General features: G+C 27.2%; 209 protein-coding genes, 1 other RNA gene and 1 other annotated feature (2 of these 211 running past the window's edge). Of the genes, 16 read left to right on the forward strand and 194 right to left on the reverse strand.

Annotated elements, in window-relative coordinates; translation table 11 throughout:
* The 11 genes from KQI36_RS02555 to KQI36_RS02605 form a co-directional block, all read right to left on the reverse strand.
* Positions 1-206, reverse strand: partial view of an AI-2E family transporter gene (locus KQI36_RS02555; RefSeq protein ID WP_216449508.1) — the start only. 799 nt of this gene lie to the left of the window's left edge; only the first 206 of its 1005 coding nucleotides appear in the window; its start codon is at positions 204-206; its stop codon lies off the left edge, out of view.
* A 3-nt stretch (positions 207-209) separates the two neighbouring features.
* Positions 210-1007: a phosphatidate cytidylyltransferase gene (locus KQI36_RS02560; protein WP_216449509.1), complete on the reverse strand. Its 798-nt coding sequence runs from the start codon at positions 1005-1007 to the stop codon at positions 210-212.
* Between the two features lie 15 nt (positions 1008-1022).
* Positions 1023-1781, reverse strand: a complete 759-nt coding sequence (locus KQI36_RS02565) for an undecaprenyl pyrophosphate synthase (RefSeq protein WP_216449510.1) — start codon at positions 1779-1781, stop codon at positions 1023-1025.
* Positions 1782-2202: 421 nt separating this feature from the next.
* A complete protein-coding gene (gene frr / locus KQI36_RS02570; protein WP_010292755.1) occupies positions 2203-2760 on the reverse strand; it encodes a ribosome recycling factor in 558 nt (185 codons plus the stop codon).
* 21 nt (positions 2761-2781) lie between these two features.
* Positions 2782-3507 (reverse strand): UMP kinase, encoded by a 726-nt coding sequence (gene pyrH, locus KQI36_RS02575; RefSeq protein ID WP_216449511.1) that lies wholly within the window; start codon positions 3505-3507, stop codon positions 2782-2784.
* A 100-nt stretch (positions 3508-3607) separates the two neighbouring features.
* The gene (gene tsf, locus KQI36_RS02580) at positions 3608-4525 is read right to left on the reverse strand and encodes a translation elongation factor Ts (RefSeq protein WP_010292758.1); all 918 of its coding nucleotides are present in this window, start codon (positions 4523-4525) and stop codon (positions 3608-3610) included.
* Between the two features lie 127 nt (positions 4526-4652).
* Positions 4653-5354, reverse strand: a complete 702-nt coding sequence (gene rpsB, locus KQI36_RS02585; RefSeq protein ID WP_010292760.1) for a 30S ribosomal protein S2 — start codon at positions 5352-5354, stop codon at positions 4653-4655.
* A 663-nt stretch (positions 5355-6017) separates the two neighbouring features.
* Positions 6018-6791: a GTP-sensing pleiotropic transcriptional regulator CodY gene (codY, locus tag KQI36_RS02590; protein WP_010292762.1), complete on the reverse strand. Its 774-nt coding sequence runs from the start codon at positions 6789-6791 to the stop codon at positions 6018-6020.
* Between the two features lie 584 nt (positions 6792-7375).
* Entirely contained in the window at positions 7376-9478 is a 2103-nt protein-coding gene (gene topA / locus KQI36_RS02595) for a type I DNA topoisomerase (RefSeq protein WP_216449512.1), read from the reverse strand.
* A 260-nt stretch (positions 9479-9738) separates the two neighbouring features.
* Positions 9739-10821 carry a DNA-processing protein DprA gene (dprA, locus tag KQI36_RS02600; protein ID WP_216449513.1) on the reverse strand — a complete coding sequence of 361 codons (1083 nt, stop codon included), beginning with the start codon at positions 10819-10821 and terminating at the stop codon, positions 9739-9741.
* A 14-nt stretch (positions 10822-10835) separates the two neighbouring features.
* Entirely contained in the window at positions 10836-12359 is a 1524-nt protein-coding gene (locus KQI36_RS02605) for a YifB family Mg chelatase-like AAA ATPase (protein WP_216449514.1), read from the reverse strand.
* A 140-nt stretch (positions 12360-12499) separates the two neighbouring features.
* On the opposite strand from KQI36_RS02605, the gene KQI36_RS02610 reads away from it, so the two are divergent.
* Positions 12500-12874: a YraN family protein gene (locus KQI36_RS02610; RefSeq protein ID WP_216449515.1), complete on the forward strand. Its 375-nt coding sequence runs from the start codon at positions 12500-12502 to the stop codon at positions 12872-12874.
* A 52-nt stretch (positions 12875-12926) separates the two neighbouring features.
* On the opposite strand, the gene KQI36_RS02615 is transcribed toward KQI36_RS02610, so the two are convergent.
* The 19 genes from KQI36_RS02615 to pta all read right to left on the reverse strand — a co-directional run bounded on the left by KQI36_RS02615 (position 12927) and on the right by pta (position 30592).
* Entirely contained in the window at positions 12927-13724 is a 798-nt protein-coding gene (locus KQI36_RS02615) for a ribonuclease HII (protein WP_425321720.1), read from the reverse strand.
* A gap of 34 nt (positions 13725-13758) precedes the next feature.
* Positions 13759-14607 (reverse strand): ribosome biogenesis GTPase YlqF, encoded by an 849-nt coding sequence (gene ylqF / locus KQI36_RS02620; RefSeq protein WP_216449517.1) that lies wholly within the window; start codon positions 14605-14607, stop codon positions 13759-13761.
* 144 nt (positions 14608-14751) lie between these two features.
* On the reverse strand, positions 14752-15099 hold the full coding sequence (rplS, locus tag KQI36_RS02625; RefSeq protein ID WP_010292772.1) for a 50S ribosomal protein L19: 348 nt from the start codon (positions 15097-15099) through the stop codon (positions 14752-14754).
* A 106-nt stretch (positions 15100-15205) separates the two neighbouring features.
* A complete protein-coding gene (gene trmD, locus KQI36_RS02630; RefSeq protein WP_216449518.1) occupies positions 15206-15931 on the reverse strand; it encodes a tRNA (guanosine(37)-N1)-methyltransferase TrmD in 726 nt (241 codons plus the stop codon).
* A complete protein-coding gene (gene rimM / locus KQI36_RS02635) occupies positions 15931-16425 on the reverse strand; it encodes a ribosome maturation factor RimM (protein WP_216449519.1) in 495 nt (164 codons plus the stop codon). The genes trmD and rimM overlap by 1 nt, the downstream gene beginning before the upstream one ends.
* A 374-nt stretch (positions 16426-16799) precedes the next feature.
* Entirely contained in the window at positions 16800-17033 is a 234-nt protein-coding gene (locus KQI36_RS02640) for a KH domain-containing protein (protein ID WP_010292777.1), read from the reverse strand.
* A gap of 30 nt (positions 17034-17063) precedes the next feature.
* Positions 17064-17306: a 30S ribosomal protein S16 gene (gene rpsP, locus KQI36_RS02645; protein ID WP_010292779.1), complete on the reverse strand. Its 243-nt coding sequence runs from the start codon at positions 17304-17306 to the stop codon at positions 17064-17066.
* Positions 17307-17340: 34 nt separating this feature from the next.
* A complete protein-coding gene (gene ffh, locus KQI36_RS02650; RefSeq protein WP_216449520.1) occupies positions 17341-18702 on the reverse strand; it encodes a signal recognition particle protein in 1362 nt (453 codons plus the stop codon).
* 10 nt (positions 18703-18712) lie between these two features.
* Positions 18713-19051: a putative DNA-binding protein gene (locus tag KQI36_RS02655; RefSeq protein ID WP_216449521.1), complete on the reverse strand. Its 339-nt coding sequence runs from the start codon at positions 19049-19051 to the stop codon at positions 18713-18715.
* Between the two features lie 107 nt (positions 19052-19158).
* Positions 19159-20070, reverse strand: coding sequence for a signal recognition particle-docking protein FtsY (ftsY, locus tag KQI36_RS02660; RefSeq protein WP_216449522.1), 912 nt, complete (start codon positions 20068-20070; stop codon positions 19159-19161).
* A 21-nt stretch (positions 20071-20091) separates the two neighbouring features.
* Complete coding sequence (gene smc, locus KQI36_RS02665; protein WP_216449523.1) at positions 20092-23649, reverse strand: chromosome segregation protein SMC; 3558 nt, start codon at positions 23647-23649, stop codon at positions 20092-20094.
* 264 nt (positions 23650-23913) lie between these two features.
* The gene (locus tag KQI36_RS02670; protein WP_216449524.1) at positions 23914-24972 is read right to left on the reverse strand and encodes an elongator complex protein 3; all 1059 of its coding nucleotides are present in this window, start codon (positions 24970-24972) and stop codon (positions 23914-23916) included.
* Positions 24965-25666, reverse strand: coding sequence for a ribonuclease III (gene rnc / locus KQI36_RS02675; protein WP_010292790.1), 702 nt, complete (start codon positions 25664-25666; stop codon positions 24965-24967). Before rnc ends, KQI36_RS02670 begins: the two co-directional genes overlap by 8 nt.
* A 136-nt stretch (positions 25667-25802) precedes the next feature.
* Entirely contained in the window at positions 25803-26033 is a 231-nt protein-coding gene (gene acpP, locus KQI36_RS02680) for an acyl carrier protein (RefSeq protein ID WP_010292791.1), read from the reverse strand.
* 135 nt (positions 26034-26168) lie between these two features.
* The gene (gene plsX / locus KQI36_RS02685) at positions 26169-27182 is read right to left on the reverse strand and encodes a phosphate acyltransferase PlsX (protein WP_216449525.1); all 1014 of its coding nucleotides are present in this window, start codon (positions 27180-27182) and stop codon (positions 26169-26171) included.
* Positions 27183-27365: 183 nt separating this feature from the next.
* Positions 27366-27548, reverse strand: a complete 183-nt coding sequence (gene rpmF / locus KQI36_RS02690) for a 50S ribosomal protein L32 (protein ID WP_010292793.1) — start codon at positions 27546-27548, stop codon at positions 27366-27368.
* A 12-nt stretch (positions 27549-27560) separates the two neighbouring features.
* On the reverse strand, positions 27561-28091 hold the full coding sequence (locus tag KQI36_RS02695) for a YceD family protein (RefSeq protein ID WP_244991457.1): 531 nt from the start codon (positions 28089-28091) through the stop codon (positions 27561-27563).
* A gap of 194 nt (positions 28092-28285) precedes the next feature.
* Positions 28286-29482, reverse strand: a complete 1197-nt coding sequence (locus KQI36_RS02700) for an acetate kinase (protein ID WP_010292797.1) — start codon at positions 29480-29482, stop codon at positions 28286-28288.
* 102 nt (positions 29483-29584) lie between these two features.
* Positions 29585-30592, reverse strand: coding sequence for a phosphate acetyltransferase (gene pta / locus KQI36_RS02705; RefSeq protein WP_010292799.1), 1008 nt, complete (start codon positions 30590-30592; stop codon positions 29585-29587).
* A 956-nt stretch (positions 30593-31548) separates the two neighbouring features.
* On the opposite strand from pta, the gene KQI36_RS02710 reads away from it, so the two are divergent.
* Together KQI36_RS02710 and ylbJ are read left to right on the forward strand one after the other, a co-directional pair.
* Positions 31549-32766 (forward strand): nucleotidyltransferase, encoded by a 1218-nt coding sequence (locus tag KQI36_RS02710; RefSeq protein WP_216449526.1) that lies wholly within the window; start codon positions 31549-31551, stop codon positions 32764-32766.
* 155 nt (positions 32767-32921) lie between these two features.
* Complete coding sequence (gene ylbJ, locus KQI36_RS02715; RefSeq protein WP_216449527.1) at positions 32922-34103, forward strand: sporulation integral membrane protein YlbJ; 1182 nt, start codon at positions 32922-32924, stop codon at positions 34101-34103.
* Here the strand turns inward: ylbJ and KQI36_RS02720 are convergent.
* The 6 genes from KQI36_RS02720 to KQI36_RS02745 form a co-directional block, all read right to left on the reverse strand.
* Positions 34086-34652: a hypothetical protein gene (locus KQI36_RS02720; protein ID WP_010292803.1), complete on the reverse strand. Its 567-nt coding sequence runs from the start codon at positions 34650-34652 to the stop codon at positions 34086-34088. The two genes, ylbJ and KQI36_RS02720, sit on opposite strands and share 18 nt — an antisense overlap.
* Before the next feature lie 3 nt (positions 34653-34655).
* Complete coding sequence (coaD, locus tag KQI36_RS02725) at positions 34656-35147, reverse strand: pantetheine-phosphate adenylyltransferase (RefSeq protein WP_010292804.1); 492 nt, start codon at positions 35145-35147, stop codon at positions 34656-34658.
* 1 nt (position 35148) lies between these two features.
* Complete coding sequence (gene rsmD / locus KQI36_RS02730; protein WP_216449528.1) at positions 35149-35706, reverse strand: 16S rRNA (guanine(966)-N(2))-methyltransferase RsmD; 558 nt, start codon at positions 35704-35706, stop codon at positions 35149-35151.
* 78 nt (positions 35707-35784) lie between these two features.
* Positions 35785-37818 carry an ATP-dependent DNA helicase RecG gene (recG, locus tag KQI36_RS02735; protein WP_216449529.1) on the reverse strand — a complete coding sequence of 678 codons (2034 nt, stop codon included), beginning with the start codon at positions 37816-37818 and terminating at the stop codon, positions 35785-35787.
* Positions 37819-37926: 108 nt separating this feature from the next.
* Positions 37927-39576, reverse strand: coding sequence for a DAK2 domain-containing protein (locus KQI36_RS02740; protein WP_216449530.1), 1650 nt, complete (start codon positions 39574-39576; stop codon positions 37927-37929).
* Between the two features lie 12 nt (positions 39577-39588).
* Positions 39589-39939, reverse strand: coding sequence for an Asp23/Gls24 family envelope stress response protein (locus KQI36_RS02745; protein WP_010292811.1), 351 nt, complete (start codon positions 39937-39939; stop codon positions 39589-39591).
* 227 nt (positions 39940-40166) lie between these two features.
* Here KQI36_RS02745 and rpmB point away from each other — a divergent pair, with 227 nt between their 5' ends.
* The gene (gene rpmB, locus KQI36_RS02750; protein WP_010292812.1) at positions 40167-40355 is read left to right on the forward strand and encodes a 50S ribosomal protein L28; all 189 of its coding nucleotides are present in this window, start codon (positions 40167-40169) and stop codon (positions 40353-40355) included.
* A gap of 386 nt (positions 40356-40741) precedes the next feature.
* Here rpmB and KQI36_RS02755 read toward each other — a convergent pair whose 3' ends face one another.
* From KQI36_RS02755 to KQI36_RS03135, 78 genes are all read right to left on the reverse strand, one after another.
* Positions 40742-40912 carry a hypothetical protein gene (locus KQI36_RS02755; RefSeq protein WP_162130902.1) on the reverse strand — a complete coding sequence of 57 codons (171 nt, stop codon included), beginning with the start codon at positions 40910-40912 and terminating at the stop codon, positions 40742-40744.
* Between the two features lie 208 nt (positions 40913-41120).
* Positions 41121-41753: a thiamine diphosphokinase gene (locus KQI36_RS02760; protein ID WP_216449531.1), complete on the reverse strand. Its 633-nt coding sequence runs from the start codon at positions 41751-41753 to the stop codon at positions 41121-41123.
* A gap of 1 nt (position 41754) precedes the next feature.
* Positions 41755-42405, reverse strand: a complete 651-nt coding sequence (gene rpe / locus KQI36_RS02765; protein ID WP_216449532.1) for a ribulose-phosphate 3-epimerase — start codon at positions 42403-42405, stop codon at positions 41755-41757.
* A complete protein-coding gene (gene rsgA, locus KQI36_RS02770) occupies positions 42402-43268 on the reverse strand; it encodes a ribosome small subunit-dependent GTPase A (RefSeq protein ID WP_010292815.1) in 867 nt (288 codons plus the stop codon). The genes rpe and rsgA overlap by 4 nt, the downstream gene beginning before the upstream one ends.
* Positions 43269-43281: 13 nt before the next feature.
* A complete protein-coding gene (pknB, locus tag KQI36_RS02775) occupies positions 43282-45309 on the reverse strand; it encodes a Stk1 family PASTA domain-containing Ser/Thr kinase (RefSeq protein WP_216449533.1) in 2028 nt (675 codons plus the stop codon).
* Positions 45284-46030, reverse strand: coding sequence for a Stp1/IreP family PP2C-type Ser/Thr phosphatase (locus KQI36_RS02780; protein ID WP_216449534.1), 747 nt, complete (start codon positions 46028-46030; stop codon positions 45284-45286). Before KQI36_RS02780 ends, pknB begins: the two co-directional genes overlap by 26 nt.
* Before the next feature lie 2 nt (positions 46031-46032).
* On the reverse strand, positions 46033-47067 hold the full coding sequence (gene rlmN, locus KQI36_RS02785) for a dual-specificity RNA methyltransferase RlmN (protein WP_010292820.1): 1035 nt from the start codon (positions 47065-47067) through the stop codon (positions 46033-46035).
* A gap of 8 nt (positions 47068-47075) precedes the next feature.
* Entirely contained in the window at positions 47076-48404 is a 1329-nt protein-coding gene (gene rsmB / locus KQI36_RS02790) for a 16S rRNA (cytosine(967)-C(5))-methyltransferase RsmB (RefSeq protein WP_216449535.1), read from the reverse strand.
* Positions 48405-48424: 20 nt separating this feature from the next.
* Positions 48425-49111, reverse strand: a complete 687-nt coding sequence (locus tag KQI36_RS02795) for a zinc metallopeptidase (protein WP_010292823.1) — start codon at positions 49109-49111, stop codon at positions 48425-48427.
* Positions 49112-49155: 44 nt separating this feature from the next.
* Positions 49156-50088, reverse strand: coding sequence for a methionyl-tRNA formyltransferase (gene fmt / locus KQI36_RS02800; RefSeq protein ID WP_216449927.1), 933 nt, complete (start codon positions 50086-50088; stop codon positions 49156-49158).
* Between the two features lie 17 nt (positions 50089-50105).
* Positions 50106-50546, reverse strand: coding sequence for a peptide deformylase (gene def, locus KQI36_RS02805; protein ID WP_010292825.1), 441 nt, complete (start codon positions 50544-50546; stop codon positions 50106-50108).
* Positions 50547-50601: 55 nt separating this feature from the next.
* The gene (gene priA, locus KQI36_RS02810) at positions 50602-52815 is read right to left on the reverse strand and encodes a primosomal protein N' (protein WP_216449536.1); all 2214 of its coding nucleotides are present in this window, start codon (positions 52813-52815) and stop codon (positions 50602-50604) included.
* A 251-nt stretch (positions 52816-53066) separates the two neighbouring features.
* The gene (coaBC, locus tag KQI36_RS02815; protein WP_216449537.1) at positions 53067-54260 is read right to left on the reverse strand and encodes a bifunctional phosphopantothenoylcysteine decarboxylase/phosphopantothenate--cysteine ligase CoaBC; all 1194 of its coding nucleotides are present in this window, start codon (positions 54258-54260) and stop codon (positions 53067-53069) included.
* 1 nt (position 54261) lies between these two features.
* Positions 54262-54495 (reverse strand): DNA-directed RNA polymerase subunit omega, encoded by a 234-nt coding sequence (gene rpoZ / locus KQI36_RS02820; RefSeq protein WP_010292834.1) that lies wholly within the window; start codon positions 54493-54495, stop codon positions 54262-54264.
* Between the two features lie 3 nt (positions 54496-54498).
* Positions 54499-55098, reverse strand: a complete 600-nt coding sequence (gene gmk / locus KQI36_RS02825) for a guanylate kinase (protein WP_216449538.1) — start codon at positions 55096-55098, stop codon at positions 54499-54501.
* Between the two features lies 1 nt (position 55099).
* Positions 55100-55375, reverse strand: a complete 276-nt coding sequence (gene remA / locus KQI36_RS02830; RefSeq protein ID WP_010292837.1) for an extracellular matrix/biofilm regulator RemA — start codon at positions 55373-55375, stop codon at positions 55100-55102.
* Between the two features lie 14 nt (positions 55376-55389).
* The gene (locus KQI36_RS02835; protein WP_216449539.1) at positions 55390-56268 is read right to left on the reverse strand and encodes a YicC/YloC family endoribonuclease; all 879 of its coding nucleotides are present in this window, start codon (positions 56266-56268) and stop codon (positions 55390-55392) included.
* Between the two features lie 222 nt (positions 56269-56490).
* The gene (locus KQI36_RS02840; RefSeq protein WP_216449540.1) at positions 56491-57642 is read right to left on the reverse strand and encodes an aminotransferase class I/II-fold pyridoxal phosphate-dependent enzyme; all 1152 of its coding nucleotides are present in this window, start codon (positions 57640-57642) and stop codon (positions 56491-56493) included.
* Between the two features lie 1209 nt (positions 57643-58851).
* Entirely contained in the window at positions 58852-60201 is a 1350-nt protein-coding gene (locus tag KQI36_RS02845) for an NCS2 family permease (RefSeq protein WP_216449541.1), read from the reverse strand.
* A 302-nt stretch (positions 60202-60503) separates the two neighbouring features.
* On the reverse strand, positions 60504-61178 hold the full coding sequence (locus tag KQI36_RS02850; protein WP_216449542.1) for an ABC transporter ATP-binding protein: 675 nt from the start codon (positions 61176-61178) through the stop codon (positions 60504-60506).
* Between the two features lie 14 nt (positions 61179-61192).
* On the reverse strand, positions 61193-63664 hold the full coding sequence (locus KQI36_RS02855) for an ABC transporter permease (RefSeq protein ID WP_216449543.1): 2472 nt from the start codon (positions 63662-63664) through the stop codon (positions 61193-61195).
* Positions 63661-64140, reverse strand: a complete 480-nt coding sequence (locus KQI36_RS02860; protein ID WP_216449544.1) for a GNAT family N-acetyltransferase — start codon at positions 64138-64140, stop codon at positions 63661-63663. The genes KQI36_RS02855 and KQI36_RS02860 overlap by 4 nt, the downstream gene beginning before the upstream one ends.
* A 22-nt stretch (positions 64141-64162) precedes the next feature.
* On the reverse strand, positions 64163-64918 hold the full coding sequence (locus tag KQI36_RS02865; protein WP_216449545.1) for a hypothetical protein: 756 nt from the start codon (positions 64916-64918) through the stop codon (positions 64163-64165).
* Positions 64919-64989: 71 nt separating this feature from the next.
* Positions 64990-66702: an ABC transporter ATP-binding protein gene (locus KQI36_RS02870; RefSeq protein WP_216449546.1), complete on the reverse strand. Its 1713-nt coding sequence runs from the start codon at positions 66700-66702 to the stop codon at positions 64990-64992.
* A 28-nt stretch (positions 66703-66730) separates the two neighbouring features.
* On the reverse strand, positions 66731-67225 hold the full coding sequence (locus KQI36_RS02875; protein ID WP_216449547.1) for a GNAT family N-acetyltransferase: 495 nt from the start codon (positions 67223-67225) through the stop codon (positions 66731-66733).
* Positions 67226-67324: 99 nt separating this feature from the next.
* Positions 67325-67921 carry a gluzincin family metallopeptidase gene (locus KQI36_RS02880; protein WP_216449548.1) on the reverse strand — a complete coding sequence of 199 codons (597 nt, stop codon included), beginning with the start codon at positions 67919-67921 and terminating at the stop codon, positions 67325-67327.
* Positions 67914-69263, reverse strand: a complete 1350-nt coding sequence (gene ctpM / locus KQI36_RS02885) for a radical SAM/SPASM domain Clo7bot peptide maturase (protein WP_216449549.1) — start codon at positions 69261-69263, stop codon at positions 67914-67916. The genes KQI36_RS02880 and ctpM overlap by 8 nt, the downstream gene beginning before the upstream one ends.
* Before the next feature lie 48 nt (positions 69264-69311).
* Positions 69312-69422, reverse strand: a complete 111-nt coding sequence (locus tag KQI36_RS02890; protein ID WP_147582084.1) for a Clo7bot family Cys-rich peptide — start codon at positions 69420-69422, stop codon at positions 69312-69314.
* 155 nt (positions 69423-69577) lie between these two features.
* Positions 69578-69715 (reverse strand): Clo7bot family Cys-rich peptide, encoded by a 138-nt coding sequence (locus KQI36_RS02895; RefSeq protein WP_147582086.1) that lies wholly within the window; start codon positions 69713-69715, stop codon positions 69578-69580.
* A gap of 262 nt (positions 69716-69977) precedes the next feature.
* Complete coding sequence (locus tag KQI36_RS02900) at positions 69978-70097, reverse strand: Clo7bot family Cys-rich peptide (protein WP_081496222.1); 120 nt, start codon at positions 70095-70097, stop codon at positions 69978-69980.
* Positions 70098-70139: 42 nt separating this feature from the next.
* Positions 70140-70277 (reverse strand): Clo7bot family Cys-rich peptide, encoded by a 138-nt coding sequence (locus tag KQI36_RS02905; protein ID WP_010292853.1) that lies wholly within the window; start codon positions 70275-70277, stop codon positions 70140-70142.
* 152 nt (positions 70278-70429) lie between these two features.
* Complete coding sequence (locus KQI36_RS02910) at positions 70430-70546, reverse strand: Clo7bot family Cys-rich peptide (RefSeq protein ID WP_081496223.1); 117 nt, start codon at positions 70544-70546, stop codon at positions 70430-70432.
* 213 nt (positions 70547-70759) lie between these two features.
* Positions 70760-70867 (reverse strand): Clo7bot family Cys-rich peptide, encoded by a 108-nt coding sequence (locus tag KQI36_RS02915; RefSeq protein ID WP_081496224.1) that lies wholly within the window; start codon positions 70865-70867, stop codon positions 70760-70762.
* A gap of 133 nt (positions 70868-71000) precedes the next feature.
* Complete coding sequence (locus KQI36_RS02920; protein WP_010292854.1) at positions 71001-71132, reverse strand: Clo7bot family Cys-rich peptide; 132 nt, start codon at positions 71130-71132, stop codon at positions 71001-71003.
* Positions 71133-71170: 38 nt separating this feature from the next.
* Positions 71171-71293: a Clo7bot family Cys-rich peptide gene (locus KQI36_RS02925; RefSeq protein WP_010292855.1), complete on the reverse strand. Its 123-nt coding sequence runs from the start codon at positions 71291-71293 to the stop codon at positions 71171-71173.
* 1144 nt (positions 71294-72437) lie between these two features.
* Complete coding sequence (locus KQI36_RS02930) at positions 72438-73145, reverse strand: LytR/AlgR family response regulator transcription factor (protein WP_244991458.1); 708 nt, start codon at positions 73143-73145, stop codon at positions 72438-72440.
* 498 nt (positions 73146-73643) lie between these two features.
* Positions 73644-74627 (reverse strand): asparaginase, encoded by a 984-nt coding sequence (locus KQI36_RS02935; RefSeq protein ID WP_061995490.1) that lies wholly within the window; start codon positions 74625-74627, stop codon positions 73644-73646.
* Positions 74628-75057: 430 nt separating this feature from the next.
* Positions 75058-76533, reverse strand: coding sequence for a stage IV sporulation protein A (spoIVA, locus tag KQI36_RS02940; RefSeq protein WP_216449550.1), 1476 nt, complete (start codon positions 76531-76533; stop codon positions 75058-75060).
* A gap of 298 nt (positions 76534-76831) precedes the next feature.
* Positions 76832-77692 (reverse strand): 4Fe-4S binding protein, encoded by an 861-nt coding sequence (locus KQI36_RS02945; RefSeq protein WP_216449551.1) that lies wholly within the window; start codon positions 77690-77692, stop codon positions 76832-76834.
* Positions 77685-77819, reverse strand: a complete 135-nt coding sequence (locus KQI36_RS17825; protein ID WP_010292859.1) for a CD1871A family CXXC motif-containing protein — start codon at positions 77817-77819, stop codon at positions 77685-77687. Before KQI36_RS17825 ends, KQI36_RS02945 begins: the two co-directional genes overlap by 8 nt.
* Before the next feature lie 85 nt (positions 77820-77904).
* On the reverse strand, positions 77905-78972 hold the full coding sequence (locus KQI36_RS02950) for a TlpA disulfide reductase family protein (RefSeq protein ID WP_216449552.1): 1068 nt from the start codon (positions 78970-78972) through the stop codon (positions 77905-77907).
* Positions 78973-79164: 192 nt separating this feature from the next.
* A complete protein-coding gene (locus KQI36_RS02955) occupies positions 79165-80169 on the reverse strand; it encodes an NAD(P)H-dependent glycerol-3-phosphate dehydrogenase (protein ID WP_216449553.1) in 1005 nt (334 codons plus the stop codon).
* Between the two features lie 283 nt (positions 80170-80452).
* Complete coding sequence (der, locus tag KQI36_RS02960) at positions 80453-81772, reverse strand: ribosome biogenesis GTPase Der (protein ID WP_010292867.1); 1320 nt, start codon at positions 81770-81772, stop codon at positions 80453-80455.
* A gap of 1 nt (position 81773) precedes the next feature.
* Positions 81774-83108, reverse strand: a complete 1335-nt coding sequence (locus tag KQI36_RS02965) for a DUF512 domain-containing protein (RefSeq protein WP_216449554.1) — start codon at positions 83106-83108, stop codon at positions 81774-81776.
* Between the two features lie 439 nt (positions 83109-83547).
* A complete protein-coding gene (locus tag KQI36_RS02970) occupies positions 83548-85263 on the reverse strand; it encodes a HAMP domain-containing sensor histidine kinase (protein WP_216449555.1) in 1716 nt (571 codons plus the stop codon).
* Complete coding sequence (locus KQI36_RS02975) at positions 85244-85948, reverse strand: response regulator (protein WP_010292870.1); 705 nt, start codon at positions 85946-85948, stop codon at positions 85244-85246. Before KQI36_RS02975 ends, KQI36_RS02970 begins: the two co-directional genes overlap by 20 nt.
* A gap of 7 nt (positions 85949-85955) precedes the next feature.
* Positions 85956-86675, reverse strand: a complete 720-nt coding sequence (pgeF, locus tag KQI36_RS02980; RefSeq protein WP_216449556.1) for a peptidoglycan editing factor PgeF — start codon at positions 86673-86675, stop codon at positions 85956-85958.
* A gap of 119 nt (positions 86676-86794) precedes the next feature.
* Complete coding sequence (gene nrdR / locus KQI36_RS02985) at positions 86795-87250, reverse strand: transcriptional regulator NrdR (RefSeq protein WP_010292871.1); 456 nt, start codon at positions 87248-87250, stop codon at positions 86795-86797.
* 88 nt (positions 87251-87338) lie between these two features.
* Positions 87339-87599: a YlmC/YmxH family sporulation protein gene (locus KQI36_RS02990; protein ID WP_216449557.1), complete on the reverse strand. Its 261-nt coding sequence runs from the start codon at positions 87597-87599 to the stop codon at positions 87339-87341.
* A gap of 261 nt (positions 87600-87860) precedes the next feature.
* Positions 87861-88634: an RNA polymerase sporulation sigma factor SigG gene (gene sigG / locus KQI36_RS02995; protein WP_010292874.1), complete on the reverse strand. Its 774-nt coding sequence runs from the start codon at positions 88632-88634 to the stop codon at positions 87861-87863.
* A gap of 76 nt (positions 88635-88710) precedes the next feature.
* Positions 88711-89424, reverse strand: coding sequence for an RNA polymerase sporulation sigma factor SigE (gene sigE, locus KQI36_RS03000; protein ID WP_042316041.1), 714 nt, complete (start codon positions 89422-89424; stop codon positions 88711-88713).
* A gap of 28 nt (positions 89425-89452) precedes the next feature.
* Positions 89453-90241 carry a sigma-E processing peptidase SpoIIGA gene (locus KQI36_RS03005; protein ID WP_216449558.1) on the reverse strand — a complete coding sequence of 263 codons (789 nt, stop codon included), beginning with the start codon at positions 90239-90241 and terminating at the stop codon, positions 89453-89455.
* A 281-nt stretch (positions 90242-90522) separates the two neighbouring features.
* A complete protein-coding gene (gene ftsZ / locus KQI36_RS03010) occupies positions 90523-91662 on the reverse strand; it encodes a cell division protein FtsZ (protein ID WP_216449559.1) in 1140 nt (379 codons plus the stop codon).
* Between the two features lie 15 nt (positions 91663-91677).
* Positions 91678-92931, reverse strand: coding sequence for a cell division protein FtsA (ftsA, locus tag KQI36_RS03015; RefSeq protein ID WP_010292884.1), 1254 nt, complete (start codon positions 92929-92931; stop codon positions 91678-91680).
* 364 nt (positions 92932-93295) lie between these two features.
* Positions 93296-94063 (reverse strand): shikimate dehydrogenase, encoded by a 768-nt coding sequence (gene aroE / locus KQI36_RS03020; protein ID WP_216449560.1) that lies wholly within the window; start codon positions 94061-94063, stop codon positions 93296-93298.
* Positions 94064-94203: 140 nt separating this feature from the next.
* The gene (gene sigK, locus KQI36_RS03025; protein WP_010292887.1) at positions 94204-94914 is read right to left on the reverse strand and encodes an RNA polymerase sporulation sigma factor SigK; all 711 of its coding nucleotides are present in this window, start codon (positions 94912-94914) and stop codon (positions 94204-94206) included.
* A 215-nt stretch (positions 94915-95129) separates the two neighbouring features.
* Entirely contained in the window at positions 95130-96821 is a 1692-nt protein-coding gene (locus KQI36_RS03030) for a penicillin-binding transpeptidase domain-containing protein (RefSeq protein ID WP_216449561.1), read from the reverse strand.
* A gap of 63 nt (positions 96822-96884) precedes the next feature.
* Positions 96885-97517, reverse strand: a complete 633-nt coding sequence (gene udk / locus KQI36_RS03035) for a uridine kinase (protein WP_010292891.1) — start codon at positions 97515-97517, stop codon at positions 96885-96887.
* Positions 97517-98746, reverse strand: coding sequence for a peptidase U32 family protein (locus KQI36_RS03040; RefSeq protein ID WP_216449562.1), 1230 nt, complete (start codon positions 98744-98746; stop codon positions 97517-97519). The genes udk and KQI36_RS03040 overlap by 1 nt, the downstream gene beginning before the upstream one ends.
* Positions 98712-99395, reverse strand: a complete 684-nt coding sequence (locus tag KQI36_RS03045; RefSeq protein WP_216449563.1) for an O-methyltransferase — start codon at positions 99393-99395, stop codon at positions 98712-98714. Before KQI36_RS03045 ends, KQI36_RS03040 begins: the two co-directional genes overlap by 35 nt.
* Before the next feature lie 48 nt (positions 99396-99443).
* Positions 99444-100445, reverse strand: a complete 1002-nt coding sequence (gene mltG / locus KQI36_RS03050) for an endolytic transglycosylase MltG (RefSeq protein ID WP_216449564.1) — start codon at positions 100443-100445, stop codon at positions 99444-99446.
* A gap of 27 nt (positions 100446-100472) precedes the next feature.
* Positions 100473-102293 carry a translational GTPase TypA gene (gene typA, locus KQI36_RS03055; protein ID WP_010292897.1) on the reverse strand — a complete coding sequence of 607 codons (1821 nt, stop codon included), beginning with the start codon at positions 102291-102293 and terminating at the stop codon, positions 100473-100475.
* Positions 102294-103371: 1078 nt separating this feature from the next.
* Positions 103372-105072 carry a ribonuclease J gene (locus KQI36_RS03060; protein ID WP_026022215.1) on the reverse strand — a complete coding sequence of 567 codons (1701 nt, stop codon included), beginning with the start codon at positions 105070-105072 and terminating at the stop codon, positions 103372-103374.
* 448 nt (positions 105073-105520) lie between these two features.
* A complete protein-coding gene (locus KQI36_RS03065; RefSeq protein ID WP_010292901.1) occupies positions 105521-105964 on the reverse strand; it encodes a Fur family transcriptional regulator in 444 nt (147 codons plus the stop codon).
* 224 nt (positions 105965-106188) lie between these two features.
* On the reverse strand, positions 106189-106440 hold the full coding sequence (locus tag KQI36_RS03070; RefSeq protein WP_010292902.1) for a DUF1292 domain-containing protein: 252 nt from the start codon (positions 106438-106440) through the stop codon (positions 106189-106191).
* A 17-nt stretch (positions 106441-106457) separates the two neighbouring features.
* Positions 106458-106865 (reverse strand): Holliday junction resolvase RuvX, encoded by a 408-nt coding sequence (ruvX, locus tag KQI36_RS03075; protein ID WP_010292903.1) that lies wholly within the window; start codon positions 106863-106865, stop codon positions 106458-106460.
* A 1215-nt stretch (positions 106866-108080) separates the two neighbouring features.
* Entirely contained in the window at positions 108081-108332 is a 252-nt protein-coding gene (locus KQI36_RS03080) for an IreB family regulatory phosphoprotein (RefSeq protein WP_010292904.1), read from the reverse strand.
* 108 nt (positions 108333-108440) lie between these two features.
* On the reverse strand, positions 108441-111083 hold the full coding sequence (alaS, locus tag KQI36_RS03085) for an alanine--tRNA ligase (RefSeq protein WP_216449565.1): 2643 nt from the start codon (positions 111081-111083) through the stop codon (positions 108441-108443).
* A 58-nt stretch (positions 111084-111141) separates the two neighbouring features.
* Positions 111142-111323: a binding site (T-box leader), on the reverse strand.
* A gap of 176 nt (positions 111324-111499) precedes the next feature.
* Complete coding sequence (locus KQI36_RS03090; RefSeq protein WP_425321718.1) at positions 111500-112534, reverse strand: AI-2E family transporter; 1035 nt, start codon at positions 112532-112534, stop codon at positions 111500-111502.
* A gap of 17 nt (positions 112535-112551) precedes the next feature.
* A complete protein-coding gene (locus tag KQI36_RS03095) occupies positions 112552-113052 on the reverse strand; it encodes a PRC-barrel domain-containing protein (RefSeq protein WP_216449566.1) in 501 nt (166 codons plus the stop codon).
* A gap of 150 nt (positions 113053-113202) precedes the next feature.
* Entirely contained in the window at positions 113203-114546 is a 1344-nt protein-coding gene (locus KQI36_RS03100; protein WP_216449567.1) for a sodium-dependent transporter, read from the reverse strand.
* 368 nt (positions 114547-114914) lie between these two features.
* A complete protein-coding gene (locus tag KQI36_RS03105; protein WP_244991460.1) occupies positions 114915-116249 on the reverse strand; it encodes a sigma-54-dependent transcriptional regulator in 1335 nt (444 codons plus the stop codon).
* On the reverse strand, positions 116239-118248 hold the full coding sequence (locus tag KQI36_RS03110; RefSeq protein ID WP_216449568.1) for an ATP-binding protein: 2010 nt from the start codon (positions 118246-118248) through the stop codon (positions 116239-116241). Before KQI36_RS03110 ends, KQI36_RS03105 begins: the two co-directional genes overlap by 11 nt.
* A gap of 121 nt (positions 118249-118369) precedes the next feature.
* Positions 118370-118780, reverse strand: coding sequence for a Fe-S cluster assembly scaffold protein NifU (gene nifU, locus KQI36_RS03115; protein WP_216449569.1), 411 nt, complete (start codon positions 118778-118780; stop codon positions 118370-118372).
* 400 nt (positions 118781-119180) lie between these two features.
* Complete coding sequence (mnmA, locus tag KQI36_RS03120) at positions 119181-120257, reverse strand: tRNA 2-thiouridine(34) synthase MnmA (protein WP_216449570.1); 1077 nt, start codon at positions 120255-120257, stop codon at positions 119181-119183.
* Between the two features lie 11 nt (positions 120258-120268).
* Positions 120269-120703: a Fe-S cluster assembly scaffold protein NifU gene (gene nifU, locus KQI36_RS03125; protein WP_010292915.1), complete on the reverse strand. Its 435-nt coding sequence runs from the start codon at positions 120701-120703 to the stop codon at positions 120269-120271.
* Complete coding sequence (nifS, locus tag KQI36_RS03130; protein WP_216449571.1) at positions 120703-121893, reverse strand: cysteine desulfurase NifS; 1191 nt, start codon at positions 121891-121893, stop codon at positions 120703-120705. Before nifS ends, nifU (KQI36_RS03125) begins: the two co-directional genes overlap by 1 nt.
* Entirely contained in the window at positions 121886-122329 is a 444-nt protein-coding gene (locus KQI36_RS03135) for an RrF2 family transcriptional regulator (RefSeq protein ID WP_010292918.1), read from the reverse strand. Before KQI36_RS03135 ends, nifS begins: the two co-directional genes overlap by 8 nt.
* Before the next feature lie 315 nt (positions 122330-122644).
* Between KQI36_RS03135 and KQI36_RS03140 the strand changes: the two genes are divergently transcribed.
* Together KQI36_RS03140 and KQI36_RS03145 are read left to right on the forward strand one after the other, a co-directional pair.
* The gene (locus KQI36_RS03140) at positions 122645-123994 is read left to right on the forward strand and encodes an aminotransferase class V-fold PLP-dependent enzyme (protein WP_216449572.1); all 1350 of its coding nucleotides are present in this window, start codon (positions 122645-122647) and stop codon (positions 123992-123994) included.
* 195 nt (positions 123995-124189) lie between these two features.
* Entirely contained in the window at positions 124190-124786 is a 597-nt protein-coding gene (locus KQI36_RS03145) for a zinc dependent phospholipase C family protein (RefSeq protein WP_216449573.1), read from the forward strand.
* Between the two features lie 84 nt (positions 124787-124870).
* On the opposite strand, the gene KQI36_RS03150 is transcribed toward KQI36_RS03145, so the two are convergent.
* The 8 genes from KQI36_RS03150 to glyA all read right to left on the reverse strand — a co-directional run bounded on the left by KQI36_RS03150 (position 124871) and on the right by glyA (position 135016).
* Complete coding sequence (locus KQI36_RS03150; protein ID WP_216449574.1) at positions 124871-126196, reverse strand: GlmL-related ornithine degradation protein; 1326 nt, start codon at positions 126194-126196, stop codon at positions 124871-124873.
* Positions 126197-126586: 390 nt separating this feature from the next.
* Positions 126587-128758: a D-ornithine 4,5-aminomutase subunit OraE gene (oraE, locus tag KQI36_RS03155; RefSeq protein WP_216449575.1), complete on the reverse strand. Its 2172-nt coding sequence runs from the start codon at positions 128756-128758 to the stop codon at positions 126587-126589.
* Positions 128752-129120 (reverse strand): ornithine aminomutase subunit alpha, encoded by a 369-nt coding sequence (locus tag KQI36_RS03160; RefSeq protein WP_010292924.1) that lies wholly within the window; start codon positions 129118-129120, stop codon positions 128752-128754. The genes oraE and KQI36_RS03160 overlap by 7 nt, the downstream gene beginning before the upstream one ends.
* Positions 129121-129176: 56 nt before the next feature.
* On the reverse strand, positions 129177-130598 hold the full coding sequence (ortB, locus tag KQI36_RS03165; protein ID WP_425321719.1) for a 2-amino-4-oxopentanoate thiolase subunit OrtB: 1422 nt from the start codon (positions 130596-130598) through the stop codon (positions 129177-129179).
* A 9-nt stretch (positions 130599-130607) separates the two neighbouring features.
* Complete coding sequence (gene ortA / locus KQI36_RS03170) at positions 130608-130901, reverse strand: 2-amino-4-oxopentanoate thiolase subunit OrtA (RefSeq protein ID WP_216449577.1); 294 nt, start codon at positions 130899-130901, stop codon at positions 130608-130610.
* Positions 130902-130917: 16 nt separating this feature from the next.
* Complete coding sequence (ord, locus tag KQI36_RS03175; protein ID WP_216449578.1) at positions 130918-131970, reverse strand: 2,4-diaminopentanoate dehydrogenase; 1053 nt, start codon at positions 131968-131970, stop codon at positions 130918-130920.
* A 436-nt stretch (positions 131971-132406) separates the two neighbouring features.
* Positions 132407-133768 carry a sigma-54 interaction domain-containing protein gene (locus tag KQI36_RS03180; RefSeq protein ID WP_216449579.1) on the reverse strand — a complete coding sequence of 454 codons (1362 nt, stop codon included), beginning with the start codon at positions 133766-133768 and terminating at the stop codon, positions 132407-132409.
* Between the two features lie 12 nt (positions 133769-133780).
* Positions 133781-135016, reverse strand: a complete 1236-nt coding sequence (gene glyA / locus KQI36_RS03185) for a serine hydroxymethyltransferase (RefSeq protein WP_010292934.1) — start codon at positions 135014-135016, stop codon at positions 133781-133783.
* Positions 135017-135520: 504 nt separating this feature from the next.
* Here glyA and KQI36_RS03190 point away from each other — a divergent pair.
* From KQI36_RS03190 to KQI36_RS03205, 4 genes are all read left to right on the forward strand, one after another.
* On the forward strand, positions 135521-136291 hold the full coding sequence (locus tag KQI36_RS03190; RefSeq protein WP_216449580.1) for a threonine/serine exporter family protein: 771 nt from the start codon (positions 135521-135523) through the stop codon (positions 136289-136291).
* A complete protein-coding gene (locus tag KQI36_RS03195) occupies positions 136291-136758 on the forward strand; it encodes a threonine/serine exporter family protein (RefSeq protein WP_010292938.1) in 468 nt (155 codons plus the stop codon). Before KQI36_RS03190 ends, KQI36_RS03195 begins: the two co-directional genes overlap by 1 nt.
* Before the next feature lie 296 nt (positions 136759-137054).
* Positions 137055-137822: a threonine/serine exporter family protein gene (locus tag KQI36_RS03200; protein ID WP_010292940.1), complete on the forward strand. Its 768-nt coding sequence runs from the start codon at positions 137055-137057 to the stop codon at positions 137820-137822.
* Positions 137822-138271, forward strand: coding sequence for a threonine/serine exporter family protein (locus KQI36_RS03205; protein ID WP_216449581.1), 450 nt, complete (start codon positions 137822-137824; stop codon positions 138269-138271). Before KQI36_RS03200 ends, KQI36_RS03205 begins: the two co-directional genes overlap by 1 nt.
* Before the next feature lie 109 nt (positions 138272-138380).
* On the opposite strand, the gene KQI36_RS03210 is transcribed toward KQI36_RS03205, so the two are convergent.
* The 21 genes from KQI36_RS03210 to KQI36_RS03310 form a co-directional block, all read right to left on the reverse strand.
* A complete protein-coding gene (locus tag KQI36_RS03210) occupies positions 138381-138950 on the reverse strand; it encodes a DUF3867 domain-containing protein (protein WP_216449582.1) in 570 nt (189 codons plus the stop codon).
* 476 nt (positions 138951-139426) lie between these two features.
* Positions 139427-139607: non-coding RNA, 6S RNA (gene ssrS / locus KQI36_RS03215), on the reverse strand.
* A gap of 139 nt (positions 139608-139746) precedes the next feature.
* Positions 139747-141537 (reverse strand): aspartate--tRNA ligase, encoded by a 1791-nt coding sequence (aspS, locus tag KQI36_RS03220; RefSeq protein WP_216449583.1) that lies wholly within the window; start codon positions 141535-141537, stop codon positions 139747-139749.
* A 253-nt stretch (positions 141538-141790) separates the two neighbouring features.
* The gene (gene hisS, locus KQI36_RS03225; protein WP_010292947.1) at positions 141791-143044 is read right to left on the reverse strand and encodes a histidine--tRNA ligase; all 1254 of its coding nucleotides are present in this window, start codon (positions 143042-143044) and stop codon (positions 141791-141793) included.
* Positions 143045-143056: 12 nt separating this feature from the next.
* Complete coding sequence (locus KQI36_RS03230) at positions 143057-144505, reverse strand: coproporphyrinogen III oxidase (protein ID WP_010292948.1); 1449 nt, start codon at positions 144503-144505, stop codon at positions 143057-143059.
* Positions 144506-144532: 27 nt separating this feature from the next.
* On the reverse strand, positions 144533-145138 hold the full coding sequence (locus KQI36_RS03235) for an MBL fold metallo-hydrolase (protein ID WP_216449584.1): 606 nt from the start codon (positions 145136-145138) through the stop codon (positions 144533-144535).
* Between the two features lie 19 nt (positions 145139-145157).
* Positions 145158-145613, reverse strand: coding sequence for a D-aminoacyl-tRNA deacylase (dtd, locus tag KQI36_RS03240; RefSeq protein WP_216449585.1), 456 nt, complete (start codon positions 145611-145613; stop codon positions 145158-145160).
* Between the two features lie 20 nt (positions 145614-145633).
* Positions 145634-147811 carry a RelA/SpoT family protein gene (locus KQI36_RS03245; protein ID WP_010292951.1) on the reverse strand — a complete coding sequence of 726 codons (2178 nt, stop codon included), beginning with the start codon at positions 147809-147811 and terminating at the stop codon, positions 145634-145636.
* 352 nt (positions 147812-148163) lie between these two features.
* On the reverse strand, positions 148164-148682 hold the full coding sequence (locus KQI36_RS03250; RefSeq protein ID WP_010292954.1) for an adenine phosphoribosyltransferase: 519 nt from the start codon (positions 148680-148682) through the stop codon (positions 148164-148166).
* 334 nt (positions 148683-149016) lie between these two features.
* On the reverse strand, positions 149017-149892 hold the full coding sequence (locus tag KQI36_RS03255; protein ID WP_216449586.1) for a DHH family phosphoesterase: 876 nt from the start codon (positions 149890-149892) through the stop codon (positions 149017-149019).
* A gap of 156 nt (positions 149893-150048) precedes the next feature.
* The gene (gene secF / locus KQI36_RS03260; RefSeq protein ID WP_216449587.1) at positions 150049-150918 is read right to left on the reverse strand and encodes a protein translocase subunit SecF; all 870 of its coding nucleotides are present in this window, start codon (positions 150916-150918) and stop codon (positions 150049-150051) included.
* A gap of 1 nt (position 150919) precedes the next feature.
* Positions 150920-152164 carry a protein translocase subunit SecD gene (gene secD, locus KQI36_RS03265; protein ID WP_216449588.1) on the reverse strand — a complete coding sequence of 415 codons (1245 nt, stop codon included), beginning with the start codon at positions 152162-152164 and terminating at the stop codon, positions 150920-150922.
* 93 nt (positions 152165-152257) lie between these two features.
* Positions 152258-153631 (reverse strand): thioether cross-link-forming SCIFF peptide maturase, encoded by a 1374-nt coding sequence (scfB, locus tag KQI36_RS03270; protein ID WP_216449589.1) that lies wholly within the window; start codon positions 153629-153631, stop codon positions 152258-152260.
* Positions 153632-153693: 62 nt separating this feature from the next.
* Positions 153694-153831: a six-cysteine ranthipeptide SCIFF gene (scfA, locus tag KQI36_RS03275; protein WP_010292964.1), complete on the reverse strand. Its 138-nt coding sequence runs from the start codon at positions 153829-153831 to the stop codon at positions 153694-153696.
* Positions 153832-153980: 149 nt separating this feature from the next.
* Complete coding sequence (locus KQI36_RS03280) at positions 153981-154349, reverse strand: TIGR04086 family membrane protein (protein WP_010292965.1); 369 nt, start codon at positions 154347-154349, stop codon at positions 153981-153983.
* 56 nt (positions 154350-154405) lie between these two features.
* Positions 154406-154699: a preprotein translocase subunit YajC gene (gene yajC, locus KQI36_RS03285; protein ID WP_010292966.1), complete on the reverse strand. Its 294-nt coding sequence runs from the start codon at positions 154697-154699 to the stop codon at positions 154406-154408.
* Positions 154700-154921: 222 nt separating this feature from the next.
* Positions 154922-156049, reverse strand: coding sequence for a tRNA guanosine(34) transglycosylase Tgt (tgt, locus tag KQI36_RS03290; RefSeq protein WP_010292967.1), 1128 nt, complete (start codon positions 156047-156049; stop codon positions 154922-154924).
* A 62-nt stretch (positions 156050-156111) separates the two neighbouring features.
* On the reverse strand, positions 156112-157137 hold the full coding sequence (gene queA / locus KQI36_RS03295) for a tRNA preQ1(34) S-adenosylmethionine ribosyltransferase-isomerase QueA (protein ID WP_216449590.1): 1026 nt from the start codon (positions 157135-157137) through the stop codon (positions 156112-156114).
* 318 nt (positions 157138-157455) lie between these two features.
* Positions 157456-158457 carry a Holliday junction branch migration DNA helicase RuvB gene (gene ruvB, locus KQI36_RS03300; RefSeq protein WP_216449591.1) on the reverse strand — a complete coding sequence of 334 codons (1002 nt, stop codon included), beginning with the start codon at positions 158455-158457 and terminating at the stop codon, positions 157456-157458.
* Positions 158458-158516: 59 nt separating this feature from the next.
* Entirely contained in the window at positions 158517-159107 is a 591-nt protein-coding gene (ruvA, locus tag KQI36_RS03305; protein WP_216449592.1) for a Holliday junction branch migration protein RuvA, read from the reverse strand.
* Between the two features lie 220 nt (positions 159108-159327).
* The gene (locus KQI36_RS03310) at positions 159328-159948 is read right to left on the reverse strand and encodes a hypothetical protein (RefSeq protein ID WP_216449593.1); all 621 of its coding nucleotides are present in this window, start codon (positions 159946-159948) and stop codon (positions 159328-159330) included.
* A gap of 223 nt (positions 159949-160171) precedes the next feature.
* On the opposite strand from KQI36_RS03310, the gene KQI36_RS03315 reads away from it, so the two are divergent.
* The 3 genes from KQI36_RS03315 (at position 160172) to KQI36_RS03325 (ending at position 163952) form a co-directional block, all read left to right on the forward strand.
* Positions 160172-161464, forward strand: a complete 1293-nt coding sequence (locus KQI36_RS03315) for an ATP-binding protein (protein WP_216449594.1) — start codon at positions 160172-160174, stop codon at positions 161462-161464.
* Between the two features lie 2 nt (positions 161465-161466).
* A complete protein-coding gene (locus tag KQI36_RS03320; RefSeq protein WP_216449595.1) occupies positions 161467-162327 on the forward strand; it encodes a response regulator in 861 nt (286 codons plus the stop codon).
* A 596-nt stretch (positions 162328-162923) separates the two neighbouring features.
* Positions 162924-163952, forward strand: coding sequence for a PTS sugar transporter subunit IIC (locus tag KQI36_RS03325; protein ID WP_216449596.1), 1029 nt, complete (start codon positions 162924-162926; stop codon positions 163950-163952).
* Here KQI36_RS03325 and KQI36_RS03330 read toward each other — a convergent pair.
* From KQI36_RS03330 to hflX, 7 genes are all read right to left on the reverse strand, one after another.
* A complete protein-coding gene (locus tag KQI36_RS03330) occupies positions 163949-164563 on the reverse strand; it encodes a GNAT family N-acetyltransferase (protein ID WP_216449597.1) in 615 nt (204 codons plus the stop codon). The genes KQI36_RS03325 and KQI36_RS03330 overlap by 4 nt on opposite strands.
* 81 nt (positions 164564-164644) lie before the next feature.
* The gene (locus KQI36_RS03335; RefSeq protein ID WP_216449598.1) at positions 164645-164806 is read right to left on the reverse strand and encodes a hypothetical protein; all 162 of its coding nucleotides are present in this window, start codon (positions 164804-164806) and stop codon (positions 164645-164647) included.
* Positions 164807-165074: 268 nt separating this feature from the next.
* Positions 165075-165596 carry a hypothetical protein gene (locus tag KQI36_RS03340; protein ID WP_216449599.1) on the reverse strand — a complete coding sequence of 174 codons (522 nt, stop codon included), beginning with the start codon at positions 165594-165596 and terminating at the stop codon, positions 165075-165077.
* A 150-nt stretch (positions 165597-165746) separates the two neighbouring features.
* Positions 165747-166487 (reverse strand): YebC/PmpR family DNA-binding transcriptional regulator, encoded by a 741-nt coding sequence (locus KQI36_RS03345; RefSeq protein WP_010292985.1) that lies wholly within the window; start codon positions 166485-166487, stop codon positions 165747-165749.
* 129 nt (positions 166488-166616) lie between these two features.
* The gene (locus KQI36_RS03350) at positions 166617-167270 is read right to left on the reverse strand and encodes a YigZ family protein (protein WP_216449600.1); all 654 of its coding nucleotides are present in this window, start codon (positions 167268-167270) and stop codon (positions 166617-166619) included.
* 14 nt (positions 167271-167284) lie between these two features.
* Positions 167285-167932, reverse strand: coding sequence for a HEAT repeat domain-containing protein (locus tag KQI36_RS03355; protein WP_216449601.1), 648 nt, complete (start codon positions 167930-167932; stop codon positions 167285-167287).
* Between the two features lie 139 nt (positions 167933-168071).
* A complete protein-coding gene (gene hflX, locus KQI36_RS03360) occupies positions 168072-169865 on the reverse strand; it encodes a GTPase HflX (RefSeq protein WP_216449602.1) in 1794 nt (597 codons plus the stop codon).
* A 403-nt stretch (positions 169866-170268) separates the two neighbouring features.
* Here hflX and hpt point away from each other — a divergent pair, with 403 nt between their 5' ends.
* Positions 170269-170793 (forward strand): hypoxanthine phosphoribosyltransferase, encoded by a 525-nt coding sequence (gene hpt / locus KQI36_RS03365; protein ID WP_216449603.1) that lies wholly within the window; start codon positions 170269-170271, stop codon positions 170791-170793.
* Positions 170794-170837: 44 nt separating this feature from the next.
* Here hpt and yunB read toward each other — a convergent pair whose 3' ends face one another.
* Complete coding sequence (yunB, locus tag KQI36_RS03370) at positions 170838-171470, reverse strand: sporulation protein YunB (protein ID WP_216449604.1); 633 nt, start codon at positions 171468-171470, stop codon at positions 170838-170840.
* A 183-nt stretch (positions 171471-171653) separates the two neighbouring features.
* Between yunB and KQI36_RS03375 the strand changes: the two genes are divergently transcribed.
* Positions 171654-174098 carry a transglycosylase domain-containing protein gene (locus tag KQI36_RS03375; RefSeq protein WP_216449605.1) on the forward strand — a complete coding sequence of 815 codons (2445 nt, stop codon included), beginning with the start codon at positions 171654-171656 and terminating at the stop codon, positions 174096-174098.
* Between the two features lie 31 nt (positions 174099-174129).
* Here KQI36_RS03375 and spoVAE read toward each other — a convergent pair whose 3' ends face one another.
* The 30 genes from spoVAE to KQI36_RS03525 all read right to left on the reverse strand — a co-directional run bounded on the left by spoVAE (position 174130) and on the right by KQI36_RS03525 (position 207756).
* Positions 174130-174486 (reverse strand): stage V sporulation protein AE, encoded by a 357-nt coding sequence (spoVAE, locus tag KQI36_RS03380; protein WP_010292995.1) that lies wholly within the window; start codon positions 174484-174486, stop codon positions 174130-174132.
* Complete coding sequence (gene spoVAD / locus KQI36_RS03385; RefSeq protein ID WP_216449606.1) at positions 174487-175509, reverse strand: stage V sporulation protein AD; 1023 nt, start codon at positions 175507-175509, stop codon at positions 174487-174489.
* 4 nt (positions 175510-175513) lie between these two features.
* Complete coding sequence (gene spoVAC / locus KQI36_RS03390) at positions 175514-175960, reverse strand: stage V sporulation protein AC (protein ID WP_010292997.1); 447 nt, start codon at positions 175958-175960, stop codon at positions 175514-175516.
* A 151-nt stretch (positions 175961-176111) separates the two neighbouring features.
* Positions 176112-176867, reverse strand: coding sequence for an RNA polymerase sporulation sigma factor SigF (gene sigF, locus KQI36_RS03395; protein WP_010292998.1), 756 nt, complete (start codon positions 176865-176867; stop codon positions 176112-176114).
* A gap of 9 nt (positions 176868-176876) precedes the next feature.
* Positions 176877-177308 carry an anti-sigma F factor gene (spoIIAB, locus tag KQI36_RS03400; RefSeq protein WP_010293000.1) on the reverse strand — a complete coding sequence of 144 codons (432 nt, stop codon included), beginning with the start codon at positions 177306-177308 and terminating at the stop codon, positions 176877-176879.
* Positions 177309-177321: 13 nt separating this feature from the next.
* A complete protein-coding gene (spoIIAA, locus tag KQI36_RS03405; RefSeq protein WP_010293002.1) occupies positions 177322-177657 on the reverse strand; it encodes an anti-sigma F factor antagonist in 336 nt (111 codons plus the stop codon).
* Positions 177658-178148: 491 nt separating this feature from the next.
* Entirely contained in the window at positions 178149-179900 is a 1752-nt protein-coding gene (locus tag KQI36_RS03410; RefSeq protein WP_216449607.1) for an Eco57I restriction-modification methylase domain-containing protein, read from the reverse strand.
* 194 nt (positions 179901-180094) lie between these two features.
* Positions 180095-180730 carry a cyclodeaminase/cyclohydrolase family protein gene (locus KQI36_RS03415; RefSeq protein ID WP_010293007.1) on the reverse strand — a complete coding sequence of 212 codons (636 nt, stop codon included), beginning with the start codon at positions 180728-180730 and terminating at the stop codon, positions 180095-180097.
* 21 nt (positions 180731-180751) lie between these two features.
* A complete protein-coding gene (gene hutI, locus KQI36_RS03420) occupies positions 180752-181987 on the reverse strand; it encodes an imidazolonepropionase (RefSeq protein ID WP_216449931.1) in 1236 nt (411 codons plus the stop codon).
* A 290-nt stretch (positions 181988-182277) separates the two neighbouring features.
* Positions 182278-183174 (reverse strand): glutamate formimidoyltransferase, encoded by an 897-nt coding sequence (ftcD, locus tag KQI36_RS03425; RefSeq protein ID WP_216449608.1) that lies wholly within the window; start codon positions 183172-183174, stop codon positions 182278-182280.
* Positions 183175-183203: 29 nt separating this feature from the next.
* Positions 183204-184775: a histidine ammonia-lyase gene (gene hutH / locus KQI36_RS03430; protein ID WP_010293010.1), complete on the reverse strand. Its 1572-nt coding sequence runs from the start codon at positions 184773-184775 to the stop codon at positions 183204-183206.
* 260 nt (positions 184776-185035) lie between these two features.
* Positions 185036-186466, reverse strand: coding sequence for an MFS transporter (locus KQI36_RS03435; protein WP_216449609.1), 1431 nt, complete (start codon positions 186464-186466; stop codon positions 185036-185038).
* A gap of 46 nt (positions 186467-186512) precedes the next feature.
* Positions 186513-186950, reverse strand: coding sequence for a MarR family winged helix-turn-helix transcriptional regulator (locus KQI36_RS03440; RefSeq protein ID WP_010293013.1), 438 nt, complete (start codon positions 186948-186950; stop codon positions 186513-186515).
* 426 nt (positions 186951-187376) lie between these two features.
* Complete coding sequence (locus KQI36_RS03445) at positions 187377-188486, reverse strand: glycosyltransferase (protein ID WP_342357372.1); 1110 nt, start codon at positions 188484-188486, stop codon at positions 187377-187379.
* Between the two features lie 165 nt (positions 188487-188651).
* Positions 188652-189359, reverse strand: coding sequence for a WecB/TagA/CpsF family glycosyltransferase (locus KQI36_RS03450; protein ID WP_216449611.1), 708 nt, complete (start codon positions 189357-189359; stop codon positions 188652-188654).
* Complete coding sequence (locus KQI36_RS03455) at positions 189360-190013, reverse strand: sugar transferase (protein WP_216449612.1); 654 nt, start codon at positions 190011-190013, stop codon at positions 189360-189362.
* A gap of 91 nt (positions 190014-190104) precedes the next feature.
* On the reverse strand, positions 190105-191364 hold the full coding sequence (locus KQI36_RS03460; protein ID WP_216449613.1) for an O-antigen ligase family protein: 1260 nt from the start codon (positions 191362-191364) through the stop codon (positions 190105-190107).
* Between the two features lie 93 nt (positions 191365-191457).
* The gene (locus tag KQI36_RS03465; RefSeq protein ID WP_244991461.1) at positions 191458-192489 is read right to left on the reverse strand and encodes a glycosyltransferase family 2 protein; all 1032 of its coding nucleotides are present in this window, start codon (positions 192487-192489) and stop codon (positions 191458-191460) included.
* Positions 192490-192524: 35 nt separating this feature from the next.
* Complete coding sequence (locus KQI36_RS03470) at positions 192525-193634, reverse strand: glycosyltransferase (RefSeq protein ID WP_216449614.1); 1110 nt, start codon at positions 193632-193634, stop codon at positions 192525-192527.
* Positions 193635-193745: 111 nt separating this feature from the next.
* Positions 193746-195092, reverse strand: coding sequence for an O-antigen polymerase (locus tag KQI36_RS03475; RefSeq protein ID WP_216449615.1), 1347 nt, complete (start codon positions 195090-195092; stop codon positions 193746-193748).
* A 1-nt stretch (position 195093) separates the two neighbouring features.
* Positions 195094-196170 (reverse strand): leucine-rich repeat domain-containing protein, encoded by a 1077-nt coding sequence (locus KQI36_RS03480; protein WP_216449616.1) that lies wholly within the window; start codon positions 196168-196170, stop codon positions 195094-195096.
* A gap of 4 nt (positions 196171-196174) precedes the next feature.
* Entirely contained in the window at positions 196175-197479 is a 1305-nt protein-coding gene (locus tag KQI36_RS03485) for an oligosaccharide flippase family protein (RefSeq protein WP_216449617.1), read from the reverse strand.
* 17 nt (positions 197480-197496) lie between these two features.
* Positions 197497-198561, reverse strand: coding sequence for a glycosyltransferase family 4 protein (locus KQI36_RS03490; protein ID WP_216449618.1), 1065 nt, complete (start codon positions 198559-198561; stop codon positions 197497-197499).
* 59 nt (positions 198562-198620) lie between these two features.
* On the reverse strand, positions 198621-199361 hold the full coding sequence (locus KQI36_RS03495) for an acyltransferase (protein WP_026022224.1): 741 nt from the start codon (positions 199359-199361) through the stop codon (positions 198621-198623).
* A 27-nt stretch (positions 199362-199388) separates the two neighbouring features.
* Positions 199389-200495, reverse strand: coding sequence for a Gfo/Idh/MocA family protein (locus KQI36_RS03500; RefSeq protein ID WP_216449619.1), 1107 nt, complete (start codon positions 200493-200495; stop codon positions 199389-199391).
* A 12-nt stretch (positions 200496-200507) separates the two neighbouring features.
* The gene (locus tag KQI36_RS03505; protein ID WP_216449620.1) at positions 200508-201644 is read right to left on the reverse strand and encodes a glycosyltransferase family 4 protein; all 1137 of its coding nucleotides are present in this window, start codon (positions 201642-201644) and stop codon (positions 200508-200510) included.
* A 22-nt stretch (positions 201645-201666) separates the two neighbouring features.
* A complete protein-coding gene (locus KQI36_RS03510; protein WP_216449621.1) occupies positions 201667-202866 on the reverse strand; it encodes a glycosyltransferase in 1200 nt (399 codons plus the stop codon).
* Positions 202867-202950: 84 nt separating this feature from the next.
* Complete coding sequence (locus tag KQI36_RS03515; RefSeq protein ID WP_010293037.1) at positions 202951-204270, reverse strand: nucleotide sugar dehydrogenase; 1320 nt, start codon at positions 204268-204270, stop codon at positions 202951-202953.
* A gap of 267 nt (positions 204271-204537) precedes the next feature.
* Positions 204538-206379, reverse strand: a complete 1842-nt coding sequence (locus tag KQI36_RS03520) for a polysaccharide biosynthesis protein (protein ID WP_216449622.1) — start codon at positions 206377-206379, stop codon at positions 204538-204540.
* Between the two features lie 309 nt (positions 206380-206688).
* Positions 206689-207756, reverse strand: a complete 1068-nt coding sequence (locus tag KQI36_RS03525) for a tetratricopeptide repeat protein (protein ID WP_216449623.1) — start codon at positions 207754-207756, stop codon at positions 206689-206691.
* 919 nt (positions 207757-208675) lie between these two features.
* Here KQI36_RS03525 and KQI36_RS03530 point away from each other — a divergent pair.
* On the forward strand, positions 208676-210166 hold the full coding sequence (locus tag KQI36_RS03530; protein WP_216449624.1) for an aminotransferase class I/II-fold pyridoxal phosphate-dependent enzyme: 1491 nt from the start codon (positions 208676-208678) through the stop codon (positions 210164-210166).
* A gap of 123 nt (positions 210167-210289) precedes the next feature.
* Here KQI36_RS03530 and KQI36_RS03535 read toward each other — a convergent pair whose 3' ends face one another.
* From KQI36_RS03535 to pheT, 13 genes are all read right to left on the reverse strand, one after another.
* Entirely contained in the window at positions 210290-212092 is a 1803-nt protein-coding gene (locus tag KQI36_RS03535; RefSeq protein WP_216449625.1) for a cell wall-binding repeat-containing protein, read from the reverse strand.
* Positions 212093-212284: 192 nt separating this feature from the next.
* The gene (locus KQI36_RS03540) at positions 212285-213733 is read right to left on the reverse strand and encodes a lipopolysaccharide biosynthesis protein (RefSeq protein WP_216449626.1); all 1449 of its coding nucleotides are present in this window, start codon (positions 213731-213733) and stop codon (positions 212285-212287) included.
* 281 nt (positions 213734-214014) lie between these two features.
* On the reverse strand, positions 214015-214860 hold the full coding sequence (locus tag KQI36_RS03545; protein WP_216449627.1) for a hypothetical protein: 846 nt from the start codon (positions 214858-214860) through the stop codon (positions 214015-214017).
* A gap of 244 nt (positions 214861-215104) precedes the next feature.
* Positions 215105-215680: an indolepyruvate oxidoreductase subunit beta gene (locus KQI36_RS03550; RefSeq protein WP_216449628.1), complete on the reverse strand. Its 576-nt coding sequence runs from the start codon at positions 215678-215680 to the stop codon at positions 215105-215107.
* Between the two features lies 1 nt (position 215681).
* A complete protein-coding gene (gene iorA, locus KQI36_RS03555; protein WP_216449629.1) occupies positions 215682-217448 on the reverse strand; it encodes an indolepyruvate ferredoxin oxidoreductase subunit alpha in 1767 nt (588 codons plus the stop codon).
* Between the two features lie 68 nt (positions 217449-217516).
* Positions 217517-218413, reverse strand: a complete 897-nt coding sequence (gene ptb / locus KQI36_RS03560) for a phosphate butyryltransferase (RefSeq protein ID WP_010293054.1) — start codon at positions 218411-218413, stop codon at positions 217517-217519.
* A 919-nt stretch (positions 218414-219332) separates the two neighbouring features.
* Positions 219333-220352 carry an alpha-hydroxy-acid oxidizing protein gene (locus KQI36_RS03565; RefSeq protein ID WP_216449630.1) on the reverse strand — a complete coding sequence of 340 codons (1020 nt, stop codon included), beginning with the start codon at positions 220350-220352 and terminating at the stop codon, positions 219333-219335.
* Between the two features lie 49 nt (positions 220353-220401).
* Complete coding sequence (locus KQI36_RS03570; protein ID WP_216449631.1) at positions 220402-220878, reverse strand: 2-thiouracil desulfurase family protein; 477 nt, start codon at positions 220876-220878, stop codon at positions 220402-220404.
* Positions 220879-221577: 699 nt separating this feature from the next.
* Positions 221578-223947: an endonuclease MutS2 gene (locus KQI36_RS03575; RefSeq protein ID WP_216449632.1), complete on the reverse strand. Its 2370-nt coding sequence runs from the start codon at positions 223945-223947 to the stop codon at positions 221578-221580.
* Between the two features lie 14 nt (positions 223948-223961).
* Positions 223962-226319: a U32 family peptidase gene (locus tag KQI36_RS03580; protein WP_216449633.1), complete on the reverse strand. Its 2358-nt coding sequence runs from the start codon at positions 226317-226319 to the stop codon at positions 223962-223964.
* 221 nt (positions 226320-226540) lie between these two features.
* Positions 226541-227542 carry a glycosyltransferase family 4 protein gene (locus KQI36_RS03585; RefSeq protein ID WP_216449634.1) on the reverse strand — a complete coding sequence of 334 codons (1002 nt, stop codon included), beginning with the start codon at positions 227540-227542 and terminating at the stop codon, positions 226541-226543.
* A 241-nt stretch (positions 227543-227783) separates the two neighbouring features.
* Complete coding sequence (locus KQI36_RS03590) at positions 227784-228980, reverse strand: cell division protein ZapA (RefSeq protein WP_216449635.1); 1197 nt, start codon at positions 228978-228980, stop codon at positions 227784-227786.
* Positions 228981-229408: 428 nt separating this feature from the next.
* Positions 229409-230686, reverse strand: the 3' portion of a protein-coding gene (gene pheT, locus KQI36_RS03595; protein WP_216449636.1) for a phenylalanine--tRNA ligase subunit beta. It continues 1101 nt past the right edge of the window; only the last 1278 of its 2379 coding nucleotides appear in the window; the start codon falls outside the window, past its right edge; its stop codon occupies positions 229409-229411.

The raw sequence follows: 230686 nt of genomic DNA on the forward strand, positions 1-230686 counted from the left end.
AGGCAGTTTATAAAAACTATGCTAATAATAGCACTTGCCTTTTCTCCAAAAGTATCCCTTTTCCTTAACATTTTGTATAACGGTAGCGATACTAAGATTAAAGCAGTTGTCACCATAATAGGTCTTATATAATTTGTTATTATTATAGTTCCAATTATGAATAGTATAAGTAAAACAATAGAATAAAATAATTTTTTATATTTCAAACTCTACATCCCCATAAAAATTGTTATATAATAATATACTACAACTGATACAAAAAGTATGCTATCAAATCTATCTAATATTCCACCATGTCCAGGTATAAGATTACTATAATCTTTAATTTTCGCATGTCTTTTTATAGATGACGCTACAAAATCGCCTAACTGACCTACTATTCCTCCTAAAATTCCTATTATCGCATAATTATAAAGTGATATATTCACTCCAAATTTTTTTATTACATAACCATATATAACACAACCTAAAACACTACCAAATAGTCCACCGATTGCACCTTCAACCGTTTTTTTAGGACTAACCTTAGGTATCAATTTATGTTTACCTAAAAATCTTCCTGTGTAATATGCTAAAGTATCACATCCCCAAGAAGATATAAATACTAACCATATTAAATATTGTCCATATTCTAACATGTTTATAAGTGGCAATAAACTAAAAAATATCGTTACATATAAAATTCCAAACATTGTAGTTGCTACATCTATAAAATTATATTCTGTATTAAACACAGGTACAAACATAGTTATAAAAGTACCTATTACTAACATATATGAAACCATTTCAAAATTAAATTTTTCACCTAATGTAACAAAATATACTACAGTTATTATATATCCTATAATGGAAATAGGTTTTAACTCGGACTTTCTACAAGCATTATAAAATTCATAAAGCCCACATAGTGCTAAAACTAAAACAAAATATTTAAGTATAACTCCTCCTATTAAGAAAAATACTAGTGCTGGAGCTATCATAGCTGCACCAATGTACCTTTTATTCATAAAAATCTCCTTCCATTACTTTACAGCACCAAATCTTCTATCCCTATTTTGATAATCATAAATAGCTCTTTCTAAATCTTTTTCACTAAAATCTGGCCACTTTATGTTAGAATACCAAAACTCTGAATATGCACTTTGCCATAATAGATAATTACTCAATCTTTGCTCTCCGCTAGGTCTTATTATCAAATCTGGATCTGGCATACCTGCTGTGTATAAATTATTATTTACTAATTCTTCATTTATATCATCTATTGATATTTTTCCATTTAGTAACTGCTTACATATTTCTTTTGTTGCTACTATAATTTCATCTCTTCCACCATAATTTAATGCAATATTTAATACAATACCTGTATTGTTTTTTGTTTCCTCTTTTAACATATTTATTGCTTCTAAACTAGTATTAGGTAACTTGTCTAAATCTCCTATTGTTTTTACTATTACATTATTTTTCTTTAAATCTTCACATTCTTTATGCGCAAATTCAATTATTAATTTCATCAGTGCACCAACCTCTTCTTTAGGTCTTTTCCAGTTTTCTGTGGAAAAGGCATATAAGGTTAAATATTTTACACCTAAATCAGATGCTCTATTCAAAATTCTTTTTATAGTTTTCATACCTTCTCTATGTCCAAGCATTCTAGCCAATCCTCTATCCTTAGCCCATCTTCCATTTCCATCCATGATAATTGCTATATGTTTTGGTATATTATTACTATCTAAAATTATTTCTTCTTCTTTTTTTTCACTACCCTTAAAAAAATTCAACATGTTTATCTCTCCATTCTAAATCTAAAAGTGATTTTTCTTTATTTTTATCTGTTGTTATTTTTATATAGTTCTAAGCTGACTATTTAAATTATTCATTTTAAAATCTAGATATACCAAAATTGATACAATAGTCAAGATTATAGATATATAATTTCAAAAGTCATTTGATATAAAAATATGTTTTAGTCATTAAATAAATTTTAACTCAACCTTATATATCATATATAAGTTAAAGTTGAACTACACTTAATAATAATTTTATCAAATTTAAATAAAAAATAAAGTTTTATTTATATTTAAGTTTATAAAATAGATTTAAAAATTAATTTTATATTATGCATTTTCATTAATATAAATACAAATTTAATTTTAAACCAATAAAAACCTGCATAAATGCAGGTTTTTATCTATTAATATAAAATTAAATTGACATAACTTCTTTTTCTTTTGCTGCAACAATTGTATCTATTTCTTTTACGTATTTGTCAGTTTCCTTCTGAATGCTATCTTCTGACTTTTTAGCTTCATCTTCAGTAATTTCTCCATCTTTTTTAAGAGCTTTTATCTTATCATTAGCATCTCTTCTTATAGATCTCACTGCAACTTTCGCATCTTCTCCAACTTTTTTTATATTCTTAACAAGATTTTTTCTTGTCTCTTCTGTTAGTTCAGGAATCATTAATCTTATAACTGCACCATCACTAGTAGGATTTAATCCTAAATCAGATTTTAAAATAGCTTTTTCAATATCTTTTAAAGAACTTTTATCCCATGGTTGTATTAAAAGTACTCTTGCTTCCGGAGCAGATATATTAGCTACTTGGTTTAATGGAACCATGCTACCATAGCATTCCACTTCTATTCTGTCTAACATTTTTGGATTTGCTCTTCCAGCTTTCATTGTTGATAATTCACCTTTTAAAACTGTAAGAGTCTTTGTCATTTTTTCATCAGCATTTTTTATAATTTCTTTAATCATACAATAAACTACCTCCAAAAATTATTTATTACAAGATACTTTAGATACTAGAGTACCAATTTTTTCACCTTTTACAGCTTTAATTATATTTTCTGGTTTATCTAATCCAAATACTAATATTGGAATATCATTATCCATACATAATGATGTTGCTGTAGTATCCATAACCTGAAGGCCCTTTTCTATGACATCAAAGTAACTTAAGTTATCAAATTTAACAGCACCATTATGTTTATATGGATCTTTATCATAAACCCCATCTACTTTTTTTGCTAATAATATTACATCTGCTTCTATTTCTGCAGCTCTTAAAGCTGCTGTAGTATCTGTTGAAAAATATGGATTTCCAGTACCTGCTGCAAATATCACTACTCTTCCTTTTTCTAAGTGTCTCATGGCTCTTCTTCTTATATAAGGTTCAGCAATTTCTCTCATCTCAATAGCTGTTTGTACTCTTGTGTGTACTCCAGCACTCTCTAATGAGTCTTGAAGTGCTAATGCATTTATACATGTTGCTAACATACCCATATAATCCGCAGTTGTTCTATCCATATCTTCGCCTTGTCGTCCGCGCCAGATATTTCCTCCACCAACAACAGCTCCAACTTCAACACCCATCTCTACTAATTCTTTAATTTGTAAAGCTATTTTACTAGCTATATCAAAATCTATACCATACCCCTTATCAGCAGCTAAAGCCTCACCTGAAAGTTTAAGCATTACTCTTTTATATTTTGCAGCTTCCATATATATTGTACCTCCAAATTATTATAATTCCATCAAAAATTTGTAAATTTATATGTTTATTTTAAAAAAAGAGAACACATAGGTTCTCTTTTATTTTTTATTATTTACCTTGCATTTTTGCAACTTCTTCTGCAAAGTTATCTTCTTTTTTCTCGATTCCCTCTCCTCTTTCGAATCTAGCGAATCTATTAATTTTTATGTCAGCACCTATTTTCTTAGACTCTTCTTGAAGATATTTAGTTATTGTATAGTCAGGATTTTTAACCCAAACTTGATCAACTAAACAAACTTCTTTTAAGTATTTTTTAACTCTTCCTTCAACCATTTTTTCTACTATTTTTTCTGGTTTACCTTCATTTAAAGCTTGAACTCTATAGATTTCTTTTTCTTTTTCTATAGTTTCATGATCAACAGCTGTTTCATCTAAGAATAATGGATTTGCAGCAGCAATTTGCATAGCAACATCTTTTCCAACTTGAGCTAAAGTTTCATCTTGCTTATCACAAGCAAGTTCAACCATAACAGCTATTCTTCCACCACCGTGTATATAGCTTTGAAGCATTCCATTTTCTATGCTAAATCTTTTAAATCTTCTTACAGACATATTTTCTCCGATTTTAGCTATTAATGCTGTTAATGTATCTTTTATAGTAGAAGTTTCATCTTCTATGTAATTTTCTTCTATTAATTCTTCTACAGTAGTAACATTTGAATAAGTTACTTGCTTAGCTATATTTTTAGCTAATTTAACAAATTCTTCATTAGCTGCAACGAAGTCTGTTTCACAGTTTACTTCTACTACAGCACCTTTTTTATTATCTTCTGAAATATAAGTAACAACTAGTCCTTCAGCTGCTATTCTTCCTGCTTTTTTAGCAGCTGCAGCTAACCCTTTTTCTCTTAATATTTCTATCGCTTTATCCATATCTCCATTAGTTTCACTTAAAGCTCTTTTGCAGTCCATCATTCCTGCACCAGTTCTTTCTCTAAGCTCTTTAACCATGCTTGCAGTTATCATTTATAATTCCTCCTACTCTTAACTAATTTAAAAGGTAAATGAAATTTATTTTCACTTACCTTTTAAATTTATTTACTCTACTAACATTTTTTATTCTAAAATGTCAATTATTCAAGGTAAAATAAAATTATTCAGCTAATTGTTCACCTTGTCTTGCTTCGATTATAGCATCGCTTAATCTCTCAGTTATTAGTTTTACCGCTCTTATAGCATCATCATTTCCTGGTATTACGTAATCAACTTCATCTGGATCACAGTTTGTGTCAACTATAGCAACAACAGGTATTCCTAATATTTTTGCTTCTGATATAGCATTTTTTTCTTTTCTTGGATCTACAACAAATAATGCTCCTATATTATTAGCATCCATGTTTCTGATTCCGCCTAAGTTTTTCTCTAGTTTTTCTCTTTCATTTTTTAATAGAGTAACTTCTTTCTTAGGTAAAACATCAAATGTTCCATCTTCTTCCATGTTGTCTAATTCTTCTAATCTTCCGATTCTAGTTTTGATAGTTGTGAAGTTTGTTAACATTCCACCTAACCATCTATTGTTTACGAAGTGCATTCCTGATCTTATTGCTTCGTCTTTAATAGCTTCTTGAGCTTGTTTTTTAGTTCCAACGAAAAGTACATCTTTTCCTTCTTCTGATACTGATTTTAAGAAATCATAAGCTTCATCGATTTTCTTAACTGTTTTTTGTAAATCGATTATATATATTCCATTTCTTTCTGTGAATATATATGGAGCCATTTTAGGGTTCCATCTTCTTGTTTGGTGTCCAAAATGTACACCAGCTTCTAATAATTGTTTCATTGATATTACTGCCATTTTAAATTCCCTCCTGGTTTTTCCTCCATTGCCCTCATTTTTTCTAAAAAACCTTCAAAATAAGGCACCTTTCTAGAAAATACAGCAATGTGCGTATTCTTACCTGTGTTAGTATATCATAATACTAATCACTATTCAATATAAAATTTCACTTCATTTGAAGTATTTTTAATTATAAATTAACATTAGTATTATATCCATAAAATACTTTAATAAACGTATTTTTATTTTTAACTTCTATTAAATGTAAGGTTATAGTGCAGATTATAAAGTTATTTATTTGTCAATACAGAAAACTTCAATTAACATTTTATCTATAATTAATGGTTTCCTTTTGTTAAAAGTTTTAGTAACTATTACTCACTATCTCCCTAATAATACTAACAGTATTTTTATTTTTAAAAACTGACTTTCAGTTTCATCCATTGTTTTCAATTAACTATAATTGTACTTAATCTTATCACCTGCTAACAAAAGTTTATTTAATAACTTCAAATTTTTTATAAAGAATTTAATATTCATTTTTGATGATTAAAGACACATACTTCATTGTTTTAGATATCCAAGTTTTAAAATAAATAATTTTAAAACTTAATTTGAAACTTTATAGCATTGATTTTAATAAAATACAATATTTAAACAAAAAAAATAGAGCATAATGCTCTATTTTAATTTATCTAACTCTTCTATTAATTTCTCATTAAGTATTTTTATATGAGTACCTTTCATACCTAAAGATCTTGATTCAATAACTCCAGCACTCTCAAATTTTCTTAATGCATTTACTATAACTGATCTAGTTATTCCAACTTTATCAGCTATTTTAGAAGCTACTAAAAGACCTTCATAGCCGTCTAACTCATTAAATATATGTTCTACAGCTTCTAACTCTGAATAAGAAAGTGTTCCTATTGCTAATTGAACTATAGCTTTCTTTCTTGCTTCTTCTTCTATTTCTTCATTTTTAGCTCTTAATATTTCCATTCCTACTATAGTTGCACTATATTCAGCAATAACTAAATCTTCTTCAAAGAATTCTTTATTAAATCTAGCTAATAATAAAGTTCCTAATCTTTCTCTATTTCCATTTATAGGTACTATAGTAGAAAGTTTTCCTTCAATTTCACAATCTTTTTCTCCTTCAAATACGCAAATTCCTTTGCTTGAAAGATTAGCTCTTGTTTCATCTACCCCTAAAAGTCTTTCATTATAATCTTCTGGGAATCTCATATTATTAACAACGTGATCTTTAACAGTCTCACATTCAAATCCTCCAGCAAAATTATATCCTAAAACTTTTCCTTTTCTGCTTATAACATATACGTTACAATCTAATACTTCGCTTAATAAATTACATATTTCATCAAAAACTACTGGTTCTGTTCCTGATTTTTGTAAAATTTTATTTAGTCTTCTTGTTTTATCTAATAGCGACACTTCTACTTCTCCTCCTTTATAAACACTAGTTTATATTCTTTCTTGTTTCTACTCCCACAAATCAATCTACTACAAATAAGCTGTCACTCAAAACATTTCTTGCAATTTTTAGCTAATTAAAAATTTTTTGAATTGTTTATGATACTAATTATCATATCATATCAATTTTAAAATTTCAATGTTTTTTTACCTATTTCGACAAATATATTATTTTTTTGTAAAACAACATATTTATAGAAATATTAAATTAAAATTAAGTATATAATAAATTTTAAAGCAATTAATTTATTTTTTTTTATGTATTTATTATTATTTTACTATATTTTTAATAAAATATACTTGAAATTTTTTCATATTTTTAGAATTACGTTTTATATAAAGTGTATAGCATATAGATTTTGCTATAACTTTTTCAAGTAAAAAATTATAGCAAAATCTAATCAATTTGTAGTGTTTATAATAAATATTAATTAAGAATGATTTTATTTAGATAATATATTTCTATTTCATTTTACCAACTCAAGCATTATAAAACTTTTTAACGAATTTGTAAAGTTTTTTTTGTTTTTAACAAAAATTTTTATTTAATTTTCTTCTTCTTTTATTTCTTCTTTTAACTCTTTCCTATATTTACATTCTTTATTAGCACATTCTAAATAATTTCCTTTTGTTTTTGTATACCTTTTTACTAAAATGTCATTACATTCTGGGCATTTTTCTCCAGATGGTTCAAACCAACTCACAAAATCGCATTCTGGATATCCGCTACATCCATAAAAAGTTCTTCCTTTTCTACTTCTTTTTTCTAATATTTTCTTTCCACACTTAGGACACGGTACATCTAATTCCTTTGCTATTGGTTTAGTATTTTCACATTCTGGATATCCAGGACATGCTAAGAAATCTCCAAATCTACCATGTTTTACAACCATCAATCTTCCACATTTATCACATGGTATGTCTGTTACTTTATCCTCTATTGTTATTTTAGCTATTTCTTTTTCTGCTATTTCTATAGCTTCTTTTAATGGTGTGAAAAATTCATCTACAATTTTTTTCCACTCTGCAGTACCTTCTTCTACATTATCAAGTTTACTTTCCATTTCTGCAGTAAACTCAACATCTACAATCTGCTTAAAATACTCAGAAATTAAGTTGTTAACTATATGCCCTAATTCCGTAGGATCCAACACCTTTTTATTTCTTTCAATATATTTTCTGTCTAGTATAGTTGATATTGTAGGTGCATAAGTACTTGGCCTTCCTATACCATTTTCTTCTAATGTTTTAACTAATGATGCCTCAGAAAATTTAGGAGGCGGTTGAGTAAAATGCTGTTTTCCTTCAGTGTTATTTTCTTTTAATTTATCACCTGTTTTCAAATCTGGTATTTTAAGTGTTTTATTTTCTTCATCGGATTCACTTTTATAAACTTTAGTAAATCCATCAAATTTAACAACAGATCCACTAGCTTTGAAAACATAATCATTATTATTAACATTTATTGATGTGCTGTTTAAAATACAAGAAGCCATTTGACTTGCCATAAATCTATTCCATATTAAAGAATATAATTTAAATTGAGTATCTTTTAATGTTTGCTTTGCAATTTCAGGTGTTATTTCAACATTACTTGGTCTTATAGCCTCATGTGCATCTTGGCTATTTTTTTTACCTTTATATACTCTTTTTACCTCTGGAATATATTCATCTCCAAAATTATTCTGAATATATTGTTTTGAAGCTTCTTGAGCTTCATCAGATACTCTAACAGAATCTGTTCTCATATATGTTATTAAACCTACAGTTCCAAAACCTTTTATTTCTATACCTTCATATAATTCTTGTGCAACTGACATTGTCTTTTTAGTAGAAAAATTTAATTTTCTATAAGCTTCTTGTTGCAATGTACTTGTAGTAAATGGTGGTAGTGGATTTTTATTTTTTTCCGTATTTTTAATATTTCCAACTACAAAATCACCTTGTTCTAATTCTTTTATTATTGAATCATTTTCTTCTTTTGATAAAATTTCTATTTTCTTACCTTTTTTATTGTGTAATTTAATTGTAAACTTATCTTTTAAGGAATCTTTATAAACTTCACATTCTATAGACCAATATTCCTTCGGTATAAATTCTTTTATTTCTTTTTCTCTATCACAGATTATTTTAAGTGCTACTGATTGAACTCTTCCCGCACTTAATCCCCATCTTACTTTTCTCCATAATATAGGGCTTATTTTATATCCTACTAATCTATCTAAAACTCTTCTTGCTTGTTGAGCATCAAATACATTCTCATTTATTAATCTAGGATTTTTTATTGCAGATTTTACAGCATTTTTAGTAATTTCATTGAATTCTATTCTACATTTTTCACTTCCATCAATCTTTAATATATTAGCTAAATGCCAAGAAATAGCTTCACCCTCTCTATCAGGGTCAGTTGCAAGGTAAACTTTTTCACTTTTTTTAGCTTCTTTTTTTAACTTTTTTATTAATTCACCTTTTCCTCTAATGGTAATATATTTAGGTTCATAATTATTCTCTATATCAACGCCTAATTGGCTTTTTGGTAAATCTCTAATATGTCCCATAGAAGCTTCAACTACGTAATTTTTTCCTAAATATTTTTTTATGGTCTTCGCTTTAGCTGGTGACTCAACTATAACTAGTTTTTGACCCATCGTATCCCCTCCAGTAATTTCGTCATTATTTAATTTAACATTATACTACTTTAATTTAATATATTTAAACAAGCTAAAACCTTAACTTACATATTAACTCAAAATATTTATTTTTAGCTAAAAAAGTGATTTAATTGAAAATTTTACAAGCTTGCCATCACCCTTTTAAGAATCAAAATCTTCCATGTATAACTTAAGAAACAATTTTGTATCCCTATAATAGTTATTCATATTAAATATTTATGTGTAAAAATGTTATTTTATATACTCTTATTTACCTTAACATAATAATTGCCATTTAAACAACATATTTCTTCTCGTAGTTGCATTTCAAATAATACCCCATACAATTGAGTTATGTCAATATTAGAACTTCTTGCTATTTCGTCAACATGCATTGGTTCACTAGTCAAAATCTCGTATATTCTATCACATATCTCACTATAACTTTTCCTAACATTTTTATCTGTATTGCAAGTTTTGTCAATTTCTAATAAATTTATAATATCTTCTACTTTCGTAAATGGATATGCACCATCCTTTATTAATTTATTCGTACCTTTATTTTGTTCTAAAAATATAGATGCAGGTACTGCCATAATATCTTTTCCTTGTTCCAATGCCCAATTAGCTGTTATTAAAGATCCACTTTTTTCACCAGCTTCTACAATTAATATCAAATTAGAAAGTCCACTTATTATTCTATTTCTAAGAGGAAACCTAAACCTTTCTGGTGGTGCATCAGGTGAAAATTCTGATAATATGCATCCTTGCTCCTCAATGATTTTTTTATATAAATTTTTGTGTTCCTTAGGATATATGACATCTACACCACATCCTAGAACTCCACAAGTATATATTCCATTCTCTATTGATCTTTTATGTGCTTCTCCATCTATTCCTCTTGCAAGTCCACTTATTATTTGAACATTAGTATCTTTAAGTTCTCTACAAATAATTTCAACTATGTTTTTTCCATAATAACTAGCTCTTCTAGAACCAACAATAGCTATTTTCTTATCATTATTATTTAACTTATCTATATTCCCTCTATAAAACACTCCGTAAGGCATCTCATTTATATTTAACAAGCTTTTAGGATACTTATTATCCTTTATATTTAAAAAACTTATACCTTCCCTCTCACATAGTTCTTGAATGTTGTATAATCTTTCTTCACTATAAGTTCTTAGAAGAGTTTCTACAAGTCTATTTTTTCTATTACTATTTTCCTTCATAAAATTATAAATATTCTTCTCATCTGTAAGCTCTTTTAAAAGTTCTAATTTTATACTATTTTTTATAGGTGCTATAGCTAACCAAATCTTATACTTATCGTACATTTTTAATTCTCCCTTTATATAATTTCACTATTTATAAATTTTCTATAATTTAATGCTTCAATTATATGTTTTTCTTCAATATTTTCTTTACCTTCTATATCAGCTATAGTTCTACTTACTTTTAAAATTCTACTGTATACCCTTGTGCTTAAATGAAACTTATTAAAAGCCAACTCCAATATTTTACTTGTTTTATTATCTATTTCACAATATTTTTTTATATGCTTTTGTTTCATTTCAGAATTATTCTTTATATTTTCATCTTTAAACCTTTTTATTTGAATGGTTCTTGCATTTTCAACCCTTTCTCGTATTTCTTTTGAACTTTCTTTTTTTATATTACAATTTATCTCTCCATAAGACAAAGGATTAACTTGTGTAAATATGTCTATTCTATCTAAAAGTGGTCCTGATAATTTTCCAATGTATCTTTTTATTTCATAATCACTACATCGACATGGCTTTATATTAGTTCCATAAAATCCACATGGACATGGATTTAATGCAGCAACTAACATAAAACTAGATGGATAAGACACTGTTCCTGCATTTCTAGTTATTTTAATTGTTCTATCTTCTAAAGGTTGTCTTAACATTTGCAATAAATTTTTTTTAAATTCCAATATTTCATCTAAAAACAATACCCCATTGTGAGCTAATGAAATTTCACCAGGCATTAGATTTCTACCACCACCAACAAGAGCTACTTCTGTTATAGTATTGTGTGGACTTCTAAAAGGTCTTCTTTTTATAAGTCCCCCTTCATAATTCACACCACCATGGACGCTATATATTTTGGTAACATCTAAAGCTTCTTCATAAGTTAAATTAGGTAGTATCGATGTTATTCTTTCTGCCAACATTGTTTTACCAGAACCTGGTGCACCATGCATTAATATATTATGTCCTCCTGCAGCAGCTACTTCCAAAGCTCTTTTCGCCGCTTCTTGTCCTATAACCTCTGAAAAATCTCTAGAGCTTTCTTTTAATATTTCTTTTGCTTCCTTATAGTGGTATGAAGGCATATCTTTGTGTAATAAAAATTCTACTGACTGCTTTAAGCTATTTAGTGGATAAATTTCTATATCTTTTATCATAGAACAATCAACATAATTATCATAAGGAATTAATAATTTTTTAAATCCTTTTTTACTTCCCTCAATGGCTATTGGTAATACACCCTTAACTTTTTTTAATTTTCCTGATAAAGATAATTCACCCATTACCAAGTAATGATCCATATTTTCTATTTCTATTTGTTTACTTGCTATTAATATTCCTAAAGCTATAGGTAAGTCAAATATAGTACCTTCCTTTTTCAAATCAGCAGGTGCTAAGTTTATAGTTATCCTATTATTAGGAAACTTATATCCTGAATTAATTATTGCAGCTCTAACCCTATCCTTTGCTTCTTTTACAGAAGTATCTGCCATACCAACTATATTAAATGATGGTATTCCTCTTGAAATATCTATTTCTACAGATATAACAATTCCTTCTACCCCTAAAAATGTAGCACAGGATAATTGTATAGCCATATTTATCCCTCCTTATTCTGTTTATGTTAATTGTTGACAGGTTATTATGATAATAAACATCTTCAAATTTAATTTGTTTATTATCATTATACTTGGCAATAATAAAAATATATTTGCTTTGATTTTAGGAGGTCATATTATTGAAAATTTTTAATAAAATCATTGGGGATAGTGGTGAAGATTTAGCCACAAACTATCTAAAAAAACATAAATATAAAATATTATGTAGAAATTTCACATGTAATATTGGTGAAATCGATATAATAGGCAAAAACGATGATTCTATCTGTTTTATAGAAGTTAAAACTAGACAATCAGATTATTATGGATATCCTAGTGAAGCTGTTAATTTTTACAAAGAAAAGAAAATAATAAAAACTGCGCAATACTATATTTGTAAAAATAAATTATTCAATTATAGTATAAGATTTGATGTTGTTGAAGTTCTTCTAAATGACTATAAACCTGAAATAAATCTAATCAAAAATGCGTTTTTGGTAAACGGTTACATATAATCTTATAAATAGTCTCAAAATAAAAATCACCCTTTATTTTGAGACTATAATTTTATTTATTTAATATGTTGGTTAAAAAACTTTTTCTATGTATTTCAGTTATACCAATTCTCTTTATAGCTTGAACATGTTCCTCTGTCCCATATCCTACATTTCTGCAAAATTTGTATTCTGGATAATGCTGATGATAATCTTCCATAATTTTATCTCTATAGACCTTGGCTAATATAGATGCACAGGCTATAGATGCACTTTTAGTATCACCTTTTATTACACTTTTATTTTCTATATCAAACTCTTTTATTAAATATCCATCAGATAAAACTAAATCTGGTTTTTTATCTAAACCATAGCATGCCCTTCTAAAAACCTCTTGATTGCACCACCCAATACCCTTTTCATCTATTTCTTTATTATCTATAACTGATATATTATAGCTTACAGCTTTAGACTTTATTATTTCACTTAGGTATTTTCTTTTTTCTGGAGAAAGCTTTTTAGAATCATTAATATATAACATTAATTCTCTATCATCCATATAATTTAAGTTTAATATTACAGCAGCTGAAACTATAGGACCTGCTAAAGGACCTCTTCCAACTTCATCTACACCAGCAATATATTTAAAATCACCAAAATTTTTATCAAAAATATACATATCTTTTACTCTGTTAACTTCCGCTTCATAGGCTATTATAATTTTTTCTAACTTTTCACCTAATTTATTTACATTCTTTCTGCTATCATCATTTAACATTTTTATAAGTTCCATAAACTTTAGTTTTGAAGTTCTTATATCATTGTTATTTTGAAAATTTAAAACGTATTCTTTAACAAGAGCAAATTTCATTTTACTCAAATCTATAACTTCCAAGTATATCACCTTATTTCTCTGGCTTTTCTAATGATATATTTCCTAATTTTCCACCTCTAAATTCATCTAATAACATAACAGCTACTCTATTGTAGTCTATATTACCACGTGCTATGACAGCTCCTCTTTTCCTACCTATATTATCCATATTCTCTAACGCTGATTCACTAAGTTCAGGAAGCTTATACCTTTCCTTCAACCTCTCTGGATAACTAACTTGAAGGGTTTCTATTAATTTCAAGGCTAACTCTTCTATATCCATAATTTCGTCTTTTATAGCACCAGTGAACGCTAAATCAAGCCCTACAGTTTCATCCTCAAATTTAGGCCATAATACGCCTGGAGTATCCATAAGTTCTATTCCTATTTTAGTTTTTATCCATTGCTTATTTCTAGTAACACCTGGCTTATCACCTGTTTTAGCTATATTATTTTTAGCCAATTTATTTATAAATGTAGATTTTCCCACATTTGGTATTCCAACTACCATTACTCTAGTAACTATATTAACTACACCCTTGTTTCTTAAATTATCATGTTTTTCCTTTAACATTTCATCTAATGCAGGTTTTATATTTTTAAGACCTAATCCTTTTAAACAATTTACACTTAAAACTTTTGTATGTTCATTAGACAATTCCTTAACCCATTGCTTTGTCACTTTTTCTTCACTTAAATCGCTTTTATTTAATAAAATTATTCTAGGTTTATTTTGACAAATATCCTCTATATCTGGATTAGCACTAGATCTTACTATTCTAGCATCTCTTATTTCAATTACAGCATCAACAAGTTTTAAATTTTCTTTTATTTGTCTTCTTGTTTTAGCCATATGCCCTGGAAACCAGTTTATACTCATAACTACACCTTCTTTATCTAATATTGTATTGAATTTTATTTTATCTTTTATAGATTTTAAAACTTAAAATATAACTTATATATTTACTAACCAAATAATTTTCATAATAAAAAAAGGGACACTAACGCCCCATTTTTTACAAAATTATCTTATTAATTCTTTAACCTTAGCAGCTTTTCCTACTCTATCTCTTAAGTAGAATAATTTAGCTCTTCTTACTTTACCTCTTCTTACAACGTCAACTTTCTCTATTACAGGAGAGTTAACTGGGAAAGTTTTTTCAACTCCTACACCAGAAGCTACTCTTCTTACTGTAAAAGTTTCTCTTGCTCCACCGTTTTGTCTTTTAAGAACTGTTCCTTCGAAAACTTGGATTCTTTCCTTGTTTCCTTCACTTATTCTGATGTGAACTTTAACAGTATCTCCTACATTGAATTCTGGTAAATCAGTTCTGATTTGTTCTGCTTCGATTTGTTTTATTATGTCTAACATTGTGCGTTACCTCCTAAAAATTATTTGACGTTCTTAATCATATGTAAATGACAGAGGACCGCCCAGCACAAAAATGATTTTATCATATAAATTTAATGTTATCAACTTATTTTTTAGTTTTATAATAATTTTCCAACATTTTTTTATCTTCTTTTGTAAGTTCAATGTTTTTGTATAAATCATTTCTTTGTTTTTTTGTTATTAATAGTGATTGTAATCTTCTATATTTTCGTATATTTTCATGATGTCCTGAAATTAATATTTCTGGAACTTTTTTTCCTTCGAATTCAAAAGGTCGTGTGTATTGAGGATATTCTAAAAGTCCATCATAAAAAGATTCCTCCATAAAACTTTCATCACAAGATAATACATTAGGAATCATTCTACTTATACTATCAACAATCGGTATACACGCCATTTCACCACCAGTTAATACAAAGTCACCTAATGATACCTCCATATCTATATAATCATAAATTCTTTCGTCAATACCTTCATAATGACCACAAAGAAATATTAATTCTTTTTCTTTACTAAAATCCTTAGCCATTTTCTGATTAAAAGTCTTTCCTCTTGGACCTAAAAATACTACTTTACCATTATTAACTTTTTTAACATCTTTTATACAATCAACTATTGGTTGTGGCATCATCACCATTCCAGCACCACCACCATATGGATAGTCATCAACTTTTTTATGCTTATTATTTGTATAATCTCTTATATTTACACATTCAATATTTAAAATACTTTCCTTTTGTGCCCTTCCTAAAATACTATGATTAAAAACATCAAACATTTCTGGGAAAAGAGTTAATATATGTATTTTCATTATTCACTCCAAACCTTCACAGGCTTTATCACAATTTCACTTTTTTCAATATTAATACTAACTATTATTTCTTTTAATGCAGGTATTAAAACTTCCTCTTTTCCACCTTTTACCCAATATACATCATTACTACCTGTTTCTAAAACATCATATACTTTCCCAAGTTCTACCCCGTCAGTATCAAAAACCTTACAATCTATTAAATCTGCAACATAATAACTATCTTCTTCAAGCTGTTTTGCATCGTTTCTATGAATTTTTAAATATTTATTTCTATACTCTTCTGCCTCATTCATAGATTCTATACCCTCAATTTTTAATATTGCTCTATCACTTTGTAATTTACATGATGTTATTTTTCTTTCTACGCCATCTATATAAACTTTTTCTAACTCTCTAAATTCCTCTAAACTATCTGTAAGCGAAAAAACTTTCACCTCACCCCTAACTCCATGAGGTTTAGTTATTTGTCCTATGCTCATAAACTCCTTCATTCTACAGACCTCCTAATAATATATTTGGGATACTTTATAAAAACTCACGTTATTAACTTAATTCTATCCCCTAACGATTTGATTTTCAATTGCCAATTTATATATTAAATTATGTTTTCATTATTATCAACAAAAATATAATTTATTTAATCTAAATTTATATTTTAGCTTATTTATTTAATTAAAATATATTTTAATAATAATCATGATTTTTAGTTGTAACTTAGAAACTATAACTCATTAAATAACTATTAAAATTTAGTTGTTATTTTTTTAATAAATAACTTTCCACATAATTATAACGGTAAATATAACCATATATTCTTATATTAATAAAAATTTATATTAAAATAAGAGTTAGGCTAGCCTAACTCTTATGATTCTATTATTTCTACAACAACTCTCTTGTTTTCCTTAACAGCTGCTGCTTTTACAACAGTTCTAATAGCTTTTGCTATTCTTCCCTGTTTACCAATTACTTTTCCCATATCAGCTTTATCAACTTTCAACTCCAAAATGATTGAATGATCACTTGAAATTTCATTTATTGATACTGCTTCTGGGTTGTCAACTAAAGATTTAGCAAGTACCTCTAGTAATGTTTTCATGGAATGCGCCTCCATTCAATTCAACAAGAATTATTTTATTCCAGCATTGTTGAAAAGTCTTTTTACAGTCTCTGTTGGTTGTGCTCCATTTTGAACCCATTTGTTTGCTTTTTCTTCATCGATTTTAACTGTAATTGGTTCAGTTGTTGGATTGTAGTATCCTATTTCATCGATAAATCTTCCATCTCTTGGAGATCTTGAATCAGCTACGATTATTCTATAGAAAGGAGCTTTTTTAGCACCCATTCTTTTTAATCTTATTTTTACTGCCATGTGTATTTCACCTCCTTAAAAAATAAATTGTATGTTAAAAAGGTAATTTTCCAAATAACCCTTTTTTCATCTGTCTTTGTGTATTTTTTTGCATACCCTTCATATTCTTCATCATCTTTTTCATTGTTTCATAGTGCTTTAGAAGTTTATTAACTTCTTGTATAGTTGTTCCTGCACCATTTGCTATTCTCTTCTTTCTTGATGGTGAAGATGTTATTAAACTTGGTTTTCTTCTCTCATTTAATGTCATAGAGTTTATTATTGATTCTATTTTAGACATTTCTTTTTCACCTTGTGACAAATCTAAGTCTTTTAATTCCTTGCTATTTGCACCTGGCAACATTTCTACAATTTTTCCTAAAGGTCCAAGTTTTTTCATCTGATGAAGCATATCTAAGAAATCTTCAAAGTTGAATTCTTGACTCAACATTTTATTTCCTAGTTCTTGTGCTTTTTCTTCATCTATTGCAGCCTGTGCCTTCTCTATTAAAGAAAGCATATCTCCCATTCCTAATATTCTAGATGACATTCTTTCAGGATGGAAAATTTCAAGATCTGACATTTTCTCTCCCATACCAACATATTTAATTGGTTTTCCTGTCATTGCTTTTATAGAAAGTGCTGCTCCACCCCTAGTGTCTCCATCCAATTTAGTAAGGATAACACCTGTTACCTCTAACTGTGAGTTAAAACTCTCCGCTACATTAACAGCATCCTGTCCAGTCATGGAATCTACAACCAAAAGTATCTCATTTGGCACTATATTTTCTTTTATGTCTTTAAGCTCATTCATAAGCTCTTCATCTATATGAAGTCTTCCAGCTGTATCTATTATAACTACATTACATCCTTCGTTTTTCGCATGTTCAATAGATGCTTTTGCTATATCAACTGGACTTGTTTTATCTCCCATAGTAAACACTGGTATGTCTATTGACTTACCTACTACCTGCAATTGTTTTATTGCAGCTGGTCTATAAACATCACAAGCTACTAAAAGAGGTTTTTTATTATTTTTTCTAAGGTTAAGCGCAAGTTTACCAGCCATTGTAGTTTTACCAGCACCTTGTAATCCAACAAGCATAATAACAGATATTCCATTAGGATTTAATTCTAACTTACTTTCTGTATTTCCCATAAGCTTTGTTAATTCATCATTAACAATTTTAATAACTTGTTGTCCTGGAGTCAAGCTTTCTAAAACTTCGTTTCCTAGGCATTTTTCGCTAACATCTTTTACAAAGCTTTTTACAACTTTATAATTAACATCAGCTTCTAACAAGGCTAATTTTACCTCTCTCATGGCTTCTTTTATATCTTTTTCTGAAAGTTTGCCCTTACCTTTTAACTTCTTAATGGTTTCTTGTAATTTAGAAGCTAATCCTTCAAAAGCCATAGCAGACCTCCTAAATTTCGATAATATTTTTTATAATATCATCTATTAATATAGAATTTTTTTCACTATCTATTTTTACATTCTTTAGTTCTTTTATAATCTTTTGCTTAATACTCTCACTTTTTATACTCTTTTCTAAAAGGTTAAGTTTTTCTTCATACTCTACCAAAAGATTTTCACACCTTTTAATTATATCATGAATCGCCTGCCTACTAGTTTTTGTAATTTCTGATATTTCCTTTAAAGATAAATCTTCATTAAAGTAAAGATCCATTACATTTTTTTGTTTTTCCGTAAGCAATGGTCCATAAAAATCTAAGAGTAAAGATAATTCAAATCTCTTTTCCATAAAATCACCTAACTCACAAATGATATATTAGCAAAAAGATTTATACCTGTCAAGTATTTTTACTTAACATCTAATTATAAAATCAATGTTTTACTTTTCAAAATTTTTTAAAATAACGCTTCAACAAATTCTCTTGAATTAAATTCTTGAAGATCATCAATTCCTTCACCTACACCTATAAATTTCACAGGTATGTTTAATTGATTTTTTATAGATATTACAACCCCACCTTTTGCTGTACCATCTAGTTTTGTAAGTATTATACCATCAATAGGACAAACCTCCATAAACTGTTTTGCTTGTATAACTGCATTTTGTCCTGTGGTAGCATCTAATACTAACAAAGTTTCCCTGTGAGCTTCACCAAATTCTCTGTCAATGACCCTATTAATTTTTGAAAGCTCATCCATCAAATTCTTTTTATTATGAAGTCTTCCCGCTGTATCACATATTAATACATCTACATTTCTAGCCTTTGCAGCTTGAACTGCATCATAAATTACTGCTGCTGGATCGGAACCTTCCTGATGTTTTACTATATCTACCTTTGCTCTTTTACTCCAAATTTCTAATTGATCTATAGCAGCTGCTCTAAAAGTATCTGCTGCAGCTAATAAAACTTTATAATTTTCATTTTTTATTTTTGTTGCTAATTTACCAATAGATGTAGTTTTACCTACACCATTTACCCCTATTACAAGTTTAATTTCTGGAGTTTTTTCAGGTGATATATTACTAACTTCCTCACCCATCATTTCTATTATTACTTCTTTCATACATGGCTTTACCATAGCTACATCTTTTATTTTTTCTTCTTTTATTTTTTCTTTTAACTTTTCTATTATTTCTACAGATGTTTCAACTCCTATATCACTTATTATTAGTGCTTCCTCAAGTTCTTCATATAAATCATCATCTATAGTTACAGCTAGATTTAAAACGTCTGATACAGCAGAACTTATACTATCTCTTGTCTTTGTTAATCCTTCTTTTAATTTATCAAAAAATTTTCCAAACATAGTTAATTACCTCCATTAATTTTATCTTGTAAAGTCAACTGATACAACCTTGGATACACCTTTTTCTTCCATAGTTACGCCGTATAACATATCACTTGCTTCCATTGTACCTTTTCTATGTGTTATTACTATAAATTGTATGTTATTTGAAAACTTATTTAAAAATTCTGCATATCTTATTACATTAGCATCATCTAAAGCTGCTTCTATTTCGTCCAATATACAAAATGGAGTAGGTTTCATTTTCAATATAGCAAATAATAGTGCTATTGCAGATAATACCTTTTCTCCACCGGATAACAAATTTATATTTTGTAATTTTTTTCCTGGTGGTTCTACATTAATTTCAATTTTGGATGTTAATTCATCTCCATCTTTTAAGATTAAATCTGCACTTCCGCCTTTAAATAATTGTTTAAAAGTTTCATTAAAATTCTTTCTAAGTTTTATAAAATTTTCTTTAAAAACATCTCTCATTTTAGCTGTCATCTCATCAATAACTTTTATAAGTTCATTTTTAGCATCAACTAAATCTTCCTTTTGAGATACCATAAATGTATATTTTTCTTTTACTTCCTTATACTCTTCAATAGATCCTACATTTACAGTTCCTAAATTTTTAATTTCTTCTTTTATAAATAATGCTTCTTCTTTAACTTTAGATATGTTTTCTAAAGGCTCTTTAAACTCTAAAGCTTCTGCATAAGTCAAATTAAATTCCTCATTTAATTTTGAAAGAAGGTTTTCCTTTTCCGTTTCTATTTTCGCTAATGCTACTTGATATCTATGTAATTCTTTTTCTGTATTTTCAAGTTCTGAACCTATACCTTCTTCTTGTGATTTTATTTTATTAATTTCATCTTTAATTTTTATTTTTTCTAATTGGCTATCTTCTATAAATTTTTCCATATTTTCTATTTCAGTTATTATATCTTTTACACTATCTTTATTGTTTTTTAAGATTTCTTCATAATTTTTCTTATTATCTTGTAATGATATTGCTTCCTTGTGTAGATTTTCTTGTTTTTCTTTTAATAATTTTATTTCATTTTTTATTCTTTTAATATCATTTTCTCTATTTATAACAATTTCATCTATTTTTGCTTTTTCAATTTTCAGTTCTGTTAAAGTATCCTTATATTTTTCTACTGAAGCTTCACTTTCTGTTATTTTTTCTCTTAAACTATTTTCTTCAATTTCTAATTTACTAATCTCATTATTCATAGATTTTAAATTTTCTTCTAAAGTTATAATCTCTTCTAATAATTTCTTTCTTTCTGATTCTTTTTCTCTTAAATTTTTTTCATTTTCATTTAAACTATTTTTTAATTTGATTGTATCATCTTTCAAAGAATTAATTTTTTCATTTATTTTTGTCTTTTCTATATTTTCAAAATGAACATAATCTCTTAAGTTTAAATTTTCTTCATCTAATTCCTTTATCTGTTCATTTAAATTTTTTAATAATATATTTTTTTCTTTAACTTCTTTATTTAATACATCAAATCTAATTTTCAACTCTTCTATCTCTCTTTTTCTACCTATAACATTATTAGATTTATTGTAAATACTACCACCTGTTAATGCTCCTCCAGGATTTATAACTTCTCCAGATAATGTAACTATTTTTTGTCTATAATTAAGTGTTCGTGCTATTTTTATTGCATTATCCATATTATCACATATTAAAGTTCTACCCAAAGCGTAATCTATTATACCTTTAAATTTACTATCATAATTTAAAATTTCGCTAGCTATACCAATAAAACCACTCATAGATTTTATATTATTTCCAAGTTCTACAATTCTACCTTTTACTGTATTTAAAGGTAAAAACGTTGCTCTACCTAAAGAATGTTTTTTTAAATATTCTATAAGAATCTTAGCACCATTTTCATCTTCAGTTATTATATTGGATAAGCTAGAACCTAATGCTATTTCCATAGCTGTTTCAAATTTTTTCTCTACTTTTATAATTTCTCCTAAAATATAACACTTTCCTTTAAAATTGCTTATTCTATTGTTATCCACATGCTGCATTAAAGTTTTCACTGATTTATTATAACCTTCATACTGCTTTTCCAAATTTATAAGCATATTTAAATTAGCATCCACTTTATTAGATGTAGCTAAAAGTTCTCTAAGTTTTTTTTCTCCTATTGTTTGATTATGTCTTGATTTTCCTATGTTTATTTTATTTTCTTTTATTTTAGTATTATAATCATCAATCTTTTGTAGTATTTTAATACCTTCTCCATTAAGTACAGCTTTTGTAGTTTCATTAATTTTTATAGAATTACGTATTCCTTCTATTTCCGTTTTAATACTTTCTAATTTTTGTTCTATCCCTTCAATATTATTATTCAAAATAATAATATTATTGCTTTCATCATTCTTTTTCATATTCAATGAACTTTTTATGTTTTCAATTTCTTTCAATCTAGAATTTTCTTTTAAATTGTTATTATAAATTTCTTCAACCAGTTTTTTATTTAATATAATTTTTTCTTTTATATCCTCATGAGAATTTAAAAAATCTTTTAATGCAATTTCAAGTTCTCTTATATTTTCTTCTAAATTTCTTACTTTATCTATTAAAGTTAACTTTTCATCATTGATTTTAGAAATAGATTTTTTTATAATTTCTATTCTTTCTTCTAAAATTTTAATTTCAGATAAAACTTGTTGATGCTTAGACTTATTGTCATAAAACTTTTGTTTATCTTTAGAAATTTTATTTTCAAATTCCTCTAGTTTTAAATTATTTTCTTCTAATTTATTTTTTAATATTCTTCTTTCATTTATTTTATTTTGTAATTCTTTGTTTATAATTTCACATTGAGATTTGTAGCTAGAAATTTTTATGTAATTCTTTTCTATGAAATCAATTATAATATTTATTTCATTTACTTTTAACTGCTTAGAAAGTTCTAAAAATTTATTTGCTTTATCACTTTCGCTTTTTAAAGGTTCTAATCTTTCTTCATATGTTCCTAATATATCATCTATTCTTATCAAATTCTGATTAGTATTTTCTAATTTTCGTTCTGATTCTTCTTTTCTTGTTTTATACTTTACAATCCCAGCAGCTTCCTCTAGTAATTTTCTTCTTTCTTCCGGCTTTCCACTTAATATTGCGTCAATCTTACCTTGTCCTATTATTGAATATCCTTCTTTTCCTATTCCTGTATCCATAAAAAGATTTTGAACATCTTTAAGTCTACATATTGTGTTATTTATTAAATATTCACTTTCTCCTGATCTATACAATCTTCTTGATATAACTACTTCTGAATATTCAACATCTAATTCTGCATCAGAATTATCTAAGATTAAAGAAACCTGTGCAAGTCCAACAGGTTTCCTAAATTGAGTTCCCGCAAATATCACGTCCTCCATTTTATCTCCTCTTAGAGTTTTAACACTTTGTTCTCCTAAAACCCATCTTACAGCATCAGATATATTACTTTTGCCGCTACCATTAGGACCAACTACTGCAGTTATACCTTTTTTAAATATCAGTTCTGTCTTATCTGCAAAGGATTTAAAACCTCTTATTTCAATAGATTTTAAAAACATCCATTCACTCTCCTACTATCTTATAATAAGTGGCAATACTATACCTAAAACCATAAATACAGATATACATATTGCTAGTATTTTTGTTAGTTTATCTCTTTGTTTTTTATTCATCAAAAACACCTCTCTTTTTATTTATATATCAAATACATTTTTCCCCTAGTTCACTAATGTAAGTTTATATTATTTTTATATAAAATTCAAACCATAATTTATTTTCATATTCTTATCTTAAACCATTAAAAAACCGTGAAATCACGGTTTTTAATATTTTTGTAAGTATTCATTTATACAGATTTTCACTGTTTCGCAATTAAATTGCAATTTAATATTACCTCTATCTAATTTACTATCTTGATAGACTTTTATTTTTTTTACACCTAAAACTGATAATGCTTCTCTAAAATACACCTTTTTATTAGCATACAATTTAGATATATCCTTAGGATTTATAGATAAACTTTCTATTTCACCTTTTTTAGTAAAATATTCAATTAATATATCTTTATATATAGAACCTTCAACAAGTTCCCTAAATGCAGGATGAAATGGCCCTTCAACAAATTCTTTACCATAATTTATTTCTTCTGTTGGCTGTAAACCAATTCTTATTACATTTATACCATTTGAAGTATACATACCATATAAAACTTTACTTATTTCAACCGCTTCTTCTAAATTATATGGTCTGTATTCTTTTCTATCTAAAAGTTCTTCCATAGGAGTATCTTTTATAACAAGAGCTGGATATATCCTACATATATCAGGATTCATCTCTATGCTTTTTCTTGCTGTTTCAATATCTTTTTCCATTGTATCCCCTGGAAGTCCTAACATTATTTGATGCCCTAATGTTATTCCATACTTTTTTATAAGCTGTGAGGCTTTTTTTACAGACTCTACATCATGACCTCTACCAGATTTCAAAAGAACTTCTTCATCTAAGGATTGAACTCCTAATTCTATTATATCAGCATCATACTCTTTTAAATTCGTAAGAATAAAATCGTCTATATAATCTGGCCTAGTTGACATTCTTATATAATCTATTTTTCCTAAATCTTTAAATTCCTTCGCCACTGACAGTAATTCTTTTTGTTTTTCAATGTCTATAGCTGTAAATGTACCTCCAAAAAAAGACACCTCTACTATAGCATTTTCTCTATTTATTGTCTCTAAATATTCCTCTATAGTATTTCTAACAAAATTACCATCAATTTTAAAACAACTTCCTGTAATACTATTTTGATTACAAAATACACATGTATGAGGACATCCTTCATGAGGAACAAAAATAGGTATTATGTAATGAGCCTTATTCATTGCTATTCTCCTTGCCTAATACAACTTCTTTAGCTGCATTTTGTTCTGCTTCTTTTTTGCTATACCCTATACCATTTCCTCTTGAAACCCCATTTACAAGAACTTCTACAAAAAACTGTCTTCTATGTGGAGGACCTTCAAATTTTACTAAATTATATACTATACTTACTTCACCATTTTTCTGAAGTGTTTCTTGTAATTTAGTTTTATAATCTATAACAATTTCATTTCTTAATGCTTTTTCTATTACAGTTTCAAAATTACCTAATATAAACTTTTCTGCAACATTTAATCCTTGATCTAAATATATTGCTGCTATTATAGCCTCTACTGCATCGGATAATATAGAAACTCTTGTTCGTCCTCCCGTAAGTTCTTCTCCTCTACTCATTGTTAAGTAATTTCCTAAATCCCACTTTTTAGCTATTTCATATAAAGAATTTTCGCACACAATTAGCGATCTAACTCTAGTTAAATATCCTTCTCCTTTTTTCCTACAACTATTATATAAATACTGTGATATTACAAGTTGCAATACAGAGTCTCCTAAAAACTCTAAAGTTTCATTATACTCAACACCTTTTTTTTGATTAGCATATGAACTGTGAGTAATTGCTGTTTGTAGCAATTTTATATCTTTTATATCCACATTAAGTTTTTCTTTTAGTTCAATAGTAGTATTTCTTATTTTCATAATTCAGCTCCTTCTTAGGAGTGTATTCCTCAGCTTATTATAATTAATAATCTTAATTTAATAAGTTGAGGAAAAAACTCCAATTGTTAATATATATTTAATTTAAATAAAGTTCCGCATAGATGCGGAACTTTTATTATTCATCTACACGTGTTTTTATGTATTCAACTACATCGCCAACTGTAGATATTTTTTCTGCATCTTCATCTGGAATTTCAATATCAAATTCCTCTTCTAAAGCCATAATCAACTCCACTATATCTAATGAGTCCGCTCCTAAATCATCTATAAAAGAAGATTCTAATGTAATATCATCCTCATCTAAGCTTAATTGTTCTGATATTCTTTTTCTAACTTTTTCAAACATATATTCCAGCCTCCTATAAATAAATCATATGATAATAATATTATATTAATAGTATTATCAAAAGTAATCAATATATATTTTAAATATTTAATTCTTTTTAATAATATACTTAAATTTATTAATTTTATACACTGTTTACAATTTATTTTTATTTTCTGTTGTCTTTTCTATTTCTTCTGTTATTTTTTCTATGATATTATTATCATAAACCTTTTTTGCCTGTCTTATTGCATTTTTAAAAGCTTTAGAATTAGAACTACCATGTGCTTTTATACATATACCTTTTACCCCTAAAAACGCTGCGCCACCATACTCAGTATAATCAAACTCTTTCTTTATTTTCTTAAAGGCAGGTTTTGACATAGCTGCACCTATTTTGGTCGTTAATGATGACATTAAATTCTTTTTAATCATAGAAAATAAATTAGATGCTACACCTTCATACATTTTCAAAACTGTATTGCCTACAAATCCATCACATACTAAAACTTGAACATCCCCATCAGTAACTTCTCTTGGCTCAACATTTCCTATAAAGTTTTTATTAGACTCTTTTAAAAGTTTATGAACGCTTTTAGTAAGTTCATTTCCTTTTTCTTCCTCAGAGCCAATATTTATTAATCCAACTTTAGGATTTTCATGTTTTAATACGCTTTCAAAATATATTTTACCCATAAGTGCAAACTGTTCTAAATAATGCGGTTTACAATCAACATTTGCACCTGCATCTATAACCATAAATGGACCATTTAATCCTGGCATTATAGGAGCCAATGCTGGTCTATCTATTCCTTTTATTCTACCAACTATTAACGTACATCCAGCCAAAAAAGCACCAGTACTTCCTGCGGACACTATTCCATCCACTTCCTTTTGCTTAACTAATTGCAAAGCTTTATTTATGCTGGAATCCTTTTTTTTCTTAATAGCCATTACAGGGTGTTCATTAGTACTTATAACTTCTGTTGCATCTAGTATGGTTATTTTTCCTTTTTCATACTGATATTTATCTAATTCATCCTGTATAGCCTGTTGTGGTCCTGTAATAACAAGTTCTATATCACTAAACTCATTTACAGCCATAACAGCACCTTCTACAACTGCTGAAGGTGAATTATCTCCACCCATTCCGTCTACCACAAATCTCATTATCAGACCCTCGCTTATTTTTATAAATTACTTCTCTTAAGTCAATACCTATTTTTACAAAATTTTATAATTTACATGTCACTTAATATTATATCTATTTTACATAAAAAATACTATCATATTTTTTATGTTATGTGAAAATATTATATAAAAAATAAAAGAAAGTCAAGTGACTTTCTTTTATTATTTCTCAGTTGAAACAACTTCTCTATTTTTGTAGTATCCACAGCTTTTACAAACTCTGTGTGCAAGTTTCATTTCATGGCACTGAGGGCACTCAACTATTCCTGGTAAACCAAGTTTAAATGTTTGCGCTCTTCTTGAATCTCTTCTAGCTTTAGAAGACTTTCTAGCAGGATTTCCCATAATTACACCTCCTTACGAGTTAGAAAATAATTCTTTTAATTTTGCCAACCTCGGATCAACTTCATTCTCATTGCAATTACAACAAGATTGGTTTAAATTCGTTCCACATTGTTGGCATAACCCCTTACAATTTTCATTGCAAAGTCTTTTTATAGGAAACTCTATTCCCATATTATTTTCTATAATTTGATAAAGATCTAATTTATTACTATCAAGTGAGATAATTTCTCCATCAATATCTTCAACAGTATGTGAAAATTTTTCTTCTATATCAAATGATATATCATAAGCAAACTCTTCACTACATCTTGAACATGCTAATAATACTTTAGTGATAACTTTTCCAGTTAAATAATAAACATCATCAACTAGTCTTAACGTTCCATTAAAATTTATCGGCTTAAGAAATTTGACCACTTCACCGTTATCATTAAAACTTTCCTTAGATATTTCTAAGTTTAATTCTTTACGTCCATAATTCTTATTTTTTAATTCCGAAAGGTCTATGTACATATTATATACTCTGGAAATTTCTTTCCTCATATGGACAAATCCATATATAATGTGACATAAATCACATAGCTTGAGTAAAAGCTACTACACCCCTCCTTATTTTCATTCAAGACTCTACTATTTCAAACATTAATTATTATATAAATTATGCTATTAAAAGTCAAGAACAATTTATTATTTTAAAATAACATTTCGGAGGGATATAGCAGTTTTATAAATTTATACTATTTTGAAGTTAAGTTTTTAGTATCTCTTGCTATCATTAACTCTTCATTTGTTGGAACAACAAACACTTTAACTGTAGCATCAGCAGCACTTACTTCAACAGCTTTTCCTCTTACATTGTTCTTTTCTGAATCAATCTTAATTCCCATGAATTGTAATCCTTCACAGATTGCTTCTCTTGTTGTTGGAGAATTTTCACCAAGACCAGCTGTAAACACAACTGCATCTACTCCACCCATAGCTGCTGCATAAGCACCTATCATTTCTCTTACTCTAAAGTTGTAAACATCTAGTGAAAGCTCTGCTCTAGCATTTCCTTCTTTTGCAGCGTTTTCTATATCTCTAAAGTCACTACTTACTCCAGAAATTCCTAAAACACCTGATTTTTTGTTGAATAAGTTATCAACATCATCAGCTGTCATATTTTCTTCTCTCATTAAGAACATAGCTATAGCTGGGTCTATGTTACCACATCTTGTTCCCATTGCTATTCCTTCAAGCGGAGTGAATCCCATACTTGTATCAACAACTTTTCCACCTTTAACTGCAGCTAAACTAGCACCGTTTCCTAAGTGACAAGTTATTATGTTAACATCTTCTATATTTTTTCCCATCATTTCTGCTACTTGAGCTGAAACGAACTTATGAGAAGTTCCGTGGAAACCATATTTTCTTATTCCATGTTTTTCATATAGTTCATATGGTAATGGGTATATATATGCTTCTTTATCCATTGTTTGATGGAATGCTGTATCAAATACACCTACCATTGGAGTTTTTGGCATTAATTCTTTACATGAATTTATTCCAATTATATTTGCTGGATTATGAAGTGGTGCAAGTTTTGTGCACTCTTCTAATTGAGCCATTACCTCATCATTTATAACAACTGATGCTGCATATTTTTCTCCGCCATGAACAACTCTGTGTCCAACTGCGTTTATTTCATCCATGCTTGTTATTACACCATGTTCTTTATCTGTTAAAGATTCAATAACATGTTGTATAGCTTCTTTATGAGTTGCCATAGGTTCTTGAACTATGTATTTGTCTCTTCCTGGAACCTTTTGAGTTAATATTGATCCCTCAATTCCTATTCTTTCAACTAATCCTTGTGCTATAGCTTCTTCATTTTCCATATTTATTAATTGATACTTTAATGAAGAACTTCCACAGTTAATTACAAGTATTTTCATTGTAATTCCTCCTTAAATATGATTCGCTTAATAATTTAAAATTTATTTAGTATGATCTTAATAAATTATAAGACCTGTATTTTTTAGTATATAATATTTTTTCTACTTATTGCAAGCATTTTGAGCTTGAATAGCAGTTATCGCAACAACATTTACTATATCATTTACGTTACATCCTCTTGATAAGTCGTTTATTGGTTTTGCAAATCCTTGACAAACTGGTCCTATTGCTTCAGCTTTTGCAAATCTTTGAACTAATTTGTATCCTATATTTCCAGCTTGTAAATCTGGGAATACTAAAATATTTGCATTTCCAGCAACTGTACTATTTGGAGCTTTTTGTTTAGCAACTTTTTCAACTATTGATGCATCTAATTGTAATTCACCATCTATTGCAAGATCTGGTCTTTGAGATTTTGCAAGTTCAGTTGCAGTTCTTACTTTATCTACATTTTCATGCTTAGCACTTCCCATTGTTGAGAAAGAAAGCATAGCAACTTTTGGATCAATTCCACATAAAACCTTAGCATTTTCAGCTGTACTTATTGCTATTGACGCTAATTCTTCTGCATTTGGATTTGGGTTAACTGCACAATCTGCAAATAATAAAGTTCCATCTGCACCATATTCACAATTTGGAACTTCCATAACAAAGAAGCTTGATACAACTTTTATTCCTGGAGCTGTCTTTATTATTTGAAGACCTGGACGTAATAAATCTCCTGTGCTATGAACTGCACCTGATACTAATCCATCAACGTCATCCATTTTAACCATCATAGTTCCAAAATAAACAGGGTCTTTAACTGTTTGTAAAGCCTTCTCTATAGTAACACCTTTATTTTTTCTTAACTCATAGAAAGCTTCAGCATATTTTTCTGTTTTATCAGAAGTTGCTGGGTCAGCTATTTCTATTCCTTCTATGTTTACACCTAAATTTTTAGCGTTATTTCTTATTGTTTCTTCATTTCCAACTAAAACAACTTGTGCTAATTTATTTTCAGTTATGATTTGAGCAGCTTTTAAATTTCTCTCTTCATCACCTTCTGGTAAAACTATTTTTTTTACATCTTCTTTGGCTAATTTCCAAATTTTATCTACAAAACTCATTTCAAAATTCTCCTTTCGAGTAAGAAACTTTAATATACCTTATTAATATACCCCTTTTTAAGTATAATTTTCAACCTTAATTGTTAAATTTATTAACATTGACATTATATAATTAAATTTTATTACATAGAAATGAGAAATCTTCATTATTTATCGTCAAAAAAATAAATTTCCTGAATTTTCGTCCACTAAATATGGGAAAAATGTATTTTATACTTTATACATAAAATTCATCATTTTATCTATTAATTAAAATAATAACTAAATTTATAGTTATTATTACTTAAATGTTAATTATATGTAAAATTAAATTACTGTCTACTCATAATAAATTATACAAGTTCTTTCAATTGTTTCTTAACACTTACCAAATATATTTTACATATTGTTTGTATGGTTAGGAATTTATTTTTCAATCTTAATAAGTCCCATAAAACAACTTTTAAATATTCAATCTTAACTCTTAACTAGAATTAACAGTAAAATAGTACTTTTAGATTCTCTTATTTTATAAATTTAAAATTTAACTTGGATACCAAAAATAGTGAGACATTCTCCAAATCACTTAGAATTCAACATAATATCTTCCATAAAAATATTTTAAGGCTATTGATTATTTACCTATATGCGTAGCATATTTTTTATAGGCAATTACTTATGTATTAATGTAGTTATATTACCATAAGTAATTGTAACAAAATTTTAATATCATTATTTAAATTCAATTTTGAATGTACTCAATTTTCTTTATTTTGACTTTTAAATCTTATTTATTTCTATTTTCAATAAATTTATTCATTTGTTTTATCTAACTATTTCAATATTTAATTTTAGTACATATAACCAATTATGACAAAAATAAATTTTATAGTATACTATATGGATATAAGTTTAAACTTTAAATATCTTTTAGGCATACAATAAATTTATATTTATTTTGATTGGAGTGATTTTTTATGAATTTAGCCGGTATAATAGTTGAATATAATCCAATGCATAATGGACATATACATCATATACAAAAGACCAGAGAACTTACTAAATGCGATGGTTTAATAGCAGTAATGAGCGGGAATTTCAATCAAAGAGGTATACCTTCATTAATAGATAAATACGAAAAAACTAATATGGCATTACACAATGGTGTAGATTTGGTTTTAGAACTCCCTACAATTTACGCTCTTTCTTCAGCTGAATTTTTTTCCTATGGAGCAGTAAGTTTATTAAACAATTTAAACATAGTTAATAGCATTTGTTTTGGCAGTGAACACGGTAATATTGATACTTTAAAAGTAATTGCAAAAACTTTATATGATGAACCTACTGAATTTAAAGAATATTTAAAAGAAAAATTAAAAGAAGGAGAACCGTATCCCAAAGCAAGAACCTATGCAATTAAAAAATATTTAAATGAAAAAGATATTTTTATTTCAAACTTAGAAGATATATTAAATTCTTCAAATAATATCTTAGCTATAGAATATTTGAAAAGCATTATAAAATTAGATAGTACTATTATGCCCTATACTATTAAAAGAGAGGGTGGATGTTATAACAGTAGTGATTTCAATTCCATCTTTTCAAGTGCTACTTCTATCAGAAACCATTTAAAAAATAATAAGTCTTTAGATGAGCTTATTGATCACATTCCTAGTTATAATTTTAAAAGATTAAAGGAACTAGATTCACTTGGATACAATTTTACCTTTGACAATAGTATGCTACCTTATATAAAGTATAAAAACTACTCTAAATTTAATTTATTGAATAAGATTCCTGATGTTTCTGAAGGTCTTCATAATAAAATAGAAAAAAGCATTAATAATTTATGCAATTATAATGATATACTTTTAGATATAAAATCTAAACGTTATACTCTAACTCGTATAAGTAGAATTCTTTGTCAATTCTTTATAGGATTTGAAGATTTTGACTGTGACCATTTAAGAAAAAAGCCTGCTTCTTATGCAAAAGTTTTAGGATTTAACCAGAAGGGGAAAACTATTTTAAAATCTATAAAAACCAATTCTGATTTTCCTATATACACTAAAATTCCTAAGATACAAAATGAAAGCTTAAAATTAGATTTACAAGCATCTAAAATGTATAGCTTATTAAATAAGAATTATAAATATAATGAAGATTTTATTAGAGGACCAATAATTATAAAGTAATATATAAATAACTTCAAAGAGAAAGATGAATCTTAAATTTTAAAACCTATTTAAGATCCATCTTTTTCTTATTTATAATTATAAAAAAATTAATCATATATATCTATCCTATAAATATAAATTAATTAAGACATTAATTTTTGGAGGGTATATTGATGATTTACTATTTTATTTTTCTTATTATAATTTTACTAAGTTATATTTTCATTAAAAAATATAATCTTAATGGTTTTTTTACTTTATTATGTACTTTAATAATACTATACATAATTTCAGATCCCAAACACTGTATAGAACTTACAATTTTAGGTTGTAAATTATTTTTTTATTCAGTATTTCCATCTCTTTTTCCTTTTCTAATACTTGTGAACATGATTATTTCCTGTGGAGGAATAAATATATATTCCAAAATATTAGGTAATTTTATATGTACCCCCTTATATTTACCTAAAAATTGTAGCTTAGCTCTATTAGTAAGTGTATTTTGTGGATATCCTTTAGGCGCTAGATATGCAACTATATTATATAGTGAAAAATTTATAGATTTTAAAACCTACGAAAGACTTTTAAATATCGCTTCAAACGGCAGTCCTCTTTTCATTGTTGGTGCTGTAGGTACTTCTATGCTTTTAAATCCTAAAATAGGCTATTTACTACTATTATCTAATATGCTTTCCTGTATGGCTATGGCTTTTATATTACCTAATAAAATTAAACCTAATAAAAATTTCTATATGAATAAATCATTCTCAAATATAACAAATAATCCTTCTACAAACCTTGGCCAATCTTTTATGGCTGCCGTAGAAGATGCAATTAAAACCTCCTTATCCATAGGTGGTTTCATAGTAATTTTTTCTGTATTAATAGGCATAATAAACGACAGTGTATTATTTAACACTGTCGTAAACAAACTGTCAGATATGTCAAATATCCCTTTAGATGTTTTAAAAGGAATATCCTTGGGCCTATTGGAGTTAACTAATGGTTGCAATATAATTGCTAAATGCACTCTTTCTTTAAATAACAAATTAATTCTAATAAGTTTTTTAATAGGATTTAGTGGCATATCTATAACATCACAGGTTTATTCTATAATTTCTAAATTCAATGTAAGTATAAAAAAGTACTTATTTCTTAAATTAACTCAAGGTGCTATAAGTGCTTTTTTTACAGCATTTATTTGCAAAATTCCATTATTATCACCTGTATTAGAAACCTTTAATACTAATCAATATTTTAACAATATAAATTCTCAACTTTATATCTTAATATCTATGTTTATAATTATCCCATTTTTAGCTTTTAATCTAAAAAATTTATTTAAACGCATTTAATTCTTTTATATTTTCAACAATAGTGGATGTAGTGCTCTGGAAATCTTCATATATACCTCTAAGCATAATATCCACTTCTTTATTCACCTTTAAAACCATTTCTTCACTTTTAGTATCTATTTCCCTTTGTAATTTTGTTAATACCTCATCAACATAATTAACTGTACCTAGTCTTAATTCCTTTGAAAACTTATTAGCGTCAGCCTTTATTTTTCTCGCCTCCATATTAGCTTCATCTAATATTTGAGCAGCTTTTACTTCCGCTTTTTTCAAAACTTCTGCATTTTCAAATTGTTTTTGAATTATTATAGATGCTTCTTGCTTCATTTCCTCAGCCTCTCTACGTGCAGCTAAAAAAATTTCCTCTCTTTTATCTACAATAGTCTTTGCATCATTGAATTCCTGTGGTAAATTTTCTTTTAGTTCATTTATAAGACCTAATAATTCTCCTTTATTTATACTAACTTTCCCCAATAAATTACTAGATGTCTTAGCAGTTTTTTCAAGATAATCTACAAGTTCTAAAACATTGCTAATACTTTTATCCAAAACCTATTCCCCCCTTTTTACTTTAGCCCTAGCCTTCACTTCTTCTTGTGTAACCTCTGGAACTAAATCCTCTAAACACCCTCCAAATAACGCTACTTGTTTTGTTGACGATGAACTTAAATAAGAATATTTAGAGTTTGTCATCATAAACAAAGTTTCCTTAGTTTTATCTAGTTTTTTATTCATTAAAGCCATTTGAAACTCATAATCAAAATCTGACATAGATCTTAATCCTTTTATTATTACATCTATTTCTTTATCATTCATAAAGTCGACTAAAAGCCCACTAAAACTTTCAACTTTAATATTAGGCATATTAGCTGTTACTTTCTTTATTTGTTCAACTCTCTCTTCTATAGTAAACCAACCTTTTTTATCTGGATTTATCAAGACAGCTACAACAACTTCATCAAAAATATATGAAGCTCTTTTTATTATATCTAAATGCCCTTTTGTAATAGGATCAAAACTTCCAGGATACACTGCTTTTCTCATTTTACTTCTCCTTGTAATCATAGAAACAAACTGTAGTGTTTCCATACTTTCTTTTATCAAATAAAGTTATTTCATCATTTCCTTCATAAATAACTTCGCTTGTATCTATTTTAGTAACTATTAATCCATCCTTTTGTAATAACTTATATTTTGAAATTAACTCTACTGCTGGAGGTATCATTTCCTTAGCATAAGGAGGATCTATAAATATAATATCAAACTTTTTATCTTCTTTATAGAACTGTTCAAGAAATTTATAACAATCTCCATTTAAAGTTACGCATAAATCCTGAAATTTTAGATTTTCAACATTCTTTTTAAGAAGACTATAACTACTATCTCCCATTTCTATTAAATAACTTTTTTCCGCACCCCTACTAGCAGCTTCTATTCCTAAACTTCCTGTCCCTGAAAATAAATCTACAGTAACAGCTCCCCTAACTCTATGCTGTATTATATTAAAAATAGATTCCTTAATTCTATCTAATGTTGGTCTTGTTCCCATTCCTTCTGGTGGAAGTAATTTTCTTCCTTTTGCTATTCCGCCGATTACTCTCATAGTTTTTGCTCCTTTTCGTTTATAAATTAAAATTCATCTTATATTTTTATTTTTCATAAATATTTTAAATCACAATCTCTAATTAAAGCAAATATATTTAGAACTTTTCTCTAATTTATCTTTAATTTCAATCTTTACTTTTTCATCTTCAATAGTTTTACTATTTATAATTTCTTTTGCTTCCATATTAGCTACTTTAAAGATTCTAAAATCTTCAACTAAATCAGCTAAAAGAAAATTATTTTCCCCAGACTGCCTAAATCCAAATAACTCTCCACCACCTCTTATACGTAAATCTTCTTCTGCTATATAAAATCCATCATTGCTATTTTTCATAATTTCCATACGCCTTTTAGTTGTATCACTCTTTATATTAGCAATTAATATACAATAAGATTTATGACTACCTCTCCCAACTCTTCCTCTTAATTGGTGTAGCTGAGAAAGTCCAAACCTTTCAGCATTTTCAATTATCATAACTGTTGAATTTGGTACATTAACACCAACTTCAATAACAGTAGTAGAGATTAATACTTTTATATTCCCATTTTTAAACTCTTCCATTATAGCATTTTTTTCTTTGTTAGGCATTTTCCCATGAAGAATTGCAACTTCAATATTTTTGAAATACCCATTTTTAAGTTCATTATACAAAGTTTCCACAGAACTTAATTTTAAATCTTCATTTTCTTCTACCAAAGGACAAACAATATAAACTTGTCTTCCCATACCTATTTCTTTTAAAGTAAAATCATAAGCTCTATTTCTTTCTTTTTTATCCAAATAATATGTATCTACTTTTTTTCTTCCAGGTGGCAATTTATCTATAACAGATACATCTAAATCTCCATAAAGGCATAATGTTAATGTCCTTGGTATAGGTGTAGCACTCATGACTAACACATCAGCATTCTCAGATTTTGCACTTAGTTTATTTCGTTGATTTACGCCAAATCTATGTTGCTCATCTGTTACGATCATACCTAAATTTTTGAAAACAACATCCTCTTCTATAAGAGCATGAGTTCCTATTAATAAATCAATTTTACCTTCTTTTAAATCATTTTTTATAATCTCTTTATTTTTAGCAGTAGTGCTACCTGTTAACAATTGTACATTTATTTGAAAATCTTCAAAAAGAGTTGTTGCTTCAAAATAATGTTGTTTAGCCAATATTTCTGTAGGCGCCATCATAGCTGCCTGATACCCATTTTTTATAACATTAAATAAACTTATTAATGCAACTATAGTTTTTCCACTACCTACATCACCTTGTACCAACCTATTCATTGGAACATTTCTTTTTTCATCAATTAATATTTCCCTTATAACTCTACTTTGAGCTTCAGTTAATTGAAACGGTAATTTATCTTTTAAATTTCTAAGTTCATTAGCCATTTTAAATGCTATCCCTAAACTACTTTTATTCAATTCTTTTAACATAAGAATCTTCATAGAATAAGCAAATAGTTCTTGAAATTTCAATCTTTTTCTAGCCTCTTCTAATTTATATCTGTCTTTAGGACTATGTATATTTCTTATAGATTCATCTAAAGACATAAATTGATATTTTTTTAATATTTTTGATGGTAAATTTTCTATTATCCTTACCTGTGATAAAACATCACTAATTATTTTGTTTAAAAAACTGTTGTTTAGATTGTCCTTTAATGAATACTTTGCTAGTATTTTATTCTTATCTATACTAGTGTTTTTTAATATTTTAGGATTACTCATTCTATATTCACCATTGAACTTTTCAACTTTTCCAGTTATAACATATGTAGAATTAACCCTAAAACTATTTTTAGCATAAGGTTGGTTAAACCATTGTCCTTTAAAATTTTTATTACCACAGTTAAATATAACTGTAGATAAAATTTTGTTATTTTTAGTTCGAATATCTCTTAATATACTTTTCACAGTACATTCTAATATTACTTTCTCTTTATCTTCAAATTCCTCTATGGAATCCCCTATTTTAACCATATCATAATCCCTAGGAAAATATAATAATAAGTCTAAAATATTATATATACCACACTTATTAAGTTTCTCCCCCATCTTAGGACCTACACCCTTAACAAATGTTATGTCGTCATATACATTCACACTATCACTCCATAAACCATTTTTAATTGTAGATAATTAAAAATCATATACAAAATTTTTAAAATATACGAATAAGTATCTATATAATAGAAAAAAGCCCTTAGGCTTTTATTCTACTGCTGTAATAAAATAATATAATGGTTGCTTTCCGTCAAAACATTGGATGTCCATATCTGGATACTTTTCTTCCAATTTCTCTACTAACTCATCAACCTTGTTTTTATCACAATCTTCACCATAGAAAAGAGTTATTATTTCACTATCTTCGTTTATCATGTCATTTACTAACTCTTCACAAACAGTGTAAACATCTTTTCCTACTTGTTTTATATCCTTTTCAAGTATTCCTAGTATGTCTCCTTCACTAATAACTTTACCATCTTGCTCTGTATCTTTTACAGCATATGTTACTGAACCAGATGTAACATTGCCAATTGCTTCAGACATAATATCAAAATTTTGATTTGCATCATCTTCACTATTAAACATTGTTATAGCTGTTACCCCTTGTGGTATAGTTTTTGTAGGAATAACTATTACATTCTTATCTTCAACTAATTCCACAGCTTGATTTGCTGCCATAATTATGTTTTTATTATTTGGAAGAATAAATACAGTTTCTGCATTTATTTTATTTATGCTATTTACTATATCTTGTGTACTTGGATTCATCGTTTGACCGCCTTCAATAACTACGTCTACGCCTAAATCTTCAAATATTGCTTTTATTCCTTCGCCTCTTCCTACTGTAACAAATCCATATTTTTTTATAGGTTCTTTATTAACTGTCTCTATCTTTTCTATGGCCTTTTCTTCATCTATACCAAGTAAACTTCTATGTTGCTCTCTCATATTTTCAATTTTCAATTTTGAAAGTTCACCAAATGTTAATGCTTTAGAAATTATTTCTCCTGGATCATTTGTGTGCACATGAACCTTGACCATATCCTCAAGACCAACTACAACTATAGAATCCCCTCTTTGTTCTAAATAATTTTTAAAAGCCTCTGTGTCAACTTTGCATGATAAAATCATAAACTCTGTACAATATCCAAATTTAATGTCTTCAGTGTTTATGTCAGTTTGTATATTAGGCATTTCATAAGTTTCTTTTTGTAAAACTTCTGTGTTTAATTTAACATTTAACCCTTCATTTAAAGCTTGATACATTCCTTTAAAAATAATTAATAATCCCATTCCACCTGCATCCACAACTTTAGCTTGCTTTAATTGTGGTAACATTTCTGGTGTCTTTTGTAACATTACTTCACAATTATTACATACTTCTTCAAATAAAGCAGTTACATTTTGAGCTTTACTTGTTTTAACACCCTCTGCTGCTGCTCTAATTATTGTAAGTATTGTACCTTCTGTAGGTCTCATAACTGCTTTATAAGCAAAATTAGAACCCTGCACTATACTTTCCTTTATATCATTAACTGTAGCTTCTTTTTTACCTTCTAATCCTTTAGCTATTCCTCTAAATATTTGAGAAAGTATAACACCAGAGTTTCCTCTCGCTCCCATAAGAGCACCTTTAGCTAACTTTTTTCCTATTTCTCCTATGTCATCATTATCTAATCCATCTACTTCACTAACAGCAGCCTTAAATGTCATTGACATATTTGTACCTGTGTCTCCGTCTGGAACAGGAAAAACATTTAACGAGTTAACATAATCTTTTTCTTCTTCTAATTTATTTGATGCATTTTTTAGCATGTTGCAAAAATCTTGCCCATTTATTTTTAAGTTTTCCAACTTTAATACCTCCTAGACTCTGACACCTTGAACATTCACTATAACTTGTGAAACCTTAAGTCCTGTAAAGTTCTCCACATTATATTTTACTTTTTGAATTATATTATTAGCTATAACTGAAATTTTAGTTCCATATTCTACTATTATATATAATTCTACACTTAAAGATTCATTTTTCATGTTTACCTTAACACCTTTACTAAGGTTTTCAGCTTTTAAAAGCTCCCATAGACCATCCTTAGCGTTTTTAGAAGCCATTCCAACAACACCATAACATTCCATTGTTGATACACCTGCTATATTCGCTAAAACTTCTTCTGAATAAAAAATATTACCTACTTGATTAGTTATACTAGCTTTCATATATAACTCCTCCTTAATAACACCATATAGTTTATTTTATATTATAAAATAGATTAATTCAAGAAATTAATATATCATCTATTGATTTTTCCCTAAACTGTATAATTTTATAATATAATTTATGTATTATTTTTAGTTTTTACTTGCATAAAATATAATTATTATGGTAAAATAGCTTATGTTTGATTTAAACATTAAATCATTGTGATTATAAGGAGGTGTTTGAATTGTCAAGAAGATGCGAAATTTGTAATAAAGGTGTTGTATCAGGTACTCAATACAGCCACTCACACCGTCAATCAAAAAGAACATGGGCTCCTAACTTAAAAAGAGTTAAAGCTATAGTTAAAGGTTCTCCTAAGACTATACATGTATGTACAAGATGCTTACGTTCAGGTAAGGTTGAGCGTGCTTAATCTTTAGCTTGTTATATAGCTATAAAAGAGTGCCAAAGCACTCTTTTTAAATAGTACCTAATAATTTTTAGATACTTTACATATAAACAAGATATTTCAATTCAATGATATACTGATGAAAATCTTAAGATTTTCATAAAAATACAACTTTAAATTTAAAGTTGTATTTTTATTTTATAAACATTAATTATTATACGAATTTCAATATTCACTTTCTAAATTTAGATTAACTTTTAAAATTAGTCATTTATCAAGCTAATTATGTATTATATATTTTTAAGCTTGATTTTTATTTTTTATTCTTTTCTTATGAATAGTTTAACTATCTTAGATAAGAATTTAGGAAGTTTTATAGCTACTATTTTCACATTCTCACCACCTTTTCACTATTTCTCCATAACTTTCCATCCAGCGCTAATAATTCCTAGTCCTATTGCAATAATCCAACCCCAAAATGGTATTACAATTCCTAAAATCACACCAAAAGCTACAGCCCCTATAACTTTCATATCTGTTGTTTCTTTTTTATTTTTATTTTTTTTATTTTTTTTAGCCATTATCTCACCTTGCTTATAATTTTATATTAATATAGTTTTTATAAATCACATTTCTTATTACCATATTATGTATTAAATTTTCTTTTGACACTGTTTTTAAGTTTATAAATGTACCAATATTGAATTTAATCTTATACTCCAAATTTATATAATTTATATAATTTTCCACAAAAAAAAACTAGCGTTTAATCAAACGCTAGTTTTTTTGCTAATCTACAGATCTTATAATCATTAATGTTCCTGATGAAAATTCTAAATAAACTTCATTTTCAACAAATTCATTTGATACAGTAAGACTGTCTTCTACTTCTAAATTATAATCTTTTAATTCATATTTTGCATTTTTTACAGACAAACTTTCAACTTTTGTGTTAAATGCAAAGACAGAAAAAATATCTCCTTTTTTCCCATAAATAGTTTTTGATTCTTTTATCATAGTTATTTTATTATTTTCATCAACTATATGTGCATCTACACCTCTATTTATAGCCTTATTAAGTATACATAAGTTACCTATTAAATGATCTACTCTTGTTCCAGTACAGCCTAAGAATACTATTTCTTTTGCATTTAATTCAATAGCTTTTTCTAACGCAATTTCTGTGTCTGTGTAGTCTTTTTCTTTAGGATATTTAGTAATTTCACATTTATCTTTGAAATATTCCAATACATTTTTATCTATTGAATCAAAATCCCCAAGTAAAATTTTAGGTATTATATTATATTTATACAAAGAATTAGCTCCACTATCAGCTGCTATAATAGAAAATCCATTATCTATATATTTAACTATGGTTTCTTTTTTTGGTGGTTTACCACCAGATATAATTAACCATTTCATATTAAAACCCTTCTTTTAGTCCTCTTATATTTTTTTCAATTTCATTGTTTTTAAATACTGCCGATCCTGCTACTATAACATTTGCTCCACAGTTTACTATTTCTTTTATGTTGTTTTTATCCACTCCACCATCAACTTGAATCATTAAGTTTTTATTAGATATATCACTTATTTTTTTAATTTCTTTTATTTTTTCATTACAGTATTGTATGTACTTTTGACCTCCAAAACCAGGATTAACAGACATAACAAGAACCATATCTACTATTGGAATTAAATGCTTTATGTTTTCCACTGGTGTAGCTGGATTTATAGCTATCCCTACCTTAACACCTAATCCTTTTATATAGTTAACAGTTCTATCTAAATGTTTATCTGCTTCTGCATGTATAGTTATTATATCTGCACCAGCTAAAGCAAAGTCTTCTACATATCTTGATGGGTCTTCAATCATTAAGTGAACATCAAATGTAAGCTCAGTACATTTTCTAATAGATTTTATTATAGGTATACCAAATGATATGTTTGGAACAAACATTCCATCCATAACATCTATGTGCACCATATCCGCTCCATACTTTTCTAAATCTTCAACTGCTTTTCCTAAATTTGAAAAATCAGCTGATAATATTGACGGTGATAATTTCATCATCTTTTATTCCCCCTATTATTTGTTATATCTTCTAAAGTTTTTATATAAAAATCATATCTTGCTTTATGAATCTTCCCTTCATTTACAGCTTCCTTAACTGCACAACTAGGTTCTTTATGATGAATACAATTATTAAATTTACATTTATCTCTATATGGTTCAAACTCCTTAAAGCAATATTGCAATTCTTCTTTAGGGATAAAATTTAATTCTAAAGATGAAAAACCCGGTGTATCAACTAAATATCCATCTCCAAATTCAATTAATTCACTATGCCTTGTAGTATGCTTTCCTCTTTTTAATTTACCACTTATCTCCCCAGTTTCCATCATTTCTCTTCCAATAAATTTATTAAGTATAGTAGATTTTCCTACTCCTGATGGACCACAAAATACACTTATATTGTCTTTAATTTTTTCTTTTAGTTTCTCAAGCCCCAAATTATTTTTAGCTTCTAAATATAGAACCTCGTAACCTGCTGATTCAAGTTCTTCTTTTACTTTATCAATATCTTCATTTTTAAGATCCATTTTATTAAAACAAACAACAGCATTCAAATTATTATACTCACATAATAACAGGAATTTGCTAAGCAAATCCCTGTTTAAATCAGGATGTCTAAATGCAAATATAACAAAAGCTTGAGTTACATTGGCAACAACCGGTCTTATAAGTTCAGTTGTTCTTTCATATATTTTTTCTATTGTAACAGAATTATCTTCAACCTTAATTTCTACATTATCCCCTATCATAGGTGATAAATTATTATATCTAAACTTTCCTCTAGCTTTGCATGTATACGTGTTTCCTTCACTTTTTACATAATAAAGACCACCGATACCTTTAACTATTATTCCTTGCATATATCCTCCAAATTTATTGTTGATTTTCTCCTTCATCAGGCTTTTCAGGTTTTTCAGGCTTTTCTTGCTCCTGTTTTTTAACAGTTACACTTATATTTTCACCTTTATTAACTTTAGTTTCTGCTTGTATACTTTGACTTTCAATTATATCACTATCTTCTCCTGAACCACTTATATTTAGCCCTAGACTATTAGCCAAATTTTTAGCATCACCTAATGTCATACCTACAAAATAAGGCACAGAAACTTTTTCTGGTTCAGGTTCTTTATATTTATAATACTTAACATCTACTGCCGTTTGTTCATTAACTTTTGCTCCAGATGATACACTTTGATAAAATATTTTTCCATCACGGCTCTTATCAGTAGTTGAAACTTCAGTAGTTGCTCCTAATTTTAAATTAGCTGCACTTAAAACATTAGATGCTTCATCTACAGTCATATTAATTAAATCTGGAGTCTGAGAATATTTAACGGCTGATCCTTTACTTACAACTACATCTATAGATTCTCCTTTTTTAGCTGTAGTTCCTGGTTGTGGATTCTGCCTAATTACAGTTCCTTCACTATAAGTTTCATTATTTTCCTCTGTAACTTTTCCAACCTTAAAACCCATATTTGTAATTTGATTTTGTGCTTCTTGTAAACTTAAATTTCCTAAATCAGGTACAGTTACTTCTTCTGGTCCTGAACTTACAATAACTTTTACTTCAGATTTCTTTTTCACTGTAGTTCCTTCATTAGGAATACATTTTAATACTTCTCCTTTAGGTTTATCGCTTTTTTCTTCACCATCAACTTTAAATACAAGCCCTAGTTCTTCAATGATAGTTTTAGCATTTTCTTCGCTTTTGCCTACAATCTGTGGTATTTTAACCTCTTTTTTACTAGAACTAGCATCTGTAGATGGCTTCATTGTTAACGTTATTACAAAAGCTCCAATTAGAACTATAAATATTCCTATAGATGCTAATAACAATTTCATTTTCTTATTTTTTGACCTTTTTTTCCTTGGTTTAATTTCTTCTTCATCATCGTCATCATATTCATCATCATATTCTTCTTCATCATCATATTCTTCTTCTTCATCTTTTCCATACAAATTATAATTATTGCTATCCTCATATGATGTTTTTGATGATTTATCTTCATCAATATTTATAGGACTCATTATCCTTGTAAATTCTTCAGTATCACCATTGCTTTGACGTATATTATAACTAATATTACTTCTTATCTGCCTTAAATCATGTAATATTTCTGTAGCACTTTGATACCTTTTGATAGGCTCTTTCTCTATAGCCTTTAATATTAGATTACTAATATTTAATGGTATGTCATATTTTATAGCAGTTGGTGGTACCACAGGCTCCTGTATATGTTTTAAAGCTATAGATACAGGACTATCTCCATCAAAAGGCAACTTACCAGTAGCCATTTCATAAAGCACAATACCTAATGAATATATGTCTGTTCTAAAGTCCACAACTTTTCCCTTTGCCTGCTCTGGTGAAAAATAATGAGCCGAACCTATAACTTTTGTTGTATGGGTTATAGTGTCACTATTAGAAGCTTTAGCTATACCAAAATCCGTAACTTTAACTACCCCATCCTCTTTAACTAGAATATTATGTGGTTTTATATCTCTATGAATAACACCATTTCTATGGGCACACTCTAATGCCTGTGCTATTTGTATTCCAAATTCTACTACTTGATCACAAGGTAAACTACCATTTTCGCAAATTACTTGCTTTAATGTTTTTCCTTCCACTAATTCCATAACAATATAGTTATATTTTCCTTCTACCCCAACATCAAATATATTAACTATATTATTATGTGAAAAGCTTGCTGTAGCTGCAGCTTCTTTTCTAAACTTATCCATAAATTCAATGTTAGAAGTATATTGCTCTTTTAGTATTTTTACTGCAACATACCTATTTAAAAGTCGACATTTGGCCTTATAAACTATAGCCATGCCACCTTCACCGATTTTTTCAATCAGCTCATATCTACTCCCCAATATGGTTCCAATCATCTCCACACGCTCCTTTAAATATGATAACTGAGATGTTATCTCTTCCGCCTCTATCTTTACTAGCTTTTATAAGCTCATCACAAACATCTTCCTTATCTGTAATAATAATATTACAAATTTCCTGCTCACTTAATTCATTTGTAAGTCCATCAGTACATAAAAGACCTTTATCAAATTCATTTAGATTTAATTCATAAAGATCTACCTCTACAATTGGTTTAGTTCCGATAGCTCTTGTAATTACATTTTTATTAGGATGATTTTGAGCTTCTTCTTCACTAATAGTTCCATTATCTAAAAGTTCTTGAACCAAGGAATGATCCTTTGTAACTTTTATTAATCTATCTTTACAAATAACATAACATCTACTATCTCCAACATTTGCCACTAAACATTTTTCATCTTTTATATAACAAATGGTAATTGTAGTTCCCATTCCACTATATTCATCCTTTAATAAGGCAGCTTTATATATATGATGATTTGCTAAATTTACTGCTTTAGTTAATGCTATTCTACTTTCTTCCTCTTTGTTCTTTTTTAAATAATCTATAACGGTTTCTAACGCCATCTTACTTGCTACTTCACCTGCATTATGCCCGCCCATACCGTCTGCTATGGCAAATATAGCAATATCTTCATCTTCAAAATATTTAACAAAATCCTCATTTAAAACTCTTTTATTTCCCACATCAGATTTTATACCTATTAATCTCCCCATTGTTACAACTCCTTTTTTTCTAAATAACTTCTTCTAAGTTGTCCACAAGCTGCATTTATATCTAAGCCCATCTCTTTTCTAACAGTAGTCTCTATGCCATTCTTTATTAAAATGTCTTTAAAATTATTTATTTCCTTTATATTAGCCCTTTTTAGTTCACTTTCCTTTATTTCATTTATTGGTATCAAATTCACATGGCAAAGCATACCCTTTAATATCTTAGACAATTCTAATGCATCCTCTTCTCTATCATTAAATCCTTTTACCAATGCATATTCAAAAGTTATTCTTCTATTAGTTTTATCTATGTAATAATTGCATGCTTCTAATAATTCATCTATATTAAAAGCTTTAGCTATAGGCATAGTTTGTTTTCTCATTTCATTGTTAGGAGCGTGAAGTGAAATAGCAAGAGTTATCTGCATATCTTTATCTGCTAATTCTTTTATTTTAGGAACTATACCACAAGTAGATAATGTTATATGCCTTTGCCCAATATTTAATCCATAATCTGCATTTACAAGTTCTAAAAATTTAATAACATTTTCAAAGTTATCAAGTGGTTCCCCACTTCCCATAAGAACAACATTTGATATTCTTTCTCCTAATTCTTCTTGTGCTTTTATTATTTGTCCTAAAATCTCTCCACTAGTTAGATTACGAACAACACCATCTATTGTAGACGCACAAAACTTACATCCCATTCTACAGCCTACTTGAGTAGACACACATATAGAATTTCCATGTTTATATTGCATAACTACAGATTCTATCAAATTATTGTCCTTCATTTTATATAAATATTTTCTTGTATTCCCATCAACAGAATTGTATTTTTCTAATACTTTAGGAACCCCAATATAAAAATTATCTTTTAATTTTTCCTTAGTGGATTTTGATAGATTTTTCATATCATCAAAATTATATACATATTTGTAAATCCAAGAAAAAACCTGTTTTGCTCTAAACTCACTTTCTCCATTTTCCTTCATCCAAAGCTTTAATTCATTAACGTTTAAGTCCAATATATTTTTCACAATTGCACCTACCCAATCCTACGTATTTTAACAATAAAGAATCCATCCATAAATTTATTAGGTAGTATAGTTACCTCTCCACTATCACCATAAATTATATTATCGACACTTCCAAAAAATAAAGGTTCTAATTTAAAATTAGGATGATTTTTTAGAAACCATTGAATATTTTTTTCATTTTCTTCTTTATTTAAAGTACAAGTGGAATATAAAATAACTCCATCTTTTTTTACATATTTTGCTGCATTATTCATTATACTTCTTTGAATTTCAACTATTGATTTTAATTCTTTTTGATTTTTAGTATACTTAATTTCCGGTTTTTTTCTTATAATTCCTAATCCAGAACAAGGAACATCTATTAATACCCTGTCTGCATATTTGTTAAATTCTTTTTTATACACAGATGCATCTAATGTTTCACATTTAATATTATTTATATTAAGTCTTTTTGCATTATCTTTTATAAGTGATAATTTATTTTCATGTATGTCAAAAGCTAAAACTTCACCTGTATTATTCATAATTTCAGAAATATGTGTCGTTTTTCCTCCTGGTGCGCTACATAAATCTAAAACTTTCAAATCACTATTAAGTTCCATTGATGGAGCTACTAACATGGCACTCTCATCTTGAACAGTTACATAACCTTCTTTGAATAAACGATTATCTTCAATATTTCTCCCATTTACAATTCTAATAGCTTCTGGAGCAACATATCCTTCTGATACTTGGTATCCCTCATTTTCCATACTATTATAAATCTCTTCATATTCACCTTTTATTTCATTTACCCTTACAGTTAGTGCAGGCCTTTCATTTAATCCTATTAATATTTTTTCAGTTGTTTTTCTACCGTATTGTTTTATAAAATGTTCTACTAACCATCTTGGAAAAGAATATTCAAAACATAATTTTTCAATAGGATCCTCTCCACAATAACTTTTTTCTAAATTCCTTAAGTAATTTCTTAATACTCCATTCACTAATTTTGATGCGCCTAAAGATGAATTTTTCTTTGTTAAATTTACAGCTTCATTCACTGCAGCAAATGGAGGTATTTTATCTAAATACTTTATTTGATATATTGATATTCTTAATATATTTAACACAAAGTCTTCTAACTTTTTAAAGTTCTTTCCAGTAAAACTTTGTATTATCTTATCTATTGTATATTTATATTTTATCGTTCCATAAACAATTTCAGTTACCAAGCCTTTATCAACATCACTTAAATCACTTTTATTAAGCTCTTTACCTAATACAATATTAGAATATGCCTTATTATTAAAAACTTGTGTTATAACATCTACTGCTATTTGTCTAGCATTATTCATTTTTTTACCTCGATTAAAATTTATTCATTTCTGTCTCTAATTGCTAAAAGTCTTATCAATTGTGATACTGCAGTTATAACCGCTGCAACATAAGTAAGAGCTGCGGCATTTAATACTTTCTTAGCACCATTTACTTCATCCCCTACTAGTATTCCTTTAGATCTAATTATTTCTATAGCTCTATTGGATGCATTAAATTCAACTGGCAATGTTACAAGTTGAAATAATACCGTAGCTGAAAATAATATAATACCTATATTTATTAATGGATTTATACTAAAAATTATACCTAAGAAAAATAAAAACCAAGATGCATTTGATCCTATATTAGCAATAGGCACTAATGCACTTCTAACTTTTATAGGTCCATACCCTTCTTTATGTTGAATTACATGACCTATTTCATGTGCGGCTACGCCTATTGACGCTATTGATGTACCATTATAAACATCTCTTGACAATCTAACAACTCTTCTTTGTGGATCATAATGGTCTGTTAAATTTCCTCCTATCATTTCTATAGGAACATCAAATAATCCATGTGCATCTAATATCATCCTAGCTACATCCTTACCTGTATATCCCATTTTGCTATAAACTTTGGAATACCTAGCAAATGTAGATGAAATATTCATCTGTGCCCACATAGAAATCAAAAGAGCTGGTATAAGTATTAACATTGTAGAATCAAAATAGAATGGATACATAATCAGCAACCTCCTACATCTTTTATTTTATAGATTTTCATAATTTATTTATGTAAAACTATATTTTCTTCTATTGAATTTCCTTTTATATATTCTGACACTTTCATAGCTTTTTTATTAGGGAATTGAATTTTTTTTGCTAACAGAATACCATTTTTTGTTGATATTCTCATTCCCTCCTTATCAACCTTCAGTATAGTTCCAGGAGTTTTTGTAGACTTTTCAGTTAAAACCTCTGATTCTAGAACTTTCATCATCTTATCCTCATAATAACTATAAGCAATCGGGAATGGATTTAATCCTCTTATAAAATTATGCACTTCTTGCGCACTTTTATTCCAATCAATATTAGCCATATCTCTATTTAACATATGAGCATAACAACTTAAATCATCATCTTGCTTTTCTGGTATTACTTCATTATTATATAACTTTTTTAAAGTTTCTATAAGTAACGGTGCACCTGTTTCCTTTAAAATTTCATATAATTCTCCTGCTGTCATTTTTTCAGTAATTTCAACTGTATTTTTTAAAAGCATATCTCCAGTATCAAGACCTACATCCATAAGCATAGTAGTATTTCCTGACACTTTATCTCCTGCCATGATAGAATAATGTATAGGCGCTGCTCCTCTAAATCTTGGAAGCAATGATCCATGTAAATTTATACAACCATATTTAGGTATTTCTAACACTTCTTTAGGTAATATTTGGCCAAAAGCTACTACTACTATAAAATCTGGTTCTATAGCCTTTATTTTATCTATGGTTTCTTGATTCTTTCTAATTTTTTCTGGCTGATACACCTCTATATTGTGTTTCAAAGCCACCTCTTTAACTGGAGACATTGCTAAAGACTTGCCTCTTCCTTTTGGTCTATCCGGTTGAGTAACTACAGCTTTAACTTCAAATTCTTTTATTAATGCTTCTAAAGAAGGAACTGCAAAATCTGGCGTTCCCATAAATACTATTTTCATCTTTGACATATTATCACCTACATTTCTATTTTATCTATATAAAGAACTCCATCTAAATGGTCTATTTCATGACAAAATGCTCTTGCTAAAAAATCTTCTCCTTCAATAGTAAACCATTCACCATCTTCATTCATAGCCTTAACCTTAACATATTGTGGTCTTCTAACTTTTCCATGCTCATTAGGAATACTTAAACATCCTTCTAAATCAACTACTTCTCCTTTTGATTCAAGTATTTCAGGGTTTATTAATACAATAGGACCTTCTCCTATATCCACTACAACAACTCTTTTTAAAATTCCTACTTGTGGAGCTGCAAGTCCAACACCATTAGATTCATACATAGTTTCTTTCATATCTTTAATTAATGTTAACAACCTATCATTTATTTCATTAACTATTTTACATTTCTTTCTTAACACTTCATCTTCTTGTGTTCTAATTTGTCTTAACGCCATAATAATTCTCCTTTTCCTTAACTTTAACTATTTTTATAAAATTATATATATATATTTATATCATATTATTCGGATTTACATCTATACTAGTTCTTATATCATTATAAACATTTTCTAGCTCTTCATAAACAAATTTTTTTATATTCATTGCTAAATCTTCTTTTATTTTACCCTTAACAATTATTTGCCATCTATAATAATTTTTTATTTTAGATATACCACAAGGACATGGTCCTAATATAGACACCTCTTGATTTTTTTCTAATAAACTTTTTAGTTTATAACCTAATCGTTGAACATTTTCTATAAGAAAATTCTCCTTTTCACTGCTAAAATTCATACTCATTATTTTAGAAAAAGGTGGATAATTTAAAAGTTTTCTAAGTTGCAATTCTTCTTTCATAAAACTTAAATAATCATTTTTAGCGGCATAGTTTATACTATAATTATCAGGAGTATATGTCTGTACAACTACTTTCCCATCTTTTTTATCCCTTCCAGCTCTACCTGCTACCTGCGTTATCAATTGAAAGGTTCTTTCCGTAGATTTATAATCTGGTATATTTAATGATAAATCTGCTGCAATTACACCTACTAATGTGACATCCGGAAAATCTAATCCTTTAGCTATCATTTGAGTCCCTATAAGTATATTAGCACTTTTATTTTTAAATTTATTATACAATACTTCATAAGCATTTTTTTCCCTTGTCGTATCAAAGTCCATTCTTATAGTTTTTGCCATTGGAAACATTTTATTTACTTGATTTTCAAGTTGCTCAGTTCCTATTCCAAAATGCTTTACATACTTACTACCACATTTAGGACAAATCCTAGGTTTTTGAACCTTATTTCCACAATAATGACAATTTAACGATGCTTGATTATTATGATATGTCAATGATATATCACATCTATCACATTTAAAAACATACCCACATCCTCTACAAGATACAAAGGTTGAATATCCTCTTCTGTTTAAAAATAATATTATCTGTTCATCTTTACTCAAAGCTTCTTCAATACTTTTATAGAGCTCATTACTAAAAATACTCCTATTTCCATTTGCAAGTTCTTCTCTCATATCTGAAACAAAAATTTCTGGCAATTTATTATTTACAGCTCTATTATTTAGTGTAATTATATCATATTCACCTATAAGACCTTTGTAATATGTTTCTATAGAAGGTGTAGCTGAACCTAAAACTAATTTGCAATCTTCAAGTTGAGTTTTGATTTCACCAATTTCTCTTGAAACATACTTAGGATCACTTTCTGACTTATAACTAGCTTCATGTTCCTCATCTATAACTATAAGACCTAGTTTTTCAAAAGGTAGAAACAATGCAGACCTAGCACCTATAGCAAGTTTGACTTTTCCCATCTTAACTCGCATCCACTCATCAAATCTTTCTCCATCATTTAATTTACTATGAAAAATTGCAACATCTTTTCCAAATCTACCTTTAAATCTTTCTACCATCTGTGGAGTAAGAGAAATCTCTGGTATTAATATTATAGAATCTTTTCCATTATTCATCATACTTTCTACTAAATTCATATATATTTCTGTTTTTCCACTACCAGTTATCCCGTGTATTAAAAATTGTTTTTTGGATGAATTTAAAATATTATCTACTGCATTTTTTTGATCTTTGTTCAATATTTTTTTTTCATATTTTTTGTATTCTTTTACATTATACCTATCTACTATACTTTCTTCACACTTTAAAAAATCATATTTTATTAAAGTATTTATAGATGATAATGAAAAACCTTTTTCTTTTGACACTTCCGACTTACTATAAATTCCATTATTAGCCTTTATAAATTCATATATATTTATATACTTTTCTTTTAAATATTTCTCTTCCAATGGCTTAGATACCATAACTACCAATTTAGTTTTAAACTTTATTCCCTTTGTAATAGACGTAGGTATTATTACTTTTATAGCCTCTAAATAAGTACATAAATATTTTCTTCTCATTATCTCTATAAGCTTTATATCAGTATGTTTTAATAATGGAAACTCATCACATATAGACTTAACATATTTAATTTTTTTTATATTTTCTTTATCTATATCATCTTCTTTATAAAAATTTATAACAAATCCATCTATAAATTTATTTCCAAATCCAAAAGGAACTTTAACCCTATGACCAACCAATATGTCATCTTTCAAGTTGTCTGGGACTTTATAAGTAAATATTTTATCTAACTTTACCGCTTCATTATTTACTATTATCCCAACATAATCCTTCATATTTGCCTCTCTTTCATACTAATATCTAAATATTAATATAGGGTTATAAATTAAAAATTAAATTTATCTTTTATGAAATAATTTTTTAACATTAAATATAACTATTAATGCTAAAACTCGCTGTATAGGTTAAATATTAATGTTATATCCCTATAAAAATTAACTTTTAATATTATACCATAATTTCAAAACCAACTACTATTTTCCCCTATATATTCATATATAAAAATAAAAAGCGACAATGTCGCTTTTTATTTTAAATCCTTAATTACAATATCAAATAAACTTTCAGCTACTTTTTTCTTCTCCATTACTTCTAAAGAAATTAAAGTCTCATCTTTCTTAATAATTGTAACTTTGTTCGTATCTTTAGCAAATCCAGCATCATTATCAGTTATATCATTAGCCACTATGTAATCTAAATTCTTATTTTTTATCTTACCTTTTGCATTTTCAATTAAATTATGGCTTTCTGCTGCGAAACCAACTAATATTTGATTTTTTTTCATTTTACCTAAAGATTTCAATATATCATTATCTCTTGTAAATTCTAAAACTAAATCTCCAGATCCTTTTTTTATCTTTTCTTCAGAATAGCTTTTTATTTTATAATCCGCAACTGCTGCTGATTTTACAACTATATCACTATCTGCAAATCTTTTTAATACTTCGTCATACATATCAGAATTGCTTTGTATTGATATAAATTCTAGTCCAGTTGGTGGTTTTAAATTGGTAGGTCCACTTATTAAAGTAACCTTTGCACCTCTATCTCTTGCTTCTTCTGCTATAGCATACCCCATCTTACCACTTGATCCATTTGTTATATATCTCACTGGATCAATTCTTGATATAGTTGGACCTGCTGTCACTAATACTTTTTTACCTTTTAAATCTTTTTTACTGTTTAATTTACTTAATATAAATTCTGTAATGCTTTCTGTATCAGCAAGCTTTCCATCACCAACATCACCACAAGCTAATCTTCCACTTTCAGGTGCTATAAATTCATATCCTAAGCCTTTTAACTTAGATATATTATCTTGAACTATTGAATTTGTATACATATTTGTATTCATAGCTGGAGCAAAAATAACCGGAGTCTTAGTTGCCATTATTGTTGTAGATAACATATCATCTGCAATACCATTTGCAACTTTTCCAATTATATTCGCTGTAGCGGGAATTATAGCCATAAGATCCGCTTTTTTAGCTAATGATATATGTTGTATTTCCCATGCTCTAGGTTCTTCAAACATATCCGTAATAACCATATTTTGGCTTAATGATTGAAAACTAAGAGGACTCACAAATTCAGTAGCTGATTTCGTCATTATAACATGTACATTAACATTTTTCTTTTTTAATCTACTTATAACATCTAAAGCTTTATAAACAGCTATTCCGCCGCATACGCCTATAACTACTGTTTTCTCTTTGCTCATCTTACTTTAAGCCCTCTTTCACATCTTGGCTTTCAGATAATAATGCATCTTGATTAATCTCTTTTATAGCTATAGTAACTGGTTTTGTACTTTCAGTTTCTATTAATGGTTCTGAACCGTCGATTATTTGTCTTGCCCTTTTAGAAGCTGCTACTACTAATGAGTATCTGTTTTCAACCTTATTTAATAAATCTACTATTGATGGATTAATCATTGAACTATTGTTATTTTTCATATATTAGAACCTCCCTAGTATTTCATCTTTTATTTTATAAACTCTACATTTTTCAGCCATTATTATGCTTTCAATTTTCTTTACAGCATCTTCAACTCTATCATTAACTACTGCATAATCATATTTTGATGCAAAAGAAATTTCATCATAAGCGGCACTCAATCTAGTTTTTAATGATTCAGGTGTTTCACTACCTCTATTTGTTATTCTTGACTCTAATTCTTCCATTGATGGAGGAAGTATAAATATAAATACTCCATCTGGATAAGCAGACTTTATTTTAAGTGCACCTTGTATATCTATTTCTAATATTACATCCCTACCATTTTCAAGCATTTCAAAAACTTTACTTTTAGGTGTTCCATAAAAATTACCATATACTTCAGCGTACTCTAAAAAATCATCATTTTCAATTTTTTTTAAGAAATCTTCTCTTGGTGTAAAAAAATAATTTATTCCATCAACTTCTCCTGCTCTAGGAAATCTTGTAGTTGCCGAAACTGATATCCATATATCATTTTTCTCTAATAAAGCCTTACAAACAGTACCTTTTCCAGCCCCTGATGGACCTGATATAACTAATAATTGCCCTTTAACTGCCATATTATTCATCAACCTCATCTATATGATGGTCGTCTTCTTTTGATGATAATCTATGAGCAACAGTCTCTGGTTGTACTGCTGATAATATTACATGATCACTGTCTGTTATTATTACGGCTCTTGTTCTTCTTCCATATGTAGCATCAATAAGCATACCTCTATCTCTCGCTTCTTGAATGATTCTCTTTATTGGTGCTGATTCTGGGCTTACAATTGCAACTAACCTATTAGCTGAAACTATGTTTCCAAATCCTATGTTTATTAATTTTATACCCATTAGTGTCCTCCTATTTACTCTATATTTTGAGCTTGTTCTCTGATTTTTTCTATTTCACTTTTAATTTCTAATGCTAAATTAGTTATACTTAAATCTGTAACTTTAGATGCTATTGTATTTGTTTCTCTATTCATTTCTTGAATTATAAAATCAAGTTTTCTACCTATAGGTCCTTCTATTTTTAAAGTTTCTTTTACTTGACATATATGACTATTTAATCTTACTATTTCTTCATCAATTGCAGTTTTATCTGCAAGTAATGCAACTTCCATAGCAAATCTATTTTCATCTATTTGAGTATCCTCTAAAAGTTCTTTAAGTCTTTTTCTTAATTTTTCTCTATACTCTAATATTGTGTCAGGCACTCTTTCACCTATTTGATTTACATAATCTAAAACTAAATCACATTTTTTCTCTATATCTTGTCTTAGCTTTTCTCCTTCTTCTAATCTCATAGTTAAAAGAGAATCCATTGCAATATTTAAAGAAGCTTGTAATTCTTTCCAAACTTCTTCTAAATTTTCTTCCTTCTGTTCAAGAGTAATGGCCTCTGGAAGCCTTGCTAAACTCATAGTTGAAATGTCATCTCTTAAATCATACATATTTTGAACTTTATTTAAACAATTCATATAACTTTTTATTAGTTCTTCATTCAAAACAGCTTCTACATTTTCTTTTTCAAGTGTCTTTTGAGTTATAAATACGTCTACTTTACCTCTTTTTATTTTTTCACTTAAAACTTTTCTTATACCATCTTCTAATGAGATTAAAGCTCTTGGCATTCTTACATTTAGTTCAAAATATCTGTGATTAACACTTTTTATTTCTACAATAAAATTTGAGTGCCCATTCGGTACACTCCCACGCCCAAAGCCCGTCATGCTTTTTATCATTTATCAACGCATCCTTCCGAGTTCTTTGTAAAATTCTTTATTCACTATTATACAAAATTTACATTATCAATTTCAAGTTAAAAATATATGTATTATTTAGCATTTTGAATTATTTAATAGGAAATTAAAGAAAATCTGATTTTTTAAAGAGTAAATAGAGGCAAAACAGCCTCTACTTTTCAAATTTGTTAAACTTTATACATACTATCATTTTTATAACTTTTATTCATATTTGTCAAGACTTGAAAGAGAGTTTTCAATTATATTGTATGGTTGTGTTAATGCTATTCTAAAATAATCATACCCTAAAGTACCAAAAATATCTCCTGGTGTAACTATAATTCCATACTTATTTAAAAGTTCTAAGCAAAATTCATAAGTTGTATATCCTTTAGGTGTCTTGCACCAAATATAAAATGTAGAATAACTATCAAAAAATTTAATATTTTTTTCTTTTAATATTTTTTTCACCAAAACTCTTCTTTTGCTATATTCTTCTTTTAATTGTTTATTATATTCATCCCCTAGTTTTAAAGCATTAATAGCAGCATATTGTATTGGCATAAACTGGCCAGAATCTAAGTTGCTTTTTACTTTAATTAAGTTCTTAATTACTTCTTTATTTCCCACAGCATATCCAACTCTAAAACCAGTCATATTATACAGCTTAGAAAAGCTTCCAAATTCTACAACTGTTTTTTCTTTATCAAATTGTAATATGCTTATAGGTTTTATATCTTGTTCTATTATTTCACAATATGCAGCATCATTGCAAACAATTATATTATTTTTTTTAGCAAATTTAACTACTCTTTCAAAAAATTCTTCCGTTGCACTTGCTCCAGTTGGATTATTGGGATAATTAATAAACATTAACTTAGCTTTCGTTACTGTATTTTCTGGTATATCATCTAAATCTATTAAATAATTATTTTCCTCTTTTAATGGTACTGTACATGGAAAACAACCCCATAATTTAGATGCTATATAATAAACTGGATATCCTGGTTCTGGTACTAAAACAGTATCTCCTATATCACATACTGAAGGTATTACATTACTTATTCCTTCTTTTGAGCCTATTAGTATAACTATTTCCTCTTCTTCTAATTGTACACTAAATTTGTCTTTATAATACTTTATTATTTGCAATTTTAATTGTTCTAACCCATCATAAGGAGGATATTTATTAAAACCATTTTTACTCATACCTTCAATTAATCCTTCCTTTATGTTTTCATCTACTAGTAAATTAGGATCTCCTATACTTAAATCTACTACTTTTTTGCCCATGGATATCCTTTTCTCCCTTATATAATCCAGATTTTTAAAGTGGTATTCACCTATACCATTTAATCTATTATTTATCTTCATAAAATCACCTTGCAAATTACTAATATAACTTATGGTATTCTCATATGTCATAAAATGTTCCAATAATATATATTTTTACATAATGTACAAAATTAATTTAATTTATTCTTTTATCTTTCATATAAATTTAACCATATGAGTTATAAACTTGTCATTCTCAATTGATAATACATCGTGTTTATTATTGATTAAATCTGAATTTTAATATATATCTAAATTACAGAAAATTTTTTCTTCATAATTTATGTAACTATAAATATATTACTTTATTCAATATATTTATAAGAATACTATTGTAAAACATAAAACTTTCTTCACAAAATACATTTTTTCAATAGAATTTCAATCCAATCCATGTCTATAAATTTGATTTTATCTTATTACAAATTTTAAAATTCAAAATCCCAAAGCAAGTATCACAGCACATAAACTCCCTTTATCAACCTCTTTATTTTTTTAATTCTGAATGACTTTGATTAACATTGACATCCTCAACAATGTCACTAATAATCTGCTCCAGTTTTCCAAATACCTAAAATCTGCATACCTTCAAATATTATAATGGTTATAATACAAATACTTTTAATTAAATACAGCACTTTTCATCTGTAATTCCGATATGTTCCAACTTACAGTTTATAATTTAATACCATATATTCTCACTATACAACAACTCAATTATTATATTACCGTCTCTATCAAGTGCTGTACCAGCACAAACCCATTCTTTACTTATATACCACTTTTATGATACTTTTTAAATTATTTCCCCTCTTTTACGAAAACATATTGCAGATATAATCTAAGAAACCTTCATCTGCTTCAACTATGCATTAACAGAGTATAATAAATGTTTTATCTTTAATTTTCCTATTATTTAATTAAGATATCTTTCTAAACTTAATTTTTTTAAGTTAAACAGCATTTTTTAATATAGTTATTTTTTAATCACTTTAAACTTATTTTTATATTTACATAATTTCTACGTCTTATAACCTGTTTATTTTATCATTTGATAACATTTTTCACTTAACCCACTACTCCTTCATATCTATATATACGTAAAATTTTACGTTTTATATTTTAAAAATATATGAAAAATTTTATTAAAATTATTTTTAAATTAAATTTTTATATAAAAATAAGCAAATCTTCAAAGTAATAATTTCTTTGTTGAAGATTTACTTATTATAAATTTTAATGTCAATATTAATGAGAAGCTATAATTTTTATAAAAAATACTATTGCTAGAACATACATTACTGGCGAAATTTTCTTCTTTTCTTTACTAACTATATTACTTATAAAATTCATACTAGCGTAAGCTAAAACACCTATTGTTAATCCATCTCCTATGCTATAAGTTAAAGGCATCAATGCTATTGTTAAGAAAGCTGGCACGCCTTCTGTAAAGTCTGAAAAATCTATGTTTTTTATACTATCAATCATATAAAATCCAACTATTATAAGCGCTGGCGCTGTAGCCGCTGATGGTATTGCTATAAATATTGGTGAAAAGAACAATGCCATTAAAAATAATATTCCTGTAACAACTGAAGCTAAACCTGTTCTTGCACCTGCTGCTACTCCTGCTGAACTTTCAACATAAGTTGTAACAGTAGATGTTCCTAAAATAGATCCTACAGTAGTTCCTATAGCATCAACTAATAATGCCTTACCTGCATTTTTAACCTTTCCATCTTCATCTACCATACCTACTTTAGATGCTACCCCTACCAATGTTCCAACAGTATCGAAAAAGTCTACAAATAGGAATGTAAATACTATGGTTATAAATTGCATAATTTGTGCTTTAGAATTAAAAAAAGAAAAATCTAGTTTAAATGCTATAGGCTTTAATGATTCATATTTAAATACTCTTTCTGGTAATGATATTCCGTAAGATAATGCTGATTCTGGTGATATAATTGCATATCCCCATGCAATTATAGAGCTAATCAAAATCCCCCAAAGTATAGCACCTTTAACATTCTTTTTAGAAAGTATAACTATTACTAACACTCCAACAACAGCTATTAAAGCAGTTGGACTAATTAAATTTCCCATAGCAACAGTTGTAGCATCACTTTTGATAACTATTCCCGCATTAATAAATCCTATAAATGAAATAAATAAACCTATTCCTGCTGTTACTGCGTATTTTAAATTTGTAGGAATAGCATTAACAACCATTTCCCTTATATTGGTTAAAGATAATAAAATAAATATAATCCCTTCTACAAATACAGCTGTTAATGCTACATTCCAAGATATTCCCATACCTAAAACTACAGAAAATGCAAAGAAAGCATTCAATCCCATACCTGGTGCTAATGCAAAAGGTAATTTTGCATAAAGACCCATAAATATAGTTGTTAATCCTGCTGTTAAACAAGTAGCAGTAACTATAGCACCTGGTGGCATCCCAACTCCTTCTGCACCTAGAATATTAGCATTTACTGCTATTATATAGGCCATAGTTAAAAATGTAGTTATTCCACCAACAACTTCTTTTTTTACATCTGTTGCACTATCTTGTAATGCAAAATAATTTTCCATTTTGTTTCCCCCTTAACATTTTAAATTCTAAAAGCCTTTTTTTTCGTATCATTGCAAACTTTATTTTTATTTTTATTTTTTTATTTCGTATATTCTTCATCTTTATAATATCAGTTTATTTTAAAACAGTCAATGAATTTTACGTATATTTTTTTATTTTTTTATTCTTTTGTTCGTATTAATAAATTTTTATACATAGATTTTAAATTATTGCTTTAAAATCTATGTAAGGTATTATATAACTCAATTTCATAAAAAATAAACCACCTCAAATAAAATTTGAGATGGTTTATTTTTTAAATTTATTTATTATTAATCTTACCGTCTTTTATTTCTATAATCCTATCACTAAAGGAAGCTGCATATTTATCATGAGTAACCATTACAATAGTCTTTTTATCATTTACATTTAACGCCTTTAATATTTCTAATACATTTTTGCCAGATTCCGAATCTAAACTACCTGTAGGTTCATCTGCAAATATAATTTTAGGATCAGTAATCAAAGCCCTTGCTATAGCTACTCTCTGTTGTTGTCCTCCTGACAATTGATATGGATAACACTTTCTTTTCTCATATAAACCAACTTTATTTAGTAAAAAATCTAATCTTTCTTTATATTTTTTTTTAGGTACTCCATCATATTCAAATATAATTGATATATTATCTTCAATATTTAAATCTTCTATTAAATTATAAAACTGAAAAATGAACCCGAAGTTTTGTCGTCTTAGCTTACTTAACTTAGCATCTTTCATGTTAAATATATCACTATTTTCAAATAATATACTACCTTCACTTGGTATATCTAAAGCACTAAGAATATATAATAGCGTACTCTTACCAGCCCCAGATTGACCCATTATACTTAAAAATTCACCTTCATTAACATCTAAATTAATACCTTTTAATATTTCATAAGAATTATCACTTACATTAATGTTTTTTTTGATATTAATAGCTTTTAATATACTCATAATCAATCCCCTTATCAGTCATCTGATTTTATTTCATCTATTATATTTATCTTAGATATTTTTCTTATAGGATATATATAACTAATAATACTCATACATATAGAAATCAAAACTAGTATTATCATCAATTTACCATTCTTAATAAAAGCCATATCTCCAATATAATAAGATAAAATTTTATTAATATAATTACTTAATATAGCACCTAATCCAACTCCAAAAGCACCACTATAAGTTCCCAATATTATAGCTTCAAATAAAATACATTTACTCAAATACTCTTTAGATATTCCTAATGCTCGTTTTGTAGCATATACCTTTTTTCTAGATAAAATATTAATAGTAATGTTATTACTCATACTAACTATACATATTAAAGTAGAAATACATATTAAAACATTTACTATATTGAATATTTTTTTATTATTCTCATTATTCTGTTTATTAAGAACTGATAATTCTTGTATAGAATATTTATTTTCATATTTATTTTTAAACAACTTTTCTACTTCATATATTGTAGTTTCTATTTCATCATCATTTTCAACCTTTATAAGACACATATCCTTATCTTTTACTTTTATATCCTGTTTAAAATTATCCTTAGATATAAATAATACTTTTCCCATATTTTCAAAACTACTAACAACTCCAATTACATTATAACTTACATCTTTAATTTTTAATGAATCTTTTACTTTAATACCAGTATTTTTACTAAATGTAGTTGTTATTATAATATTTTTTCCATCATCAAGTTTTTCAAATATATCCTGTCCACCTTGTTTAATTATTTCCGTTGAAAAATTTCTTTTGTAATCAATGCCATCTATTCCGGCAATGTCAACTTTAACATCTTTAATAGTTTCTGTTGTTCTTGATTGAAATAAAGAGTTATTGATGTACTTTATATTCATAATTTCATCATGAAAATTCTCTTCCACCGAACCATCTATACTTAGCATTATATCTGCAGTCCTATATATATTCATTACTCCATTGTTTATCATTGTTTTAAGTGCAACACTTATATACATTGATGAAACAATTATTGAAATAATAACTACTATGTCTAATATATTAATGAACTGCATTATAAACTCTTTAAACAAAATATTAATTGAACCTCTAAACATAGAAAGAATTTTTTTCAAAATCCCATTAACTATTATTAGTAAAACTTTTACTAATAATACAAAAGCAGCAATAAGTAAAAGAGCACCTAAAATTAATAAAAATACTCCATTTTCCCTTTGATATTCTCTAATTAAAATTATTATTGACAGTGATAATGATAAAGCCCCACAAAAATATTGAACTATTTTTTTTCCTTTGCTTCTATAAGATTTCTTATCTATACCTTTTAAAAGATTTATAACAGACATCTTAAGTATATTTTTTAAAGAAATTACTATTACCATGATGCTAAAAAGTACAATTAAGACATCTATACATAAAAATTTCACCAAACTTAAATTAAAATAGCCATCTTGCACTATATAATTTAAAACTACTTTCACAAATGGAACAGTCAATATACTGCCTATAATTATTGAATTTATGACTATAAGTAAGTTTTCCACTATAACACTTATGGCAATATCTTTTTTTGATATTCCCAAACTTCTTAATATACCTATTTGATGTAACCTTTCATAAATTATAAGTGAAAATGTTGAATATGTTAAAAATAGTGTTATAAATATAGATAGTATACCAATTATTTTTAATGCCATATCTATAGTGCCTACATATGATTTAAAATAATCTATGTCATAACGTTGTTGAATTATAAAATCAGATGAAATTTTAAAATCTATTTCTTCAATCATATTATTTATGTTATCTAGGTTCTTTATTGTTATTCCAATTGAATAAACATTTTCATTTTGACTTAAAAGATATTGAGCATCACTAATATCAATCATCCCAGTGTTCATGTTTGAATTAAACACACCTGTATTTTTAGCTATCCCACTTATAATAAATTCTTTTTCCTTATCTTGAATTGATAGTTGTACTTTAGACCCTACTTTTAAAGAATTTTCATTTGCATATTTTTCATTAATTATAATTTTATTTTCCGTATCTTTGACTTCATACTCATCTATTAATTCTATTGGGAATGCAGCTTTTTGTTTAGTAAAATTAACTCCAATAACATTTATATTCTTTAAAGTTTTAATGTCTCTTGCTGTACCTCCTATTCTAGGCACAACATGACTTATTCCTTCTATATCTTTAATAGACTTTATAATATCCTCAGGGTTGAAAAAAGGATTTTTTTCATCAGATTTTGTTATTAACAATTGGCTATTTAAAGTTGTTTTTCTAAGTTGATCCTCTCTAATTTTAATAGCAGAATCTTTTATTATAGATGTAGCTAACATAATAATTGTAGATAAAACCAATGTACATGTTAGTAATATGTATCTAACCTTGTTCTTCTTTATACTGTTAAATGCTATTTTAAAAAACAACCTCATATTTCTCTTACCATTCGTGTTTTGTATTTAGATACACCTACTCTTTTTAACAACTTAACTATTTTTTTATTATGTTCAAAAGCATCTGAAACTACATAGTCCTTCCCCTTACCTATAGACCACTCCTCAGCACTTTTATAAAGACGGTATATAATAGAAAATATGTTTCCTACAGCTCTGCTTTTTTCCCTTACATAATAGTGCAATATATATGCATAATCATCATTTTCAAAAGCAAAATCCTTTCTATTTATCCATACCTCTACAAATCCATGAATATCTTCACCAGATTCTACAACAAACATTCCACAATTATCATTTAATATAGACTCTTTAATTTGATTAGTACCACAATTAAATTCTAAGTTTCCTTTATAGTAACTATCTTTTCCTAATTGATCTACAGATAACTCTCTCCATAATTCCAATATATTATCTAAATCAGATAATTTAGCTTCTCTAATAATAAAATTCATAAGCATACCCCCAAATTTCATTCTAATTTTCTATATTTATGTTTCCTACTTTAGCATTTATATCAAATAATGCTCCTTCCTCATCAATATTTATTTCATCTTTAATTTTAACTTTTTCAGCCATAGAACCTATAATGTTAAATTCAATTCCTTTTGGCATTTTAATTTTTCCATTTATAATTTCGCCATTAATATCATAACTATAATCACTCTTTAAACTTTGAAAATTCAAATCAATACTTCCAATTTTTAAAAATATACTTCCTTTTTTTAAGTTTCCATTATATGATATTTCTCCATTTTCCATTTGAATTTTTAAGTCATCATAATTACCTGCTATATTAACATTACCAATGTTGTTTTTTATATTTATTGACTGAATACTATTTGGAACAATTATAGTAGTTTCTACATTAATTGAATTTATAGTAGTCTTATCTTTCCAAATTGAATTTATATTAACAACTTCATTTTCTAAAGTGCAATTAATACTATCTAATGCATCTTGCAATTTATCTTCACTTTTTCCACCAACAAGTTTTTCTATCCTAACCTTAATTTTATCTATATTGCTTTTCTCTATTTTTAAATTTCCACAATTATTATTTACCTCAAGTGAAGTACCTTTTATTTCATAACTGTAATCACTGGTTTCTTCTTTACTATATGGAACAATCTCCTTATTAAATTTTATTTTATTTTTATTTTTTTGAACACATGAAGTTAAAATTAAAGTAATTATAATAACACTTACAAATCCTGCAACCATTTTTTTCATTCCAATCACCTCTTTCTAACTTTATCTTATAATCAATATTTATTTCTAAGCTCATACATTAACTGCTTATATTACTTGTTAGAAAGCTCTTTCATAAGTTTAGAAAAATATGAGTCTTTTTTAGTTAAATATTCATAATTTCCTTCCTCAACTATTTCACCTTTTTTCATTGTATAAATACAATCGGCCTTATTTAGCAAACTCAAATTATGAGTTATTATAATCACAAGACTCTGTTTTGATAATTCTTCTAATATGTCTTTTACTCTTTTTTCATTTATAGTATCTAATGCAGCTGTTGGTTCATCAAAAATATAAATTAATGATTTTTTTACCAATGCCCTAGCAATAGATAACCTTTGTTTTTCCCCACCAGATAAATTAACTCTTTCATTAATTACAGTGTCATAACCTAATTCTAACTTTTTTATAGATTCTTCTAAATTTAAATTTCTTATAACTTCTTCTATCTTTAAATCTTCTATATCTCTACCCATTTTTATATTATTTTTAATAGATTCATTTAATAATTCTATATCTTGTGATACTAAACTTATAACACTTCTAACATCTCTTACTCCATATTCTTTTAGCTCTTTCTCATTTATTTTTATTTCACCTTCATAGGAATCATAAAATGCGCTTAATAACTTTATTAAAGAACTTTTACCTGCACCAGAATCTCCAACTATTGCAAAAATTCCTTTTGATGGTAATTTCAAATTAATATTTTTTACTGCTTCACTTCCATTGTTATACTTAAAATTAACATTTTTTAATTCAATCTCTTTAATATAAAGGATTTCATTTTCTTGCTTACTAGCTCTTTCAGTTTTTAAATTCATATATTCATTAATTCTATTAAATATTGGTATTATTGTATGTATGTCTATATTACTGTTCAACAATTCATATATGGGTTGTACTAATAATTGAAAATATAACCCTATAGCTACAACTGTTCCTATTGTTATTTTTCCATCCATTACAAGCAAACTTCCTATTCCATATACAATAGATAATGATGTTATCATTATTCCATTGCTAACACTATTCATTAACATACTTAACTTTCTGAACTTTAAATTGTTCCTATAATTTCTCTCTATTATTTCTTTAAACTCTTCTTTTACTTTATCCTCTTGATTAAATGCTTTAATAGTATTAACTAATCCTACACTCCTGTTAATTTTTATGCATATTTGATCATAACTTTCTTGAATATCCTTAGACATTGGATTAAACTTGTGAGATATTTTCCAATTAACAAAAAAATATATTGCATATAATAAAATAACCATTAAAGTAATTTCTTTAGATAAAATTAACATTCCAATAATAATCATAATTATTAGCACTATATTTTTTACAACAACAACGAAAAAGTTAGTAATAAATTCACTTACATTTCTACCATCATTACTTATTCTAGATACAATGGCTCCGTTATTACATCCATCAAAAAATTCCATAGGTGCATTTATTACTTTATTAAACATCTCTTCTCTAAACATTATTGTAATATTTTCACTTATTTTCATAAATACTCTATTTTTTAGATATCCAAATATAGGTTGACATATACATCCTCCAAAAAATATTAATATTCCTATTTTTAGCTTATCAAGTGAATTGCTTGGGATAACTTCATCAATCAAATATCTAGATACAATTGGAGATATAAATACAGCAATTGTATATAAAATAGTAAAAATTAAACCTATTAATTCCTGCCATTTGTATTCTTTTGCTACTTCCCATATATTATTTAATATTTTTTTCATAATTTCTCCCTAAATTAGATTATTTAATTTAAACAGTTTTTATTTTCTTACATAATCTATGTCTATAACTTTTCATATGATTTTTTTCTAGTATTTTCTTTAATTCATCTTCTTTATTAAGCACATCTGCACATATATACTTAAAACCATGTTTTTTCATTTCTATTATTGTATTGTCAAATAATTTTTTAGTAACACACTCTACTTTATACTCATCTTGTAAATGATCTGTGTCTACATATAAATAATTTATATAAATAAATTTATCTGCAAAAAACATATAGTTAGGATTATTAAACGAAAAATTTAACATTCCTATCACTTGTTTGTTTTCCACAGCAATAAATATCATTTCATCCTTATTACCTTTTAACACTTCTTCTAAAGAACTTCTAGAATGATAGATTTTATAATCATCATATTCTGTACTTTTTCCTCTTAACTCATTAATACAAAACATAATATCATTTATTCTATTTATATCACTTATATTCGCTTTACGTACTTCTATGTTTCCTTTCATTATTTGCATCTCCTTTTTTATTTATCATTAAGAAATGATAAAAAGTTATATTAAATACTACCAATTCCAGAACTAATTTTCATAAATTTAATTGTATTTTTATTTTAATAATAAATTTAATAAGTTATCATTATCAAAAATCTCGCTTTGCTCAAAATTTTTAGTTTTTAAAGTTTCATCAACAATACACTCTATGCCATATTTATCAATCAATTTAATAACTGTATATATTGATATGTGATAAATTTCATTATTATAGTAATCAATCTTATAAAAATCAAAATTCTCATTTATTTTAGGAACCTTATTTATATAAGAATTATGTTGATCAGCAAAGTACATAGCTAATCCTTCATTCAACCAAATTGGCAATTTAATTTGTGCTTTTGAATTTAATACTACATGAATAAATTCATGTAGTATTAAATTGTCAACAGTTTCATTATTTAACTTTCTCCACTTATCATGATCTAATATTAAAATTACATCATCAAAGCTTGTACCAATAACCCAATCTGGTACTTTATTTCCGATTAGTTTTGATAATTCATCTAATCCATCTATAACATCTATAGTAACTTTATTATTAAAATGAAATATATTTCTTATATTTCTTATCCTATAATAAAAGTTAAAATAATCAGTCATATCTCTTAGCACCCTTAAATCTTTAATATCAAGATTAAGGTTATTCACAGCAACATCCCCTATCACACCCAACTTCATTGCTTTGATTATATGTTGCTATTATTGTTTCCTCTAAATTATATATCCATTTTTCACATTCTGGTTTTTCATTCATTGTTCCTCTATAAGGACACCCACCCATACATATTGGTAATATGCTACACTCTCTACATTCCTCATATTCAAAAGGTGACCATAATATATAATCCATATTACGAGCATACATTTTTTCATCTACTTTAGTTTTAATTGTAGTCACATTTCCAACAGCCTTATCAATATTTCCAACATCATTCCAACATTTGTACATATATCCTTCTGCATCAACTACATAAGCTCCAACATTATCAGCACAACAGTAATTTGCTTTTATACTTGGATAAAATGGATATGCTCCCGAAACTTTATATCCTCTTTCAAATAAGATTTTCTGATACTTGCTATCACTTTTAGCATATTCTTCTGTATTTAAACAATTATTTGCTATACCATTGCAAGTATCTGTGTATGCAGTAACATGTCCTAAATTTACAATAACGTCTTTTAGACCATTTTCTTCTAATATATCTAATAATTCTTCAACATGATTAACATTTGTTTTATCTACATTTATTCTAATAGCTATATTTTTTATTCCACCATCTATAAGCTTTTTCACATTAGAAATTATTGTAGTAAAAGTTTCCTCATCTGAATTCTTTAATTTTCTTCTCTTATTATGAATACTAGGAGGTCCATCCACTGTAATTTGAGCTCCTGTTATTCTTGCTTTTTTCATATTTTCAATAGTTTCTTCATCTATTAAATATCCATTTGTTACAATATATGAGCTATATTTAACATTTTCTTTTTCGCATATATCTATAGCTCTTTTTGAAAAATCAAATATCATATCTTTAGCTAATAGTGGTTCTCCACCATACCATGTTATACTTATACTATTTTTATTTTTTGCATTTTCTTCTATCATTTCCATTAAACTATCTTGAACCTCTTTAGTCATCATTCCTGATTTAGGAGTTTCATAACAATAAGGGCAAGCAAAATTACAAGCTAATGTAGGTGCAATAACTAATCCCAAAGATGAACTTGAAAATTTTCCATTATAATTTCTATACTTTAATAATTTTAATTCATCCATGTCATTATGAACTATATAATTTCCTTCAGACATATCCTCAATTAACTCTTTCATCTTTCCACTTAAGTTTTCAGTATCTATATTCTCAATATTTTCTAGTACATTTAAAAATTCATCTTCTACTTCTGCTAATGCACAAGTGACACTATTAAAAGCTATTGTTTTCCCATCTTCCAATTTAATAATCTTATTATATTTTGATTTTTTCATAACTCCTGCCCCCTAATATGTAATTTTTTATAATTAATTTATTTGTTTTTATATCATAGAATGATATATTTCGCAATTATTGCAATTTTCACATACATTGCAATCTGAACAATAACAATACCAATTCATATTCTTTGATTTTTTTATTATATATTTCATGACCCCTCCTAATTCATTAATTTTATATAAATTGACTTCTCTTTTCATGTTAATATCACAAAAAGAGAAATCAATATTTAAATTAAATCCATTACTATTAATTTTATATATTTTAATGTAAACCACTAAAAAACTTATTTATATATAGGTATGATTTAGAAATTTAAGCTATATACTACACAAACATCAATACAACCATTTTCTAAACATACTTCTGCACAAGTTCGTTTAGGACAATTTTGACAAAGGCAATATCCATCTGCATTTTTTAATTTTCTTATTATATACCTCATAAACTCCTCCTATTTTCTTATTAACATATAAATTTAATTTTAATTATTAATAAAATCAATATTGCAAATTAACATATTATCACTAATTATATCTTTTAATATATAATCCTCAGATAAGTTTTAAATACCTTACTTAATATGCTAAACTTACAACTCATAAATTCGGAGTATATTTTAAAGTAAAATCCTATTATAAAATAGTGTAGAACAAAATTACTTTTAATTTATAATAAAGTTAAAATTTAAGATTATAACAGATTATTTAATAATAATATGTCTTACATTGATTTCCACAATTTTCATGACAATCACTACAATTGCTGCAATAACAATATCCTAAACTATATCTTAATTCCTTCTTTCTATAAATTACATATTTCATGATAAAATCTCCAATCAAAACACTTGTTGTATTATTTTTGCATTAATCTCCATTAATTGGACAATCCACGACACAAACTCTTGTACAATTGTTTACACATACCTTGCTACAACCTTTGTCTGAACATCCTATAACACAAAATCCATCTTTATAGTTCATATTTTTAATAATATATTTCATATGTCAACCCTCCCTTTTTATGCCCTTAAACTACGAATTATATGATATTTTTATAGCGCTTAACATATTTCTTAAAGCTATTGTTGTAATTTTCTGAATTTTATAGATAAACTTTTAATATTTATTTAATTTTTTAAGAACTTATATTCTTATTAATTAAATGCATATTGACATATAGTTTGTCCTACACAGTCATTTATACAATTTCCTGAACATATTAAACAATATCCTTTAGAAAATTTTTCAGCTGGTTTTTTCACATATTTCATAATTTCTCTCCCCTCATAGTATCTACTATATTGAGTTCTCCATATAGCCACTCTAAATTTTATAAACTCATCAAAGCTATGCTAATTTTTCTTAAAAAGTTATTCCCTATAAAAGAAGAAATTAAAGAATTTAATTTGAAATTTATCAACAAAACAGTTTTCTTATAAAATTCAATATAACAATTATCAATAAAATTACTATACTATTTTATATTACGTATAAATTCCACATCTACTAGCACATTTTAATGAACAATAATCGCACTGATCACAATAGCATAAACCATTTTCAAATTTTTTAGGCTTAATTATAAATTTCATATACTACTACCTCTACTATTCGTTATTTATGCTCTTAAAATTACTATATTTATATAAACTCTAATTACAAACTTAAATTAATAATTATGTTATACAATTGTTAAATGTTATATTTTACTTACTGTAATTAAAATTAATTACTTTCATTGTATGATGCGCAATAACCACATCCAGCTTGTTTAGAACAATCATTGTGACAATTTTCTGAACATGCATTACAAAAACCTAACACGTATTTTTCTGATGGTTTTCTTATAAATTTCATTTATTCCACCCCCCACTTAATCAATTTTGATATTTTTATTAACTATTACTGCTCGGATCCATAATTATACATTGATCTGCACATCTGTTATCACAGTTTTTGTCACAAACTACACAATATCCTAATTGAAATTTGTTAGATGGCTTTTTTATAAATTTCATAAACTTCCCCTCCTTAACTTAATATAATTTTTTATATGAACATTGATGTTTCCTATTTGTTAACCTAACAAATCATAAAGCTAATTAAAAGAAAACTATAGGGTTCCAAGTTTACTTTTAAAATTACTTGTTCCAAAACTTGGACACCTAAAATAGTGATACATGCTTCGAATAACTTAGAATTCAACACTACATCTTATATGAAAATATTTTAAAGTTAGTGAATAAATTTAAATTGAAGCTTGTTTCCCTATATCAATGTACAAAACTTAATTTAGAATGTCATCGTTTGCATTTTTAATAAGTACTAAAACATATACTTATTTGTTTTTAACACTTTAATATCTCTTATAAAGATATATTACTCTTATTTGTAAAGTACTTATCTTATACTGTTTAATTACAATTTTATTCAACAAATTCGTTTTAAATAAAATTTATTTTAGTTTTAATATATTTTCATCACCTAAAGCATATTTTTACTTTAACCTTATATTACTTGTCCCATTTTTTTAAGTTTAACTTTAAAAAAATTGTATCATGATTTTATTTTTTTTCAATATATTTGGTATGAATAATACTTATACTAGAATAAATAGATTTTTTTTAATATTTGTCCATATTTTTGTCACATTTTGTCTATTTTTTATTGTATTTATTCATAATTTAATTAATTTTAATTATTTATGTTGCATTTAAAATAAATAATTAAGGATTTTAAAGTAAAGTGTAAACATAAATGCATTGAAATTTAATCTTATATTCTTATACTTAGTTTCAATCTGACTTTCAATTATATGTTTATTAAGTTTTAAAAAATCACTTGTAATTACAATGATAATTACAAGTGATTTTAACTGATGGTATTTTACATATTAAAATCATTCTTATATTCTAAATAAATTTTATGAAATAATATAATATATTCATATCTAACATTTAATAGATAATTTAAACTATAGTTTCTTATTAAATTTAATTCTATAACTTTTAATTTATAAGAAGTATACTTAAAATAAAATTATTCTATTTAAACCCAACTATATTTATTAGATATCATCACCAAAAGTTAATACACTATTACTTATCCACTTTAAAACATGATTCTAATTTTAACATTTAACCTAATAATAAATAAATTAATTTAAATCCATATTGAATCCTCTAAAATTTTTGTTAATTTCTCTCTAAATTCTTTTAATCGGTATTTGCTTATTGGTATATAAGTATCATTAATTTTAATTATATTATCCTTTATTTCTTTTAATTTATTGAGGTTAACTAAAAAACTTTTATGGCATCTAAAAAAATTATATTCAGATAATTTTTCTTCAAATTTACTCAAAGTCATTTTAAGCATATATTCATTGTCTTCTGTGTGTATAGTAATCATTTTTTGCATTACTTCTATATACTCAATCTCATCTATATTTAAAATTATGATTTCGCCTTTATATTTAATAACCAATTTTTTTTGTCTATTAATATTTTTAATACAATTTAATGTAACAATTTTAATAGTTTCATACCTTATAGGTTTCAATAAATATCTATATGCTCTTACTTCATACCCCTCATAAATATAATTATTAAACTTCGTTACAAATATTATTTCTACTGTAGAATCAAATTTTCTTATCTCTTTAGCCGCTTCTATTCCATTTATTTTTCCTACATTTATGTCCAAAAATATAATATTCATTCTTCTATAATTTTTCAAAAGTTCTTCTCCAGAATCAAACTCTAACAATTCATATTTAAACCCGGTTTCTCCAACAATTTTGTTTAAATATTTTTTTAAAGAGTTTCTTTGCGCAATATCACTTTCACAGATTCCTATACGAATGTACATAATACCCTCCCTTTTATTAGTTTTCAATATTATGGGCAAGTAACTTCTAGCTGCTAATAAAAAAGGTGATGATTTTCTTTTAATATATTTTTTAAACTTCTTTAATTTTTAAAATTTTACTAAAATAAACTTTTAAACTAAATATTATTTTTTAAGAATCTGTTATTTGTTATTTTTTTAACATTTGAAATCAATTATTTTTTAATATCAATATAATGTTTTAATTCATATATTAATTTCTAATTATATTATAATCTTGACCTAGAACATTTACTATATTTAATATACTAATTTAAATTTTATTATAGCATAAATATTAGGCTTTTTTTTCACTTTTTACCTATTTTTAAAATAAAAATCATTTTATGTTAATATTTTTTACAAAATATACCTATATATTCCATTTTAAATTAAATATTATCTTAAAAATATAAAAAAACACAAAAACAGGTGTAATATCCATTTATATTACACCTACCTTATAAATATTTTTATATTCTAGTAATGTCCATTTTCAAATATTTTTCTTATCTCTGTTATATTTTTAGTTTTTCCTAATGCTATAATAAGTTTTATCCTAGCTTTTTGTCCTGGCATGCTATCTGCAAATATAACACCTGCATTTCTTAGGTCTTTTCCGCCACCTTCATAACCATAGCTATCTAAAACTCTACCTCTGTAACATCTAGTAACCATAACTACAGGTATACCTTTTTCTATAGCTTTTTTAACAGATGTAGCCATTTGAGGTGGCAAATTTCCTCTTCCTGTACCTTCTACAACTAATCCTTTCACACCACGTTCTACACAAAAATCTATATACTTACCATCCATTCCAGCGCAAGCTTTAATTAATTCAACATCAGTTTCTATTTTATCAGTTCCTATGTAATCATGATCTAAACTTTCCCTATAGAAATGTGCTTCATTATTGTCTACAATTCCTACTAAACCAAATTCTGGACTTTCAAATGTATTAAGCTTCATTGAATGAGATTTAGTTACTTCACTTGCTGCATTAATTTCATCATTTAAGCAAACTAAAACACCTCTACCCCTTGCTTGATTAGATGTAGCTGTACATATAGATGCCGCTAAGTTAGCCGGACCATCATATCCAAGTTCTGAACTGTTTCTCATAGATCCAGTTATAACTATTGGTTTGTCACTCTTAATTGTTAAGTGTAGGAAATACGCTGTTTCTTCTAAAGTATCTGTTCCATGTGTGACAACAACACCATCAACATCTTCTCTTTCTAAAAAACCTTTTATATAATTAGATAATTCTAACATAAGTTCTGGTGTAACATGTGGGCTTGGCAACGATGAAAAGTTATATGATTCTACTTCCGCATGAGATTCAATTCCAGTAACCATAGACATTATTTCCTCACCATTTAAAGTTGGAACTGCTGCCTTAATTCTTTCATCTACCTTCATTGATATTGTGCCACCATTAAAAATAACAACTACTTTTTTCATGTGTATATACCTCCTAATTACTATCACGTCTAATCATTCATTTATGGATTTTATTCCATTAATCAAATAATATGTTTAATCCAATGAATTTTGAAAGGATTTATTTATTTTCATCTCATATAATTTACAAAAATTTAATTTTAAGTTTAAACTCTTTCAATAAATATTTTACAACATTTTTGGTTTTTTTAAAGTATTTATTTTTAAAAAAGAAGATTTTAAATTTTTATACTATTAATAGTTGCTATTCATTTTTTTCTCAATAATTATTTCAATTTATTCTTTTAATTACATTCTCATAAGAATTTAAGCCAATTTCACTAATATTTATGACTTTTTTCTTGCAACAATGTGCTATTATTGCAAAATTTAAAATGGAGTGATTTTTAAATTCACTCCATTTATACCAATTTATACATTTATTTTTTTATTACAATATTATGCAGATTAACCCTCCACTTCCTTCATTTATAATTTTTTGAAGAGTTCGTTGCAATTTATTTTGAACATCATCCGGCATTTTATATAATTTACTTTGAAGACCCTCCTTAACTATTTCCTCTAATGGCTTTCCAAACATATTACTTTGCCATATTTGGGATGGGTCATTCTCGAATTGATCTAAAATTGCCTTATAAAAATCTTCACTTTGTTTTTCAGTACCAACTATAGGAACTTCTGTTTCCACATCTGCCCTTATAATATGCAAAGAAGGCGCTGAAGCTTTTAATTTTATACCCTTTCGAGCTCCACTATTTATAAGTTCTGGAACCTCTAACTTCATTTCTGATAACTGCGGAGCTACTAATCCGTATCCTGTATTGTTAACATCAATTAGCGCATCTTTCACTTTATCGTATTCAACTTTAGCCTTATAGAAACTTTCCATCATTTTCAATAATTGACTTTCATTTTCTATATCTATGCTACAAGTTTCACCTAAAATTTTATAAAACAATTCTTTTTTAGGTAGTATATCTAGCCTTGAAGTTCCATCTCCCATTTTCATTTCTTTGATTTTTATTGCAGATAAATTATCTAATCCATCAAGACTTTCTAAAATTTTTGTAATATCTCTAACTTTTGTTATTTCTCCACTCATGTCCTTTAAAGCACTCATTATATTAACTTTCAACCAATGTTTACTATCTAATTCTTCTATCCATTGTGGCATGTCTATGTTAATTTCTTTAACTGGGAATTCTTTAAGTACATTGCTGAATATGTCTGATACACCCTCTTTATCCAACTCCATAACATTTACTAATTGCACTGGAATATCATATTTTTCTTCCATTTCTTTACGCAGATTTTTACTTTCCTCTGTGTTTACATCTTTGCAATTACATAATATTATAAAAGGTTTATTTATAGATTTTAATTCAGATATAACTCTTTCTTCAGCTTCAACATACTCTTCTCTATCTAATCCTGCAATAGAACCATCTGTAGTCATAACTATGCCTATTGTTGAATGATCATTTATTACCTTTTTAGTACCTATTTCTGCTGCTTCCTCAAAAGGAATTTCATAATCAAACCAAGGTGTATTTACCATTTTAGGACCTTGTTCTTCATTATATCCCAATGCATTTTTAACTATATACCCAACACAGTCTACCATCCTAACCTTAAATAAAGCTCCATTCTCCAATTTGATTTCTATTGCCTCATTAGGTACAAACTTAGGTTCTGTCGTATGAATAGATTTTCCTGAACCACTTTGTGGTAATTCATCCTTTGCTCTTTCTTTCTTATGTTCATTTTCTATGTTAGGTATAACCATCATTTCCATAAATCTCTTTATGAAAGTTGACTTTCCAGTCCTAACTGGTCCTACTACCCCAACATATATATCCCCTTGTGTTCTTTCGGCTATATCATTGTATATATTAAAATTTTCCAAGTTTCACCCTCCCACAACTTAATATTGACACTATATATATATTAGAAAAATAAAACTAATATACCATTTTGATGAAAATTACTTTTAATCAATATTTATTAATGTAAGAAAATCAGCTCTCATTTAATTTTTTTCAATAACTTTAAAATATTTTTATACAAAAGGTAGTATTTAGTTATAAGCACTTTAGATTATGCTTTATATTTTCGGTGTCCAAATTTTAAAATTTATAACTTTTAATTCATCCTATATTCTATACATATATAATTAAAATCAGAATAAAATAACCATAAAAGAGCTACTCTCTTTTATGGTTATTTTTTATTAAAGGTAAATCAAACCCTTTAGTTATAGCTCCTTTACTACATGCCTTAGCACATTCTCCACATCTTATACATTCTAAACTATTAGGATTTTTATATACTTCTATATTTAATTTGCACTTTCTCATACATTTTTTACACATTGTACACTTATCTTTATTAATATTCAACTTATAAAAACTTATAGGATTAAACAATGAATATATTGCTCCTAATGGACAAATATATCTACAAAATGGTCTATATACAACTATAGATAAAAGTATGGTTATAATTAGTATAAATATTTTCCATTTAAACAAAAATCCTATAGTTCCTCTTAATGATACATTCATTATAGTTAGTGGTATACCAGCCTCTAATGTTCCTGCTGGACATATAAGTTTACAAAAGTAAGGACTTCCTATACCTACATCATCAACTAAAAACATAGGCATAATTATTACAAACACTACTAATATTATATACTTTAAGTATTTCAAAACACCATTAACTTTTTTATTGACATTAATCTTTTTAGATGGTATTTTATATAACAAATCTTGTATTAATCCAAATGGACATATGAACCCACAAATAAGCCTTCCAAATATGACTCCAAACAGAGTTATCAAACCAATAGTATAATACGCCATATTATACTTCAACGATCCTATAGTAGCCTGTAGTGACCCTATAGGGCATGATCCTAAGGACCCTGGACATGAATAACAATTTAAACCTGGAACACAAGTCTTCTTTAAATTTCCCTTATATATATGACCTTCAAAAAAACCTTTAAAATATCCATTACTAACCATAGCTGAAATTACTTGTGTAATTCTTCTCTTATCCAATACCTATACACTCCAAACATATATTTATAGCTTTTTGAAGAACGATACTAACTTCGCCTCTATAAATTCCAAATAAAATAAATCCTATAGCCATAAATAAAGTACAATATGTTATAAACTTTTTCACTTTAATCACCACACCTTAATTTTAAATAGAATTTAATATTATACATTTTTAAATTAAGGCAACAACTGTTACCTTAATTTAGTTATTATTTTAAAAATTCATCTATAATTTTTTTATACTCATCTTTTTCTTTACCACCAATTATTGGTTCACCAACTATTTTCCCTTCATTATCAACTAAAATAGTTGTAGGAGTTCCCACTATATCTTTTAAAACTCCATTTTTTAAACTATCATCAGGAATTATATTGACATATGTAACTGCTTTTTTGGCTAATATATCTTTAGCTCTCTTAGCTGTTTCATCATCTTTAGCATCATTTACTATACCTAAAATATTAACACCCTTATCTTTATACTCATTATATAGATCTTCAAAAACTGGCATTTCTGCTACACAAGGTCCGCATTCAGTTCCCCATATATTTACAACTGTTATTTTATGTTGTGAGAATAATTTAGAATCTACCTTGTTTCCATTGGTATCCTTTGTATCAAATTCTATTTTATTATTACCTTTAATTTTATTAACTTCATCTTTAGGTGTAATAATATCTATAATCTTTATATTATTTTTTATATTTTCTGCCTCTTCTAAATAAGTATTATACTCTTTTTTCTCTGCATCACTTAAACCTTTTAGATATTCATCCTTAGCTCCATAAACTAAGTAGTATTCTATACCATCTTGAGCTCCTACTTTTACACTATTTTTATATTTTTCCTCTATATCTTTTAGAGTGTTTTCTTTAGCTTTATCTTTCTCTATTCCTACAATTTCAAATAATGGTTTAAAACTTTCCTCAAATAATTTCATATATTCTTCATCTAAATTTTCACCATTTGATTTTTCTCCTAATTCTCCAAGCTTTTTAAAAGCATTATCACTTATATAATTTCCTATAAGTTTTCCATAGGTACCCTGTCCATCATTACCTACTCCTAAAAAATCAACTACACCTTTTCCCTCTATTCTTTCATTAAAGTCTTTTGGTTTTTTAAAAGATACACCTAACTCGCTAATTTTAAATTCGTTATCTTCTTTTTGTTCTACTTGACTTTTATTTGAATTATTTTTTACGCTATTACCACATCCTATCATTCCTAATGGTATAATAGTTGCTATTAATAAAATTATCATTTTCTTTTTCATAGTTTAACATCTCCTAAAACTTATATTGTTTTTAATTTACATCTTAAATTATATTGATGCTAACTTACATAAAAATAAAACAAGCCTTAAATAAACCTTAAAAATATTAACTATAAAAAAAACACCTTAAAAGTTTTAATACTTTTAAAGTGCTTTCCATATAATGTATTAATTTTAAATTTTATTTTGCCATTATTCGTATATGCCGTTTTCCCTCTTTTTATTTCTTGACATAAGCTCATAAACTCCATATTTAGGATCTTTATTTTCAAATAAAACTTTATATAAAACATCTGTTATTGGCATAGTAATATTTTCTTTTTCCTTTAACTCATAAAATGCTTTACAAGCTTTTATCCCTTCAACAACCATACCAACATTTTCAACTGCTTCATCCATAGACATACCTTTACCGATTAATATTCCAGCTCTCCTATTTCTACTATGGACACTTGTACAAGTAACTATAAGATCTCCAAAACCTGTAAGCCCATTAAATGTTTCTGGCTTCCCTCCAAGTTTTATTCCTATTTTCATTATTTCATGCATTCCTCTAGTCATCAATGCTGCTTTAGCATTATCACCATACCCTATACCATCTGATATACCTGCTGCTAATGCTATAATATTTTTGCAAGCTCCTCCAATTTCTACACCAATTAAATCATCATTAGTATAAACTCTAAATTTGCTAGACATAAAAACATCCTGTACCTTTTCAGCTGCATCCATATTCAATGATGAAACTACAACTGTAGTTGGTATATCCACTGCAACTTCTTCAGCATGAGATGGACCTGATAAAACTACTACAGCTGCATCTTTAATCTCTTCCTCTATTATTTCAGACATTCTTTTCAAAGTACCATTTTCTAAGCCCTTAGCAACGGTAACAATTATTTGATTTTTATTTACAACAGTAGATAACTGTTTACTTATATTTCTTATAGCATGAGATGGAACAGCCAAAACTATTATACTACTATCTTTGACAGCACCTTCCATATCATTATATCCAATTATATTGCTTGGAATTGTAACATTGGGTAAATATTTTATATTTTCTCTTTTTTTATTTATATCTTCAATTGTCTCTTTTTTATGAGCCCATATAGAAACTTCTACACCTTTTTTCGCTAACATAACACCTAGTGCACTTCCAAAACTTCCAGCTCCTAATATAGATACCTTTTCCAAATAAAACACCTCCCATTATTCTTAATACCTATATAGTAATTATATACAAATTCTATTTTTTTACAAATATAATTTTCTCATGATACACTAAGAACTGTGATTTCAAATCACAGTTCTTATATTATGGCATAATCAAATAAATAATAAATATGTGTTCTCACCTATTCGTCACCAATACTTCGTTGACAAAATCCATACATAACCCTACTATGACTGAATTTCATGTTCTTGTTTCGTGACAAATGTATTTTGAATCTTTGACCTCTTATTTATTTTAATATGCTTAATCTTCTTTTCTTTGTCTAAATATTAATTTTATACCTGTACCTTTAAACTCAAAATTCTCTCTTAATTGATTTTCTAAATACCTTTCATAAGAGAAATGTAATAAGTTAGGGTCATTCACAAAGAATATAAATGTTGGAGGTTTCGTTCCAACTTGAGTTGCATAAAATATTTTCAGTCTTCTTAATGCTACTATTGGAGGTTCTTTCATAAGTACCGCTCTACTTATAACATCATTTAACACTCCAGTTGCTACCCTCTTGCTATAGCTATCATAACACTCTTTAGCCATTTGCAATACTTTATTAACTCTTTGACCTGTTTTAGCTGATATAAATAGATACGGAGCATAATTCATAAATGATAATCCCTTAGCAATATTATTTTGGAATTCTTTCATAGTTTTATCATCTTTTTCAATCAAATCCCATTTGTTAACTATAACCATTATTGCTTTATTTAATTCATGAGCATATCCAACTATCTTTTCATCTTGATCACTTAAACCTTCTGTTGCATCTATCATTAAAATACAAACATCTGCTCTCTCTATTGCAGTAAGAGTTCTTACAACACTATATCTTTCAATCTCCTCTTTAACCTTACTCTTTCTTCTTAATCCAGCTGTATCTATTAAAGTAAATTTACCTTCATTAGTTTCTACTTTACTATCAATTGCATCTCTAGTAGTTCCTGGAATATTACTTACTATATTTCTATCTTCACCTATTATTTTATTAATTAAAGAAGATTTACCTACATTAGGTTTTCCTATCATAGCTATTTTTATATCTTCTTCTTCTTCTTCATTTGCATCATCATAGTTAAAGTGTTTAACTACTTCATCTAACATATCACCAAGACCTAATCCTTGTGATGCTGATATTGTTACTGGATTTCCAATACCTAAGTTATAGAACTCATATGCATTATCTTCTTGTTCTATTCTATCTACCTTATTTACAACTAATACTATAGGCTTCTTACTTTTTCTTAACATTTGAGCTACTTCATGATCTGATGGATGAAGCCCAGCTTTTCCGTCAACTATAAACACTATTACATCCGCAGTTTCTATAGCTATGTTTGCCTGTCTTCTCATTTGACTCATTATTATATCTTCATTAGTAGGCTCAATTCCGCCTGTATCAATAATTGTAAAATTATGATTTAGCCATTCAGCCTCAGCATATATTCTATCTCTAGTAACTCCTGGTGTATCTTGAACTATAGCAATTCTTTTTCCAGCCAACTTATTAAATAACGTAGATTTACCTACGTTTGGTCTTCCAACTATTGCAACTATTGGTTTTCCCATCTTAATCCTCCTCCAAATTTTTGTTTATTATGCTTATTAAATCATCCCCAGCATAATCACAAATTAGTATTTTTCTTTTTAAGATTTTTTCTAAATCAGAAACTTTATAGTCATCTAAAAGTAATCCTTCTTTTTCTTCACCTAATTCATATCCTCTTTTTAACATATTATTAGGCATTATTAAGTAATTGCCTAAATCATGTTCTTTTACAGTATTTATTATATCCTTACCTGTCAATAGTCCAGCTACTGTAATAGTTTTCCCAAAATATTGATTTTCAACAGCTATCACATTTATTTTTATTTTAGGATTAGCATCCATAATTTCTTTTGCTGCCTCTTTTATAAATTTTTCAGCTGAAACACCTGTAATCATAGAAATATTTCCTGATATATTCAAATCAAGGTTACCTATTGTATTTGATATAGTTTCCCTTAGCATTCTTATCATACCAATTCCATCTTCTAATTGTTCATAAGATCCATAATGCTCATTACTTGGAATATCTTCCTCTGCCATAACATAAAATTCATCTGACAGTCTTACAAAAGGATCTCCACTTAATTTTACATATTTACTTTGTAACTGTGATACATGTTTTATTAATTCCTTAGAACTGCTTTTATCAAAAAGCTCTAATTCTTTAAGATTTTTTCTAAACTTAGTCACACCTAAAGGAACCACTGCTAAATTCTGTACACTCGGATACAAATTATATAAATCTTCTATTGTTTTTACAAGCTCTTCTTTATCATTAATTCCTTTGCAACAAACTACTTGGGTATTGATTTTTATGTCAGCATCTGAAAGTTTTTTTAATATGTCGTAAATATTTCCTGCAAACCTATTGTTTAACATTTTAACCCTAAGCTCCGGGTTAGTTGTATGTACTGATACATTTATAGGACTAATTCTATATTTTATTATCCTATCTATATCTTCATCTTTCATATTAGTTAAAGTTAAAAAGTTTCCTTGTAAAAAAGATAGTCTTGAATCATCATCTTTAAAATATAAAGTTTCTCTCATTCCTTCTGGAAGTTGATCTATAAAACAAAATATGCATTTATTATGACAACTCATAGGTTTATCCAAAATTGCTTCTTTAAATATTATACCTAAATCTTCATCATATTCTTTTTCTATTTCAAATTCCCAAATTTCTCCATTTGGTTTTTCAACTTCTATTTCCAAGTATTCATCAGTAATTAGAAATTTGTAATCTATAATATCTTTTACTTCATTTCCATTGATACTTAAAAGCTTATCACCTGTTTCAATTTCTACTTCTTCAGCTATACTATTAGGAAGAACTTTTGAGATTATATTTTTCATTTAGATTCCTCCTTTTTCTACTTTTTTATACTGTATACATTATGTTATATTATATTAATTACTGTTATTAGTCAATATACATTAACAGTTAAAACTTTCTTAAATAGTGTTTTAAATATTATGTTTATCTTAAATTTATTTATAATTATATTTTAATTTTACCCACTTTAATAAAATAATAAAATTATTTTTAAAATCTTATTATTAAAAATTTATTTTCATATTTAAATTCTTATTTTTCTTTAATTATCATATATTATTTTTATTTATACATATGATTTCAAATACCTACATCACAAAAAATAGTCTCAAAATAAAAATTAAATCTTATTTTGAGACATAAATTATATTTAGGAGATAATTATCATTATTTTTAGTGTTCTATAATAACACTTTATAATTAATATAGTACACTAATTTATAACTATTTTCAAATATTTCACATTTTTTCATAAGGTATCCATATTTGAAATTTGGTACCTTTCCCCAAATTACTTTCAACTTGTATATTTGCATCAAACTTTAATGCTATATGTTTAACTATAGCCAATCCTAATCCTGTTCCTCCACTAGACCTTGACCTGTCCTTATCTACACGATAGAATCTTTCAAATAATCGTGGTAAATGTTCACTAGCTATTCCAACTCCATCATCTTCTACTTCAATTATGCATCCATTTTTTTCATTCTTAGTTCTTATTACCACATTATTTCCCTCTGAATATTTTATTGCATTATCAACTAAATTTATTATCATTTGTTTTAGTTTATCTTTTTCTGCCACAACTATATTTAATTGATTAAGTTCCATATTTAAATTCATATTTTTTGTTTGAGCAAAATTTTTCATAAGTTCATAAACATTCTCTATTACAACATTTACATCTACTTGTTCTAATTTTAAATCTATCTGTCTTTCTATATCTGATAAAATCAATATATCTGATATTAATGTTGTTAATCTATCACTTTCTTCTTCTATAATTCCTAAAAATTTATTTCTTGTTTCTTCATCTTCTACATATTTCAAAGTCTCTGTAAATCCTTTTATAGAAGTAAGTGGTGTTTTTAATTCATGGGATACATTGGCTACAAATTCACTTCTTACATTTTCTAACCTTTTTACATCGGTGACATCTTGTATTACTGCAACTTTTCCAATATGTTGACTTCTATTTATGATTTCAGCAGTTCTCACTCTAAGGTATGTCTCATTTGAAATTTCTATTTTTATTTCCTTATAATTTTTATCTAAATCTTCAAATAACATATTCATGTCAAAATCTTTACATATATTATTTATGTTTTCTCCTATAACATCTCTGTCTATATTAAATATTTTTTTAGTATATGCATTGAGCATTATAACTTTATTATTTATATCTATAGCAATTAATCCACTATCCATACTTTGTAGTATTGCTGAAAGTCTATTTTGTTTTTCTTTAACTTCATTTAACGTGAATTCCAATTTATTAGCCATTCCATTAAAGCATTGCCCTAACTTGCCAATTTCATCATTTGTAGTTATTTTTACTCTTCTATCTAATTCTCCATCTGCAATCATTGATGTTATCTTTTGAAGGTCACTTATAGGTTTTGCTATTACATAAGAAAGTTTAGATGATATCCATACGGAAAAAATCAATGTTGTAATTACAAGTGCTACATATAATGCTATATATGCTTTATCAACATTTTCCACTATTTTATCTAACCTTGATATCCTTACTATATGATTTTCATATTTTTTAGCATAATATATTGTGTCTGAATTTAAATGATTACTTCTTCTTATCAAAAAACTTTCACCATATTTATAAGCCCTATTAACTTCTTCTTTTTTGTCATAATTGTTATCTTTTACTGAATCATAAATTAAAGTTAAATCATTTTTTAAAATTGTTACTCTTATTTCTTCATTTTCTAGTTCTCTAATAAAATCTATCTTATCCTTTTCCCTTATATCTCTTTCTATTAATCCATTTATGGCATTGGCATATATTTTAAAAGTTTCTTTTGCATTTTCCTGCCTCTGATAATCTAAAACATTTAAAAACAATATAGTAACTAATATTAATACTGAAACTATAGCTCCAAGTATAAAAACTGTTATTTTTCTTTTCATAGATCCATTAGATTTCGTTTTTTTCATAATTAAATCTATATCCTATTCCTCTTATAGTTTGAATATATTTAGGATTTTTATCATCTTTCTCTATCTTCTGTCTTAAGTGTCTTATATGAACATCTACTGTTCTAGTTTCTCCAACATATTCATAACCCCAAATTTTATCAAGTAACACCTCTCTAGTTACTACCTTACCTTCATTTTTTATAAGAATTTCAAGCAACTCAAATTCTTTAAGAGTTAATTCAATTCTTTGTCCATCTATTTTTACTTCATGCTTATCAAAATTAATAGTAATATTGTCAAATTTAAAATTAGAGTTATCCTTCTTGCTTCCTGTTCGTCTTAATATAGCTTTTACTCTAGCAACTAATTCTCTTACTGAAAATGGTTTAGTAATATAATCATCTGCACCTAATTCTAATCCTAATATTTTATCTATTTCTTCACCTTTAGCCGTTATCATTATTATAGGTATTTCACAAATTTCTGGATCTTTTCTAATAATCCTACATACCTCTAATCCATCAATTCCAGGTAACATAAGATCTAATAATATTAAGTCTGGATGATTTTCTTTTACATATTTCAATGCTAAATCACCAGTGTTAGCTGTAATTACATTACAACCTTCCTTTTTTAAATTAAATTTTATAAGTTCTAATATATGTTCTTCATCATCAACAACTAAAATTTTTTTTTCCGCCATAAAATTGCTATTTCATATATACAAATGAAAATAGCCTACCCTCCCTCTCATCTATTTTTCTATAAGAGTATAATTTATACTTCTTACAGCAATAAGTACAAAGTTTAATTGTATTTATATTTTCTTTTTTCACTCCTATTAAATCCAATTGAGCAAAAATGCATTTTTCTAAATCTAAATATCTTCCTTGATTTATATTTATGTTTTTATAAATATCTACCTCTTTAAATTTTTCAATAAGCTCCTCACTAACTTCATAACAACATGATCTGTTATGTGGTCCTATATATACATTTAAATCTTTAGGATCTATATTATAATCTTTTATCATCTTATTTATAGTTTTCAATACTATTTTTTCATATGTACCTTTCCACCCACTATGTATAGCAGCTATAACTTTCTCTTTATTATCTACAATAATAACAGGAACACAATCAGCTGTAAATATCCCTATTCCTATATTTTTTTTGTTAGTTATAATACTATCTCCATCTAATTCTTTTATAGATTTTTCATTATAACTATATATTATATCACTATGAATTTGATTTAAGTATTCTAATTTATCTAACTTAAAAAATTTCTTTACTTTATATAAATTTTCTAAACCTACATTTAAATTTTTATTTAAATTTAATCCTTGTTTTGCAGTGGAAAATATTATTTCTGCACAGTCATTTTGAAAAGCTAAGAATTCATAACCATTCATATTTTTAATTTCCATTTTATCTTCCCCTTTTTTCTAAAAACTATAAAAGTATATTAAAATAAAATATATTCAAATTACGTATTGGATTTAGATTCCCATATATAAAAATAAAACACTACAAAAATTATAGTGTTTTATTTTAAATTTCTTAATTTATCAATTTCCTGAATAAAAGTATCTATATCATCAAACTGCCTATATACAGATGCAAATCTAACATATGCAACTTCATCTATATACTTTAATTTTTCAAGAACCATTTCTCCCAATTCTTCAGATTTTATTTCTACCATCATTTTATTATTTAAACTTTTCTCTATATCATTAGCTATATCTTCTATAATAGCCCTTGTTACTGGTCTCTTTTGACAAGCAGTAACTATACCTCTTATTAACTTTTCTCTATTAAAAAATTCCCTATGCTGGCCTCTTTTAATTACTAATATAGGCATTTCTTCTATTTTTTCATATGTAGTATACCTTTTATTACAAGAAAGACATTCTCTTCTTCTTCTTATAGCCAAATTATCCTCAGTTGATCTAGAATCTACAACTTTACTGTCTTCGCTACTACAAAATGGACATCTCACATCAATTCACTACTTTCCTAAAGAATTTATTATATTCTTATTATACACATATTAAAATAAATTTCTATAAAATTTTTATAAATTTATTTTATTCATCCAAACTTATTATTCCATCACCATCAATTAATATTACATCCAATCCTATTTTCCTTATCTTTTCCCAAGGTATTTCTATATCAGTATTCTTCATAAACCATCCAGTTTTTTGAGTAGGAAGTACTATTGATGTTACTCTATACTCATCACAATTTATTCTCAAATCCTTTATAAAGCCTAGTTTAGCTCCAGTGTTTATATCTATTACCTCCATCATTTTCAAGCTATTTATAGCATACATTGAATTTTCCATTTATCTCCCACTCCTTTATTTAGTGCTTTATTTAAATTAATAACCTCTATAGAGAAACAGACTCAGGTTTAAATTTATTCACTAATTTTATTTATTATTAAATTCTAAGTAATTTGGAGCATGTTTCACTATTTTAGATATCCAAGTTTTGTAATGTACAAATTTTATAATTTAAAATCTATACTAACTAGCTTGTACTATTTATATGTTAATAAGAAAATTTATATTCCATTTTATAAAAAAATAGAGCCTTTTTAGGCTCTAAACGTATTTTCTCATATGTTTTAATGCTGTTTTTTCTAATCTTGATACTTGAGCTTGAGATATTCCAATTTCATCTGCTACTTCCATTTGAGTTCTACCATCAAAAAATCTTAAATTTAATATTAATTTTTCTCTATCAGTCAACTTCTTCATTGCTTCTTTTATAGATATATTTTCAAGCCAACTATCATCTAAATTTTTACTATCACTTACTTGATCCATAACATAAATGGCATCTCCTCCATCATGATAAATCGGTTCAAATAATGAAACTGGATCTTGGATAGCATCTAAAGCAAAGACCACTTCTTCTTTAGGTATCTCTAATTCTTTAGCTATTTGAGATACTGTCGGTTCCTTATTATCTTTATTTACTAGTCTATCTCTAACTTGGAGTGCCTTGTATGCAATATCTCTAAGGGATCTACTAACTCTAATTGAGTTATTATCCCTTAAATACCTCCTAATTTCTCCAATAATCATAGGCACAGCATAAGTAGAAAATTTTACATTTTGACTTAAGTCAAAGTTATCAATTGCTTTTATAAGACCTATGCACCCAACTTGGAATAAATCATCTACATTTTCACCTCTGTTATTAAATCTTTGTATAACACTAAGAACTAATCTTAAATTGCCTTTGATAAATTTTTCTCTACAGCTATCATCTCCATTTTGCATTTTAAAAAGTAGTTCTCTCATCTCCTTTTCTTTTAATACTGGCAATTTCGATGTATTTACTCCACATATTTCTACTTTGTTTATTATCATAAGGTCATCATTCCCTTCAGAGTAATTGCATTTTAATTATTTCCTGATGTAATAATTTTTATACTCGGGACAAACCTTATAACATTTTATTAATTTCTTTTTTTAATCTTTTTATTATTCTTTTTTCAAGTCTAGATATATAAGACTGTGATATTCCTAGCATATCAGCAACTTCCTTTTGTGTTTTTTCATTACATCCATTTAATCCAAATCTTAATTCTACAATTTCTTTTTCTCTATCATTTAATCTATCCATTGCCAATAACAATAATTGTTTATCCACTTCATCTTCTATAAGATTATATACAATATCATTTTCAGTACCTAAAATATCTGATAACAATAATTCATTACCATCCCAATCTATATTTAATGGTTCATAAAAAGATATTTCTGTCTTTATTTTACTATTTCTTCTTAAATACATTAAAATTTCATTCTCTATGCATCTAGATGCATATGTAGCAAGCTTTATTTTTTTTTCTGGATCAAAAGTATTTACAGCTTTAATAAGCCCTATAGTTCCAACTGAAATTAGATCTTCAACATTAACTCCTGTATTTTCAAATTTCCTTGCTATATAAACAACCAGTCTCAAATTTCTTTCTATTAAAGTCGCTCTTATATTTTCATCTCCACCTACTAATTGTTTTACCAATTCCTCTTCTTCTTCCTTGGTAAGCGGTGGTGGTAATGCATCACTTCCCCCGATATAATAAATATTATTTTTAAAAAATTTAAACTTACCTAAAAAACTACTTACCTTTTCAACAATCCTTTTTAAAAACATCTTTAAGTTCAAAAATACCCCTCCTCTATTAAACTAAAATTCCCCTAGGCAATAATGCACCATAATCTTTGCTGTAGCTTAATTGATTATCACAGTACGCTAAAATTACTTCCTTAGTTATTTTTTGTCCATTTTCATTAATGATCACACTGTCTGGCTTAAACCCTTGTAATTTTCCTAAATTACCATTTACCACCGAATAGGTTATTGAATATTTTATATAATCTTTTATATCTACCCCCTCTAATATATTTTTTTGAACTACTATAACTGGCAAATTGGTTATAGGCTCCCTAAGTTCATTTCCTGTATCTAAAAAACCTTTAAATTTTATATTTTTTTCTTTTATCAATACATCTACATCATATATATACTGATGCATTAATTTTCTATCCTTTATATAAAAAACTAATCTATCAATAATTAAATAAATAGCCATTACTGATAAAGCTAATTTTTTGTAATTAAATTTGAATATATAATTATTGATACCTTTATTGCCTATGGAAAAATAAAATGTAGTTCCTGCTAAAACCATAGAATATCCTATATAAATTAAAGTTCCTTTCAAGTAAAATTTTTTATTATTGGTACAAATTAAAATCATTAGAAATGCAACTAAAACGCTTGTTATTTTATTATTTAAAAATCTCAGTGCTGGAAATATTATGACAATTACATATAAACTCCCTAAAAATGCAGCTAATATCTGTCGTTTCAAAGTACATCGTTTTTTAATTGTACGAAATGTTATTTGAAGTAGAAATAAATTCACTAAAAAGTTTTCTAATATTAGTTCATCTAAATACAAAACCAAATTTACTCACTCCTTTATACTTATTATACATATACATAGTGGTAAATTTTGTAAAAACTCACAACTGTATTTTTCTATATTAATTGTCTTTTTCGTCAAATTGCATAATATTTTCACTTTTTCCTTTATCAATATATACAAAGTCTCTTAATATAATCAAAAAAATAGTAAATTCTTAAACTTATATGGGAATAAAAAATAATTAATCTTTTGTTAATATAGGCATAAAAAAAAGAAGAAACTTTAGTTTCTTCTTTTCTCATTTATATTATTTTCTTATATTATCTTCCACTTCTTCTTAGCCAAGTTGGAACTGAATAATCTAATTCTGGTTCTTCTACAGTTTTTGTAGCTGCAGCCTCTTCTTCTTGTTGTTGTGGCGGCTGCATTTGACTATTTATTACCCCTCTAGATGGTATTTCAGTTCTATTTGCTTGCTGCTGAGTTGGAGATGGTTTTGATGCTTCATCTAATTCAAATCCTGTTGCTATAACAGTAATTCTTATTTCGTCATTTAAACTTTCATCAATAACTGCACCAAATATAATATTAGCATCTGGATCTGCTTCTTCTTGAACTATTTGTGCTGCTTCATTTATCTCTAGTAATGATAAATCTGCTCCACCTGTAATGTTCAATAATACACCTGTTGCTCCGACAATTGATGTTTCTAATAAAGGACTAGATATAGCCTCTCTAGTAGCTTCTTGCGCTCTATTATCGCCGTTTCCATATCCAACACCCATGTGTGCAAGACCTTTGTCCAACATTATTGTACTAATATCAGCAAAATCCAAATTAATTATTCCAGGTATTGTTATTAAGTCAGATATACCTTGAACACCTTGTCTTAAAACATCATCTGCTTTTCTAAAAGAATCAACTAAAGTAGTTTTCTTATCTACCATAGTTAAAAGTCTTTCATTTGGAATTGTAACTAATGTATCTACAGATTCCTTAAGAGCTTTAATACCTTGTTCTGCATGTAACATTCTTTTTCTGCCTTCAAATGAGAATGGCTTTGTTACAACACCAACTGTTAATATTCCCATAGACTTTGCTATTTCTGCTACAACTGGAGCTGCACCAGTTCCTGTTCCTCCACCCATTCCGGCAGTTATGAACACCATGTCTGCACCTTTTAGCAATTGAATTATTTCTTCCTTACTTTCTTCTGCTGCTTTTCTTCCAATCTCTGGATTAGCACCAGCTCCTAGTCCTCTAGTAAGTTTTTCTCCTAATTGTATCTTTTCTGTAGCTCTTGATAATGCTAACGCTTGTTTATCAGTGTTAATTCCTATAAACTCAACATTTTTCAAGCCTTCCTCTATCATTCTATTTACAGCGTTGTTTCCTCCGCCTCCACATCCAATAACCTTTATATTGCATAACTCCCTGTCTTGAACATCAAAATCTAGCACAATACTACCTCCTCATTAGAAAAAATCTGATAAAAACGCTTTAAATTTGGATAAAAATTTAATGTCATCCTTATTCTTCTTTAATTGTTCATCTTTTTGAATTACTACTTTATTATCTGCTTCTTTTTCAATATCATTGTTTAATTGTAAAGACAATTCCTTTATTATTCCTGTTGCTATTGTGTAGATTGGATTTGCAACTCCTACATATGAAGGCGTAACTACTCTACATTCTTTTTCTACCACTTTTTCAATCAAATCAGTTATTCCTCTATAAAGCGAAACACCTCCACCACATAAAACAACAGTTTTAATTTGATTATAATATCCAGAATCAACCAAAACTTCTTTGATTAACTTGATTATCTCTTTAACTCTTTCATAAATTACTTCCACTAACATAACATAGTCTATTTCTATAGTTTGTCCATCTTTTAAAGAATAAATCTTTATTTTTTCCCCATTATCGATGTTTTCTTTATAAATACGTCCACTTTTTATCTTTAAGCTTTCAGCATCATCTTTAGAAATCTTTAAACAAATAGCTATATCATTCGTTATAGTATCTCCGCCTAGACCAATGCTTGCAACATATTCTAATTTATTTTTTTTATATATTACAACATCTGATGTTTCTGCTCCAATATCTATAATTGCTACTCCATCTTGTACATCAGTTTCACTTAATGTATCTTTGCATACACCTAAACAATCAACTGTAAATCCTAAAATTTTAATACCTATGTCTTCCACCGGTTTTTTATAAAGATTCACAATTTCTTTAGATGCAACTATTACCTGTGAAACCACCTCCAAATTTTTTCCTAACAACCCTAGAGGATTATTTATGTTACCAACATCATTTATCTTAAATTCTAAAAGATTTATTTTTAGAACTTCTTTATTGGTAGACTGTTTAACCTCTAGTCTTATTAACTCTTTTAGATTTTCAATATCTTCACTGGTTATCTCTCTATCTTGGGAAGATAAAGTCAATATCTCTCTTTTTTCAATTACTTCACATAAAGATACCGGTATAGATATATACACACCATGTATATTAGTATTGATAATATTTCCTAGCTGGGTTACTACATCTTTGATTGCATTGGATGTATTTTCAAAATCTGAAACTCCAGATTTTTTCACACCATTACATTTGCTTGTAGTTACACCTAGAACTTGAAGCTTTCCTGCACTATCTAAATTTCCAACTACACCGCATATTTTTGATGCACCAATGTCTATTCCAACTATGTAATTGTTCACTTAAATTACCCCCCTTTTAAGAGAAGCTTCAAAAGTACATATTCAACAAGAAATCCTCTTTTCCTTTAATCTTAATTAACTTTTTATAAAATGTTTATATATAAATATAAACATCCTATTTTCAGTATAATTGCTTTACAAGTAAAATGCAATATTTCACTTTAATACTAATTAATTAAATTTTTGTTTTTAATCCTTAATTATAGAATAAAATTTTTAATTTAAAAAACTTAGTATATTTCCAAGGAAAATCACCAAAATTAAAGAATATTTAATCTTTATCACACTTAAAATTATATCCTTAATATATAATAAGTTCAATTAGAAATTTACATTTTTTTCATGTTAAAAGAGAACACATTAATTATGTGTTCTCTTTCAAATATTTTTCCCATATTTCAATTGCTTTATATCCTTGATACAAAAGCATACTGTAACCATTTAATACGCGACAACCATATTCTTCTCCAACTTTCATAAAAAGCGTATTTTTTGGTTCATAGTTTAAGTCATAGAATATTTTTTTAGAATTACATTTTTTTATACTTATTGGTGTTTCATTTGGATGATTTGCACCTGAAATTGGAGTACAATTTATAATTATATCGTATTCTGTTAAATCAAATTCTTCGTGTATATTTATAGTTTTACTAATATAAGCTTTATGTTCTCTTATGCTTTGTTCATTTCTAAGTGCAATATCTATGGTTTTTATTTTCAAATCTTTAAGTGCATAAATAATTGCTTTGGCTGCTCCGCCACTGCCTATAATTAAAGCATTTTTACCTTTTAATTTAATATTTTCTTTTTCTAAGCTTAATATAAATCCAAAATAATCTGTATTATAACCAATTAGTTTAGAATTTACATTTACTACTGTATTCACTGCACCTATCTTATTTGCTGGATATTCAATACCATCTAAATATTTTATAATTGACTCTTTATATGGAATAGTTACATTAAAACCTATTAAATCTTTTTTAGCTTTATTAACAAATATATCAAGACTATTTTCATCTACATCAAAAATTTTATATTCTAATGGTATACTATCTTCTTTATACTTTTTATTATGAATTAACGGAGAAAGACTATATTTTATATTTTTTCCTAGCAATCCACTATACATTTCCTTGCCACCTATCTATAACATAATATAAATAAATTATATATTATTATAAATATGTTTTGCAAATGACTTCATAGTTTCATTATAAATATAAAATATTTTTAATAAATATACACTCTAAATTAATTTAGTTTATCAGATTATTTTTTCTGTTTTTCCGAACTATTTAATTCCTTTAATAGTTTTTTCAATGCTCGTTTTTCTATTCTGGATACATATGACCTTGATATTCCTAATATTTGAGCAATCTCCCTTTGTGTTTTTGATTTACCATCTATAAGTCCATATCTCATTTCTATTATTAGCCGTTCTCGTTCTTGCAATGTTGTATTAATCTTTGAATAAAGTTTTTTAACTTGTATCTTATTTTCAACTATATCTGCAATAGAATCCTTATCGCTACTTAATATATCCATCAATGAAATTTCATTGCCTTCTTTATCTACACCTATTGGGTCTTGAAGATATACTTCGCCTTTCGTCTTTTTATTATTTCTAATTAACATCAATATTTCATTTTCTATACACCTTGCTGCATAAGTTGCAAGTCTTGTTCCTTTTGACATATCGAAAGAATCGATAGCTTTTATTAAGCCTACTGTACCTATAGAAATCAAATCATCTACTTCTTTTCCTGGAAATGAATATTTTTTTACTATATGAGCTACCAGCCTTAAGTTTCTTTCTACTAGAACATTTTTAGCTTCTAAATCTCCCTCCTTAAATCTTTGTAAGTAAATTTTTTCTTCCTTGTCATTTAACGGCTGCGGAAAAGAACTACTTCCAGATACATAAGCTGTCAGTAATGTAACTTCTCCAATTACATTAAGAAACCAATTGAAGAAAACCATAGTTGTTCCCCCTAATAGTGCTTATTATAATAATATGATGGTTATATTAAAAAGTAGCCTGTCCACCTTAAAAAATTTTAAAATTAATTTGAAATATTTTTCATTTTACACTCATAAATTAACTTTCTACAAATTAGTACATATTTTTACTTATACACATAAAAAAACAGTTTAAAAATAAAATTATTAATTATTTTTTAAACTGTCTTTCTAATTTATAAAATTTCTTTACTTGTTAACTCTTCTACTATTTTTTTAAACACTAATGCAGAAGTTCTTCCACCTGCATCCTCTTTGATATCTATTTCAGGTATAAATACTACTAATGAATAATACTTGTTTTTATACTGAAAAAAACCTGCGAACCATCCATCTGAGTATTCTTTTCCTTTAATAAAATACTCAGTTGTTCCAGTTTTACCACCCATATTTATACCTTTAACATCTGCATTTCTTCCTGTTCCATCTGTAGATTTTATTACTTTAATCATTTCTTTTTCTAGTAAATTAGCTGTTTTCTCATTTATTACTTGTTTTTTTTCTACTTCATCATTTTGAATTACATTATTTGCATTATCTACATACCCCTTTATTATATTAGGTTTTATATAAATCCCATCATTAACTACTACACTTGGAATAGATGTTAATGCTATTGGTGTTGTTCTTAAAGTTTGGCCTATAGATGTATTAGTTATAAAACCTATATTTTCTTTATCATCAATATTGTCAAATGTTCCACATTTTTCGTCTGATAATCCTAAAACTTTACTTGTTAACCCTTGTTTTTCAGCATAACTAATCATAGTATCACTGCCTAAATCCCAACCTAATTGAGCAAAAATATCATTAGATGAATATAAATATGCTTCACTTAAATTATATCTGCTTTTATGTTCATTACTTTTAGGAAATATATGTTTGATATCAAGATTTTCTTTTAATGAGTGTCTCTCTCTATCTAATACTCCCTCTAATACAATAGTTTTAAATACAGATCCAACTAAAAATCCATTACTACTTGGAACACCTATGTTTACATTGGAAATGTTATCATTTTTTTGGCACATAGAGAGGACTTCTCCTGTACTACTTTCTACTAAACATACACCTACTTGAGGATATTTTTTTAATAAATTATCCTTTAAGATATTTTCTATTAAGGTTTCAGCATTCTTATTAATAGTCAGTTTAACATTTATATTTTCATTAGATTCAATAAATTTCTCACTTATTATTTTACCATCTACATTTTTTTCATAAACTACTTTTGGAAATTTATTATTTTTAATCATATTATATACTTTTATTTCAAGAGAATCTTTATCCTTAAATTCTTCATCATCATAATTCTTAGGAGATGCTATAATATTTTCTAGCTTCCAATTTTTCTCTATTAATGCATCTTTACTTATATATCCATAAACTCCATTTACATCGGTATAATTTTTAATTTTTTCATAAGTTTCTTTATCTACTTCATAAGTATATTTTTTATTTTTATCCATATAAGGTATTTGATACAAATCATATTCTTTATCATAATTTCTCAATATATACATTACAGTTTTAATACTATTATCATCAGTATTATTATTCATATTTATAAATGTCATAGGATCTACAACTATATAATATTTATTTTCATAATTAAACAATTCCTCATTATTTCTACCTAATAGTTTATAATTTATATTACTTATCTTTTCTTCATAATAATATTGTTTATCTGCCATGACAGCATAGGTATTATCTTTATAATTTTGAATATAATATAACCTACATATTAATCCTAAATATATGGCGGTAAATACTATTGTTACTATATACGTTCTATTTTTAATAGTTTTTTTCAAATCGTATTTTTTATAACTATAAATTTTCTTTACTTTTCTTTTTCTTCTCATAAAAAAACACCTCACCATAATCAAATTATTGACTATAGTAAAGTGTTCTATTCCTAATTAATGTTAATTATTTTTTTGTTGTAATATTTGATCTATATTAGCATTTATTATATCTATGGCAACTTTATTATGGCCACCTTCTGGAATTACTATATCTGCATATTTTTTAGTGTTCTCAGTAAATTCTTCATGCATTTTCTTTACAACTGTTAAATATTGAGTTATAACAGAATCTATTGTTCTTCCTCTTTCTTTAACATCTCTTACCATTCTTCTTATGAATCTAACATCTGCATCAGTGTCTACATATATTTTTATATCTAACATATCTCTTAGATTTTTTTCTTGAAGAACTAATATTCCTTCAACAATAATTATATCTCTTGATTCAACTCTTACTGTTTCATCACTTTTTCTATTATGAATTTCAAAATCATATATTGGTTTTTCTACGCTCTCTCCATTTATAAGACTTTGTAATTGCTGAATTAATAGTTCTGTATCAAATGCATTTGGATGATCATAGTTAGTTTTAACTCTTTCTTCTGGAGTTAAATGACTTTGATCTTTATAATAAGAATCTTGCTCTATCATTGCTATGCAATTTTCTCCAAACTTTTTATATATTTCCTTTGCAATAGTACTCTTTCCAGAACCCGTTCCGCCGGTAATTCCTATTAAAACTGGTCGGCTCATTACTTTTTTTCCTCCTTGGCCTTTATAAGTATGTCATTTTTTTCTAATTCAGTATCAACTTTCACATTAAATATCATTTGTGCACTAGGTGCTGACTCTATTTTTTTACCATTTTCATCTTCCATTTCTGTCAATTTAACTTCTATATTATCACCAACAGGTCTTAAGACTTCTACAGTATCATTATCAAAAACTTTGTTTCTTTGTTCTATAGTTGCTATACCTTCTTCTTTATTAAAATCTTTTACTATTCCAATTATGTCATAATTTCTAATATATGAAGAAGATTCATATATTTGACTATCCTTATCTCCTAAATAGAATCCTGTATAATATTTTCGGTGACTTGGTCTATCTAATTGCTGTAACCACTTAGGATTAAACTTATACCCTTCTGGATCTTTCATATATGTATCTAAAGCTTCTTTGTAAGCTTTAACTACAGTTGCAACATAATAAGCACTCTTCATCCTGCCTTCAATTTTCAATGAAACTGAACCAGTTTTAACAAGCTCAGGAATATACTCTATCATACATAAATCTTTTGAATTCATTATGTACGTTCCTCTATCATCTTCCATTATAGGAAAATATTCTTCATTTCGTTTTTCTTCAACAAGCTTATATTTGTATCTACAAGGCTGAGCACAGGCACCTCTGTTAGAATCTCTTCCTGTCATATAATTTGATAATAAACATCTACCCGAATAAGACATACACATAGAACCATGTACAAATATTTCTAAATCTAAACTTTCTGGTATTTTATTTTTAATATCTGTAACTTCTTCTAGAGTTAATTCTCTTGCTAAAACTATTCTTTTAACTCCTTGTTTATGCCAGAATATAGCAGACTTATAATTTACATTATTAGCTTGAGTACTTAAATGTATTTCTAACTCTGGTACAACTTCTCTTGCAGTCATGATAATTCCTGGATCTGAAACAATTATAGCATCAGTTCCTAACTCATAAAGTTCTTTAAGATATTCTTCTAAGCCTTCTAAGTCTTCATTATGAGGAAAAACATTTAATGTCACATAAACTTTTTTCTCTCTGTCATGAGCATATTTTATACCCTCTTTTAACTCTTCATTGGAAAAATTATCTGCAAATGCCCTTAAGTTTAGCTTACTCCCACCTAAATATACTGCATCTGCGCCAAAGTTTATAGCAGTTTTTAGTTTCTCTAAATTACCTGCTGGAGCTAATATCTCTGGTCTTATCATTTTCATTCCTCCTTACAGTAAGTGCAATACCATCGCCCATTGGTATTACTGTTGTTACTAAGCTTTCATCACTTGAAACCATATCCAAGTAACTTCTCATCCTCTTAACTATAGTTATTTTTCTTCTTTTAACAAGATCATCACAGGCTACCATTCCTCTAAAAAGAACATTATCTGCAACAATTATACCATCTTTTTCTAATAATCTTAAGCAATGAGGTAAAAAATGATTGTAATGGCCCTTCCCTGCATCCATAAATATCATATCATATTTATCATTTAGCTTTTCTAAAACTTCTAAACAATCTCCTGGAAGCACTGTTATCTTATCTTGTAAACCATACTTTTCTATATTTTCACTTGCTATTTTTAACATATTTTCATCTCTTTCAATAGTCGTAATTTCACAACTACCTCCTGATGCTAAATTCATTAAAATAGAGGAGTAACCTATGGCAGTTCCAAGTTCTAAAATCTTTTTAGGCCTTTTAAAGTTAACCATAAATTGTAAAAACTTAGCCCCTTCCTTTTGAATTATTGGCACTTTATTTTCCATTGCAAAGTCATGCATTTCTTTTAAAATACCTATATCATCAGGGATAAGACTTCTTAAATAATTTTCCATGTATTCATAAGTAACTCCACTCATAAATATCCTCCATCTTCTTAGATTGTTAATAATAGACTAAATATTTTTTTAAAAACCTTGGGTTTTTTCTTTAACTTTTAAAAATTCATTGTAATCATCTGTAAAAAAATGTGTTCCGTCATTATTTGATACAAAATACAAATAGTTAGTTGATTTAGGATTAATTGCTGCTTTTAAAGACTCTCTGCCTGGGTTGCTTATAGGTCCTATTGGCATACCATCAACTAAATATGTATTATAAGGAGATTCTACCGTTAAATCTTTTTCATACAATTTTTCTTTGTGTTCACCTAATGCATATTGTACTGTAGCACATGATTGAAATTTCATATTTTTATTTATCCTATTATAAAAAACTGATGCTACAACATCCCTTTCTTCTGGGTTGCTAGCTTCTCTTTCAACTATAGATGCCATAGTAACTATTTTGTACAGTTCCTCATCTGAAAGTTTTTTATCATTTGTAATTCCCTCTATTTCTTCATTAAACCTGTCGTTCATAATTTTTATGATTTCTTCTCCACTACTTCCTTTTTTAAAAGTATATGTATCTGGAAATAGAAATCCTTCCATAGAATATTTCACTTTATTATCGGCTTTTATATATGTTGGAACAGTATAATTCTTAAATGATTCTAAGAAAATTTCTTTTTCTATTATACCTTTTTCCTGTAAAAGTGACGCTATTTGGGTTATATCATACCCCTCTGGAATTGTAATTTGAACTTTACTCTGATCTAAAGTAGCATCCTCTAAAACTGATAAAAATTCTTTTAAGGAACTATTTTTATTTATTTTGTATTCACCTGGTTTAATATCTGGTTTATTTTCCAAACTTTTTATATAGATTTTAGGAATTATTACATTTTTCAATTTGCCTTCATCTTTTAATCGTGATATAACACTATATAAATTATCCCCCTGTTGTACCTCAATTACAAAATCTTCATTTGTTTTAAAAGGGTCTTTTATAGTATGACTATAAAAGACTCCTCCTAATACTAATATCCCCACTAGGCATAAACTAGATATAATAACACCTTTTTTCACAGACTCACCCCATTATTATTCTATTATTTATTTTTTTGCCGCTCTTTTTCTCATTGCTGGGTCTAAAATTCTTTTTCTTAATCTTATGTTGTTTGGTGTAACTTCTACTAATTCATCTGAAGCTATAAACTCTAAACATTGTTCTAATGACATATCTCTTGGTGTTATTAATTTTAATGCTTCATCAGAACCAGATGCTCTTGTATTTGAAAGATGTTTTTTCTTACAAACATTAACTTCTATATCTTCATTTCTTGAACATTCTCCAACTACCATTCCTTGATATACAGGAATTCCAGCTCCTATAAATAATACTCCTCTTTCTTGAGCATTAACTAATCCGTAAGTTACAGATTCTCCATTTTCAAATACAACTAATGATCCCCTGCTTCTCTCAGGAATTTCACCTTTAAATGGTTCATAGCCTTCTAATATACTATTCATTATACCATTACCTTTTGTATCAGTCATAAATTCGTTTCTGAATCCTATAAGACCTCTTGATGGTACTGTGAATTCAAGTCTTGTATATCCATTTATAGCACTAGTCATATTTAGCATTTCTGCTTTTCTAGGTCCTAGCTTTTCCATAACTACTCCCATGAATTCTTCTGGAACATCTATTGTTAAGTGCTCTATTGGCTCTAATTTCTTTCCATTTTCGCTTTTAAATATAACTGTTGGTTTAGAAACTTGGAACTCATATCCTTCTCTTCTCATAGTTTCTATTAATATTGATAGGTGAAGTTCTCCTCTTCCGCTTACTTTAAATGAATCAGCTGAATCAGTTTCTTCAACTTTTAAACTTACGTTTGTTTCAAGTTCTTTCATAAGTCTATCTCTTAAGTGTCTAGATGTTACAAATTCACCATCTTGACCTGCAAATGGAGAATTATTAACAATAAAGTTCATGCTTAATGTTGGCTCATCTATTTCTACGAATGGAAGTGCCTCCGGATTTTGTGCATCTGCTATTGTTTCCCCTATATTTATATCTGCAATTCCTGATACTGCAACTATATCACCTAATTTAGCTTCTTCAGTCTCTTCTCTTTTTAATCCATTATATGTATATACGTTAGATACTTTAACATTTTTCACTGTACCATCTTTTCTCATTACTGCTACAGTTTGATTTTTCTTTACAGTACCTCTTTCAACTTTACCTATACCAATTTTTCCAACATACTCGTTGTAATCTAAAGATGTTACTAGCATTTGTAATGGCATATCTACATATCCTTTTGGCGGATCTACGTGTTCAATTATAGCTTTAAATAAAGCTTCCATATTATCTGATTCATCTTCTAATTCTGCTTTAGCAATTCCATCTCTAGCAGAAGCATATATTACAGTAAAATCTAATTGTTCATCTGAAGCTCCAAGCTCAACAAATAGGTCAAACACTTCATCTATAACTTCAGCTGCTCTTTCATTTGGTTTATCTATTTTGTTTATTACAACTATTGGTTTTAATTCAAGCTCTAAAGCTTTTTTAAGAACGAACTTAGTTTGTGGCATTGCACCTTCATAAGAGTCTACAACTAGTAGAACGCTATCTACCATTTTTAAAACCCTCTCAACTTCTCCACCGAAGTCAGCATGTCCAGGTGTATCTATAATGTTGATTTTTACATCTCCATAATGAACTGCTGTATTTTTAGAAAGAATAGTGATTCCTCTTTCTTTCTCTAAGTCATTTGAATCCATTACTCTTTCTTGAACTTTCTCATTATCTCTAAAAACTTTACTTTGTCTTAATAGCGCATCAACTAATGTTGTTTTACCATGGTCAACGTGAGCTATTATAGCTATATTTCTTATATCATCTCTAGTTATTTTATCCATTAAATTTCCTCCAAATTTCTTCTTTTTTCTACAAATCACGTACAAAATAAAATTGGATACGGCTCTTGTACCCAATTTAAATTAACTATACCTATTCTAATATTATGTTTAATAAAAGTCAATGTTGTAATGTTTATATTAAGTTCTAAATTTCTTCTTACATATAAATTTTTGACAAAAAATATTTTATTATACATTATCAATTAATTTTATTCTAATTTTACATAAAATTCAACTAAAATACACAATACAACTGTTTCAAGTCACACTTTTACAATTAATTTTATTAACAATAAATCATTTAATAACTTTCAAAGAAATTTTAATATATATATTTATTCAATTAGCTAAATTTTAGTTAAATTTTTTTTGATTTTTTTTACAATATTTCCATTAATCTTTTATTACTTTTTATACTTTAAAGTATTTCTTTTATTATAATTAATTATATTGCTAATTCTTTAAGAATTGTATTTAAAATAAACCTTCACTTTATTTTTTAACATAATTATCATAAAAATTTAAGTTAGATTTCAATTTTTTATTATGTTTTTATATATTTTTTTATAACTAATAATATTATTAGTTTTCTTATTTATTTAATATAAAAACTATTTTTTTATTTTCAATATAAATATTTAATATTTTAATTATCTCATATGTAAATTATTTTTTTAATTTATAATTTCAAATTTGATTTTTTCTATATTTCTTCATTCTTTTTTCGAACTTTTAATTTTATTTTTTCTTTTTGAATGTAATTATGATTTTTTTTATTCAAATTTGCATTTGATAATTATTAACTACTATTTTCAATATGACTTTTTATAAAATTTTATTTTCTAGTTAAGTTTTATTTCTATATAATCAATTCACTATCAATTCATATTTTTTGAAACTATAAAGTTCCAAAAATATAAGTATTTTAATTTATTATTTTTAATACTATAATTTTTATTTTTTCACTTAGATTTACACTTATATATATCTAATTAGCCTTTAAAATTCATAATACTTATTACAAAACTAAAACTGTATAAAAATAGAAACTCTTTCTATTTTCATACAGCTTATTTTTTTAAACTTCCATTATTATAGGTAATATCATAGGTCTTCTTTTAGTTTTTTCATAAAGATATCCTCTTAATACTTCTCTTATATTACCTTTTATAGTTGGCCATTCTTTAATTTTATTTTCTTCACATTCCTTTAACACCTGTTTAACCAGTTCTCTTGCTCCATCCATTAAATCTTCAGATTCTCTAACGTATACAAATCCTCTTGAGATTATATCTGGACCTGCTATAACTGTACATGTATCTTTTTCAATTGTAACAACTACTGTAAGTATTCCATCTTGTGATAGATGCTTTCTATCCCTTAAAACTATATTACCTACATCACCTACACCTAATCCATCTACAAATACCTGACCTGATGTAACAGATGACACTTTTCTTATAGAATCTCTTGAGAGTTCAATAACATCACCATTTTCTCCTAAGTATACATTTCTTTCAGGCATACCTAGTTTAACAGCAAGTTCACCATGTTGTTTTAAATGTCTGTATTCTCCATGAGCAGGTATAAAAAACTTAGGTTTAACTAATGTATGCATTAATTTCAGTTCTTCCTGACAAGCATGCCCTGATACATGAACATCAGCTAATGCCTCATATATAACATCTGCACCCTTTTTAAACAATTGATTTATAACTTTAGAAACTAGTTTTTCATTTCCAGGTATTGGTGTTGCTGATATTATGACAGTATCTCCTTCTTGTATGTTTACTTTTTTATGCTCTGATGCTGCCATTCTTGAAAGCGCTGACATAGGTTCTCCTTGGCTTCCAGTAGTAATTATAGCAACTTGGTTATCATTGTACTTAGATATAGCATCAACATTTATTAATGTTTCTTTATCAATTTTGATATATCCAAGTTCTATAGCTACTGCCATTATATTTTCCATACTTCTTCCTGAAACAGCTACTTTTCTTCCATACTTACTTGCAGCTTGAATTATTTGCTGTATTCTATGAATATTAGAAGCAAATGTAGCTACTATTATTCTTCCTTTAGCTGAAAAGAATATGTTTTCAAAGCTTTCTCCCACTGTACTTTCTGACATTGTATACCCTGGTCGTTCAACATTAGTACTATCAGCTAACATTACTGTTACACCTTTTTTACCAAGTTCTGCAAATCTTGCTAAATCTGCTACACAGCCATCTATTGGTGTGTAATCTATTTTAAAGTCTCCAGTATGAAGCACTACTCCTACTGGAGTGTGAATTGCTATAGCAACTGAATCAGCTATACTATGACTAGTTCTTATAAACTCTACTGATACATTATCAAGTTTAACTATATCTTTAGGTTTTATATATTTTAAATCAACTGTACTTAAAATACCATGTTCTTTAAGTTTTATTTGAACAATACCTAAAGTTAGTTTAGTTCCGTATACAGGTACATTTATTTGTTTTAATATATATGGTAATGCCCCTATATGATCCTCGTGACCATGCGTTAAAAATATGCCTTTAACCCTATCTTTATTTTTCAAAAGATAAGTGACATCCGGTATTACAACATCTATACCTAGCATGTCATCATCTGGAAACTTTAAACCGCAATCAACTATAACTATATCATTTTTATACTCAATAACAGTAAGATTTTTTCCAATCTCGTTAAAGCCTCCAAGAGGTATAATTTTTATCTTATCTTTCTCTTTTCGCACTTTCTCCCCTCCTTTTTCTTTATTTTTTTTCATATACACTTTTTTATTTTCATTTTCTGTTAAGTCTTTATTAGTCATATCTTTATTAGCTTTAATGTTATTTTTTGTAACTGTATCTTTTTTTACCTTTGGCAATGAGTTTTTAAACTGTTTTTTCTCTACTAAATTATCGTCAGTTTTTTTTCTATTGCTTATGTTTACATTATCAGTTTTAATTTTCCCTGCCTTTTCAGTCACATTTTCTTCTTTATCACTTATTTTGTTATACGTTCTATAAGGTTTTTTATATTTTTTAAACCCTCCATTAGAACCGACTCTATTTTTAACCTTATTATTCACTACCTTATCTTCATGAATCGCTTTATTCTGTACTACTTTATTTTCATCAGTAGTTTTATTATTCGGTATATTTTTATTCTCCATATATCTTTTCCTAACTAAATTAATAATTTCTAAAATATGAAAAATCTTAATTTGTCATTTATTCTTTATTACAGTCTTCACACAATCCATAAAATTTCAAACTATGATTTTCTATTTTAAACTTATATTTTTTTTCTATTACTTCTTCTATTTCGTCAAGTAAATCCCCTTGAACTTCAATAACTTTATTGCAATCATTGCATATTAAATGATGATGTTGATGATTATCATCACCTTGACAAAGCTCATATCTACTTCTACCATCATCTAAATCAAGCTTACAAACAACTCCCATTTCTTCTAGAAGTTGAACTGTTCTATAAACTGTTGCTAGTCCTATCTCTGGACAATCAATTCTTACTAAGTCATATAACTCCTCTGCAGTTAAATGACTACCTTCACTGTTTATTATGCCATTTAATATAGCCCTTCTTTGAGGAGTTAATTTATATCCTTTTTCTTTTAAAACCTCTTTTAAATCTTCAATTTTCTCATGAGACATACTCAAAATATTACATCCTCTCTAAAATAATTTATATTTCACAGATAGGTAAATCTTTCTAATATGATAATTTCAATGAATGAAAATTTCATTTAAGAAGCTAAACTATCTTAACTCCTCTACAACTAACAAAACTAGTACTTACCTTTATTCTACAAATTTAATATTAAAAGAAATCTTCATTATTACAAAGATATTAATTTTCAAATGATAATGCTCTTTTATTATTCTAACTCTAGTGCCTCATATGCTTCTGAAATTAAAGCTAATTCATCATCCTCTTCAACTGGCACTAGTACAAGTTCTCCGTCTTCACTTTCCTCTATTCTTAAGGCTACATCATATTCTTCATCAGATTCAACTGGTGTAACTATAACATACTCTTTATCCTCTATATCTAATTTTACAACAATTTCAAATTCTATTTCATTTCCGTTTTCGTCCATTAACATTATTGTTTCCATTTTATTTTCCATATTCATTCTCTCCTTTTTTATATACTATCTAGATATCCTTGTAATATGTAAGTAGCTGCAATTTTATCTACTAATTTTTTTCTTTTACTTCTTGATAAATCTGCTTCTAGCATAACTCTATGTGCTGCTACTGTTGTTAAACGTTCATCCCAAAATATTATTGGTTTATCTGTATGTTTTTTTAACTCTTCGCAAAATTGCTTCACTTTTTCACCTTGTTCTCCAACAGTACCATTCATATTTTTAGGAAGACCTGAAACAATTTTTTCAACACTATATTCATCACATATTTTCATTAACTCATTCATATCATATTCTAGCCCTTTTCTTTTAATTGTAGTTATTCCTTGGGCTGTAAAACCTAAGGGATCACTTATTGCAACTCCAATAGTTCTATCCCCTACATCTAATCCTAATATTCTCATCATTTTAGTCTCCTAATCATGTTTTAGATATAAAAATCTATAAAACACATATTTTTCTTTAAAATTAAACGTAAATTTCAAATTAACGTTTTAAAACTTATACTCTTTATATGTTAATAATAAATAAACTATTTTAAATAATTTTCCGCTCTAAACTTAACATATTGCCAAAACTATTTTAATTGTAAAATTAATCTTTAAAAGTATAGAAATTTCACACATCATATTTTCATTTGCAAATTAAACATATTTCTCATAAGGCAATATTTTTGCATATGTTTTTACTTCCCTAATATATTTAATATATATTAATAATTATATAAAATCAAATGCTCATATTTTTAAATATGTTTATATTATGATAAAATTTAAAATTTTTATTTACTTTTAATGCTTTAGTTTTACTCTTAAAATTATTTCTTTCAAAGCTTAAACACCTAAAATAATTGGGTACTTTCTTACCTTTTAAATTCAATACTTAATTTGGTATAAAAACATTTTAAAGTTATTGAATAGATCTTAATGTGAAATTGTTATCATACATATTCTCTAATAAAATTTCACTATAGGATTATACTTTAGGATTTTAAAAGCTCTATGAATTAAGTTTTTATTTTAATACTTACACACTATAATTATACTTCTCCATATTTAAGTTCAATTTATGCCTCTTTAAATCAAAATGCTTCAATTAAACAAAACAATATATTGTATTATTGATATTTATTAAAATTCTTTTATTTTCTATATAATAATGATTTTATGTATATTTTTAACTGGAACTTTTATTCCTATACAAATATAATTATAAATTGTGGTTTTATTAAAATTTTAAAATTCACTCTTTTTATAGCTATAATAAAAGATCTTAGCCATTTTTCATCTATATAATACATAATTTTAAGTGAAGTAAATTTAATTTTACTTTATTATATAAAATTAATTTATAAAAATAAATATGTATAATTAATTATTTAATAGTTATTAACTATTTCTCTAAAATATATGTTTTTTTAAATATTTTTTATACATTATAATTTTCACTATATACTAAGCTGTTTTTGGTAAGTTTCATATGATTTAATATGCAGAAAACCATAAACTTTATACGAGGTTTAGCTATATGTATTTTGCAAACCTAACCATATAGTATATCATTCTATTACTATATTAGTTTCATTAAAAAATTAAAATAAAAATGCCAATAAGGCATTTTTATTTTATATCTAGATAAGCTTTTAAAACTTCCTCTAATATATCGTCTCTCTCTAGTTTACTAACCAATGCTCTTGCTCCATTATAATTTGTAATATATGTTGGATCTCCTGAAATTAAATATCCTACTAGTTGATTAACAGGATTATAACCTTTTTCTTTTAAGGCATCATATACGTCAGTCAATATCATCTTAGTCATATCTTTCTTATCTCTTACTCCATCAAACTGAACTGTATTTTGGTTATCCATTATAATCGCCCTCTTTCTTATCCATATGGATTATAGAGAGTAGAACTTAAAAAGTTATACTCTCATAATTGTTATATATATTATAAATCATCGGAAGTAAAAAGTACACTATTTAACAGAACTTTCTATTACTGCCTTAGCTTTATTAATTGCCTCATCTAATTTTTCAGGTAGTTTTCCACCAGCTTGAGCCATATCTGGTCTTCCACCGCCGCCGCCACCAGCTACTGTAGCTGCTTCTTTTATTATTTTTCCACAATGAATTCCATTTGATGTTACATCTTTTGTTGCCATAGCTACAAATTGAACTTTATTATTTGATGCACTTCCAAGAACAACTACTCCACTTTGAAGTTTGTCTCTTAATTTGTCTGCAAGGCTTCTTAATCCATCTCCATCTATGTCTTTTACTGCAGCAACTAATGTTTTTACTCCATTACATTCTTCTACTAAACTTAATAATTCATCTTCTAATCCACTTGATAATTTATTTTTTAAACCTTGAACTTCCTTCTCTTTTTCTTTTATTTCTTGAAGTAATCCTTGAACTTTATTTAATAAATCTTTTTCTGTACACTTTAACATTGATGCAACATCTTTTAATAATTCATTTTTTTCTTCAACAAATTTTACAGATTCTTCACCAGTTGTTGCTTCTATTCTTCTGATTCCAGCTGCTACTCCATTTTCACTTAAAATTTTAAATAATCCTATTTCACCAGAATTTTTAACATGAGTTCCTCCACAAAGTTCCTTACTAAATTCATCTACAGAAACAACTCTTACATCTTCTGAATACTTATCATCAAATAATGCAACTGCACCACTTTGTTTTGCTTCTTCTATAGTCATAACATCAGTAGATACATTATAAACTTTCATTATTTCTTCATTCAATCTATTTTCAACTTTTTTAATCTCATCTGCCGTCATTGCTGAAAAATGTGTAAAGTCAAATCTCAGTCTACTATCATCAACATATGAACCACTTTGATTTACATGATCACCTAAAATCTCTTTTAAAGTCTCATGCAACATATGGGTTGCAGTATGGTTTTTACATATTTTATTTCTTCTTTCTTCATCTACTGAAAGCTTAACTTTATTTCCAACACTAATTTCACCTTCAATAACTTTTACAAAATGAAGTATTTTCCCAGAAATATTTTTCTTACAATCATAAACTATAGCTTTAAAGTTTTCACAAGTTATAGTACCTTTATCTCCAACTTGACCTCCCATTTCAGCATAGAATGGAGTTTCAGTTGTAACGATAACCCCTTTATCTCCCTTTTCAAGTGAAGATACAAACTCATTACCATTTATCAGTACTCTCACTTCTGACTCATCTATTAATTTATTATATCCAACAAAAGAAGTTTTTATATCTTTATCTATTTTATTTGTTATAATGTCTTCATTTCCCATATAATTTGAGTCGCCTCTAGCATTTCTTGCTCTCTCCCTTTGGCTTTGCATCTCTTTATTAAAACCATCTATATCTACTTTTAAGTCTTTCTCATCTAAGATCTCTTCTGTAAGTTCTATTGGGAACCCATAAGTATCATATAACTTAAATGCTTTTTCACCTTTTAAGATATTTTCATTATTTTTTTCTAATTCTTCTATATATGATTTTAATATATCCATACCAGAGTCTATAGTTTCACTAAATCTTTCTTCTTCTAGTTTAATTACTTTTTTAATATAATCAGCTTTTTTTTCTAACTCTTTGTATTCACCTTTAGAAGTTTTTATTACTACATCACAAAGTTCACTTAGGAATATATCTTTTATCCCTAACAATCTACCGTGTCTAGCTGCTCTTCTTAAAAGTCTTCTAAGTACATATCCTCTTCCTTCATTTGAAGGTAATATTCCGTCACTAATCATAAATGTTACACTTCTAACATGATCTGTTATTATTCTTATAGAAATATCTTCTTGTGCATTTTCTTTATATTTTCTATTTGACATTTCACAAACTCTATCTACTATAGCTTTCATAGTGTCAATTTCAAATATATTGTCAACACCTTGCATTATAGTAGCTATTCTCTCAAGTCCCATTCCTGTATCTATATTAGGATGATCTAATTTATTATAATTACCTTCTTCATCTTTATCAAATTGAGTAAATACCAAATTCCAAAACTCAATTATTCTATCATTATCTGATGCCATTACAAATTCTTCTGCATCTTTAACTTGTCCAAGCTCTGGATTTCTATCAAAATGTATTTCAGAAGATGGACCACAAGGACCTACTCCTATTTCCCAGAAGTTATCTGCACCTAATCTAAATATACGACTTGGATCAACATCTGTTTTTGAAGTCCATATTTCAAAAGCTTCGTCATCATTTAAATGTATTGTTACATATAACCTATCTTTTGGTATTTGTAAAACTTTTGTTATATACTCCCATGCCCATGGAATAACCTCTCCTTTAAAATAGTCTCCAAAAGAAAAGTTACCAAGCATCTCAAAAAATGTACCATGTCTTGAAGTTTTCCCTACATTTTCAATATCCCCTGTTCTTATACATTTTTGGCATGTTGTAACTCTAGTAGATGGCGGTGTTTGAATTCCAGTGAAATACGGCTTTAATGGAGCCATTCCTGCATTTATTAATAATAAGCTTTTATCACTTTTAGGTACTAATGGAAAACTTTCTAATCTTAAGTGTTCCTTACCTTCAAAAAAGCTTAAATAAGATTCTCTTATTTCATTTACGGTCATGTTTTTCATATCTTTTCCTCCTCAAATAATTTGTTTTTCTGTAAAAAAAATAGAACTTCTTTCCCTAAGAAGGGACGAAAGTTCCGCGTTACCACCCTTATTATATTGATGACAATTATTTTCATCTTCAATATCTCTTAATTAAATATAGCTCAAAGACAGCTTCAATATATCTCCCAAGAAGTTTTCACCAACCACTTCCTCTCTTAATGTCTTAATATATTTACTAATTCTTATCATTGCCATTATATTAAATTTTTATATTTTCATTATATTAAAAAAGCTTAATTTGTCAACTATTTTATAAAAGAAAAACTTATTTTTAATATTTATTATTCTATTTGTAACTTTTTATATTCTATATTATATGCCAAATTTATGAATTTTAAATTGCAATGCTTCATTTAAATCTACAAATCATAATATTAAAATAAATATGCCTCAATATCTTCATATATCACTTTAATTGTTACCCAAATAGGAATAACTATTATCATACCAATTATTCCCCCAATATTTCCACCTATCAAAAGTAATATAAGTATAGTTAATGGGTGAGCATTAACACTGTCCCCTATTATTTTAGGGCCTATTATATCACCTTCTATCTGTTGTATTATGGCTAATACAATAGAAACATATACTGCAGTTCTTATAGATGTCATACTAGATAATATAATTATTGGTACTGCACCTATAACAGGTCCGAAATATGGTATGATATTAAAAATTGCATTAATTACTGATAATAATACAGGAAATTTCACCTTTAAAAATGCTAATGAAAAAAATGTTAATACACCTATTATTCCACATAATTCAAATTGTGTTATTATATATCTTTCTAACACTTTATCAATATGAAGCAGTGTTTTTCTTAATGCTGGTCGTTCACTATTAGGTATAAACTTTAATAATCCACTTAAAATAAGGTTATCATCACATAAGAAAAAATAAATTACTGTAGGGACTATTAAAAATAGTAATATATTTTCACCTAATTGTATTATTTTTTCTACTGCACTATTTGCCAATTCATTAAAAAGCAGTTGAACCTTTTCATATACTACAGTCATAAAATTTGCTATATATTCATTATTTCCCATAGGTATTTTTAAATTTTTAAACTTATTTATATACTCTTCTATAGTTATTAATAATTCATTTAAATTTTCACTTTCGTTAAATATAGAAGGAATTAATATTGTAAAAATAATTATTATTCCTAATATGATACTTAAAATTACTACTAACGCACTTAACCTAGAATTCATTCCTTTTTTTATTAAAAACTTATAATATGGTCTTAAACTATATGAAATTATAAACGAAAGTAATACTACCATTATTAAATCTAAAAATATAGGAAACTTCTTTAATATGAAGTATATACCAAATAGTATAAAAATCATAAAGCTTACATTAATGATTTTATCTTTATTTATTTTTTTCAAATTCATCAACCTCTACTTTAATTTTATATACTGCAAAATTTCTTTATATTTTTTTTAGTACCGGGAACACATACTAGTTGAAATTTTTTATTTTCTCCTATGTAAAACATATTTTTTTCCCCTAAAATCATTTCCTTTGCAATAAATATATTTCTTTCTTTAAGTAAACTGGAAATATTTTTTGCAACTACTATGCCTTTTAGTTTAAACTCTTTTTCTTCAAAAATTATATCCTTAACTATTCCTATAACCTCTGAATTTTTATTTATAACATATATTTTTTTTATATCACTAAATTTTAAATATTTACCTTTGTTAATACTTTTTACAACCATATTTTTATTATGATAAATTATATCTTCTTTTAATACATTAAAATTTTTTCTTAATAATTTATAAGGGGTTACAGAAAAACCTAAAATCTGTTTTTTATGAAAATTTATAAGAATATCATTAATATACCCTAAGGTTTCTCCTTCTATATTAACTACATCCATGTAAATAAAGTCACTACTTTTATACAAAATCTCACCACCTCTTCTATATTGTTTCCATATTTTTTTAAAATATATTCTTTTAATAAATATAAAAAGAGCTATTGCTCCATCAACTGAACTTGTTCAGCTGGTTTTGCAATAACTCTTTTTAATATTCTAATACATTTCTAATATATTTTAAATTAATCCAGTTACCATTATAATAATTACTGTTATAGGAATCAAAACTACAACTATAGGTTTCCACCAACTTTGTACCCTAAACTTTCCTGCACCTGTATTACAATCATCCATATATCCTTTAAATGTCCACTTTAACGCAATATATAATGACATTAATAATGCACCTAATGGCATTAATATACTGCCTGAAACATAATCTGCTAAGTCAAAGAAATTTTTGCCTAATATTTTAATTCCTGACCATGGACCTTGTGATAATATACATGGAATAGAAAGAATAAATATGATTCCTAAGATAATCCAAACCGCTTTTTTTCTATCTACCTTAAAAACCTCCGAAGCTGTACAAGTTATAGCTTCTAAAAAACCTATACCTGATGTTATCCCTGCAATTATAACCAAGAAGAAAAACGCTGCTCCGAAAAATCTTCCTCCTGCCATTTTTGAAAATAAATTTGGCATAGTTATAAATGTCAAACCTGGCCCTTCTGTTGGAGATAGCCCAAATGAAAATATAGCTGGAAATATTACAAGTCCTGCAACTATTGCTATTAATGTATTTACAATTATTATTATAGTTGCATCACTTGGCAAGTTACTATTATTTTTATCTAAATAGCTTCCATATACAAAGGAACCTGCAAATCCTATTCCTATAGCGAAAAATGCCTGACTTAACGCTGCAAGTATTACTCCACCATCAATTTTAGAAAAGTCTGGTGTAAGATACCATTTAACACCTTCTATAGCACCTGGTAATGTTAAAGACTTTATTGCAAGTCCAATTAAAAGAACAAATAGTGCTGGCATTAAATACTTACAACAACTTTCAATACCATTTTTTAATCCTTTATTAACTATAATTCCAAGTATTATAATCATAATTACTGTATATATCATAACTTCTATAGGATTTGATGTAAAGGACGTATATATTGTCATTATTTCTTCAGCTGTAGTTCCTGAAAATTGTCCTGTTAACATTTTTATAAAATAAGCAAGCATCCAACCTATAAGCATTGTATAATATGACATTATTATTGTTGCTGCTGCTACACCAAGCCATCCTATTGCTACCCATATGCTTCCCTTTTTTTCTAATTTTCTCATACCACTTATTGGATTAAGTTGTGTTCTTCTACCAAGTCCCATTTCTGCTATAAATAATGGAATACCTATTATTGCTGATATTAAAATATAAACTAATAAAAATGCGCCCCCTCCGTTGACTCCAACCATATATGGGAACCTCCATACGGCTCCTAGACCTATGGCAAAACCTGCCGTGGCCATTATAAATCCAAACCTACTTCCCCAATTTTCTCTCTTCTTATCCATAAATAACCCCACCTCTTTACTAAAATAATATGACTATAAAGATTTAAGATGTATATAATAAAACAATTTTTATATTTTATATTCTTATATACTATATAATTAAAGCAATTATCATGCCAAATATACTGGTCTTTATATAAAAGATCATAATTTGCTTTTAACACCTATATGTCTTTAAAACTTTATAAAAAATAATGCTTATTCTCTTTACACTCTTTTTTTTGCCTGTTTACTAAATCTATCATCAATTAATGCTATATATAATAAAAGCATAAAAAAATAGAGCATTTATAAAACAATGCTCTATTTTATATTATGGAAAAAAATTTCCTAATCACTATGAAATTTTTTTCCCAATTGAAAATTTATTACCTAATTTGAAAATCATTTATTTTATTACTTAGTTGCCTTCTACTTATTTCTAGTCTTCGTGCCGCTTCTGAAATATTTTCATTGCATTGTACTAAAACCTTATCTATATATTCACTTTCGAATTCTCTTCGTATTTCTCTCAATGGTCTTATTTCATCTACGTCATCATCGTATATATTAGATATGTTTTGATTTGGTAAATACTTAGAAGTAATCATTCCATTTTCCGCCAAAACAACTAATCTTCTTATAATATTTTTCATTTCTCTTAAATTTCCTGGATATTCATAAGTCATTAAAAACTTTTTAGCGTCATCATCTATATATTCTATTTTTTTGTTAAATTCTATTTCACATTGATTTAAGAAAAAATTTATTAACATCTCTTTATCTTCAACTCTATTTCTTAAAGGTGGTATTTCTATCACTATACTACTTATTCTATAAAAAAAGTCTTCTCTAAATGTTCCTTTTTTTATTTCATCATATAAATTCTTATTCGTTGCACAAATTAATCTAAAATCAACTTCTATTTCTTTATTACTGCCAATTCTTTGTATAGTCTTATTTTCTAAAACCCTTAAAAGCTTTACCTGAACATCTAAGGATGTATCTCCTATTTCATCTAAAAACAAAGTTCCATTATTAGCAAGTTCAAATCTTCCTACTCTTTTTTCTATAGCTCCTGTAAAAGCTCCTTTTTCATGTCCAAATAATTCTGATTCTAAAAGCGTATCAGAAAATGCACAGCAATTTACTGCTACAAAATTTTCTTCTTTTCTATCACTATATTGATGTATATAATTCGCAAAAACGTCTTTTCCTACTCCTGATTCTCCTAAAATCAATATATTTATATTACTTTCTGCTGCTTTCTTAGCTATATCTATTGCTTGACTAAATTCTTTATTATTAGTCTTTAAGACAAATTCACTACTTTTATCAAAAGCACACCTTAACTCCACCATTTCTTCTACCTTTTTTATTTCATCTATAAGAACTTCTGGTGAATCTCCTTTAATAAAATATGAAAATGCTCCCTTTTTCATAGCCTCTACTGCATTTTGTATGCTGCCGTATCCTGTAACTAATATAACTTCTATATTACTACTTATTTCTTTTATTCTAGTTAATAATTCTATGCCATCCATTCCATCCATTATTAAATCTGATAGTACTAAGTTAAATCTAAACTTTTTTATTTTTTCAATAGCTTCTTTTCCACTAGAAGCAGTTTCTACATTATAACCTTTCTTTTCTATTATTTTTTTTAATATAGTCGTATATTCCTTTTCATCATCAACCAATAAAATATCCATCTTATAACTCATTTTCCCATTCCTCCAATAAAGAAAAATTTAAGTAAAAAGAAGTTTCTTTCCCAAATACACTCTCTACTCTTATATTCCCTCCACATTTTTCAACTTCATTGTAAGTTATATATAATCCCAAGCCTGTACCTTTACCTATTGGCTTACTTGTATAAAAAGGGTTAAATATTTTAGTCAGTTTTTCCTCTTTAATACCACAACCATTATCATAAATTTTAAAATATAATATATTATTTTTTACCATAGCCGTTATAATGATTTTACCATTTCGCTCTACACTTCTTATAGCATCTATACTATTTGAAATTAAATTTAAAAATATATGATTTAATGATTCTTTGTATAACTTAAAACTTAAATTTTCATCACATTCTACTATAACCTCTATTTCTTCCTTTTCTAAAGATTTATTTTCTAATAATAAAATATTATCAATAAATTCTTTTATATTAGTCATTTTTAATTCTTCATTAGATATTCGTGCAAAATTCAATAGATTTCCAATAATTTTTGTTGCTCTACCTATATTATTTTCAATTGATAAAACATACTCTTTATTCTCATTATAAGTATTAGTTCTATCTTTTAATAAGTAGCAATAATTTCTTATTATGCCCAATGGATTTCTTATTTCATGGGCAATTCCTGCTGCTAACTCTCCTATTGCTGCCATTTTATTAGTTTGAATCATATCTTTCTCTATAATTTTTTCTTTTGTTATATCTTTTATAACAATAACAATTTTCTGTAAAATTTCGCTATTATCTTTAAATGGAAATGTATTTACTCTTAAAGTTCTTTCATTTATTATATATTCCTTTCTGAGTTCAAAATTTTCACTAAAAGTCTCTTCTATAATCTCACTAAATATGCTTACTTTAAACCTTCTAAAATACCCATCCTTTTTTAAAAATTCATAAAATGCATTATTAGCATGAGTTATTGAATAATCTTTTGTTACCACAATTACCATATCAGTTATACTATCTAGAGTATTGTTTAAAGTATTCTTACTTTCCATTAATTCTTTAGTGCTTGATTTCACCTTTTCTTTTAATAGATTGGTCCATATATATATAATGTAAGTTAATATTAATAAAATAAAAATGGCTACTAAGGTTATGCCAGTTAATCTACTATTTTTACTTTCTCCAATAAGTCTTAAATCATCTTTATACCATTTCTCTTTTATGCTACTAAAGGTTTCTTTTTTTCTTAATGAAAATATGCCCTTATTTAATATATTAATTAATTTTTTTTCCCCTCTTGGTACTGCTATAACAATAGGCTTTTCATATACACTTTCTTCTAAAGTTTCATAATTCCTATTTAAACCTTTACTTTCCATATAATACTTTATAACTGGCTCATCACCTATAGCCACATCAGCTTTCCCTTCCTGTACTAAATCTAAAGCTTCACTAACATCTTCTGTTAAAATAAATTTCCCATCTTGCAAATTTTCTTTTAAAAATTCTAGTGAATAATCTCCTTTTGGAACTGCTATTTTATATGGTTTTAAATTTTTATAATTTTTTATATTTGTGTATTTTTTAGGTTTTACTATATTTCCTTTTATAATATATATGGGATCTGAAAAGAGAAAGTAATCACTTCTATCATCAGATGGTATAATTCCATAACAATCTATTTGTTTAGTTAATATGTTATCTAAAGATTTTTTCCATCTATCATCAATTCTAAAATCAACTTCTTGACCTATTTCTATGGATAACGCATTCATAAAATCAACTAATATTCCTTTGTATTGTCCATTATAACTTTTAAATGCAAGCGGCGGAGCATTTTGATCTGATGCATAAATTATTTTTCCATGATTATTTAACCACCTATGCTCTTCTGCTGATATATCTTGGGATTTTTTAATATAAGTAATTAAATCAACATTATAAATATAAAATATATATATATTAAAAAGTAAAATGGCGATAATTATTGAAAAGATGCCCCCTCTTATTAACATTATTCTTTTTTTCATTCAATCCCCAACCTTATATAGATTTAAATTTTCATTAACAAACTGAATATTCTAACTTTTTTGAATAAATTTTTCATCCCCTATCTATATAAAAATAAAATCCATGGATATCCCATGAATTTTATCTTTTATCTTCTTCCCATCTATCTTCCCATTTAGGTAGATTATTGCGTTCTCTATAATCATTAATAGCTTTGTGTATAGTTTGCTCTGCAAGCACAGAGCAATGAATTTTTTCTGATGGTAAACCATCTAATGCTTCTATAACTGATTTATTAGTAAGACTCCAAGCATCTTCTAAAGTTTTACCTTTTATTAGTTCTGTTGCTATGCTAGATGATGCAATAGCTGAACCACATCCAAAAGTCATAAATTTAACTTTTTCTATTATATTATTTTCTACTTTTATATAAATCTTCATTATATCTCCACAGTTAGCATCACCAGCTTCACCAATTCCATCAGCATCTGGCATCGTTCCTACATTTCTTGGAGAATAAAAATGTTCTAAAACTTTATCACTATAATCCATAAAATCATCTCCTGTAAATACCCTGTATGTTTATAAAATGGCATTTAAACTACTACCATCTTCAAGTGAAAATCGTTCATGATAAGAAAAAAATATATATGTTTACATAAATTAAATATTAATATTTAATTTATTATATTATTAATTATAACATTAAAAACAATCTAATTGGTAAAATTTTTAGAAAATATACTTTGCTTTATCTTTACATATTTTAATAGTATTGTGTTCTTTATTTATTATTTGGAACTATTTTACTATCACGGATATGTACATTATCTTTTATAACCACTATATATTTTTCCTTAATTTAATATTTCATTCATTTTTTGTCCTTTAGATTTTACTTATAATTATGATATAATAAAAAACCTCCATTTTCATGAAGGCTTTTATATGCTTATAGTACTGTTTCTATTACACCGCCACCAACAACATAATTTCCATCATAAAATACTACTGATTGACCTTTTGTTATTGCTCTTTGGTTTTCTTCAAATACTAATTTTACTTTATTAACTCCAACTTGACTTAATTTTGCTTTAGCCGGTTTTGCTGAATATCTAACCTTAGCTGTAACTTCAATTTCCCCATCAATTTCATCAAATGGTATTAAATTAACATCTTTAGCTATCAACGTATTTCTAAATATATCTTGTTCATCGCCTAATACTACTTGATTTTTTTCTGGAATAATATCAATTACAAAAACTGGTTTTCCAAGTGCTATACCTAGTCCTTTTCTTTGACCTATAGTATAGTAAACTATTCCTTTGTGATCACCTAAAACTTTACCGCTTTTATCCACAAATTTTCCTGGTTTTACTTTTCTACCACTTTTCTTTTCTATATAATTTCCATGGTTATTGTCTGGTATAAAACATATTTCTTGAGAATCTTTTTTTCTAAACACTTCAAGTCCAATTTTCTCTGCAATTTCTCTTATCTCAGTCTTAGCATATTGTCCACAAGGCATTAAAGTATGCTCTAATTGTTCTTGTGTTAGATTATATAATGCATAAGTTTGATCTTTCCTATCATCTTCAGATTTTCTTAAAAGATATCTTCCATCCTTTTTCTCTATAGATGCATAATGACCTGTAGCAACATAATCTGCCCCTATAGATATAGCTTTTCTTAAAAGCTCCTCAAATTTTATATGTTTATTACACATTATACATGGATTAGGAGTTCTCCCATTAAAATACTCATCTACGAAATTGTCTATTACATAGTTCTTAAATGGTTGCTTAAAGTTCATAACATAAAAAGGAATATCTAATTTATCTGCAACCCTTCTAGCATCCAACACTGCTGAAAGCGAACAGCATCCACCTTCATTTTCTGCGTAATCTGGATCATCTGGTGATAATTTCATCATTATTCCTATAACGTCGTACCCCTGCTCTTTTAATAAATATGCTGCAACTGAGCTATCTACGCCTCCACTCATTCCTATGACAACTTTTTTTTTCATTATATATTCACCTATTCTCCATGAACCACATCATGTAATGCATCATGATCTGTCTCTTTAAAATCCCATGGCTGTAAACCTTGTTTAACTCTATAATCATTTATTGCTTTGTGAATTGCTTCTTCTGCAAGTACTGAACAGTGCATTTTTATAGGTGGAAGTCCATCTAATGCTTCCGCTACAGCTTTGTTAGAAAGCTCCCATGCTTCGTCTACTGATTTTCCTTTTATAAGTTCCGTAGCCATACTTGATGAAGCTATTGCAGATCCACAACCAAAAGTTTTGAATTTTGCATCAACAACTATATTATCTTCTATTTTAAGATAAACTCTCATTATATCTCCACATTTAGCGTTTCCAACTTCTCCTACGCCACTAGCATTTTCTATTTCTCCTACATTTCTTGGATTGGTAAAATGATCCATTACTTTTTCGCTGTATATCATTATTTTTCATCTCCTTTTATAAACTCATCGTATAATGGTGACATATCTCTTAATCTTTGCACTATTGTTGGAACTTTTTCTAAAACGTAATCTACATCTTCTTCTGTTGTTCCATCACCTATGCTTAATCTTAATGAACCATGTGCTATTTCATGTGGAAGTCCTATAGCTAATAATACATGAGATGGATCTAATGATCCTGATGTACAAGCACTACCACTTGATGCACATATTCCCATAGCGTCAAGCATTAAAAGTATAGATTCTCCTTCTATGAATTTAAAGCAAACATTAACATTTCCTGGCAACCTTTTTTCTCCAGTTGGTCCATTTAATTTTGTATAAGGTATTTTAAGCAAACCATTTATTAATTTATCTCTTAATTCAACTAATCTTCTATTATGTGCATCTAGATTATCACTAGCAAGTTCTATTGCTTTTCCAAGTCCTACTATTCCTGCTACATTTTCTGTTCCTGCACGTCTTGCTTTTTCTTGTCCACCGCCATGTACTAGATTGTGAATTTTTATTCCTTTTCTTATATATAGTGCCCCTACACCTTTAGGTCCATATATTTTATGTCCTGCTAATGATAGCATATCTATATTCATATCTTTAACATCAATAGCTACATTTCCTACAGCTTGCACCGCATCTGTGTGGAAAAATACTTTCTTTTCCTTACATATAGAACCTATTTCTTTTATTGGTTGAATAGTTCCTATCTCATTGTTTCCAAACATAATACTTACTAATATAGTTTTATCAGTTATTGCATTTTCTAAATCTTCAAGGCTTATTATACCTTCTTCATTTACATCTAAATATGTAATTTCAAATCCATGATATTTTTCTAAATACTCACAAGTGTGTAGTATTGCATGATGTTCTATTTTAGTAGTTATTATGTGGTTTCCTTTTTCTTTATGCGCAAAAGCTATTCCTTTTAAAGCCCAGTTATCCGCTTCTGATCCGCCACCTGTAAAGTATATTTCACTTCTATCTGCATTAAGTGCTTTAGCAACTCTATCTCTTGCTATATCTATTGCTTTTTTTGTTTCTCTTGATATAGAGTATATTGAAGATGGATTCCCAAAATATTGATTAAAATAAGGAATCATTTCTTCTAAAACTTCTGGTTTAGTGTAAGTAGTAGCTGCATAATCCATATAAACAACTTTTTTATTCATTTTGAACTGTCACTCCTTTAATAGTTAAAATATTTTTATAATCGTCTACTATATCCTGAAGAGTTATAGATGTTGTAACACTATCTATACTTTCTTTTATTTTTTTCCACACTATTCTTGTTGCACAACAATCAATATTGTCACAACAATCACTATCTAAGCAGGTTGATATTTCTATTGGGCCTTCTAAAACCTCTAATATATCATAAATTGTTATTTTTTCTGGAGATTTAGCTAAAACATATCCTCCAGCTGCACCCCTTATACTTTTTATAAGTCCTGATTTTCTTAGTGTAGAAAAAAGCTGTTCTAAATAATATTCTGAAATATTTTGTCTTTGAGAAATAACTTTTATAGAAACAGGATTTTTTCCGTAATTAATAGCTAAGTCAACCATAGCCTTAACTCCGTAACGTCCTTTTGTTGATAATTTCATTTTATCACTCCTTAATGTTGAGTGTTTTACTACACTTTGATAATACCAAATCAGAGTAATACTGTCAACAATAATTTTATCATATTTTCTATAAAAATTTTAAATATTTATAGTTAATTTGTTAGTATTTTTAATAATTAATTAGTCCATAGTTATATTTTACAAAATATAAACTTTAATTTTTTAAAAATAAATTAACTTTTTATTTATGTTCTACCAATATTCATATCATTTATATGTACCATTTACAAAAAAGTTTAATATTATATCTATATAGGTAGTACCTTTTAAACTACCTAATTTTGGAGGTGTTTTATGAGTAATAACTATAGCCCTTACAGAGATTTAGTAGTTGGTGTTAACTCAAATATACCTCTATTGAATGGCAAATTAGTGAAATATGTAAATTTCGATAATGCAGCAACTACGCCACCTCTAAAAAGGGTAATAAATGATATAATTACCTTTTGTCCTCAATATTCATCAATACACCGTGGAAATGGTTATAAATCTCAACTTTCCACTATATTGTATGAAGAAAATCGACGAGCTATAGGAAATTTTTTTAACTATGACGAAGAATATATGGATGTAATTTTTGTAAAAAATTGCACAGAATCTATAAACAAATTAGCCTATATTTTAATGGATTATAAACCTGAAAAAGATGTTATACTATCATCTGTAATGGAACATCATTCTAACGATTTGCCTTGGCGTAAATGGTATAATATAGACTATATTAATATAGATACTAATGGAAATTTATTAATAGATGATTTAGAAAAAAAATTGAATTTATATGAAGGTAGGGTTAAACTTGTTACAGTAACTGGAGCTTCAAATGTAACTGGGCATAAAACACCAATTTATGAAATAGCACAGCTTGCTCATAGCTATGATGCAAAAATTTTAGTTGATTGTGCACAATTAGCTCCACACGCACCTATAGATTTAAAACCATTTTATGATTTAAACCATATAGATTTCATTGCATTTTCCGGTCATAAATTCTATGCTCCATTTGGATGTGGTGCACTTTTAGGACCTAAAGATATATTTGCAAACTGTAATCCAGATCACGTTGGTGGTGGGACTATAGATTTTGTTATGCATGACTATATTAAATGGGCTGATTCTCCAGATAGGCATGAGGCTGGAACACCAAATGTAATAGGAGCATTAGCTATGGTTTCTGCAGTAGATGAATTTTCTAAATTAGGCATGAAGAACATTGAAAGTTATGAAAAACATTTAACAAAATATGCTACTGTAAATATGATTTCTATACCTAATTTGATTATTTATGGAGATTATTTGAATTTTAATAATAAAGTTAGTATAATCCCTTTTAATATAGAAGGAGTTCATCATAATATAGTTGCTAAAGCTCTTTCTTTAGAATTTGGAATTGCAGTAAGAAGTGGCTGTTTTTGTGCCCAACCTTATATGCAAAGACTTTTGCATATTTCTCCAGAACAAAGCAGAAGTTTTATTCCCTTACCTAAAGAAACCTATCCTGGAACTCTTCGTGTAAGTTTTGGAATGTATAATACTATAGAAGAAATAAATGTTTTATTATATGCACTTGAAAAAATTGCTTTAAATAGATCTTATTATATATCTAAATACTCAAATATAGATAGCTCTATATTAATTAAATAATTATGAAAAGGACTGTTTTAAATTATTAATTTAAAACAGTCTATTAAAAAAATTAAATTTCCAATTTTTAATAGTGATTTTTTTAATGGATAATATATAATTTTAATTGTAGTGGATAAAATAAATATTAATTAGTATTTTAATTTAACATTTAAAATACACAAGTATACTTAAGAAATTAAAGAGGTAATTTATATGAATATTATTGCACATTTGACAATTGGTCATAAAATCCAACCTATATTAGAAGAACGACTTGATATTATTATTAAACCTGTTTCATTTTTATATGGTAATATACGACCGGATGTTAAAAAAAAGAATATGAAATATCATGTGAACCATCACTGTGTAACACATCTTAATACTTTAATTAATAATATATATTCTAATATAGACAATGACATAACTTATAGTAATTTTATGATAGAACTAGGTAGTATTTGCCACTTTATATGTGATTATTTTTGTTATCCTCACAATGAGCACTACGACGGAAATCGTCCAGACCATCATATATATGAACAAAACCAAGTGTTTTTTATAAACAAAAATATAAATAGCATTTTAAATAACTTAATATTAGAACCCTATGAATTATTTAATTGTCCAAAGGACATTTTAACTGAAATATTTTCACTTCATGATAAATATTTAAATGATAATACATTAAGTAATCATGAAAAAGATGTAACATACGCTTTACGGGCATGTCTTTTAACTACAGAAAGTTTATTTAGAGTGTATTTGGCTCACTGTAGACAAAAAAAAATGTTATTTAAAAATGCATAAAAGAAGCTATGAAACTTTAATATCCATTAAAATTTCATAGCTTCTTAATATTACGTACCATCTATAAAAATTTAAATAATATTTTTATTCTAAACTTGCTCTTAAAAGTACTGATGCAAGCTCACTATCTTCTCTTGATAAAACCCCAGCAAGTGCCATTATATAAAATTTATCCAACAAAATTATAGCATCTTCTTTAGGATACATAGTTAAATCATTTCCAATATATTTTATCATATTTAATGATTTTTTCCCCTCAGGCAACCTAGTAAGAGCCCCTCCAGTTCCAATTATATACTTAACCTTTGATAAATCCTTCCCATAAGCTAAAAAATTTTTTCCACTACCATAGGACCTCTTTATTACACCAATATGTCTTTTAATTGCTAACTCAACAGCTTTTTTACATAGGACACTACTCCATTTCTTTTCCTCATCTGACTCCGGTATAGGTTTTATGTTATTTAGTATCTGCACATCTGTTAATCCCTTTTTTTCATCTTTATTCAAATTTGAAATTAAATTTTGACTATTTATATAAACACCTAAATCGCCTTCTACAGTCCTTTTAGCCTTTGGCTCTGGTATCACTAACATATCTAATATTTCTTTAGATCCTTCTGTTACTGAATGAACATCTGTCGTTGCTCCACCTACGTCTATAACAACTAAATCACCTATATTTTCATACAAAAGTTTTGTAGCCTCCATTACAGCCCCTGGTGTTGTCATTATTGCACCATCTACCATTTTTCTTATCTGTTCCATGCCTGGTGCCTTAACAATATTTTTTTCAAATGCTTTCTGTATAATTTTTCTTGCAGGTTCTACATTAATTTCGTCTACCCTAGGATAAACATTATCTATTATATATAACTCATCGCCTTCAAATATTTCCTTTACTTCTTCTACATTTGCTATATTTCCACAATATACTATAGGTATATTTAAATTTTCATTTTTTATTATTTCTGAATTACATAGTGCTGTATCCCTTTCACCATAATCTGTTCCACCTGCGATCATAATAAGATTTGGACTAATTTCCTTTATTTTTTTTAAATCGCTTTTTCTTAGTTTTCCAGCTGTAACCATTTTTATTATTCCACCTGCGCCTAAAGCTGCTTCTCTAGCAGCTTTCACTGTCATATCTTCCACAAGACCATGGACTGTTATTTTCAATCCTCCAGCAGCACTACTTGTTGCTAACATTTTTTTATATTTAATACTTTCTCCTATAGCATTTTCTATATCTTTAATCGCATTTTTAAGTCCTATAGTTACATCTCCATCAAGCACTGTTGTAAACGCCTTACCTTGTCCCACAATTTCACAACCATTAGTAAAACTTAGTGCTGTAACTAATGTTGTAGTGCTACCTATTTCGGCTACCAAGTAATCTACCTTCATTATTTTCACCTCCTTATTATTTTTAATTTCCCTTATGCTTTATTATAGGGTTCTAAGTTGAATTTTTGATTTATTAACTCTTACCTAAGATATTTTTTAATAATATATAGAACTTTAAGTTAGTTATGATTTTTAATTATGACTTAGAAACTCTTATAAAGTTTTTTAATATTTTTATCACCGAAACCCAAGGAAAGGTTTCGTCACTGCCTCAACAGGACGTCGATTCAGCCCTTTAGTCCTAAAAATTTGAAAAAGATTATTAGAGTTTCTTGAAATAACTAACTGAATAACAGTTTAAAGTTTTATTTACCATTTTTAAACAATAAATTTCTTACATAAGCTAAACATTAATCCCTAGAACCCTAAATTAATACACTTAATTATTCTTCATTTTTTCATAAGAGTTTCAATTATAAATGATGCTACATCATTACCATGAGTTCCTCTTCCAAATCCACCATCCATACCATTTGCTACAGCTATTTCATTAGTTACTTGTGTCCCTCCTGAAACTAATATAAATTTATCCCTAACACCTTTTTCCACACAAAGATCATGTATTTTTTTCATATTCTTAGTGTGTACATCATTATGAGTTATTATTGTACTAGCTACTATAGCCTGAGCTTTCGTTTCTATGGCAGCATCTATTAATTTTTCTACTGGACAAGATGTTCCTAAATAAACACATTCTATTCCATATCTTTCTATGCCACCATGTTTTATATCTATAATTTCTCTTAACCCAACAGAATGCTCGTCTTCGCCTACAGTAGCAGCAACTATCTTTATAGGATTTTCTTTAACATATTCTCTCATGAAATCGTCACTTAAAAGTTCTTTTTTTTCTGGAACTTTCAATTCATCTTTTTTAACTGCAAAATTCACTCTACCTTTAATTTCTACTAAAGTTCCCTCTGCATCTTGCATGATTTGTTTGTGAATAACTTCAACATCTGTTAAGTTCATATTTTTACCCATTTCAATAGCCGCTGCTTCTGCAGTACGTTCTTCTTCAGGTATAAAAATAGTAGCGGATACATACCCATCTTTTTTCCATTCTACCTCTGGAATTATAGTTCCATCCTCCTTAACTTTTTCCATTCTTCTATAAACATTATCCTCTTCGTCTAACTCATCAATATATTGTATTTTTTCATGTTTACATAAGGTACATCCATCTATAGGATCACAAGGTTTATTGTATTTTTGGGGTATATTATTATAACCAAAATGACCACAAACCGGAGCAAAATAGTCTTCATCTCTTTCTACTACTGTACCAACTCCTATACCACCATCTATCTTTCTTGAAATTCCATCACTGTTTCTTGCTGGATATTCTCCTGAGTCAACAAAAAATCCTTTTTCTACTGCTTCAAAATATCCTCCATTTTGTAATATTTCTTCTAAAAAAAGCACTGCTCTTTCTTTGAGTTCTCTAACTTTTTCTCCTAAATAACCATCTTTTTTAAGCTCAACTAAATCCATCAATCCGTCCATACCTATTAATGCTTGTTTTGCAGTATTAACAGCATGTATATTATTATAATGCCAAGGTACATTTCTACCTTCATCAGGTGTTATAGTACTTTGAATATCAACTGATGTAAGCTTTGAAATCAAAAGATTTAATGTATGAGTTACCGTAGCTTCCCTAGTGCATGAATCCATGTATTTTGTATTCATTTGAGCTCTCATTTTATAATTTCTAAACAATTCTCTAAGTGCTACTGCGTAAGGCAAATCATATCTTAAACAAGGAGCTGGAGGTGCTGTTGGTGGTACTGTTGAAAGAGCTATATTTTCGCTTTTCATTCCTATAAGTTCAGAAAATTTTGAATTTATAGCATGCTGTACCATAAGCTCTGGCATTACATTATAACCTTTCATAGCTGTTGCATTAGCATTATGTGCTCCATCTATTTGAAGTGTACCAGCCCATGCCATAAGTTTTTTTGCAACTGCAGCATCTACAAAGGAACGTACCATATTTATATTTCTATACAATACATTGTATTGTGGATCTTGGTGTGCACCATTTACTCCTTCCTCCGCAAACATAACTGCAATATCTGGTCCTGCTACACCTGAAACATATGAGTGAAAATTAATAGGTCTTCCTACTTCTTCTTCTATTAAATCTAGAGCTTTTCTTGTAGCTCTAACTTCCTTTCTTGTAATAGGAACTCCGCCAATACCTTCTGGTGTTCCTTCTATCAATCCATCATAATGACTTTGTCCTGCTGTTCTTATAACCATTATATGATCCGCACCATGCCAAGCAGCCATTCTCATCCTTCTTATATCATCTTCAAATCTTCCAGAAGCTATTTCTGATGTAATTATAGGTATAGGTTGAGGATCTATATTATTAAAACTTCTAGATGATGGAAGACTTCTACTATTCTCTAAAGGTTTGCTAATCTCCTTATAAGTAAATTCCCCAATAGGTTCTTCATATTCTTCTCTCCAATGCCAACCTCTTCTCTTAGGCGTATATTTATCTAAATCTTTTAATATTTCTTCCACATTGATTTTTTTATCCTTTTCTAACAATTTGTATCCCCCCTAAACATTTCAATAGCTTCATTCCAACCATTACCCTCCGCCAAAATTCTTCCTGCTTGCATATACCCTATACCTTTTTTATCTGCATATTTTAAAACTACATTTCCAATGCCTTTTTGTAATAAATTTAATTTATTACCTTCTGCTACTATTTTTCCAGCTTCTATACTAGAAAATCCCATTCTTAAAAGAACAGATCTTTCAATTGATGGTGAGGTATTTTTGTATGATAAATCTACTAGTGGTTTTACTATTTCTTCTGTTAAACTCCAAAATTTTTCGTAAAGTTCTTCATCACTTAAATTTTGTAAATGCTTTCTTCTTACTTGAAAATCATCTTCTCTTTTCATTGTCCATCCCCCCATTTTATAAAAATTAAATTCAATCATTATCTTAAATTAAAAATTTATTTTACATATACGTTAAACTCTCTAAGAATATCTAATAACTCCAGTTTTGATAATTTAGTCTCTTCACATAAGAAGTCTAAATCTGTCATGGTTATAGTTTTATCTTCTAAATTTTTAACACTATTTTTTATAAGCGACTTTCTATAATGATTTAAATCTTTTTCTGATATAGATATTTTAGATGGGTTTTCTGGAAGAATAATATTCTTACCTGGAACCTCTTTTTTAGGATCACCAATTATAATATCTATTCCATTTTCCTTGGCAAAAGTTAATTGTGGCAAAATATGCTTACCAGCACCAGTATATTCAGTTTCCTGAACAACTAAAATATCATCATCCTCCATCTCTTGAGCTATTACAAATGCTGCTGCTAATGATGTGTTTCCTGCTGGACCTCTCTCTAACCCTTCTATTTTTGATAATAATTCAGTAACATAAAAAACTTCCCCTTGACTCAAAGTAACATATCTATCTAAATATCTTAATGGCCTTGCTGCACTTCTTGGTACATCACTTCTATCTGGCCACACCATAAATGGTATTCCAAAACCAGTGTGTCCTGTAGTGAATGATTTTCTATTAAAATCAGTATCACTTGCCATATGAAGACCTTGAAGATCAACAGAAGCTCCTATAACTTTAGTATCAACCGCGCCTGCCTTTATAAGCCCTCTTGCTGTACCAGTAACATTCCCCCCCCCAGCATGTGTTGAGATAACCGCTATAGGATCTTTACCAAACCTTTCTCTACACTCAGTAGCTATTTCATAACCTAAAGTTTCAATTCCAGCTACTCCATAAGATGAATATAATGAGGCATTATAAAATCCTGTTTCCTCTAAGACTTCTAAGAATGTATAAAATAATTCTGGTCCTGCTGTAAGTTGTATAACTTCAGCACCTAAACAATCACATTTTCTTCCTTTTTCTATTATTTCAGGTTGCCCTATCTTTTTTGAATCATAACACTCTTGAACTATTATAGATTTCAATCCTTGCATAGATGCTTGAGAGGCAACTGCTGCACCATAATTTCCAGATGTTGCTGATACAACACCTTTATACCCTCTTATTTTTGCATCATAAACAGATACAGATGCTCTTCTATCTTTAAAGCTTCCCGATGGATTACAACTTTCATCTTTTATGAAAATTCTAGCCGCTTTCCCTGTCTTAGATACTTTGCGTGCCAAATTAGTTATATTCTTTAATTCTAATAAAGGTGTATTTCCTACTCCTACTTTACTTTGAATCTTCATTATTTCTCCTAATGAGTATCCTATATCTCTCATCATTCCTTCATAATCAAAGGCAATTCTTCCAATCTCATACTTTGAAAAATCTATCCCAACTGATTTAATCATTATTTCATTCTTTCTAGACATTAATTTTTCATACTTATTCAAAACTTTCACCTCCTAAAACTAATTTTCAAATAAAATTTCTTTAGCTTGCTTTCCTATATAGTCAATTTCGCTTATGTGTTTACCAAAACTATGATTATAGTTAGGGTTTTCTTCAACTAATACACCACGTATTTTTCTTCCTATAATAGTTTCAATTTCAACTTCATCTCCAATATTACAATCCATAAGTACATGTCCTCTAACCCACATTTTCAATGGAGTTGACTTTGTATCTTCTGGTATATTTTTAGCCCTATCTTCACTAGTCAATACTATCTTTGAGATTTCAACATAACTTCCTTTTTTTATCATAGTTCTCCTCCCTAATTCATTTTAAATAATACTTTAATTGATCTACAAAATTATTCTCTATAACATGAGGTATTTGCATATCTATCATTGTTTTTAAACCACTTTTACTTGATAAAACCTGTGGAATCATATTGATTGCAACAGCTGCTGTTCCTATGTTGCTGCAAATATCCTGTGTTATACAAAGATGTAAATTACCATTTCCATAAATATCTATATAGTCACCAGTTTCAAAGCCTTCACACTGAGGATATATTTGCTGTGTATGTTCTAAAGCTATTATTTTTTTGTTATTTCTATAAGCTATGGCTATATGATTGCATCCTGCAACCATTCCTGGATGTACTATAACAGTGTCTGTTTCTCTATAAGTATTCGATATAATAGGCTCCTTACTTTCAACTATCTCATCATATCTTAGACCTAATGTATTAGCTATCATGGATATAGATTGAGCAAAACCTATCTGTCCTTTTATAGTTCCTCTTTCTGTACCTTTTTCAAATTCCTGAATTGTAGTACCTACTCCTTGGCTTTTTATAATTGTTCTTCCAAGTCCTGATAAATCAGTAACTCTACTTGCTCTTATTGATTTTATGTTTTTATAAGAAGCTGTAAGCATCATAATAAGAGAATTCAACATAAATCCTGTATTAATACCTGTACCAAGTACCGTAACATTATTTATTTTTGCTAAATCATCAAGTTCTTTGGATAGATTTGATTCTATTGAATTAGGATATATCATCTCCTCAGAAATTATTATGCAATTTATTTTATTTTGTATTATCAGTTTTATTTTTGGGAATATAGATTCTACAAATGAATCTGAATCAATAGCTAATATAACAATATCTGCCTCTACACTTTTAAGTATTTCTATAGGGTTATTATTAATAACAATATAACTATTACCATAATTCAAATATTCGCTTAATTTTAATCCAACTTTTGATTTTTCTTTATCTATAGCTCCTACTATTTCTAACCCTTCTTTATCTAGTGTCATTCTTGCCATTTCACTACCTATAACCCCTAATCCCCAAAAAATCACTTTTATATTTTCCATGCTCAATCCCCCAATTAACAGAAATACATTTCAAACTACCCTAGACTTAGATATTCATTTTTAAATTATCCATTCCACAACTTAGATACTTAAGATAGTGAAACATGCTCAGAATCATTTAAAATTCAGCACTTATTTTTGTATGAAAATACTTTAAGTCTATTGAATAAATTTAAATTGTAGCTTGTTTCCCTATAATTATTAAAGCAATTTCAATGCCATATTTAATAGTAATATATGTTAGTTTTTCAATTTAAATCTCTATTTTGTTTTAACAAATTTTAAACTTTCTTTAAATAACGACCATTTTTTTGCACTAACCGCAAATTTTTTTTACTTATTAAGTATGAAAATACCATTTTTTACTAAGTAAACATAAAAAAACTAGAATAAATGCAAAAATATATGCACTCATTCTAGTTCATAAATATATTTATCAGTTTATAGAATATTTTTTTAGTTTATATTGAAGATTTTGCCTAGATATCTTAAGTTCTTTTGCTGTTCTAGTAATATTTCTTCCATTTTTCGAAAAAATTCTTTCTATAATTTCTTTCTCCAAATTATCTAAATAATCACTAATTGAAACATTTCCTTCCCAAAAATAAAGTTTTTCACTTTTATTATTAAATATAGCTTTATTTTCAAAGTATTCCTTACTTAATACTTCGCCTTCATCTATCATGTTCATTGCTGCTTCTATGACATTTTTAAGTTCTCTTATATTTCCATGCCATTCATAATTCAAGAAATCTTCTATAACCTTTTGGTCTATTAATTTAATATTTTTATTCAAAATATTGTTGTAATAATCCAAAAAGTAATTCGCTATTTTTTCAATATCCTCTTTACGTTCTCTTAGTGGCGGTATATTAATTCTTATAACACTTAACCTATAGTAAAAATCTTTTCTAAGTTTACCACTATCAATAAGTTTTTCAGGCTCCTCGTTTAATGTTGCTATGATTCTAACGTCTATATCTACTATTTTGTTACTCCCTATTGGCCTTATATATCCATCTTGAAGAACTCTTAAAAGTTTAGATTGAAGATAAGGTTCCATAGAATTAACTTCATCTAAAAGCATTGTTCCTCCATTAGCTTCTTCAAATAAACCTTTTTTATTTTCTGCTCCAGTAAAACTTCCTTTTACAGTTCCAAACAACATAGCTTCTAATAGAGCACTAGGTATAGCAGCACAGTTTATAGGAATAAACGGCTTGTCTTTTCTAACTCCTCCATAATGTATACTTTGAGCAAAAACTTCTTTACCAGTTCCAGTTTCTCCATATATTAAAACTGATGAGCTGCTCAAACTAGCCCTTAAAGATTTGTTCACTTCATTTTTAAGAATTAAATTATCACCTATTATATCTTTAAATTCATAATGATTTTTTTTAGATTTTTTATTATTTTTCTCTAAATCACACAATTTTTCATTTAAACTTTTTATTCGAGTCATATCTTTTGCAATCTCTATAGCTGCTATAACCTTATCATTCGCAATTACTGGAACTGTTGTATTTATAGATGTTATTTTTCTACCTTCTTTATTAAAATAATTCTGTAATACATCCCTATATTCTTTTTTCTCTTTAAGTGCTTTCATAAGTGTAGAGCCATTTTCCATTGCTTTTAAGTATTCATAAACTTTTTTACCTAATACTTCTTCTTTTTTTAAGCCTTCTATTTTTTCCATTGCACAATTATAATAGATAGTTTTCCCTTTATTATCTACAATGTGTATTCCCTCGTTAATATTGTTTATTAAATACTGTAAAATATGCTCACTTTTCATTTTAACTCACCACTACATATATAATGGATGTTTATTACAAAGTATAGCTACTCTTTCTTTTATTCCTTCTAAATCTTTTCCTCTATTTTCTACTACATCATTTATTAAAGAAGCTATTTCTTTCATATCTTCTTCTTTAAATCCTCTAGTTGTTACTGCTGCAGTACCAACTCTTATTCCACTTGTTATAAATGGACTTTTTGTTTCAAATGGTATAGTGTTTTTATTTACTGTAATTCTTACCTCGTCTAACATAGCTTCTAATTCTTTTCCTGTTAAATCTTTACTTGTTAAATCTACAAGCATAACATGGTTATCTGTACCACCAGAAACTATTCTAAATCCGTAATTTTCAAGTTCTTCACCTAAAACCTTTGCATTTTTTACAACTTGGTCTATATATGTTTTAAAATCATCTTCCATTGCTTCCTTAAAACAAACAGCTTTTGCTGCTATACAATGCATTAAAGGTCCACCTTGCATTCCTGGAAATATAGATTTATCTAATTTTTTAGCAAATTCTTCTTTGCAAAGTACAGCTCCACCTCTTGGTCCTCTTAAAGTTTTATGAGTTGTAGTTGTTACAAAATCTGCATATGGAACTGGTGATGGATGATGTCCTGTAGCAACTAATCCTGCTATATGAGCCATATCTACCATAAAATATGCTCCTATTTCATCAGCTATTTCTCTAAATTTTTTAAAATCTATAACTCTTGAATAAGCACTTGCTCCAGCAACTATTAATTTTGGTTTATATTCTAATGCTTTTGCTCTAACATCTTCATAATCTATAGTTTCTGTTTCCTTATCTACTCCGTAAGATACAAACTTATATAATTTTCCTGAAAAATTAACTGGACTACCATGTGTTAAATGTCCACCATGACTTAAATCCATTCCAAGTACTGTATCTCCTGGATTTAACACTGTTAAATATACAGCCATATTCGCTTGAGAACCTGAATGTGGTTGAACATTTGCGTGGTCTGCATTAAATAATTTTGTCATTCTATCTCTTGCTAAATCTTCTACCTTATCTACAGCAAAGCATCCACCATAATATCTTTTTCCTGGATAACCTTCTGCATATTTATTAGTTAGTACTGATCCTAATGCTCTTATAACTCCTTCTGATACAAAGTTTTCTGATGCAATTAGCTCAATATGATCTTCTTGACGTTGTGTTTCCTCATTAATAAATTCTAGTAACTCTTTGTCATTAAGTTGTAAATTATTTAAATTCATTTTTTTGCCCCCCTAAATATATTGAATATTAAATTTTTAATTATGCAAAATAATAATGTTTTTAAAATCTTATTAATTTTAGCATTATTTTATTAACATTGTAACAAATTCTTTTATATTTCACAAACTATAAATTTTAAATTTTTTTTATAGTTTCTATATAAATTTAAATAAATTATGTAATCGATATAATTTATAATTCATTTAAAAAATACATAATTTATTACATATTTTATTTTTAAATATACAATAAATATTAATCTATATTTTTCCAAATGAAAACGAATACCATTCTATATTTTTACTTTTATTAAAATATTATCAAATTTATTTGTAAAAATAAGGATTATTAAATAATCTGTTAAAAAATTGTTAATAAACTTTAAATTTAAAATTAACAGAAAAATAAATTTTATTTTTTAAATATTTTCATATCCTATTGAATTTTGCAAATTTTTATATATAATTGAATAAGCATAATTTTTTTCATCGAAAGGAGTAGCCATGTATACTGATAATATTATTCATATAGCAGCAGATGCTGGTAAAATAATGCTTGAAAATGGTGGCGAGACTTATAGAGTTGAACAGACTATTTCTATGATATGTCAAGCTTTTGGACTTAAAAATGTAGAGAACTTTGTTACTCCAACAGTTATAGTTCTTTCTATAACAAATAAAAATTCTGAAACTATAACTACAGTTAGACGTTTAAAAAATAGAACAGTAAATCTAAAAAAAGTTGCCCTTATAAATGATTTGTCTAGAAATCTCTATACAAATACTTTATCTATGGATGATATAAAAAAAGAATTACATTACATAAACAATATACCTGCGTATAGTTCTGACATAAGTTTAATAAGTTCTACACTTACAGCAGGATTTTTCACATTACTATTTGGAGGAAATTTAAGAGACTTCTTTATTTCTTGTTTCATTGGACTTCTCATAACTTTTACAGGAAGGCTTTTTGATAAATATGAAGTTAATAATTTTTTTAGTAATGTTTGTGGTGGATTAATTTCTTCTTCTATTGCAGTTATTATAAATCATATTAATCCATCTTTTAATGTAGATACTATAATAATAGGTTCTATAATGCTTTTAGTTCCTGGGTTAGTTATTACTAATGCTATTCGAGATACTTTATCTGGAGATTTACTTTCTGGTATTTCTCGTTCTGTAGAAGCTTTAATAATAGCTGCTAGTATAGCAATTGGAACTGCTATTGGATTTAAAGTCTGGATATTTATCTTAGGAGGTACACTATAGTGAAAGTATTGATATTAGCTTTTATATATGCATTTATAAGCTCTTTAGGATTTGGAATATTATTTAATGTTAGAGGAAAAGACTTATTCTTCGCCTCTCTTGGTGGTGGTCTATCTTGGTTTGTGTATAAATTAGCTATTTTAAATGGACTTTCAGATGTATTAGCCTTATTCTTAGGAACATTAATGGTCAGTATTGTTGCTGAAATATGCGCCCGTGTATTTAAAAATCCAGTAACTGTTTACCTTATTTGTGGGTTAATTCCCCTTGTTCCTGGAAGCGGAATGTACTATACAACCTTTGAGGCTGTTAAAGGAAATTATTCAACTGCTCTTACAAAAGGCATACAAACTTTATTTAATGCTGGTTCAATTTCTGTATCAGTTATGTTTGTTTCTACATTGAGTAGGCTTTTAACAAAAATAATTTTAAAATCTAGACTAAAAAAAATGGAGAGTGAGCAATAATCTCTGTTAATAAACTAAATGAATTTCTTATACCAACATATTTGAAGAATATATAATTGAAATTCTTCAAAATGTTGGTTTTTTATTAAAAATTCAAAAAAATGAAGGATTTTTAAATGCTCATTTTTTATATACTATATTTTTTTAACTAATATAAAATTTTAATAATACAATATATACAAAATATATTGTATTATTAAAATTTTGCAATTTTTTTATATCCTATTGAACTTTCTTTATATTTCTAGCTATAATTATGAGGAGCATTGTTAAATTTATAATAGAAAGGAGCATACATGGATACTGATAATATTATTCACATAGCTGCAGATGCTGGTAAGCTGATGCTTGAAAATGGTGGAGAAACTTATAGAGTTGAACAAACAATTTCCACAATATGCAAAACATTTGAAATACATAACGTGAACAGTTTTATAACACCAACGACTATTGTAATTTCTATTAACAATAATGGTGAAACTGTTTCTACTGTAAGAAGATTAACAGGAACAACCGTAAATTTAAAAAAGGTTTCATTAGTAGCTGATTTATCAGAGAGAATATCTAATAAATCTATTCCAACAAGTGAAATTGAAAGAGAATTAAGATATATATCTACACTTCCTCCTTATAGAGATGATACTGTTTTAATAAGCTCAATGTTTGCTGCAGGATTTTTCGCATTATTATTTGGAGGCGCTTTTAGAGATTTTTTCATTTCTTTTTTTATAGGGATGTTAATTACATTAAGCGGTAGAATTTTCAAAAAATACAATGTTAACAGTTTTTTCACAAATGTGTGTGGAGGATTTATAGCTTCTTCAATTGCTGTTATTGCACATCATTTTAATCCAAACTTTAACATTGATAAAATAATTATAGGAGCTATAATGCTTCTTGTCCCTGGGCTTTTAGTTACTAATGCTATTAGAGATACTCTTAACGGAGATTTAATTTCAGGTATCTCTAGAGCTGTCGAAGCTTTAATTATAGCAGTAAGCATTGCTATAGGAACAGCTATTGGATTTAAATTATTCATATTTATTTTAGGAGGTACTCTATAATGCCTCAATTATTATTAGATTTCATATACGCATTTATGAGCACAGTATGTTTTGGTGTTATATTTAATATTAGAGAAAAACATTTATTCTTCACTGCTTTAGGCGGCGCATTGTCTTGGGTAGTTTATAAATATCTATTATTTTTAGGTTATTCGGCTGTAGTTTCCATGTTTTTTGGTACAATAGCTGTAAGTATGGTATCAGAAATTTGCGCAAAAGTCTTTAATAAACCAGTAACCTTGTATTTAATTTGTGGATTAATTCCTCTTGTTCCTGGAAGTGGAATGTATTATACTACTTTCGAAACTGTAAAGGGAAATTATGAACTATCTTTAATTAAAGGATTAGACACATTATCTTATGCCGGTTCAATAGCTGTAGCTGTAATTCTTACTTCTACAGTAGCAAATCTTTTAACTAATATATTTTCAAAAAAACGCACTTATTAAATTTTTTAATATAAAAAACGTCCTTAATTTGTAAATTAGGGACGTCCTTAAATTTAAACATATGCTCAAAATTCAAACACTTAAATATAGATTTTGTTATATTTTGATTTTAATATTCATACTCTTTTGCATTTTCACATATGGAGATTTTAAGTGTTTTTCCTTCTAATAATTTCTTATAGGAACACAAAAATTCATTTAACTCCATATCTTGAATATCTATTTTATTAGAACTTCTTAATATAACATTTTCTTGCTCTAGTAAAACATCTAAATCATTAATATCATTAGTTATTTTATATATCATAACAGCAGAATTTTTAGTTTTCCCTTGATATTTTTCTTGAAAGCTAATAGTTTTTCTTAAACTTTCATATTCTTCAGTTATGTTTCCAAGACCCATAGAATTTAAATCAACACCAAAATCTTTCATTTGATTTTGTAAATCCTCAGAATTAAATCCATATCTCTCCATGAGTTTCTTTTGAATATTCATTAATTTTTCATTAGATATAGAGTTTTTATCCATGTATTCCTTTAGACTCTTTGTAAAGTCACTTATATTCATTTTTCCTTGTGACATTGAATAATATAACTCATATATATAATTTTCAAATTTATCGATATCTTTATCACTTGCTTTGGTTTTCAATTCATTAAAATTAATTATATCACTCATATACTTATTAACTAATTATCTAAATTAGTTAGTCCTCCTTTTTTATACTTATATGTATTGTAACATGATATTAAAACTTCCATATGTAAAATTCCATTATGTTTCATGTATATTAAAACATAAAATAAACTTCACAACTTTTATAAAACTTAAATATCAATGATCATTTACAGTCTATTATGGTTAGTAAAATGCTCCCATATGATTTTGAGTATAATTTATACATACATATTAAAAACAAATTTAAATTTTAAACTTATTTCATAACAAATAGAATCCACTACAGTACCTGTTATTAGCTTGCAGTTGTTCAAAACACTCTTAGCCACCTAATAGTATTAATAATTTTTATGTCAAAAATACGTTGTTTTAATTAGCCTCTACAATAAACTGTTATTAAATTTTTATATACTGAATAGTTTTTATTTATTTAGTATAAAAAAAAGGTTACATAAATGCAACCTTTAATTCTTTAAATTAACCCCACTATGCCGTCTCCAAGGCGTATTTGAACCCGTACTACCACGGGTGGAACCCTCCTTTATTTTTCTGGTACTTAAGTCGTACTCAAGTCAACACTCCAAATAAAGAGCAGTGATTCCTATTGTTAAAATGTTGGCTCAATATAGGCCTTTTCCACGCACACAGTAGGAAAATTAATTCAACTTATAACTATATTATATACTAACAATACTATTTTTTCAAATATTTATTAATACTTTTTAACAAAATTTATTATACTTTTATTTTGTCCACAATTTTGAAATATATGCTCAATTCATAATTTCTTTTAACATTAATTTTCTTCTTTTTTCACATCGGTTTTAATACATAATTCTTGTAACTGTTTATCATCAACAAGATTTGGAGCTTCACTCATTGGACAATATGCATTTTGATTTTTAGGGAATGCTATAACATCTTTTATGTTATCTGTTCCAGCTAAGAACATAACCATTCTATCAAAACCATATGCAAGTCCGCCATGTGGAGGTGGTCCATATTTAAATGCTTCTAATAAAAATCCAAATCTCTCCCATGCACTTTCTTTACTAAATCCTAAAAGCTCAAACATTTTTTGTTGAAGTTTAGTATCATGGATTCTTATACTACCTCCACCAAGCTCTTCTCCATTTAAAACTATGTCATAAGCTTTAGCTCTAACTTTTAAAGGATCTACATCTAAAAGTTCTAAATCTTCATCCATAGGACATGTGAACGGATGATGTAATGCTACATGTCTTTTTTCTTCTTCATCATATTCTAATAATGGGAACTCTGTTATCCAAACAAAATTAAATTCATCATTATCTTTTAATATTTCAAGCTGTTTTGCAATCTCTAATCTTAATGCTCCTAATGATTGCAATACTACACTATCTACATCTGCAACTATTAATACTAAATCTCCAACTTTAGCTTCTGCAGCATTTAATAAATTTTGCATTTCTTCTTCACTAAAGAATTTAGCTATTGGTGATTTAATTTCTCCTTCTTTATATGCTATCCATGCTAAACCTTTTGCTTTATAAGTTTTAACAAACTCTCCAAGCTTATCTATTTTTTTCCTACCCATATCTGAAGCGCCTTCTACTGTTAAAGCTCTTACAGAACCACCATTTGCTATTGCATTTTTAAATACCGCAAATTCACTATCTTTAACAGCATCTGTGATATTTTTTATCTCCATACCAAATCTTAAATCAGGTTTATCAGAACCGTACTTTTCCATAGCTTCCTTAAATGGCATTCTTTTTATTGGAAGTTGTACGTCTATTCCTTTTATTTCTTTAAATACTTTTTTAATCAATCCTTCGTTTAACGCTATTACATCATCAACTTCTACAAATGACATTTCTAAGTCTATTTGCGTAAATTCAGGTTGTCTATTTGCTCTTAAATCTTCATCTCTAAAACATTTTACTATTTGATAGTACTTATCAAAGCCTGAAACCATAAGCAATTGTTTAAATATTTGTGGTGATTGTGGTAATGCATAAAACATTCCAGGATAATTTCTACTAGGAACCAAATAGTCTCTAGCTCCTTCTGGAGTACTCTTAGTTAACATAGGCGTTTCCATCTCTAAGAAACCATTTTCATCTAAATAATCTCTAACAATTTTATTTGCTTTATTTCTTATCATAAAGATATTTTGCATATCTGGTCTTCTTAAATCTAAATATCTATATTTTAATCTTATATTTTCTGCTGCATCTAGATTTTCCTTTATATATATTGGAGGAGTTTCTGATTCAGATAATATTTTTATACTTTCACCTTTTAACTCTACCATTCCAGTTGGAATATTATTGTTTGGAGATTCTCTTCTTACAATTTCACCAGTTACAGCTATACAATACTCTGGTTTAGCTAAATCAGCTTTTTCAAAAGCCTCTTTATTTATTTCCTCTCCAAACATTACTTGTAGTATACCAGTTCTATCCCTTAAATCTATAAAAACTAGACCACCTAAGTTTCTTTTTCTTTGGACCCATCCCATTACAGTAACCTTTTGAGAAACATGTTTCTCTCTAAGTTCACCGCACATAATGGTTCTTTTAAGCCCATTTAATGCTTCTCCCATATTTGTACCTCCTAAAAATTACTTATCCTTTATGTATAGATATACAAAAAAATTATTAAGTATTTATAACATAAATTTTATTCCGGTTATAGCTCTAATAGCTATAACTTCATTATATGGGTTTCCCTCCTAAATTTAAATTTATTTAGATAAGAAACCCATTTAAAATAACAATTTAAACTCAATTGGTTTTATGAAATTGAAAACCTTCTAGTTATAAATTAAGAATTTAACTTCTATTCCTAATGGCAAACTAATTATTTTTAATTATATTTGATATATCATTTATATTATCCAAACTAAGTTCAAATTGATTTCCATCATCCATTCTTTTTAGCTTGAATTTTCTATTATTTATTTCTTCTTCACCTAAAACTGCTGTAAAACTTGCTCCAATTTTATTTGCAAATTTCATCTGTGCTTTAACACTTCTTCCAACATGATCACAATCTGCCTTTATTCCTACATGTCTTAAGGAATTAACAAGTTTAACAGCCTCTATTTTAGAACTTTCCCCCATTGAAACAATATAAGCATCAATATAGTTTGGTTTTGGTATTTCTATACCTTTTTCTTCAAGAGTTAATAATAGCCTCTCCATTCCCATACCAAAACCTACAGCAGGTATATCCTGACCACCAATTTCTTTAATTAAGCCATCATATCTACCACCACCACAAAGTGTAAATCCATTATCCATAACTTCAAATATAGTTTTAGTATAATAATCTAAACCTCTAACAACCATAGGGTCTACAATATAGCTAATTCCTATAGCCTCTAGATATGTTTTTAAATTTTCAAAGTGATTCTTACATTCATCACATACATAATCTAATGTTATAGGTGCATCTTTTACAATTTCTTTACATGCTTCAACTTTACAGTCTAATATTCTTAATGGATTCTTTTCTAACCTACTATGGCAAGTTGGACATAATCCTTCTTTTTTTAACTCTAAATATTCTTTTAATGCATCATTATATTTTTGTCTACAATTTGGACATCCTAAATTATTTATATGAAGCTCTAGTCCTTCTATTCCAAAGTGTTTATATACATCCATAATTATACTTATTATTTCAGCATCTACCGAAGCCTGTTGTGAACCAAAAACTTCAACACCAAACTGATGATGTTGTCTTAATCTACCCTTTTGCATTTTTTCATATCTAAATGCTGGTGTAAAATAATATAATTTTGTTGGTTGCGCATCTGCATAAAGTGCATTTTCAACAAATGCTCTAACAGCTGGTGCTGTGCCTTCAGGTTTTAATGTTATACTTCTTCCGCCTTTATCTTCAAAAGTATACATTTCCTTTTGAACTATATCTGTTGTTTCACCAACACCTCTTTTAAACAAATCTGTACTTTCAAACATTGGAGTTCTTACTTCTAAACAACCGTATTTCGCAGCTATATCTCTCATTAAATTTTCTACATAATGCCACTTATACACTTCTGATGGTAATATATCTTTAGTTCCTTTCGGTGCTTTAAAGTTCATGAAATTCCTCCTTTATACTCCATAAAGAGATTCTAATAAATTTATTTTCTTCTCTATCATCTCATCTATTCTTTTTATATATTCTCTTACATCTTTTACATTTCCAAAGCGCTCAATTCTATTATCATTTAAAAAAACAACTTTTGAAACAGCATCTGCTCCTAATGCCACAATTGTTTGTTTTTCTTCTATCATCTGTATATTATATATACCTTCTTTACCATCTTTTGAATATCCTATATTCTCCATGTTCCCTACCATATTCTTTTGTCTATACATATAATATGGATTCATATCAAGTTCCTTTGATAATTGAACAGTCTTTTCATACATATCATTAAGCTCATCTTGACTAGGTATTTCAAATTTCTTATTATTTATTAAATTCTCATAAAGTTTAGAAGCTCTTTTAATAGACATGCCATGCACTGTTAAACTTTGAGGATTTAACTTTTTAATAGCTTCACAGGTTTTATTTATATTAATTAGATTCTCCCCTGGAAGCCCTACTATTATATCCATGTTTATATTATCAAATCCTAATTCACAAGCTAAATTAAACTTTTCAACTACAGACTCAACATTATGATTTCTTCCTATAACTTTTAGTGTTGAATCATTCATTGTTTGAGGATTTATACTTATTCTTTGAACTTTATATTTTTGCATTGTTAAAAGCTTTTCTCTTGTAATACTATCTGGTCTACCACATTCAACTGTAAATTCTTTTATATGTTTATTTTCTATAAAAGAATTATATATATGTTTCATTATATATTCAAACTCTTCATTGTTTACAGCAGTTGGAGTACCCCCTCCAAAATAGACACACTCTATTTTAAGTTCCCTTTTAGTTATATATAAGCTTAGTTCTGATATTTCTTTATGTAATGCTTCTAAATAAGGTTTAACTATATTTTTGCAGCTTGATATTGGGTTAGATGTGAATGAACAATACGCACACCTAGTTGGACAAAATGGCATTCCTATATAAACACTAATAGTTTTTTCATCCTTATTTATTATATTTCTTTCCCATTTTGCAACATCTATACAAAGTTGAGATTTTTCTTTTGATGTAAAATATCTATCATTAAATTCTTTTATAATATCATTTTCACTAATATTTTTTTCCAAAAGTTCTATAGCCTTTTTAGATGGTCTTATTCCAACTAAAGTTCCCCAAACCAAGTTTTTGTTTGTTAAATCAGTTAGAAAAGCAAAAACTGCTTTTCTAACTTCTTCTTTAATTTTATAATTATCATTTATAGTATAATCTTTAATAATATCTTTATGTTTTATAGATATTTTTTCTTGAAAAATATCTATTTTTATATCCTCTTTTTCATCAACAAATTCTATATCACTGAAAGCATAAAATAAATTTATCATTTGAAAAATATCATATCTAAATTGTAAATTATTTAAATTAACTCTTATTTCAGTATCCTTATTATACAATTTTTATCAAGTCCTTTTTCTAAAATTCTATCTCAAAAATGGATTAGTTGCTTTCTCTCTTTCCATTGTAGTTCTTGGACCATGACCTGGGAATACAACAGTATCATCATCTAGTATCATAAGTTTATTTTTGATAGAGTTCATAAGGGCTTCTGTATCTCCACCCTCTAAATCCGTTCTACCTACAGAACCTGTAAATAATGTATCACCTGTGAACACATTATTTCCTATTTTAAATGTAAGCCCTCCTGGCGTATGTCCAGGTGTTTCTATACATTCTATCTCAAAGTTTTTCAACTTGATTTTATCATTTTGTTTTAAGTACATATTTACACCATTAAAGAAAACATCTCCATAGATATAAGTACCTTTTTTCATAAACTTATAATCTTTTTCACTTATTCCTATTTCTCCACCTACAAGTTTGAACAATCCATCTACTCCACCTACATGATCTACGTGACCATGTGTTAGAAGAATATACTTCACATTTGCGCCTAATTTACCAATTTCTTTTTCTATATCATCTACATCTCCACCAGGATCTAAAACAACTGCTTCTTTAGTTTCTTCATCCATGATTATATAGCAATTTGCTCCATATATTCCTGCAACAACTCTTTTTATTACCATAATTAACACCCACCTATAACTAAAAGTCTTTTTTACTTTCCAATAGTAATGTTACAGGTCCATCATTTTGTATATAAACCTGCATATCTGCTCCAAATTCACCAGTTTCAATTTTATTTTCACCTAGTTTATTTTTAAACTCTAAAACTAGTTTATCATACAACTCTTTTGCTTTTTCTCCACCTTGTGCCTTCATAAAATCAGGCCTTTTCCCTTTTCTACAATCGCCATATAACGTAAACTGAGAAATTAAAAGTATACTTCCACCTATATCTTCTACAGAAAAATTCATTTTATCATTTTCATCTTCAAATATTCTCATTCCTAAAACTTTTCTTACTATATAATCTATATCTGCTTCTGTATCCTCTTTACTTATCCCAATAAGAACATTTAATCCTTTTTCTATTTTCCCTATGATTTTATCTTCAACTTCAACTCTAGAATTTTTTACTTTTTGAACTATAGCTCTCATTTTTATCCACCCTATCTAATTTAATTTTTTATTCTATAAACGTCATATACACCATTTAATGATCGTATCTTCTTTTGTATTTTAGTTAATTGCTCTACAGTGGCTATAGATATTTTAACATTTATAATACTTTCTCTAGCCTTTGTTGTTTTTGCATTTATTGATATAATATTTACACTGCTATCATTTATAATTTGAATTATATTTGTAAGTACTCCAACTTTATCATCAGCCTTAATTTGAATTTTTGTCAAATACTCACCAAAATTCTTTTCATCTTCCCAACTTACATCTACAATTCTTTCCTTTTCTTTGTTTTCCAAAGCTATGAGATTTTTACAATCCTTTCTATGTACTGAAACTCCACTTCCTTTAGTTATATATCCTATTATTTCATCCCCCGGCACTGGGTTACAGCACTTAGCAAACCTTACTAACAAGTTTCCTTCCCCTTTAACTTGAATATGTGAAACCCCTTTATTATTTGCTCTAATTTTTATAGTGTTTTTATTTTCAATGGATTTTATTTCATCATCTTTGCTTTGAATCTGACTCTCATTTAAAGACTCTTTAAGTTTATTAACGATATTAGTAGGTATGATTTCATTTACACCTATCGCTGCATATAAATCATCTAAGCATTTTAAATTATATCTTTTTAAAATTTTTTCTAGGGCAGAAGCTTTTAAAATTTCATTTAATGTAAATCCATGTTTTTTACATTCTTTTTCTAAAAGTTCTTTTCCCTTTTCAATACTTTCATCTCTTTTAGCACGTTTAAGCCATGATTTGATTTTACTTTTAGCCCTATTACTTTTAGCTATGTTTATCCAATCCATTCTAGGCCCTTTAGAATTGGAAGAAGTTATAACATCAACAATTTCTCCAGTTTTTAAATGATATGTTAGCGGTACAATCTTGCCATTAACTTTTGCCCCAGTACACTTATGTCCTATATCTGTATGTATACTATAAGCAAAATCTATAGGTGTAGACTCATATGGAAGACTTATTACATCACCTTTAGGAGTAAAAACAAAAACTTCATCTGAAAATAAATCTATTTTAAAACCTTCCATAAATTCTTCTGCATCTGAAGTTTCTCCTTGCCATTCTAACATTTCTCTAAGCCATGAAAGTCTTGATTCTAAAGAGTCATTATTATTTGATATGCCTTCTTTATATTTCCAGTGAGCAGCAATACCATATTCTGCTATCCTATGCATTTCATAAGTCCTAATTTGAATTTCAACAGGTTTTCCAAAAGGTCCTATAACTGTAGTATGTATAGATTGATACATATTAGGTTTAGGCATAGCTATATAATCTTTAAATCGTCCTGGTATAGGCTTATAAATAGTATGAACTATACCTAAAGCAGCATAACAATCGCCTATATCATCTACAAGCACCCTAACTGCAGTTAAATCAAAAATTTGATCTATTGTTTTATTTTTCTTAACCATTTTCCTGTATATAGAATAAAAGTGTTTTGGCCTACCTTCTATTTCAGATTTAATTCCAACTTTATCTAAATTATCTTGTAAATTTTTAATTATATTCTCTATTTGAACTTCTCGTTCTGCCCTCTTTTGGCTTATTTCTTTTACAAGTTCATAATATTCTTTCTCATGTAAATATCTTAAAGATAAATCCTCTAGTTCCCATTTTATTTTAGATATCCCTAGTCTATGTGCTAATGGAGCATAAATATCTAATGTTTCTTTTGCTTTTTCTTTTTGTTTAGCTTCTTTTTTAAATTTTAAAGTGCGTAGATTATGTAACCTATCCGCAAGTTTTATAAGTATAACTCTTATATCTTTTGCCATAGCAAGAAGCATTTTTCTTACATTATCAGCTTGTTGCTCTTCCTTAGTTTTATATTTAATTTTACCTAATTTAGAAACCCCTTGTACTAAATCAGCTACCTCAACACTAAACATTTGGCATATATCTTCATATGTATAATCTGTATCTTCTATAACGTCATGTAGAAGTCCAGCTACTATAGTTGATGTATCTAGACCTAATTCTGCCAATATACAGGCTACCTCTAACGGATGAATTATATAAGGCTCACCGGATTCTCTCTTTTGCTCTTTATGTGCTTCAAAAGATAATTCAAAAGCTTTACGAACTTCTTCTATATCAACATTTGTACAATTTTTATTTATTTTATCCAATAACTTTTCTAGCATCTAGATTACACTCCTAAAACTAAAGGCTGGTTAAGTAACCAGCCACTATTTTTATCAATGATATTATTATATAATAACAATTTTATTAATGCAATTTGCTTTAAACATTTTATAGAAATAATGTCAGCTTTTATTTATAATATCATCTTTATTATTAATGTAGGGATACAAACTTGAAATTAAATTTATTCAAGAACTTAAAAATATTTTCATTCAAAATTCAGTGTTGAGTTTTGATACTTATGAGATTGTATAATTCCTTTAAATATTTAAGTTTTAAAATAAATAGTTTTTAAAGCTTACTTGAAACCCTGCAATTAAGCTGTTAATTTTTATAAATACCATTTTAAGATTAAAGGTTATATTGTACTAAAGACATTACATCATAGTCTTTTATCTTTTCTTTTCCATTTAGTTCTGTAAGTTCAATTACAAAATCTAAAGAAACTACTTCTCCACCCATCTTTTCAACAAGACTTGCCACTGCAGAAACAGTTCCACCTGTTGCTAATAAATCATCTACTATAGCTACTCTTTGACCTTTTTTTATAGCATCTTTATGAATTTCTAATGTATCACTACCGTATTCTAGTCCATATTTAGTGTTATATGTTTCATATGGTAACTTACCTGGCTTTCTACATGGAATAAATCCAACTCCTAGTGCATAAGCAACAGGCACTCCAAATAAAAAACCACGAGCTTCTGGGCCAACTATCAAATCCACATTTTTATCTTTTAAATGTTCTACAATTTTGTCTATGGTGAACTTTAAAGCCTCTCCATCTCCAAGTAAAGTCGTAACATCTTTAAAACTAATTCCTTCTTTAGGAAAATTATCTATAACTCTTATTTTTTCTTTTAAATTCATTGTCGTTTCCCCCTTTTTATAATTTATCATATTCTTAGAATTTAAATTATCTCAAAATCCTAAAAACCACAAATATACCTTGCTAAATGCAATACATCAAAACAAAATGTTATTATGTCCTGTATTTATATATTAAACTGTATATTTAAACTATAATTAACCATCACCAAAATTATACATTTAGTATATATAAAATATGATATTTTATTCATTTAAATATTACTTAATAACAGAACATATAAAACATTATACAAACTCTCATTTTTTAATTAATATAGTGAAAAAGCCTCAACTTTCAGGATATATAAACATTTTAATTACACCTTTGTATAAATTATACAAAGATTTTTGATTTACTATTAAAATTCTGCTTTTTACTTTTTTTTATTTCATTATACAGATATTTAGATATCTGTTTTGCTCTATGTTTTTCATTAGTAGTAAATAATTCTATAGCTATTCTTGCATTATCTATTCTTCCCATAGCGTTAGTCCTTTGAAATATATCCATCGTCAAATTATTATGTATAAATTCTTCTATGTCATCTACATTATTATCATCAATTAAAGCTCTTATACCATAATTATTACTACATTCTAATTGTTTTAATCCTTCATCCACTATAAAACAGTTCTCACCAATAACAGGCACTCCTTTAGATATAGTCCCTAACATAACAAGATCTATGTACTTATTTATACAAGTCATTTTATAATATTCTGATACAGTTTGTACTAACTTGTAAGCTACTCCAGATGCTGAAAGATTCTTAAATGGATAGTTGCATCCCTCTTTATTAGGATTTATAACAACAACTTCATCATAGCACTTACAATCTTTATGATAATCTGTAACAATAATATCTATATCCAGGTCCCTGCATAGTTGAATTTCTTTTTCTGAGCTTACAGTAGAACCTACAGTTATTATCAGATCTGCACCTAAGTACTTTATGTAATTTTGTATATCATTATCTTTTAAATTTCTATCTTCTCTAATTTCATTAGGTTGAAAATACTCCACATCAGCATTTAAGTATCTTAATACTAATATTAAAAGCGAAATTGCAGTAATACTATCAAAATCATAATAACCATAAATTACTATTTTTTCTCTCTCATTTATCGCTTTTATTATTCTTTTAAGAGCACTCTTCATACCTTTTAGCAATAGAGAATTATAGGTATTTTTAACGTAGTGTTCATCCATAAACATGCTCCTCCAAAACAATAGAAAACAACTAATATTATAATTTAAAATCTATAACATTACAAATATTTTTGTAAAAAAAAGCAGGAGATATGCCTTTTTTTTCACAAAAAACCTATCCCCCATAATATATATTATATTTTTTTGCAATTTATGTTATATTTTTGCTGCTTTTTTTCTATTTTTTAAGATAACCCAAATTGGACTAGCTATAAATATTGATGAATACGCTCCCATAGCTATACCAATTATTAATGGTAATGAAAATTCTCTTATGCTTGGAACAAATACATACACTGCAGTTATAGTAAATAATGTTGTAAGTGCAGTATTTATAGATCTAGATAAGGTTTGATTTATACTTATATTTGCAATCTCAGAGATTTCTACTTTTCTCATTTTCTTTGAATTCTCTCTAATTCTATCAAATATAACTATTGTATCATTTATAGAATATCCTATAATAGTAAGTATTGCCGCTATAAATGGTGTATTAACAGGTATTCCTAAAACTGCATAAACTCCTACAGTTATTAATACATCATGTACTACTGCAATTATTGCTGCTGCTGCAAAATTAAATTCAAATCTAAACCCAATATATATAAGCATAGCCACATTTGCAACTATAGCAGCTATAAATGCTTTCACTTTTAGTTCTCTACCAATAGTTCCACCTAGATTTTCTTTGTTTAAAATTGCTGAATCATCTAATGAAAATTCTTTTTTCATATCTTCAATTAAATTATCAGTTGTTTCATCTGTAAGTACACCGTCTTGAACTATTATTTCAAGTTCTTTTCCATTATCCACAACTTTAGTAGCATATTTATTTTTTGCATATTTTTCTAATATTTCATCAGCTTTATTCTTCTCGAATTTATCATTTAAAGCTATATCTATAATTGTACCACCTGTAAAATCTATACCATAATTTAACCCTCTAAATGCTACTGTACCCATTCCTACGATTATCAGTATAAGGGATATAGTAAACCAAATTTTAGTTTTTTCTATAAATTTCATTTTAATTTACCCCCTTTTTAACACCAAAGTGGGATGGTTTATTAAGAATACCAATATTTACCGCCATATTTATTAAGAACTTTGTAACAGTTAAAGCAGTAAATATACTTATTACTATACCAATTACAAGCGTTAACCCAAATCCTTTAACTGAACCAGTTCCTATTATATATAAAGAAACAGCAGCTATTATAGTTGTTATATTTGAGTCTAGTATAGTTGCTAAAGCTTTACTAAATCCAGATTCAACTGATGATTTTACTGATTTTCCAGTTCTTAATTCTTCTCTTATTCTCTCAAATATAAGTACATTAGCATCAACAGCCATACCTACTGTTAATAAAAATCCTGCAATACCTGAAAGAGTTAATGTTACTTCAAAGATAGCAAAAGCATATAATAACAGACATACATATAATACAATGGCTAATGAACATATAATCCCAGGACGCTTATAGTATAAAGACATAAATATCATAACAAAAGCTATGCCAACTACAGCTGCTTTCTTGCTCAATCCTACAGCTTCCATACCAATAGTTGGTCCTACTGTTTTAACAGAAAGAGTTTGAACAGGTACTGGAAGCGCGCCAGATTTAATTATATTAGCTATTCTTGTAGCATCTTCTAAAGACTTCATGCCGGTTATAACTGCTTTTCCGTCAGTTATCGCTTGATTTACTTGAGGATTAGTTAGAACCTCATCATCCATTGATATTGCAATTTGTTTACCTACATTTTTAGTTGTAGCATCTGCAAATTTTTTAGTTCCTTCATCATTAAATTCTAATCCAACTACAGCTTTTCCTTCATTGTCATATTGAGCAACTGCATTTTTCACATCTTTTCCTGAAAGAATTATATTTTTTTCAGAGTCTGTAAACTTTAAATCACCTGTTTTTCCAACAGTATCAAGTACAGATTTTGTGTCAAATTGACCTGGAATTTCAATTCTTATTCTTTTTTCCCCTTCACGAGTTACTGAAGTTTCACTGACTCCTAATTTATTTACCCTCATAGAAATTAATTCAATAGTTCTATTAATAGTGTCTTTATCTACTTTATCAGATTTTATCTCCATAAGTATAGATGAACCACCTTGAAGATCAAGACCTTTATTTATGGACTGTCCAAAAGATTTGAATCTATATCCAAAGGCTTCTGCACCAAAGTATCCAATATATGCTAGCAAGGCTATAATTACCACAGCGCCAATAAATAAGGACACACTTTTACCTCTCTTCATGTCTATCCCCTTTCTTACATTAGTAAATTTATGTTTTTTCCAATGTTATTTATTATATATCTTCCAAAATTCATAGTCAATCACAATTTTGGATTACTTTTCTTCCATTTCCATAATTTTAGTCTTTAATGCTATAGCACACTCAACTCTCTTTTTCTGCATTTCACAACCAATTTCATATGGTATATGCATATCACCATTAAAATTGAAGTTATTTGCTTGACATCCACCGCTACAATAAAATCTAGCCCAACATTTTTTACAAGTTGGTTTGTTATATATATGAGCCTCTTTAAATTCTTGAACTATTTCATTTTTCTTTATTCCATCATATATATTTCCTATTAAATAATCTTCGTTTCCTACAAATTGATGACAAGGATAAATATCTCCATCTGGAGTTACTGCTATGTACTCATGTCCTGCTCCACATCCAGATATCCTTTTATATACACAAGGACCACCCTGAAGATCTATATTAAAATGATAGAATCTAAATTCTTTTCCTTCTTTATGTCTTTTTAACATTTCTTCATATAATTTATCATATTGTTCAAATATTGTTGGTAAATCTTCTTTTCTTAAAGAAAGTTCATGTTTATCTGGAAGTACAACAGGTTCTATAGAAATTTCATCAAAACCTAAATCTGCCATATGTTTTACATCTTCAAAGAAATCTGTATTTTCTCTTGTAAATGTTCCTCTTGCATAGTAAGATTTAGATTTATCTCTCATATCTACCATAGATTTTATTTTAGGTAAAATGCTCTCATAACAGCCTGAACCATCTACTCTAACTCTTACTTTATCATTGACTTCTTTTCTACCATCTATACTTAAAACTAGGTTACCCATGTTTTCATCTAGATACTTCATATTTTCTTCATTTAAAAGTGTTGCATTTGTTGTCATTGTAAATCTTATATTTTTATTATGAATTTTTTCTTGTTCTTTTGCATAATCTACAATTTCCTTAATTTGTTCAAATGCCATTAATGGTTCTCCACCAAATAAATCTACCTCTATATTTTTTCTTGGTCCTGAACTTTGGATTACAAAATCTATTGCTTTTTTGCCTACTTCTGGAGACATCGCTTTTCTACATCCATGATATTCACCTTCATCTGCAAAACAATATTTACATCTTAAGTTACAATCATGAATTATGTTTAGACACATTGCTTTAACATATGATTGCGCTTGTCCACTTTTTTTTGCTATATTTTCATATAAATCTAATGAATATAACATTCCTTCACTTACTAATTCTTTTAATTCGCTATAAACTTCTTCTATACTTTCTACAGAATATTTATTTTTAAAATCTTCAACTAATTCTTCTTTACTTCTTAATTTGTTTTCATCTAAAAGATCATAAACCAATTCGTCAACTACGTGAACCGCTCCTGAGTTTACATCTATTACATAGTAATCATTATCTTGTTTAAATTTATGAATTAACGCCATTTTATTCCTCCTACTAAACACAAAGCAGCAACTATATAGTTACTGCCTCTTTTTACTATTAATTAGTTTTCACAAGCTAAGTTAGCTACTGTGCATGAAGTTTTACATGCTGATTGACAAGAGTTTGCACACTCTTTGCATCCTGGCTTCTTTAAGCTTTCTTTTATGTTTGATTTGTTAACTGTTTTAATGTGTTTCATTGTAAATTCCTCCATCCTTTAGGTGTTTTTAATAATATATATATTATAATTTCAAAACCTGTTATTGTACAATAGTATATATCAAGTTTTTAAAATTTTTTTCATATTTATTAATTACACCTATGTTATATCTATAATTAATTTTAATTTTATAGATTCACTGTAATCATTCCTGATAATGCACCTACTAAGGTAGCCATAATCACTCTTGTAATTTCCTTTACTCCAAATGCAAATTCTTTACCACATAATATTGAAACTATAAATAATGCTACAATATAAAATAATCCAACTAAAATTCCCATAAGCCAACCATTACTTCCGGCTTTAATAGTAGCGCATATAGTTCCATATATAATACTTATTAAGGTTAGTATTATATAAAATATAGAATTTACTTTCGGACCCACTGATATGACACTTATAAGCAATGAGTATACTATTAATGCAAACATTGTTAATATAAATGCTCTAAGTACACCATGTCCAACACAGGAATACTTTATTTTTTTACCCATTATAATCCCCCCCTATATTGTAATATATTACAATTAGGGGGCTTTTATTCATTGTTTTATTCTGCTTTAGTGTCTTTTTCCTCTTTTGATTTTATAACATAACTAATTCCGTTTTTAGCTAGTTTTATCCTTGCTCTATCCGGACCACTCTCTAATATTATAAATTCTTCTTGGATATTAACCACTCTTCCCATGATTCCACCTTTTGTCATTATTTCGTCATTAAGGCTTAAATCACCTAACATATCCTGATACTTTTTCTTTCTTTTTTTCTCTGGCAAGAAAATCATAACATAAAATAACCCTAACATTAATACTATAGGTACAATGTTAAATAAAATAGCTTGCATCCTTATTCCTCCTTGATTTACACGATTACTTATAATCATGTTAAATTTTTTAATTTAATTTTAATTAAATTTCATCTCATAGTACTTATCGTAAAATGATACATGGAGCATTTTAACATATTTCTTTATAAAAAGTTATATGTTTTTTAAAATTAATGAACTTTTTTAAAATATTTACCTATCTTTTATATTATAACCATAATATATAAATAGTAAAACCTATTATTTTGAGCCCCACGCTTTTAATTTTTCTGCTTTAAATTCTTCAAAATAATCTCCATCTATTGCATTTCTTATATCTTCCATAAGCTTATTATAAAAATACAAATTATGTAATACACAAAGCCTCATAGCTAACATTTCTTTAGCTTTAAATAAGTGCCTTATATAAGCTCTATTATAGTTCTTACATGTTGGACATTGACATCCTTCATCTATTGGTGCATCATCTAATTCATGCTTAGCATTCATAAGATTTATTTTACCATGTTTAGTAAATACGTGTCCATGTCTTCCATTTCTTGCTGGTAAAACGCAATCAAAGAAGTCTACTCCTCTTGATACTGCCTCTAATATATTTTCCGGTGTACCAACTCCCATTAAATATATAGGCTTATCTTGAGGTAAATAAGGTACTACTGCATCTATAATTCTATACATATCCTCATGACTCTCACCTACAGCTAATCCACCGATAGCATATCCATCTAAATCCATCTTTGTGATAGTTTTAGCATGTTCTATTCTTATATCTTCATAAACTCCACCTTGGTTTATTCCAAAAAGCATTTGTTCTTTGTTTATGGTATCTGGTAAAGAATTCAATCTATCCATTTCTACTTTACATCTTTCAAGCCATCTTGTCGTTCTAGCAACAGATGCCTCTACATATTCTCTTGAAGAAGGATTAGGTATACACTCATCAAAAGCCATAGCAATAGTAGATGCTAAATTGCTTTGTATTTGCATACTTTCTTCCGGTCCCATAAATATTTTTTTCCCATCAATATGAGAGTTAAAATAAACTCCCTCTTCCTTTATTTTCCTCATTTTAGAAAGGGAGAAAACTTGAAATCCACCTGAATCTGTAAGTATAGGTCTATCCCAATTCATAAATTTATGTAATCCACCCATTTTGCTAACAACCGTATCTGTTGGTCTTAAATGTAAATGATATGTATTTGATAACTCTACTTGACAGCCTATGTCTTTTAGGTCCATAGATGATACAGCACCCTTTATAGCTGCTAGTGTACCAACATTCATAAATACAGGAGTTTGTATAACTCCATGAGGCGTTGTAAATTCACCTCTTCTTACCTTTCCACTTTTTTTTAATAATTTGTACATAAATCCAACCATCCTTTTGTAATTTTATTACACATGTTTTTATAATAGTTATGTATCAAGATCTAATGTAAAAACATTGCATCTCCAAAACTAAAGAACCTATATCTCTCTTGTACAGCCTCTTTATATGCATTCATAACAATATCTCTTGTTGAAAAAGCACTTATTAACATTATAAGTGTTGATTCTGGAAGATGAAAATTAGTTATAAGAGCATCTACTATTTTAAATTTATATCCTGGATATATAAAAATACTTGTATATCCTGATTGTTCTTTAACTCTTCCACTTTCATCTGCAATGCTTTCTAAAGTTCTATTGGATGTTGTTCCTACTGCTATTACTCTTTTACCGTTATCTTTTGCAGCATTTATTGTATCAGCATTTTCTTTATTTAAATAATAATACTCTGAATGCATTTCATGCTCTTCAACCTTTTCTGTTTTTACTGGTCTAAATGTTCCAAGACCAACATGTAAAGTAACAAATGCTATATTAACACCTTTTTCTTTAAGCTTTTCTAAAAGTTCTTCTGTAAAATGCAGACCTGCCGTTGGCGCTGCAGCCGATCCAACTTCCCTAGAATAAACAGTTTGATATCTTTCCTTATCTTCTAATTTTTCTGTTATGTATGGTGGTAATGGCATTTCCCCTAAAGCATCTAGTACCTCTTCAAATATTCCTTCATATTCAAATCTAACTTTTCTATTTCCATTTTCAAGTACTTCTATTACTTCAGCCTTTAATTTACCTTCCCCAAATTCAAATCTGTTTCCAACTTTAGCTCTTTTTCCTGGCTTTACTAATGTTTCCCAAACATCTTTTTCTAATCTTCTTAAAAGAAGGAATTCCATTTTAGCACCAGTTTCTTCTTTATGTCCATATAACCTTGCTGGCATAACCCTTGTATCATTTAAAACTAAGCAATCACCTTCATTTAAGAAATCTATAATATCCTTAAATGTTCTATGTTCTAACTCTCCTGTATTTTTATCAACTAGCATAAGTCTTGATTCATCTCTTTTATCTAATGGCACTTGTGCTATTAATTCTTCTGGTAAATCAAAATAAAAATCTTTTACGTTCACTGTCTACACCGTCCTAATTTTTAAATTTATTAAAAATAAAAAATTCAAATTATATTTATATAGTATAAAATTTTAACATAACCTTTAGATTCTTACTCTTATCATATGCGAAACCTTTATACCATCAAAAAAGTTACATTAAGTGGCTAGCTCTAGCAATAAACTTTCATATATAACCTTCTTCTAGCCACTTTTTACTCTTATATAGTATTAATTTTAAATGCCATCTTTAATTCCTATATATAACTTTATTTTTGTCTCTAATATAAATTCTCTCAAGGTTATTATTTTACCACTTTATAAGCTATATCTCAAATATTATTTTTCTGGCATTTGAATGCCTAAATGTCTATAAGCCTTTTCTGAAGCTATCCTTCCACGAGGTGTTCTTATTATAAACCCTTTTTTTATCAAATACGGTTCATAAACTTCTTCTAAAGACCCTAATTCTTCTCCTATATAATAGGCTAAAGTTTCTATTCCTACTGGCCCACCACCAAAATTGTATATTATTGCTTCTATTATTTTATTATCTATTTGATCAAATCCTTCTCTATCAATCTCTAAAAGATCTGCTGCATTATTTGCTACTTCATAATCAATTATTCCATTTCCTTTTACAATGGAATAGTCTCTTACTCTTTTTAATAACCTATTTGTAATCCTAGGAGTACCTCTAGACCTTTTTGCAATTTCTAATGCAGCATCTTCTTTGATAGATACATTCATAATCTCTGCTGACCTAACAACTATTTCTTTTAATTGATTTTCACTATAATATTCCATAGGACAAAGCACTCCAAATCTATCTCTAAGTGGAGCTGTTAAAAGTCCTACCCTAGTTGTAGCTCCTATCAAAGTAAATTTAGGTAAATCTAATCTTATAGACTTTGCTGATGCGCCCTTTCCTATAACTATATCTAAAGAATAATCCTCCATTGCTGGATATAAAATTTCTTCTACAGCTCTATTCAGTCGATGTATCTCATCTATAAACAAAACATCATTATCACATAAGGATGTTAAAATAGATGCTAAATCTCCAGCCCTTTCTATAGCAGGTCCAGATGTAACTTTTAAATTTCCACCCATTTCTTTTGCAACTATATTAGCAAGCGTAGTTTTTCCTAAACCTGGTGGTCCATAAAAAAGAGTATGATCTAAAGGTTCACCCCTCATTTTAGCTGCTTTTAGAAATATATCTAATCTTTCTTTAACCTTATTTTGACCTATATATTCTTTTAATCTTTGCGGCCTTAATGAGTACTCTCCATCGCCATCTTCTTCTATAAAATCAGAAGTAACAATTCTATCCTCCATATAATTACTCCTTTCTTTAAATTATATAGTAACCTTTTTTATACCACTTTAAAACTAAATTATTTCATTAAATATCTTAAACATTTCTTAATCATATCTTCTATATTTGCTTCTTTTCCAACAGCTTTAACTGCTTTTTCAGCCTCTTTCTCTGAATATCCTAAAGCTAGTAAAGCACCAAAAGCCTCGTTATGAATAACATCCATTTCTATTATAGTCTCATCTATTCCAGTTTCCATGACTTCTTGCAAATCTAGCTTATCTTTTAATTCTAAAATGATTCTTTGGGCTATTTTTTTTCCTATTCCAGGAGCTTTTGTAATAGTTTTTTCATCACTACTTAATATTGCATACTTAAGATTTGTAACTGTACATATAGATAATAATGATAATGCTGCCTTTGCTCCAACCCCATTTATTGTAAGTAGCAAATTAAACATTTCAACTTCTTCTTTTGTTAAAAATCCATAAAGTCCTATGAAATCATCCCTTACGATTTGGATAATATTTAATTTTACTTCATCACTGGTATTGGGCATCTGGGCCATTGTATTTCCTGATGTAAATATCTTATATCCAATTCCATTGTTTTCTACAACTACATAATCTTTATTTATAGAAATGAATTTACCCTTTATATATTCATACATTTTTATAAATCCTTCCTAACATTCTATAATTTTTTACTAATAAATTATAACATTAAATTTATATAGTATTTCACTATATTACTTTAACATCAACAGATTTTCAATTCAACCTTAACACTTTTAAATTGCATCAATGTATGATTTTAGTTAATTTTTATATGTGTATATAAAAAATGCATAGTAAAATTACTATGCATTTTAAACTTAATTATTTTATATTTTATGAACTACATAATGCTTTTGCATATTCTAATGCTGATTCTTTATCATCAAATTGATATTCTTTTTTTCCTTCATAGAAACTTTCTATTAAATTGCCTTTATCCTTAAGATTTTCTAATGTTATAGGCCTTTTATCTTCACTTCTTACATTTGGAACCATATTTTCAACAACTACTAAATTATTATCTTCTTTTTTATTGTATATAACAACTTTATTCTCATTTATTCCTATAAAATATTTTCCACTTTCATATGCATATCCTGGAATCTCTTTTATAAAGGTAATTTTATTAGAGGTATGTTTATCTAATTTATATCCATATCCTTTATATATTTCTTCTAATTGTCCCTCTTTTAAATCTTTAATTTTATCTTTATCCTTTTCTACTAATTTCATCATTTTATCATCATTTATAAAATTATTGCAATTAGAATATTTTATAAGAAACTCTACCACTGTATTATCTTTTATATTCGCAGAACTAACTTCCTTTGTTAATGTATCTACTTGTTTATTCTTAGCTATATTTATATAAAATGAATATCCACAAAAAAACAATGCAAAAACTATTATTAATGATGATAAAATTTGAAATTTGTATTCCTTTAATTTGTTCATTTTTAAATTCACTCCTTTGTATAAAAGTCTTTATTAAGATTTTTATCCATTTTTATACTTTTTATACAATTATGATGAATATTGCTGAATAAATTTAAATTTGAATTTATTTTTTTATATTATTTTTTTATTTTGTTTATGAAAGTTTAGATATTTCATATTTTGTGATAAAATAAATAGTGCGAATATTTGAATATTTCAAATGATTAAGAAGGGTTTTTATATGATAAATTTAAATATATTAGATATAAATAATAACATAAAAAGAACTATTCTAGTTAGTTTTTTTATCTCTATTGGGGCACAATTTCATATAAATTTATTTTTAACAAATTTTAAAATTTCATTTGCTATAATACTTTTGCCTATATTTATATATTTTCTAGGAAGTTTTAATGTTGCCTTAACCACATTATTATCTTCACTAGGAGTTTTTTTTCTAAGAATAATCGTTCATTTTCTTACTACTGGCAGTTTTGATAATTCAATTTCAGCATACTCACCTGAAATATTTTTTTATATATTTTATGGATTATCTTTTAATTTTTATATAAAAACTATTAACTACAATTTAAAAAATAAATTTTTTCTACTTAATCTAATAATAATAGATTATTTTTCTAATTTTATTGAAGGATTTATTCGTGTTGGTACTATAATCTTTTCCTTTAAAGTTCAAGAAAGTATTATTTTAGTTGCCATCATACGTTCTCTTTTAGTGTATATAGTTTTTGTTGCAATTGATTATTACAGTATTATCCTTTTAAAAAAAGAGCATGCTGAAAGATATAAAAAACTTTTATGGGTAACAGCTAAATTAAAAGGTGAAGTTTTTTGGATGGAAAAAAATATGCATACAATTGAAAATATAATGTCTACATCTTATGGCCTTTTCGAAAAAATTTCTAAAAACACATCTAGTGATACCTGGGCCAATGATTCATTAATAATTGCAAAAGACATTCACGAAATAAAAAAAGAATATTATTTAGTTGTTAGAGGAATTAAAGAAGCTCTAGAAGATAATCTTAATGATAACGGTATTTATTTTGAAGAAATCATAAAAATTCTTCAAATTAGTATGATACGAGAAATTTCTTCCTACAAAAAGAATATCTCCTTATCTTTCTCTATAGAAAGAAATTTTTTTACAAGCAAACATTATTTTCTTATGTCTATTCTTAGAAATTTAATTATAAATTCAATAGAATCTATTACTGATGATAGGAAGCATTATATTAATGTTATTCATTATACAGATGAAGGAAATCATATTTTTAAAGTTAAAGATGATGGATTAGGCATTAAAAGTGAAAATTTAAATTATATATTTTCACCAGGATATTCAACTAAAATCAATTATGAAACAGGAGAAATTAATCGTGGTCTAGGGTTAAGCCTAGTAAAAGACATAATAACTGATGAATTACAAGGCTCAATTGATGTTACTTCCCTTGAAGGTATAGGGACAACCTTTTTAATTTATATACCAAAGAATATATTGGAGGAATCATAACCATGAATTTTTTTTTAATAGATGATGATGTAAACATAATAAACATATTAAAATTAATCATAGAAAGTAGAAGTTTAGGAACAATTATAGGATATTCTACTAACGGAATAGATGGATTAGAAGATATAAAAACCTTAACTCCTGATATTGTTATAGTGGACCTTCTGATGCCTTTAATGGATGGTATATCCTTAGTTCAAAAATGCAAAGAAGAAAATTTAGATATTAACTTTATTATGTTATCTCAAGTAAGTTCAAAAGATATTATAGGTAAGGCCTATGAAGCCGGTATTGAATTTTTTATTCAAAAACCTATAAATGCTATAGAAGTAGAAAATGTTATAGATAAAGTATCTAAATCAATATCAATAAATAGAACATTTTATAAAATGCAAAATTTATTTATAAAAGAAATTTCAACAAATATAAATGATTCTACTCCTCAAACTGAAGAATTATCTAAAGAAAATAATTTTATGTTAAAACTTCAAGCAGTACTTCAAAAATTAGGTATCATGGGTGAGTTAGGTAGTAAAGATATTTTAACTTTAGTTGAATATTTAATAAAAACTAATCAGAGTGTGTATGATTTTACACTAAACAAACTTTGCAAAAAATTTACTGACAGTCCAAAATCAATGGAACAAAGAATCCGTAGAGCAGCAAATGCCGGAATGGTCAACCTTGCTAATCTCGGACTTGAAGATTATATGAATGATAGTTTTAATGAATATTCTAATACTCTTTATAATTTTGAACAAGTAAAAAAAGAAATGGACTTTATAAGAGGGAAAATTTCTGCTGGTGGAAAAACAAACATAAAAAAGTTTTTAAATGCATTAATGTTTTATAGTAAAGATTAATACTTATAATTTCTATTTCTACTTATTATTAAGCATCAAAATTTATATTTTAAATTTAATTTGCAACTTTAAAATATTTTTATGTAAGATGCAGTGTTGAATTCTAAGTGATTTTGAGCATTTCTCACTATTTTGGATATTCAAGTTTGAGGATGTATAATTCTTAAGATCAACTTAGTACCTTATATGAATATCTTAATTTAAATATTGTAATATAAACTTCAATGAAATGTATATGTGAAGATAACTTCTTTTCTTATACATTTTATTGAAGTTTTTTTAATTAATTATATCTTTAAGTTTTTTTATTTTTTAACAACCTATTAAACATTTATATATTTATTTAAATTATTATTAAGTTAATTTATAAAGCCATGTACATTGTTTAAATTTTTAGTATATTCTAAAAATTTAAATATTTTTCTTGTAATTATCTGTAGTTTTCTGTAACTACCTATTATACTTATAAATAAGTTAAAAGAAACCTATTTGTTTTAAAAATCGTTAGTGCTTTTTACATGTAACATTCATTTTTTATTATCATATTTCACTTTGAAATTTTTTCACATGTAAGCTTTAATTTTAGGAGGGGTTTTATGTTAATACTAGTTAAAGGTATAGGACTTTTACTATTAACCTTAGTTTTATTCTCACTATTTAGTTTAAAAATGCCTAAAGGACAAAAAGCAATGTCTGGACTTGCTAATGCAGCAGTAGCTACTTTTTTAGTAGAAGCCATCCATAAATATATAACTGGCGACTTATTACAACTAACTTTTTTGGGAACTGTAGGTACGGCCGCAGGTAGTTTAGGTGGAGTTGCTGCTGTAATATTGGTATCATTGAATATGGGGGCTAACCCTGTTTTTGCTGTAGCTGGTGGTGTAGCAGTTGGTGGCTATGGTATATTACCCGGCTTCATAGCTGGATATATTATTGGACTTATATCTCCTTATATAGAGAAATATTTACCTGAAGGATTAGATGTAATATTAGGTGCTTTAATTATTGCTCCACTTACAAGATTTATTGCTATAGGTGTTGATCCTGTTGTTAATTCCACTTTAGTTAGTATAGGTGGAATGATATCCGTTGCCGCTGAACAATCACCACTATTAATGGGCTTTTTGCTAGGTGGAATAATGAAAATGATTTGTACATCTCCATTAAGTTCAATGGCTCTTACTGCAATGCTAGGACTTAAAGGTCTAGCAATGGGTATTGCTTCTATAGCTTGTGTAGGAGGGTCTTTTACAAACGGATTAATATTTAAAAAATTAAAACTAGGAAATAAAAGCAATATTGTAGCAGTTATGTTAGAACCATTAACTCAAGCTCATATAATAACAATTAATGCAATCCCTATATATGTTTCAAATTTCTTTGGTGGAGGCCTTGCTGGACTTTCAGCTGCAATATTTGGAATAATCAACAACGCCCCTGGTACAGCATCACCGATTCCTGGTCTATTAGCACCATTTGCTTTTAATAATCCTAAAAATGTGATCTTTGCTATAATATTTGCCATACTTGGTGGAACTGTTGCTGGATTGCTTGGTGGGTCTGTATTTAAAAATAAAGGCAGACAACCTTCTAATATTACCGGAACTGAAGAAGTAGCCTAAAATAAATAATATAAATTAAGACAGACTAAATTACTTGTCTGTCTTTTATTAATTATTTTTGAATATATAGCTATACTAATATATTGCTTTTCTATATTATTAAAATAATGTTCTCTTAAAACTCCCTCTCTATAAAAATTTAGTTTTTCTATCAATTTTACAGATGGTGTATTTTTTATATCTATTTTAGCTATAATTTTATGCATTTTGAGATTATTGAAAAAAAACTCTTCAACAGTTAATATACATTCACTTGCGATTCCACATCTCCAATATTCTTTTAAAATACTATATCCTATTTCTGCATTATTTGAATTAAAATCTATATTATATATTCCTATCTCCCCTAAAAATTTTTCAGTTTTCTTATCTATTATACTCCACCTTATACCTGTTTTATTTTCATACATATTTTTAACTTTTTTTAAATACATATCACACTGTTTTTCTACATTAGTAATCTCCATGCCTGAATTTTTCATACTTTCATCATCTGACATCATTTTAATAAATTCATCTTTTAAACTGTAATTTACTTCTTTTAAGTAAAATCTTTCACTTTCTAAAAAAGGAAAATATTTAAAGTAACCATTTCTATCTTCTATACTCATAAAAAACTCCTATACCATTTTATAAATTAAAAGCAATAACTATATAAATTATTAGTTATTGCTTTTATAATTTATTTAATATTATGATAAAAAGTAAAAACCTATGGCAATCCCAATTATAATAGCTCCTACTATAATTGCATTTGCTTTAGCATTTGATTTTAAAAAATATTTTTTAGTATCATTTGGTTCTCCTCTAAATTCCGCTTCTCTAGCTGAAGTTCTTCTAAAACTATCTAACATAAATAGCACCCCCTAATTAAATTATATGAATTTAATTCATATAATTTACCATACAACACTTTTATTACATACATATTATCAAAATATTCCAAATATAGCAACTAATATCATCATCTTTTGTATCCTTGTCTTATTATTTTGAATTTAACCTAAAACAGTAATATATCTAATTTATTAAAACACAATACCTTAAATTATTCTTTTATCTTCAACTGTAAAACACGCTTCAAATTTATATACTTAAAATATTTAAATTTTACTTTATAAATTACATATGACTTTCAAAAACATAAATACAATTTTCTCTTTCATCTAAAAGAAAAGTAATCCAATCATAATTATCATTTTCAAACTTATGAAAATATAAATACTTATTATTATTATCTAGTACTAAACTTTTTTTCTTATAACTTTCTTTGTTATTACTATAAAATTTTTGCATATCCCCTACAATATATTTATTACATTCCTCCCATTTAAGCTCTTTTTTTATATCAAGTAATTTTTCTTTAGAATATTGTAATATAACAATATCTTCTCCATCACCAAAAAAACTTGAGCCACTGTCTAAAACTTTTAATTCCTTTTGTGCCTTTGGAAGATTTAAACTCCAATTTGTATTTAAAGATTCAACATAGTTTTCAAAATTTGTTCCTCTTATAAAAACAATTCCACCAATAATACATATTATAAACAAAAATAACATCCACCTTATAATTCTATTTATACTTTTTCTTAAAGATATAAATAATATAATAACTATTATGCTAACTATTATTATATAAAGCATATAAACACTCCATTCTTATGATTATAATTTTAAAAATCTATCACTATATTGTTTACTAGAAAAAAACTTATTAACTAAAAAAATCTACCTTTCATTACAAATAGTTATTCTGTAATGAAAGATAGATTTTCCAATAGTTTATTACAACTATTAACCTTCCCATCCTTCTGGGAATTCAGCATTGTGGTAAACTTCTTGAACGTCTTCATCATCCTCTAAAACATCAAGCATTTTTTGGAACTTCACAGCTGTTTCTTCATTTATTTCAGTGTATGTATCTGGTATCATTTTCACTCCAGCTTCTAAAAATTCAATTCCACTTTCTGATAATGCTTCTCTTACTTTTCCAAAATCCTCTGGTGCAGTTGTTACTACAAAAACTTCTTCTTCTGCAGCAAAATCTTCTGCTCCTGCATCTAAAGCTAACATCATTAATTCATCTTCATCTATGCTATCAATTTTCTCTATAACTATTTCACCTTTAGACTGGAACATAAATCCTACACATCCTGTTGAACCCATATTTCCACCTTGTTTAGAAAATGCATATCTTACATTTCCTGCTGTTCTATTTTTGTTATCTGTTAAACATTCAACTATAACAGCTGTTCCTTCAGGACCATATCCTTCATAAACAATTGTTTCATAATCAACAGCATTTAACTCTCCTGCTGCTTTTTTTATGGCTCTTTGAATGTTATCATTTGGCATATTTGCAGCTTTTGCTTTTGCTACAACATCTCTTAATTTAGCATTTGTATCTTCACTAGGTCCACCATTTTTAACCGCAACAACTATTTCTTTTCCTATTTTTGTGAATATTTTTCCTCTTTTAGCATCAACTTTCCCCTTCTTAGCTTGTATGTTATGCCACTTTGAATGTCCTGACATTTGAACTCCTCCTAACTAAATATATAAATACTGCCTATAATGGCTTATTTTAAATATTACTGCAACATTATAACATAATGAAATATTCCTTTCAAATTCAAGAATATATAAATTCTTATCAAAATCAAGTTAAATATTACACTCTTTATATAACCTATTTCCCATTTTAAAGTAAAATTCTTCATCTTCTTCACTTATTATAACTTTTCCACTTGTTGCTTCTACAAAACTATTAGAGACTTCTTCATAGTTACTACTTTCACAGTACATTATCAATTCAACTTTATCTGTGTAAATTATATCCTCTATATACCAATTGTTAGTCCCACATATATACTGTATTTTTCCTAGTAAATCATACTCTAATATAACTCTTATCTCAAACCCTTTAACCTTTTCAACAATCCCAGCTTCTTTTATGGCTTCAGCAGCGCCCTTCGAATAAGCTCTTACAAGCCCACCAGCTCCTAAAAGTATACCACCAAAATATCTTGTAACAACAACTGCTACATCTGTTAAATCATTTTTCTTTAAAACTTCTAACATAGGTATACCTGCTGTCCCTTGAGGCTCTCCGTCATCACTATACCTTTGAATATTCTTATTTTCTCCTACAATATATGCAGAACAATTATGTGTAGCTTGTTTATGCATACCTTTTATTTTACTCACAAATTCTTTTGCTTCATCTTCTGTTGTTACCCTTTTAGCATATCCTATAAAAACTGATTTTCTCTCATCAAATTCTGCCTTTGCTTCATCTTTTATAGTAAAATAACTCATACCATTCCTCCATTCTATATACCTAAATATTCCTCACAAGCCTTTTGTATATATGCTTTATCTGTAGAATTATATATTTCTTTTATTCTTTCCTTATAATCTATACCATTAATTTTCTTTAATGACTTTATGGCATAGCTAACCACTTGACCATTTTCATCCTTTAATGCTCTTGCAAGCGCTGGCTCACATTTCCCATTACCAATTTTCCCTAGTGCAGAAACGGATAATCTTCTTATGTTTACAAACTTATGAACCGTACATCTTATAAGAAAGTCAACGGATTTATTAGACTTTAGCTCTCCTAACATCCATATTGCTACTTCTTTTTCTTTTAATGATATATTCAAATGATTATTTAATATGTAATCTATAAGTTTAGTTTTATTAACTGTATCTAAGCTATTTAATATATATATTCTTTCATTTTTAGCTACTGTAGTTAAATTTTTAAACAATTGTTCAATATTTTCACTCTTATTTAAATATCTATATTTCATCTTTGACAATATAAGATGTCTTTGAACATCACTTTTGTCAATATTTCTAATTCTACTTATGGCATCTAAAGATTTTCCTTCTAAATGAAGAAAATATGATATTTCCTCTTCAGAATAGTTCTCTATAAAATTCCAATCGAATTTTACTAATCCTTTGCTCATCTTCTCACCACCTGTACACATTTCATTATATACATTATAATATACCACTTTATATTTTCATAGCATGGCATAATTAAATGGCATAATTAAAAGATGACTCAATTTCATTAACAATGAATAAAGTCACCTTTTAAAAATATTATTCTACTATATATTTTTTACACTTATTATAAACTTCTTCATCACCTTGAACTTCCATCAGCGTTCCTTCTGCTTCATAACTCTCACTATCTACTTTTCCATTTCTATGAATATATGCAACAGTACTTGAATCACTATATGGAATTAAAACTTTAAATTTTTTCAACTTATATGGGAGTAACTTTGTACATTTATTTAAAAGCAAATCTAAATTTATATTTTCTTTTGCAGACACTTCTATTATCTCATAGTTATCGTACTTTTCTTTTAATTTATTGATTATATCTTTATCTGCACTATCTATTTTATTTAAGATTAACATAGTAGGTTTATCATTAGCCTTAAGCTCTCTTAAAACTTCCTCTACAACTTCTATTTGCTTTTCAGCATCACTATTAGCACTATCAACAACATGAAGTACTAAATCAGCATATATAACTTCTTCTAATGTAGATTTAAATGCTTCAACTAGATCATGTGGAAGTTTTCTTATAAATCCAACTGTATCTGTTATTGTTCCTACTCTATTATCTGGAAGAAGTATTCCTCTTGTAGTAGTGTCTAAGGTAGCAAATAACATGTCTGCTTCAAAAACTTTTTCTTTAACGGTAGCAGATTTTAAAGGATATAAATCACATAACTTATTTCTCAGTGTTGATTTCCCAGCATTTGTATAACCTGCAAGGGCTATTTTAGATACAGTATCTTTACTTCTTTTTTCTCTTTGTGTAACCCTAATATGTTTTATTCTGTCAAGTTCTTTTGAAAGATCTAATATTCTTTCTCTTATATGCCTTTTATCTGTTTCTAATTTTTTCTCTCCTGGTCCTCTTGTACCTATACCTCCACCAGTTCTTGAAAGAACGGTTCCAAGTCCTGCAAGTCTTGAAAGTCTATATTTAAGTTGAGATAGTTCTACTTGTATTTTTCCTTCTTTCGATTTAGCACGTCTTGCAAATATTTCAAGAATTAATGTAGTTCTATCAATAACTTTAACGCCTAATGCTTGCTCTAAATTTCTAACCTGTGCTCCCGAAAGTTCTTCATCAAATATAACAACATTGGCCCTTAATGATTGTCTAATTAAAGCTACTTCTTCAACCTTTCCTCTTCCTATATAAAAAGCTGGGTCTATCTTGTTCTTACTTCTTTTTTGAAGCGTTGAATATACAGGCACTACCTCACAAGCTTTAGCAAGCTCTTCTAATTCCTCTAAACTTTCTTCATCTTCAGTACCTACTAAAACTGCTCTTTCTGTATTATCTTCAACGACATTATTATTTTTAATAATATCTTCTATATATTTTATTTTTTCTAAAAGGTTAAAATTTAAAAGTTCCTCACTATTTCTTAAATGTACTTCTTCTTCTACTAATATATTATCAGTTACATCACAAAAACCGATATTATAATTAAGCTCTTCACTTTCACTAACAGCTATTGCTACCATAGCATCTAATTTTAATTTTATTAATGCTGATATATCTAATGCGGAAAGTTTAGGATTACCATTGGGATGAGTATGTATTACCCTTACACCTGAAAGTTTTCCTTCACGAACATCAATTAAAGGCACGTCAACAGTGCTACTATCTCCTACAGCTATTGAGACTATGTTCCCCTTTCTATCTATTGCAACACTAACTTCCCTTTCAATTTCTAATGTAACTTCTTTTAATATATTTACTATATCTAAAGTAACAATAGTATCTTTAGGTACCTTTAAATCTTGTATAACTTCTAATTTATTTAATATGGATTTTTTTACTCCATCTATATTTCCATCTATCATGCAAACCCCTCCTTATAAAAGCTAACTAGCATACTTTTTTTAAAATCACATAATAATAGTATAGCATCTTAAGCTAAATATCTACTAATATTTATATCCTTGCCAAATTCCAATTAATTTTATACCTAACTAAATTCATAAGCTTATATTTAAAATTTTAACTCTAACTATGTTTTTTCTGTTATTAAACACTAGGATTATAGCTTGTTTTATATATTTATTGAAAAAACTTATAATTGTTGTTAATATAAATAATATATCATTTTCATAATACAATTTATTGTTATTTAAAATTCAATATATTATTTACACTAAGGGCATAATATTTAACGTATATATTATTTTTAAAAGCATTAATTAAACAATAAATTCAAACAAAATATTTATATAGGGGCGTGTTCAAATGGAAAACAAAAAAGTTAATGTATTATTTTCTAAAGAAGAAATTGAAAAAGCAAATGCTAGACTAGGAAAAGAAATTTCTGAAGCTTATGAAGGAAAAAAACTTTATGTTTTATCACTTCTTAGAGGTAGCTTTATATTTGCTGCTGATTTAGTAAGATATATATCTGTTCCTACAAAAATAGGTTTTATGACAACCTCTAGCTATGGTCATAATGAAGAATCATCTGGTATTGTTAAAGTTGTTAATGATGTTCCTGACAATATAGAAGGCTTTGACGTTTTAATTGTTGATGACATTATTGACAGTGGGATAACAATGGATTTTGTTGTAAATCATATAAAAAGCTTAGGTGCAAATTCTGTTAAATGTTGTTCTTTACTTGATAAACCATCAAGAAGAAAAGTAAGTATAAAACCTGACTTTTGCGGATTTGCTATTGAAGATTTATTTGTAGTTGGTTATGGTTTAAACTATGGTGATTATTATAGAAACATACCTTACATATTTAATTGGGAATCATAATTAATTTATTTAATCTTAAAACGAGTGAAAAATCACTCGTTTTTTTATTGTTTATTCATATCCATTTGTATTGAAGTTTCAGGTATTTTTCCTACTATAATCGTTTCTGCTATAGGTACCTGAGTAGCAACTTGTACATCTTCATTAGCCATAGGTAATATCACTTTAATATTTGTTTTTACTTCTACATATATTTTATGTCTTACTTGATTTATACCTGCTGTCTCAAAATCTGAACTGTATTTTGTTTCTACATGCCCTATCGGTTGCATTTTAGCTGTTATTTTAGGTCCAAAATTTGCCAATATATTATTCTTAGTTATATATCCAGTTGGAATTTTTACATCTTGATAACTTAAATTATTTAATTCTTCCTGAATTTCTAAAGATACTTCATTAGCAATTTTGTTCATCTTTAATGTGTCTGCTTGTACCAATACAATATTCCCATTTTCATCTTTTTGAAATTTAATAATATCTTCATAATCAAATTCATTTACGTATTTTTCCAAAATAGATTTATTCATGACTTGCACTGCTCTTGCTCTCATTTCTCCATCACAAATTGCAAGAACACTTGGTAATATAATTTCATCAAAATAATATATAAATGAACTAAGTATGGTAAATATAAATATAATTACCATTACTATTTTTAATTTCATGTATTTTTTCATATACAATTATCCCCTTTTTTTAATAAAATTTTCTTAATATGTTTACTTTCTAGTAAAATAGTAATAATAAATTATATGTACTATTATTTATATAAAGAATAATTTTATAAATTTTATTAATTTTATATAGTATGATATAATACAAAAATGATAATCAACAGAATAATCCTAAGGAGGATGCTTATGAGTGAAAAAAAGCCTACGGTTGAAAATAAAAATAATAAAACAAGTAGAAAAAAAATACTTAAAGGTATATTTATTGTATTTATTATATTATTCTTATCATGTGCAGCAATAGGTACTGGCGTAGTTTACGGTATGATAAAAACTGCACCAACAATAGATGTGGAAAAGTTCCTTGATATTGAGGAAACTTCTACTATATATGATTCTAAAAGTAATCTAATAGATGAATTCTTAACTCCAGAGCGACGAATATCTATAGATATAGATAAAACTTCTGAAAATTTAAAAGATGCTTTTGTTAGTATAGAGGATGAACGTTTTTATTCTCATAAAGGTATTGATTTTAGAAGAATAGGTGGAGCAATATTTCAAGATGTTAAAATCATCTTTGGCATGTCTGAAGGTAATTTACAAGGGGCATCTACTATAACTCAACAGTTAGTTAAATATAGATATTTTCTAGAAGATTCTCTAGAAAATAGAACATCCATAAAAAGAAAAGTTCAAGAAATGTACTTATCCTTAAAGCTTGAAAAAGAACTTAGTAAAAGTGAGATTTTAGAATCTTATATGAATACTATATACTTAGGTGGAACTTCCCATGGTGTAGAAGCTGCATCTCAAATGTATTTTAATAAATCTTCAAAGGATTTAACATTAAAGCAATCAGCTTTTATAGCAGGCGCTGCACAGAATCCATCTGTGTCTTATTATAATGCTTATGAAAACTTTAAAAATAATATACCTTTTGATTCTCCTAGAACAAAAACTGTTTTAGATAAAATGTTAGAACTTGGCAAAATAACTAATACAGAATATGATGCTGCCATTGAAGACCCTTTGACATTTGATTTTAATATTAATTCTAACAATGGAATGAATTTTGAATATTTTTCAAGACCTGCCATAAATCAAGTTGTGGATGATATGGTAGAGATTTATAAAATTTCTAAATCCGAAGCACTTGATAAATTAATGTATGGTGGTTATAAAGTTTATACCACTATGGATACAGAACTTCAAAATGAGGTTCAAGAAATAGTAAATGATTCTAATGGATCTATATTAAATATTAATGATAATCCAAACTTACAAGCATCAGCAACAATCATGGATTATAAAACTGGTGATGTTAAATGTATTGTTGGTGGCCGTGGTAAGCAAGAACCAAACTCTTATAATAGAGCTGCTTCTGAAAATTTCTTACGTTCTCCTGGTTCTTCATTAAAACCACTTACAGTCTATGCTCCAGCTATAAATGAGCAGATTTTAACTGCTGGTTCAATGATTGAAGATTCTCCAATTCCAACTTCAATAGGTTCAAAATATGGAGATCCTCCATATGATCCTAAGAATGCGCAATTAGACTATGAAGGTTATATGACACTACGAGATTCTATACGTAGTTCTAGAAATACAGTTGCTACTAAAGTAACAGACACTATTGGTCTTGATGTTTCTGCAAAATATGGCACAAATTTTGGAATTCAACTAGATGAAACAGATAAAAGCTCAATTTCAGCTCTAGCTTTAGGACAGCTAGATGGTGGTAGTTTAGCTGGAACAAATCCATTAGCCTTATCTGCAGCTTATGGAACTTTTGGTAATAATGGAGTTTACACTAAACCAAGATTATATACAAAAGTATTAGATAGACACGGAAAAGTAATTTTAGAAAATAAAATTGAAACAAACACTGTCTTATCATCTCAAGCTTCATATATAGTTTATGATATGCTAAAAGAACCTGTAATTGGAACTGGTCCTAGTGCCGCTTTTGGTAATATGGAAGTTAGAGGTAAAACTGGTACTGCTTCTGATTCTACTGATTTAACCTTTGCAGGATTAACGCCTTATCTTTCTGCTGCAGTATGGATTGGAAATGATGATTATACCCCAATTTATAATATGAACAGTGATAAACCTGCTGCACTTTGGGGTAGAGTTATGGCTGCTGCTCATAGGAACTTAGAATATTCGGAATTAGCACGTCCTGATGGAATTGTCAGTGTAGATATCTGTAGAGACTCAGGTACTCTTCCTACACAATTATCTTATAAAGATCCTAGAGGCAATCGTGTATACTCAGAGTTATTTATTGACGGCACTCAACCTTCTTCTTTAGATAATATTCACGTAGAGTCTCAATATGTTTTAGGTGCTGATGGAAAATATTACTTACCATCTGAAAATACACCAAAAAGCAAAATAAAAACAGGAGTATTTATAACTAGGGATTATTATTCATATGTATTTCTTAATGATTCAAAATGGTTAGTCCCTACTGAAACAGATCCAACATCTTATAAGACTACCGATAAAGACAAGGATAAAAATAAAGATAAGGATAAGGATAAGGACAAAGACAAAGATAAAGATAAAGACAAAGACAAGAATTCCAATTCAAATAAAAATAAATCTAGTAATAGAAAATTATTTTAAAAAACAAAGTAGAGCTTTGAAATTCAAAGCTCTACTTTGTTTTAGCATTAGATAAAACTGACATTATATATCCAAATACAATAGCTGCACTTATTCCTCCAGCTGCACCTTGAACACCACCAGTAAATATTCCTAGAAAGCCATCTTTGTCAACAGCCTTCATTACACCATTTGCTAGCGAATACCCAAAGCCAGGTAGTGGTACAGTAGCACCAGCCTTTCCTATTTGCACTACTTTTTCATATATTCCAAGGCCCTGTAATATAACACCACCTGTAACAAACAAAACTAATATCCTTGCTGGAGTTAACTTAGTTGTATCCATTAATATTTGACCAATAACACATATTATTCCACCAACTATAAATACAGATAAATATTCATTCATTTAATCACCATCCATTTCAATAGCTACAGCATGTGCAATACCTGGTATAGTCTCACCTTGTAGGGTTGATATAGAATTTAAAAGTGCTCCCGTTGAAACTAAGAGAACTCTTTTTAATTCTCCTTTAATCATCTTCTTGTAAATATAACTTCCCATAACAGTTGCTGAGCAACCACAACCACTGCCTCCAGAATTGGTATCTTGCTTTTCACAATCAAATATTTCTGCACCACAATCAATGTAATTTTTTTTAACATCAATTTTATATTCTAATAATAGCTTTTCTGTTATTGTTTTTCCTATACTACCTAAATCTCCAGTAACAATCAAATCATAATAATTAGGTTTTAAACCTGTATCAACAAAGTGTTGTTTAATTGTATCTACTGCTGCTGGTGCCATTGCTGCTCCCATTTCATTAGGATCTGTTATCCCATAATCTTTAATCTTACCTGTTGTAATATATGTAATATGTGGTTTATGCTTAACATTTCTATTTGTTAGCATCATTGCTCCGGCTCCTGTAACAGTCCATTGACAACTAGGCGTTCTTTGACTTCCCATTTCTAATGGAACTCTAAATTGTCTTTCTGCTGACGAAAAATGCGAGGATGTAGATGCGATAGCATAATTAGCACATCCAGCTTCTACAGCCATAGCTGCAACTGAAAGAGTTTCTGTCATATTAGAGCAAGCACCATACATGCCTATAAACGGTATACAAAGATCTCTAGCCATAAAACTTGAGGAAAATAATTGATTTAATAAATCTCCACTAAATATATAGTTTATATCACTTTCTTTTACATTTGCATCTTTTATACAACCTTGAACGGCTGAATAGTGTATTTTACTTTCTGCTTTTTCAAAGGTTTCACACTGACACATATCATCATCTAATATTTCGTGAAAATAATCTTTTAATGGCCCTTCTCCTTCTTTAGGACCTACAACTGTATATGTAGAAAGAATTTTAGGTTTACTTTCTAATTTTACTGTTTGCTTTCCCATTCTGATTGCCAAAAAATCACCACCTAATAAAATAATATAGAAGTCCTAATATTACTGAAGCTGTTGTTCCATATGCTAAAACTGGACCTGCAATTGTAAATATTTTTGCTCCAACACCTAAAACATAACCTTCTTTTTTAAATTCAATAGCTGGAGATACTACAGAGTTAGCAAACCCTGTTATTGGTACTACAGAACCAGCACCTGCATAATCACCAATTTTATCATAAACACCAATTCCTGTTAGGCTAGCTCCTATAAATATCATTATTATAGGTAAATATACTTTAGCCTGTTCAACAGATATTCCAAATCGAAGTAATACATTATATATTACTTGACCTATAGTGCAAATTAATCCTCCTGTCCAAAATGCTCTAAAACAGTTTTTTATTAAATTTGGTTTAGGAGTTTCTTCTTCATATAACTGATGAAATTTTTTCTTCAGTTTATTTTCCTTCATAAAGTTCACCTCTTTTATAACTATTATTCTTCTATATATTATTAGTAACTAATCTTACTATTATTCTTTAATAAGATTTATTAAAATAAAATATAATCTTATTTAAAACTTTATACCTAAAAATTAAAAGTGGTTAAGATATTTTTACATCTTAACCACTTAATTTTTCTTTCATAATTTTCAATACTTTTTTCTCTATTCTAGATACTTGAACTTGACTTATACCTAGCATTTTAGCAACTTCAACTTGTGTTTTATCCTTAAAATATCTTAACATAATAATTTGTCTTGATTTTGCATCTAATTTACTTAGTGCTTCTTTTAATGCTAATTTATCTAAAACCTCTGTATCTTCCTCATAATCTTCACTTAATTTATCAATTAATAATACTGGTGCACCATCATCATGGTGAATAGTATCATATAAATATTGCATATTATTAGATGCCTCTAGTGCAGTGATTATTTCTTCTTTAGGTATTTCTGAAAATTTAGATAATTCTTCTATTGTAGGATCCCTTCCTAATTTTTTTGCAAGTGTATCTTTATCATAATGTATCTTTTTCGCAACAGTTTTTATACTTCTACTTACTTTTATTATTCCATCATCTCTTAGAAATCTTTTTATTTCTCCTACAATCATTGGAACTGCATAAGTTGAAAACTTAACATTAAACCCATCATCAAAATTATTTACAGCTTTTACAAGGCCTATACAGCCAATTTGAAATATATCATCATACTCATAGCCCCTATTTAAAAATTTCTTACTTAATGCAGATACTAGTGGTAAATTCATTTCAATTAGAAAATCTAGAGCTTCCTTATCGCCACCTTTAGCTTTTTTTATAAGCTCCATATTATCATCGTAATTATAATTATTCACCTTATAATTTTTTTCCCCCATATTAGTCACCTATACTGCTGAGTTAAAAGTTTTCTTCATAATAACTTTAGTTCCTTCACCTTGTGTTGATATTACCTCTAAACTATCCATAAAAGTCTCCATAACAGTAAATCCCATACCTGACCTTTCTAAGTCTGGTCTTGAGGTAAATAGTGGCTCTCTAGCTGTTTTTACATCATTTATCCCTTTTCCTTTGTCTACAACAATTACAGTCAATTCATTTCCTTCTATAGTCGCCTCTACTTCAACCATTTTGGTTGAATCTTCCTCATAGCCATGTATTATAGCATTAGTAACCGCCTCTGATATAGCAGTTTTTATATCATTTATCTCCTCTATTGTTGGATCTAATTGAGCTGCAAACACTGATACTACAACTCTTGCAAAGCTTTCATTTTCAGATTTACTTAAAAACTCTATTTTCATTCTATTGTGACTCATCTTAATCCCTCCATTAAACATTCTTTAATGCTTCATCAACATTGTCATAAACATCAATAATTTTAAATAAACCTGACAACTCAAAAACCTTTTTTATAGAAGGTTTTAAATCTGTCACACATAGACTTCCACCATGCATAGATATTTTTTTATATCTTCCTATAACAGCTCCTATACCTGAGCTATCCATAAAAGATACTCCTGAAAAATTTAATATAAGTTTCATAGTTCCTTCCATATCCATCCTGTCATCTATCTTATTTCTTAGTTCTGAAGCACTATGATGATCAAGCTCTCCGTTAAGTTTTACTATTAACTTTTCATTTAACTTTTCAAATGTTAATTGCATAATATTCCCTCCAACCATTACTGAAATTCTAATATTAATCTATTTAACTTATTATTATATTCTTTTAAATCTGTTATATTACAAAAACATTATAACACAAATTTAAATTTTTTACATTATTTTACTATTATTTTATAATAAAACTTATTTTTTATAAGCAAAATATAAAACATTTTCTAACTTAATCCAATATTTTTTAATATTATAGAATTTATAAATAAGACTTTGCAATAACATTTATTATATAAATTGAAGCCCTATTTCTCTTTCAATTTAATAATATAATTTACTTTATAAATTTATATAAAATAAAAAATTACGGTTAGAATTATCAGAAACATAGTGCATAATGAACGCCTTAACTCTTAACTAAAATAACTTTTAACTATCTGTAAAATATTAATTGAAATTTTCTCGCTCAATAAATAAATTTAAATTGCAGATTATTTGCCTATAGTTTTATAAATGAACAATAACATTTCACATCAATTTTATTGTTCATTTATTAATTCAATTTCTTTATCATTAAAATTAAAATATTCATATAATTGTTGCTCATTTGAAAGCTCTTTTCCTTTAATATTAGGTATATATAATCTCATAAGATTATTAGGATAATATTCATATAAGTCTTCTCCAAGTTTTTTTGCAAAAGTTTTAAAATAAAAATCATAAATTTTGCTATTTAATATAAACAATAAGTCTTCATATCTAAAATTTTTATTTTCTTTAAGTCTTAATGCGTAAACATCGGCACTAAAATAACTACCATTATCTAAAGAAAACTTATTAGCAGATGCCTTGAATGGGAATATTATTTTTTCTTCTTCAAAAATTTCTTTACTTCTTCCCCATTGAAGTTGATACCATTTTCTGACCCCTTTTATACACTCTCTTCTTTTACTTAGTTTTTCTTTATATTGTCTTATATGATTTATTGCATTAGGCTGCATTTCTTCATCTTCTATTAAATCAGAGTATATTATATAATTTTTTCTTCTATCTACTTGATTTTTCTTTATAAAGCTTCCTTTTATCCAAGGTTTTAATAATTCCTTTTCTATATTTTCACATTTTATAGTTTCTTCATCAACAACAAAAGCCTTATCGCACCCTGTAATAATGCCTTGATGGCTAGTACAGATATCTGATAATTGAAACTGGCAAAAACTTTCTATTTTTTCTACAATAGATTTTATATCATTGCTTCTTAAAATCCATCGTTCTCCATTTAATGTAGACTCACTTATTAAAAATTTTTTATAAGCATCTCCCTGGTTTAAAAATAAAGAGTTATAAAATTTATCATCCTTACGACCTTTATCAGATAGCGGTTTTATAATTTCCACATCCCTTAAACTATTTTTTTCTTTTTCTATAAAAATAATTACTGGGTCTATACCTACACCTTTAAAAGGCCTGACCCCATAAAAATCTATTATTCTTATTATGTGAGTATTTTCTCTTAATGTTTTTCTTAATTCTTTACCACTAGATGATTCTAAAAAATATCGTGATGTTATAAATGATAATTTTCCTTTTACTCTTAATAAGTCTAATGACTTTTTAAAAAAACAATACGATAAATCACTTTTGTCTTTGAATATATCTCTAAATCGTTCTTTTAATTTTAACGAGTATTCTTTATCTATTTGTTTAGGTCCTACATATGGAGGATTTCCTATAAATATATCAAATCTTAAATCTTCTTCTAAAAATAAAAAGTCCTTATTGCCAAGATTTTTATCATATATATAATTACTACAACTAAACAAATCTATTTGTAAAATTTTTAATGCCACTTCATCTATATCAAATCCATATAAATTATTTTCTATAATATGTCTAGTTATATCTTTTTCCAAAATATTGATACCATTAACTTTATTTATATTAGATAAGTTCTCCTTATACACTTTATATAGGTGTGTAAAACATGGAATAATCAAATTACCAACACCACAAGAAGGATCTACTACTTTAATATATGGATTATTTATCACATCTTCTTTAGTGATACTGCTTTCAACTATATATTTAGCTATTGGATATGGAGTATATACAATCCCCTTTTCTTTATTTTCTTTTAACCCTTCATAATAATATTCTCCAATCAAATCATCTTCTTTTAATTTAATATTTTTTTTAAATTTCACTATGGCAGTTTGTTTAAAAATTTCATCAATTGGAGTTATTAAAAGATTATATAACTCCATAACTTGCCTTTTAAAATCAAAGTCCATAACTTCCCCTCATCTTTTCTCAATATTCAAACAATTTCCTTAATTTAGTATATCATAATTTGTAAAATTATTGAAGTATATCTGTAAATAAAAGGGTTTATATCAAAATGATACAAAAAAAGTCACTCTAAAATAGATTTAATTTTCTATTTTAAAATGACTTTTTTATATTCCTAAATTTATTAAATTAATTTCTATAGCTTACTTTCAACTATAGCTAATATCTCATCTCTTCTTGCTCTTCCGTCATTAACCAAATGTTCTATTTCTGTTTTTACATTTTTCACATATTCTTCATCTTTTATGGAAGTTACATTAATTTTTACATTTAATATAGCTGCTTCTAGCCCACTTTGAGCCATTAATGCCGCTACTCCAGCATCTGAAACTGCATTTTTATTTCCATATTTAGCAACTGATAATATATAATCATATAAGCTAAATGTCTTTTTAGCAGTTTTTAAAGGTACTTCTAATGAACCCTTATAACCCAACTGTATTTTAGCACTTCTAGCTTTTTTTTCTTCATCACTTTCTTTAGGCATTTTAAATGCTTTCATAAGTTCTAAAAATACTTCAGTATCTTCATTCATTAAATCTAAGAATTCATCTTTAACAACATCACAAACTTTTAAGCTATTATCTACTTGAAGTTTTTCTTCTTCACTAAGTGCTTCATAAGATTTTTTTCCTATTGTTAAATTGCATACCATAGATACTAATGATGCTGCTAATGATGCTGATACTGCTGAAACACTACCGCCACCCGGTGCAGGTGAATTTGATGCAAGTTCACTCATAAATTCTCTAATTGTTTTTTTATCTAACATATTTTCTTTTCGCCTCCCTAATTAATTTCCAACAACAATTTTACCATTTTTTATAACTTTGTCTACTGCATTTATACCAAAATGATAAATTAGGTAATTTAAATTTTTAGAATTAAATATAACTATATCTGCTTTCTTATTTTCTTCTATACTTCCAATTTGTTTTTCACGATTTATTGCTGCTGCTGCATTTATAGTCATTGCATTTATTATTTCTTCTGGGAACATCCTCATGCCAAATGCTGCAAATGTCATAACTGCTTGCATAGATTCAGTTGGTGATGTTCCAGGATTACAATCTGTGGCTAAGGCAACAGTAACGCCATTTTCTATCATATCTCTAGCTCTTGCAAAACTTCCAACCATAAGGTAAAAAGCGGTGGAAGGAAGTAATACTGCTACTACATTATTATCTGCTAAAGCCTTTATTCCATCATCACTTGCTGCTATAAGATGTTCTGCAGAAATTGCCTTAACTTCTCCTGCAAGTTCTGCTCCTCCCATTGGTTCAACCTCATCACCATGAACCTTTGGTATAAGATTAAATTTCTTTCCTTCTTCTAAAAATTCTCTACACTCTTCTACTGAAAATACACCATCTTCACAAAAACAATCTATAAACTCAGCTAAATTTTTATTTGCAACCTCTGGAATCATTTTTTTTGCAATTTTTAAAAACTCTTCTCTATTATTTTTAAATTCTGCTGGAAGTGCATGCAATCCCATAAAAGTTGAAACTACATCTACTGGATGACTTTCATTTAAAATTTTATTTGCATTAAGCATTTTTAGCTCTGTTTCTAAATCAAGACCATATCCTGATTTACTTTCAACAGTAGTTGTTCCATATTTTAGCATTATATCCAATCTATTTTTACTTTCATCAACTAATTCCTGTAATGAAGCCTTTTTTGTATTTTCAACGGTACTTAAAATCCCACCACCAGAATTTAAAATTTCTATATATCCTACTTTATTTAATTTTAATGGTAATTCTTTTTCTCTCGATCCACTATAAACTAAATGAGTATGAGGATCTATAAGTCCTGGTGTAACAGTTTTTCCTTTTCCATCGATTAACTTATCACAATCATTTAAATGTTTTTTATATCCATCGCCTTGTCCAACTTCAACTATAATATCATCTTTTACAATGATATATCCATTCTCTATGATATGAGCATTATTCATATCACCTTTGGTCTTTCTATGACTACCTTTGCAAGTCACCAAACAGTCAATTTCTTTTATTATCATTGACATACTAAACACCTCAATTTTAAATATATAGCAAGACAAGCTCCTATTTAAAGTTATATCTTAATCTAAAAATAACTTTTTTAAAGAGTTTTACTGAATCTAGAGTGTTCCCGAGCATGTCTCACTCTTTTGGGTATCCAAGTTTTAAAATATAAACTTTAAAGTCAACTTAGAACCCTATACATCTTCAAATGAAAGCATATAAATACAAATACTATACCAAATATTCCTGTTAAATAAATGAGAATACTAGTCTATTATTTATTTTTTATGCCTAAATTTATAAACTATTCACTAATTCTTTTTTCTAATATTTGATCCATTGAAAAGTTTTCTATTTGAAGATAATATTCTGCACAATCTATTAAAGATTTCATCGGTACAAGCCCTATAACTTCACTACCTACTACTGAAACACCGTATCTTTTTGCTTCCATTTTAATCATTTCAAAAGCTCTGTAAACTGCTGTCTTTTCATAGTTTACAAGATTCATAGAAACTTGAGCTATATTTCTCTCTTCTAACATAACTCCCATAGCCTTAACGAATCTTAATCCACCACCTAAATGTCTTACTGTTTTAGCAATTTTATCTGCAATTTCAACATTTGATGTATCTAAGTTTACATTAAAAGCTACTAATGGTTGTCTTGCTGCTATTGCAACACAGCCACCTTTAACATTAACCTCTTTAGGACCATAATCTGGTGTCCACATTTCTTCTTTTATTTTTTCAAAGAATCCTTCATATTGTCCTTTTCTAACTTTTGCTAGGTTTTCTCTATGTGATGCTGTAGCAGCTTTTTCATATAGATATACTGGTATATTAAACTTTTCTCCTATTGTTTTACCAACTCTATTTGCAATTTCTACACATTCTTCCATAGTTACTTCACTTATTGGAACAAATGGAACTACATCTAATGCTCCCATTCTAGGATGTCCACCTTCATGTGTGCTCATATCTATTAATTCATAAACTTTCTCAGCCATATTTATTATTACTTCTTCTACTTTGCTTGGCTCTCCAACCAATGTAACAACACTTCTATTGTGGTCTGTATCACTAGAATAATCTAATAATTTAACCCCTTCTTTACCTCTAACAGTGTCCATTATTTTTTCAATTTTTTCTCTGTCTCTTCCTTCACTAAAGTTTGGAATACATTCAATAATTTTTGCCATACTATTACCCCCAAATATTTTTTATATCATTAGTATTTTATATCTACTATGTTATTTACAGCAGATAATATTTCGCCTGATTTTATTAAATCCAATACCTTATCTAACTCTTTATACATAACAACATCATTCTCTATAAATCCTACATTTTTTCTTATTGCATCATAGCAAGCCTTAGTGCCTTTTCCTAAATTTAAATCAGTTCTAAAATCAATAGCTTGGCATGATGCTAATAATTCAGTAGCTAATACTCTTTCAGCATTTTTTAGTATATCTCTAGCTTTTCTTGCTGCTATTGTTCCCATACTAACATGATCTTCTTGATTAGCTGATGATGGTATAGAATCTACACTAGCTGGATGTGCTAAAACTTTATTTTCAGAAACTAATGCTGCTGCTGCATATTGAGTAATCATAAATCCTGAATTTAGTCCACCATGTTTAACTAAAAATGCAGGTAAATCATTTAATTGATAGTTTATAAGTCTTTCTAATCTTCTTTCAGAAACATTTGCTACCTCAGCAATTGCAATTCCTAAGAAATCAGAACTTAATGCAATTGGTTGTCCATGGAAGTTTCCTCCAGATATAACATCGCCTTCTTCTGTAACTATTGGATTATCTGTAACAGAATTTATTTCCGTTTCTATAACAGATTCAACATATCTTATAGCATCTTTAGATGCACCATGTATTTGTGGAACACATCTTAATGTATAAGCATCTTGAACTCTTAATTCCCCCTGACGAGTTACAAATGTACTACCATCTACTAAGTTTAATATATTTATAGCTGTTTTTTGTTGACCTGAATGATTTCTTATTCTATGAGTTCTGTTATCATAAGCATCTTTTATTCCTCTTAAAGCTTCTAAAGTCATTGCTGCTGATATATCACTAAGTTTTAATAAATTTATAGCATCATATGTTGTTATAGATGCTACTGCTGTCATAACTTGTGTACCATTTATAAGGGCTAATCCTTCTTTAGAAACAAGTTCTATTGTTTCTATTCCAGCTTTTTTCATAGCTTCTTTTCCAGACAAGATTTCTCCATTTAACTCTGCTTCACCTTCACCTATCATTGGTAAAACCATATGTGAAAGTGGTGCTAAGTCTCCTGAAGCTCCTAATGAACCTTTTTCTGGTATTGATGGATGTACTTTTTTATTTATCATATCTATTAGAGTTTCTAATGTAGATAACCTTATTCCTGAATATCCTTTTGAAAGGTTGTTTGCTCTTAGTAACATTATTGCTCTAACATACTCTCTTTCTAAATTTTCTCCAAATCCACATGAGTGAGAGATTATTAGATTTCTTTGTAATGTCTTACAATCTTCTTTTGTTATAGTTACATCTGCAAATTTACCAAATCCTGTAGTTATACCATAAACAACTTTTTCATCATCAACTATTTTATCTACTATGTTTCTAGATTTTATGACTCTTTCTTTTGCCTCGTCGCTTAACTCTACAAAATAATCATTTCTTGCAACATCTATAATTTGTTGTAAGTCTAAATCTTTTCCATTTATAATAACCTTTTTATCATTTTCTAAAATAGTTTTACCTTTTTCTTGTCCTGTAACATTGCTCATATCTAATTGCCCCCTTTTGATTTATATATAAACTAAATTTAGATAAAATATTGCATATAATTCAGATAATCCCCTAAACTTCCAAATTTTGCAATTAACTCTTATTTTATATCTTTATACTACATATTCTTTATATTTTTTAATTCCCCTTCAAAAAATAAAAACTAAATTGTCTGAATATTTTTAACTTAGTAAAGTTATAAATTATTTTTACAAAAAAACAAGGTTTAACTCTCTCTAGTTAAACCTTGTTTTTAATCTCATTTACCTATTTTTGATTTAAATTTTGTTTTATCTATTAAAGATATTAAAAATCCAACAAAACATCCTATTGCTGCAACAATATAAACCCATCTCATTCCATATATAAATACATCTTCTCTTCCTTCTACATAGCTTAATACTCTATAACCAATTTTATAACTCATTCTGTTATACAAAATAGATGTTGCAATTGAAACACCAAATACAAACCCTAAATTTCTAATAAGAGCATTAATTCCACCAGCTATTCCTAATTTACTTTTCTCCACTGAAGACATAACTAAATTATTATTAGGAGATTGAAATAATCCACTTCCTACTGCTACTACAGCCAGTATAGCAATAATAATTACAAAAGTTGACTTTTCATTTAATGTAGCCATTCCTATTAACCCTAAAGTTGTTATAACAAGTCCAATTAGTGTAAGTATTTTACTTCCTATCTTATCTGATAAATATCCACTTAATGGTGCTACAATAGTTAATACTATAGGATATGCCATCATCATAAACCCTGTTTTAGCAGGTGACAACTTTAATACATCCTGAAGATAAAATGGCTGAATTATATTTATACAACTAATCCCTATAAATGCTACAAAAGCACAGAATATATTAATTGAAAAAGTTTTATTTTTAAATATAGACAAATCTACCATTGGATTTTTAATTTTTAATTCTAACCTAATAAATAAAGCAAAACATATTAAAGCTATCACAAATGATATTATTATCTTTATGTTCCCATATCCTATTTGTTGACCTGTAAGCATTGCCCAGAATAATGTAATTATGCATATCAAAAAAAGTAATGCACCTTTTATATCTAGAGTTTGATTACTAGTTGTCGTATCTTTAGGTAAATATTTTAATGCTGCTATAAACGCTATTATACCTATAGGTACATTTATTAAGAATATATATTCCCAACTTACTACAGATATTATAAGTCCACCTAAAGGAGGTCCAAGTAATGTTCCCAGTGCAACAAATGTGCCTGATATTCCAATTGCTCTTCCTCTTTCATTCGCTGGAAAAATTTGAGTTATTATTCCTTGACTTGTGGACATAGTCATCGCTGCACCTATTGCTTGAATAACTCTAGAAAATATTAAGAAATCTAATGTATTTGATATACCACATAATAAAGAACCTAAAACAAATATTAAAAAACCATATTTAAATACATTGGTTTTCCCTTTTATATCTCCAAGTCTTCCAAATATAAGTATTGTAGCTGAAATTATTATAAGATAACTTGTAACTACTTGTTCTATTCCTGCCATTGATGTACCTAAATCTTTTGCCATAATTGGCAACGCTACATTTATTATACTGCTATCTATACATGCCATAAATGGAGACATAACTACTATAGCAAGTATTAACCATCTATTGTTATGTATATATTTTTCATCTTTTGTCATAGTTTAATTTACCCTCCTCAATTAATTTAAATTCTTATCTCTCTATTTAATACTTAGTATTAAATTGTTCAACATTTTTGTACATATTTTCTAATAAGCACTCTGCATTTTTTTTCTCTGTTTCTTCTAATCCATCAGTTATCATATTTAACCATCCATCAAGTTCATTTAAAATACCTGGAACTATAGCCTTAGCATTATCAGTAAGATATAATTTATAAGCTCTTGAATCCTCATTATTAACTATTTTTTGTACATACCCAATTTCTATAAGTTTTTTTATAGCTCTTGCTGAAAAAGATTTGTCTACTTTCACATATTCACTTAAGATATTCTGACTTATTCCTTCGTTATTATATAGAACCAAAATAAAAGGGTAGGTTCCAAAACTCAGATTGTATTTTTTTAATGCTTCATCTATGTATCCTTGAGATGCCCTATATATTATAGCCACATATTTTAATAAAAAGCTTCTTTTATCCATCTATGCACCTCCTTATTTTTCATTTAAATTTAAAATTTAACTTTATCTTTATATATAGGGTTTCAAATTAAATTTTAAACTTATTTATTTATCAAATAAGAAAACTCAAATTAGTATTTTTTCAATAACTAACAGATTATTTTAGTTAAGAGTGAATAGTGAACAGTTGTGGTCATTACTTTCATCCTAAATTCTTAATTCATAGTTCTTAACTAACTACATTTGTACCTATTTTTCTCAACTGATAATAAAAATTTGATGTATAAATTTAAGTTATAGATTGCATCCCTATAATTGCTTTATTAATTATTTTTAAAATATATCACAGTATAGTTGACTAGTCAACTATATCCGTATTAGTCTTATTTTTTAAAATTTTTTTACAATTTGAATAAAATTACTATATAAAAAACACTAGATAATTACCTAGTGTTTGTCCTTTAAAATTTCTTTATAAAAATTATGATATTTTTGCCAAAATCTACTCATTGTAAATTCTTTCAGTACTAAATTTTTAATATTATGTCCTAAAACTTTTAAATTTTCACCCTTATCATAAGCCTCTAACATACTTATATAAATATCCTTTTCACTTTGTGATTTTATCAATATTCCATTATTAAAATTTATTATATTTTCCAAATCTCCAACTTTGGTAGTTATGACTGGAATTTCCATAGCTGCTGATTCAAGCATTGCTAATGGTGGAGCTCCCCCTTCACTATAAGATGCTATAATTGTACAATCACATATTTTTAGATAATCCCCTACATTTTCAACAAATCCACCTAAAATAACTTCTTTTTCCAAGTCCAGCTCTACTATAAGTTCTTTTATTCTGTCTTTTGATTCTCCATCTCCTAATAAAAGCAACTTAGAATTTTTATTATCATTATTAAATTTAGCAAATGCTCTAATTATATTTTCATGATTTTTTATAGGATGAAATCTTGCAATAACTCCAAAAACAAAATCATCTTCATTTATTTTAAATTTATTTTTTAATTGATCTGATGATTCTTTTTCAATAAATTTATTAATTCTTATACCATTATTAACTACTGCTTTCTTTCCTTCAAACTGCTTTTCTTCTAAAAGTCTTAATAAATTCTCAGAAACTGTAATATAATTTTCAAAACTTTTCAACCCTAATGAACTTAATGGTGTATATAAATAATACTTAAATTTATTATTTAAAAAATCATATCTATAATCGCTATGAACTGTTGCTACAGTTTTACATTTTATTTTATTTTTTATAAAAAAATGTATTAAAAATGGTGATGCTCCATGAAAGTTAACAATATCTATATCATTTTCCTCTGAATATTTTACTATTTCATTATTTATAACCTTCTTCTGAAAAATTTTATAGTTTATATTTGTATTTTTTACTTTATTAGATAAATACCCTTCTCCTACACAACCTAAAACATTTTCAAAATACTTATTATCCTTGCTACATAAACTTAATATATGACTGGCTCCTCCGCCATTATCATTTCCCGATATAATATGTAAAACTTTAATTTTAATCCCCTCCTAAAAAGTTTAAAGAGAAATAAAAAGCAATTTATATTTTTAGTTTAATCAGTATATTATATAATACTTTAAAATAATAATCTATACTTTAAAAATAAGTTACAATGTCAAATTATATTATATTCTTTTATAAAAAAAGAGCATAATATGCTCCCTATTCTACCTATTTTTTATGGTAGTAATTAAAAATTTAGGTATAACACCTAATCTTTTTATTCTCGAAGGATTTTTTAATGTTCTATAAAGCCATTCCAATCCACAATCTATCATCCATTTAGGTGCTCTATTAACTTTTCCAGAAATTACATCAAAGCTTCCACCGACACCCATATATATACTACATGGCAAACTTTCCATATTCTTTATAATAAATTCTTCTTGCCTTGGTGCACCCATTGCTACAAATATAGCATATGGTTTCTTTTCTTCTATTTCTTCTAAAATATGTGTACAGTTGCTCATCTCAAAATATCCATTATGACTTCCGACTATATTTAAATTTTTATATTTTTCTTTTAGTTCTTTCTTACAGTCTTCTAAAACTTCTTCATTTGCACCTAATAAATATATACCTTTATTTTCCCTATTGCAAACTTTAATTATTTCATCCATTATTTCAATTCCAGCCAATTTCTCTTGTATAGGTTTTTTTACTATTTTTGATGCGATAATAGTTCCAATTCCATCTGGAATTATTATTGATTTATCTGATGTAAAAAAATCAAATAATTTTTTATTATTTAATCCTAGATTTAATATTTCAGGATTTCCAGATACAATATTTATTTTTTCTTTTGAAAAAACTTCTTTAATAAGCTCTTCTTTTGTTCCTGAAAAAATATCATAATCTAATAATTTTATTCCCATTTAAAATGCCCCTTCACTTTTAAACACTTTTACAACTGTTTGGAATAATATTTTTATATCTAATAATAAAGAAAACTTCTTTATGTACGTTAAATCATAATAAACAGTTTTGCCAAGTTCTATTTCTCCTCTTCCATTTACTTGCGCAAGTCCTGTTATACCTGGTAATACTAATAATCTTTGATAATAGCTTTCTGGATAATATTTTACAACATCAGGTATCTCTGGTCTAGGACCAATTAGACTCATATCTCCTTTAAGAACATTAAATAATTGTGGTATTTCATCTAAGCTAGTTTTTCTTAGAAATTTTCCACTCTTAGTAACTCTATTGTCACTTTTGCTTTGAAAAACAAAATTATTCATATTTTCAGGATCTATTTCTAAGTCTCTTTTTGATTCTGCTGAAACTACCATAGTTCTAAATTTCAATATAGTGAAATTTTTACCATCCTTACCTACTCTCACTTGTTTGAAAAGTGCTGGTCCTTTTGAATCTAATTTTATCCATGCCCACAATATTATAAATATTGGAGATAATATTAATATACCTATAATTGATAATATTATATCTGAAATTCTTTTTATCCCAAACTGTATAGCTTTCCCTCTAATTTCACTATAAGCGTCTATTTTTATGTCATTTGCGTCCATTGTATCCCTCCACATCATCTATTTATAAACATTTATTCTTTATTTTAATACTTGCCATATTTTAATTTTATAATTCTATAAGATTATGAAATTAATTATATATTTTCAAATCATTAAACAAAATACTTTCTGATAATGCTATAAACAACCAAAAATAAGTAGTTGTTTGTGGTGAAAAAAATAGATTATCTAAAAAATTCATAGCTAAAAAAGCTATAATAGATGCCATAACTCCCATAAAAAATGATTTATACATTTTATTATGAGAATTTTTATAAACCTTAATTACACTTCTAATTGAACTTATGATAACAAGGGCAAATGAAATTATTCCTAATATCCCTAATTCACTTTGAATTTTTAAATATGAGTTATGACTACTAAATCTATGGTAATCTTTGTACTTTAATTCTGGATATTTTTCAATATATTGATCATATAAAGCTACATAATTACCATTTCCTACTCCTAATATAGGGTTTTCTTTTATCATTTTTCCTGCTACCTTCCATAGCTTTATTCGTGGATCATTTAGCACTGATGTTTTAATATTTGAAAACCTATTTATTAAAGATTTATCAAATAAAACTATCGGTACAAATATTATAAAAACAGATAAAAATTTATAATTATACAAAAATGCTAAAACTAAAAGCCCTATCATAAATCCAACAGTAGCATTTCTTGAATAAGTTAAAAATATATTTATAACTATTAATAATGACGTTATAATGTAAAAAACTTTACTTTTTTTATTATTTTCATTAAAAATCAACATAAATATAGGAAAGAAACTTAAAACTAAATATGCTCCTAATCCATTTGGATTTTCCATAGTCGATGTAATACGTGTTCCTTCTGAAGATATAAATATTGGATCTAAACCAATCTTTGTAAAATACTGTATAACTCCATATACACATAAAATTGATGTTGTAAATACAAAATAATTTATTATGGTCTCTATACTTTTCTTTTCTTTTACTTCATATTTTACTATAAATAGTAAAGCTATATATGTTATAAATCTAAATGTTTCTTTTAATGCTAATCCTTTTTCTGCAGAGTATATTATTGAAAAAGCCATAACTATAGCTAGTACAATTATACTAATACCCAAAAATGAGGTTATAAAATTATTTAAATTCGAATAAAGTTTTTTTCTATTATTTTTATTTTTTAATGAATATATAGCATAAATAAAAATAATTAACATTAATATAATATCTGGAACTTTACCTATAATCCCTAGTTTATCATTTATTATAGGTAAAATTAATACATATATACAGATTAAATAATATAATAATTTAGATGTTTTATTCATATTATCACCAACTCTTTTTAACATTTAAAGTGCCCATACCTAAAGGAAGGGCCCTTAAACCTTATAAATTATACTTTCACTAATATGCTCTATTGTAAGTATTTTTTTCTAATTAATCTATCTTGAAGTCTTAGTATTTTTATTTATCCTTTTATTTGACTTTAGCAGATAAAAATTTACTAAACCATCTAAAAATCCTATACCATAGCTAAAATGTAATATAGGAAAAACTATAGGAATATATTTTAAAAGCTTTCTTTTACCTTGGGTTATCTTAAATGAAGATATTAAATCTCCTATTAAGTATAAAGCTAAAACTACCATCCAAATATAGAATATAGGTTTAAAAAATAAGCTTAGTACAGCTGCTCCTATATTTCCTAAAACAAATGCCATTGGTACTAGATGTCTTATAGATGGTGTACCCCCATGCTTTTGCATTACTCTAACTTTCCAAAAACCATATTGAAAATATTGTCTCCAAAGCTTTTTAAAAGATCCTCTACTATAATATGTAGATTTAATTGTCGGAGATAGTAATATCTTATATCCACCTTTAGTAACTCTAAAATTAATTTCATCATCTTGATTTCTAACTAATTCATCATCAAAATAACCTATATCTTCCAAGACTTCTCTTTTATATGCGCCAAATGCTACTGTATCTACAAACATTTCTTCTTTTGCATATCTAAATAATGCATTTCCTACACCAAATGGTGAACTCATTGCCAAGGCAATAGCTGTTCCTTTATTATTTTCACTAATAGTTTCTATGGGACCGCCTACACAACCTACCTCTTTATTATTAAATAATAAATTCATATTATTTTCTACAAATTTTTCATCAGCATATGCATGAGCTCCAAATATTATTATACTATCAGCATTACTATATCGTATTCCTTCATTCATAGCTTTAGGGGCCGTTAATCCTTTGTTATCAACTAAATGTATATTGTCATATTTATCTTCATATTCTTTAATTAAATCCCTCGTACCATCATCAGACATTCCATCACAAACTAAAACTTCATATAAATCTTTAGGATAGGTCTGATTTACAAAAGAATCTAAACATTCTTTTATGTAGTTTTTTTCATTTCTACAAGGAATCACTACTGAAACGGTATGTTTATCTATGTCCATCTTTATCTCCTTTGCAATTTTTTCACATCACCAATTTAAAAATTACTTTTCATAAGTTCATCTTTAACTTCTCTAGCTCTTTCTTCCCAAGTATTTCTTTCAAATACTTCATTCATATTTTTAAACTTAAATTCTAACTCACTTCTATGTTCATATATTTCTTTAAGTTTATTTTTTATAGAATCTAACTCATATTCACATGTATATCCTATGTTATTTTCTTCAATAAAGCGTCCACCTATGCCACCTTTAACTGCAATTATAGGTTTTTTATGGGATAAATAATAAAATAGTTTCATAGGCATTGCAAATTTCCAATACTGTGATGGTTTAGTCAACAAACAAAACACATCTGCATTTTTAGCCTCTTCATCTAATTCTTTATCCTTTAAATGAAGTATTTTTATTCTACTATTAATATATTTTTTATATTTATTTTCCACGCTTTTCCATTCATTTTCTCTACAAACTACAGTTAATGTATAATTTTCATCTTCATTTATAACTTTAAAAACCAACTCTAAATCATATAATTTTCCTAATCCACCACTATAAAAAATATTAATTTTATCATTATATACTTTATATTGATTATCCTCACAATTAATATAATCACATCCTGATGGCAACTTAATTCTTTCATAATTATATCTTAATGGTATGTATTTTCCCATTTCTATAGATGGTAAAAACATGACATCTAAAATTTTATTATACATAAATAAATCATAATAATAGAAAATATATGCTACTGTTCTTTTTAGAAAACCTACGCTTTGTTTATATTGATCAAATTTCCAATGAATATCCCTATAAAATAATCCTATCTTTATATTGTTTTTTTTACAAAATTTCATAAAAGAAAAATCCATTAAAGGGAAAATAGGTAAATGATTTTTTTCTGTTAGAAGCGTTGGTTCTGTAGAGCTTTCACTATATATAAAATCATATTTTATACCTTTTTTTATATTATTTTTTATAACTTTAATTTTTTCTTTTCTTTCTTTTCCATATCCACTAACAACATCAACATCATATCCAATATCTTTAAAAGCTTGAATCATTTTCATAGGTCTTATTTGAGAAGCTGCTGCATAATTTTTATCTATTTTAAATGGAATATGAAATATACACTTTTTCTTCATTTTTTCCTCCAACTTACAGTTCCAATAATTAGTTATAAAATTCATCTAACTATTAATATAGATAAGCTAATGAATTTACTTAATTAATCCATTTATGCTTATCTATATATTTTAATTAATTTTAATATTAAATTTATCAAATATTACAGATGAATATTTAATAAATAATAATAATCCTACAATACTAATAGTACTAGAACTATATATAAAGTCACAGAATCCACCTTGACTAGCAATGGCAAAATTCGATGTTAAAACTGCGAACAAAGTTATATTTATAGGATCCTTTTTACACTTCAAGAAGATTACAAATATGCCTCCAAATAATATTCCCATATATATAGCTGCAAATACTACACCTTTCACTCCAAAATTAGCAAAAGCTTCTCCAACAAACATAGCATTCATAACACCGGCTATGCCTTTATATACATTTCTGCTTCCATAATACCCCATTACAACTTTTCCAGATCTTACATGACTTTTTCCAATTCCTAGAAAATGTAAAATCGAAGGTGAAAAGCTACGTCCCATAAGTAATGGCACCCCTGATGTAAATAAATCTATATGAAACATCAGAGTAACTGCTTGGGTATATATAGTTCTTCCAAGTGGTCCTTCATAGATACTAAATATATTATTTAATCTTCCATTTAAGGCATACATTGCAAATATAATTGCTCCAAGGAATACAATTAGTGGTGCAAAGAATTTTAACTTTATTCCGCCTTTTACATATATGTATATAATTATAAATACAAATAAGTAAAATACTACTGGTGCCTTAGCAAAATTGTATGTTTTTATTAAAAGCGAACTTATAAATAATATAGAAAATAATATTTTCCATTTTTTATCTTTAACAGTCATACAAAATGTAAAAGCTAAATATGATAACATTGGTATGAATGTTAATACAAAAATATTTGCTACATATGATGTTATATTTGATATTCTAATTCTTTCTAAAGCTAAATCCAAATTAGGATCTTTAAATATTAGTTTAAAGATTGGTATATAACCAATTCTAACAAACATATATGTCATTACCATTATGCAAAATGCTGATAGAGATGCTGTAATTAAAAAAACATTTTTTTCATTACTTGTCTCAACTTCTTTTTTTAAATATATATCATAGTCTCTTTTAGCATCAACTTTAAATATTTTCTCAATTAATAATATAGTTAATGGCATTGCTATAATAGTAAACAATAATAAATAAAAAGTTTTATCTATATTTTTATCTTCTATTATATATCCAATCATATAGTGTTTTCTATCACCTAAATAAGCTAAACTAACTCCGATATATGCTTGTAAAATAATAAGATAAAATGTATATGAAATTAAATTTAATTTATTAGGCATTAAAGTACCCGCTGCCTTATAAAATAAATAGGCAGAAAGTGCTACTCCTGAAAATATTAACATTAACTTGAAAAATATAATATCCATATTACTTATACCTTTCCTCTAGTAGATATAGTTTTGTTTCATCATCTGCTTGACTGAATTTATTAACTAGATGTTTTATAGGCTCTCTATTTACATCTTTATCTAAATAAATTTCATTAAGCTTTTCCATATTGGAACATACACTTATATCTTTTACTAAAGTTAATCTTAAATTTAATATTTCTATATTTTCTAAATTTGCTATCTCATCAATATTACTTATGTCATTATAAGAAATATTTAATTCTCTAAGTTTTTTATTATTTTTTACAAAATCTAAATTAGTTAATTTATTCGTTGATAATTGTAATACTTCTAAATTTTTTAATGGTGATAAATCTGGAAGTTGTGTTATTCCATCATTATTCATTTTTAATTCTTCTAAAGAAATTATTTTATTTATAGAATTTACATCATTTATATAATTAGATGTTATATCCAAATCTCTTAAATTTCTCAAATTAGTTAATGCATCTACTGATGTTATTCTATTGAGAGTTAAATTAAGTCTTTGTAAATTTTGAAGATTAGATAAAGGTGTAATATCTGATATATTGTTCTTCACTAAATTTAACTCTACTAAATTATTTAGTGATGATAGTGCACTAATATCTGTAATATAGTTACTACTTAAACTTAAATTCATTAATGTTTCTATTTTTCCTAATGGAGTTATATCATATATTTTATTACCATTAAATTCCAGTATCCTTAATTTAGGTAATTTACTTAAAGGTTCTAAATCTTGTATTTTATTTTTATCTAAATTTAATTGTTCTAATTCCTTAAAATTTTCTATTCCTGTTAAGTCTGTTATTTCACATTCTGATAAATTTAGTTTACTAACCTTTTCAGTATCTTCTATATATATATCTCTACCTATAATGTTTAACTCTTTCTTAATAGACTTTTCTAATTTTTTATCTGCAAAATTTATTACAGCCGTATCTGGGTCAAATTTTCTCCATGTCATCATTAAAGTAATTATTAAACTTAAAATTATAATACTTACAATGGCTATAGATAATTTATGTTTTATTATTTTATCTTTAGATATTTTTAAATCCAATTTTTTCATTTTATCACCTCTTAGCTAGCCTTGCTTTTATTGATTTTACTACTCTACTTTTTATTTCTTTATCAATCTCAGTAATTCCTAATAAATGTTTAGCCGAAATTTTTTCTTTAAATATATACATTCCCAAATATATAAAACCATATACTGTGTATGATATGGTAGATGCTATTGCTGCCCCATTAATACCCCATTTAGGAATTAACATTATATTAAAGGCAAAATTAATCATAAATATTGAAAATGCAATAACCGTATGTATATATGGTTTTCCTATGCTTTGAAAATATCCTCCGGAAACTTTTCCAATAGAAGCAAATGCTATACCTACAAATAATATTTGAGTTGGAAGTTGAGATGATGCATATTCCTCTCCATAAAGCCAAATAATTAATGGACTAAATATTATTGCTCCTATCGAAAAAATTAGAGTAATGTAAAAAACATACTTAACCGTAAACGCAGTAGTAATTTTTCTTTGCTCATGTGCATCATCTGAAATATTATATAATCTTCCAGTTATAGCAGTTCCTACGCTAGAGGGAATCAAAAATAACATCTCTGCTAAAGTAACAGATACGCTGTATATTCCTAATTGTACTTGTCCTAACATATCACGAACTAAAAATTGATCTAATTTATAATTTAAGAAAACAAATAAATTTCCTAAATATATCATTCCACCAAACTTAAGCTGTTCTATTAACAATTTTTTATCATAAGAACTTAAATTTAACTTATAGGCTCTTACATTTCTAAATAATAACGGTATTGTTATTAATATAAATATAAGTTGTACTCCTAAATAAGATACTAAGTTCAACCATCCTGTGAAAACCAAAACAAGTAATACTGCAGTCTTCATAAAAGTATTTTTTAAGTTTATATTATTTGCCATATATATTTTTTCATCAGCAACATAATAAGATGTAAATAAATTTGCAAATAATGATCCAATAATAGTAACTATCATTATTCCTATTATCAGCCAACTATAATTTAAATTCCCACCTATCTTCCATCCAATAATAATCATTGTAATTACTAAGGATATAGCAATTATAGTTAAAATATTAGTATTAAATATATCCTGTGGCGAACTTTTACTTTTCTTATAGAAATAAGGTAATGAATATGTTATTCCTAAATGACCATATTCTGATATGGTTGATATAATTAAAGTTAAATATGCCAAATCACCTTTTCCACTTGGACCTAATTGTCTTGTTATTAACAAGTTAGTAATAAAAGAAAAGCCCATTATCATTATTTGTGTGATAAAATTACTAGCTATATTTTTAGCATAACTCAAATTCAAATACCTCCAAATTATAATCTTTCATATAAATCTGACATTGTTTTAACATTTTGTTCCCAATCATACATATCTAACACTACTCTTCTACCTTCTTTTCCCATTTCTTTAGCTATAGATTTATTTTTATATAAATACTCAATTTTATCAGCTAATTCATTTTCATTTTGTGGTTCAAATAGAAGTCCTGTTTCATTATCTTTTATAACTTCTTTTAATCCACCACAATTTGAAGCTATTACAGGTCTTTCACACGCTGATGCTTCAATTGCAGATACTCCAAAACTTTCACTTAATGAGCATAAACACATAACATCAACTTTATTTATATATTGTGGAACTTCTGTATTTTTAACTCTTCCAACAAATTCAACATTTTTATTTAAATTCAATTGTTCAGTAAGATTTATAAGATTTTTTCGCTCACTACCATCACCAATAATTTTTAATTTTATACTCGTATCATTTGTTCTATCAATAACTATTCTTAAAGCCTTTATTAAAGTATCTATACTATAAATTTTTTCAAGACTTTTTGCTATACCTATAGTCATACTTTCTTCTTCGAAAATCTCTGATATCTTACTAAATAAATTAACATCCACCCCAAAAGGTGTAATTACAATTTCTTTTTCACTATTATAACTTTTTATTTCTTTTGCCATGTCATAACTTGTTGAACATAACACATCTGCTTTATTAAATACATAATTCAGTATTTTTTTATATATCCCATTTGATTTTGGGAAAAGATATACATCACTTCCCCAAACTGAAACTACAAATGGTCTAACACCACTTACAGCTCCAAAAAAACCGTAACTAGATGCATAATAACTATGTAGTATGTCTGGATTTATCTTTTTTACAAGTTTTTTAACCTTACGAGCTAAGAAAATGTAACTACTTTTATTCTTATACATGGGCTTTAAAACATAGGTTTTTACGTTTCCACTATATTTATAGTCACTTTCCCTCATGCTTATTAAATGTATATCATAATTTAACCCTGAAAAATAATCTAACCATTTTTGTGTGTGAATGCTATCAGCATCTGCTAATATACATAACTTAGTCATATACACACCCCTTATTCTTTCATATTATACTAAATCTAAAACTAACTTTTACAAGCTATTTATTGATTTTTTAAAAGTTGGTCTTCTGGAACTTCTCTAAATACTTTTGCTGGATTTCCTAATACTATTTTTTCCTTTGGGGCGTCTTTAGTTAAAACACTTCCTGCTGCTACTAACGCATCCTCTTCAACTATTTTTCCCGGTAAAATTACAGCTCCAGCTCCAATTCTACCACCTTTTTTTACTGTTACTCCTTTAAACTTTCCAAATCTTTCTTTAGAACGTGCTGCATAATTATCATTTGATGTTGCAACACATGGTGCGATGAATACATTATCTTCAACCTCTGAATATGCTGTTAAATACACATTTGTTTGTATTTTGCAGTTATTCCCTACTTTGCAGAAGTTTTCAATAGTAGTACCTCTACCTATTATATTTTTATCTCCTACAGTTACATTTTCTCTTATTGTTGCCATATCAGCTATAAGAGTTTTACTTCCGATAGTACATCCAGCATAAATTATAACAGATGCACCTATCAAACATTCCTGTGAGATTTTAGCTGGTTCTAATTTTTCTTCATCTTTAAATATGCTATTTACACCTCTCATAGGTAATTTCCCAATAATTGTATTATCATCTATTCTTACATTTTCACCTATAATAGTCCCATCATGAATAACTACATTGTGTCCTATAATACAATTATCACCTATAACTACATCATCTTCTATAACAGCAAATCTTCCTATTTTTACATTTTGTCCGATTTTACTTTTATCTGAAATATAATTCATCATCGTTCTCACTTTCTACTTAAAAAATTAGTTTTTTAATTTTTTTATATCTTTCATTTCAATTGATGCAAAGTTTTCCATTGGGAATTTAACTGGCATTCCTGTTAATCTTGATTTGTAAGCTGCAAGGATTATTTCCATAGCTTTTTTTCCTTGTTCTCCACTAACTAATGGCTCTGTTCCATTATTTATAGCATCTATAACATCTTTAAATAGTGCTGTATGTCCAGCACCATAAACATTATCAACTTCACCTGATGCTTCTTTTATTACATCTTCTTCTTTTTCTAATTCGTCTTCAAATCTCCAAGTTTCAATCTTATTAACAGCCATTCCACCTATGCATACTGCTGCTTTTTCTCCAAAAATACTTAAAGTTTCTTCTAAATTTTTAGGGAATACACATGCACTACCTTCAACAATTCCTATAGCTCCATTTTTAAATCTTATTATTATAGCTCCAAAATCTTCTGCTTCTATATCCCTTAAAAATGTATCACATTGAGCATATACTGTATCCACTTCTCCACCTAACATCCATTGAAGAAGATCTATATTATGTATACATTGATTCATTAATGTACCACCATCTTGAGCCCAAGTTCCTCTCCATGGTGCTTGCTCATAATATCCCATATTTCTATTCCAAAGTATTCTTGCTGTACCATTTACAAGTCTACCAAATCTATTCGCTTCTATTGCAGTTCTTAACTTTTGTATCGGTGCATTAAATCTATTTTGATGAGATATAGATAGAGTAACATTATTTTTTTTAGCAACAGCTATCATTTCATTAGCATCTTTTACAGATAAAGCCATTGGCTTTTCAACTATAGCGTTTATTCCATTATTCATGCAGTATATTGCTATCTCTGGATGATATCCACTTTCAGTAGCAATATATACTATATCAATTTCCATATCTTCAATCATTTTTTTATAATCTGTATAAACTTTCACATCACATTCACAGTTCATATTTTTTATATATTCATCTTTTTTAGCCATAGCTTTTTCTTCCACTACATCACAAGTAGCTACTAAAACAGCCTCTTCTTTATTATTTACTATAGCTTCTACTCCCTTGTAAGATATTCTTCCACAACCTATAACCGCAAATTTAAATTTTTTCATAATAATTCCCTCCTACGCTTCTCTATTACAAAGTTCTTCATATATTTTCCATAATTTCTCTTCTTCTTTTTTCCAATTAAATTTTTCTTTTATAGAATATATACCGTTATTACCCATTTCATCTCTTAACTTATCATCTTTCAAAAGATGAATAACATTTTCTGCTAGTTCATTTTCATCCTCTGGATTAACTACTAATCCTGAATTGTATGCAGTAATATAATCTTTTATAGGTGGCATATAACTTCCAATTACAGGGATACCACAACTCATATATTCAAATTGTTTAGTAGGTATATTTTTAAAGTATTTAGGTAATGGTAATAATGTAACTAATCCTATTTTAGATTTATACATATATTCTCTTACCATTGCATGTTTCACTTTTCCTGTAAATTTTATATTTTTTTCTAAGTTATTATCCTTAATATATTCTTTTAAAATATCTTCACACTTATCATAACCAAAGGGACCTACAAATATCATCTTTATGTCTTTATAATTATATTTATTTTTAATTATATTAACAGTTTTAAGAATTTGTAATGCTCCTCTTTCGATTGTAATTCCTCCCTGATAAATCATATCATATTTTTTTTCTACCTCATATTTTTTTTCAGGAATAAACTGTGTAAAGTTATGGATTACCTCTACATTTTTATTTACTACTTTAAACCTTTTTTCAACTGCTTCATCTGCAGTAATTATATAGTCAAATCCCTTTGAAATAATAAGTTCAGTTTTATCCACAAAAAATGTAGATAATGGTCTTATCACTTTAGGTATCTTATTTGACATATTAGCCATATCCGGATAATGCTCATGAACATCATAAATTATTTTGCAATTAGGTAATTTCTTTTTTATTTTTTTTGCTTTATATATAATTTCAAAATCGTGAAAATGATATATATCTGCTTTTTCTTCTATGGCCCTATCTATTAACTCCTCTAGAATTAGAAATCTATCTTTCAAATTTTTAGGTTTTGTTATACCTACTACTTTTATACCATCAATTTCGTGAATTCCTCTTTCATATGGTGCAACTATGGTTATATCCTTATATTTTTTTAAAAGAGATTTTGCTTCCTTATGAAATATTCTAGAGTCTGTTGGACTATGACCAGTTGTGAGTATACATATTTTCATCACCTAAGCTCCTATTCACTTTTTATTGATACAATCTTAAGTATTCACTATATAAACTATTAGCACTTTGAGTCCAAGTATATTTAGTTTCAACTTTTATTTTAGCATTTCTTTCTATGTCTTTTCTTATGCTATCATTTTCTAGTACATATTTTATTTTATTTGTTAAGTCTTCTAAATTTCTTGGTTCCATCAATATACCATCTTTAAAATCTTCTATTACATCTTCAATGCCTTCACCTTTACATCCTATTACTAACTTACCCTGTGCCATAGCCTCTATATAAACTACGCCAAAACCTTCTTTATAGCTAGGTAACACAAAAATATAACAATTTTTCATATATTCCATAACTATATTATGAGGCAATGCACCTTTAAAAATAACTTTATCTGCAACACCATTTTCAAAAGCTAGTTTTTCTAAACTTTCTCTTTCAATCCCTCTTCCTATAATAACCAAATTTAAATCTTCATAATCATTATGTATATTTGAAAAAGCTCTTATAGCATAATCTATACCTTTAGTTTTTATTAAATTACCAACAACTAAAATATACCTTTTTCCATGAAATTCTTGGTATATACTTTGGCTCTTTTTTGATACAATATCATTTAATTCTATACCATTAGGTATAACTGCATAATTATTTTTTTTACCAGTTATATTTTCTGCTTCTCTTTTTAATTTATTACTTACAAATATAACTTTATTTGATTTTTCAAATACATGAACCACCTTATTTTTAAAATTCTCATCTAAATTAACCGTATAGTTCATATCTTGGCCATGTATTGTGGTCAACAAAGGCTTATTAAAATGTTCATTTAACATAACAGCTCCATATCCATCTGGTAACGCTACATGTGCATGGATTAAATCAAATTTGAACTCTTTGTATAATTTTGATGTTATTTTTTTAATTCCTTTATATAAAATTTCACCTGAAGATCTAAAATTTAAATTTTTAGGCAGCCAAACTACTCTAGGATAAAAAACTTCTACCCCTTCCCATATAGCTTTTTTAGGTATATTATAATACCCTTTATATTTTTTTGAAAGTAATGTAAGTATATATGGTGTATACGGAATTGGTGATATAACTTTTATATTCACATCCTCCTTAGAGCTTTTTAATGCTTTAACTTGTTTATGAATAAATATCCCATTATTTTCATTATAATTATTAGGATACATATGAGATATTACTAGTATATTCATAAGAATTCTCCTCGTTTTTTATTAGATAAAGCACATAGTTAATAACCCTATGTGCTTCAATTTCAAACAAAGTGCAATAATTAATTATAGTTTGTTTATTTTATGTCTGTTGTTTTTAACATTTTTAGTAGCATTTCTAGTATCATATAATAAGTTAGCTTTTTCAACTATTGATTCATAATCATAACAACTATGGTCTGTAGTTATAAGAACTATATCTGCACTTTCTATTTCCTTTTCCCATTCAACTGATATATACTCTTTACCTTTATGTTTAAATGATGGGATATATGGATCATTTACTAACACATTTGCACCTTTTTTCTCTAATAATTCTATTACTTTTAGTGTTGGAGATTCTCTCATATCATCAATATCCTTTTTATAAGCAGCTCCCATAACTAATACTTTAGAACCATTAAGTGCTTTTTTATCTCCATTTAATAAGTTCATAACATTTTCAATAACAAACTCTGGCATAGAGTCATTTATTATTCCTGAAGTTTCTATTAATTGAGTATGATAATCATATTCTTTTGCTTTCCATTCTAGATAAAATGGATCTAGTGGTATGCAATGTCCACCTAATCCTGGACCTGGGTAAAATGCCATAAATCCATAAGGTTTTGTTTTTGCTGCATCTATAACTTCCCAAACATCTATTCCCATTCTTTTACATAATATAGCCATTTCATTAGCTAATGCTATGTTTATGTTTCTAAATGTGTTTTCAAGTATTTTTTCCATCTCTGCAACTGCTGGACATGAAACTTCCATTATTTCTCCTTCTAATACATTTCTGTATAGTTGAGCAGCTACTTCTGTACAAGAAGTTGTACATCCGCCAACAACCTTTGGAGTATTTTTAGTATTAAAATCTTTATTACCTGGATCAACTCTTTCTGGTGAGAATGCTAGGAAGAAATCTTCTCCACATTTTAATCCAGTTTCTTCTAATATAGGTTTTATAACTTCTTCTGTAGTTCCTGGGTATGTAGTACTTTCTAGAACAACTAACATTCCTTTATGTAAATATTTAGCTACGCTTTTAGTTGAACTTACAACATATGATAAATCTGGTTGTTTGTATAAATCTAATGGTGTAGGTACAGCTATACATACAGTATCAACTTCTGAAACAAAACTAAAATCTGTTGTAGCTTTTAATTTTCCTTCTTTAACTAAACCTGCTAAATCGTCATCAACTACATCTCCTATGTAGTTACGTCCTTCATTTACCATTGCAACTTTTTGATCTTGAACATCAAAACCAATTACTTCGTATCCTACTTTAGCCTTTTCTACTGCTAACGGTAATCCAACATACCCTAAACCAACTACCCCTAATTTAGCAGTTTTATTTTTTAGTTTTAATAATAATTCTTCTTTTAATTTATTTGACATTTTACTTCCTCCTAATTCAAGTTAGACTAATCTATTTTGCACTACTTTTGAAAAAACTCTTTTAACTTATCAGCTGCATATGCTACCAATTGAAAGTTATTTCTGGACATAGTGGTAAAGCAAATGTTTAGTACTATTATCTTCTATAATCTATAAATTATTTTTTTGCTGATTTTAATTACAAATAAATATTATAGATTTAGTTTTATCAGTTATATGTTTTTCTATACTATTTAATCTTATATAATATATTTCAATTATTTTGTATTAGTTTTGTTTCCTTTTATATGTTGGAACTTTTTCTTCTAGTAAAGCTATTATATCTTCTTTTTCTATTTTTTGCACTTCTCTAAATTCATCAACAGACTTTTCTATAAACTTCATATCAACATCCATAGGTTTTTCAATAAATATTTTTTTATGGTCTGTAGATGTTAATGCAACTTCATCCATTAAAAGTTCCTCATATAGCTTTTCCCCTGGTCTTAATCCTACATACTCTATTTTAATATCTATATCTGGTTTAAATCCTGAAAGACTTATTAAATCCTTTGCTAAATCAGCCATTTTCACAGGTTTTCCCATATCTAGCACAAATATTTCTCCACCTTTAGCCATTCCCCCAGCTTGTATAACAAGTTGAGCTGCCTCTGGTATAGTCATAAAAAACCTTGTTATCTCAGGATGTGTAACTGTAACTGGTCCTCCATTTGCTATCTGCTTTTTAAATAGTGGTATAACCGATCCGTTACTCCCCAATACATTTCCAAACCTTACAGCAACAAATTCAGTTTTACTTATTTTATCAAATGCTTGAATTATAAGTTCACAAAATCTTTTAGTTGCCCCCATAACGTTTGTTGGGTTTACTGCCTTATCTGTACTTATTTGAACAACTCTTTTTACATTAAACTCATCACAACACTTCATAAGATTATATGTTCCTACAATGTTATTTTTTATTGCTTCTGCTGGATTATTTTCCATTAATGGAACATGTTTATGGGCTGCTGCATGAAATACAACATCTGGTTTATAATTACTAAATACTTCTCTTAATCTTTCCATATCTCTAATAGATGCTATTATAACTTTTTTCTCTTGTTGTGGATGGTTTCTATTCAATTCCATCTCTAAGTCATATGCATTATTTTCATAAATATCAAGTATCACTAATAACCTTGGTTTAAACTTTACTATTTGTCTACATAGCTCAGAACCTATAGAGCCACCTCCACCAGTTACTAATACTACTCTATCCTTTATATATTTATCAACATTTTCATTATCCAACTTAATTTGTTCTCTACCTAAAAGATCTTCTATATTTACATCTCTAAGTTGTCCCATGCTAAAGTTATCATTCATAAGTTCATATACACCTGGAACTGTTTTTAATTTACATTTAGTTTCTTTGCATATGTTTAGTATTTCTTTCTTATCGTGTAACTCTACTGATGGCATTGCTAAAATTATTTCTTCAACCTTATAATCATTACAAGCTTTTACTATAGATTTTCTTCCGCCTAACACTTTTATTCCATTAATACGCTTTCCTCTTTTATTTTCATTGTCATCTATAATTCCAACTATATTGTAACTTAAGTCTGAATGTTTTTTTACCTCTTTTATAATTAAAGCTCCAGCATCACCTGCACCAATTAAAAGGGTATTAACTTTTTTCCCGCAAATTCCTTTTGGTGTTTCTTTGTTACTTAATAATCTTAATATAAATCTAAGACCACCTAAACTTAAAACACTTAACACCCAAAAAATTATATGAACATTCATAGGAAATCTATAATATGGACTTCTTAAAAATGTATAACTTATATAGTAGCTATAAATTACAAACACTATATTTGTTAAACTAACAGAATATACTATAGAAAATAATTCATCAATAGATGCATATTTCCATATATTGTCATACAACTTAAATATTTTATTGAAAAATAAGGTGAAAATAATAAGTGGTATTATAGAGACCTTAAAAAACAACTGATAATTCTTTGTAATATTAAAATCAAATCTTAAAACTAAGGCTATATACAATGATAATATTACGAACAAAATATCTAATATCATTATTCTTTTGTCATTTTTCATAATTTCACTTCCTAAGCCTTTATATTGTTTAATACAAATTTTATTTAAAAGATTGTTATTTTATAAATTATCTTATTTTTAATTAATAAAAATTTATAAAAAACCTTTATTATATAGATTGTTCAAATCCCTTTATAATTTTACAACATTTTTGCAATAAATCAACTGCTTTTTTAACCTTTTAATGCCATTTTACCATTGTTATTGTCATTTTTCATTATAATTTTAGCATTTATATAAAATCCATTCTATTTAAATCTATTTTTTTCTTTGTTAATTAATATATTTTTCTACATTCTATATTTTAAATTAATTAAGATTCAACTTTTTTATTTCTTTTAATATTTCATCTTCTGGATTAATTTTTTCTGCCAACTCTAAATGAATTTTCGCCTGCTCAATATCCCCTAAATTTAAATAACACATAATTAAATTAGTACATATATCTACTGCTTTGGTAACTTCAAATGCTGCTCTAAAATACCTTATTGCATTTTGATAATCACCAATACATGCAAAATTTATTCCTAATTCATTAACTACAGCTACATCATCACTGTTTATTGCTTGAGCTTCATTTAAATAATATATAGCTTTTTCATTATTCTCTAGAACTCTATACGCAATAGCAATATAGTAATAAATTTCCACAGTATTACCCAATTCATCCATTAATGGTATTAATAATTCTAAAGCTTTTTTAGGATCTTCATATACTAATTCTTTTCCATCTTCATATTTTCCTATTACTTCAAGAGAATTTTTAAATTCTAAAACATCATTTGTTTGTTCTCCACCTAAAGAAATATATTGATTTATAGCAAATAATGCACCCTCTAAATCCTTATCTTCTTTTTTTAGTATTGCTTCATAAAAATATGGTGTATTAAATTCATCTATTTTTTTACATTCTTCTATCAATAATAATTCTTCTTCTTTATATTTTTCCTGTTTATTTCTTAACCCATCTACTAATAATAGTGCTTTATTATAGTTTTCTTTTGTCTTTTCTATTTCTAAAAGTCCCTTCAATAATATATATGAGTCTTCATACTTTTCATTTTTCACATTATTAAATATGGTACCTTTAATAAATTTAACGCTACCATCTATATCTTTTATTATTTCTTTATATATTTTATTAAATTTAAATTTTTTATCACAACCTAAAACAAAAAATATTCCTTCTAAGAATAATGTTATTGGAATATTTTTTAAATCATCCCCATCCTTTGCCTTTCCGACTACATCCTCACTTTTTACAGGTAAATAAACATTTTCCTTAAATTCATAAGAATTAAATTTAGTTCCCTTTTTAATTTCCAAAAATAAAACCTTTGATAATTTGTTTAAAAAATGACTTTCTATATTACTCATAGTTCACCATCCTAATCTAAATGTTTAAATTAATGTATTAAAAACTCAATTTACTATAAACTAAGTTTATCAATACAATTTTTCAAATTATAAAATCTAAATTTACATTTTAATTATTATTTAAAATATTTCATTTAAGTATATTAACATATAAAATCTATATTATACAAAATATAATTTTCATAAAATATTTTCACTATATTTACTTAAAATTAAACTTTACAATGTCTTTTAAATATTATACAACATAGTGTGTTTAAATAAAAATAATATTAAATATAACTAAAATTCATTTATAGGGAATTATATCATAGAATATTAAAATATACCTAATAAAATAATATATATTGCAAAATATATATTAATGAATGTTTATTTATATCCTTAATTTAAATTAAAATTTTAATGTAAATGTATAAATTAAAATTTCAAATTATTTATACATATAATTATAAGATTCTAAGCTGAGTTTTAAAATTATTTATTTATGAAATGAGAAAACTTTAAATAAACTCATCCTAATAGCTTTGATATTATTTTAATTAAAGAGTTATGTTAATTATTACTCACTATGTTCCTAATAGTAAATGTATTTTTTAAGATTGATTTTTAGTCTTATCCATTACTTTTAACTATCTGTAGTTGCACTTATTTTTATCAACTCATAACAAAGATTTGGTGAATAAACTTAAACGTAAGCTTATATACCTATACTAGGAAACATAAGATAAATTTGGAATTTTATATTGAAGTAAAATCTATTGCATTTACAATTTTATTATCTTATAATTAATTTGTTTTAAATTAAGCAGTACAGCATGTTTTTGCAAAACTATACTATATATCATTATAAAAATTATATTTATACGCTTACCAAGCATTGAGATGCTTTATTTATAGAGAAAGAGGGGATATTAGATTGTATAAGTTAAATCAACATGAAACACCACTATTTGACGCCCTAATGGAATATGTTAATAGAGATACTCTACCATTTCATGTTCCTGGACATAAAAAAGGCATTGGTGCCTATAAAGAATTCAAGGATTTTATGGGTGAAAATCCTTTTAAAATTGATGTTACTGTTTTTAAACTTGTTGATAGTTATCATCATCCAACAGGTCCTATAAAAAAAGCTCAAGAACTTGCAGCTGATGCTTATGGTTCAGATTCTTGCTTTTTCTCAGTACACGGTACATCTGGGGCTATTCAAGCAATGATACTTTCTGTTGTAGGTGCTGGAGATAAAATTATAATCCCTAGAAATGTACATAAATCTATAACTGGAGGAATAATTTTAGCTGGTGCAATACCTGTTTATATGCAACCAGAGCTAGACAAAAAATTAGGTATAGCTCATGGCGTTTCTCCTGAAACTGTAGATAGTACTTTAAAAGAACATCCAGATGCTAAAGCTGTTTTAATTATTAATCCAACTTATTATGGTGTTGCTACAGATATAAATAAAATTGCAGATATTGTACACTCATATGATATACCATTAATAGTAGATGAAGCACATGGTCCTCATCTAAACTTTAATGAAAAACTTCCAATGTCTGCTATGGAAGCTGGTGCTGATATATGCGCTCAAAGTACTCATAAAATTATTGGAGCTTTAACTCAAGGATCTTTACTTCAAGTTCGTTCTAAAAGAATAAACATTGGAAGGGTTAGACAAGTTATAAATTTAATGCATACAACATCACCATCTTATATACTTATGGCTTCTTTAGATACTGCTAGAAAGCAAATTGCTTTAGATGGTAAGGAACTTTTAGATAAAACAATAGAACTTTCAAATTATGTTCGTGAAGAAATAAATAAAATTCCTGGTTTTTATTGTTTTGGTGAAGAAATACTTGGAAAATCAGGAGCTTATGCTTTCGACCCTACTAAAATAACTATAACTTGTAGAGATTTAGGTATAACTGGTTATGATTTAGATATGATTTTATCAAATAAATATCATATTCAAATGGAGCTTTCAGACTTATATAATGTTCTTATTGTAGGTTCATTTGGTGATACAAAGGATGGCATGGAAAGGTTACTTATTGCATTAAGAGAAATAAGTGATGAATATTACGGAAAAGGTGCCAAAAAAGCTGATTTTATAGATATACCACCAATTCCAGAACAAATGCAAATACCAAGTGAAGCATTTAATAGTATTAATACACCTGTTAAAATTTCTGAAAGTGTAGGAATGATAAGTGGCGAGTTTTTAATGGCTTACCCTCCTGGAATACCAGTACTTTGCCCTGGTGAAAAAATCACACAAGAAATAATAACCTATGTGCAGAAGCTAAAAGATACTGGTCTTTATGTTCAAGGCACTGAAGACCCTAATGTTGAATATATAAAAGTAGTTAAAGAAGAGGATGCTGTTTATATAGACGTAAACTAAAATAAGCTCTAGAATTTTAATAATTCTAGAGCTTATTTTTTGCATTATACATATAAAAACAAATAATAAACCAAAGATTCTAAGAATATTTATCATGATATAAAAAGATTTAATTATGCCTTATTAATTTCCATCCTTTTGACCTGGTATAGTTCCATATATATATCCTCCATTTTGTAGATTATAATCTAATGTTTCAAACATATCTCTAACTGATATTATTCCTATACCATACAATCCATTTTCTGGCTCATAAACGGCATATGAATTCATTGCATTTCTAATAGTTTGCATATCTTCGTCTGTCTTTATATTGGTACTAAACTTAACTTCTTTATCTAAAGCTTCATAAGCCTTAGGTTTATTTACAAAATATACATTATCTATTTCCTGATTATCATAAAGCTCTCTAAATACTCTACCTAATGCTGAATGATCACTTTGTGGCTCTTTAAAATAGCTAAAAGTAAAAAATTGATAATCTTGTCCATCACTTATAAATTTTCTTATATCTGTTCTTAATTCATCTACATGTTCTTTAGTACTACTATCTGGTATATCTAAATATGTTCTATTTTCATCAGGTATTCCATACGCATCTAATTCTCTATTGAATTCATTGGTTCTCGCCTTTGCAAACTCTTCTAAAGTCATAGTTGATGGTATTTTAGGACTTAATTTTCCTGATTTTATTCTTTTATAAACAAAAGACCCATTCCCTCTATTTATAAGAATAACTTTAACATTTTCTGGTCCTAACTCTTTTACTGCATTCATTATTGCTGAATGAGCAAATAGTATTACATCATCTTGATGACTAAAGAAAAATGCTGCCTTAGGTTTAGTAAACTTAAGTTCTCCAGGTTTCAAATCATTTTTTATATTTAAAACTTTTTCTAAAAATTCGTTAGGTATTTTTGATTTAAAATATATATTTTTAAATTCAACATTTTTTAGATATTCTTTTTCATCTTCTGTAATATTATTTTTATAGAAAATTATTGGTCTTTTTAATACTGAACATGCTAATATATCTTCTTGTTCCTTTGAGTCTAAAATTACAACAGAATTAGATTTTGAAAAAAATTTACTATTTATTTTTATACTAGAATTATTAAAATCTTTAATATCTATTAAAGACTCATCATTGAATTTTTCTTTGGAAAATAACCCTTCATTTAAAATATATCTATTTTCTTTTTCAACTTTAGTTATGAATTTGTTATTTTTCACATCTTCTTTTGTTGAAAATAAAATAGGTGCTTTCAATTTTGATGCTACTGATGCTATTAACATATTTTTATCCTTATCCTGTTCCGATGCTACAAAAACAGTATTATATCCACTCATCTCTTTTGCTATATTTTTACTTAACTGACATATATCTTTTCCACATATCCTTTTTATTTTCTTATTTGAATCAATTTCATTTTCAACAGTTTTAGATATACTTATGTCATTTCCTATTATATATACTTCTTCTGGATTTATTCTGCTTATTTCATTTTTAACGTCCTCTGGTATACTATCGTTATCGATAACCAACACTGATGCATTTTTATAACTAGCTAAGGGCATAGCTAATAATTTTTCTAGCATATTATTTTCATTTACTAAAACAACATTTTTGCTTTTTAGGGACTTACTCATATCTATATATTTATTATATAGATCATTATCTTTCAATCTTATAGTTTGTCCCTTCAAGTTTTTAGTTGTTTGTTCACTTTCCTCAATGGTTGGTTCATTGTTAATTAAAATTTTATAACTATGATTTTTCACATAGATTTGTTTAGATATTATACCCAAAGATATAATTAGAATAATTGCCATTATAGCAAAACCTATCTTTTTTCTCTTTTTTCTTTTTTCTCTTTTTTTTCGTCTTAAATTTATTGTTCTTGCATTTCTATATCCTTTATTCATTATATCCCCCCAAATAATACTTAACCATAGCAAAAGTGTACTTATTTTTATGTATTCTTTAAATTATGCACTCAATGTAAATTTATTTTTTACATAATATATTTTATTCTTTCTATATATTTTTGTGTTACAAAACAAAAACAAAACCTATTAAAATAAATTTCATTAAATTTTATTTTAATAGGTTTTACTTTATCTTTTTATTTTTTTCTTATATAACTCTCTACACATATTAAATAATACGTTAATATGTTTTCTATAAAGAATATATAGTAATGCTAATTCTAAAATACCTAATAAAACATATATATACCCAAATTTGAAAAATGTAGCATAAAATGTGTATATACACAATGCAAAAGTCATTATATAAAATCTTTTAAGATGATAATTTACCTTATAGTATCTAAGACCTATATATGTTCTTATTGAAAAAAACACTATATAAGATAATCCTGTAGAAATAGCTGCACCTACAGCTCCCAATTTAGGAACTAATATAAAATTCCCTATTATATTTACAACGCATGAAATTACAGATATGTATATATGCTTTCTTTGCTTCTTTTTAAAATTAATTCCTAAAACAGTAGTTTCTGAAACTGTGTACATTATTGGCATAAAACTTAAAAATGGTATTATGTAAGCCGCAGTCCTATATTCAGAACCTAAAAATAGAATAATTATATCTCTAAATAAAATTAATCCAATAGTACAAAAGAACATAGCAATAGTCACAATTAAACTTGCCTTTTCAAAAAACTCTACATCCTCTGGATTTTTCTCATATCTTTCAAAAGCTACTGGTACCCAAAACGTAGTAAAACAGCCCTGTAATATAGTAAGTAATGCAACAACCTTTGCTGCTGAACTATATATCCCTAGTTCCTCTGCCCCCCAAAAACTTTGTATTGCAATTCTATCAGCTGATTGAAAAATATAATGTATAGCCGCTGTTATAACCAATGGTGCACCATATACTAAAATTTCTTTCGTATCAGTTTGTAGTTCCATTTTACTATCTTTTATATTAAATATATTCCAATATTCTCTCTCACATATTATGGCCATTATAGTAACTGCAACATTAGAAAATAATAGTGCTAAAACTAAAGCCATATAATTATCTTTAAGATAATATCCTGCAATAAATATCATAAATAAATAAAAGACTTTATTCATGACAATTAATAATGAATATGTTTTAGACTTTTGTTGCATTCTAACAACTAATAATGCAAACCTATTAATTAATAAAAAGCTTACATGAACTATAATGATTATTAAAAATATTAAACTATAACTTCCAAATATAAATTTAGATACATACTCTCTAAATATAATTGCTAAAATTATTAACAATATATTTATTATAGCTGGAACTTTTACACATCTTAATAGCAATAACTTTCTATTTTCTTCTTTTTCAGCATAAAAAAATCTTACAAATGCTTGATCTATACCAAATACTAATATAATCATAACTAAACTAGAATACAATTCAAACTGAGAATATATACCAAATTGTACTGGTGAAAACATTCTTGTTATAATTGGCGTACTAATTATTCCAATCAAAAAAGTTATCCAACTTCCTACAGAAAAGGATAAAAATTTATTTAACAAACTCTTATTATTCATATTTTATACCTTCTTCAAAATTAAATTAAACATAATTTAAATTATATATGGATAAATTAATATGTCAATAATACTATTATAAATTGAACTTCAGTTTTACTCTAAGTTTTTTCTTTCCTATAAATCTTTTCACAATTATATTTAAAATACAAAATTCAATCAATTAAACAGCCCATTCACTCCATTTGAGCTATACCAACCTATTTAAAACTGAATTTAAACTCCTATAAAAAGCTATAGGAGTTTAAACATACTGCACTTTATACTTATTAATATGACTTTTACTTTCTCACTGTATTATTTCTTAACAAATACATTTTATTAGCTGCCACTTTCATACCAGCATTATCTAAAGTCCTTATATATTGATTGTAATTCATACTTAAGACATTACCATATGATTTAAGCAAATTATTATAATAACCTAACAAATAATTTGTTTTCATAAGTTTTTCATTATGTCTTGTATTAAACAAAATACTATTTACTCTTCTTTTTTTCTCTGCTTTCTTTTTAATATCATAATAGTAATCTTTACCTTTTCCAATAAGTAATATTTTTTCATAATTTACCTCCATAACCTGTCTATAATATGGATGTAATATTTCAATCATTCTTTCATTAAAATATTCATTTTTTTTCTTTTCTTCTTCTATTACTTCTTTTAATTTTTTTAATTTCTCGTTAGTTTTCATCCTAAGTGAAGGCAGTCTTTCTATTATATAAGTTACCTTGTCAATATTTTTAGGATGACCTTTTTTTATAATTTCTAGCCCTTCTAGAACACTTTCATAATCATTTTTATCTTTATTTATATCTGCTTCATCCTGAAGTGCAGCTAGTATACTTCCCTTTTCTTCATTTAAATATATATCCATATAATAAAAAATTCTAGCTAATCTTTCGCACAGAATTCTATCTTCTACAACATTATCATCCTCATCTATATACATATAGTTTTCAGGTTCTACACTTAAATTTTTAGTAAACTTTTTTATAAATATTACTTCTCTATAAAGCTTTCTATTATGACTTATTGGTTTAGATACTTCTATATTTTCTATTGATTTTTTATATGGCAACAGTTTGTCCATTAATTCCTTTGATGGCTTATCATACAGTTTCATAAAATATTCCTCCCTTGTTCATCCAAGTTCACTAATTTATAGGGCTTTAAATATTGTTAATAGAATCAAATAAACTTAGTGTTAAAATAGTTTTTACTTAACTAAAAACTATCTATCCTTAAAGTATAAATACATTATATCAAATTTTTTAAAAATTCCTATAATTCCATGTGATTTTATAAATAAAATTAGGGCTATTTCAAAATAAAATTTTATCATTATTTCGAAATAGCCCTTAATTACATTATGCTTCCATACCTAGTTTTAAAGCTTTTTTATTTAATTCTACTGCCTTTTGAGGTACTAGTGTTGAAACTACCTCTTCCCAATCTATTTCTCTTAAGTCTAATGCTTTTAATAATGCTCCTAAAAGAACTACATTCTGAGCCTTTATATTTCCTAATTCTTCAGCTATATTTGCAGCATTTAAAACTACTAATTTTTCCACTCTTTTTTTCAATTCACCAATTACATCTTCTGGATATTTCTCTTCTCCTATCAACACTGGCACTGGATGTATTTCATATTCATTTACTACTAAATGTCCACCTTCTTTTAAAAATGGTAACGCCCTTAAGGCCTCACTTTTCTCAAAAGCAACAACTACATCAGCTTTCCCTTCTTCTATAAGTGGAGAATACACTTTTTCTCCAAATCTTACTTGAGTTGTAACACTTCCACCTCTTTGTGCCATACCATGAACTTCTGACATTTTAACATCATATCCGTGTCTTAATAACCCTTCAGATAATATTTTAGATGCAAGTATTGTACCTTGTCCCCCAACACCTATAAATAATATACTCTTTACATCCTTCATATTATTCACCAACCTTTTCTATTGCATCAAATGGGCAAACTTCTTTACACAATCCACAACCATTACACATGGATTCATCTATAGAAACAACTCCATTTTGGAATTTAAGTGCTGGACAACCTGTTTTTAAGCACTTTTTACATTTTTTACACTTTTCACTATCTACTTTACAACTTAAATTTGCTCTCTTCTTTAAAACTTCTTTTATTAATGCACATGGCTGTTTTGTTATTATTACAAATGGTTCTTTGCTATCATGGGCATCTTTAACAGCATCTTCTGTCTCCTTTAACTTATAAGGGTCTACAACTCTAATATTCTCTTTCTTCACACCACAAGATACTACTAAAGCTTCTATATCAACCATAGGAGCTGGTTCATTTTGAAGTGTTTTTCCACTTCCCGGATTTTCTTGATGTCCAGTCATACCTGTTATTCTATTATCTAAAATCACAGTAACTATTGGAGTGTTGTTATAAACAGAGTTTATAAGTCCTGTAACCCCTGAATGGAAAAATGTTGAATCTCCTATAAATGAAAATACTTTTTTTCCTTCCCTTTTACCTACTATCGATGCTCTTTCTATACCTATTCCACCAGAAATGGATGCACCCATACAAATTACTGTATCTCCTACATTTAAAGGAGGATTCATACCTAGAGTATAACATCCTATATCACTTGTAGATATTACATCCTTATATTTAGATACTGCATAGAAAATTCCTCTATGTGGACATCCTGGACATAGTACTGGTGGTCTTGATGGTGGTCTTACATCGGATTTATAGTTTATTACAGAATCTTCACCTAAAATAGCTTTTCTTACAATTGTAGGGTTTAACTCACCACATATAGGTATAATTTCTTTTCCTATACAGTTTATCCCCATTGCTTTTACTGCTGTTTCTATATATGGATCATTTTCTTCAACTACATATAATTTTTCTACTTTACTTGCAAATTCTTTTATCATTTCATCTGGCAATGGATAACTTAATCCTATTTTTAAATAAGATGCGTCATCACCTAAAACTTCTTTACAATATTGATAAGAAACACCACTTGTTATTATTCCAACTTTAGTATTTCCTATTTCAATTCTATTTAACTCACAATTATTTGAGTATTTTCTAAGCTTCTCTAATCTTTCTTCTACTTCATAATGTTTAGCTCTAGCATTAGCTGGTGTCATAATATATTTTTTAACATTTTTTTCATAGGGTTTTACTTCTACATTTTTTCTTTCCCCTACTGTAACCACAGATTTTGAGTGAGACACTCTTGTAGTTGTTCTAAATAATACTAAAGTATCAAACTCTTCACTAATTTCATAAGCTTTTTTCATATATTCTATGCATTCTTGTGAGTCTGATGGCTCTATAAGTGCAACTTTAGCGTGAGGTGCATAATACCTATTATCTTGTTCATTTTGTGATGAATGCATTCCCGGATCATCTGCTGTTACTACTACAAACCCTCCATTTACTCCTTCATAAGCCATTGTAAATAATGGATCTGCTGCAACGTTCAATCCAACATGTTTCATAGTGCATAATACTCTTGCACCACCTATTGATGCACCTGATGCAACCTCAAATCCAACTTTTTCATTAGGTGCCCATTCTGCATAAACACCTTCATATGTTGCAAAATTTTCTAATATTTCTGTACTTGGCGTGCCTGGATAAGCTGATGCCATGTGGCAACCTGCTTCATAAGCTCCTCTTGCGATAGCTTCATTTCCAGTCATAATTACCTTTTTCATAATATCCCTCCAAATCCCCAAATATATATATTTTCTATAAAGTAAAATTGTTACTTACCACATATTAATTAAACAAGTGTAGCTCCTAAAGCTATTGAATATAATTTAGATTGAGCGCTATCTGCTCTTGAAACTAACACTACAGGACATTTAGCCCCTAATATAACTCCAGCACTTTCTGCATCTGCAAAATATGTTAAAGATTTGCCTAAAAAATTTCCTGCTTCTATATTCGGAACTAATAATATATCACTATCTCCTGCAACATCACTAACTATACCCTTATGTTTTGCAGCTTCTTTTGATATAGCATTATCTAGACCTAATGGCCCATCTATGATACATCCCTTAAGTTGTCCTCTTTGATTCATAGCAGTTAATGCTGCTGCATCTAAAGTAGCTTGCATATTAGTATTTACCACCTCAACGGCACAAATTGGCGCAACTTTAGGACACTCTATACCTAAAGCATGAGCAAGATTAACTGCATTTTTTATTATACCTATTTTATCTTTAAGCTCTGGATATGTTACCATACCTCCATCTGTTAATAAAATTAGCTTGTGATAATTAGAAGTTTCATAAACCATTACATGAGATAATAAATTGCTAGTCTTAAGACCACATTCTTTATTTAAAACAGCTCTTAATAGGTCTGCTGTTCCCAGCATCCCCTTCATTATAAAATCTGCTTCCTTATTTACCACTAATTGGACAGCTTTTGCTGCTGCTTTTTTTATATCTTTTTCATTTATAATTTTAAATTTAGATAAATCTATGTTTAAATTTCTAGCTATGCTAATTATTTTATCTTCATCACCAACTAACACAGCATTTATTATATTTTCATTGACCGCTTCATAAACTGCCTTTAAAACTACTTCATCTTGCGCTACAGCAATTGCTAATGTTTTCTTTTTACCACTTTTAGCTTTTTCAATTATTTCTTCTAATTTAGTTATCATAATATCCTCCTTCACTGCTTTGCAATTTTAGGCATATTTAATTAAATAATATAAAAAATCTCTTGCTATTTTTTAAAATCCTTTATTTTAATCCCCTGATATGCTTGTATTTTACAAAATAGAATTTGAAATTTTAGACTATTATCTTCTTTTACATACCTTTTTTTAATTTTATCTTTATTAACCTTATAGGGTTCCAAGTTAAGTTTTAAAGTTATCCATTTATCAGATGAGAAAACTCAAATTAATATTTCTATCAATAACTAACAGATTATTTTAGTTAAGAGTTAAGAGTGAATAGTTAACAGTTGTGGTTATTACTACTCACTTCGTTCCTAGTAATTCTCAACGTATCTTTTTATAAATTTGTAAAACAAATTATATTGATAGATTTTTTTAAAGCATTTTCAGAAAGTGGTTGTCACTTTCATTCTAAATTCATAATTCATAAATAACTATATTTGTACTTATTTTTCTTAACTTATAACAAAAATTTGATGTGCAAATTTAAGTTGGAACTTGTTTCCCTATAGTTATAGCTTAGAAACTCTTATGATTTTTTTTAACATTTTTAATTTATAACAAACTATAATTTGAATTTTTATTACTATGTAACAATTGCTTGTACATTTCAAATTCAAATTTTTAAATACATTATATACATATACACTTTTTTTGGTTTTATAACCAATTAAGAATATTATAAATATTCTTAATTAAAGTATACCTCCTTGAATCTTAATGTCAATTTTAACAGCTAAATTTTATCAAAAAAATGTAAATTTATTTTACTTTTTTTGTATTTTTATCAAATTTGTTTATATTTATAGTTAATTTAATATATTATACAATAAAAAAACAGTAAAATTTTATAATTTTTTAAATCTTACTGTTTTTCTTACCTTAAATAAGTTATATGTTATTTTTCATATATTATACTTTCATTAATACTTTCAATATTTTTACAACCTGTTAATACCATTGCTGATTTTAATTCACCTTTTAATTGGTTTACATAGCAAGTTACACCTTCATTTCCGCCACCAAAAGAAGCTGTAACAAATGGTCTTCCTATAAGAACTCCATCTGCACCTAGTGCTAACATTTTTAATACATCTACTCCTGTTCTTACCCCACCATCTACAAGTATTTTTACTTTACCTTTAACAGCTTTAGCTATATCTGATAATACTTCTGCCGTTCCTGGTGTTTGGTCTATAACTCTTCCACCATGATTGGAAACTACAATAGCATCTACGCCTGCTTCTACAGCAAGCATTGCTTCATCTACAGTCATTATTCCTTTTAATATAAATGGTAACTTAGTACTATTTACAAGTTCCTTTATTTCTTCTATCCCTTTAGGCATAACTGGTTTCCCATGTAAAGCCAATGTTATTAGTCCACATGCATCTATATCTACACCAATTGCAAAAGCTCCTGACTTTTCCGCTAATTTTATTTTTTCTATAACATTAGGATTTTCCCATGGTTTTATAAATACAATTCCATCTCCATCATATTTTTTTAACACTTCAAGGTTAGTCATTAAGAATGAATCTACTGCTGTATCTCCCACCATAGGATATATACCAGAATCTAAACAACCTTCTATTACCCAAGTTATGTACTCTTCCTCAGTAAATTTTCCACCCATATTTAAAGTTGTACCTGTAACTGGTGCTGCAAAAACTGGTATATCCATTCTTTTTCCAAAAAACTCTGTTGAAATATCTATATCCTTTGCATCGTGCATAACTCTCATATTTAATTTTATATTGTTTAAAGCATCAAAATTAGCTTTAAATGCTTCACCAGTACCTTTTCCGCCCATTCCTGGAACTTCACCAGCACAAGCCACACCATTGCAATTTTTACAAACTCTACAACTTCCATTTAAATTTTCTCTAGCATTTTTTCTAATATCATTCATGTTCATTTTTGTGTCAACCCCTCCATAATTTATATAATAAATTTAAAATAATATACTATTTATTGTTTTCTTGGAAAAGAAACTCTTCTAAAGTTTCTTCTGTAAATATTTTTATACCATTTCTATATAAAATCTCTGCAGCTACTCCATTACCATCTTTTTTATTACCACTGAAAGTTCCATCATATATTTTTCCAAAACCACATGATGGACTTCTTGCCTTTAATATTGCATACTCTGCACCTATAGATTTTGCTATATTAAGAGCTTCATTTGCTCCTTTTAGAAATTCTTCAGTAGCATCATCATTTTTATCTGGACTCAAAACCCTTGCCTTCCCATCTAAAACCATCGCTCCATCACCGTCTATTATTTCATGAGCCACTCTTGGTGTAGCCTGTCCTCCAAGTTGTTCAGGACATATAGGCATAGCTTGTCCTTCTTGTAATAATTTTAAAACTCTTTCATCTAAATTATTACCGCCATTATATTTACAATTTACTCCACACAAACATCCACTAACTAATATCATGCCTATCACTCCCACGTTATTTTATTTAAATTTGTTCGTTAAATCTTTGTTATCAGTAAAGAAAAATAAGCATAACTATAGTTATTTAAAATTTAAAAGTTTAGCAAAAAATTTATACTAAACAAGGCTCTTCCTAGAAAAGATACGTTCAGTATTATTATAAGTACATCAACTAGTAATTAATCATAACTCTTAACTAAAATAAGCTGTCAACCATTAATATGCTGTTAATCTTAAGTTTTCTCATCTGATAAATGCATAAATTTAAAATTCATCTTAGAACCCCATGTGCGTAAAGCTAAGCCACTTTATTCCAATAAAACATTTTCCTTTTAAGCTTTTACTACATTAATGTAATAATAAAGAATTTAAATAAACTATTCATTGAAAATTGATTTAGAGTTTCTTTGAAATTTTCACAGACTAGCATTTTAAAATTTTTCATTATTACTTTTTAACACTATAAATTTAGAATTTTTAGTTTTAGCTTTACACCTATGCTTAGAACCCTATATAACTTGAATAATTTAATTATATCTTATAGAAATCTTTTTTCAAAATATTTTACAAATGTACCCTTTAAATTTAAAATACCAATAATAATACTCACACAAAAACCTTTGCTCATACTATTATATTTTTATACTATAAAAGTTCCAATGATAGTATGTATCAATGGAACTTTTGTAATATATCTTTTTATTTAAGTTCTACAATTGTAACACCAGTTCCACCTTCACCATATTTTCCAAGTCTATGTGATTTTACATGTGGGTGCCTCTTTAACAAATCATTTATTGAGCTTCTTAAAATTCCTGTACCATTTCCATGAATTATTGATACTTCACCAAGTCCAGCTATATATACATCATCTAAATATTTATCTACGGTATATATAGCCTCTTCTGAATCCATACCTCTTAAATCAACTGATGTAGGAGTATTTTTAAGTCTTAATTTAGCTTCCCTTTTTTCCATTTTTCTTATGGCTTTATCTGGTTTAATCGATTTAGATTTTCTTAAATCCTCAAATTTTACTGTTATTTTCATTATCCCAGCTTGAACTTGAACTTCTCCTTTTGAATCTACTTTAGAAATTACTATAACATTTTGATTCAATCTTGGAAGGTATACTTCATCACCTTCATTAACTTTTTTTAGCTTTTCTCCTGCTGCTTCTTCATGCTTCTTAGCTTCTATTAACTCTGCATGTTCAAGTTTATCTTTTATTTTTTTTCTTTCTTCTTCAAGTTTTTTTCTGGCATCAGAGCTATATCCAAGTCTTTCAATTTCTCTTATATTTTTAAGAACTGTATCTGATTCTTCTTTAGCCTGTTTTATAAGATTTTTAGCTTCTCTTTGTGCCGAATATAGTGCATTTTCTCTAGCCTTTTCAAATTTATAAAGCTTTTCCTCATATTTTTCTTTTAATTTCTCTGCATCTTTTTTTAGAGCTTCAGCCATTCTTGCATCATTTTCTGCCTTTATACTTTTAGCTTGAAGACTTTGAATAAGTTCTTCAAAATTCAAACTATCTGTAGATATGTTTTCTTTAGCATCTTTAATTATATACTCTGGAAGTCCTAGTCTTCTAGAAATTTCAAAAGCATTGGATTTACCAGGAACTCCTATTAATAATTTGTAAGTTGGGCTCAATGTCTCCACGTTAAATTCAACAGATCCATTTTCGACACCTAATGTTTTTAATGCATATCCCTTTAACTCACTATAATGAGTTGTAGCAACAACTCTACATCCTCTTTTTTTCAAATTCTCCAATATAGATACAGCAAGAGCAGCACCTTCCGTAGGATCTGTTCCAGAACCAAGTTCATCAAATAAACATAAAGAATTTTCATCTGCTTCTTCTATTATTCCAACTATATTAGTCATATGAGATGAAAAAGTTGATAAACTTTGTTCTATACTTTGTTCATCACCAATATCTGCATAAACATTTTTGAAAAAGCTTACTACTGAATTACTTTTTGCTGGAATTAAAATTCCGCTCATTGCCATTAAATGAACTAACCCTACAGTTTTTATAGTTACAGTTTTACCTCCAGTATTAGGACCTGTAATTACTAAAGATGTAAACTCTCTACCTAAATATACGCTATTAGGAACAACTGCTTTAGCATCAATCAATGGGTGTCTTACCTCAATTAAATCAATAATTCCCTTATCATTTATTTCTGGACAAATTCCATTTATTTCACTAGCATACTTAGCTTTTGCGAATATAAAATCTAATTCCCATAATATATTTGCATCATTTTCTATTAACTCTATATTATTTGTTACCTTTTTAGATAACAACCTTAATATTCTTTCTACTTCTTTTTTTTCTTTTATAAACAACTCTCTTATCTCATTATTTAAATTTACAAGACTCATTGGCTCTATAAATAAAGTTGCTCCAGTAGCACTTTGGTCATGTATAAGACCTGGCACTTGATCTTTATATTCTGCTCTAACTGGAAGAACATATCTATCGCCTCTTATAGTATATAAATTTTCTTGAAGATATTTAGAATTAGCTCTTAAAAGTGAATTTACTTTTTCTTTTACAGATGAACTTTTTTGTTTAAGTTTTCTTCTAATATTATAAAGATCATCTGAAGCTCTATCTGACACTTCTTCTTCACTTACTATTGCCATAAAAATTTCATCTTCTAATTTTTTTATAGGTACTATTCCTATACATATATCTTCTAAAACCCTATATCCTTCTTCTTCCTCTTTATGAGATATATACTCTTTAAAACTTCTACTACATTTAAGCATAGATGCAATTCTTAATAATTGTTCACAGGTCAATGAAGATTCTTTCTTAGCCTTATTTATTGCTTCCCTAACATCATATATACCTTCAAATGGAGGATTTCCTTTTGTTGTTAACAGTTTAAATGCTTCTTTAGTCTCCTCAAGATGTTCTTTTACTTCATAAAGATTATCATAAGGAGTTAATTTATCTATAAGCTCCCTTGCTGCAGGAGTTTTTGTATATTTTTTCAATTGTTCTTTTATCTTATTATATTCTAATACTCTTAAAGTCTTTTCTTGCATTTATATCACCTACTTTATTCTACTCCTCTTTTATAATGACCTCTTGTATATCTTTTATAATCACCTTCAAATTTGTCTTCCATAGCCATTTTTATTATTTCCTTAGATTTATTATAATCTTCATCTATCAAATCTATCCTAAATGAATCTATATTATTTCTTCTATATTCTTTCATATTAGGAATTAGATTTAATGGTACATTATTATAAATATGACTTCTACAGTATTTATCCGTTAAAACTTTAAATTCCTCACCTTTTCTATCTTTTAACACATAATCTCCTTCAAAGCATTTTTCAGAACATGAAGATTTACTACTCTTTCCTCCAAACAAACTACCTATTGGACAATATTCACTAACCATAAGTTCATACTTTCCATAAATAATCACTTGAGGTTTTAAAGTTGATTTTTTTGCTAGATTATTTAACTCTTTATTATTTAATTCAACACTCATAACTGCACCATCTAAGTACTCACTATAAAACTGTGAACTATAACTATTAAATATATTGAGTTTATAATCTCCTATTATATTGATTCTATTATAAAATCTAGCTATTATAGCTAAATTTGAAGTAACTATCCCCTTTATTCCACTTATGTTTTTCTCTATTAAGTCACAAATTCCTTCTAATTCTTCTTTAATTATATTAGGAGTCTTTATATACACATTCACTCCATTAATATTTGTAACTTCTTCTATTCGTATTTTACTACCTTTAAAGAAACAGTCTAATGCTATATCCTTAACTCCACTATCTACTGCCGCATTAAGTTGTTCTATATTACTTACTACCACCATAAATTCTGGAATATTAGATTTTTCTTTAGGTTTCTTTGAAATATAACTAATATCTTTTTTAACTTTATCTTCTCTTCTATATTTTGATATTAAAAAATTTATTATTTTGTCTGTAAGTTTTCTACGAATAGCATTTATTGAGGATACTGCCATAAACCCTTCTTCAAAGTCTAAAAACTCTATTTTGTTTAACTCAAATGGAGTATCCCCTAATTTATTTAAAGATTTTAATAATCCTTCTTTATCAAGTGGTCTTTTTAAAGCCTTTTGTACTATATCTCCACTTACTTCAAATTCATTTTCTTCAAATTTACCAATTAGTTTTAAAGCATATCCTACCTTAAACTCAATTTGTAAATCTATTGGTAATTTTTTAGCATACAGATTTTCATATATGCTAGAAAGTTCTTCTAATAAAGTTATATCTCCTGCTTTATAAAGAACATCTCCAGATTTATATTTAGTTGGCTTTAACGTAACTTTTTCTCCTTTTTTAGCATATTCAACATCATTTTTATTTAATTTTATTCCAGACACGGCAAATCCATCATCCTTAATTCTAATGCCGTCTTTTAAATGTATGTCTTCTTCTAATGTTATGGTTAAGTCCTTTTGAACTTTGCCAAGATATATACCACTATTTTTAGGACAATTATATGCCATCATATCTTTTCCAACATTTCCAAACATATAGGCCTTTGAAAACCCTTCTCTATTAAATAATTGAGTAAGTTTCTTATATTCATTTTTAATATCAACAGGTTCATTATTGTAATAACTATCTATAGCTTTTTTATAACTTCCAACTACACCAGCAACATATTCTGGTCTCTTCATCCTACCTTCTATTTTTAAAGAAGAAGTTCCACTATCTATTATTTTTTTTATTTCATCATAGGTACATATATCCTTTGGAGATAATAAGTATCCTGCCTTATTCAATCCACTTTTCTTATTTATTAAAGTATATGGAAGTCTACAAGGTTGAGCACATCTACCACGATTTCCACTTCTACCTCCAATTATACTACTCATAAGACATTGACCTGAATAGCTAACACATAAAGCTCCATGAACAAATATTTCCGTTTCAATACCTAAATCTTTAGATATGTATTCTACCTCTTTTAGCGACAACTCTCTAGATAAAACTATCCTTTGAAATCCTAATTTGTTTAAAAATAGTGCACCATCGCCATTATGTACTGTCATTTGAGTAGATGCATGTAACTCAAAATCTGGAAATAACTTTTTACATCCATAAAATAGTCCCAAATCTTGAATTATTAACGCATCAACACCTATTTTATATAAAAATCTTATATATTCTATTGCCTCATTATATTCTTCTTCTTTTATTAATGTATTAACTGCTATATATACTTTTACTCCATAAATATGGCAATAGTCTACTGCATTCTGTAAATCTTCATCATCAAAATTATTTGCATATGCTCTAGCAGAAAATTTACTTCCGCCCATATATATTGCATCACACCCTGAAAGCACTGCTGCGTACAAGCTTTCCATACTTCCACTTGGTGCTAGTAACTCCACTTTTTTCATTGTTTCTCACTCCTATTTTGAGCCTTTAGTTTTGAACTTGCTATCTAAAAAACTATTTACATTGCCTTTTATTATAAATCTTTTACAACACCTTATACAATTATAACAATTGTAATAATATAAATCCAACAATAATTTATATAAGGTCCTAAGTTAGGATTTTAACTTACACTTTTATCAAGCGAGGAATTAAACACCTATCTTAGAACCCTATATACACTTTATTGACATCTATTTAAAAGCTTATTATATTCATCTAAAAGTATATTTACTGTAGATTCCCAACTATAATTTTTAAATACATAATTTTTCAAACAATCATTTTTTCTTTTATAGTAAGCTTTTAAAATTCCTTCTTTTATAGTTTGATCATCATAAGGATTACAATATACAGCTAGCTCTTTAAAATACTCTGGCATTGCACCTTCTTCTGTTATAAGCATATTACACCCACTTCCAGCAGCTTCCAATGCAGCCAAATTTGTAATTTCCATGAAGCTAGGTATCGCATATACTTTTGCAAATTTATATGCATTAAACAAATTATAATTATCCATAAATCCTAAATATTTTACATTTTTATATTTTAAACATTCTTTCAAATAATTTTTATCATCTACTGCACCAATTAAAACTAAATCAATATTTAATTCATTGCAAATTCTACTAAGTGTTAGCTGGTTTTTTCTTTCTCCTATTCTTCCTACAGCTAAGACATAATTACTTACATTATATCGCTTCTCAAAATTATATAATGGAACATTTTCATCCTCAACTTCACTTACACCATTTTTTAAAATTATAATATTTTTATATTTTTTAAAATCCTTCTGTAATACATTTTTTTCCCATTGACTATTACAAACTATTAAATTACATTTATTTAACACTTCTTCTCTATATAAATTGGAACTCTTCCAAAATTTTAATTTATCCTCTTCATTTTTGTATTTATAGTACTTTTCCATATTAAAATATAAAGGTGTTATTACTAACTTACACTTACATTTTACTGCTTCTTTGTGATATTTATAAATTTGACCTATTTCATTAATATTAAAAAGATGAACTATATCATAGCCTTTAAAAGAATAAACATTTCCATTATTTATAGTAACATTTATATCTAATAATCTTAAATGCTTGTAAACTTGTTTTATTATAGCCGTGTCGCTACCTGTATTTTTCAAGTAGTCTTGTCTTACACATAACAAAACTTTCATGCCACATCTTTCCTCCTATAGTGAACTATTAGAATATAACTATGCACTATAAGTAGTATTTAGCACCTTATATTTTCAATTGTTAATAAAATACATACAATTTATACATAAAAACTTCAAATTTTGTATATTTAAAGCATATTTTATATAATTAAAGTTATGAAAAATTTATTTTCATATTAAGATTTTTAATTATAATTCTATTAAAAGAAAATAGCTTGTAAGATGTAATATCTACAAGCTATTTTATATTTAATAACGGATTAATTTTTAACTTTTCTTTAGTCAATTCTTTTCTCAGTTCTTGTAACTCTAAAACTAATTGTTTATTTCTAGCTAATTGTTCGCTTTTTTCTAATCGTAATTTTTTTAGTTCTGATAATAATTTTTTATTTCCATTTGTTAATATAGACTTTTCTCTATCTAAGTCATCATTCTTTTTTTTTACTTCTTTTAAAAAATCAGTTACTATTAAAAGTTCTTTATTAATTTCATCTATTTCCTTTAATAATTTTTCAGTTTCTTTCACTTCACCATCATTTTTTATTTTAATTTCTTCTAATTCTTTAGTCAACTTTTCATTTTTTATTATAGTTTTTTCTCTAAAATCTTCAAACTCTTTTAATTTATTATTAAGCTGATTTTCTCTATTTTGAATTTCTATATCTTTTGACTCTATCTCTAAATTTTGATTTTCTATCTCTTCAACTTTATATTGCAACTTTTCCTTTGTAAGCGCTAACTCTTCTTCCATAGACTGAAGTTCTAAATCTTTTCTTTCCAATTCTTCTGATATAGATTTTATTTTTATATCATTTTCTTTTATCTCATCACTTTTTATATATAACTCCATATCTTTAGCCTTTATTTCTTCATTTTTCTCTTCAGCTTCTTTAACCCAATTAGTTAGTTCTTCATTTTTCTTTTCTAATTCTTCTTTTATAAAATTAAGTTCCTTTTCTTTCTTTTCTAATTTTTCTTTTACATTTTTCAATTCAGAATCTTTCTCACTAGAATCTATTGCTAAAACTTTTAATTTTGTAGCTTCTTCTTGTAGCTCATTAACTTTTGGTTCCATCTCTAAATATTTTTTCTCTAAAATTTCATTATTAGATATAAGTTTTGAATTTTCTTCTTCTAGTACTTCAATTTCATTTTTCATTTTTTCTAATTCAGAAATTAAAAGTTTATTATCATTTCCAACCTTCTTATAGTTTTCTAGTAACTTTTTATAGCTTTCTTCACTTTTTAAAATTTCATCTCCCATATTTAAAGCTGCTAAAACTGTAGCATCTCCTGGGCTTAATTTTTTATTTGTGGACATTAAATCTTGAATACGATTATCTAAATATTTAGCTACCTTATGCAAGTATTGATCATTTTCCTCGCCTTTTAAGTTATATTCAATTCCATTTATTCTAACGGTTATAATGTTCAAAAAAAACACCCTCTTAAAGATTATAGTTGCTAATATTTTATCATAAAACTGTATTAAAATAAACCATATCTAACCATTTTATTTTTATCATTTTAAAATTATACTATAAAATTCTATAATATATTTTAAATTTAAAGCTTTCATTATCATATTTGTAAAACTAAGCTACTTTATTTAAATAAAATATCTTTCTTTTAATTCATTGATACATTATGTAATAATAAAAAATTGAAATAAGTTATTCATTGAAATTTTTTTAGAAACTTTTATAGGTTTTCATTTGATTTTTGACCTAATATAAGAACTGATTAGTAGATATATAAGTTTATTTTATTTTCCTATAAATTCCTTAATTATATTATACCTGTTTCTATATCTAAAATCACAAAAAAGCAAAACAAATTTATTTGTTTTGCTTTTTTCTTATTCTATCTTAATTCTGCTCCTAGTTTATGTTGAAGAGATCTTAATATTTTATCATGAACTTTATTTACATCATTGTCTGTTAATGTTTTATCCTTATGTCTATAAATTATAGCATATGCAACACTTTTCTTTCCCTTTGGAATTTGCTTTCCTTGGTATACATCAAACAAATTGCAACTTTCAAGTATTGCTCCACCTTGCTTTTTAATAGTCTCTTCAATTTCTTGAACTAAAATTTCCTCATCTACAAGTATTGCTATATCTCTAGTTACAGCTGGGAACTTTGGAAGAGGCTTATATTTTTTATCAAGTTTAGCATTTTTAAATAATATATCTAAATTTAATTCAGCAATGTAACATCTTTCCTCTACATCATAGTTTTCAGCTACATCTGGATGAACTTCACCTAGAACTCCTGCATACTCTTTACCTATATATAATGCAGCAGTCTTTCCTGGATGGAATGATGAATTTTCACTTTCTCTTTTAAATGAAACTTTTTCAATTCCTAATTCATCAGTAATATTTTCTACTACACCTTTTAAATCTAAATAATCCATTTCTCCATACATTGCTAAAGTAACTATATTTCTTTCTTCTGGCAACTCATATGAATCTTCAGTTGGTATATAAACTTTCCCTATTTCAAACAATCTTACAATATTATTACCTCTAGCATTGTTTCTTGCTAAAGATTCCATAGCAGATGCTAATGTTGTTGTTCTCATTATACTAAAATCTTCACCTAATGGATTTTTAATTTTAACTGTTTTTCTCAATTCACTGTCTTCACTTATTAAAAGCTTATCAAATATTTTAGGACTTACAAAAGAATAACTTATTGATTGGTTCAATCCACTGTTAATTAAAGTATTTATAGTTTTTTCTTCTAAATTTTGTTTTTCACTTTTTCCACTTTTCTCCGCTTCACATAAAGGCATTGTATATGGAACATTATTGTAACCATATATTCTTACTATTTCTTCTGCAATGTCTTCTTTAATATTTATATCACTTCTAAAAGTTGGAGATTTAACTTTTAAAATTTCTCCATCTATCTCAGTAGTTAAATCTAAGCTATCAAGGTACTTCTTCATATCTTCTTTTGTTAATTCAGTTCCTAAAAATTTATTTATCCAATTACTATCAACTTCTAAATATTTATCTTCTTTTTTCTCGTTATAAATATCTATGGTACCTTCCATTATCTCTCCTGCATTTAATTCTTCAATTAAAGCACAAACTCTAGAAATTGCTATCTCTGTTTGATTTGGATCTAA

This window comes from Clostridium senegalense (genome assembly GCF_018916625.1).
GTDB classification, from domain to species: domain Bacteria; phylum Bacillota; class Clostridia; order Clostridiales; family Clostridiaceae; genus Clostridium_J; species Clostridium_J senegalense.

Bases quoted from the DNA above. Each gene is read 5' to 3' on its own strand.
- KQI36_RS02560 (WP_216449509.1), bottom strand. From the start codon at position 1,007: ATGAATAAAAGGTACATTGGTGCAGCTATGATAGCTCCAGCACTAGTA.
- KQI36_RS02565 (WP_216449510.1), bottom strand. From the start codon at position 1,781: ATGTTGAATTTTTTTAAGGGTAGTGAAAAAAAAGAAGAAGAAATAATT.
- frr (WP_010292755.1), bottom strand. From the start codon at position 2,760: ATGATTAAAGAAATTATAAAAAATGCTGATGAAAAAATGACAAAGACT.
- pyrH (WP_216449511.1), bottom strand. From the start codon at position 3,507: ATGGAAGCTGCAAAATATAAAAGAGTAATGCTTAAACTTTCAGGTGAG.
- tsf (WP_010292758.1), bottom strand. From the start codon at position 4,525: ATGATAACTGCAAGCATGGTTAAAGAGCTTAGAGAAAGAACTGGTGCA.
- rpsB (WP_010292760.1), bottom strand. From the start codon at position 5,354: ATGGCAGTAATATCAATGAAACAATTATTAGAAGCTGGTGTACATTTT.
- topA (WP_216449512.1), bottom strand. From the start codon at position 9,478: ATGGGTCAAAAACTAGTTATAGTTGAGTCACCAGCTAAAGCGAAGACC.
- dprA (WP_216449513.1), bottom strand. From the start codon at position 10,821: ATGTACGATAAGTATAAGATTTGGTTAGCTATAGCACCTATAAAAAAT.
- KQI36_RS02605 (WP_216449514.1), bottom strand. From the start codon at position 12,359: ATGGCTATACAATTATCCTGTGCTACATTTTTAGGGGTAGAAGGAATT.
- KQI36_RS02615 (WP_425321720.1), bottom strand. From the start codon at position 13,724: ATGAAATTTGCTCTTGTTAAAGAATACGTTTTAAATTTTCAAAATAAC.
- ylqF (WP_216449517.1), bottom strand. From the start codon at position 14,607: ATGAGTATAAACTGGTTTCCAGGGCATATGGCTAAAACAAGAAGACAA.
- rplS (WP_010292772.1), bottom strand. From the start codon at position 15,099: ATGTTAGACATAATAAAACAAATCGAAGCAGAACAAATCAGAACTGAT.
- trmD (WP_216449518.1), bottom strand. From the start codon at position 15,931: ATGAAAATACATATATTAACTCTTTTCCCAGAAATGTTTGATGTTTTT.
- rimM (WP_216449519.1), bottom strand. From the start codon at position 16,425: ATGAAGGAGTTTATGAGCATAGGACAAATAACTAAACCTCATGGAGTT.
- KQI36_RS02640 (WP_010292777.1), bottom strand. From the start codon at position 17,033: ATGAAAACATTACTAGAGGTACTTGCTAAATCTTTAGTTGACAACCCA.
- rpsP (WP_010292779.1), bottom strand. From the start codon at position 17,306: ATGGCAGTAAAAATAAGATTAAAAAGAATGGGTGCTAAAAAAGCTCCT.
- ffh (WP_216449520.1), bottom strand. From the start codon at position 18,702: ATGGCTTTTGAAGGATTAGCTTCTAAATTACAAGAAACCATTAAGAAG.
- KQI36_RS02655 (WP_216449521.1), bottom strand. From the start codon at position 19,051: ATGGAAAAGAGATTTGAATTATCTTTACTCTTAGATTTTTATGGACCA.
- ftsY (WP_216449522.1), bottom strand. From the start codon at position 20,070: ATGTTTGGAAAATTTTTTGATAAATTAAAAGAAGGATTAACAAAGACA.
- smc (WP_216449523.1), bottom strand. From the start codon at position 23,649: ATGTTTTTAAAATCTATTGAAATAAGAGGTTTTAAATCCTTTGCAGAT.
- KQI36_RS02670 (WP_216449524.1), bottom strand. From the start codon at position 24,972: ATGAATAAGGCTCATTACATAATACCTATTTTTGTTCCTCATGAAGGA.
- rnc (WP_010292790.1), bottom strand. From the start codon at position 25,666: ATGAAAATAAGAAATACTACTATTGAACTAAAAGAAAAACTTAATGTG.
- acpP (WP_010292791.1), bottom strand. From the start codon at position 26,033: ATGTTTGAAAAAGTTAGAAAAAGAATATCAGAACAATTAAGCTTAGAT.
- plsX (WP_216449525.1), bottom strand. From the start codon at position 27,182: ATGAGATTTGTGGTAGACGGAATGGGTGGAGATAATTCACCTTCAGCA.
- rpmF (WP_010292793.1), bottom strand. From the start codon at position 27,548: ATGGGAAATCCTGCTAGAAAGTCTTCTAAAGCTAGAAGAGATTCAAGA.
- KQI36_RS02695 (WP_244991457.1), bottom strand. From the start codon at position 28,091: ATGAGGAAAGAAATTTCCAGAGTATATAATATGTACATAGACCTTTCG.
- KQI36_RS02700 (WP_010292797.1), bottom strand. From the start codon at position 29,482: ATGAAAATACTTGTAATTAACTGTGGAAGTTCTTCATTAAAGTATCAA.
- pta (WP_010292799.1), bottom strand. From the start codon at position 30,592: ATGAGTTTTGTAGATAAAATTTGGAAATTAGCCAAAGAAGATGTAAAA.
- KQI36_RS02710 (WP_216449526.1), top strand. From the start codon at position 31,549: ATGAATTTAGCCGGTATAATAGTTGAATATAATCCAATGCATAATGGA.
- ylbJ (WP_216449527.1), top strand. From the start codon at position 32,922: ATGATTTACTATTTTATTTTTCTTATTATAATTTTACTAAGTTATATT.
- coaD (WP_010292804.1), bottom strand. From the start codon at position 35,147: ATGAGAAAAGCAGTGTATCCTGGAAGTTTTGATCCTATTACAAAAGGG.
- rsmD (WP_216449528.1), bottom strand. From the start codon at position 35,706: ATGAGAGTAATCGGCGGAATAGCAAAAGGAAGAAAATTACTTCCACCA.
- KQI36_RS02745 (WP_010292811.1), bottom strand. From the start codon at position 39,939: ATGAAAGCTAGTATAACTAATCAAGTAGGTAATATTTTTTATTCAGAA.
- KQI36_RS02755 (WP_162130902.1), bottom strand. From the start codon at position 40,912: ATGGCTAAAAAAAATAAAAAAAATAAAAATAAAAAAGAAACAACAGAT.
- KQI36_RS02760 (WP_216449531.1), bottom strand. From the start codon at position 41,753: ATGAAATGGTTAATTATATCTGGTGGTAAACCACCAAAAAAAGAAACC.
- rpe (WP_216449532.1), bottom strand. From the start codon at position 42,405: ATGATGAAATTATCACCGTCAATATTATCAGCTGATTTTTCAAATTTA.
- rsgA (WP_010292815.1), bottom strand. From the start codon at position 43,268: ATGCAAGGAATAATAGTTAAAGGTATCGGTGGTCTTTATTATGTAAAA.
- pknB (WP_216449533.1), bottom strand. From the start codon at position 45,309: ATGATTGGAACCATATTGGGGAGTAGATATGAGCTGATTGAAAAAATC.
- KQI36_RS02780 (WP_216449534.1), bottom strand. From the start codon at position 46,030: ATGGGGAGATTAATAGGTATAAAATCTGATGTGGGAAATAAAAGAGTT.
- rsmB (WP_216449535.1), bottom strand. From the start codon at position 48,404: ATGAATAATGCTAGACAAATAGCAGTAGATGTTATAACACAAGTTTTT.
- KQI36_RS02795 (WP_010292823.1), bottom strand. From the start codon at position 49,111: ATGTATCCATTCTATTTTGATTCTACAATGTTAATACTTATACCAGCT.
- fmt (WP_216449927.1), bottom strand. From the start codon at position 50,088: ATGAAAATAGTATTTATGGGAACGCCAGATTTTGCAGTTCCTTCTTTA.
- def (WP_010292825.1), bottom strand. From the start codon at position 50,546: ATGGCGTTAAGACAAATTAGAACACAAGAAGATGAAGTGTTAAGAAAG.
- priA (WP_216449536.1), bottom strand. From the start codon at position 52,815: ATGAAGGATTATGTTGGGATAATAGTAAATAATGAAGCGGTAAAGTTA.
- coaBC (WP_216449537.1), bottom strand. From the start codon at position 54,260: ATGAGCAAAGAGAAAACAGTAGTTATAGGCGTATGCGGCGGAATAGCT.
- rpoZ (WP_010292834.1), bottom strand. From the start codon at position 54,495: ATGAAAAATAACAATAGTTCAATGATTAATCCATCAATAGTAGATTTA.
- gmk (WP_216449538.1), bottom strand. From the start codon at position 55,098: ATGGCAGTTAAAGGGCAATTATTAGTTATATCAGGTCCATCAGGGGCT.
- remA (WP_010292837.1), bottom strand. From the start codon at position 55,375: ATGGGTATAAAATTAATAAACATAGGATTTGGAAACATAGTTTCAGCT.
- KQI36_RS02835 (WP_216449539.1), bottom strand. From the start codon at position 56,268: ATGATAAAAAGCATGACGGGCTTTGGGCGTGGGAGTGTACCGAATGGG.
- KQI36_RS02840 (WP_216449540.1), bottom strand. From the start codon at position 57,642: ATGAAGATAAATAATAGATTAAATGGTATAGGTGAATACCACTTTAAA.
- KQI36_RS02845 (WP_216449541.1), bottom strand. From the start codon at position 60,201: ATGGAAAATTATTTTGCATTACAAGATAGTGCAACAGATGTAAAAAAA.
- KQI36_RS02850 (WP_216449542.1), bottom strand. From the start codon at position 61,178: ATGAGTATATTAAAAGCTATTAATATCAAAAAAAACATTAATGTAAGT.
- KQI36_RS02855 (WP_216449543.1), bottom strand. From the start codon at position 63,664: ATGAGGTTGTTTTTTAAAATAGCATTTAACAGTATAAAGAAGAACAAG.
- KQI36_RS02860 (WP_216449544.1), bottom strand. From the start codon at position 64,140: ATGAATTTTATTATTAGAGAAGCTAAATTATCTGATTTAGATAATATA.
- KQI36_RS02865 (WP_216449545.1), bottom strand. From the start codon at position 64,918: ATGAAAAAAATGGTTGCAGGATTTGTAAGTGTTATTATAATTACTTTA.
- KQI36_RS02870 (WP_216449546.1), bottom strand. From the start codon at position 66,702: ATGAAAAAAATATTAAATAATATATGGGAAGTAGCAAAAGAATACAAA.
- KQI36_RS02875 (WP_216449547.1), bottom strand. From the start codon at position 67,225: ATGAAAGGAAACATAGAAGTACGTAAAGCGAATATAAGTGATATAAAT.
- ctpM (WP_216449549.1), bottom strand. From the start codon at position 69,263: ATGAAAAAATCAAAATATAATAAGATTATTAAATTGGAAGATGGGAAA.
- KQI36_RS02890 (WP_147582084.1), bottom strand. From the start codon at position 69,422: ATGAAATATATAATAAAAAAATCAAAGAATATGAATTGGTATTGTTAT.
- KQI36_RS02895 (WP_147582086.1), bottom strand. From the start codon at position 69,715: ATGAGGTATATAATAAGAAAATTAAAAAATGCAGATGGATATTGCCTT.
- KQI36_RS02900 (WP_081496222.1), bottom strand. From the start codon at position 70,097: ATGAAATATGTAATTTATAGAAAGAAGGAATTAAGATATAGTTTAGGA.
- KQI36_RS02905 (WP_010292853.1), bottom strand. From the start codon at position 70,277: ATGAAATATATTATTAAAAATATGAACTATAAAGATGGATTTTGTGTT.
- KQI36_RS02910 (WP_081496223.1), bottom strand. From the start codon at position 70,546: ATGAAATATGTGAAAAAACCAGCTGAAAAATTTTCTAAAGGATATTGT.
- KQI36_RS02915 (WP_081496224.1), bottom strand. From the start codon at position 70,867: ATGAAATTTATAATTAAGCCTAAAAAATTTGAAAATGGTTTATGCTAT.
- KQI36_RS02920 (WP_010292854.1), bottom strand. From the start codon at position 71,132: ATGAAATTTATAAGAAAACCATCAGAAAAATACGTGTTAGGTTTTTGT.
- KQI36_RS02925 (WP_010292855.1), bottom strand. From the start codon at position 71,293: ATGAAATTTATAAAAAAGCCATCTAACAAATTTCAATTAGGATATTGT.
- KQI36_RS02930 (WP_244991458.1), bottom strand. From the start codon at position 73,145: ATGTACATTCGTATAGGAATCTGTGAAAGTGATATTGCGCAAAGAAAC.
- KQI36_RS02935 (WP_061995490.1), bottom strand. From the start codon at position 74,627: ATGAAAAAAGTAGTTGTTATTTTTAATGGTGGCACAATATCAATGAAG.
- KQI36_RS02950 (WP_216449552.1), bottom strand. From the start codon at position 78,972: ATGAAAAAGAAAATGATAATTTTATTAATAGCAACTATTATACCATTA.
- der (WP_010292867.1), bottom strand. From the start codon at position 81,772: ATGGGAAAACCAATAGTTGCAATAGTTGGAAGACCAAACGTAGGTAAA.
- KQI36_RS02965 (WP_216449554.1), bottom strand. From the start codon at position 83,108: ATGAAAAATATAATCTCAAAAGTTCTTCCTAATAGTATAGCTGAAGAA.
- KQI36_RS02970 (WP_216449555.1), bottom strand. From the start codon at position 85,263: ATGAAAAAAACGAAATCTAATGGATCTATGAAAAGAAAAATAACAGTT.
- KQI36_RS02975 (WP_010292870.1), bottom strand. From the start codon at position 85,948: ATGGCGGAAAAAAAAATTTTAGTTGTTGATGATGAAGAACATATATTA.
- pgeF (WP_216449556.1), bottom strand. From the start codon at position 86,675: ATGGAAATTAAAAATATGAATGGTTATGAATTCTTAGCTTTTCAAAAT.
- KQI36_RS02990 (WP_216449557.1), bottom strand. From the start codon at position 87,599: ATGGAAAATTCAATGTATGCTATAAATAGCTTGAAAATGATGGAGGTA.
- sigG (WP_010292874.1), bottom strand. From the start codon at position 88,634: ATGATAATAAACAAAGTAGAAATATGTGGAGTAAATACATCGAAATTG.
- sigE (WP_042316041.1), bottom strand. From the start codon at position 89,424: ATGTTTTTAAAAAGGATTGTTGAAAAGGTAAGTAGTTTTTTAGGTAAG.
- aroE (WP_216449560.1), bottom strand. From the start codon at position 94,063: ATGTATAGTGGATTGCTAGGAAAAAATATAAAATATAGTCTTTCTCCG.
- sigK (WP_010292887.1), bottom strand. From the start codon at position 94,914: ATGGTTTTCTTCAATTGGTTTCTTAATGTAATTGGAGAAGTTACATTA.
- KQI36_RS03030 (WP_216449561.1), bottom strand. From the start codon at position 96,821: ATGAGAAGAAAAAGAAAAGTAAAGAAAATTTATAGTTATAAAAAATAC.
- udk (WP_010292891.1), bottom strand. From the start codon at position 97,517: ATGAGCCGACCAGTTTTAATAGGAATTACCGGCGGAACGGGTTCTGGA.
- KQI36_RS03040 (WP_216449562.1), bottom strand. From the start codon at position 98,746: ATGATAAGACCAGAGATATTAGCTCCAGCAGGTAATTTAGAGAAACTA.
- KQI36_RS03045 (WP_216449563.1), bottom strand. From the start codon at position 99,395: ATGAGTGGAGTTACTTATGAATACATGGAAAATTATTTAAGAAGTCTT.
- typA (WP_010292897.1), bottom strand. From the start codon at position 102,293: ATGGATAAAATAACTAGAGATGATATAAGAAATATAGCTATAATAGCT.
- KQI36_RS03060 (WP_026022215.1), bottom strand. From the start codon at position 105,072: ATGAAAAAAAATAAAGAAAAAGGAGGGGAGAAAGTGCGAAAAGAGAAA.
- KQI36_RS03065 (WP_010292901.1), bottom strand. From the start codon at position 105,964: ATGTCTCATGAGAAAATTGAAGATTTAAAAGAGGTTTTAAAAGAAAAA.
- KQI36_RS03070 (WP_010292902.1), bottom strand. From the start codon at position 106,440: ATGGAAAATAAAATGGAAACAATAATGTTAATGGACGAAAACGGAAAT.
- ruvX (WP_010292903.1), bottom strand. From the start codon at position 106,865: ATGAGAATATTAGGATTAGATGTAGGGGATAGAACTATTGGAGTTGCA.
- KQI36_RS03080 (WP_010292904.1), bottom strand. From the start codon at position 108,332: ATGGATAACCAAAATACAGTTCAGTTTGATGGAGTAAGAGATAAGAAA.
- alaS (WP_216449565.1), bottom strand. From the start codon at position 111,083: ATGAAAAACATGACCGTAAATGAAATAAGAGAATCTTATTTAAGCTTT.
- KQI36_RS03090 (WP_425321718.1), bottom strand. From the start codon at position 112,534: ATGAATTTGAAAAAAATAAATAAAGATAAAATCATTAATGTAAGCTTT.
- KQI36_RS03100 (WP_216449567.1), bottom strand. From the start codon at position 114,546: ATGGATAAGAAGAGAGAAAATTGGGGAAGTAGGTTTGGATTTATAATG.
- KQI36_RS03105 (WP_244991460.1), bottom strand. From the start codon at position 116,249: ATGAGTTATAAGATGGATATTTTATTGGTTGATGATGAAAAGGAATAT.
- KQI36_RS03110 (WP_216449568.1), bottom strand. From the start codon at position 118,248: ATGAAAAAAAGAATAATGTTAATAAGAGGGGGCATCTTTTCAATAATT.
- nifU (WP_216449569.1), bottom strand. From the start codon at position 118,780: ATGGATTATAGTGATAAAGTTTTAGAACATTTTTATTCTCCAAGAAAT.
- mnmA (WP_216449570.1), bottom strand. From the start codon at position 120,257: ATGAAAAAAAAAGTTGTCATAGGAATGAGTGGAGGCGTAGATAGCTCA.
- nifU (WP_010292915.1), bottom strand. From the start codon at position 120,703: ATGATATACAGCGAAAAAGTAATGGATCATTTTACCAATCCAAGAAAT.
- nifS (WP_216449571.1), bottom strand. From the start codon at position 121,893: ATGAATAAAAAAGTTGTTTATATGGATTATGCAGCTACTACTTACACT.
- KQI36_RS03135 (WP_010292918.1), bottom strand. From the start codon at position 122,329: ATGAAATTATCAACAAAAGGACGTTACGGAGTTAAGGCTATGGTTGAC.
- KQI36_RS03140 (WP_216449572.1), top strand. From the start codon at position 122,645: ATGAGTAATAACTATAGCCCTTACAGAGATTTAGTAGTTGGTGTTAAC.
- KQI36_RS03145 (WP_216449573.1), top strand. From the start codon at position 124,190: ATGAATATTATTGCACATTTGACAATTGGTCATAAAATCCAACCTATA.
- KQI36_RS03150 (WP_216449574.1), bottom strand. From the start codon at position 126,196: ATGAAGGTAGATTACTTGGTAGCCGAAATAGGTAGCACTACAACATTA.
- KQI36_RS03160 (WP_010292924.1), bottom strand. From the start codon at position 129,120: ATGAAAAGAGAAGATGATTTTCAAGTAAGAAGAAAGCATTTACAAAAT.
- ortA (WP_216449577.1), bottom strand. From the start codon at position 130,901: ATGATAAAAAAAGGAAGTTATGTTGAAATCTCAAAGATAGTATTGACT.
- ord (WP_216449578.1), bottom strand. From the start codon at position 131,970: ATGGAAAATATAAAAGTGATTTTTTGGGGATTAGGGGTTATAGGTAGT.
- KQI36_RS03180 (WP_216449579.1), bottom strand. From the start codon at position 133,768: ATGAAAAGTGAGCATATTTTACAGTATTTAATAAACAATATTAACGAG.
- glyA (WP_010292934.1), bottom strand. From the start codon at position 135,016: ATGAATTTAAATAATTTACAACTTAATGACAAAGAGTTACTAGAATTT.
- KQI36_RS03190 (WP_216449580.1), top strand. From the start codon at position 135,521: ATGTATACTGATAATATTATTCATATAGCAGCAGATGCTGGTAAAATA.
- KQI36_RS03200 (WP_010292940.1), top strand. From the start codon at position 137,055: ATGGATACTGATAATATTATTCACATAGCTGCAGATGCTGGTAAGCTG.
- KQI36_RS03205 (WP_216449581.1), top strand. From the start codon at position 137,822: ATGCCTCAATTATTATTAGATTTCATATACGCATTTATGAGCACAGTA.
- KQI36_RS03210 (WP_216449582.1), bottom strand. From the start codon at position 138,950: ATGAGTGATATAATTAATTTTAATGAATTGAAAACCAAAGCAAGTGAT.
- aspS (WP_216449583.1), bottom strand. From the start codon at position 141,537: ATGGGAGAAGCATTAAATGGGCTTAAAAGAACCATTATGTGCGGTGAA.
- hisS (WP_010292947.1), bottom strand. From the start codon at position 143,044: ATGAACTTTAAAGCACCGAAAGGAACTAAAGATATATTACCATCAGAA.
- KQI36_RS03235 (WP_216449584.1), bottom strand. From the start codon at position 145,138: ATGGTAATAAAAAGAGTTGTTGCAGGAATATATGGAGCAAATTGCTAT.
- dtd (WP_216449585.1), bottom strand. From the start codon at position 145,613: ATGAGAGCTATAGTTCAAAAAGTAAAAAATTCTAGAGTTGAAGTTGAA.
- KQI36_RS03245 (WP_010292951.1), bottom strand. From the start codon at position 147,811: ATGCTAGAAAAGTTATTGGATAAAATAAATAAAAATTGTACAAATGTT.
- KQI36_RS03250 (WP_010292954.1), bottom strand. From the start codon at position 148,682: ATGAATTTAAAAGAAAAAATAAGAGTTATAGATAATTTTCCTAAAGAA.
- KQI36_RS03255 (WP_216449586.1), bottom strand. From the start codon at position 149,892: ATGGATGAACACTACGTTAAAAATACCTATAATTCTCTATTGCTAAAA.
- secF (WP_216449587.1), bottom strand. From the start codon at position 150,918: ATGAAATTTATAGAAAAAACTAAAATTTGGTTTACTATATCCCTTATA.
- secD (WP_216449588.1), bottom strand. From the start codon at position 152,164: ATGAAGAGAGGTAAAAGTGTGTCCTTATTTATTGGCGCTGTGGTAATT.
- scfB (WP_216449589.1), bottom strand. From the start codon at position 153,631: ATGGCGTTAATTCATAAATTTAAACAAGATAATGATTACTATGTAATA.
- scfA (WP_010292964.1), bottom strand. From the start codon at position 153,831: ATGAAACACATTAAAACAGTTAACAAATCAAACATAAAAGAAAGCTTA.
- KQI36_RS03280 (WP_010292965.1), bottom strand. From the start codon at position 154,349: ATGGGTAAAAAAATAAAGTATTCCTGTGTTGGACATGGTGTACTTAGA.
- yajC (WP_010292966.1), bottom strand. From the start codon at position 154,699: ATGCAAGCTATTTTATTTAACATTGTACCTATAGTATTAATGTTAGGG.
- tgt (WP_010292967.1), bottom strand. From the start codon at position 156,049: ATGTACAAATTATTAAAAAAAAGTGGAAAGGTAAGAAGAGGTGAATTT.
- ruvB (WP_216449591.1), bottom strand. From the start codon at position 158,457: ATGGAGGATAGAATTGTTACTTCTGATTTTATAGAAGAAGATGGCGAT.
- ruvA (WP_216449592.1), bottom strand. From the start codon at position 159,107: ATGTATGAATATATAAAGGGTAAATTCATTTCTATAAATAAAGATTAT.
- KQI36_RS03310 (WP_216449593.1), bottom strand. From the start codon at position 159,948: ATGAACAAATTAAAGGAATACAAATTTCAAATTTTATCATCATTAATA.
- KQI36_RS03315 (WP_216449594.1), top strand. From the start codon at position 160,172: ATGATAAATTTAAATATATTAGATATAAATAATAACATAAAAAGAACT.
- KQI36_RS03320 (WP_216449595.1), top strand. From the start codon at position 161,467: ATGAATTTTTTTTTAATAGATGATGATGTAAACATAATAAACATATTA.
- KQI36_RS03325 (WP_216449596.1), top strand. From the start codon at position 162,924: ATGTTAATACTAGTTAAAGGTATAGGACTTTTACTATTAACCTTAGTT.
- KQI36_RS03330 (WP_216449597.1), bottom strand. From the start codon at position 164,563: ATGAGTATAGAAGATAGAAATGGTTACTTTAAATATTTTCCTTTTTTA.
- KQI36_RS03335 (WP_216449598.1), bottom strand. From the start codon at position 164,806: ATGTTAGATAGTTTTAGAAGAACTTCAGCTAGAGAAGCGGAATTTAGA.
- KQI36_RS03340 (WP_216449599.1), bottom strand. From the start codon at position 165,596: ATGCTTTATATAATAATAGTTAGCATAATAGTTATTATATTATTTATA.
- KQI36_RS03345 (WP_010292985.1), bottom strand. From the start codon at position 166,487: ATGTCAGGACATTCAAAGTGGCATAACATACAAGCTAAGAAGGGGAAA.
- KQI36_RS03350 (WP_216449600.1), bottom strand. From the start codon at position 167,270: ATGAGTTATTTTACTATAAAAGATGAAGCAAAGGCAGAATTTGATGAG.
- KQI36_RS03355 (WP_216449601.1), bottom strand. From the start codon at position 167,932: ATGAGCAAAGGATTAGTAAAATTCGATTGGAATTTTATAGAGAACTAT.
- hflX (WP_216449602.1), bottom strand. From the start codon at position 169,865: ATGATAGATGGAAATATAGATGGAGTAAAAAAATCCATATTAAATAAA.
- hpt (WP_216449603.1), top strand. From the start codon at position 170,269: ATGGAAAACAAAAAAGTTAATGTATTATTTTCTAAAGAAGAAATTGAA.
- yunB (WP_216449604.1), bottom strand. From the start codon at position 171,470: ATGAAAAAATACATGAAATTAAAAATAGTAATGGTAATTATATTTATA.
- KQI36_RS03375 (WP_216449605.1), top strand. From the start codon at position 171,654: ATGAGTGAAAAAAAGCCTACGGTTGAAAATAAAAATAATAAAACAAGT.
- spoVAE (WP_010292995.1), bottom strand. From the start codon at position 174,486: ATGAATGAATATTTATCTGTATTTATAGTTGGTGGAATAATATGTGTT.
- spoVAC (WP_010292997.1), bottom strand. From the start codon at position 175,960: ATGAAGGAAAATAAACTGAAGAAAAAATTTCATCAGTTATATGAAGAA.
- sigF (WP_010292998.1), bottom strand. From the start codon at position 176,867: ATGGGGGAAAAAAATTATAAGGTGAATAATTATAATTACGATGATAAT.
- spoIIAB (WP_010293000.1), bottom strand. From the start codon at position 177,308: ATGAGTCACAATAGAATGAAAATAGAGTTTTTAAGTAAATCTGAAAAT.
- spoIIAA (WP_010293002.1), bottom strand. From the start codon at position 177,657: ATGCAATTAACATTTGAAAAGTTAAATGAAAAGTTAATAGTAAAACTT.
- KQI36_RS03410 (WP_216449607.1), bottom strand. From the start codon at position 179,900: ATGGACTTTGATTTTAAAAGGCAAGTTATGGAGTTATATAATCTTTTA.
- KQI36_RS03415 (WP_010293007.1), bottom strand. From the start codon at position 180,730: ATGTTAGATAAAAAAACAATTAGAGAATTTATGAGTGAACTTGCATCA.
- hutI (WP_216449931.1), bottom strand. From the start codon at position 181,987: ATGATAATAAAAGAAATTGACTGTTTGGTGACTTGCAAAGGTAGTCAT.
- ftcD (WP_216449608.1), bottom strand. From the start codon at position 183,174: ATGGCAAAAATTATTGAATGTATTCCAAACTTTAGTGAAGGAAGAGAC.
- hutH (WP_010293010.1), bottom strand. From the start codon at position 184,775: ATGAGCAATGTTACAGGACAAGAAAAAGGTAAAACTATTTTAGAAAAT.
- KQI36_RS03435 (WP_216449609.1), bottom strand. From the start codon at position 186,466: ATGACAAAAGATGAAAAATATATACATAACAATAGATGGTTAATACTT.
- KQI36_RS03440 (WP_010293013.1), bottom strand. From the start codon at position 186,950: ATGGATAAAAGAAGCTTTTTATTAAAATATGTGGCTATAATATATAGG.
- KQI36_RS03450 (WP_216449611.1), bottom strand. From the start codon at position 189,359: ATGGGAATAAAATTATTAGATTATGATATTTTTTCAGGAACAAAAGAA.
- KQI36_RS03455 (WP_216449612.1), bottom strand. From the start codon at position 190,013: ATGGACGCAAATGACATAAAAATAGACGCTTATAGTGAAATTAGAGGG.
- KQI36_RS03460 (WP_216449613.1), bottom strand. From the start codon at position 191,364: ATGTTAAAAAGAGTTGGTGATAATATGAATAAAACATCTAAATTATTA.
- KQI36_RS03465 (WP_244991461.1), bottom strand. From the start codon at position 192,489: ATGGACATAGATAAACATACCGTTTCAGTAGTGATTCCTTGTAGAAAT.
- KQI36_RS03470 (WP_216449614.1), bottom strand. From the start codon at position 193,634: ATGAAGAAAAAGTGTATATTTCATATTCCATTTAAAATAGATAAAAAT.
- KQI36_RS03475 (WP_216449615.1), bottom strand. From the start codon at position 195,092: ATGGATATTATATTTTTCAAGTTAATGTTAATATTTTCAGGAGTAGCA.
- KQI36_RS03480 (WP_216449616.1), bottom strand. From the start codon at position 196,170: ATGAAAAAATTGGATTTAAAAATATCTAAAGATAAAATAATAAAACAT.
- KQI36_RS03490 (WP_216449618.1), bottom strand. From the start codon at position 198,561: ATGACTAAGTTATGTATATTAGCAGATGCTGATAGCATTCACACACAA.
- KQI36_RS03495 (WP_026022224.1), bottom strand. From the start codon at position 199,361: ATGAATTATATTTCAGATAAAAGTAAAATCGGACAAAATGTAAAAATA.
- KQI36_RS03500 (WP_216449619.1), bottom strand. From the start codon at position 200,495: ATGAAAAAATTTAAATTTGCGGTTATAGGTTGTGGAAGAATATCTTAC.
- KQI36_RS03505 (WP_216449620.1), bottom strand. From the start codon at position 201,644: ATGAAAATATGTATACTCACAACTGGTCATAGTCCAACAGACTCTAGA.
- KQI36_RS03510 (WP_216449621.1), bottom strand. From the start codon at position 202,866: ATGAATATACTAGTAATATCTCATATGTATCCTAATAATTATAATGAA.
- KQI36_RS03515 (WP_010293037.1), bottom strand. From the start codon at position 204,270: ATGTCAAATAAATTAAAAGAAGAATTATTATTAAAACTAAAAAATAAA.
- KQI36_RS03520 (WP_216449622.1), bottom strand. From the start codon at position 206,379: ATGAAAAATGACAAAAGAATAATGATATTAGATATTTTGTTCGTAATA.
- KQI36_RS03525 (WP_216449623.1), bottom strand. From the start codon at position 207,756: ATGAGTAATATAGAAAGTCATTTTTTAAACAAATTATCAAAGGTTTTA.
- KQI36_RS03535 (WP_216449625.1), bottom strand. From the start codon at position 212,092: ATGAATAAAGGATATAGAAATGCAAGAACAATAAATTTAAGACGAAAA.
- KQI36_RS03540 (WP_216449626.1), bottom strand. From the start codon at position 213,733: ATGAATAATAAGAGTTTGTTAAATAAATTTTTATCCTTTTCTGTAGGA.
- KQI36_RS03545 (WP_216449627.1), bottom strand. From the start codon at position 214,860: ATGAAACTGTATGATAAGCCATCAAAGGAATTAATGGACAAACTGTTG.
- KQI36_RS03550 (WP_216449628.1), bottom strand. From the start codon at position 215,680: ATGAAGGATGTAAAGAGTATATTATTTATAGGTGTTGGGGGACAAGGT.
- iorA (WP_216449629.1), bottom strand. From the start codon at position 217,448: ATGAAAAAGGTAATTATGACTGGAAATGAAGCTATCGCAAGAGGAGCT.
- ptb (WP_010293054.1), bottom strand. From the start codon at position 218,413: ATGATAACTAAATTAGAAGAAATAATTGAAAAAGCTAAAAGTGGTAAA.
- KQI36_RS03565 (WP_216449630.1), bottom strand. From the start codon at position 220,352: ATGAACATGAATGATATTAGAAAAAATGCTAGAGAAAATTTAAATGGA.
- KQI36_RS03570 (WP_216449631.1), bottom strand. From the start codon at position 220,878: ATGATATTAGTTAGTGGATGTTTGTGTGGAGTAAATTGTAAATATAAT.
- KQI36_RS03575 (WP_216449632.1), bottom strand. From the start codon at position 223,947: ATGCAAGAAAAGACTTTAAGAGTATTAGAATATAATAAGATAAAAGAA.
- KQI36_RS03580 (WP_216449633.1), bottom strand. From the start codon at position 226,319: ATGAAAAAAGTGGAGTTACTAGCACCAAGTGGAAGTATGGAAAGCTTG.
- KQI36_RS03585 (WP_216449634.1), bottom strand. From the start codon at position 227,542: ATGAAAGTTTTGTTATGTGTAAGACAAGACTACTTGAAAAATACAGGT.